The sequence below is a fragment of the Chitinilyticum aquatile DSM 21506 genome (genome assembly GCF_000430805.1).
Classification (GTDB): domain Bacteria; phylum Pseudomonadota; class Gammaproteobacteria; order Burkholderiales; family Chitinibacteraceae; genus Chitinilyticum; species Chitinilyticum aquatile.
Genome location: NZ_AUMS01000007.1, coordinates 56,840 through 281,418 on the forward strand (window position 1 = coordinate 56,840; position 224,579 = coordinate 281,418).

Below are 224,579 nucleotides of genomic sequence, written 5' to 3' on the forward strand. Positions count from 1 at the left end.
GTGCCTGCAGAGTACGTTGCTAAAGTGCAGGAGATTGTGGCCGCATACAAATCGGCGAGCAAAGCCGCTGCACAAGCTGCAGAACAAAGCGAAGCCTGGTATGCCGAGCACACTGCCGGCGTCAACAAGCTGCTAAATCAATGAGGTGATGGAATGAGCCACGAAAACCGCAACCGCATCACCGTCATCCAGCCGGGGAAGCCCCGGCTGTATCAGCCCACTGATCTGCCGGGATGGGAAATCATCGGCGAAGTAAATACTGGCGATGACGCTGGAGCGCTGTTGAGGCACAAGCAGACGGGAAACTATGCGCTGGCATGCGCAGGTGCGATCAAACGCCTTGATGGGCGCAAAGTTGCATCCGCAATCGGTGCGCTGGGCCGCCCCTCAGAACTGGACCAAGGAAAACGCGTGAACGTCTACCTGGACGCGCAATCCATTGCCAAAGCTCAGGCGCTTGGAAATGGCAACCTGAGCGAAGGAATCAGGATAGCTCTGGCCGGAATATCGATGGAAGAAGCCGCCGCTTCTGTGCTAAAAAATACGCGCGGTTAATCCCGCCCACACTCCGCCCGCACAAACCCCTGCAGCGCCGTCAGTTGCCTGATGGCGTCGTCGCCTTCACTTGTGATGCCGACAAGCCAATCAGCAGCCGCTGGGTCAAGTTCGGCTGTCGTTCGATCATCAGTGCGGCCGGCGGATTCGGTTTGCGCGGCGGGTCCACTGGCTGCGGCGGCAGATCGTACAGCGATGCGCAGGCGCACATCACCAGCGCGCACAGCAGCACGGAGCTTGTCGTTCTCAGCTTGGGCATGGGTGATTTCCTTCTGGTATTTGACATCGAGCGCAGCCACGCGGCTGGCGGCTTGTGCTTCCTTTTGACGGGTATCGGCTTGCAGCCTTGCAACGGTGCTGGCTGCGGCGGCATCCTTCGCCGCGTATGCGGCCTTTTGCGCCTCATATTTGCCCTGCCATCGCCAGCCATTCACCAGCCAGCCAGCAGCACTTCCGGTCGCCAGCAATACCAGTGCAGCAATCAGCACTACCAGCGCCCGGGCGGCAAGGGCTTGCGGGGGTTGCAGTGTCATCGCAGATTCCTCCAGTTGATGCGCTCGCAGTGCGGCATATCCGGCGACTTCCAGCGCCCGCCCCACGCGAGGCCGTAGCGCTCGCAGATCGGGCCGAGCTTCTGATACAGCGGGTCGTTGCCGAGATACTTGCCATCCTGAAACACGCCGAAATCAAAGGCCTCGGCATCGCCGCGCGGCGTATCGGGCAGATCGGTGTTGTGTGCGCCGGTTTTCAACCAGGTCACAATCGGGCCAGGCGTCGTGCGCCCCTGCGCGTACAGCCAATCCTGTTCAGCTTGTGGCCGATAGGTCGTGGTGAATTTCACCCGCTTGCCCTGCCGCTGCGCCACAGCGTCCATTTCCGCGACGGCAGTCACGGCACTCGCCCGGATGGATGTATGCAAGTCCTGCGGATCGCGGCTCAGCAGTAAAACAGCAGCCCCGGCGATGGCCGAGACTGCTACCGCGGTGGCGATTTTCGCTTTGCTCATGGCGCCCTCACTTGCGCAGGGCGTACCAGACGCCGATCAGGCTGCCGAGAATGCCTGCACCCCAGCCCACCACCCTGCCGAGTACACTGATCGTCTTCGCGGCGCCACGCAGGGCGCTGAAGGTTTCGATCAGGTCGCGCAGTTCTTTCAGCAGACCCTTCATTTCCTCGACGTGCGAGGCGTGCGCTGCGATCAAAATTTCAGCCTGCTGGGTACGCCCTTCCAGCCGCGCGAACCGCTCCACACCATCATCAAGCCGGCGGTCGACAAATGCGTCGTGCTTCTCACGCTGCTCCTGCCCAGCCTCAAGCCGCGCGCAACGCTCTTCCAGCGCCTCCAGCTTCGCGAGGATCTGCTCTGTGTCTGCCATACGCCCTCCCTCGGGCAATAAAAAACCCCGCCGAAGCGGGGTTGTGTGTGATGAATGACCGGTCAGTTGTCGAAGTTGATCGTTGCCGCGAGGCGGAACAACTCGTCAACCTGCGCATCGGTCAGCCTGATCTGTTGCGATGCCCAGTCGATCAGCGGCGATTGCCGGTAAAAATGACTGGCATCCTGCCAGGCGAAGCGGACTGCCTTGGGTGTTTCGGGCAAGGCGATCAGCGCCTCGACGTCATCGAGCAACTGCCATGCATCCAGCGCGCAGCGCGCCTGGAAGCGGGTGACGCGCTGGGCGCTGGTGCCGGTATCCATGGTGATAACTGACATCACGCCTCCTATTTGATGCGGTAGTAACGGACTGCGGGCGAACTGGCGTTCGGCTGATCCAGCACCAGCGTACCGACATAAGCGGCCGCATACGGCTTCGAGCAGCGGTTGACCTCAGTCGCCCCGGCAACAAGCAATCTGCTTGCACTCTCGCGCACGGCCGCTGCACCACCTGCTGGCGTGGCAATGCGGCCGATGAATTCCGCACCAGCAGCCACCCGCCCCAGAAGCTGGCTTGCGTTGCCGACGTCGAGAGCTGTGAGCAGCGCGCCGTCAATCCCATTCCAGAGCGCACCGCTCGTCTGCAGACGCGCGGGCAGTCCAGCCAGACTCACGGATGTCATTGCGGCCAACGTCGCCCCGCGAGACAGACGATAGGTATCTGCCTGACTAGTGCGCCTGCCTAGCAAGTAAATGTTTGCGCCATCGCCAGCAAGCTGCTGGGCACCATCCCCGCTCCAGGTCGAGCCATCAACAGTAGGGGTGGCTGCCGCCCAGCCACTACCGGCGTTCGTGCTGACATAAAAGTAGCCAACCGCGCTGCTGCCGCTGAACCATGTTGCAACATAATCGCCCACGGCGACAGCGCCTCCAAAATTCAAGCCACTGCTGTTTGCCACCCGAACAGTTGTCGGGGCTCCAGACCCAGCCGCGAAGCGAGCACAGTCAACCCCGTTCCATGCGCTTGCATAGACGGCGACAAATACAAGCAGCGCAGACGGCGTCGAGACGATTTCACAGCGCGAGCCCGATGTATATGCATTACTGACCTGCTGATTTGCCGCCCAGCTACCATCGACAGCCGTAGCGCTGCTTGTTGCATAGGCTGTAGTGCCACTGACTTGCACCACCCACCATTTCCCGAAGCCATAACCAACCGCAGTGACTGCATAGGCGTTCGGAAGGTTGCGCTCAGCCCATGTTTTGCCGTCATCAGTCGAGATCAGAATCTTTCCCGCATTATTACTGGGCCGCATCCAGTTGCCCGCGCCATCGGTTGCGAGCTGAGACTGCCCCGTACCGATTGCGGCACTTAGCGGAACATTCAGCGTTTCATTCAGAACTGTCAGGTGCTTGTGCTGCGCCGCCAGCGGGTATGCCGCCGCAGGCGCCAGCGCGCCGCTGCGCAGCCATTCGCTCGCGTCTGGCTTGATGAGCAAGGTTCCGGAATCCGGGTACAACTCGGAGTCGCAAATCGGCGTTGCGCCGCCGAACAGTTGTGATGCCCTAGTCATTTAACAGCCCATCCATAGTCGTCGTTGATGTACACCAACACGCAACTGAAGCGCGCCAGATCAATAATGAAGTCTTCCGCGCTACCGATGATCTTTTTCCCGGTGCGCTGAACGGTCAGCGCATTCACACCAAAAGTGCCTTTCAGATCGTTGATCCAGACCATATCGCCCGCTACAGGACTTGCCGGCAAATTGACGGGGAATGCCCCTGCGCTGGTGTCGACCTCATACGCGCGCCCGGACGACAGATCGACCGGGCCGCTGATGATCAGCGCCGCCCCTTCGGTTTTCAGTAGCCGCCCCGCGCCGGGCAGGGGCGGCAGGCCGGCTGCATTTTGCGCGGCCAGCGCGGCGGCCTGGGCGTTGTTGGCGCTGTTGCTGGCCGCCGTGGCACTACCGGCAGACTGTGAAGCCGATAGCGCTGCGGAAACCTTGTCCGCGTCAATCGTTGCTGCCGTGGCGTTGATCCATTCGCCGAGCTGATTGGCGCTAATCGTCCAGCCAGCCAGCGCGGCCACATGGGCATCGGCGCGGGCGGCGAATACGTCGCCGGCGTCGGTACGCTGCGGCGCAGGCGGCAGCGTGGGAATAGTGGGTGCAGTCATCAGGTCAGCCCCTCCAGCTCAATGGAGCACTCAGAAAATGTTGGGTAAGCGATCACCACGTCGAAATCCTTGAAAAAGCCATAGATCACCGTGGCGGAATACAGGTCGGAGCCGATGAACAGCGCCGGCTTGGCACGCAGCGCCGCCAGAAAATCGATCAGCGCATCCACCTGTGCGGCCGGCACCTTCATCTGCCACCGCGCTGTGCGGGCAAAGCTGCGCTCGACGAGCACAAAGTTGCCAAACGCATCGCGTTCCTTGCGGGAAAAGTCCTGAATCCCCGCGCTGGCGCCGGCTTCGATGCCCTCGCCGAACTCGCTGATGACGCCCAGAATGCAGGTGCCTACCGCTACCGCCGTGCCTACCAGCGTCAGCCGCAGTTTCGCCGTGCCATAGCTCGGCAGATCAGTAAGAACATGTGTTTTCTTGCGGCGGATGGGCTGGAAAAACCAGCTCCACCAGCTGCCGATCTGCGTGTTGTCATTCGCCACGATGGTGCGGTCGTACACCGTGCCGTCGTTCGGGTCGATCACTTCCACGCGTACGGCATCGGCCTGCACGTTCAGCAGCGCCAGGGCATTGAATACCCGCCCGGGCGTTACTTCCACGATCAGCGAGCCGCTGGCAGTGGTCAGCGTGCTGTTCACCTGGTCGAACATCGCCCAGCGATTCGTCGGGCCTACCCGCGCCCAGTTCACCGCATCGGTTTCCGGCGGAGCCGTGCCGCCGCCAGCGGTGGCCCGCTCGTAGACAGAATGCGTCTGTGTGCGGATCACCCGCTGGCCAACGGTGTAGGTCGTGCCGGAAGCCCACGCCGGGTAATCGGCCTCCGGCACACTGCTGGATGTGAGCTGGGCATCACCCACCGGCAGCGGGTCGACAATTTTCAAGCCACTTGTCACGTTCTCACCTCCGGTTGTCCATCACCATCCCAGCGTTGCAGCACCTTGGCGGTGGCCTGAGTGTTGGCTGCCACGGCGCGGGCCTGCGCGGCCTGCTCGGCACGCAGCTGCTGCAGCTCGGCGACCATTTCCTGCTGCGCTTTCAGCAGCGCCTCGAAGCGCGCATCGGCGGCCTCGGAACGCTTGCCCTGCTGTTGCACGAGCTCACGGATTGCATCCGCGTACTCACGCTGCGCCACACCCAGGTTTTTGGTTTCCTGCCAGGTGCCATTGGCGATTTCCAGCTGCTCTTTAGCGTTCGAAAGCAGGTCGTCCAGCGATTTCAGCTGCTCTTCTGCTTTCTTTCGCTCTTCGGCCATCTGCTTGTCGAGCTGCTCGGCATCCAGCTTGTACTGCCGGTCGAGCGCCTCGACGGCGCCACTCACTGCCGAGCTGATACTTTCCAGCGCGGCGAGCTGGGCATTGCCAGCCGTGAGCTTGCCGCCGGCCAGCCCCTGCAGCTCGGTCAGCTTTCCTGCGGTCTGCAGCTTGGCGCGCTGCAGATCGAAGGCGCTGCCAAAGGCGTTTTCGTCGATACGCGTAATGCTGCCGATATCGAGCTGCTGTGCCTTGCTGAAATCCCCTGCCCGCGCAGCGATCAGTGCGGCATCCAGCGCGCCAGCCATGCTGGCCGCCGATTTCTGCACCAGCGAATCAATGCCGGATTGAAGCGCATCGAACAGCCGCTGCAGGCCAGACAGCGACTCCCGCAGGCTGGCCGCCGCAGTACTGGCGGCCTGCTTGCGGGCAGCCTCCTGCGCCTGCAGGATGGCCTTGTCCGCTTCGTACTTCGCGGACAGCTCGGCTTTCTGCTGCTGCAGCACGTCCAGCTTGCCGGCCAGATCGGTGCTGATCTGCTGCCGCTGCGCATTGATCGAACGCTCCAGCCCGGCAAGGGCATTGGCAGCCAGATCGCTCAGGCTGCCGCCCAGGCCAGAGGCCGCCTGACTCAGCTCGGCAAATGCGCCGGAGAGCTTGATCAGCGTGGCGTAATTCTGCCGGCCAGCCTCGGTGCTGAGGTCCTGTGCTTCCACCAGCTTCCGGAACTCTTCACGATTGGCCGGCAGGCTGTATCCCAGCTTTCCAAGCGCATCGCTGAGCTGGCGTGTAGCAATGCCGGTGCGCTCGGATTCCGAGTAAAAATTCTGGTAGTAGCTGCCGATACCCTGCACCATGGCATCCAGCCCGCCAGCAACCTCAGCAAGCGCCATGCGCGCATCGCTGCTCAGCCCGGCCAGCTGCGGCATGGTGTCGCCGAGCTGGATAAAGGCATCCGTCACCGCCTTGATGCCTTGCAGCTTGGCTTGCAGCGCCTGCACGCCGGCCTCGTCGAGCGCGGAAATATCCACACCGTCAAAAGCCTTCGCCAGCTCGTCCGGCAGATCGCTGGCCTTGATGCCAGCCAGCACCAGCCGGCCAAACTGCACGCCCATCTCGGCACTGATGTCACCATCCTTGCCCAACTCGGCAAGCTGACCGTAGATTTCCTTGCCGTTCACGAACAGCCCGGACGACACCCGGCTGCCGGCGGTGCCTTTCGGGTCCGAATCGAAACCCAGATTGGCCGACAAGCCATCCAGCTGCTTCAGGCCCAGCGCCTTCAGCGACACGCTCAGCGCGTCGCCAAACTTGCCCATCACCTGTCCGACCTTGCCGTCTGCGCCGTCCGGCGTCCAGGCATCAAATACCTTGTTGCCGTACCACGCTTCGCCACCCTCCTTCGGGCCGCCTTTTTTGTTGAACAGCTTCGAAATCAGCGGAATGGCAAGGCCGAGCAGCGGCAAGGCCAGCGTACTAAGGCCGCTCAAGCCGCCCAGCGCACCCAGCCCGGTGGATTGCGTAGCCAGCCCCATGCCGGTGCTGCCCAGTACATCAAACGCCCCTGCGCCGAGGTTCGACCCCATGACTTTCGAGAAAAACCCCGAAATGCCGGAGAAATCAAACCCGCCGCCGACCCCACCCAGCAGGCTGCTGGGCAAGCCGCCAGCCGTGGCAGTACCCGGCAACAGCGAAGCCAGCCCGCCCGCGACGGGTGCCATAATCGCCTTGATGGTCGGCTGCAACACCAGCGTCTGGAACATGTTCTTCAAGGTATCCTTGAAGTTCTGCGCGAAATCCTTGCCGGATTCGAAACCACGCAGAATCGCGTCAGTCAGGCTCTGGCTGATGCTGTTCGCGGCGGATTTCCAGTCCTCCTCGGCTTTTTTGGCTGCGTCTGCGGCAGCCTTTGCCATGTCATCCGCCAGCTTTTTGCCGTCGACGCCGTCAAAGGCATCAGCCGCCTTGTCGTTCAGCTCAACCAGCCTGGCAATCGCGCCGCGCTTTTCACGCAGCAGCCCGATCTCAGCATCAAGCAGCAGATTGCCGCCCTGCTGCGCCTTATTGAACTCAAGCTGGGCAATGGCCTGATCCAGCGTTGCCACTTCCAGCCGCTTCTTTTCTGAGACTGCCCGGGCAATATCGCCCCGCGACTTGCCGTAGTTTTCCAGCTCGTCGCGCGCGGCCTCGAAAGCCTGCTGCGCGGATTCGACCAGCTTCATATTGGCCTTGTGGGCGTCATCGCTGGCCTTTGCCTGCTCGGCAAGGACTTTCTCGAAAGCTGCCGAAGTATCGACCGCTTCCGCGAGGCCAAGCGCGTAGGCCTTCATGGTTCCGCTCAAGCCTTTCAGCGCCTTGTCGGTCGCAAGCACGTGCTCGACACGAGCTACTTCGCTCTTGTCGTCGACCTTGACCAGCTTGCCCTGCAGGCCGTTGATCAGGGACGCATAGGCATCGGCAGCAGCCTTGGCGGCCTTGCCCGCTGCATCGGTGTCTGCAGCCAGCTTGCGATGGCGGCCGGCCGAATCATCAGCTGCAGCACCGGCTTTTTTGGTTGCCTCGGCCAGTTTCTCGGTCGGGTTCAGGACGCGCTGGACGGCGGTATCGCCACGCCCAAAGGCCGCAAAAATCCCATCGGCAAATTCGTGGAAGCCGGACGCATGATCCTTTACCGACTTGGCACTTTTCTGGATGGTGGCATTGAAGCTGTTGGCTGAATCAGCCGCACCGCGCCACTGCGCGGCAATGTCATCGGCACCGATAACGCCGGCCGCTTTGGCATAGAAATCGGCAATTTTGCTGCCGGCAGCCAGCACGCCACTCATGGCTTCCTGCACTTTCAGCAGCGGCCAGACCATTGCGTCATAAATCATCGCGCCCATCTTGGCGATGCCTGCCGACAGAATCTTTACACCATCCACCAGCCCGGCAAAGCCAATGCGAACGGCCAGTACTGCCGTGCCGATCAGCTCAAGGCCATCGTTGGCCTGCTCCATTTCGGACAGCCAGCTGGCAAATGCCTTGCCGGCATCCCAGATGTCCGCAACCAGCAGCTTGGTCTGATCCCAGATCAGGCCCAGCTCTTCGCGGTTTTCGGCAAACCACGCCGACATATCCTTGGCGGCGCCGCCGATCTCGGCCGCCAGCGTATCGCCCAGGCTGCCCAGCTCGGCAGTGATGCCACGGATGCCATCACCCAGCAGATCACCGAAGCCGGCACCATTGATCTTGCGGAATACGCCATCCCAGGTGTCACCCAGGTTGCTGATCGCGCCTTCCAGCGTTTTCATCTTCTCGGCGGACGCACCGGCAAAGTTCACATTGCCGATCTTCTGCAGATAGGCTTCGATTTCGCTGGCGTTGTTCTTGACCGTGGTCGTCACGCCCTGAAAGGTGAATTTGACTTCATTGCCCTGCTTGCTGGCCTTGATGCCGAACTCTTTCAGCCGCTCGAATTCGCCGGTCGACGCATCCGCCACAGCCTCAATCATGTCAGTCAGCGACTTGCCCATGGCCGAGGCAGTGTTGCTGTAGCTCTCAATCGCTTTTTCGCTCGGGTCCAGCCCGAGGTTTTGCAGCTTGATAAACGCGCCTACGGTATCAGCAAGCGACTCCGGCAGCTTGCCGGCCAGCGTTTCCATCTCGCCGAATTTGGCATTGGCCGCCGCCACCGAGCCGGTCGCGGTTTTCAGCTGGGCATTCAGGGTGCCAAATTCGCGCTCGACAGCCACCAGCTTGCCCACGGCCAGCCCGGCCAGTGCCGTAGCTGCCGTCGCCGCGATAGCAGCAATGCCACCAAGGCCGGATTTGAAGCCTTCCAGCCCGCGCGTATCGAACGCATCGGACGCACTGCGGCCAACACCCTTCAGGCTGCGCTCAGCCTGATCGGCGCCACGCTGCACACCGCTGGCGTCGGCGGAAATGCGGATATTGACTTCATTCGCCATGGGGCACCCTAAAAGAGAAAACCCCGCACAAGGCGGGGTCAGGTTTTTTGCTTCGCTTGCTCGCCCCACACGCGGAGCGTTTCGATTTCGAGCACACGCAGGCGCTCGAAGGTGTCGGGCCGGTCGCGCTTTTTAACGCCGGTCAGCTCGAACACTGCCGGCAAAGCCGTGTAATCCAGCCCGGTAGCGCCGGCCATGCCGACCCGCCACTGCGTCTGCATGGCGAGAAAGACCTGCAGCGCAGGCCAGTTTTCGGGGTAGACCTCGATTTCTTCCGCTGGCTCATCGCGCGGGGGCGCAGCCAGCATGGCTACCAGCTCGGGCGGCATGCCCAGGGCGGCGGCGTGGTCAATGCCGCCCTGCTTTTTCTGCACAGGCCCGGCGAACCGCCGCGCGATGGCCGTCAGTTTTTTGCGGGGGCATCCAGGAATTCGCGGCGGAAAGCGTCGAAGATTTCTGCACCAGCCTTGTGGTAGTTGATGCACAGCGCTTCGAGTGCTTCCTGGCTAAATTCTTCACTGAAGCCTTTCCAGCCGACCACGATTTCGGACAGCATCTCTTCGGCAGTCTTTCCTTCCAGCTCTTCGAAAAACTGCTTCAGCTCGGCACGCGGCAGGTGCTTGAAGATGATGGTGACTTGCTCTTTCTTGCCGCCAGGCACAGACAGGCCAAAGGTCGCGGAAAAGGTCGGATTCGGGTTGAGCTTGAACATGGTTTTGCCTCCATGGGAAATAAAAACCCCGCGCAAGGCGGGGCATGGGAATTGGTGCCTCCAAGGGGTGACGCGGCCAAAGCCGGTGGAGGCGGACCGGCACAGGCAAGGCCTGCCGGCCGCGTCAAACCGGATTAGTAGCTGACGTAACGCGGGCGGCTGTTCATCGAAATGGTGATCTTGGTGCTGATCGCCTGCCCGTCCGACACACTGGTCGGCAGCGAGTTGGCGGCGATTTCGCCGAAGAACAGCATGTCCATGCCACCCTTGAAACGGAATTTGAAGGCCAGGGTCTTGCCGGCATCAGCGGCCTGCTGAATCGCCAGCATCTGCGGGTTCAGCGGCTCCCACAGCAGCGGGATTTCGAAGCTGATGGCGCTGGTGCCGATCTGCTTTTTGCGCTTGATCTTGTCCCACAGCAGCTTCCATTCGGCATATTCCGGTTCACCGCCGGAGCTGGAGAAGCCGGTAGCGATGGTAATTTCGTTCGCCATCGTCACGACTTTCATCTGGCCGCTGGCGAAGGCATCGTAACCGGTGAAGTTCTGATCCTTGGCTTCGAAGGTGTTGGCCGCAGCGTTGACGTTGGACACCTGCACCAGCGCTTGGTCGATCTGCGTCATGCCGAAGACGTTGTACAGCGCAACCAGATCGCCGTTCGCCGGGTCGGTACCGGCATAAGTAATGACGGCCGGGCTGCCGGCAGTAACCGCAGTGATGTTCTGCGGGGTGGATTCGGCGGACTGGAAGAAAATCCGCGTCTCTTCGGGGAAGTACATGGGCTTGCTCCAAAAAAAAACCCCGCCGGGTTGGCGGGGTTGGTTCGGATGGGGAAACGATGGGTATGGATATGTAGCTAAATGCGCTGGCCTTTCGTGACGGCATACATGCAGCGGTATACGCTGCGCTTGGCGACGATCAGGCCGGCGGTTTCCTGCACAAACTCGAAGCGGTCGCCCAGCCAGTCAAAGCCGCACGTTTCGGGCGGCGCGGCTTGCAGCGCGGCCGTGATCGCCGCGCTTATGGCTTCCACTTCGGCAAAGGCCGTAGCACCGCGCGCGATGGCAGTAATGGCAAAGCTTTGCGTGACACCAGTCTGCTTGAGCGTGGCTCCGGCCTGCTTCGATGCCTCGGCATCCAGCGGCTGGGTGACGATGGCGCGCAGCTGTGTGCCGGCAAAGGCGGCCTCTTCGGAAAAACCGATGGGAACCCCAGGCAAAGCCGCGCTGATCTGGGCCTGCAGGTGGTTGATGATGTGTTGCAGTCTAGTCATGGCGCTTCTGCCAGGGTTGCCTTGAGAAACCCGCCATCGCTGACGGGCGCGCTCTGCAGCGTCCAGTTGCGTCCGGCCACCGTCACCGCACTGCCGACATCGAGGCCGGGGAAATCAGCCCGGTCGAAATGGATGGTGACAATACGGCCGGCGACATAGCCACCAAAGGCCTGATCCTGCGCATCGTCGAACAGCACGCGCTCGGTCTTTGCGCCAAAGGTCAGCGGCACGCCGAAATCAGCCAGGAAGGGCTGCAGATCGTCGGTCATCACTTGGCCTTTTTGTCGGGCGCGGGCTCGGGTTCAGCCGGCGCTTCGGGCGCGGCGACGCCACGGCGGCTGGCGATCAGCGCGTGGGCGGTGGCTTCGTCCAGCTCGACGGTTTCACCAGCTTCGACATGCTGGCCCTCGATCAGGCAGGACTCAACGATCAGGATTTTTTGTTTCGGCATCATGGGCTCCCGCTGCGCCGTGCGGAGCCGGCGCAGCATCAGGGGTTATGGATTAGACGGTCAGCGCGTCGGTCATGGCGGAGAAGCTTGCCGGCTGGCGCGCGTTGAAATCGGCCGACTGGAAGGCCGTCACGCGCACGGCACCGGTGGTGCTGTTGCTGTACGGATCAACCAGCAGATCGAGTCCACCCCACAGGCCCATCACCAAGTCGGCCCAGTTGCCATAGATGATTGCGGAACACACACCGGAGCTGGAGCCCTTGGTCAGGTTGCTCGGGATCTGGTTGCTGATCACGGTGTCGTCTTTCACCGCATCCCACAGGCTGAAACCGTTGGTGCCGGAGAACTGCTGGGTTTTCTTGGCCTTGCCCCGCACCTTGGTGTTGGTCAGGTATTTCATGGCACCGGCGTCGGCGTTCAGGTTGGCGACGGCCGATTCCAGATCCACGAAGTGATCCCAGGTAATCGCTGCGCCATTCGCGCCGCCTGCCACCGAGCCGATACCGGCGGTGTTCAGAATGCCGCGCGGCTGGTTGGATGCGCCGCTACCAGCAATGCCGGCCAAATCCAGCCCCAGACCCATGCTGCGCAGCAGGTCAAACTGCATGAAAGACTCGACGTCGATCGACGACTGCTGGAGCAGCAGGCGCGATACCTCGGTGAAGGCGGCGATGGTCTTGGGCGTCAACGCGATCTGGTCGAAGCTGGCTTGCGACTCAGTCGGGGCGCCGTTTTCCGCTACCCAGTAGGTGGCCACACCGCCGGTCTGGCGCGGGATCGCGATATTGCCGACGAGGCCTGTCATCTTGGTGATACCCAGCTGGGTGAGCGCCAAACGATTGATCAGCAGCTCGATGAAGCTGCCGACCTCCAGGTCGGTGGCCACCAGGTTGCCGCCAGCCGAGGCCGTACCGACCACGAGATCACGCGCCATCGGGCGCATGATCTTGCGCATCACCACTTCCTGCGGAATGCAGAAGGCGGTGCCCTTGCCGTTAGCAATCTGGCCACGCTTCTGCGCAGCAGCACGGCAGGCTTCCAGCTCGAAGCCGGCGGCGTGCGCAGTGGTCGGGTCAGCCACCGAGGCTACCAGACGGCGAAGGCTGAAACGGTCGGCTTCCTGATCAGTGAGGCCGACATCGACGTCGGATGCAGTGGCATGGCGCACACCGCTATCCTTCTGCTTGGACAGATCGTCCATCACCTGGATGCGGAAGGTATCGACCGCCATGCCGGATTCCACGGCGCGGGCGGCGGCATCGGTCATGCCGAACTGGCGGCCGATGGCGTTGATTTCGGAAACACGGCTGCGTTCGGCCGCGACTGCTGCTTGTGGATCCTGAACCTGTACGGTCATGATGGATTTTTCCTCGTTAAGATCGTGAATGTCGGGGGTTTCGGTTGATGCTTGCGGCTCGGCATCGTCTGCCGGCTCGGGGTCGGCTCGCGTCGCGGCCAGGCTGCGCGGGTCGAAGTCGTCGGCACTGCGGCCGACTCCCACCGTGTCGTCTGCCGGGACAGACACGATGGAGATTTCGTAGGGTTCCCAGTCGGTTACCCGGTAGGTTTCGAGTTCGCCGTTTTTGCTTTCAAGAACCAGGTCGTGAATGATGTACCCGACCGAAACCTTGGTGCGGATGGCATCCTTGACGTCCTGAAAGATTTCATCGGCGCGGGCAGCACGCGAAAAGCGGACAACAGATTCGCCGCGGCCATTGAGCGTGGCGGATTCCACCACCCCGATCTGGTCGCGGGTGTTGTGATCCATCAGCAGCGGGGCCTTGTTCAGCAGACGCCCCATACGCACTGATTCAGGCTTGTGATCGAGGATTTCCACCCCCCACCAGCGCTGGTAGGGTTCTTCGCTGGAAAACGAGAGCGTCAGCGTGCGTTCTTCAGCGTTGATGGCATCTGCGCGCACCTCGAAATGCCGATGCGCCGTGTTATGGGTTGGTTTCGGCATTGCCTCCTCCGGTAGATTGGTCAGTTGCTGGGGCAGCTTTGGCTTCCGCCAGCGTGATCGGGCGGCGCACACCACCCACGTCAGCCCATGCGTCCTGCACTTCTGGGCTGGCCTGCGGCAAGCCGGTTGCGGAGCGCATGAAGTCTTCGTCACTGGCCTGCGGCGTCACCGCCCCCGCACGCACCAGCACGCCATAGGTGTCAGCCATTGCTTTCAAGCTGTCGCCCCCCCCGCCATCGCCAGTCGCACCGCCAGAAATCGCCTGCATTTCCTTGATCAACGGGCCGAATTCGGCGATGTCGCGCTGCAAGCGCTGCTTGAGTTCTTCTGGATCGACGCCCTGCTGAATCAAAACGTCCGACCAGGTGGACAATCCGTTCTGAATCGCCAGTACGCTGGCATTTACGTCCTTTTCGGGGTCAACCCACTGCCAGCGGCGGCCCTGCCAGCGGGCGGCGTCGAACTTCGCCAGCTTCGCCATCGGCAAGGACAGCCGCCCGGACACGATCGCCAGCGGCAGCCACTCGGAATACAGCGGGGCGAGGAAGGATTCGATCAGCCAGCTTTGCAGCGTCATCCATTCGTCGCGCTCGTCGATCAGGCCGGCGCGGATGCTGCTGTAGTTCACGCCCTCCAGATCACTGGCCAGCGTGTTGTAGGAAACGCCCATACCGGCAGAAAGGCCGCGCAGGCAGGTCTTCACAAAGCTGCCGTAATTGGCGTGCGGGTAGTCAGGGTCGAAGGACTTGAAATCCCAGCCAGCGCCCAGCACCTCGAAGGCGCCCGGCTCGGCATCGGTGACCGTCGGGTCGGCGGTGTAGCTGCTGGTTTCCAGCGCACTGCCACCGTTGTCCTGCTCGGGCGGTACGAAAAAGCCCATTTTGGATGCACCCACGCGGGCAGCGATCACGGCGGCTTCTTCGTAACCGGCCAGCATGCCCAGCCGCAGCATGCCGGTGGTCGTCCACGGCACGCCGCGCACCTGGCCGATTTCATGCGGCACGAACAGGTGGAAGATTTCGTCAGCCGGAATGCGCTTACGCTCGACGCCATTGCGGCCGGGCTGTTTCAGGTGGTAGGCGACCGGCGCTTCCCACTCGTCCAGCTCCACCCCCATGACGATGCGTGGCACGTCCAGCGGACCGCTGTTGTACTGCTCATCCAGCAGGCTGGCATCCAGCAGCTGCAGCTGGTAGCCGAAACGGCCACGGCCCTGCACGCGACGGATCAGCACTTCGCCATCGGTGGCCAGTGTCTGCACCAGCAGCCGCGTCAGCGTCACAAACGACAATTTGCCGGTGACATCGCAGCTGCCGGGCTTCGCCCACTGCCAGAAGGCATCCTGAATCGTGCGGGCATCGACCGTATCAATGCTGCCGTCCGGTTTCTTGCACTGCACCTGCAGGCCGAAGCCATCGGGGCCGACCAGATTACGCACCGCCATGCGGACAAACTGCCGAGCGTAATCGTTGTTGCGCGCCAGATCACGCGCCCGCGCCCGCAATTGGCGCAGGCCACGCTTCAGGTCGTCGTTGATGTGGGTCGGGGTGGTCGGCAGGCTTTGCGTCAGCCGCGAGGATTGCGCGGCGTTGAAGGCGCGCACAGCTGGCCCCGGCATGCGCTTGGGCAGGCCGAGGCTGGTTCCCTCTGCCCGGCTGCCAGTGAACAATCGTTTCAGCCAGTTCATCAGAAGTTCACCCGAATGCGGCGCGGTGGCCGATTGCCAGCCAGGCGCTCCAGGCGCTCGACTTCGTTTTCCCAATGCTTGATCTGCGCCAGCAGATCAGCCGCGTCGCGGTATTCCATGCGCCGGTCCTGCACGCTGTAGGATTTGACGGCGCCATTGCCGCCAGATTGATAAGCCTTGTAGGCATTGCGCACCGCCAGCAGCGCCTCGCGGGCGAAGGCCAGCGACTCGGCGCGGTCGGTTTGGGCAGTCATCAAGGCTCCGGAATAAAAAAGCCCGCACAAGGCGGGCAAGGGTCGTGTCACCCAAGGAGTTGAAGCAAAAGGGGCGGCCCGCCGCCAGGCTGTTTAACGTCCGACAATCCACCAAAAATGATTGAACGGCAGCAGGCCAGAAAATGAAAACGCCCGCGTACCGGATGGCAGTGGCGGGCGCCGTCTTGAATAGGGCCCCGGTGGTATGCCGGGGCGTCCCGAGCATATTGCTGCCGTTCGAAACGGCGGCTCAGCATGGCGGGATGAATGATGCATCAGCATCGGTCTGCTGCCTCAGTCCGGATCAGCGCCGGGGAATGGGTAGGAGGGAGGCGAAAGATAGCCCGCGTTTGGGGGACGCATGTGGGCGACCAAGCGCAGCAGACCGATGATGACGCGGAAATGAAAAAGCCCCCGCTTTCGCGGAGGCTTTTGATTCAGACGCAATAATTTTCACGTTATCAGAAATGTACGTTACACCCGACACCCCTGTCAAGCGGCATTTGCGGCTTCCTGCACCACAAAATGCGAAAGCACACCCATGCCACGCGGCAGGCGGATTTGCCCCTGGCGGAATTGCTGCCAGTGAAATGCAAAGCGCTCGACTGCCTGATTGCGCTTGCGCGCCAGCGAATCAGGATGAATGCCGATGTGGCTGGCCTTTTCCTTCATCGATCCATAGGTCAGATACACCAGCTCGATGGTCTGCCGGTCTGCCGGATTTGGCAGCGCACGGATCAGGCCGGCGGTCTGCTCCAGCTTTTCACGCGGAAACGTGTATTTCCGACCATCAAAACCGCGCACCGACACCTGATAGACCAGCCCGGATGGCAGCATATCAACGTAACCGCCACCTCCCGATTCACCGTACTTGTTCTGGGCATAGCCGCCCGAATTCACGACCTCCATTTCAATCAGTCGCGCCAATGCACAAAGTTGTGCATCAAAATCAACCAATAACGCCATTCCGGCCTCCCCTATTCCCTCGGTTCAGCCTCCTTAGCCCTGTCACTACCCCATGCAGCGCAAGGCTTTGTTTGTAGGCACTATTTTACCACCTTTTCGCGAAGCCTCCACCCCTGCGCGGCGGTGCGACAGGCTGGCGACGCACGACTGGCGCAGGCTCTGGCGCGGGGCTGTCAGCTACCGGCAGCGCGACGGCTTCCGGCTCGACGGCGGCGGGCTGCAGCAGCAGTTCGCGGCGATCCCAGTCGGCCTTTTTCCACTTGTGGATGTATAGCGCCGGGTGATGGCTGGCGGCGCAGGCGTATACCCAGGTGTCCAGCGCCTCGTTGCGCTTGCCCTTCTTGATTTCCCAGCGGTTGCGCTTTGGGTTGAAGGTTTCGCTGACCAGCTGGTCGTAATAGCTGGCGTCGAGCTGGTGGCTGAAGTGCACCATGCGGCGCGGGGCTTCGGGGTCGGTTTCGGCGTTCAGCCGTGCATACAACAGGTGTTTGGCGGTGTCCCCCCCCACCGTATACAGCGCCACGCCCTTTTTGATGGTCTGGCCGCGCCAGTTCACGTCCTGCTGGCTGGGCTTGGACAGGATCGCCCGCCCGGGCGTGTTCGCGCCCTTGATGGCGATCACCCGCCCGCCCTGCTGGCGCACGAAGCCGTACACGTCATGCGTGAAGTGGCCGCCCGAGTCGATGGCGGTGGCTTCGATGCGCATCAGCTTGCCCCAGGCATTCATCAGCGGGGTGTTCAGGTATTCGGCCAATTGCATCCACAAGCGTTCATCAGCCGGGTTGCCGGGTAGCGTGTGATAGTCCAGCGTCCAGCTCTGGCTGTCGCGCCCCCAGCCGACCACCTGCACTTCCAGCCGGTTGTCCTGCACGTCCACGCCGGCCGTGATCGCCAGCACACCGGGCGGCACCGTGCGCAGGTCGTACAGATCGGCGCGGGCCATCAGCGCATTCGGCTTGATGTCGTGGCTGCGATCCGCCCAGGTTTCACCCAGGCGGGTATTCATGAACACCATCAGCTTTTCCGGCTTGTCCTGCGCCTCCAGCCATTCGTTGGCCAGCTCCGTCCAGGAAAGCCCGAGGCCAGCCGGCGAGTACAGCGCACTGATGTGGTAGCTGCGATACGGCGCACCGGGGTTGTCGGCCACCCACACACCACCGGCCAGCATGGCGGTCTTGTGGTGTTCCTCGATCACGCAGCCGGAATGCTCGCAGACATACCAGGCGCGATCGACACGCGGGCCGACGCGCTGCCACTGCAGCTGCGACCAGCGCAGATGCTGGCGCTCGCCGCAATGCGGGCAGGCCACATGGAAACGCCGCTGGTCGCCACCGTGGAATTTTTCCTCGATCTTGCTGCCGTCCTTGATGGTGGGCGAGCTCACGCCGAACAGCTTGCGGTCGTGATAGGTCGTCAGCCGCACCTTGATCAGCTCGACCGGATCGCCTTGCAGGGTGGACCAGTCGTACTCGTCCACCTCATCCAGCATCGCATAGCGCAAGCTGGTGGACTTCAGATCGGTGGTCGAACCGGCGGTTTTCGCGTACAGAATGCCGCCGATGAAGCGCTTGCGCTCGGCGCTGTTGTCGCCCGACTTCGCCCCGCGCACCGCCAACACTTCACGGATGGCCGGCGTCTGCTCACTCATCGGGTCGAACTTCTGGCTGAACCAGTCGCGCAGGCCTTTCTCGGTCGGCATGATCACCCCCACCGGCCCCTTGGCATGCGCCATGATGTAGCCCAGCCAGTTCGAGCCAGCCTCGGTACCGCCGACCTGTGAGGATTTCATGAACCACACTTCGCGCACCGGCGAATCCTCGGACAGTGCATCCATGATTTCGCGCAGGTACGGCGTGCGGCTGGTTTTCCAGTCGCCATGCTCGGCACTGCCTTCACTGGCCAGCTTGCGGTGGCGGTCGGCCCATTCGGACACGGACAGGAATTGCTTGGGGCGCACAGCACGCTGCGCGGCCTTGAAGGTGATGGCGTGGGCGTTGGCGGTCACACCACCTCCTCTGCCTCATTGGCAATCTGGTCAAGTTTTTCCATTGACGCGATCAGCAGCGCGTTCATCTCCTCCAGATTTCGGCAGGGCATAGGAACAAACAGCACCCCAGCCCGCGCTAATTGGTCCGCAGCCATCATTGCCTTCCTCAAATCCGCTGGATGTGCACGCTCAATCATTCCCTTCCCCCAATTCCGCCAGCCGGCGGTCAAAATTGCGCTCCATTTCGCCCAGACTGTCGAAGATCGCCTGCTTGAGCGCGGCGCGAATGTCGTCCAGCCCCTTGCCGACCAGCTCGCTAGCCAGCCGCCCCGGCAGGTTTTCCAGACTCTGCCGCAGGGTGATAACGGTATCGGCCACGGCGGCGGCCACGTCCTGCGCTTCGACCAGCTCGCCCATGCGCCGGCGGTAGTCGGCCTCCGCCTGCAGTGCCTGGTAGTGGGCTTTCTTGGACTCGCTGACAATCTTGTACGGGATGCCGTCGGGCAGCTCGCCCACGGCCTCGCCGTCGTCGGCAGGCTCGTCGCCACGGCCTGCGGCATGCCGCGCCGACACATCCGGCCGCGCCCCGCCATCGGTCTTGGCGATCAGGTCGAGGCTGGCGGCCACGTCGATACGCCCTTCGGTATCGAACACCAGCCGGCCGGCCTGCTTGAGTTTGGTGACATACGATTTGGCCCAGCCCTGCATGCGGGCGAATTCGGCCTGGTTGACGAAGTTGCTCATGTTGCAAATGCCTTCTGGAATTCGGTGGCAAAGTGCCGGTCTACGGCCTGCTGGCCGCGCTGGTCGAGGTCGAAACGCGGGCGATAGCCAGCATGCTGCACATAGGCCAGCACCATGCGGGTTTTCTGGCCCAGCCCACCGCCAATGCGCTGGTATATGCCTGGCGGCAGGCCTTCGCGGTTGCCGGGCAACTTGACAAAGAAGGAGCCGTTCCGGCGTTTGTTAACGGCCAGCTTTTTCGCATCGCGGCTGCGGTTGTAATACCCATCCAGCAGCTCAGAGCCAATTTGGCTGATGATCTTCATGATGAAGCCGCGCCCAACGTTGCCGTAACCATCTAGCCCCAGCCCGCGCGCCGGCACGGCATACCAGCCCCGCGGCATCACGCCGGCCGCCTGCAGGGCCAGCTCGAAGCGCTTGGGCGCCCGCTGCGCCGGATTGCCGGCCACCATGTGCTGCATGTATTTGGCCTGCCAGTCTTTCCACTGCACGCTGGCCACCATCCGGTTCGGCCGATCGTACTTGGCGGCCTTCACCACGGTGGCGCGCTGAGTGAAGGGCGTGGGGCGATCCAGCACTCGCCCCAGATCGCTGACAACCTCGCGCTGGGCGTGCTGCGCGGTTTTGGTCAGCGCGATGGCGGTGCAGCGCTGCGCCTTGCGGGCGATCTTGTCGCCAAGCTGGGCGACAGCCGAAGTGTCGACGCTGATGCGGATCATCGCGCCAGCCTCCCGCCCTGCACCACCGGCGTACCCACTTCAATGCCGTTCTCGCGGGCGTAGAACGTGGGCTGGCCATTCATGCCGCCCTTGATCTGCCGGTTGATCAGATCGGCGCCGAACACGGCGCGCAGGCTGTCAATAAACGCAGTGGTTTCTGGCATGGCCTCGCGCAGATTGCCGGGCTTAGCCACCGCGAACCGGCGATCAGTTTCAGCCGGAATGGCGTCCGCATCACCACTGGAAAAGACAAAATTCGGCTTGTTACTCATGTTACTCACTTCTGTTACTCATGAAATCCGGCTAAGTTGCTGATTTTGTTTACTTGTTACTCACGTTACTCATGTGAGTCATACATATACATGTGAGAGATAAAAAAAAGAGAGGCACACCGCTACGCGCACGCGCATACGTTTGGTGAGTAACATGAGTAACATGACTCACATTCCAATGCTGGCGCGGGTTTGCGGCTGGTTTCATGGCTCACTTGGTGAGTAACATGCGTAACACGATCAGGCGTATTCATAGGATTCCCCGCTGCGTGCGGTCTTGATGGCGTCCTGCACCTTGGCGATGCAGTCGGAATTCCAGGCGGATAGCGTGGTGCCAGCTGGCGGCTCGGTCTGGTTCAGCGGATAGAGCATCGTTACCTGTCGCCTGGCGTGGCCGATCATGACGTGCTGCCGCTCGCGCTTGCCGTAACCATTGAGCTTACCGACCTTGCTGCTGAATTCGTTCTTGCGCTCCTTGAAGCGCTGGCCGTTTTCCTCGCTCCAGCGGCAATACGCCTGATAGAGCGTGTCGCAATCCACCGGCAGTGGCAGTACGCCCTGATGCGCCAGCAGGCCTTCGGCCCAGCTCATGGCGAACTGCTCCCAGCCGTCCATGCTGATGTTGATCAGCTCGCGCTTGGCGTGCGTCATCGGCACCTTGGCATCAGGGGCAAAGTCGGACAGATCGACCCGCAGCAGAAAGTCGTGCAGCGCGGCAACACCGCCATTGCGGATCTCTTCGGCAATCGCCCGGTAGTTCACTTCGTCCAGCTTGGGCGGCGTCCACATCACGAAATAGCGCCGGTCGTCACGCTCGAGCACCAGCGGCTTGGCCTCGTTGGACAGGAACACCAGGTTGACGTGGTTGCGCTCTTCATGCGCGGCGACGTGCTTCGGGTTCACGCGAATGGTGTCACCCGTCACCATGCCCTTTAGCTTGTTCTTGATGTGGTGCATTTCCTGCTGCGCGATCACTTCGTCGGCAATCAGGAACAGCTTCTTGCTGGCCCAGTCGTTGTGCTTGTCTTCCAGCGCGGATTGATCGATGGTCTTGCCGTATTCGCCGTAGATGTCGCGAATGCAGTCAAAGAACAGGTTCTTGCCGGTGCCCTGCGGGCCGTGTACCACCAGCGCGGTTTTCATCTTGGCGCCCGGGTTCTGGATCGGATAAGCCAGCCACTTGAGCAGCCATTGATAGATGGTGTCGCGGTTGCCTTCCGGCTCGGCACTGCAGAGGTAGTACAGCAGATCCAGCAGCTCGGAGCAGCTGCCGGACTTCGGCACGGTCGGCCAGCCGGCCCACAGGTTGCACTTGATGCTGGTATCGCGCTCGGTCGGGTCGAAGCCGACCTCCTTCATGGTGACGACCTTGCGGCGGTCGATATCGGCCTGCCAGTCACGCACGAAATTCTTGTCGGCGCAGGCGTCGCGCACATCAGAGAGCTTCACCAGCATGTGGTGGTCGTGATCGAAGCAAACACCGCCCGCGCCATACACCAGCGCATAGCGGGCGAACAGTTCTTCCACATCACCGATGGCCAGCTTGCCGCCATCCCCGCCCCCCTGGGTAGCGCGAGCGCGCGGCTGCACCGCCGCCCCGACCCATTGCAATGCCGAGAGCTTGGCTTCGATCTGCGTGCGCACGACGTGCAGGCCTTCCAGCGCGTGCAGGTCGTTGAAGTCGGTCGGGCCTTTGCTGTCGCTGGGGCGCTCGGCGGCGAATACCGGGGCAACCCATGCGCCACCTACGGCGATGGCCGCGGCGTCGGCAGAGCTGATGCCGGGGTTGCTGCCAGACTTGGCAGCGGTGAAATAATCGTCATCAGCGGCGATCAGGATCTTCGCCTTCGGGTACTTGGCGCGAATGGCCCCAGCCACCGGCCGCAGGTTGCCCGCATCGAATGCGATCACCACAGGATAGCCAGTGGCCTGGTGCACGCTTGCGCCAGTGGCATAGCCCTCGGCGATGATCACCAGATGGCCGATGGCGCCGATCTGGAAGAAATGGCCTTTCTTGAGCAGTCCAGTCGGCCAGAAATCCTTGTCGCGGCCCTTCTTCTGCTTGCCTTCCGACCCGTAAATGATCTGCAGTCCGTGGATTTTGCCCTTGGTATCAAGCATCGGAATGGCGATGCTGCCGCCACCGGTGTAGCGCACGCCATGTCCAGCCACACCCTTGCGGTCGAGGTAGTCACAATGGCCGGCTTCGGTATACTGCGCCCAGGCACGGGCGGCTCTCTTTCCTGCCTCTTCGCCCGCCCGTTTACGGTCGGCCTCGGCCTGCTGCTGTGCACGCTTCTGCTGCGCCTTGATCGCATCCAGTTGTTCAGGCGTCAGGCGGTTTTCTTTCGCCAGCACCACTTTCTGGGTGTTGCTGTCGTTGCCATGCCAGACGCCGAAGCTGCCAACCAGCATCGTCTGGCCGTCATCGCGTGTTACTTCGTGTAGCAGATACCAGCCGCGCTTTTCCTTGTCCTTGCCGTCGACCCGACAGCGCCGCATGCGCCCGACAACCAGATCATTGACCTGCAGGCCGAACGCCAGCAGCTGTCCGAGAACGTCCTGATAGTTGATCATGCTGCTTTCTTCTCCTGACGCTCTTCGTGGCGTTCACTATGTTTTTGCCCCGCACAGTCGGGAGAATTCGGGGTCCGAATTACCCGCAGAGGGATGTAGGGGGAAGGACCCATCGACCGGCCATCAGCCTCGCCTGCCGCTGCTGCTTGTTCACCCGCGAGGTGAACGCCTGCCGCAACCGCGCGAACTTCATCAATGGGGAGGCGGGGTTCGCTACCGCCCACGGCGGCGCAGGATGCGGAAGACACGGCCATTGCGTTGCCGCTCAGCATCGACACGAGCGCGGCGCACAGCTGATGCACGGCCTGTTTGCGATCTGCCTTCGGCGTACGGCGGGTCGCAATCCACGCCTGCTTTTTCAACTGCACGCTCTGGAAACTCATGGCTCATTGCCCCACCGCATCGTTCGCCGGCAGCAAGGGCGCCGAATCATTCACCGCGCCAAGCCCGGCCATATTGAAGAGCTCGCCAACCGGCACCCGCGTCACCTCAGCCAGGCGCGCACCGAAACCCATATCCAGCAGCACCACGCGCAAGGCCGAACGCCCATCAACATCGCTACCGTAGTCGCCGGTGCTAATCTGGCCCGAGCGCACCCGGGCAAAGCTCACCGCGTCATACCAAGCCCGCATCAAATAGCCGGCCAGCAGATTCCGCTCACCCATCGCTGAATGCAGATCGCCCTGAAAATCCACCTGCTCGACACGCAGAAGCAGATCGCCGCTCATTCACTCATTCCTTCCAGCCGCAGCAACAGCTCATGCAAAGCCGCCTGCACGCGATACACCTCACCGCGCACGCGCTTCACCTCATGGGGCTCAATCTTCCCGTCGGACAGCGCATCATCGACGGCCGCGCCCACATCGCCATTGGCGCGCCACACCTTCGTCACCAGCTCCAACACCGCCAGATCGCTGGCCGGCGCATTCTCCACATTCGGCACCGCCACATAGCCATGACGGCTCGCCAGCGCATGCAGAATCCAGTGCTGGCCGGTGGCCGCCATCAGCTTGTCTGCCTCTTCCACCGTCAGGTGATGCGTATCCAGATTCGGATTGACCTTGTTCCGCAAGGTCGAAACACCACAACCCAACATGGGCGCCAGAGCCTCAGCCCCACCCTTGAAATCATGCACCGTTGCATACATCGCCAGTTTCAGAGACATCGCCGCACCTTCTGAGCCGATCAGGAAAAAACGCTCGTTGTTTTCAACCCCCGACGCGCCAGAATGCGAACCGGGGAACGTAATAAAAAAGCCGCTGGGGAGCGGCGAACCGCCGCTTAGCTGGGGAGCTTCGCGCCGGAGGAGGAGTACGCAGTGCCACGCAGATACGCCCAGTCCTCATCAGCAGGACGGAGCGACTCACAGCGCACAGCACCATTCGTGAATTTTTCAATCTCGATTGCCAGGCGCACCGAACACGGGCCACCAGATGCAATCTGCGAGAGATAAGAGGGCTTGATATGCAAGTGGTCAGCCAGAGCGCTTGCCCGTCCGCGCGCAGCTTTAATCCACAGTCTCAGTTCCATACCGGCGAGTTTAGTATTTTACTAAATCAATGGCAAGCCGAATTTAGCGTTTCGCACATTTATGCAAACACTAAAAAAGTGGATCATCCACGAATGGACATCAGTGAAATTCGGCTCGCCAACCTGCGCACCCTGCTTGAAAAAGCCGGCAGCCACGGCGCGTTTGCCGAAAAGGTGGATACCTCTGCCGCCTACATCAGCCAGATACTCAGCTCAAGCCATCCCGCGAACGTGGGCAAGAACTTGGCGCGCAAAATCGAAAGCAAGTTGGGGCTTGAGCACGGCTGGATGGATCGTGATCACAAATCACACTCCCACTACCGGCCATTGACTGCACATCCTCCGGTAAAAGAAGAAGCGCAAACCTACACCGCAGAAATGCCCCCCGAAGTCGCAGCCATCTATCGCGCCGCCCTCGAAGCATGGCAGTCCAATAGCCTCACCAAGCGCACGGCCGAAAGCGTCGTGAACCTGCTGCAGGCCGTCACCCCGCAGCAGGAACCAGCCCAGCCCGGCGACAACAGCCAAGCCAGCGCCTTTCTCGCCAGCCAGGTCAAAAACGTTGACAGTGGGGGTCAATGACGTTTAGCCCGCGTTGCGTGAAGCTGCGCCATGAACGTCTACGACCTCCGCCTCCACCTGCTCCGCCAGCTGATCCAGCAGCATGGCGGGCTGGCTGCTTTTTCAGAGCTTACAGGCATTGATAAGAGCACCCTTTCACGCTGCGCAGGGCGCAACCCCAGCGAACGCATCGGCACCCGCCTCGCCAACCGCATCGAAACCGCAATCGGGTTAAAACCTGACCACTTATCGGATTTTTCGACGCTGATTGACAGTGGCGGTAAACTGCCGGCCGATATGCTGGCCACCGCCCACCCCGCGCAGAAAAGGCTTATCAGCTACCTGCTGCACTATCCCATCGATGCCACTACCGCTCGCGCGCTGCTGCTGCTAGCCCGCCGGCGGCGATCGTGAGCCGGCGCCCGGTCGTTCACGTCCTCGCCAATGCCAATCTATCCGTCATCCGCACCCCGCTCAGCGGGTACCGCAGCCCGGTGGCCTTGGCAGAAATCGTGGACGAGGACGGCCAGCCCCGCCGCTGCTACCTCAAGCCCTGCCCGCTGGGCAATCGCGCCCTGCTGGGCGAAATCATCCGCTGGCTCTGGTGCCATACCATGGACGTGCGCGCCCCCGAAGGCGCATGGGTAGTGCTCGCCGATCCGCAGCGCCTGCAGCGCCACTGGCCCACGCACAGCTGGGGCAGCGAGCTGGTGCCGTGCTGGGTCACGCAGGAGCTGGACGCCCCTGCGCCCGAATCGCGCCGCCTGGCACTCACGCCCGACCGCGCCGCCGAGCTGCTGCGCTGGCCGGCCTGGTGGCGCATGCTGGCCATTGATCTGTTTCTGGAAAATGCCGACGCCCACATCCGCAACATGATCCTGCTCGATGACGACAGCTGGGCCACCATCGACGGCAGCGAATGCTTCGGCGGCAGCGACTGGACCAGCGCCACACTTGGTAAAAGGCCCATTATTCACAAGCTCGCCCACCAGCTGCGCCTATATGATCACCGCTTCCGCCCGCAGGAAACGGCTATAACAAACATACAAAGCGCACTGACCGGAATCAGTGTCACGCTCTACGCGCTGAAAGACCCCGTGCTGCACTGGGCCACCGGCCTCACCGATACCAAAGAGGCGGCGGCGCTCTATGCGCATCTGGCCGCCCGCACCCATCTGGAGAACACACCATGGCATCAGCCGATAAATCCCTCGATTGGCTTGCCGGGCAAATCAACCCACAGCACACCGCTGGCAGCGGATGCACCGGGATCGTCACCCCGCTGAACCTGCGCGGCTACCAGGGCATCACTGAACAGGGCGCGCTGGGCTGCATCGTCGAATTCCACACCCCCGTCAGCAGCATCCACCTGGAGGACTACGCCCCCGATGGGCTGGCGCCGGATTTCAACGCCGAAACCCTCAAGCAATGGCACAAAGCCATTGCCGACCTGCGCTGGCTGATCGAACACAACCAGCTTCCGCGCGACGAACACCAGCGCCTCATCAGCCCCGCACCCGACATGCTGGTGCTCGACCCACCCACCGATTTCATCTACGCCACGCCCACCATCGCGCTAGAGCGGCTGCGTGAACTCTTCTCCGGCTTGCATCGCGGCATCCTGCGGCAGCCCAGCCGGGGCGGCAGCGGCCTGAACGACGAACAAGCCAGCAATGTCGCCCTGCTCACCCTGCGCGCCCGCTACCTGCACCTGCACTTCATCGAAGACTGGCACGGCAGCCACATCTGGCGCAGCGACGAAGGCCTGGTCGCCCTGCACACCAGCACCGAAGAGCGCAGCCCCGGCGAAATTGCCGACCTCGCCCTGCGTCTGAACGAGCTGCGCAAGAAAACCGACGCCGCCACCATCTACAGCGTCGCCAGCATCCCCAGCGCTCAGGCACTCACCGAAGAGCTGATCGCCCGCCTGATGCGCATCAAGGTCACGCTGGTACCCGCCAGCACCACCGACGAACTGCGCCATGAGCTGGGCCAGAGCTGAGCGCACCGCCCCCACCACACACCCGCTGCGGCGGGTTTTCTTTTGCCTGACATGCGCGTAAATTTCTCCTGTCTTACTTGGGAGAGTAAACATGCAACAGGACAACAAAAAATCGCGGGCCGGCTGGATCATCGGCCTGGTCATCGGCGGAAGCATCTTCAGTTTCATCATCCTTCCCACTCTATTCATCCTTCTAATTGGCGCGATCTTGCCTGACGACAAAAATCAGCAAGCAAGCGCCCCAGCAAGCGAGCATCAATCGATAGCCAAAGCCGAGCCAACCGCTCAACCGACACCAGCACCAACGCCAGAACCGACCCTGACCCCGAAGCAGATCGCCGCGAAGAAAAAGCAAGAGGCCGAAGAACAGGCGGCTTTTGTAAAACTCATGGCCCAACAGCGCAAAAACATGGCCAAGGACATTGAGCAAGCACTACTTGATGATGGCGTCGATTCGCGCGTAACCACCACCGGCAAAGATGGAACAACCCTGAAAATCAGCGGCTTCGGCGTTGGCCGCGTCTTCGCAAACAAATTCATGAAAGCGGACGGCATCCATGACAGCCTGCTGAAACACGGCTTCAAACGTGTCGAGTTCCACCCCAAATACGGCGACGAATACACCTACTACGACTTATAAACCGACAAAGCCCGCCCAACCCGCCCGAGTGGCGGGTTTCTTTTTGCCTAGCGTTTTAGTTTTTTACACAATTTTTAGTGCTTTGCCATTGACATCAATTTAGCGTTTTACTAAAGTTCAAACCGTCACCACCGCGCAGCAAGGCCGGACGGTGACCCGGGCCGATTGCACTCTCCCAGCTAACGACACCTTGCTGCGCACCAGACAACAACCCCAGGAGAAAACCATGTCCGTACGTCCGTTCCTCGACACGATCCGCGATGTCCGTCGCGGCGAAATCCTCAACGACTGCGAAGACGAACTGCTGAAAGTCATCAAGGCCGTGGAAGAAACCGGCAAGGCCGGCACCTTCACTCTGCAGCTCACCATCAAGCCCGCCAACAAGGCCGGCGGCGTGATGACGGTGCAGGACAAGGTCACCAGCAAGTTGCCGCAGCTGCCAGCGGGAGAAACGCTGATGTTCGTCACCCCCGAATTCAACCTGCAGGCACAAGACCCGCGCCAGAAAGAGCTGAACCTCAAGGCCGTCGAGAACGGCACCACCGAGCTGAAGAAAGTCGCCTGATCGTCGGGCAAACCCGTTCCCCTCTCCCCAAGGAAACACCATGTCCCAGCAAGAAAATTACGCCCAGACCATCGCTACCGAAGCCCGCAAGCCGGTGGTGCTGTTCGATGAATTCGACAACGAACGCCAGATCGCCCTTCCGGTCGGCTACCAACTGCACGACTGCGAGCACCTGCTGCCACACCCGCGCCGCGCCACCGGCCGGACCACGCTGCACGACACTGACAGCTTCATCGCCTACGCCAAGCGCATCGGCTCGCTGACTTCGACGGCCATCTACATCAACGCCGATTACGCCAAGAACCAGGTCAGCGCCGTGGCCATCTTCAACGACCACGAAGACCAGCCGGGCTGGCGCGACCACACCGCCACCCTGCAGCCGCGCATTACCGAAGAATGGAAGACCTGGACGGCTGGCAGCGGGCAGTGGAAAAAGCAGATCGATTTCGCCCACTTCCTCGAACAGAACCTGCCCGACATCGTCGCCCCGAACGGCAGCGACGTGCTGACCTTCGTCACCCAGCTGGAAGAGCAGCGCAACGTCAAATACCGCAGCGGCGTGAACCTGCAGAACGGCATGGTGCAGATCGAATTCGTGGAAGACGGCAGCGACGCCACCAAGGGCAAGCTCGAACTCTTCAAGGAATTCACCATCGGCGTGCGCCCCTTCTTCGGCGGCGAGGCCTACAGCGTGAAAGCCGCACTGCGCTATCGCATCGACCGCAACAGCGGCGAAATCGCCTTCATGTACGAGCTGCAGCGCCCTGAAAAGATCATCGAAGACGCCGCCAAGGTGATCGTCGACAGCATCAAGGAACAGGCCGGCTTCCCGGTCTTCTTTGGTACCCCGAACTAAGCCGCCCCAACCAGCCAAAGGAAACACCATGACCCCATTCAAATTCGATCTTAACCAGCACGTAACGCTCGCCATGTCCGGCGAGCAAGGCGTGGTGATCGGCCGCGCGGAATTCAACAACCGCGAGCCGTGGTACTTCGTTCGCTACGTGAACACGAACGGCCAGCAAACCGAAAACTGGCAGGACGAATCGGCGCTGAAGAACACCGTACAGGAAGACCCGCCGTACTAAGCCCCCAGGCTGCAGCCGCTTGCCAGCAGGCGGCTGTGGCGTGGCGACTTGCCACCCTCAGGAGAAAACCATGCTCACCCTGATCCACTACCTCACCGACGACAGCGACGATCACAGCGTCATCAACGCCTGGAGCGCCGCCGGATGGCAAATCCGCGCCTGCTGGAACAGCAGCAGCCGCTTCCTCGCCCACAAAACACTGGAGCTGCAGCCATGACATTCCTGCGCCTGATGATCGCGCTGGCCATCGCCCTGCTGGGCCTGGCCGCGCTCGCCAAAGCCGGGGTCGACAGCATCGTGCTGTACGGCCACCCCACCCACACGTTGCTGGCCATCCTCGGCTGCATCGCACTGGTAGCCGGCTTCGGCTGGCTGATTGACTTCTTCGACGAGCAGAACCATGGACCAACTGAAAGCCCTGTTCCTACTTGCGCTGCTGGCCACCGCCGGCACAGCAGCCCTGACCATCATTTTCATCATTCGCATCTGGATTGAGGGGTAGGCCGTGAGCGAACAACACAACGACGATCCGAACAGCAAGGACGCTAGCTTTTCCTGCAAGCTGAAAGCGGATGACGGCTACACCTATGAGCTTACTGGTGCGCGTATCAGTGCAAACCAGTGGGGCGATATTGTCGCCATCGTACAGGGCGGGAAATCATTAAAGACTACCGAGAAGCAGCGCAGCGAACTGCTTGGCGAGCTCAAAGAGCTGTCTTCAGCGATGACTCTATTGAGCTGGAATTCTGACCCACTTGCCGTCCAGATCAAGCTTGGCCAGCTCGCCAACAGGATCGCTGCCGCAATCGCCAGCGTGGAGGGCGGAAGCGAAAAATTCAATTACGGGCATATCCCGATTGAGCCGGAGGCCGCAGCATGACCCGCCCCATCATCGGCCTCACCGGCCTCGCCGGCAGCGGCAAAGACACCGTAGCCGATCACCTCTGCGCCGTGCACGGCTTCGCGCGTCTCGCCTACGCCGACAAGCTGCGCGAAGAAGTCGCACACGCTTGGGGTATCGACCTGCAGCCTTTGCTGACGCGCGAAAACAAGGAAATACCTACGCCGGTACTCGCGTTGGCCAATTGCCAGTGCAGCCGCTTCAAACTCGCGATGTACCAGCTGCTGATCAGCGACGCGGATGACCCGAACGACCCCGCCACCGACGAAAAATGGCACCTTGAGCTCACCCAGCCGCGCAGCCCGCGCTGGATCATGCAGCGCTGGGGCACCGACTTCCGCCGCGCCTGGTTCGGCGACAGCTACTGGCGCGACGCGCTGGCCCACCAGCTGGCCGACATCAGCGGCCCCGTCGTCATCACCGACGTGCGCTTCGACGACGAAGCCATCCAGCTCAGCCAGCTTGGCGGCGAAATCTGGCACATCACCCGCCCCAACCTCGCCCCGGTCGAAGGCCACGCCAGCGAACGCGGCATCGCCACCTGCTACATCGACCGCTGGCTGGACAACGCAAGCAGCACCGCCCACCTGCACGGGCTCGCCAGCATTTTTCTAGACACCATGATCTACGCCCAGGAAGGAAAAGCAGCATGACTCCCGACCAGCAACTCCTCCACAAGCTCGACTTGCTGATCGACCACCTCAGCCAGCCGCGCGCCGTTATCCCGCCCGAAAAGCAACTCTGGTCCGGCGCCGCCTGCGCTGAATACCTGGGCGTCAGCACCGCGCACTTCCAGCAGCGCATCGCCCCGCTGTCGCACTTCCCCGCCGCCATCGAGCTGCCCACCGCCACCGGCAAGAACAATCAACGCCGCTGGAAGATGGTGGAAGTGATCCGCTGGGCGGAATCCCTCAAGCAGGAGAAGAAAGCAGCATGAGCCACGCGCAAGCCATGTGTATGCAGGCGTGCTACTCGGACGCCTGCACCCGGGCGCACATCAAGCGCAAATACCTGCCCGAGCTGATTGCCGAGCGCAAAGCGTTCCTGCGCATGCCCGGCGTTGCACGGCACATGAAGCCGATTTTGCATGAGATGCGCCAGGTGATTATCGCCACGGCGCGCAAGCTGAAGGAGTACGAAGCATGACCCCCGAACAGATCAACGAGCTGCGCGAGCTGGCGCAGAGGGCAACGCAAGGTGTTTGGCGCTGGGATGGCGATTTTGTTGCTCTCCCCAGACCGCTTGATGCCCCGGCAATTATCTGTGAGCCATACCATCGGGAGTTGGATGGTCAATACATCGCCGCCGCGAACCCGCAAGCCATCCTCGCCCTGCTGGACGAGCTGGATGGGCTAAGAGCAGCAGTGCGTGAGCTGAGCTCAACACGCGACGATCTGGCTGAGAAGCTGGAAGCGCTGGAGAAGCAGGAGCCGGTTGCCGTGCCGGAGGGGTATGTGCCGATCAAGCGCAGTACGCTGCAAGGGCTTGTTGATCTGTGGAATCTGAAAGGACGCGGGCGCAGCGGATCACCGCAGCATGGGCACACCATCCCCGACATTTGGGATCAGGGAAATCCAGAAGGAATTGCCGGCAAGCCGTGCGCCGAATGCACCATGTATGACGAGGCACGCGCCGCACTCGCCGCCGCACCGCAACCCGACAACAAGGAGTCCTGAGCATGAACACATTTGCAATGTGGCTTGGCTATGCAGTCATGGCGTGCGCCGGGGTTGTGGCGACCATTTGGCTTTTCTTTTGGTGCCTCGACTTCGCATTCAAAAGGCTGAAGCTGATGCCAGCGCTGCTTGAATTTGTTGAATGGAAACAGGAAGCCAAGCGCGACTGCCTACAGGCTGCCGCCGCCCCGCAGCCCAAGGAGAACGGACAATGCTGAGTGATGAACAGATTGAAGAATTAAACATCCAGACTATTTCCAAATGGAATGCTGGCGCTGACAGTCATAATCAGTGGGACAGTCTTGGAGATGATGAAAGGAGGGAACTGTTCGCCCGCGCCATCGAAGCCGCCGCCCGCCGTGAGGCGCTGGAAGAGTCGGCGAAGATGTGCGAGTCCCGCACTTGCACTGTCAGCATGTTTGCCACTTCCCGCGAGGCGACAACCCACAATCGTGCGGTAACTGGCGATGCCGCTGCAATCCGCGCCCTGATCGACCAGCCCGCCCCGAGCGAGTCGCACACCATCAGCGTTGACGATTTGGCAGCACATATCGGGTTCACCGACGCAGACATGGCTGATGCTCGCCAGTGGGCGAAGGGCTGCGATAACAAGGCGAACTATTTTGTCGAAGCCACCTATATGGTCAGCGACGCGCTGCCGGTGGCAACTGTCAAGGATTCCTTGACAACTGGGGCCGGCGACGCGCTACCAGATCATTGCGCAGACATCGAGTTTTCCGAACTGTTCGCGGCATGGTGGGAAGATCACGGGCAATTTGTCCGGTCTGGCGGCGGGAAGTATGAGCGGTTTTTTGCATTTGAGGCATGGCGCTATTTGTACCCGCAACTAATCAGCGCCCGCGCAGCACTGGCACAGAGCGCCGACGCGGCGCGGCTGAACGAAATCGCGGACGAATACTACACACTTGAGCCGTTCTCATCTCCGACAGGCGGTAGGGATGACGCTGATGTGTGTTGGCGCGTGTTGCAGTGGCATTGCGGCGAACGGACGCCGCGTATTGTGGCCGTGGTCTACAAAGACGATCCGCGTGCAGCAATTGACGCCGCGATGCAGGGCAAGCAGGAGGGGGAGTGATGGAAACACTAGCAAAAGGGGCAGCACTGACGCCCGAGACCTTCGCCGATTTTGTCACTCGACTACGCCATCACTGCCGTGGCGAAGGTGTCGACTGGCACTGCACAGCCGATGCCATGTTCACCGTTCAGGCAAAAAAGCGAACTTATGGTGTTGACCGAGATTACACCGATAAATGGGCTGTTTGCCTTGAAGATCAAAGCTGGTTAAGCCCACAAGCGTATTGGGATGACCTCGACGACGAAGAAAAAGCCAGTCTTGATGAAGCTGCGCAAAACGCGCATGAATGCGCTTTTCTTGACCTTAGCGAGTATCAGAAATGGGATTTGCTGGGCGAATTAGACGACCACACCGTAACCGGTTACGAAGATGAATGGGAGCACGTTTGCTCGCACTTCACCAAGGAGGCGGCAGACGCATTCATCCAGCGCAAGAAACACGATTACCGGCTCGGCCTGCGCGTGTACGTTGATGCGCAGACCCATTGCTGGGAATGGAACGCCATCAAGGAAGCGCTGATGGATGGCCGTCTAGTGTTGGCCGCCCAGCAGGGCAAGGAAGGTGCGTGATGGGCGAACCACTTTTCTACCTGCAGGACAGCCGGGGCTATGTTGGCAACGACATGATGTTTTGGGCGCAGGAAGGCGCCGGCTACACCACCGATCTGCGCAAGGCACAGAAATACACGCTGGCCGAAGCTCAAGCGCAGCACGACTGCCGGCACACCGACATTCCGTGGCCGTGCGAATACATCGAGGCGCGTACCCGCCCAGCCGTGGACATGCAGTACGTCAAACGTGACGAGGCGCTGGAAGGCTCGGGAATCATCCTGACCATAACGAAGCCAGAGAAGATCAAGAAGGAGCGGTTCCGCTGCTACGGCTGCGGCGTATTTCTAACCGCCGTCGATTACTACTGCGGGCCTTGCGGTCGCTGCGGGGCGGAGAACCGCCCATGATCTGCCAAGGCTGCGACAACGACCGGCCGCCCTCTGACTTCCGCCACAACAGCAACGTGTGCCGCCTGTGCGTCAACAGACGGCAGCGCGAGCGCATGGCGGCAAAGCGTACTGGCGTGCCGGCGGCAATGGCGCTGCGGCTGCTGGAGCTGGGCGACCCTTTTAACAGAGGAATGATGCAATGAAACGCTATTCAGACGATGAAATTATGGCGGCCATTCGGGCGGCGTGGCTGAAAGACACTCTCTCATGGTCACTACGGAAGTACGTCGGTGGTCGTTATCAAATTAACAGCGACCGCGCGCACATCCGCTGCTTAATTTCCGCATTCACAAGCTGCACGCCTGATATTCCAATGGATGTAATGCGCCGACGCGGTAAGAAACTCCAAGATCAAGGGCATCTTATTTTCGGTCACTATCGTCAAGGCGATGTGTGGCGCTTCCGCCCTCTGGAAGAGGAAGCAAACCACCTGATCGACCTGGCCGTGAAGTGGTGGCGGCACATGGGCTACAGCGAGGAAGAAATGCGGCCACAAGTAGAAGGCCATCGCCGTGCTGAGAATGAAGCGGAAATTCTCGCGGCATGTGGCGCTGCCGCTGAAATCGGGAGGGCGATGACGTGAGCAACCTACCCTATGGCGTGCTGATCTTCTTGGTTGGCATGCTGCTCGGAAACATGCCGGGTGACGATCAGACCATGGCCGACTGCCGCGCAATCGGCATCGCAAAGATGATCAGCGGAGGGTATATCCAGTGCAAACCAGCACCATGACCCATCGCCCCAGCGGAACAATGTGCCAAGGCTGCGTAACCGCCCTGCTCCAAAACTGCAGCGGACTCCCATTCCACACCATGCCGGTGATGAAAACCGACAAGGACGGAACGAAGGTAGTCCGATGTACGAAATTCATTGCTTACCCACCAAAGCCCCGCTGATGCGGGGATTTCTACGCCCGGAGCATCCATGAAAGCAATCGACCTATTCGCCGGTGCCGGCGGATTTTCAACCGGCGCACGCATGGCTGGCGTGCAAGTCGTGTGGGCGGCCAATCACTGGCAGTCTGCCGTCGAAGTCCACGCCGCAAACCATCCCGAGGCTGCGCACGTCTGCCAGGATTTGCATCAGGCCGACTGGCAGCGTGTACCGGTGCATGATCTGCTGCTCGCCTCGCCCTGCTGCCAGGGCCACAGCAAGGCACGCGGCAAGGCCAACGGAAACCCGCAGCACGACAACAGCCGCAGCACCGCATGGGCTGTTGTCAGCGCCGCCGAGTATCACCGGCCAGCCTTTGCCGTGATCGAAAACGTACCGGAATTTGTGCAATGGTCGCTCTACCCGGCATGGCGTATGGCGATGGAAGCGCTCGGCTACTGTCTGAGTCCGCATATCGTGGACGCCGCTGATCATGGCGTTCCGCAGCACCGGCAGCGGCTTTTCATCGTCGCCGCCCGGGCGAAACACCCCCTGCTGCTGAACCTGCCGCGCCGTGAGCATGTTCCGGCCAGCAGCTTTATCGACCTGAACGCTGGAAACTGGTCGCCCATTGATAAGCCAGGCCGGGCCAAGGCCACACTTGAACGCATCGCCAATGGCCGCCGCCAGCACGGCGACACCTTCCTTGCTCCGTATTTCGGATCAGGATCTGGACTGACAGGTCGCGGCATTCACCGCCCCATCGGCACGATCACCACCCGGGATCGCTGGGCAATCATCCACGGCGACCGCATGCGCATGCTGGCTGCCAACGAATGCCGCGCAGCAATGGGATTTCCGGACGATTACCAGCTACCAGCGCAGCACCGGCTGGCCGTGCACATGCTGGGCAATGCCGTATGCCCGCCCGTTGCGCGTGATGTGATCGAAGCGATGCGATGGGCAGCCTGAGTTATCCGGAAATACCGGACAACTGCCCGCGCAGCTCGCTCTGTTTTGAACACCAGCCCGCAGCAGCGGGCTTTCTTCAATCCAGCCTCGCCACCACGTGCGCCATGTCCGGCGCGTAATAGACATTCTGCAGAATGCGCAGATCGCGGTGGCCGCTTATCTTGGCCAGCGTCATCACATCCACTTTCTGCGCCAGCCTGGTCAGCGCCTCACGGCGGGTGTCGTGAAAATGCAGATCCTGCACCATCGCCCGATCACGCGCCTTGCGGAATTCGGCGTCCAGCACCCCCACCTTGAGCTGGAAAACCCGCTCATCGTCAGGGTTACGCACCACACCCAACACCTCCAGCAGCGCCCGGGCGCGCGAGGATAAGGGAACATCACGCGGATGCCCGTTTTTGGTTACCGGGATGTGCACCAGCCCGCGCGCAAGATCGACGTGCTGCCAGCACATCGCGCAAATCTCACCTGCCCGCATTGCGGTTTCAATGGCAAACAGCAGCGCCGCCCCCACCCGCGCCCTGCCCGTCTGTGGCGGTACGCCTTCCAGATAGCCGAGCGCCAGCAGCAAACGGTCAATTTCTTCCGGGTGTACGCGCCGCTGCCGGGGCGGCGCTTCCTTTGGCTTGCTGACTCGCAACAGCGGGTTTTCCGGCAACCAGCGCCATTCACGCGCGGCGACGGTACAGGCGTGGCTGAGTATTCGCCATTCGCGCATCACCGTGGATCCGGAAACACTCTTCAGCCGGCGATCACGCCATGCCGCGAAATGCTCTGGCCCGAGGCTGGCCAGCTGCACCTGGGCGATCTCATCCTCACAAAAGGATTCGATGCGGTATTGCTCAAAACGATCAGAGCGCTTGGTCGGGCTCACCTCATTGGCATAGCGCTGCAGCAGATCACCGAATGTTTTATTCGACAGGCCCGCCACTTTCCCGCTGGCAATCTGCGCCTCGACCTCCGCCGCCCACGCCTGTGCCTGCGCCTTGGTTTTGCATGTGCAAGAACGAGACACTCCCGCCTTGCGCACCTTTGCCTGCCATGAACCGCTTGCGAGTTTCGTGAATGTCGCCACGCCCAATACCCTTAATCTGCCATGGACAAATCATGGACAAAACATGGACACTCGACAACAGAAAATTGCTAAAACTTGCGAAAAATCGCACAGGAACGCAGGCAACAAAAAACCGCCGTAACCCTTGATTTGATTGGGTTTGCGGCGGTTTGTGCGCTACCGTAAAAACTATCGATGGCACCCCCAGCAGGAATCGAACCTGCAACTAGCCCTTAGGAGGGGCTTATTATATCCATTTAACTATAGGGGCCTTGCCTGCGCGGCATGTGCCGGGCGAGCGCATTCTATCAAAAGCCGGTCGCTTTGGGCAGCCAGCTTGCCAAGCAGCACCCGAATAATGCAGACATTACGGATTTCAGCCTGCTAACGACTTCTGCGGCTATTGAAATCATCCAGCATTTTTTGCTCGCGACGATTTTCCTTCAGTTGCTCGTTCTGGTGGTGCCGCTGCTCAAGCGCTTCAAATGCCTTGACCTTGCGCTCTTTCTCCAGCCAGACCAGACGCAAATCGTCGTAACGCTGCTGCAAGCGGGCGATTTCTTCCCGCTGCTGCTGGCAGGCCACGTCCAGCTTGGCAAGAAACAGCTGGTAATCACGCCACTGCGCAACCGTCATGCCGCCACCGGTCTGGCCAGTAAGGCGCGAACGGTATTCGGTCCGGTAGCCTTCTAGCTGGTCCAGCTTGCCCTGGGCAGTCAGCCAGCGGGCCTGTGCTTCCTGCATGGCGCGAGCAGCATCTTCGCGCTCGTCACGCGCGAGTTGCAGCAGAAAAGCAAAACGGAACTGGGCCATTGCCTCACATCATGAAGAGCTGGGAAAGCTTCATTCTAGCCCCGGCATAGTCTTCACGTTCGTTGATTGATTGCTGCAAAAACTGCTCGAAGGACGGATGCCGGCGGATGGCATCATCCAGCACCGGATCCGAGCCGGGCACATAGGCTCCAACGCTGATCAGGTCGCGGCTACGCTGATAGCGCGAGTAAAGGTATTTGAAGCGCCGCACCAGCTCGAATTCTTCCGGAGCAATGATGTCGTGCATCACGCGCGAAATGGATGCCTCGATGTCAATCGCCGGATAGTGCCCCGATTCGGCCAGCTGCCGGCTGAGTACGAAGTGGCCATCCAGAATCGCCCGGGCATTATCGGCAATCGGGTCCTGCTGGTCGTCACCTTCCGAAAGGACGGTATAGAACGCGGTAATCGAGCCGCTGCCCTCGCGACCATTGCCGGCCCGCTCGACGAGTTGAGGTAGTCGCGCAAACACGGAGGCCGGATAGCCTTTGGTCGCAGGCGGCTCGCCAACCGCCAGAGCGATCTCACGCTGCGCCATGGCGTAACGTGTAAGCGAGTCCATGATCAGCAGCACATGCTGACCCTGATTGCGGAAATATTCGGCAACTGCGGTCGCGTAGGCCGCGCCATACAGGCGCAACAGCGGCGGCGTATCAGCGGGAGCGGCAATCACCACCGAGCGCTGCAACCCCTCTTCGCCAAGAATGTTCTCGATGAAATCCTTCACTTCGCGGCCACGCTCGCCGATCAGGCCGACGACCACCACATCGGCCGTGGTAAACCGGGCCATCATCCCCAGCAACACCGACTTGCCGACCCCCGAGCCAGCAAAGAGGCCCAGCCGCTGCCCGCGCCCAACGGTCAGCATGGCGTTGATGGCACGAACCCCCACATCCATCACATAGCGTACTGGTTCACGATCCATCGGATTGTATGCGCGGGCAAACAATGGTTGCCAGGCATCCGACTCCAGTTTGCCCTTGCCGTCCAGCGGACGTCCCAGGCCATCAAGAATCCGGCCCAGCAGCCCCCAGCCTACCGGCATCTGCCGGCCATGGTCTTCGAGGCGCCGCTGCACTGCACGTGCGACACCATAATCCGGCTGGCGGGCTGCAATGTCTTCATGCGGCAGCACGCGCGCACCGGGCTCGACACCGTACAACTCGGCAATCGGCATCAGAAACAGGCGGTCTTCCTGAAAACCGACCACGACAGCCTCGACGGGATGGCCGCCCGGCGTGATCACATCGCAGGAAGTGCCGATCGGCAGGCGCAGGCCAACGGCCTCCAGTACCAGGCCTGAAACGCGGGTCAGACGCCCTTGTGGTGTCCAGGGGCGCATCCACGATGATGCTGCCGCGCAATCCCGGAGGTATTGCCGGCAGAACCCGAGAGCTTCACTCACTGTCGAACTCAGCGCTGACCGGAGGCATTGCAGTCGCGCTCACGGCACGTTTATCACTATCCGCCGGCACGGCCGCGGTGGATTCCCAGGCCAATGCCGGCACATCATCGCGACGCAAAACGGCCAGCTGGTTCTGCCAGCGTGTGGCCAGCGAAATATCGACTGACGATGCTGGTGTCTCGATCCTGCAGCCGCCAGCCGGCAAGGAAGGATCAGGAACCAGACGCCAGACGTCCTCCGGCAACTCGACCTGCAAATCGGATTGCAATAGCACCAGATCATCGGGATTGAGCAGCATGCGCGCAGGCGAGCGCACCGCAGGCAGCGCAGCCAGAACCTCGCGGATACCCGCCATCAGCACGGTACGATCTGCATGCAGCTCATCGCGTACAACCTGCCGGGCAATGGTCAGCGACAAATCGAGCACTTCTTCAGCCAGCTCTCTCTCGGCGCCGGTCAGCCAGTCGCTCATGCGGGCTACCAGCTCCTGCATGCGCTGCACCTCGGCCACAGCCTGTTCGCGACCAGCCTGCAGTCCGGCCTGATAACCTTCATCATGCGCCTGCTGCTGGATTGCTTCGATTTCTTCGGCCGTCGGATAGGGCAAAGCCGGCGCCTCAACCACACCGGAAGGAGTTTCTTCCTGGGTATAGCCCTGCACCCCTTCCTGATAAATGGATTCAACCTCAATACCTGCACCGGTATCAACAGCATCAGGTACAGACTCCGCGACCTCCGGAGCAGGCTGTGCGGGCGGGGAATCCAGCAGCGAACCAAATTGCCAGCGCTGGAAGCCGGACAGCTCTTCGCGCGGAATCACGCGACGGGGATTGGATGACATCGCTTATTCCACCAGCCCTTCGTCGCCCTTGCCACCCAGCACGATCTGGCCTTCGTCGGCCAGCCGCCGCACGATCTTGAGGATTTCCTTCTGTTCGGCCTCGACTTCGGACAGCTTGACCGGCCCCTTGGCCTCCAGATCTTCGCGCAGCATTTCTGCTGCCCGTGATGACATGTTCTTGAAGATCTTTTCGCGCAAGGCCTGGCTGGTGCCTTTCATGGCAATGATCAGCGCATCGGACTGCACCTCGCGCAACAGCAGCTGGATGCCGCGATCGTCGATATCCAGAATGTTGTCGAAGGTGAACATCTTGTCCTGGATTTTCTGTGCCAGCTCGGGGTCGTATTCGCGGATATTGGAAATCGCCGAGGCCTCGACCACGCCCCCCATGAAGTTAAGGATGTCGGCGGCCATGTGCACCCCACCCATGGCGCTCTTCTTGATCTTGTCCGAGCCGGACAGGAGCTGGGTCAGCACGTCATTGAGCTCGCGCAGCGCAGATGGCTGTACACCTTCCAGCGTGGCGATGCGCAGCAGCACATCGTTGCGCAGGCGCTCGACAAAATTCGACAGGATTTCGGACGACTGGTCGGGTTCGAGGTGAACCAGAATCGTGGCAATGATCTGCGGGTGCTCGTTTTTGATCAACTCAGCGACGGCAGCTGAATCCATCCACTTCAGTGACTCGATGCCGTTGTTGTCATTGCCCTGCAGGATGCGGTCCAGCAGGTTGGCGGCCTTGTCGCTACCCAGCGCCTTGGTCAGCACCGAGCGGATGTATTCATCGGCTGCGCCAAGGTTCGCGCGGTTCTGCGTCGAGGCGACAAAATCACCCAGTACGACATCCACTTCTTCGCGCTTGACGTTATTCATGTTGGCCATCGCGAAGCCCAGCTTCTGGACTTCCTTGGGGCCAAGAAATTTGAAGACTTCCACTGCGGCTTCTTCACCGAGCGTCATCAGCAGGATCGCGCCCTTGCGCACCCCTTCTTCATTCAGACTGGCTGCCATTGTATTACCCTGCCTTACCCAATCTTGTTGGGATTTTCATTCTTGCCATCTTCATCGCTCATCCATTCGCGCAGGATGGTTGCGACCATGCGGGGATCATTCTTGGCCAGTTCCTTGGCCTGCTGCATCAGATCGGCAAAGGCTGCCAGATGCGCCTGGTCCTCTTCGGAACTGCGCGCAGCCTCGCTGCTTTCACCTTCCCCGCCAAGCGCTCCAAGCCCGTCACCCAGATCGAGCTGGAGCGATTTGCCGTCGGCACTGCCGCGGGCGATATCCTTCATCAGCGGACGAACGATAAAGAACAGCAGATAGATAACGGCGATGGCCAACAATAGCACCTTCAGCACGGTAGGCCAGTTGGCCTGCAGATAGTCGGTCGCCTTTTCGACAGCCGGCCGGTCTTCCAGCGGAGCCGCATCCGCAAAGGCGGCATTGACCACATTCACCGAATCACCGCGCCCCTGGTTGTAGCCAATGGCTTCGCGCACCAGATTGTTGATCTGGGCCATTTCCTGGGCACTGAACGGCACATAGCTGGCCTTGCCATCCTTGTCCTTGCCCGGCTTGAAGTTGAGCACAACGGCAGCTGAGAGACGTTTCACCGTGCCAACAGGCTGCTTGACATGCTGGATGGTCTTGTCGACCTCGTAATTGATCGTTGCTTCACGCCGGGAATTGCCGGCACTTTCGCTGCCACTGGCACCGGTGGCTCCAGAAGCAACGGGCGCGGTAATCGGCGCGGTTGCAGCACCCGGCGGCTGATTGGACAGAGCGCCCGGCACCCCCATTGCCGCACCATCCGGCGAACGAGCCTGCTGGTCGAGTGTCTGCTGGCTGCGAATTGACGCGGCATTGGGCGGCGAATTGGGCTTGAAGGTCTCGGAGGTCTGCTCGACCTCGGCAAAATCGACCTGCGCGGTAATCTCTGCGCGGACATTATCCTTGCCGACCAGCGGCGCCAGAATGGCCTGCACACGCTCGACATAGCCACGCTCGATCTGCATCACGTACTGCAGCTGGCTCTGGTCAAGATTGCTCTGATTGAGGCGGTTATTGTTCGACAGGAGATTGCCGTCCTGGTCGACTACGGTGACATTCTTGACCAACAGATCAGGGACACTGCTGGAAACCAGATGAACGACACCGGCTACCTGGGCGCCATCCAGGGTACGACCGGGACGCAAGGTCAGAATGACGGATGCAGTGGGTTTCTGCTGATCTCGCAGGAAAACGGACTGCTTCGGAATTGCCAGATGAACGCGGGCTTTTTCGACAGCGGAAACGGTTTCGATGGAACGGGCCAGCTCGCCCTCAATGGCGCGCTGGTAATTGACCTGCTCGGTAAACTGGGAAACACCGAATTTCTGGTTGTCGAGCAGCTCGAAGCCGACATTGCCGGATTTCGGCAAGCCTTGGGCAGCCAGCTTGAGACGGACGTCATAAATCTTGTCGGCCGGTACGGAAATGGCTCCGCCCGCATCCAGCTTGTAGGGGATGTTCATTTGCTGCAGTGACTGCACCACTGCGCCACCTTCCTTATCGGGAATGTTGGTAAACAACACCCGGTAAGACGGCTCCTTTGACCAGATCAGCCCGCCAATCAATGCTGCGATCACGGCGGCGACCAGCCCCATGAGCAGAATCTTGCGAGCAGATGACAGTTCACCGAAGCGTTGCTGAAAGCCGCTGATGCTTTGCCCTGCGATAATCGTGCGCTGCGCTACCGTGCCTGCTTCTGCCATACCCTAGCCAAGTCAATGCCCGCAGGTTAAACCTGCATATTCATGATTTCCTGATAGGCAGTGACAAGTTTGTTACGCACCTGCACCATCGTCTGAAAACTCAGACTGGCTTTTTGCAGTGAAACCATCACATCCTGCAGATTGGTTTCTGCATCCCCGGACTGGAATGCCTGCTGCTGGGCCTGGGCGCTTTGCTGCATCTGGCTGACCTGGTCAATCGACTGCTTGAGCATTGAACCAAAATCGGGCTGATCCGCTGCATCGGCTGCCGGTGTCGCAGATTGCCCCGAGGCCAATGCGCTCATCGAACGCAATTCGCCCAGCAACTGATCGATACCTTGCACACTCATCTTGTTTGCCTATCCTTCTGCGCAAAATTGTAGGGGGGCTGGCAATACGCAGCAAGCAAATCCTGCGCCATGTCTCAAACTGGGGCTGTACCATCCTCTTCGCGGTACTGGGCCAGCTTGTGCCGGAGCGTACGTTCGCTCATGTTCAGGCGCTCGGCGGCCAGCTTTCTGACACCGCCAACTGCCTTCAGCGTCTCCAGAATATGGCGCTTTTCCATCTCTTTCAGGTCAGTCACGGGCTCAGCAAGCGATTCGGGGACAACAGACTGAGCGGCAACTCTTGCCGCCTGCGGCAAAAAAATCTCTTCGGCACGCACCTCATCACCGGGAGCAAGAATCAGCGCGCGCTGGATTACATTATCCAGCTCTCGGATATTACCCAGCCAATCATGATTTTCCAGCTTCTGCACGGCACTAACAGTCAGAACGGGTAGCCGCCGCTGCTGCCGTGCTGCATGCTTGGCAAGCAAGGCACGTGCCAGCGGCACGATATCCGCCTTGCGTTCACGCAGTGCTGGCAGATGCAGGGGAAACACATTAAGCCGATAGAACAGATCTTCACGGAACCGCCCAGCCGCAACTTCTTCCTGCAGATCCCGGTTCGATGTCGACAAAACCCTGATATCTAGCCGGATGCTTTTGTTTCCTCCCACCCGTTCAAGCTCGCGCTCCTGCAGAACACGCAGCAACTTGGCCTGCAGAGCAAGCGGCATCTCGGTAATTTCATCCAGCAGCAAGGTTCCACCTTGCGCCTGCTCGAACTTGCCCTGATGCTGCCCGGTGGCGCCGGTAAACGCGCCCTTCTCATGCCCGAACAGGGTCGACTCCAGCAACTGCTCCGGAATGGCCGCACAATTGATCGCCACAAACGGTTTGTCAGAACGAGGACTGTGGCCATGAATATAGCGCGCCAGAACCTCCTTCCCTGTACCCGATTCACCGGTAATCAGCACGGACGCATCCGTCGCGGCGACACGCTGAGCCATTTCCAGCAACAGGCACATCTGCGGATCAGTCGCGATCAATTCGGACTCTGCACTGGCATGCAGGATGTACTTTTCCACATCGGCCAGCAATCGGGCCGGCTCGAAGGGCTTGGGAAGGTAATGACAGGCACCGGCGTGCAAGGCTGCAACGGCCTTCTCCACAACACCGAATGCGGTCATCAGAATAAAGGGTAGCCATGGATAATGCTGCTTGACCTCTGCGAGCAGGGTCTCGCCATCCATCGGCTTCATCTGTACGTCGGAGAGAACCAAACCGACCCGTTCGCACGCCAGCAAGGCCAGCGCGCGCGTCCCATCCTCGGCAGCAAGCACCTGATAACCGCCCAGCTCAAGCGTATCGACCAGCGCTTCACGCAGGGCATCGTCATCCTCCACAACCAGGATGGGTAAATACATAAGTACACCGTTCAAATTGATTGATCATTCCGCTCCGGGAGAGCCCTGAATTGCCTTCCCCCGAGAAGCGGTTGTACCGCATTTCCAGCACTCCGCTAGATGCGCGTAGCCCGGCCACCCTTGGTATGCAGCCAGCTCAACAGGCGCGGGGCAATTTCGCGCAGCGGCAGTATTTCATCAACACCACCCGCTGCAATAGCCTCTTTGGGCATACCGAATACCACACAGCTCGACTCATCCTGGGCAAAGTTGTAGGCACCCGCCTGCTTCATTTCCAGCATGCCCTGCGCTCCATCCCTGCCCATACCGGTGAGAATCACTCCCACCGCATTGCGACCCGCCACATTCGCAGCGGAGCGGAATAATACATCAACCGAAGGGCGATGCCGGTTTACCGGTGGTGCCTGCGAAAGCTCGCACACATAATTGGCCCCTGACACCCCCAGCAACAGATGTGAATGCCCTGGAGCGATATAGGCGTGACCAGGCAACACCCGCTCGCCATGCTCGGCCTCCTTGACCGTAATCCGGCAGAGGGAATCCAGCCTTGCCGCAAAAGAGCGGGTAAACATTTCCGGCATGTGCTGGGCAATCAGAATGCCCGGGGCATCAGCCGGCATCGGCTGCAAAAATTCCTTCAATGCCTCCGTCCCACCTGTTGAAGCCCCCACAATGATCAGCTTTTCGGATTTAAGCAGCGGACGCGAATGCTTGGGCAGCACGGCATCCGCACTGTGACTGGGCGGCACCGAAATCATCGGCGTTTTCCCAACAGTTGACTGTGCAGCGGCCCGGATTTTCTCCCGGATTTCGTCAGCGTAACCATTCATTCCATTCACGATATCCATTTTTGGTTTGGCCACGATCTCGACGGCCCCGAGCTCCAGTGCCCGCAAGGCGATTTCCGTCCCCCGTTCGGTCAGCGAAGATACCATCACCACCGGCGTGGGCTTGAGCCTCATGAGACGGGACAGAAACTCTAGCCCGTCCATTTTCGGCATTTCCACATCCAGTGTAATCACATCGGGATTCAGCTCCCGAATGCGCTCACGGGCAACAAGGGGGTCCGGCGCCACCGCGACACAGGACATATCAGCAGCACCATCAATGATCTCGCGCAGCAGGCCGCGAATCAGCGCGGAATCATCGACTACCACAACACGGATGCCTGCCTTGCTCATGACGAACAACACCTCTCAACTGAACAGTTCGACATCGCCAGCCGGCTCCTGGTAACGCAAGCGGGCACTGTAATCCCTTTCGCGCTCGATAATCGTATTATTGTGCACCGAGCGCAGCTTTTTCACCAAAACCCGCCCGGTCTGGGCAAAGAAATACACTTTGCGCGGGTAAATATCGAGCAGATCCTCGGCCACGACCGGAATATTCTCGACTTCGAGAAAATGCCTGACAAATTCTGCATTCCTTGCCCCGACATCGGACACGGTAAAGCCATGCAGCACCTTGCCGCCGCCAAAAATCTTGGCTTCGATGCGGCTGCGCTGGGCACCCATTTTCAGCATCTGGTTGATCAGCATTTCCATGGCAAATGTGCCATAGCGCGTCGGCAGACCCGTGATGGCCTCCAGGCTTTCATCGGTTTCCGGCAGCATGAAATGATTCATGCCGCCAATGCGAGTCACCGGATCACGCAGACATGCCGCCACGCAAGATCCCAGAACAGTAACGATCAGCATTTCGCGGCTGGTAGTGTAATATTCGCCCGGCAAGATCTTGGCCGCTTCGATACCGAAATTGCGGTCAAAATACACCGCCGGACTGAGGACATTTTCGAACACCGAAGTCATCACGAGGCCGCCTTTTGCATAAAAGCTTCGGACGGCACGTATGCGGTACGGCCGCAGGGCCGGAAGACATCCCCCATGAAATGCAGGCTTTCGGAGTGACCGACACACAGCAAGCCATGCGGCTTGAGCAGCGCGGCAATGCGCAACAGAATGCGGCGCTGCGCGGCCTGATCGAAATAGATCATGACATTGCGACAAAAAATGGCGTCGAAGCGCCCCTCAAGAGGCCAGTGCTCATGCTGCAAATTGATCTGGCGAAAATCAACCATTTCGCGAACCTCGCTTTTCAATCTGGCAAAGCCGGCGCGCTCGCCCTTGCCGCGCAAAAAGAAAGCCCGCTTGCGCTCGGAGGACAGCTTGTCCAGACGCTCAAGCGGGTAAATTGCAGCGCTGGCAACAGCAAGAACATGGGTATCGAGATCAGAGGCAATAATTTCGACATCGAAGGTATTGCCCTGCAGCCCTTCCAGCACGGTCATTGCAAGGCTATACGGCTCTTCTCCCGTGGAAGATGCAGCGCACCAGATCCGGTAGCGGCCAGCTCCGGCATGCTGTTGCAGATGCACTCGCAGCAGGTCGAAATGATGTGCCTCACGGAAAAATTCGGTCAGATTGGTAGTTAGTGCGTTGATGAATAACTGCCATTCAGGACTGTCAGGCTGTGCCTCAAGCCTGTCCAGATAGGACTGGAAGCTGGCCTCACCCAGGCTGCGCACGCGTCGTACCAGCCGGCTGTAAACCATCTGTTCCTTGCTGGCATTCAGGCGGATGCCGGCACGCTCACGGATCAGCCTGACCACGCGAGAGAAATCCCTCGCGGTGTAGTGAAATTCGCGCCCCTCTTCCGCATTGCCGTCCTGCTCCTGCAAAGCATGCGCTGCATCCTGCCTGTTCATGGAGCCTCCGGCACGACTCGCGTCACAGATTGCGCCCGGTTTTGCCAACAGGCACGGGACAGATCAGGCCGCAACCTCTTCAACCAGCGCCATTTCCTCGCTGGTCATCAGTTTCTCGATATCCAGCAAAATGATCATGCGCTCCTCGATCGAGCCCAGGCCACGCATGAAACTCGTATCAAGTGCAGCACCAAATTCCGGCGCCGGGCGCACCTGCTCCTGCGTCAGGGTAACCACATCGGATACGCCGTCAACGACAATCCCCACCGTCCTGCCGACCAGACTGAGAATGATGACAACGGTAAACTGATCGTAAGTCACATTGCCGAGATTGAATTTGATGCGCATATCGACAATCGGGACGATATGCCCGCGCAGATTGATTACCCCCTTGATGAAGGCCGGGGCATTGGCAATCGATGTGACTGCATCATAACCACGGATTTCCTGCACCTTGAGAATATCGATTCCGTATTCCTCGGCCCCCAGCGTAAACACCAGCAATTCCTGATTAGCCCCATTCAGCATCTGTTCCATAGCAACCTCTTCCGAACTTGTGATTCAAGCAGGCTCCCGCTCCTGGACCTGCTGCGGCTTGCTCTGGGCAAGGCGTACCAGGGTAGAGACATCCAAAATGAACGCCACCCTGCCATCTCCCATGATCGTGGCCCCGGCAACCCCCGCGACCCGGCGATAATTGGTTTCCAGGTTTTTGACCACAACCTGGTGCTGCCCGAGCAGATCGTCGACAAAGAGTGCGATTTTCTGTCCGTCAGCCTCGACGATGATGATCAGTCCCTGATGGAATTCGGCAATGCGAGGCTCGACATGAAATACCTCATGCAGCGCGACAACCGGCAGGTACTCGCCACGCACATTGATCACTCTGCCCTGTCCGGTGACGGTTTTCACCATTTCGCGGACTGGCTGCAGTGACTCAACGATGAAGGACAGGGGAATGATGTAGATTTCGCTACCAACCTGGATCGACATGCCATCCAGAATCGCCAGGGTGAGCGGCAAACGGATGCTGATTGTCGAACCGACTCCCTGCATGGATTCGATTTCGATACGTCCGCCCATAGCCTGGATATTGCGCCGCACCACATCCATGCCGACACCGCGCCCGGATACATCCGTCACTTCGGCAGCGGTGGAAAAACCCGCTTCGAATATCAGCTGCCAGACTTCGCCATCCGTCATGGCATCGGATACCGGCATTCCCCGCTCGCGGGCTTTTGCCAGTATCCGTTCCCGGTGCAGGCCGGCACCATCATCGCGAACCTCGATCACAATGCTGCCGCCGCGGTGGAATGCCTTCAGGGTCAGCGTTCCGGTTTCCGCCTTGCCGGCGGCAAGACGAACCTCGGGCGCTTCGATGCCGTGATCCAGGCTGTTGCGTACCAGATGGGTCAGCGGGTCGGCCAGCTTTTCGATGAATCCCTTATCCAGTTCGGTCTGTTCACCCAGCATGCGCAGCTCGACTTTCTTGTCGAGCTTGGCCGCAAGATCATGCACCAGGCGCGGAAAACGGTTGAATACCGAAGAAATCGGCATCATGCGGATCGACATCACCGATTCCTGCAACTCGCGGGTATTGCGTTCAAGCTGCTGTACTCCGCTGATAAGGTGGCCATACAGAGCCGGATCAAGCACACCGACATTCTGCGCCAGCATGGATTGCGTGATGACGAGTTCGCCGACCAAATTCAGCAGCTGGTCAACTTTCTCGACACCGACCCGGATCGATGTTTCATGCACGGCAACACTTTTTCCCGGCACCGCCGGTCTTGTCGTGCCTCCCCCGGAAGACTCGGACACAGCAACCTCTCTGTCCGGGGCCGAAGAGCTGGCAAGCACCGGCTCATCTGCCGGTCTGCTGCTGGCATCAGGCACAACAGGCAGCGATTCGGGAGGAACAAAAAAGCCGTAACCCTGTGCCGCCGTGTCATCCGATTCCTTGTCCAGTGGCTCGAAAAAACCGTATGCAGCATTTTCTTCAGCGGAATCCTGCGCCAGCGGCTCGAAAAACCCGTACCCAGGGTCATCATCCTGCGCAGGAGACAGCCGGACTGGCTGCGCACCATCATCTTTTACTGCCATGCCCCCCACTGGCAGCGCTTCCCAGCGGATCGCTTCCGGCGCCAGGGCAAACTCGAGCTCACTCAGCAAATCCTCCAGTGGCCCGCGCAATGTCATGCGATAGCGCACACTGCCGGACCGGGCTGCTTCATCCACTTCATGAACATGACCATGCGCCTGCAGGCTATCGAGGAAATTGCGGGTATCACACTGCGGATCTGCGCCAATATGCAGCCAGCCGGTAAGCCGGCCATCTCCCGCCCTGTCCTTTGGCGGCTCTTCATGAACGGGAGGCGCAGCCGAATCGTGCACGGCAGCCAGCTGCTCAAGCCTGGCGGTCACGCCGGCAATGGCTGTATCGTCGACAACGCCAAAGCCGCGATGGGCATCAAGCATGCTGCGCAAAACATCACCAGCCTGAAGGAAGACATCGACCATCACGGCCTGCAGCGGCAATTCGTGCTTGCGCAAGCGGTCGAGCAAGTTTTCCAGAATGTGGGTGACATCGGCCAGGTCAGAAAATCCGAAGGTCGCCGCTCCGCCCTTGATCGAGTGCGCTGCACGGAATATTGCGTTCAGGGATTCATCGTCCGGGCTAGCCAGATCAAGCTGCAGCAGCAAGCTTTCCATATTGGCCAGATGCTCGGCGGCCTCATCAAAAAAAACGCCGATGAACTGGCTCATGTCTATCGTCATGGTCATCACCCCCTTCAGGGCAGACAGGTCAACCGATCACCTTGCGCGTTACTTCCAGCAGTTTCTGCGGGTCAAACGGCTTGACCAGCCAGCCGGTAGCGCCCACCGCTCGTCCCTGCTGCTTCATGCTGTCTCCTGCTTCAGTAGTCAGCATCAGAATGGGGGTCTTTTCATACTGCGGCAGCGCACGCAAATTGCGGATCAGCGTCAAACCATCCATTCCGGGCATGTTCTGATCGGTCAACACCAGATCAAAGGCCTGGCTGCGTGCCTGGGTCAGGCCAGCGTTCCCGTCAACAGCCTCGGTAACTTCATAGCCCGCGCTTTTCAGGGCAAACGCCACCATCTGGCGGATCGAGGCGGAATCATCCACGGTCAGTATTCGCTTGGCCATTGCATTCTCCTTGGTTCCGGGCGCCCGCGCCCTCCTGAAGCCGGACGAATCACGGCCCCGTCTGCGGCCTGCAGAACGCCGGATATGCCGTTTGCAGCGGCAAGGGAGTCCCGCCGCAGCTTTCCGGCAACTCTGGCTCACAGGCAGAGTGCTTTGCTCTACGGTATAGCCGATCAGATGACGCTTACCAAGCACTCTCTTTCCCAAAACCGGCAAACAACAACAAGTCAACATAAGCTTACAGAAAGCAAAACACCGCCAAATGGCGGTGTTTTGCTTTCCAACAAGCCCTGAAAGTACTGTTCAGGGTTACATCTCATCCAGCACGTCAATTCCCAGCAATGACAACCCCGCTTTCAGAGTCCGGGCAGTCAGCGCGGCAAGTTGCAGGCGACTGACCCGCACATCACCTTCGGCAGCAAGAATCGGGCAGGCTTCGTAGAAGCGCGAGAACTGCTGGGCAAGATTGAACAGATAGCCGCACAGCTGATGAGGCTGGCAGGTAGCGGCAACCGATTCGATCACTTCGTCAAACTGGGCCAGCAGCAAGGCCAACTGCTTCTCGGCCGGCTCGGCAATCATGATGGCTGCGCAGCGATCAAACTCTCCCGCCTTGCGGAAAACGCTCTGCACGCGGGTATAGGCGTATTGCAGGTACGGTGCGGTATTACCTTCGAAAGAAAGCATCGTATCCCAGTTGAAGATGTAATCGCTGGTGCGGTTTTTCGACAGGTCGGCATATTTGACCGCGCCAATCCCGACCGCTTTGGCAATACCGCGACGTGTATCTTCCGGCAACCCACTATTTTTCTCGCTTACCAGCGCATACGCCCGCTCGATTGCCTCGTCCAGCAACTCGACCAGCTTCACAGTATCACCGGAGCGGGTTTTGAAGGGCTTGCCGTCCTCGCCCATCATCGTGCCAAACGCGACATGCTCGAGCTGCATGTCGGCCGGCGCAAAACCGGCCTTGCGGCTCAGCGTGAACAATTGCTGGAAATGCAGGCTCTGCCGCGCATCGACCACATACACCACGCGCGTGAGTCCAAGCTGACGATGGCGATAGCGGATCGCGGCCAGATCAGTGGTGGCATACAGGTAGCCGCCATCCTTTTTCTGGATGATCATCGCCTGCGGCTCGCCTTCCGGATTCTTGAATTCCGGCAGGAAAACCACTTGCGCCCCCTGGTCTTCCACCAGAAGTCCTGCCGCGCGCAGGTCGCTGACGACCACCGGCAGATCGGCATTGTAGGCCGACTCGCCCCGCACGGCCGTGCGGTCAAGGCCAACCCCCAGCTTGTCGTACACGGCCTGGCAATGGTGCATCGATACATCGACAAACTGCGCCCACAGCGCCAGTACGTCCGGATCGCCGCCTTGCAGCTTGACGACATACTGGCGCGCGGTATCGGCAAAGAGCGGATCTTCGTCGAAGCGGATTTTCGACTTGCGATAGAAATTCTCCAGATCGGCCAGTTCCAGCTCAGCATCGCCGCTCTGGCGTGTTTCCACCAGATAAGCCACCAGCATGCCGAACTGGGTACCCCAGTCACCCACATGGTTGCAGCGCGTCACATCATGGCCGATGAAGGCCAGTACGCGGGCAATGGCATCACCGATGATGGTCGAACGCAGGTGGCCAACGTGCATCTCCTTGGCCAGATTCGGCGAGGAATACTCGACCATTACCTTCTGAGCCGCCGGCTTGCGGATGCCCAGTGCATCATCGGCGAGCGCGGCCTGCAAGCGCTGAGCCAGAAACTCCGGCGCAAGATGGATATTGATGAAACCGGGGCCGGCGATCTCGATTTTCTCGGCGATGCCGGCGAGATCCAGCTTATCGACAACGGTCTGCGCAAGGGCACGCGGATTGGTCTTGAGCGCCTTGGCTGCGCCCATCACGCCATTGGCCTGGAAATCGCCGAACTCCGGCTTGCCGGAGGGCTGAACGACTGCCGGCGCATCAGGCGCACCGGCTGCGGCGAGTGCGGCCTGCACGCGCGAGGAAATCAGTTGCTGAATGGTCATGCGTTCTTTGCGTCCCGGATCGGGAACGATTGGCAATAAAAACGGCATTGTACCCGCTGCCACCGCTTTCTGGAAAAGGCGCCTGGATAACAAGCGCCACCAGGTTGCCGCCCAGTCGGAGTCATTTGCCCGGAAACAGGCACAAACACCCGTATTAAATCCGATACCTGCCACCCCACCCTTCCAAGACCATTAAATCCATTATGTTTCATGGGGATACCCATCATATTGCACTGGTTTTTGTGGTTAATTCCGCACAGAACCTCGCGAAAGGCATACGAAATCGCTTGTGTACTGCCGCAGATTCGCGTAAAAAGGCTCTCGCTAGATGCTCAGGCGGTGATTTGCAGCATATCGTCGTAACCTCAGTAGTTCCTCGGATTGCCATTTCCCTTGATTGTCTGCACTCGGTAGCGCTATTGCGCACGAGACATTTTTTAATATTTATTCCAAGGGATTTACTCCATGGCTACCGGTACCGTTAAGTGGTTCAATGACTCCAAGGGCTTCGGCTTCATCACTCCGGACGAAGGCGGCGACGACCTGTTCGCTCACTTCTCCCAAATTCAGTCCAACGGTTTCAAGACCCTGGCTGAAGGCCAACGCGTCACCTTCGACGTGACTCAAGGTCAAAAGGGCAAGCAAGCCTCCAACATCAAGCCGGCCTAATCAGCGGTTTGACGTTGTGAAAAAAGCCCGGTTCGCCGGGCTTTTTTGCGTTCATTCACCCAGCAGATTCAATCCGATACTTTCCTGCCTTGACAGGCGCACCAGCATTTCCGAAGCTGATTCATCACTTCACGGAAACTCCGGCATGAGCACCCTGATCCTGCTTCTGGAAATCACCGGCGCCATCGCACTCTTCATCGCCGCAAGCCGCTGGGCTGAACACAGCAGTAACAAGGCTGCCGCAACCGAACAGGACAATCAGTCCTGCCACCCCGTCAGTACAACGCATTGCGAGGACTGTGGCTTTCGCCAGGCGGCCGATTAAGCCAGCCCCGGAAACAGTACCTCGGTAAAACCAAACTTCGTCATGTCGCGAATGCGCTGCGGGTACAGTACACCCCAAAGATGATCGCATTCATGCTGCACCACGCGAGCATGAAAGCCGCTGGCGCTACGGTCGATACGCTGGCCGAACTGATCAAAGCCACGATACCGGATCAGGGTATGGCGTGGCACGCTGCCCCGCAAGCCGGGTACAGATAGACACCCCTCCCAGCCCTCTTCCTGCTCCTGCCCGAGCAATTCGATTTCCGGATTGATCAGCACCGTCTGCGGTACCGACTCGGCATCCGGGTAACGCTCGCTTTTCTCGAAGCCGAAAATCACCACCTGCAGTGATACGCCAATCTGCGGTGCGGCAATGCCGACGCCGCCGGTGGCTGCCATGGTGTCGAACAGATCGGCCACCAGCGCATGCAGCTCTGGCGTATCGAACTCGGCGACCGGCTCGGCGCGGCGCAACAGCAGCGGCTCGCCCATTTTCAGCACCGGTCGCACTGCCATCTCAGGCTTCCGGCAGGATGCGCGCGATCAGCGCGTTGGCATATTTCGCATCGAGCGGAATCGCCGCTTCCACACCATTGCCTGCCGCCGCGTCGACCATTGCCCCACCCTTGCCACGAATGGCGTCGAGCTTGATGACGATGTTGCCACTCGGATGAATGATCTCCAGTTCGTCACCAACTTCGAAGCGGTTCTTCACATTCACCTGCGCCCAACCGTCGCGCACCTCGCCGATCTCGCCGACATACTGGCTGCGCTTGGACTTGGAATGCCCGTCGAGGTAGTTCTGGTATTCGTGCGTGTGATGGCGCTCGTAGAAGCCATCGGTATAGCCACGGTTGGCCAGGCCGTCCAGATCAGCCAGCAGCGCCGGGTTGAACGGGCGACCAGCGACGGCGTCGTCAATCGCCTGGCGGTAAGTCTGCGCGGTTCGCGCCACGTAATACAGGCTCTTGGTGCGGCCCTCGATCTTCAGCGAATCGACGCCGATCTTGACCAGACGCTCGATGTGCTCGATCGCGCGCAGATCCTTGGAATTCATGATGTAGGTGCCGTGCTCGTCTTCCATGATCGGCATCAGCTCGCCGGGGCGGTTGGCTTCTTCGATCAGATAGGTCTTGTCGGCCAGCGGATGACGCTCGGCACCGCCACAGGCGGCAAAGCTCTGGTTGGCCTCGCTCATCGCCTTGTTGAAGTCGAACTGGATCACCTGCGGCTTCACGTCGCCGGCATCGTCTTCCTGCGTGTCGATGGTCTTGTAGTCCCAGCGACAGGCGTTGGTACAGGTGCCCTGGTTCGGATCGCGGTGGTTGAAATAGCCCGACAGCAGGCAGCGGCCGGAATAGGCAATGCACAGCGCGCCATGCACGAACACTTCCAGCTCGGTATCCGGGCATTGCTGGCGGATTTCCTCGACTTCATCGAGGCTCAGCTCGCGCGACAGGATCACGCGCTCGACGCCCATCGACTTCCAGAACTTCACACCGGCGTAGTTCACGGTATTGGCCTGCACGGAAAGATGAATCACCTGCTCGGGCCACTTTTCGCGCACCATCATGATCAGCCCCGGGTCGGCCATGATCAGCGCGTCCGGCTTCATCGCGATCACCGGCTCCATGTCGGCCAGATAGGTCTTGATCTTGGCGTTGTGCGGCAGGATGTTGCTGGCGACAAACAGCTTCTTGCCACGTGCGTGGGCTTCCTCGATGCCGGTTTTCAGGTTTTCCAGCTTGAAATCGTTGTTGCGCGCACGCAGGGAATAGCGCGGCTGGCCGGCGTACACGGCATCGGCGCCGTAATCATAGGCGGCGCGCATGCGCTCAAGGTCACCAGCGGGCAACAGCAATTCGGGGGCTTTCAGGGTCATCGGGACGGCTCGCAGCAGAGGAATCGTTCAAGGGGCGCGATTGTAGCGCGATTGCCACGGCATGGAAACCGGGAAAAACGTCAAAACCCCATGAAAAACAGGGCTTTGCCCATCACAAGAACCGCCGCAACAGCCGATCTGCAAAAAGTGCCTTACAGATCATGCGCGCATTCATATACTGGTCTGCAGATTCCGCCCTTGTATCCACACCCCATGCGCCACTCCTTCCTCGCAGCAGCGATTGCCTGCCTGCTCGCCATTGGCCCACTGCCTGCGGGCCATGCGGCCTGCAGCAAGCCTTTCAACATGGCAATGGAAAACTGGCCACCCTATGTGTATACCGACGCTCGGGGCAAGCCGGCCGGGCTGGATATCGAACTGGTGCAGGCCATTTTTGCCGAAGCCGGCTGCACGCTGCGCATCGAAGCCGAAGTACCGCGCAAGCGCCGCATGCTCATGCACCAGGAGGGCGAGCTGGCACTGCTGCTGGCCGCATCCGACACGCCCGAGCGCAGGCAGCATAGCTGGTTCACCCTGCCATACCGCCACGAGAGCACCGGCCTCGCCGCGCTGCAACAGAACGCGGCGCAGCTTGCCGGGATCCATTCCTTTGCCGACCTGCAGGCGAGAAAAATCACCCTGCTCAGTCCAAGCAGCGGCTGGTACGGGCAGGACTACGCCGACCATCTGGCTACGATAAAGGCCGCCCATCTGCTGTCGCATTTCGAGGAATTACCGCAGGGTATGAAAATGCTGCAGGCCGGTCGCGGCCTGCTGATTCTCGGCGATGTGGGTTCGCTGGACTGGGAAGCACGCCGGCTCGGCATCAAACTGCAGTTTCTGCCCTACCTGCCGGTCAATGACAGCGTCCACCTGATGCTCAGCCGCAAGAATGCCACCGAGGGCGATATCAGACAGCTCAATGCCGCCATCGGCCGGCTTGAGAAAAACGGAAAGCTCGCCGCAATCCGGGCGCGCTACGGCATGCAAACAGCGTCGATACCATTAAAGGTATCGACCCCAAACCCTTCACCCTAAAGGGCCACATGCACATACATCAATAAGACGGCAAGCCGGGGGCCGAGCAAATCCGCTCAGCCCCCAATCACGCCTGACCGCCATTCCTAGCGCCGCAAGTCCAGCGGCAGCAGCGCCCCCGCCTCGTTGCGCAACTCGGCCCGCACCGCATACTCCGGCACCGGTATCCGCCAGGCGCACTGATCGGCTGTGACCTGCCCCTGCGCGTTCAGTACTGCAACGTTATCGCTGAAGGACAATGTCTCGCCGGCATAGCCCTGCCGGCGTGCGAGCAGGGGCAGCTCATCCTTGTCTGCCACCAGCCAGCGTACTTCCAGCCGGCTAGGGCATTGCGCACGCGGCATCAGCAGGTAGAGCGCGGGACGCATTCGCCAGCCCCGCGGCTCGTCGCGCAGCAGTGCAACGAACATCTCGCCGCTGGCCAGCACCTTTTCGCGCCCGACTTCCGGCAGCAGCAGCACATGGGGCTGCGGCAGGCGCGTGGCAAATTCAAAGCCGTGATCCTCGCCATAGGTGCCGTTACGCCAGCCATTGCCCGGCATGTCGCCATGAATGTCGCGCAGGAAGTAGCGGCCCTGCGTGTAATCGTCGACGATCTGCGGCAGGTAGGGAATCTGCATCGATGGCAGCAGGATGCGCCGCAGACCCAGCTGCTGGTACTGCGCCATCAGTGCTTCGCGCCGCGCGGTCTGCTGCCGGGTGGCCCAGCCCTGCTCGAGCGTGGTCAGCACATCGGCGCCGAGCACCGGCAGCAGGACGGCGAGCAGTGGAGCATGCCAATAGCCGCGCCAGCCCGCAGCCCAGAGCGGATGCGCGAGTGCCAGCGCGGCGGCAATCCACAGCACTTCGGCCGGAAAGGCCGTGCGCGCGGCAAAGTTGATGCCGGTGGAGCCGACCATTGCCAGCGCCAGCAGCGTGCCGAGCACCAGCAGCACCCAGCAGCGCTTCAGGGCATTGCCATCGCTGCCGTTTTCATTGTGCCCGCCCTCATTGCCCCCAAACTGGCCGCTGCGGATTGCTGTCAGCACCAGCAGCAGAGCCAGTACCAGGCCGATCGGCGCAATCTGCGTGACATGTTGCCAGATCAGCGCCAGCAGCTCGCCCAGCCGGTGCGCCATCGGCACATGATCGTCCTGCATGGCAAAGCGCACGGCGTTGCCGGGCGCCAGAAACAGCACCGCTGCCCCGGCCAGCAGTGCTGCGGCATTGACGGCATACCAGCGTGGCAAGCGGGCCGGCAACAGGCGCCGGGCAAGCACCAGCAGGATTGCCACCAGCAGCAGCAACACCACGCTGACATTTTCCAGCGCCATGCCCAGCCAGAATGCACCCAGCGGCCACAGCCACAGACGCGAGCGCGAATCGGCCTGCGCCCGCTTGTCAAGCAGCACGTCCAGATACGGCGACATGAACAGCAGTGCCGCAACCATCACCCACAGGTAGGCAATCGCCCCGGTTTTCCACAGCACGGCCTCGCCGAAAGACTGCGTAAAGAACCACACACCGATCCACGCCAGCAGCAGGGTCATCAGATCGGTACGCGCCGCCCCCGGCCAGCGCCCGACCGCGACGCGAAACAGCGCCGCCAGCAACAGGCAGAACACAAGCGCATTGACGACATTGAACAGCAGCAGGCTGCCGGGCCAGATAGCCAGAAAGGCAAAGGTGGTTGCCAGGATTGACGCGCGGCCGGTCCAGGTCAGGTATTCATCGCGGATGCGGCCGAACATCTGGCCCAGTTCAGCCAGCGGCACGGTGCGGTGCCAGTCGTCCCCCCAGGTGGGCGTCCAGCAGTTGAGCACCAGCAAAAGCACGAACACCAGCAGAAAAAAAGCCGCAAAGGGCCAGGCCGCGCGGCGGCCGCTCAGGCAATCAGTCATTTCCATCCTCCCGGAACCGGCCGGGCGCAGACTCTCGGTGGTCATTGGCTCCGGACGGCAAGGAGGCCATTTTCGCCGCAGCCCGGCCACCGGGACAAGCTGACCGGCTGGAAAGCAGGTCACAGCGCAGCCGCCACAGAAATACATTGCCATGTATGAAATCACAGCCCTTTTGAATAAAAGGCCACAGGATAATACCCATAAAAAAACCCGACCAAGGCCGGGTGTGCTTTACCTGCTTTTACAACACTGCAGTTCAACGCTGCACGGGCACCAGCAGCACATCGGCGGTCTCGCCGGCGCCGTGCGTCAACACCGTAGTACGGGTGGTATTGAGCATCAGCAGCTTGCCGTCCTGCGTCAGCCGCGCCTGAACAGAATAAGTCATGCGCGGGTCGATCTGCTTGCGGGCAAAGGGCAGCTCGACCGTCAGCGGAGCACCTTCGGCAAGCACCATGGTTTTTTCGCTGATCGTGACTGCCGGCGCGTCGGCGCGCGACACATCCAGCAGCTTCACCTCCAGCGTCGCACCGGGGAACAGGCGGCGCTGCAGCCAGCTGATTCTGGCCGCCACCTTGCCATCGGTCGCAACCTGCTCCTGCGGCACGCACTTGACGGGAGCAGCCTTGCCGACGGTCAGCGTGGCTTCGCCGCCATGCTCCCACCATTCGGTCTTGCCGGCAGTGTAGCGGACACCCGAGGCACTGACGGCCTGTTGCATGAACTGCTTGCTATGCCCTTCCGCGAGCCAGATGCTGCCCTCGCCGGCCATCGTCACCGTTCTCACCTGCTGGTCATCACACTGATAGCGGTACACGTCGGCTGCATGCGCGGCCACACTGCCGGCAGCAGCGAAGAGGGAGACACAGATCAGGGACAGGTTCTTCATCGGGGGGAACTCCTTGCGTAGTAATGGGCGGATTATGCCTGCACAGGGCTGAAGCGTCTGTGAACGGCCCGGCAAAGCCGGGGTAAAGAAATCACAAAACGACCTGCCCGGCACACGATTGCGGGCACCCGCACCAGCGCTTACACTCGATCACCTTCACGACAGGCTCCTGCCATGACAAGTGCATTTCATACCGCCCTTGCCGGCCTTTTCCTTGCCATCAGTGCCAGCGCAAGCCACGCCGCCAGTTGCCGCGATGTGGCGGCACAGCTCAGTCGGGATTACCGGCTGGACGCCACTGAACTCGCCGAAACACTGGCTTCACTGGCTGCCAGTGGCAAACTGCCGGATCGCTATGTCAGCAAGCGCGAAGCGCAGGCCGCTGGCTGGCGGCCGGGGCAATCGCTGTGGCAGGTCCTGCCGGGGAAAAGCATCGGCGGCGATGCGTTCGGCAATCGTGAAGGCCGCCTGCCGGCCGGGCGCTACCGCGAGGCCGATCTGGACTACCGCGGCGGCAAGCGCAACGCCAAACGCCTGGTGTTCACTCCGGCCCGCAACTACATCACCATTGACCACTACGAGACTTTCCATGAGGTGCCGCCATGCCGCTGACCCGCATCGTCTGGACCGACATCCGCCGCGTGGGCGATGCCTGCCGCCAGCTATCCGCCCAGATTGCCACACCGGATTACTTCGCCGCCAATCTGGACGCGCTCTTCGACGTACTCGGCACGGATCTGCCCGGCCCGCTGCAGATCGACTGGCAGACCTACACAAGCGATCAGCTCAGCGAGCCCGACTGCTGCGAGCAGCTCAGGTTGCTGCTGCACGATGTGCAGCTTGAGCGCGAGGATTTCCGCTACCGGCTGGGCTGAACCGCCCGTGAAAGCCCGCCCGCAATGAAGAAAAGCCCGGCTGAGCCGGGCTTTTGTCATGCATGTACCAGACGATCAAGTCGCTACTGGATAATCCGTATAACCGGCTGCACCCGGTGTGTAGAAGGTATTGGCATCCGGCTCGGCCAGCGGCAGATCGCCTTTCATACGCGCCACCAGATCGGGGTTGCTGATGAAGGGGCGCCCAAAAGCCACCAGATCGGCACGCCCCTCCTGCAGCGCGGCTTCGGCGCTGGCAGCGGCAAAGCCGCCCGAGGCGATGAATGCGCCAGAGAATGCCGAACGCAGCGCGGCCTTGAAGCTGGCCGGCACTTCCGGCGCGCCCATGGCAGAGTGGTCAACCAGATGCAGATACACGAGGCCGATTTCTGCGAGTTCACGCGCCAGCGCGATGTACTGTTCTTCCACACCTTCGAACGCGCCGGTGCTGTTGAAAACGCCGTAGGGCGACACGCGGATGCCGACACGATCAGCGCCGATGGCAGCAACGCAGGCACGGGCGACTTCGAGCACCAGCCGGTTGCGTGCCGCCGCCGAGCCACCGTAACCATCCGTGCGAGTGTTCACATTGGCATTCAGGAACTGCTCGAGCAGATAGCCGTTGGCCGCGTGCAGCTCGATGCCGTCAAAGCCGGCCTCGATGGCCAATTGCGCGGCCTTGACGTATTCGGCCACCAGCGCCGGAATTTCATCTTCGGTCAATGCGTGCGGGACAGCGTGCGGCTGCATGCCGGCGGTATCGGTATACATTTCGCCGGGGCACACTTCGGCCACCGGGCCGACCACACGGGCACCGGCCGGCAAATTGGCCGCCGCGCTGACGCGGCCGCAGTGCATGAGCTGGATGAAAATCTTCGCGCCACCGGCATGCGCGGCAGTGGTTACCTGCCGCCAGCCATCGCGCTGGGCCGCATTGAACAGACCCGGAATCCGCGCGTAGCCCAGGCCATCGGGGGAAGGCGATGTGCCCTCGGTGATCAACAGGCCGGCACCGGCGCGCTGGCCGTAATACTCGGCCATCAGCGCATTGGGCGTGTTGGCCTCGACGGCCCGGCAGCGGGTCAGCGGTGCCATCACCACACGGTTCTGCAGGTGCAGGCGGCCATTATCAAACGGTTCGAACAGCATGGGCATCATCCTCGGGGTTGGTCAGGCTGTATCTGGTGCCGCTGTCGCCCAATGCAAGTGCCGCTTGCCGCCGTGGCTGCAAATGAAGGGCCGCCAGACCAATACTCACAGACCCTTATGCCGCAAGCCCTTTCACATGAATGGCTAACCGGCCATACCCCAAATCACGACCTGATTATGTCTCTGCTTCAGAAGCGTCATTCCCGCGAAAGCGGGAATCCAGATAGCGGCGTGAAGCCAGGCTTTGCTCTGGATGCCCGCCTGCGCGGGCATGACGAAAAGGCTTCTGAAAGAGAGGCATAATCAGAATTCACGATACCGTTCTGATCTTTCCGGCCACGCGGATCGCCAGCAGCCCGGCCAGACAGCTGGCAAGGCCAATCCAGCCGTAATGGTGCCAGGCGCCATGGGCATCCTGCGTGAGCACCAGCCCGGCCAGCAGCGAGGCAATGCCGGAAGCAAAGTTCTGCACGGCGGAATTGAAGGCCATCAGGCGCCCGCGCATGGCCGGCAGCGTGGCGGCAGTAATCTGCGTTGTAGCCGGAATGAAGCGCCCGCTGACAAACACAAAGAACAGTACCGAGATCGCCAGCTGGCCGACCAGCCCCACCTGCAGCGTCTGCGTGACCAGCACGATGGGAACAAAGCTGCAAACGATCAGCCAGCCCACCACGCGGCGCGGGGTATAGCGGTCAGTGAGCCGGCCGATCAAGGGGCGGCTGAAGATGGTCGCCGCACCGCCGGCCAGATAGATGTACATCAGTTGCTCGGGGGCGAGGCCCACATTGGCCACCATCGTCGGCGCGATGAAGGGGATGACCGAGAAGCCGGAGACCATCAGCAGCGCCGTCAGCCCCACCGCCCACCAGTGATTGCGCTCCGTGAGCAATTCGCGGTAATTCTGCAGCCAGCCGGCCTGCGCGTGCGCCATGGCCAGGTGAGCGCGCACCGGTGGCACGGCTCGGGTCATCACCAGCCACAATACCGCACAGGCAGCAGCCAGCACATGAAACGGCAGACGCCAGCCATGGTGCGCGGCCAGCCACAGGCCAAGCGGCACGCCAGCCACCGCCGACAGCGAAAAACCCAGCATCACCCAGCTCATCGCCCGGCCGCGACGCTCCAGCGGAATCACATCACCGACAATCGCCAGCGAGATCGAACCGAGCACGCCGCCGAACACGCCGGCAACGACTCGCGCAGCCAGCAGGCTGGCAAAGCTGCCGGCCAGCGCGCACAGCAGCGTCGCAATGGTCAGACCCGCGTAACAGAACAGCAGCGCATGGCGGCGATCGAAGCGGTCGGCCTGTGAGGAAGCCAGCAAGGCCGACACGCCAGCCGCCAGCGAATAGGACGACACCAGCAGGCCGAACTGGCTGGCGCTGATGCGCAGATCGGCCATCAGGTAACTTGCTAGTGGCATCATGATCATGAAATCGACGATGGTGGTGAACATCACCAGCATCAGGGCAAGCAACAGCAGCATTTCGCGGCGTTCGGTCATGGGGATGTGCACCGGCAGGATCAAACCGCAAGTTTACGCGCTTGCCCCATAGGCGAGAACCGTTCTCAATGTCCTGATTTGTACAGACTCGACACATAAGAACATAGGTATAGCCGTATAGCCATTATGCTGAAAGGGCTACACAGCCATACCTGCAGATCAAACCAGCAAGCACGCGACAGGCTATAAAGGAGTCATCCACCCGCCGGCACCATTTCGGTCCGGTCGACCACACAGCGAGGTGCAGCATGCAGATCGGCGTCCCGAAGGAAATCAAGATTCACGAATACCGCGTCGGCATGGTGCCGGCGAGCGTGCGCGAGCTGACCTCGCGCGGCCACCGCGTGCTGGTGGAAACGGGTGCAGGTGCCGGCATCGGTTTTGGTGACGACGTCTATCGCGCGGCCGGCGCGGAGATTGCCGCGAGCGCCGCCGAGGTATTTGCCGCTGCCGAGCTGATCGTGAAAGTCAAGGAGCCGCAGGCCAGCGAGCGCGCCCAGTTGCGACCGGGGCAACTGCTGTTCACCTACCTCCACCTTGCCCCTGATCGCCCGCAGACGGAGGAGCTGCTCGCCAGCGGCGCAATTGCCATCGCCTATGAAACGGTGACGGATCGCGCCGGCACACTGCCGCTGCTCGCACCAATGTCCGAGGTCGCCGGGCGCATGGCCATCCAGGCTGGCGCGCGCGCACTGGAAAAATCGCAGGGCGGCGCCGGCATCCTGCTCGGCGGTGTGCCCGGCGTGGCACCGGCCAGGGTGGTGATTCTCGGCGGCGGCGTGGTGGGAGCCAGCGCCGCACGCATGGCGCTGGGGCTGCGCGCCGACGTGACGGTACTCGACCGCAATATCGACACGCTGCGCCGGCTTGACTGCGAATTCGGCGGTGCGGTGAAACTGATCTACGCCACCGTGGAAGCCACCGAACAGCAGCTATTCGACGCCGACCTCATCGTTGGCGCCGTGCTGCTGCCAGGCGCCGCCGCGCCGAAACTGATCCGCCGCGGCCATCTCGCCAGAATGCGGCCCGGATCGGTGATTGTCGATGTCGCCATCGACCAGGGCGGCTGCGCGGAAACCTCGCGGCCGACCACACATGAGAACCCGGTCTTCGTGGTCGACGGCATCGTGCATTACTGCGTCGCCAACATGCCCGGCGCCGTGGCGCGCACATCCACCTTCGCGCTCAACAACGCCACGCTACCCTATATCGTGAAACTTGCCGATCAGGGCTGGCGCGCCGCACTGCGGGCCGATGCGGGTTTTCTGGCCGGATTGAACGTGGCGGCAGGCAAGCTCACCTGCAAGGCCGTGGCCGAGGCGCATGGCCTGCCATACCACGAGGCAGCAGCAGCAGTTTGAGCCATTTGCTCCTGCAGGCCGGGCTTGCGCCTATGGCAAGGCCGCCCGGCTGGGCACTTGCAGGCGCTGCAGCTGCTCCAGACGGTCACGGCTGCGTTGCTGCAGCAGCGCATGCAATGCCTGGATGTGCGGCAGTATCTGCCGCCGTCCGGGACAGACCAGATTCAGCGGAGCTGGTTCGCCCTGATACTGCGGCAATAGCGCGACCAGACGGCCCGCCAGCAGGTCCTCGCTGATATCCAGCGCTGACTTGTAGGCAATCCCCTGCCCGGCCACTGCCCAGCGCCGCACCACATCGCCATCAGATGAGACGCGGATCGGCGGCACTTCGATCACCTGCTCGCGCCCTGCACCAAGCAACCGCCAGCGGTTGTAGACAAAACCGTCGAGCATGAAACACAGGCAGCGATGATGGGCGAACTCGTCCAGCGTTGCCGGCATGCCGTGTCGATGCAGATAGGACGGTGCGGCACACAGGATGCGGCGGTTTTCCGGCGCGACCGGCAAGGCCACCAGCGCGGAATCGTCGGGAATACCGTAGCGCAGCGCCAGATCGACACGCTGCCGGTACACATCCGCCAGCTGGTCGCTCAGATCCAGCCGCAGCTCCAGCTGGGGATAAGCCATCAGAAATTCATCCAGCCAGGGCAGTACCAGATTGCGCCCCAGATCGGAGGGCAGTGACAACTGCAGTACGCCACGCGGCGCCTGGCTGCCCTGCTGGATGGCATCCCAGCCGGCCGCCAGCTCCTGCAGCGCCTGCCGTGCATGCTGCAGATAGGCCTCGCCAGCCTGCGTGAGGCGCAGGCTGCGCGTGGAGCGCACAAACAGCATCACCCCGAGATCGGCTTCCAGCCGCTTGAGCATGGCACTGGCCACCGCCGGCGACAGATCCAATAGCCGCGCCGCCATCGACAGACTGCCTGCTTCGGCGGCACGCACAAAGAGTTCCAGTTCGCGAAAACCTTTCATGGCCAACTTTCAATAAGTTATTGAAAGTAATTATACATCCAGCCGATTGATTGAAAATCATGAACGACAGATCATGCCTCATCCCTGCTGACCCGAGGCTCACCATGACCAACCCGCTGTTCACCCCTGCCCACCTTGGGCATCTGACCCTGCCCAACCGCATCGTGATGGCACCCATGACGCGCTGCCGGACCGAGCAGCCTGGTGACATACCTGCTGAACTGATGACGCGATGCGACGCCCGGCACGACACAGGCCAGTCCTGACCCGACAACACTCTTCGGCGGCAATGCCGCCGGCTATACCGATTACCCCGCCCACACTGCCTGAATCCACGGGAGCCCCCGCATGAAAGCCGTTGCCTACCAGAAACCTGCCGCCATTACCGACGAACTCGCCCTGCAGGACATCACCCTGCCCGACCCGCACCCCCAGGGCCGCGATCTGCTGGTCGAAGTCCGCGCCGTTTCCGTCAATCCGGTTGATACCAAAGTCCGAGCCAGCCGCGCAGCGGCCGGCGATGACTGGGTCGTACTGGGCTGGGATGCCGCCGGCGTCGTGCGCGCAGTCGGCCCCGATGTCACGCTGTTCAAGCCCGGAGACCGCGTCTGGTATGCCGGTGACCTGCGCCGCGCCGGCAGCAATGCCGAGCTGCAACTGGTAGACGAACGCATCGTCGGACACATGCCGCAGACGCTGGATTTCGCGGCAGCCGCTTCGTTGCCGCTGACCGGCATCACCGCCTGGGAGCTGCTGTTCGACCGCCTGCATTTGCCAGCCGACCGGCGCAGCAGCAAGGATCGCCTGCTGATCATCGGCGCCGCCGGCGGTGTGGGATCGGTACTGGTGCAGCTGGCCCGCCAGCTCACCGGGCTGACGATCATCGGCACGGCATCACGGCCGGAAACCCGTGACTGGGTCAGCCAGAATGGCGCACATTACGTCATCGACCACACCCTGCCACTGCTGCCGCAACTGCAGGCGCTTGGCTACGCGGACGTCAGTCATGTCATCAGCCTCACCCACACCGAGCAGCATTTTGCGACCATCTGCGAACTGATTGCCCCGCAGGGAAAACTGGCGCTGATCGATGATCCGGCCGAGGTGATCGACATCCGAAAGCTGAAGGCCAAGAGCGTCTCGCTGCACTGGGAGCTGATGTTCACCCGTTCGCTTTTTTCCACTGAAGACATGCTCTGCCAGCATGAGCTGCTGGATGAACTGGCCAGGCTGGTCGACGCCGGCGCCGTGCGGGCCACTCAGGCCGAACACTTCGGACGCATTAATGCCACCAACCTGCGTCGTGCCCATGCGCTGCTCGAAAGCGGCAAGGCGCGCGGCAAGATCGTACTGGAAGGCTTTGAGTCCTAAGCACCGTGGCAACAATGCCGTGCTGACCAAGCCGGTTTTGTTGCCGGCCTCACCCGGCCGATTGCAGCGCCTGAATGACTTGCCCCACGACCAGTTCGTCCCGGCGGGCGGCGGTATAGCATAGTCCGATGCGGTGGCGCGGCACGGCGCCCTGCAAATCCAGGGTACGTATCCCGGGCAGTACCGCCAGGCTTTGCGGCAGCAGCGCCCGGCCCAGCCCGGCCGCCACCAGCCAGCCCAGCTGGCTGAGCGTCGCGGCCTGATGGCTGCTCTGCAGCAAGGCCGTGTCGGTGCCCAGCAGTGCCAGCAGGCGCTGGTGTGCGGGATGGGCTGGACAGGTCAGCCATTCGCCCATGTCGAGCGTGGCGACATCAATGCCATCGCCGCTGAGCGCATCGGATTCCGGCACCGCCAGCACATAGGGTTCATCCACCAGCGGCAGGAACAGCTCGTCCTCGCAGCGGCTGGCCTCGCTTGCCAGCCGCAGCATGCCCGAGCAGCCATCCAGCAGCAGCAACTGCAAGGCCGGCACGGCGCCGACCAGCCGGCGACACACAGCGGCAAGCTGCGCCCCGGCGATATCCCCCTGGTCGACCCCCAGCGCCAGCGGCAGACAATGGTGCTGCTGGCGGAATTGCCCGGCCAGCGCACTCATCTGCTGCAGCAGACGCTGCGCCTGCGGGTACAGCAGACGGGCAGCCTCGGTGACCGCCATGCCCCGCGCTTCGCGGACAAACAAGGTGGTGGCCAGCTCGTCTTCCAGCTGGCGGATGGTGACCGAGAGCGCCGGCTGGGTTATGAACAGACGCGCGGCGGCCCGCGTGATGCTGCGTTCTTCAAACACGGCAATAAAGGCCTTGAGCTGGCGCACATCCATAAATTTTATTTATTCCACCAACAAGAAAACGGCATTTCTCAGACAGATCGACGCCAACTAGACTAGCCAGCATCAAAACCAATTATGAATCATCTGCAAGGAGCATGCTCATGTCCAAGGGTCTGATTGTCATTACCGGTGCCAGCTCGGGAATCGGCGCCGCCACCGCCCGACTCCTGTCCAGCCATGGCCACCCGCTGCTGCTGCTGGCACGCCGCATCGAGCGTCTGCAGGCACTGGCGCTGCCCGCCACCCTGTGCCGTGCAGTCGACGTCACCGATGCCGGCGCACTTGCTGCCGCCATCAGCGAGGCCGAAGCCCAGTTCGGCCCGGTGGATGCCATCGTCAACAATGCCGGCGTAATGCTGCTGGGTGAAATGAGCAAGCAGGATCCTGCCGAGTGGCAGCGCATGCTGGATGTGAACATCACCGGCGTACTCAACGGCATCCACGCGGTGCTGGCCGGCATGGTCGCACGCCGCCACGGCACCATCATCAATATCAGCTCGATTGCCGGACGCAAAACCTTCCCGAATCACGTGGCCTACTGTGGCACCAAATTCGCCGTTCATGCGATCAGCGAGAATTTGCGCGAGGAAGTCTCGGCCAGCAATGTCCGCGTGATCACCATCGCACCGGGCGCAGTCGAAACCGAGCTGCTGGGACACACCTCGGATGCGGCGATCAAGTCCGGTTACGAGGACTGGAAACAGGAGATGGGCGGCGTGCTCGCGGCCGACGATGTGGCCAGAGCCATCCATTACGCCTATAGCGCCCCGCAGAATGTGTGCATCCGCGAGATCGTGCTGGCAGCGACACGCCAGCCAGCCTGATCGGCAGGTATATGGACAGAGCCATTACCTTAAAATGGCTATAGCCATATACCCAACGATGTAACCTGGGCATCTCCTTATCTTCCGGCCTTGCGCGGGCTGCCCATGCAGCAATGCACGCAGCCTCCGCAATACCCGACAACTGCGGCTCGAGACCCGCCAACACTTTCGCGGCAGGCATTGCCGGAGCAAGGCAACGATGAATCAGGGATCCCCCCAATCGGGATTGCACTGATGCCGCTATCTCTCATGGCGGAAAAGCAGTTGTAAGAATACGGTAACTGCTTTGGCGCTTCTTGCCGGGAACTGTACTGGTACGGTGACAGCAAGCAGCGCGTCTGACCGGATCAGTTTGCCCTGGGCGAAACTCATCCGGTCCGTTTCGAGGTTGCCATGAGTCTGTTCCGTACCAAAAACATCGATGCCATGATTGCCGCTGCCCACACCAGGCCAGGCGGCCTGAAAAAAGTGCTGGGCCCGCTCGACCTGGTCTTTCTGGGAATCGGCGCCATCATTGGCACCGGCATTTTCGTGCTGACCGGCACCGGCGCACTCACCGCCGGCCCCGGCCTGATGCTGTCTTTCGTGATTGCCGCCATGGCCTGCGGTTTCGCCGCGCTGGCCTATACCGAGTTTTCCTCGATGATTCCGGTCTCCGGCTCGGTCTATACCTATTCGTACGCCACCATGGGCGAGCTGGTTGCCTGGATCATTGGCTGGGATCTGGTGCTGGAATACGGCCTGGCCACCTCGGCGGTCGCCGTGGGCTGGTCGGGCTATTTCCAGTCGCTGCTGGCTGGCCTCGGCATCACGCTACCCACCCTGCTGACCGCCGCACCCGGCGCGGTTCCGGGTGCCGAGACGCTCTTCAATCTGCCCGCCTTCGTGATCGTCATCGCGATTACCACCCTGCTTTCGCTAGGCGTGAGCGGTTTTGCCAAACTCAACAACATCATGGTCACCATCAAGATCAGCGTCGTACTGCTGTTCATCGTGGTGGGTGCAGGCTATGTGAAGCCTGCCAACTGGGCCCCGTTCACCCCCTTCGGCATGAGCGGTGTATTCAGTGCCGCCGCACTGGTGTTCTTCGCCTTCATCGGTTTCGATGCGGTCACCTCGGCGGCTGAAGAAGTCCGCAACCCCAAGCGTGACCTGCCGATCGGCATCATCGGTTCGCTGGCGGTGTGTACCGTGCTGTACGTGATTGTGGCGGCCATCATGACCGGCATCGTGCCTTACGCCCGCTTTGCCGGGGTGGATCATCCGGTGTCGCTGGCACTGCAATACGCGGGACAGAACTGGGTGGCAGGCTTTATCGATCTGGGCGCCATCATCGGCATGACTACCGTCATCCTCGTCATGGCCTACGGCCAGAGCCGCGTCATTTTCGCCATGAGCCGCGATGGCCTGCTGCCGGCGCGCCTCTCTAGCATCCATCCGCGCTTTGCCACACCGTTCTTCACCACCTGGGCCGTCGGTATCGTTTTTGCGCTGATCGCCGCACTGGTGCCGCTGAACGTGCTGGCCGAGCTGATCAATATCGGTACGCTGGCCGCATTCAGCCTGATTTCGCTGGCGGTGCTGATCCTGCGCCGCACCCGTCCCGACCTGAACCGTGCCTTCCGCTGCCCTGGCATGCCGGTCGTGCCCTTGCTGGCGATTGCCTTCTGCGTGTTCCTGATGACCCAGCTCGCCGCGATCACCTGGCTGGCCTTCGGCATCTGGCTGCTGATCGGCCTGGTGGCCTACTTCGCCTACGCCCGGCGCAATTCGCTGCTCGGCAAGGCTGCGAGCTGATCATTTTCAGGGCAAGGATGGGATGGCCTTCAGGCCGCTTCATCCTTGCCCTGTTTTCATCAGCAAGGTCCATCAGAAATCTCCGGATTGCTGATGGCACATAAGAAAATACCCGGCTTATGCCGGGTATTTTCTTATGTGCCAAGAGCTGCAATAGTCATATACGACTACATACTCAGGTATTGAGACGCTGCCGCACTGCTGCAGCAATCCCCTCTCCATCCAGCCCGCAATCGGCGAGCAATGCCTTCTGCTCGCCGTGCTCGACGTAATGATCAGGCAGGCCGAGCTGTACCACAGGAATCGATACACCACAGTTGGCCAGGCATTCCAGCACGGCGGCGCCGGCTCCGCCCATGACGGCGTTTTCTTCAACCGTAACCAGCAGATCGTGGCTGGCGGCAAGCTGTTTGACCAGTTCGCAATCCAGCGGCTTCACAAAGCGCATGTTGGCCACCGTCGCATTGAGCGCTTCACCCGCTTCAAGCGCTGCGCCCAGCAGCGTACCAAACGACAGGATCGCGACCTTCTCGCCTTCACGACGGATGACGCCCTTGCCCCAGGCAACGCCGGTCATGGCTTTTTCAACCGTCACGCCCATGCCGCTGCCGCGTGGATAACGGACAGCTGCGGGACCTTCGTGCTGGTAAGCGGAAAACAGCATCTGCCGGCATTCGTTTTCATCGGCCGGCGCAAGCACGGCCATGTTCGGAATGCAGCGCAGGTAGGAAAGATCAAACGAGCCGGCGTGCGTCGGACCATCGGCGCCAACAAGGCCGGCTCGGTCGATGGCAAAGGTGACGTCGAGGTTTTGCAGCGCCACATCGTGGATCAGCTGGTCGTAGGCGCGCTGCAGGAAGGTCGAGTAGATCGCCACCACAGGCTTGAGCCCTTCACAGGCAAGGCCGGCAGCAAAAGTTACCGCGTGCTGCTCGGCGATACCGACATCGAAATAGCGCTTCGGGTATTCATTGTGAAACCTGACCATTCCGCTGCCTTCACGCATGGCTGGCGTAATGCCGACGAGCCTGCTGTCGCTGGCGGCCATGTCGCACAGCCAGTCGCCAAAAATCTGCGTGAAGGTCGGCTTGCCCCCCGACTTGCCACCGGCCATGCCATCGCAGGGCGTGAACGGCGTGACGGCGTGGTATTTGACCGGATCATCGACAGCCAGCTTGTAGCCCTGCCCCTTCTTGGTGACGACATGCAGGAACTGCGGGCCCTTGAGGCCACGGATGTTGGTGAGCGTGGTCACCAGCGTTTCCATGTCATGGCCATCAATCGGGCCGATGTAGTTGAAGCCCAGTTCCTCGAAGAAGGATGCCGGCGTGAAGAAGCCCTTGACGTGCTCCTCGCCCTTTTTCGCCAGCTCTTTCAGCGAGGGGATGCGGTCGAGCACACGGCCGGACGCATCGCGAAAGCCATTGTAGAACTTGCCCGACAGCAGCTTGGCCAGATAATTGTTGAACGCACCGACATTGGGCGAGATCGACATTTCGTTGTCATTCAGGATGACCAGCAGGTCAATGTCGTCGCGGTGACCGGCATTGAAGAGCGCCTCGATCGCCTGGCCGGCGGTCATTGACCCGTCGCCGATCACGGCAATCGCGCGGCGTTTTTCGCCTTTCAGCAGCGCGGCTTCGGCCATGCCGAGTGCGGCACCGATGGACGTGGACGAGTGACCGACGCCGAAGGTGTCGTATTCGCTTTCTTCGCGCTTCGGGAATCCGGCCAGCCCGCCCTGCTTGCGCATGGTGTGCATCATGGCCTTGCGGCCGGTGAGCACCTTGTGCGGGTAACTCTGGTGGCCCACATCCCAGACCAGCCGGTCTTCCGGCGTATTGAACACATAGTGCAGCGCGATGGTGAGATCGACAGCGCCAAGGTTGGAGGCAAAATGCCCGCCAGTCTGGCTGATCGAGCCCAGCAGAAACTCGCGCAGTTCACGTGCCAGTTGCGGCAGATCGCTGCGTTCAAGCTGGCGCAGATCAGCCGGCACACTGATTTTATCAAGCAGGGAATACGTCATCGGTACGGTCATTGCATGTCTCAGGAGCGGCGCTCGACGATGAATTCGGCCAGCGCCATCAGTGCAGCGGCTCTGTCGCCAAACGGAGCCAGTGCGGCCAGTGCTTCGGCCTTCAGATCAGCGGCCTTTTCCCTGGCACCGGAGAGCCCCAGCAGCGACACATAGGTCGGCTTGTTGTTGGCGGCATCCTTGCCGGCAGTCTTGCCCAGTGTGACGGAATCGGCTTCGCAGTCGAGAATGTCGTCGACGACCTGGAAAGCTAGCCCGATGCACTTCGCATAGGTATCGAGCCGCGCACGGTCGTCATCTACCAGCGGCTTGCCACAGTAGGAACCGAGCAGTACGGCGCAGCGGATCAGCGCACCGGTTTTCAGGATGTGCATCAGCTCCAGCTCGGGCAGGGTCAGTTCCTTGCCGACGCTGTAGAGATCAACACCCTGCCCGCCACACATGCCGAGGCTGCCGGAAGCACGCGCCAGCAGGCTGACCATTTTCAGCTGGTCAGCAGGCGCATCGGCCAGCATATGGCCGCTCAGTACATCGAAAGCCTGTGCCTGCAGTGCATCACCGGCCAGCAGTGCAGTTGCTTCGCCGAAGGCCACATGAACGGTCGGCTTGCCACGGCGCAGCACATCATTATCCATTGCCGGCATGTCATCATGCACCAGCGAGTAGGCATGGATCATCTCAACGGCTGCCGCCACATACTGCAAGCGTTCCGGGTCCGCATCAACCACCATGCCGGCAGCAAAGGCCAGCAAGGGACGCACGCGCTTGCCGCCGTCGAGCACGCTGTAGCGCATCGCGTCATGCAGACGTTCAGGCAGGTGTGTTTCAGCCGGCAGACTGGCCGACAGACAGGTTTCCATGCGCTGCTGGACATCATTCATCCAGCTCTTGAATTCGAATTCGGCCATTGTGAGTCTGTGTGGAGTTTATAGCTGCGAAGCGGGGTTATTCTTGCTCGCTGGCAGCGCCAGCACCTTGTTCCGCCGCAAAGGGCTTGAGTTCACCGGATTCAAGTACGCGAATCTGCTGTTCCGCGTCCGACAGCTTGCCCTGGCAGAAACGCATCAGCTCGATGCCGCGCTGATAAGCCAGCAGTGCCGCATCCAGCGGCAGCTTGCCGCTTTCCATCTCGGAAACCAGCTGCTCCAGTTCGGTCAGCCCGGCTTCAAAATTGCCGGGGAGTTTATTCGCCTTGGCCATGAACCATCCGCAGGTGAAAAATCCTCCAACAGTAACGATTGCGCCACAGTGCGTCAAGGCAGCACGGCCTTGCTGTGCAGCGCAGGCGGATTACCCGCTCGCGGCAAACCGGCATAATGCAGCAGCAAGGATGACATTGGCACCGTGAACGAATAGCATTACGCGCCTGCAGGCATGTGCTTGCAGTACGCTTTCCAGCATGAAATGCCAATTTGAAACTGCCCCGAAGAAAAGGATTGTCCCATGGCCGGCGCCAGCCTCCTGACACTGATAGACGACATTGCCAGCGTACTCGACGACGTGGCGCTGATGACCAAAGTTGCCGCCAAGAAAACGGCCGGTGTACTGGGGGACGATCTGGCACTCAATGCCGAGCAGGTGTCCGGCGTGCGCGCAGAGCGCGAATTGCCGGTCGTGTGGGCGGTCGCCGTCGGTTCGCTGAAGAACAAGCTGATTCTGGTGCCCTCCGCGCTCTTGATCAGCTGGGCACTGCCGCAAGCCATCCTGCCACTGCTGATGATCGGCGGTCTTTACCTGTGTTTCGAGGGGATGGAAAAACTCGCGCACAAATTTCTCCATAGCCATGCTGAAGAACAGCACGAGCACGCCGAGCTGATTGCCGCTGTTGCCGATGAAAACGTCGACCTCGTGGCAATGGAAAAGGACAAGATCAAGGGCGCGATCCGCACCGATTTCGTGCTGTCGGCCGAAATCATCGTGATCGCGCTGGACACGGTCAAGGACAGCCCGTTTGCGATGAAAGCAGTGGTGCTTGCCGGGATCGGCCTGATCATGACGGCAGGCGTGTATGGTCTTGTCGCCGGCATCGTGAAAATGGACGACATCGGCTTCTATCTGAAACGCAAGGGCGGTGCAGTGGCAACCTTCATCGGCAACATCCTGCTGGCAGCCGCGCCCAAGCTGATGAAGGCACTCACCGTCATCGGCACGGTAGCCATGTTCATGGTCGGCGGCAGCATCATCAGCCACGCGGTGCCCTTCCTGCATCATGGCATCGAGCACATTGCCGCAGGCGCCGGTTTCCTGAAGGCCGTCGTTCCTTCGCTGCTCGACATCGTCGTCGGCCTGATCGCCGGCACACTCAGCCTGCTGGCGTTCAAGGCAGTGAACAAGCTGCGTGGCGCATGAGGCCACGGTGTAAATACAGCCCTTGATATAACCGTAATGAATTCAACAGCCGGGCCAAACGCCCGGCTGTTGCGTTTGATGCTCTGCCCGACACGGATATTGCAATGCAATAATTATTTCATTGCTGCACTGGCATCAGCCCCATCCATTACCCATAGTGTAACGGGAATGACCGGGGAAACACGCCATGCAAGCCGTAGCCGCAAAAGCCACATCATCAGGTGCGCTGACACCAGACTCTGCCGGCAGGACGGAAAACCCGCTCGCAAGCAGGGCAAGTTCATTGCTGCCGGGGGATGCAAAGCCTGCTCCCTGTGCGGCCTGCCTGGAACGCATGTTCGATCCCGCCGATTGCTGCTGGCAGTATGCATTTACCAGCTGCAGGCACTGCAAGAATCCATCTGCCGACAGCAGGCAACAACTCATCCAGCCATGCAGTGCATGCCTGCGGACCGCAGCCCGGCAGGATGACAGCCGCGTCCCCTCTTCTGACGGCCCATGCCCCCGCTGCGGGCCGCACCTCGACCTGCAACTCGGCAACGGGGCGTCAATTGCCTGCGACAGGCATGGCGATGAACTGCATACCGGCTACGCCATTGCCGCAAGCCTCGCCTTGCTGCGCAACGGCGCGATCATCGCCATCGAGAGCGAGAGTGGCGTGCACCTTTGTTGTGATGCCCGCAATGCGGTCGCAATCACGCGCTTGCGCGCTGCCGGGCTGAACTCCAGACCGATGGCCGTCATGGCGGCAAACCTGGCCTCGCTCGCCGGAGAACTCATGCCCAATGCGAGCGAGAGCGAATACCTGCAGAGCCGAACGCGCCCCGTGCTTGCCCTGCAGCGCCACCCGCAGGCGACGCTGCCGGCCAGCCTGGCCCCCGGCGAAGAGGTTCTCGCCGTCACACTGCCTTTTTCTGCGCTGTATTACCTGCTTTTCCACGCCTCAGCAGATGCACCCTCTGGCATTGCATGGCTGGCACAGCCGCAAGCGTTGCTGCTGGCACTGAGCACAACCGACCAGGAAGCGCCCCCTGCTGCCAGCGGAAACAGCAAGGCACGCAGCACGCTCGCCCGTGCGGCAGATGCGTTCCTGATTTATGGCGACAGCTAGCCATCAAGCGGCCATACCCGTTTGCCTCAGGCACAGGCAATTCATGCAGCAAACCGATGGCCTTGACGACAGGGCCCACGCCAAGATGAATGCGCGCCTATCGACTTTTCCGGCAATTTCAGCAGCGCAGCACCAAGCGTGCAGCAACCGCGAATCTGCTGCACCGGCATTTCGCCACCCGAAAGCGGAGCCTGTAGCCTAGAACGAAAGCAGCCAAAGAGTGACCATTGCCTCACCAAACCGGCTCTCAACAGGAGACCCGTATGCAGGCCATCAATTACCGTCGCATCAACCAGATTCTCGATGAACACCGGCGCAATCCGCTGCAGCTGGTGCAAATCCTGATTGCCATCCAGAACGAATACGGCGGCTGCACAGATCCCTTGCGCAATTACGTGGCCAAGGCGCTCGACGTGCCGCTGGCCCAGGTGCACGGTGTGGTCGAGTTCTATCATTTCCTCTCCACCGAACGCCTGGGCGACTACCGCATCTATGTCTCCGACAACATCACTGACCGCATGCTCGGCAATGAAAAGATCATGGCGACGCTGCTGGAAAAACTCGGCGTTACGCGCGGCAAACCGCGTGCTGACGGGCGCGTGTTTGTCGATTACACCTCGTGCACCGGCCTGTGCGACCAGGGCCCGGCGCTGCTGGTCAACGGCCGGCCGATCACGCGGCTGACGACCGGGCTGGCAGCTGAAATCGCGAGCAAGATCGAGGTCGGCGAGCCCATAGCCACCTGGCCGGCCGGCTGGTTCCAGGTCGAGGAAGCGCTGCGCGTGGCCGGCCCCGTACTGGCGGAACGCAGCGAGCCAGGCCGGGCACTGCAGGCGGCGCTGGCACTGGGCCCGGAGCGTTTTCTCAAGGAGATCGACAGGTCGGGCCTGCGCGGGCGTGGTGGCGCCGGCTTTCGCACGGCACTGAAATGGCGCGTCTGCCGCGATGCGCCGGGCAAGGCGCACTATGTGGTGTGCAACGCCGACGAGGGCGAGCCCGGCACCTTCAAGGACCGCACGCTGCTGACCCGCTTCGCCGACGAAGTCTTCGAAGGCATGACGCTGGGCGCGTATGTGATCGGCGCGGAAAAAGGCTTTCTCTATCTGCGCGCGGAATACGCCTGGCTCTACCCGCATCTGGTTGCCGTGCTGGCGCGCCGGCGCGCCGAGCATCTGCTGGGCGAGCACATCCTCGGGCGAAATTTCTCCTTCGACATCGACATTCATCTCGGCGCTGGTGCCTACGTGGCCGGCGAGGAAAGCGCGCTGATCGAATCGCTGGAAGGCAAACGCGCCGTGCCGCGCACGCGCCCGCCCTATACCGCCACGCACGGCTACCTGAACCAGCCGACGATCTGCAACAACGTCGAAACCTATGTCAAAACCGCACTGATCGCCAGGCACGGTGCCGACTGGTTTCTGGAGTCCGGCACGCGCCACTCACCTGGAACCAAGCTGCTTTCCGTCAGCGGCGACGTCGCGCGGCCCGGCATTTATGAATACCCCTTCGGGGTTAGCGTGCAGACCATTCTGGATTCTTGCGGAGCGACGGATACCCAGGCCGTGCAAGTTGGCGGCCCGTCGGGCACCTGCATCACGCCCATCGAATTCGCCCGCGCGATCAGCTTCGAGGATCTCTCGACCGGCGGCTCCTTCATGGTGTTCAACCGCAGCCGCGACATGCTGGCCGTAGTACAGAACTTCACGCACTTCTTCGCTGGCGAATCCTGCGGCTTCTGCTCGCCCTGCCGCATCGGCACGCAGCTGCTGCGGCAGTCGATCGACAAGATCATGGCCGGCCACGCGACCGCGCGCGAGCTCGCGGACATTGCCGAGACCGCGCAGTGCATCAAGGACATGAGCCACTGCGGGCTGGGGCAAACGGCTGCCAACCCGCTGCTCGACACCATCAAGCGCATGCGCCCGCTCTACGAATCGCGGCTGACCTCGCTCGATTTCGTTCCGGGTTTTGATCTCGACGGCGCGCTGGCGATCTCGCGCGAGCTGAGCAAGCGCGACGACGCCGCAGCCCACCTGGGCCAGCGCTGCGACGAACACGGCTGCACCATCAATGCCGCCAAAGCGGGAGAAGGCACATGAACGGCAACGACTTCACCTTTGTGCTCGATGGCGAAAACATCCCTTTCGAGCCCGGCCAGACCATCATGGAAGCCGCGACGCAAGCCGGCGTCTATATCCCGCACCTGTGCTACCACGAGGAATACCGCCCGCGCGGCAGCTGCAAGCTCTGCACAGTAAAGATCAACGGCCACTTCGGCACCGCCTGCACCATGCCGGTGCAGCCCGGCATGCAGGTCGACAACGACACCGACGAGCTCACCGCGATGCGCCGGCGTGTCGTGCAGATGCTGTTTGTCGAAGGCAACCATTACTGCCCCTTCTGCGAAAAAAGTGGCAACTGCCAGCTGCAGGCGGTGGCCTACCACGTCGGCATGCAGGATTCGCATTACCCGCATTTCTACCCCTTACGCAATGTCGACGCCTCGCACCCCGACATGCTGCTCGACCGTGACCGCTGCATCCAATGCGAGCTGTGCGTGCGCGCCAGCCGCGAAACCGACGGCAAGGCGGTTTTTGGTCTCTCCGGGCGCGGCACGCGCACGCAGCTGGTCGTCAACAGCGAATCGGGATTGCTGGGTGATTCCGACTTCAGCATTACCGACTTTGCCGCGCGCATCTGCCCCACCGGCGCGCTGATCCCGAAACGCGAGGGTTACCCGCTACCCATTGGCGCGCGGCTCTACGATGCCAAGGACATAGCCCGCGTGGGCCACAGGCAGCCTTCCAGCAAGGCGGCCGGGGAGAAATGACATGGCAAAAATCCGCATCGCGACCTGTTCGCTGGCCGGCTGTTTCGGCTGCCACATGTCGTTTCTGGATATCGACGAGCGCATTGCCGAGCTGGCCGAGCTGGTCGACTTCGACCGCAGCCCGCTCACCGACATCAAGGAAGTCGATGCAGCAGGCATCGACATTGGCCTGGTCGAGGGCGGCGTGTGCAATGCGGAAAACGTGCACACGCTGCGCGAATTCCGCAGCCGCTGCCGCATTCTGGTCGCGGTCGGCGCCTGCGCGCTGTCGGGCGGCGTGCCGGCGCTGCGCAACCGCATCCCGCTCGAAGAATGCTTTGCCGAAGCCTATCTGCAGGGGCCGGGCATCGAAGCGCCGCAGGTTCCCGACGACCCCGAGCTGCCACTGCTGCTCGACCGCGTCTATCCGCTACACGAGGTCGTGCGCATCGACCACGTACTGCCCGGCTGCCCGCCGCCGGCGGATGCCTTCTGGGAGTTGCTGACCGCGCTCCTTGCCGGGCGCGAGCCGGAGCTGGCCTATCCGCTGCGGCGGTTTGACTAGGATTGCGACAGATGCCTGCCAAATGCATGTCACCAGCTGTTTACATCCTTGCCAGCAAGCGAAACGGCACACTGTATATCGGTGTGACATCCAATCTGCTCAAGCGTATCTGGGAGCACAAAAATGATGTCACGGAAGGATTCACCAGGCGCTACAACATACACCTACTGGCTTATTACGAGCAGCACGCCAGCATGGACGCCGCCATAACGCGGGAAAAGCAGCTCAAGAAGTGGAATCGTGACTGGAAACTGCAACTGATCGAGTCAGTCAACCCACAGTGGCGGGATTTATGGGACGACATTTGCGGAATTCCAACTGGATGCCCGCCTGCGCGGGCATGACGTCATTACGGAAATTACCAGCCTCGTCATTCCCGCGAACGCGGGAATCCAGTGACACAGCGTCCGCCAGCACAGGAAGCCCAAAGGAGCACGCCATGCACGAACATCTGGAAACCGCTTCCGACATCACCGGGCTCAGCCGGGTCGTCATCGAGCCGGTCTCGCGTGTCGAGGGGCACGGCAAGGTCACGCTGCTGCTCGACGATGAGCGCCGCGTGCGCCAGGCACGCCTGCACATTGTCGAATTTCGCGGCTTCGAGCGTTTCATCCAGGGCCGCCCGTTTCGCGAGGTGCCGACGCTGGTGCAGCGCCTGTGCGGCATCTGCCCGGTGAGCCACCTGCTGGCGGCGTCCAAGGCCTGCGATCCCTTTGTGCTTGGCAACGCGCGCATCACGCCGACCGCCGAAAAACTGCGCCGGCTGCTGCACCACGGCCAGGTGCTGCAATCGAATGCGCTGCATTTTTTCCACCTGGCCTCGCCCGACCTGCTCTTCGGCTTTGACGATGCCGTTGCACACCGCAACGTGATCGGCGTGCTGGCAGATCACAAGGAACTGGGCCTCAGGGGCATCCGCATCCGCAAATACGGCCAGGAAGTCATCCGCCACCTCACTGGCAAACGCGTGCACGGCACTGGCAGTGCGCCGGGCGGTTTTCTGAAGCCGTTGAGTGCGCCTGAGCGCGATGCAATGCTGAGAGACATCGACCAGATCGTTGACTGGTGCGTGGCGAGCAATGCGCTGGCGCGCGACAACTACCTCGCCAACGAGGCGGAATTCCGCGGCTTTGGCGAATCCGAGTCGGCGTTCATGTCGCTGGTCAGCCGCGATGGCGCGGCGGAACTCTATGATGGCGTGCTGCGCGTGAAAAACGCCGCCGGCGAAATCATCGTCGACAATCACGACCCCGCGCGCTACCTCGACCTGATCCGCGAGGAAGTCAAACCGTGGTCGTACATGAAGTTTCCCTACCTCGCCCCCTTCGGCCACGATGCCGGCTATTACCGCGTCGGGCCGCTCGCGCGCATCAACAATGCCGATTTCATGCCCACGCCGCTGGCGGAAGCCGCACGGCGCGAATTCGTCGACTATGGCGGCGGCAAGCCGGTGCAGGCCGCGCTGGCGCAGCACTGGGCGCGGATGATCGATACGCTGATGTGCGCGGAAACCATCCGCGAGCTGCTCGACGACCCGGAGCTGCTTGGCAGCGACTTGATGGCGCAGCCATCTGAGCCGGCACGCGAAGGCGTGGGCGTCATCGAGGCGCCGCGCGGCACGCTGATCCACCATTACAAAATTGCTGACGACGAAACCATCAGCTACGCCAATCTGATCGTCTCGACCACACACAACAATCGCGGCATGAATGATTCGGTTCGCGCGGTGGCAGACAAATATTTCGATGGCCGCGAAATCAGCGAAGGGCTGCTCAACCGCATCGAAGTCGCGATCCGCGCCTATGACCCCTGCCTGTCGTGCGCCACGCACGCGCTGGGCCAGATGCCGCTGATTATCGAAGCGCTCAATCCTGATGGTTCGCTGCAAAGCAGGCTGCTGCGCCACGACGATGGCCGCATCGCGCAGGAATGATGCAGAAATGACAAGACCTGCGCCCATCCTGTTTTTCGGCTACGGCAATCCCTCGCGCGGCGACGACGCGCTGGGGCCGCTGCTGGGCGAACGGCTGGCCGCATGGGTAGCCAAACACGAGCTGGGCGAGCGGATCGACATCCTCACCGATTTCCAGCTCAGCCCCGAGCATGCGTTTGATCTGGCCGGGCGCGAGCTGGTGATCTTCGCCGACGCCAGCCGCAAGGCGGACAGCCCTGCCAGCTGGCACAGCGTGGCCGCACGCCAGCCCACAGCCTGGGCCAGCCATGCCAGTTCACCGGCTGAAGTGCTGTGGCACTGCCAAACCCATGTAGGTACCCCCCCTCAAGCCGTTTATCTGCTTGAGCTGCAGGGCAATACCTTTGAGCTGGATCAGCCGCTCAGCGCTACCGGCCAGGACGCACTGGCTGCGGGCTGGGAACTCCTGCAAAACCGTCTGCACCAAGCGCTATCGCTCGCACATGCGCCATGACCTTTGATTCGCGCGTCCAACAGCCAGAAACGGAGCCTGCCATGCCCCTCGCCCGCCTTGCTCTCCTGCCCCTGCTTGGCCTCGCCTGCACCGCTGGCGCCCAGGCGGCCGACATGCTCATCCGCAGCGAAAAGCATGCCTTCCGCGTCAGCACGCTCACGCGCGGACTGGAAAACCCCTGGAGTCTGGCCTTCCTGCCCGACGGGCGCATGCTGGTCACCGAGCGCCCGGGGCGGTTGCGCGTGCTGGACGCCAGCGGCAAGCCCGATCCGCGGCCGGTCGCCGGCCTGTCGCCCATCGCAGCGCATGGCCAGGGCGGCTTGCTCGACGTGGCGCTGCATCCGGATTTTGCCCGCAATGGCTGGGTGTATTTCTCCTATGCCGGACGCGAGGGCCAGGGCTATGCCACGCAGGTCGCGCGCGGCAGGCTGGTTGCGGACACAAACGGCTACCGGCTGGACAATGTGCAGCAGATCTACCGCCAGCGCCCCGGCAGCAGCGCCGGCCAGCACTTCGGCTCGCGCCTGGTGTTCGATGGCCGAGGCATGCTCTACATCACGCAGGGCGACCGTGGCGAAATGGCCCGCGCGCAAAAGCCGGACGACCTCGCCGGTAAGACCGTGCGCCTCTTCGACGATGGCCGCTTCCCGCCCGACAACCCCTTTGCCGGCAAGGAAGGATCGCGGCCGGAAATCTACAGCCTGGGCAACCGCAATATGCAGGGCGCGGCACTCAACCCGAAAACGGGCGAACTGTGGGCAACAGAACACGGCCCGCAGGGTGGCGACGAGCTCAACATCATCCGCGCCGGGCGCAATTACGGCTGGCCGGTGATCACCTACGGCGCCAACTACGGCACCGGCACGAAAATCGGCGAAGGCACAAGCAAACCGGGCATGGAGCAGCCCATCCACCAGTGGACGCCGTCGATTGCGCCATCGGGCCTCGCCTTTTACGAAGGCCGCGCGTTTCCCGGCTGGCGCGGCAATCTCTTCGCTGGTGCACTGAAATACCAGATGCTGGTGCGGCTCGAACTCGACGGCGAGCGCGTGGTGCACGAAGAGCGCCTGCTCAAGGATGCTTTCGGGCGCATCCGCGACGTGCGCGTCGGCCCGGACGGACTGATCTACCTGCTGACGGACGATGGTGACGGCGCGCTACTGCGGCTGGCACCGGCAAACTAGGCGCAACGGACCATCATGCCGGCCACACCGCAGGCCGCTTTGGAACAAACCGGCTGGCGGTTATACTGCGCAGCTTCCCGCCCGGCCTGACCAGACAACGCTGATGAACGACACGCAAAAGAACAACCCGCAGCACGGCATCACGCTGGAGCGCATGCTGCTCGATCTGGTGGATTATTTCGGCTGGAAGGAGCTGGCGCGGCAGATTCCCATCCAGTGCTTCTACAACGAGCCCTCGATCAAATCCAGCCTGAAATTCCTGCGCCGCACACCCTGGGCACGCGCCAAGGTCGAAGAACTCGACGCCCGGCTGCGCCGCGAAGCGCAACAGCAGCGTGATCAGGACTGATCACGGCGGCATTCCGTTACACGCGCAGGCTTTTGTGGCAATTTGCACTGCGCTAGCATTGCCTTTCAATCCGTAGAAGCCCGAAGCCATGCGCGATGCACTGCTCCTCCACTGCGAACTGCCTGCCGCCATCCTGTGGCAAGCACAGGTGCGTGTGGCCGGATTGAAATCCAAAAAACGACTTCTCCGCTGACGGGGATGTCTGTCCCGTCTGGCGGAATGCCGGACGGGGTAAACAACAGCAATCCAGCCTTTGCCCCTCGTGCCGGCACCTGCCGGCGGAACGTTTCCATACATTCGTTCTGACGAGGTTGCACATGTTCACTGCATTTGAAGGTATCTGGGTTCCCATCATCACGCCATTCAGCGGCGACTCCATTGACCATCCGGCACTGCACCGACTGGCGGCGCATTTGGCCGGACAGGGCATTGCCGGGCTGATCGCTGCCGCCACCACCGGAGAAGGAGCGCTGCTCAGTCTGGACGAGCAGGCAGCGGTCTTTGCAACCCTGCGGCAAGCCGCGCCCGGCCTGCCGGTCGTTCTGGGGCTTTCGCATGCAGCCACCCAGACGGCGGCATGCCAGGCCAGAATACTGGCCGCCCTGCATCCGGAAGGGCTGCTGGTCACCCCGCCTCCCTATGTGCGGCCCGGACAACAGGGCCTGCGCCGCCATTTTGAAGCCATCGTCGAAGCCGCTGACCTGCCCGTCCTGGTCTATAACATTCCCTACCGCACCGGCGTGAATGTCGAGCTGGACACCCTGAAGCAGTTAGCCAGCGACCCGCGCATTGCCGGCATCAAGGAATGCGGCGGCAACAGCGAACGCCTGCTGCGGCTGGTGCACGAAACACCTTTGCGGGTGCTTTCTGGCGACGACAACCAGAATTTCGCCGCACTCTGCCTGGGCGCCCACGGCACCATTGCCGCATCCGCGCATTTGCTGCCGCACTGGCATGTGCGCATTGTCGACTTGCTGCGCCGAGGCGAACTGCCTCGAGCCCGCAGTCTGGCCGTTGCACTTCAGCCCCTCATTCGAGCGCTGTTCGCCGAAGCCAATCCCACGCCGCTGAAGGCAGTGCTGGCCGCCCAGGGCTGGTGCGAAAACACGCTGCGCCAGCCCTTCGAGCCGGCCAGCCCGGCATTGGCGGAAACGCTGGATGCCGAGCTAGCCCTCTTGCAAGCGGCCGATGCCGCCGGATTCGCCGGCTGAGGCCGCTGCCGTGGACGCAGGCCAGCCCCGCAGGGGGCTGGCGGCCTACCATATAGACTGCCACGTATATGGCCATAACATCTACCTCAAAAGGGTCATGGCCACATACCCTTAACTATCGTTGCGCGGATTTCGGCCGAAACGACGCCACCACCTCCGCGCGCGTTTCCAGATACGGCCCTTCCAGCAGCTGCACGCAATACGGCACGGCGGCAAACACGCCATGCACCAGCGTCTTGCCCTCAGAGTCCTTCACGCCTTCCAGCGTTTCCTTGATCGACTTGGGCTGGCCCGGCAGATTCAGAATCAGGCAGCGCCCGCGGATCACCCCCACCTGCCGGCTGAGAATCGCGGTCGGCACATAATGCAGGCTGACCTGGCGCATCTGCTCGCCAAAGCCCGGCATCACCCGATCGGCCACCGCCAGCGTCGCATCCGGCGTCACATCACGCAGCGCCGGCCCGGTGCCGCCAGTGGTCAGCACCAGATCGCAGCCGTGCTCGTCGACCAGTTCGATCAGCGTGGCCTCGATTTCGGCCTGCTCGTCCGCAATCAGCCGCTCGACAAACTCACAGGGGTTCAGCAAGGCACCGGACAGCCACTCGCGCAGCGCCGGAATGCCCTTGTCCTCATACACGCCGAGGCTGGCGCGGTCGGAAGTGGATACAAGGCCGATTTTGACGGGATCAGGCATGGAATAACTCGCAAAAAATGGACCGTAGGGTGTACAAAACCCGCAGGGATTTGCGCACCGCACCGCGATTCAAATAAACAGGAGGGGGGTGTATGACCGCGTTCGCAAACCTGACGGCTTGCAAAACCTGCATCAATTTGGAGAGACTGCGCTTGCTGAGCAGCAATGAGAGAAGTGCTCCACAAAGGCAACATAGAGGTTAAAAATTGCTCCAATCTGATCAATAGAGAAACAAATTTCCGGTCTGCACGTTAGATATTTTGACTTCATACACTGACTATGTATTTTTGTGTGGTCATTGGAATTGGAGAAGCCCTCGCCGTAATGAACCAGATGATTCCTCACTTTCTGCAGAAATTTTAAATCCTGCCAGACTTCTGTGCTGCGATCCACTTTTTTACCAAGAACTTTCTCGGCATACACTACAGACCTGATAATTCCTTTGTGACTTAAATCGGAAGGAAGTAGTGAAATATCAGCAGCGGCTCTTTTCACATCGATTATTTCATCGATATTCTGTTCAAGAACACCGTAGGCAGAAATAAAGACAGCTCTCAAAAGGCTTTGTCGAGCAGCATTAATATTGCCTATGGAATCATCACCCCCTTCAGTCATCGCCTTTTTTACCTGATCATCAAAAACTTTATCTGCAGTCTTTGCTGCCTCATAGAGATAAGCAAGGTTTACGACAGAAAGAAATCTGGGGACGCAGTATGTCAAATCTTCACTTCTACAGTCAGTCACAATAAAATCCTGTACACATCATAAAGACCAAGACCTTACCTAGCCAAGCAGGTCACCTCGGGCAAGATTGCGCATTTTTTCTACGCCTTCACACTTTTTTTAACTTTTCCTGATTTTACCGATTTTTTTAAAACTGTATCCGGCAAGGCTCACCGCGTGAATTGCGCAGTGCGAATGGCGCAGGGGCAGGCGCAACCATCGGGGCAAGGTGTCCGTGCAGAAGGCAAGGCACAAGGCGAAGCCACCGCAGGATGTTCCCGAAGCGCAGGCAGACGAGGTCATCATCCTTCGGCGCAATCCCGAAGGGGGACTTCCTCTGGGACGTTCGCTGCACTCATTGACGTCCTACACCTTACCCGCAGCGGCGTTCCCTTCAGCACTTCCGGTTTCCTCTTCCCACGTCGCCCAGTCCTCGCCCCAGATTTCCACGGGATGCTGCGTGCGGCCGGCGCCGTTGCCGCAGCGCAGGTCATCAGCGGCACAGTAGCGGTCGCAGCCCCAGCAGATGCGCTCGGGGTGGGCGGGGTTGAGCGGGACTTTCTTGGCCATTGCCGCCTTATCTCTATACCGCCACCAGTATCAGAACACAGCCCTTACTGTATGCCGTGTTCAACAGCATACACTGCTGCCTGCACACGGCTCGATAGCCCGAGCTTTTTCAGGATGTTCTGCACATGGATTTTCACGGTGCTCTCTGCCACGTCGAGCTGGCGGGCGATCACCTTGTTGCTGGAGCCGTGCGCGAGGCAGGCGAGAATTTCGCGCTCGCGCGGGGTGAGCTTGTCCTTTTCCACCGCAATCGGCGCGGCGCCGGCGGCGCGGAATTGCTGCACCAGCTTGGCGGTCATGCCTTCGGCGATCACCGCTTCACCATCAAAGGCACGGCGCACGGCATTGACCAGGTAATCGGCGTCGATGTTCTTCAGCAGGTAGCCGCGCGCACCGTTGCGCAGCGCGGTGGCAAGGTCTTCGGCATCTTCCGAAACGGTGAGCATCAGCACTGCCGTGTCGGGCGAATCCTGCAGGATCAGTTGCAGCACTTCCAGGCCCGAGAGGCCCGGCATATTGAGGTCGAGCAGCACCACATCGGGTTTCAGCTCGTTCACGCGCTTGAGTCCCTCGGCACCGTCGGCGGCTTCACCGACGATCTGCAAATCGGCCTGTTTGGAGAGCAGCAGCTTCACGCCGCTGCGAAACAGCGTGTGGTCGTCGATCAGCAGCACGCGAATGAAGGTGGCGGGTTCAGCTTGCTCAGGCATGCTCGTTCCTTGATGGTTTGTGACGCTGCGCTTCGGGCAGCAGCAGGCGCACGGTGACGCCATTGGCAGATTCGATAGTCAGTGTCGCACCAACCCGGGCGGCGCGCTCCTGCATGATGCGCAGGCCCACGTGGCGCTCGGCGCGGGACGCCATCAGCGCGGCGTCGAAACCGGGGCCGTTATCGTGGATCGCGAGCAGCAGATCCGGCCCTTCGACAAAAGTGACGGTGACCTGGTCGGCACTGACGGCATGCTTGCGCACGTTCGACAGTGCTTCCTGCAGGATGAAGAGGATCTGGATCTGCTCGTCGGGCGGCAGCGGCACGCCGTGGCCACTGCTGGTGAAGGAGACTTTCATGCCGGTTTGCCGCCGGAATTTGGCTGCAGTGGCCTCCAGCGCGGCATTGAGATCGCCCTCGCCCAGCCGGCTGCGGAAATTCAGCAGCAGGTCGCGCACGTCCTCGTAGCTTTCCTGCACGCCGGCGTGCAGCAGCGGCACAATCTCGCGTGCCTCGGCCAGATTATCCCTTTCGAGGCAGTCTTCCAGCATCTGCACCTGCAGGTTCAGGAAGGACAGGCCCTGCGCGATGCTGTCATGCAAGCCCTGCGCGAGCAGATTGCGCTCCTGCGTGACCGCGAGCTCGCGCTCGCTGGCAGCCAGGCGCTGGTTTTCCAGCGCATTGCCCAGGTGGTGGCCAAGCGTGTCGAGCAGCTGCAGCTCGCGGGCGGTGAACTCGTGCGGCTGCTGGAAATACAGATTGAAATAGCCGGTCTGCTCCTGGCGGGCACGGATCGGAAAGGCGGTAACCTGCGCGAAACCCTGCTGCTCGCACTCGCGCGCGGCGCTGCCGGGGATACCCTTGCGGAAATCGTGGATCACCGCGCTATTGCTCTGCACGACCGCACCGCACAGGCAGTCGTTGATCTGCCGGCATTGCGGCGCAGCAAGCAGCACGTCGGGCAGGTGATCGGCCACCATCAGGTGCGCATTCTGCTGCGCGGGGTCGAGCACGCGCACGCTGGCGGCATCCGCGCCGAACCATTCGCGCATGCGCTCGATGAAACCGCGGCACAGCTCTTGCGCAGCGTGCGTTTCGTTCAGGAAGGCGGCGGTGCCATAGAGCAGCGACAATTCGCGGTTCTGGCCGTTGAGCGTGGCGGTTTTTTCCTCGACGCGCGCTTCCAGCGTGGCGTAGGACTCGGAAAGCCGGTCAGCCATGCGGTTGAAGCCGGCGGCCAGCGCGCCGAATTCGTCGCTCGTTTCCACCGGCAACCGCACTGCAAGATCGCGCTGCGCCATGCGCTGCATGCCTTCCTGCAGCGTTTCCAGCGGGCGGAATACCAGCAGGAACATCAGGTAGATCTGCGCGACACAGCCGGCGACCGCCATCGCGATCAGCACCAGCTGCGAGAGGCGCAGGAACAGCGTGCGGCGTTCGTTGTAGCGCTCGACCAGCCCGACCAGGCGGTCGACGTCGGCAACAAAACGGTCGGAATCGCTGCGCAGGTCGGTCCATGCCGGCAGGCGCCGCCCCTGCAGCACATCGTCGGCCCAGCGGGCGATCTGGCTGTCGTATTGCTGGCGGATGCGCGCGAACACATCCCGCACTTCGTCATCATTGGGCAGATAGAGCGGCCGCGCCGGATCGCCATGCTGCAGCAGGTCCAGCGTGGCGGCAAAGGCATTGCGTTCGTCCAGAATGCGCTGCTTGAGTGCCGGGTTGCGGTCTGTCGCGTATTCCTGCATCGACAGACCGAGCTGGTAGGTCTGCTTTCTGAGGCTGCCTGCGGCATTGATGGCCGCAGCGCCGCCTTCCAGCTGCCACGACAGATACAGCGTGGCGCCGATGACGGTCAGGCCGATCAGCAGCGACAGCATCAGGAAGCTCACGACCCGCGTCGAAAGCCGCCGGCGCGGCAGCAGGCTGGTGCTGAACATCAGCGGGGTTCCGCCAGCCAGTGGCCGGATTTGCCGCCGGTTTTTTCCAGCAGGCGGATACCGGACATTTCCATGCCCTTGTCCACCGCCTTGCACATGTCGTAGATGGTGAGCAGCGCGACCTGCACAGCAGTCAGCGCTTCCATTTCCACGCCGGTGACGCCGAAGGTCGACGCGGTCACTTCGCAGTGCACACAGCTGGCGGCCTCATCCAGCCGGAATGCCACCTCGACACCGGACAGCGGCAGTGGATGGCACAGCGGCACCAGGTCCGAAGTGCGCTTGGCCCCCATGATGGCGGCAATGCGGGCAATCCCCAGCACGTCGCCCTTCTTGTGCGTGCCGGCGGCGATCCTGGCCAGCGTTTCCGGCAGCATGACGATGCGCCCGGCGGCACGCGCCACGCGCTGGGTTGGCGTCTTGCCGCCGACATTCACCATGTGCGCCTGGCCGTCGGCATCGAAATGCGTCAGCTCCGCGCTTGCGCCCTGCAGTTTGTCTGTCATGCGCTGCATATCCTCTGGGGTATTAAGGTTTTCAAACTGGCTTTCATTGAGCTCTACGGGCATACCCCCCATCTCATCCAGCCATTGCCGCAAGCGGCCGTGCCCGCTGGCAAGCCGCGCCCGCAAGGCAGGCAGCAGCTGGCGCGCCAGCAGGCAGATGGCCGGATGGGCTTCACCAGCACTGCTGGCATAGGCCGCCAGCGGCCCATCCTGACAGCACGCCAGCAGTTTTTCCAGCAGATCGGCCGGCAGACCAGGCACATCGCAGGGAACCACCAGCAGATAATCCGCCTGGCTGGCGGCCAGCGCCGCCTCGATACCGGCGAGCGGGCCGGGATAATCCGGCCAGTTGTCCGCCAGCACCGGCAAACCCAGCGCGGCGTAATCGGCCTGGTTGCGGTTGGCCGAAATCAGTATTTCCGCTGGTGGCAGCGTCTGCTCACGCAGCCGGGCCAGCACATGCAGCACCAGTGGCTGGCCGGCCAGGCGCTGCCAGCCCTTGTCCACCCCGCCCATGCGGCTGCCGCGCCCGCCGGCGAGAATCACGGCGGCGATGCGCGGTGGCGGCGCTGTTGATTTATCCGGGGCGCCCACCGGCAATCCGTTCATCACTCACGGCTCCAGCGCAGCAAGGCTGCGGCGTCGCTGTCTTTGGCCTCTACCCACGCCGCGCCCTCGCCCGTGGTTTCCTTTTTCCAGAATGGCGCTTCATTTTTCAGAAAATCCATGATGAACTGGCTGGCGGCAAAAGCGGCATCGCGATGCGCGCTGGCTACCAGCAGCAGCACGATCTGCTCTGAGAGTTTCAGCTCGCCCACACGGTGAACCACCGTCACGGCGGACAGCGGCCAGCGTTCGCCGGCCTGAGCCACGATCATGCCCAGCTGTTTCTCCGTCATGCCGGGATAGTGTTCCAGCGTCATGCCGGCGAGCCGCCCGGGCACGTCGCGCACGAGGCCGACAAAGGCGACCACCGCGCCGACTTCAGCACGGCCAGCCAGGAGCGCGTATTCATCGGCCAGCGAAAAATCGGCCTCCTGCACGCGGATCGTCACGTCCATGCTGCGCTCCTCAGCCACCGGTGACCGGCGGAAACAGCGCCACCTCGGCATCGGCCGGAATCACCTCGGCAAGGCTTGCCATGTCCTGATTGATGGCGGCACGGAAAACGCGTGCGCCACCGAATTCCGTCGCCCAGTCGCCGCCGCGAGCCACCAGCAGCGCCACCAGATCGGCCAGTGTCGCACCTTCGGGCAGCGCCAGCGTTTCTTCGCTGGTGCGCAGCACATCGCGCAGGCGGGCGAAATACAGCACCCGGATCGTCATGCTTGCCATGTTCATCCTCTTACAGCAGGCCCGCCAGGGGCAGATAGCGCACGATGTCGCCGGCGGCAACGGTCTGCCCGGCCGGCAGGTCGACCAGCCCATCGGCCCAGGCCAGCGACGTCATCACTGCCGAGCCCTGATGCGGATACAGCAGCACGCGGCCGTCATCCCCCAGCTTCACGCGCAGAAATTCACGCCGGTCGCCGGCTTTGGGCCAGGCAAAACCGGCCGGCAACGGCAATGCGACAGACGCGGTCTGTGCTGCGCCGCTGCGCGCCAGCAGGAATGGACGCACCAGCATCAGGAAGGTCACGAAGGCCGACACCGGATTGCCGGGCAGGCCGATGAAATCGGCGTCGGCAATGCGTCCGAATGCAAAGGGCTTGCCGGGCTTGATGGCGATTTTCCACACATTCAGCTCGCCCAGCGCCTGCACTGCCGCCTTCACATGGTCTTCCTCGCCCACCGACACGCCACCGGTACTGATGACCACATCGTGGCTGGCCGCCAGCCGGGCCAGTTCGCTGCGGGTGCTCTCGAAATCGTCGGCAACGAGGCCGGCAATGGTCAGCTCGCAGCCAAGGCGCTGCAGCAAAGCGGCCAGCGCGTAGCGGTTGCTGTTGTAGATCTGGCCGGGAGCCAGCGGCTGGCCCGGCTCGACCAGCTCGTCGCCGGTATTGAGCAATGCGACCTTGAGCGGCACAAACACGCTGACTTCTGCAATGCCCAGCGAGGCGAGCAGCGCCAGCGCGGCCGGCTCAAGACGGTGGCCGGCATGCAGCACGACAGCGCCGCTGGCGATGTCTTCTCCAGTGCAGCGAATATGCTGGCCGGCGCGCGGGGCACGTTCCAGATGCAGGGTATCGCCCTGCAGCCTTGCATTTTCCTGCATTTCTACCGCATTACACCCGGCAGGTATTGGTGCACCGGTGAAAATGCGCGCGGCAGTGCCCGGCAGCAGCGGCGCCGGCACATCGCCAGCGGCAATGCGCGCGACCACCGGATAGGCCTGCGGTGCAGCGGCAAAATCGGGCACATTGAGCGCGTAGCCATCCATCGCGCTGTTGTCGAAACTCGGAACAGCGAGCGGCGCAATCACGTCGGCAACCAGCACGCGGTCGTCAGCACCGGCCAGCGGCACGGTTTCAGTCTGTGTCTGGCGGCGGGCGGCGGCCAGCAGCTGGCCAAGGGCGGTATCAAAATCAAGCATGGCGGGCGGTATCGAGTTTGAGGTGGCGGACAATGAATGCCGCCACCGCGTTGATGTCATTGAGAGCCAGCAGTGGCACCTGACTGGCGCGAGAATCGATGGCTGCCGGCGTACTGTCGCAGGCGATGGCCACAATGCCGCAATCATCCGGCGCCAGCAAGGGTTTGCCAGTGGCCGCGCGCCAGACTTCCAGGCGCGGGATCGCTTCCTGCTTGAAGCCCTCGACCAGCGTCAGGTCGGCCGGAGCAAGCCGCGCCAGCAATTCAGGCAAGGACGGCTCGGCGGCCTCGCGCAAGGGGTGGCTGAGCACATAGCCCCAGGGCGTGGCGAGCATGACTTCCTGCGCGCCGGCATCACGGAAGCGCGCGCTATCTTTCGTCGGCGGTTCCATCGCGGGTATATGGTGTGAATGCTTGATGACATTGACCCGCAGCCCCATACCCATCAAGACCGGCAGCAATTGCTCGATCAGTGTCGTCTTGCCCGAGCCCGACCAGCCGCAGATGCCGAAGACCGCCTTCGTCACCGGCATGCTCAGCCCCCCGTCTGCGACATGAAGCGGATGATCTTGGCCGGCTGCTCGATGAATTCGTGGCGCTCGGGCTTCAATTCGATGGCAGCACGAATCGCTGCATCCAGCTCGGCATCGGAACATCCCGCGCGCAGCAAGGGGCGCAGTTCGAATTTCTCTTCCTGCCCCAGACACAGGTAGAGCGTGCCATCCACTGATAAGCGCACGCGGTTGCAGGTGGCACAGAAATGCTGCGAAATCGGCGTGATGAAGCCGATCTGCCCGCGTCCGTCCGCAGTCTGCCAGTAGCGCGCCGGGCCTCCGCCCAATTCCTGCACGCAGGGCACAAGGCCGAAACGTTCGATGAGCTGCGGGCGCACGTCGTCGAGCGGCAGATATTGCGCATTACGACCGGTATCGCCGACCGGCATGGTTTCGATCAGGCGCAGAATGAAGCCCTCATCAAGACAGAACTGCGCCATGCGTTCGATTTCGTGATCGTTCACGCCGCGCATGGCCACCATATTGAGCTTGATCGGACTGAAACCCGCTTCCTTGCCGGCCATGATGCCAGCCATGATGGCGTCGAAACTGTCGCGCCCGGTCACCGAATTCAGACAGGCCTTGTCGAGCGAATCGAGGCTGACATTGATGCGCGCCAGGCCGGCACGTTTGAGCGCATGCGCATGCTTGCCCAGCTGCGTGGCATTGGTGGACAGCGAGAGGTCGCGCACGCCGTCAATTGCCGCCAGATTGCCGACCAGATCGACAAGATTGCGCCGCAGCAGCGGCTCGCCGCCGGTGAGGCGCACGCGCGATACGCCCATGCGGGCAAACGCGGCGACCACCCGTTCGACCTCGGCAAAACTCAGCCACTCGGCAGGCTCGGCATAGCCGTCGAAGCCTTTGGGCAGGCAATAATTGCAGCGCAGGTCGCAGCGATCCGTGACGGACAGGCGCAGGTAACGCACGCTGCGGCCAAAGCGGTCGCTCAGGCTCGCGCGGTCGGACAGATTGGCGGATGCGGCGGGGTCGATGGCAGTCGTCATGGCGGTTTCCTCACTGCATCAGTCTAAGCGTTTGGCGTGTGCCTTACAGTTAGTCGGACGAAGGACCAGGGCATTACTACTTAGTGACTAGACCCCGTTGATGCTTGCGTCACAATCCACCGGCTTTGCGGGGGAATTGTCAGTCTGCCGCATCAGCGGCGATGCCCAGTTCGCCGCACACGCGCGCCAGCAGGGTTTTCAGCCGCGCGACTTCCTCGCCCAGTGCCGCCACCTCCGCGCGCAATTCGGCCACTTCACCGCTGCCGCCACGTGCCGCTGCCACGGGCTGGGGCGCAGACACATCCACGTCGCCCGACAGCAGGTGCGCCCAGCGCGCCTCGCGGGAACCGGGCTGGCGCGGCAGCTTGATGGCCAGCGCGCCGGCCGGGCGCCCGGCCAGCTCTTCCAGAAACCCTTCCACGGCGGAAATGTCGGAGAAGCGGTGCAGACGCTCGCAATTCAGGCGCAATTCGCCGGCGGTCTGTGGGCCACGCAGCATCAGTACCGCCAGCAGAGCGACCGACTGGCTGGGAATCTGCAGTGCCTTGCCGAAAAAATGCTCGTAGCGCGTCACGCGGTTGCCGAATACCTCGTCAACCAGGCCCAGCTCGCGCAGACGACCCAGCGCGGCCAGCACGTCGCCATCGGCCAGTTCGAGTACCGGATCGCGGCTGCTTTTCTGGTTGCAGCCAGCCAGCAGGCTGTTGAGCGACAAAGGATAAGTATCGGGAACAGTCTGCTGCTTTTCGATCAGCACACCCAGCACGCGGGTTTCGGCAAGGGAAAGCAGGGGAACGGTAGTCTCGGTCATGTGCGATCCGCAGCATCAGGGAAAGCACGCATTATGCAATGAATACGCGCGCGCCGGGCACACCGGCACCGTCATCGCCCGCCCATGCTGCACTGCAACAGTGCATAGGAACAGTTGCAGTCAGGCTGCGTGCGCGCATGCAACACGCCAGGCGGCATCGTACACACTGCAACATTCGCACACGCAGGACAATCCGAGGGCGGAGGCCTAAATACAAGCAGATGTATATGCCTGAAGCCCTTCATTCAAAATGGCCATAGCCATATACCCAACGATTTTACGAGACAAATCGCGGTATGGCGCGCCGCGCCAGCGCCCACCTGCCGGCACAAAACCGTAACAGGCACAGCCCATGCTTGGCTGCATCTGGGCGCAGACCGGGATGCCCTGCCCGTTGCAGTCTGCGCAGCCTATCCCACAAGGAGAACGCCATGGATGCCACCGCCACCCGCCCGGCCTTTACCCTCAGGCTGCATGACCACCCGCAGCGCCACGCCATTGCCGCCGAGGCGCTTGCCCATCCCTACCCCACCGTGCCGACACCGGGGCGCATCAGCCACCTTGCCTGGCTGAACCGCAACCTGAGCGCCGTGCAGGAAATCTGGCTGATTGCCGAACTGGCGCTGCATTTCGGCCAGACACCGCCGCGCCTGCCGGCGACGCACGCCAGGCTGGAGCTGCCCGGCTGCCAGGTACTCTGGACGCGGCACAGCGAATACTCGACACTGAGCGTGAGCATGGCAGCGTCAGCGGACGCCGGCTTTGCCGACCCTGCGATTCTGGAGCTGCCGGCCGACTGGCTGGCGCAACTGCCGGGCAATGTGCTGATGGCGGCGCACGCGCTGGTGCTGCCCTACAACAAGGTGCCGATCAGCATTCCGCATCTGGCCGCCAGCTATTTCGAGCACCACGAGCTGATCGGAGCGGAAATCGGCGACGGTGCCGGCATTGCCTACAGCGACGGCGCAATCCATGCCGACGGCTTCAGCCGCTACGTGCTCGCCGACCGCGTGATGGGGCGCCGGCAGGCCGGCCGCATGCTGCAGCGTCTGTTCGATATCGATTGCCACCGTCAGCTGGCGATGCTGGCAGCGCCACTGGCCAAAAGCATCGATCCGGAACTTGCGGCAGCCGAGCGCGAACTCGCCGAGCTGACCGGTGCCATGCCGCAGGCGCGCCAGGACGACGAAGCCGCGCTGCTCGACCGCCTCACGCAGCTGGCTGCGCGCATCGAAAGCGCCGTCGCACGCACCGACTACCGCTTTTCCGCCGCGCACAGCTCGGCGGAAAGCGTCACGCGGCGGCTGACTGAACTGCGCGAAGTCCGCATCCAGGGCCTGCAGCCCTTCAGCCAGTTCGTTGGCCGGCAGCTCACCCCGGCGATGGAGCACTGCACGGTGGTCGCACAGCGCCAGCGCGAACTGGCCGAGCGCGTCAGCCGCGCGACCGCCCTGCTGCGCACGCGCGTCGACATCAGCCTTGAGCAGCAGAACCAGGAGTTGCTGGGCTCGATGGAGCGCCGCGCCACGCTGCAGTTGCGCCTGCAGGAGACGGTGGAGGGTCTCTCGGTTGCCGCCATCAGCTATTACCTGCTGGGGCTGCTGGGCTATGCACTGAAAGGACTGAAAGCCGGCGGCCTGCATCTGGATGTCGAGCTGAGCACCGCGCTGCTGATTCCCTTTGTCGCCGGCACAGTCGCGTGGGGGTTGCACCGTACGCGCCAGCATCTGCAGCGCGAGCATGGTTGAGCGCCGGCCGGCGGAAGATCCGGCCGGAAAAGCGGCATTTGCTGCTGCACATGCACACGCAGGCACTACAGTGAGGTCATCGTTGCCCTGCCGGAGAAACGCCATGCGCATCCTGTTCGCCCTCGTTCCCGTTCTGCTGGCCAGCAGTGCCAGTGCCGCCGACCTGCCCCCGATGATGCCCGTGCTGGGGCAATGGCAGATCACCACCAGCATGCCGCCCGACCAGAAGGCGGCCATGCAGGGCATGGATGCCAAGTCCATGAAAGCCATGGAGCAGCACGGCATGAGCTACGACCTGAAAGCGGGCACGATGACGATGAAGCTCTGCCTGAACAAGCAGACCATCGGCGAATGGAACCGCGCCGGCGACCGGGCTTCGAAAGACACCCGCTGCGACAAGCCGGCGTATAGCGTCAGCGGCAATACGATGACGATGGATCTGAAATGCTCCGCACCGCGGCCCATGACCATGCACAGCGTCTACCAGTTCAGTCCCGCGCGGGATGGCTACACCTTCCAGCACCACATGGAAACCGAAGGCCGCGTCATGGACATGAACGGCAAGGCCCAGCGCATCGGCGACTGCTGAACGCAACACCCGCAGGGAAACAGTGCCGCACCGGCAGCTGACACGGCCTGCGCGCTCGGCTACAGTACGCACGCCCGTCAACACTGATCCGATCTGGAACTGCCATGCGTCTCTGCGTTTCCCTGCTGCTTACTGCCAGCCTCTCCCCGTTTGTCCTGGCTTCTGAAACGGCACCAATTACTCCGCTGCCCGGCGAATGGGCGATCACGACTGCTCTCAGCACCGAGCAGCTGGACATCCTGCGCGGCATCGACAGCGCCACGCTGAAGGCGCTGGAGCAGAACCAGCTGCACTATGACCTGAAAGCCGGTACGCGTACCGTCACCGTCTGCCTGAGCAAGCAGGCACTCGCAAGCTGGTATCCGGGCATGTCGGAATTGCAGGGGGCATCCGACTGCGCAGCCCCGATGTTCAATGCAAAAGGCAATACGCTCAGCGTCGAATACCGCTGCAGCCAGCCCGACCCGCTGACCCTGACCGGGCAATATCAGTTCAGTGCAGCGCGCGACAGCTACACCTTCGAGCACCGTGTCGAACGGGGCAGCGCAGCACCGCTTGTCCAGCAGGGCAAGGCCAGGCGCGCCGGCGACTGCTGACCCACGCCTGCGGCCGCGCATCCATCGGCTGGCGCTTCACGGCCAGCCTGACAATTGCCAGCGGGCATTTATAGTAAGCGTGTAGTCCTTTGTGTTGACGACCAGTTAGCGGGAATGCACGCCATGAACACCGACCGCCGCCCCTGGCTTGTGCTGCTGCACGGCTTTGGCCTGAATGCCAGCTACTTCAAACCGCAGATCGCCGCGCTCGAAGACGATTACCGGCTGCTGCCGCTGGAGTTGCGCGGCCACGGCCACCACGCCCGGCAACCCGGACCCTTCGGGCTGGAAGAATATGCCGACGACATTGAAAAGACGCTGGCCGATAAAAAGATCATCCAGGCCCGCTTCTGGGGCAGCCACACCGGCGCGGCAGTCGGCCTGCTGCTCGCCAACCGCCAGCCACAGCTGTTCTCCGGGCTGGTGCTCGAAAGCGGCTTTCTGCCCGGCTTCGACATGCCGCACGCCCGTACACTGCACCTTCAGTCGCGCACCCTGGCGTTGACTCACGGCGTGCAGGCCGCAAGGGATGACTGGCTGGGCAAGGCCGACTGGTTCAGATACCTGCACGCGCACCCGAAACGCTGCCGTGCGGACGCCTTTGACAGCATGGCGCGCGAATTTGACGGTGCGCCCTGGCTGTCGCCCTTCCAGCCGCGCAAGCTCACCCAGCTCGCCGGCCGCCTGCTGCTCATCCGCCAGCCCGTGCTGCTCTATCACGGCGCGGAAGAAATCGATGACCTCAAGCGCGCCAGCCAGTTCCTGGCCGCCAACCTGCCCAATGCCCGGCTTGCCGAGATTCCCGATGCCGGCAGTTTCCCGGCATGGGAAAACCCGGCCGGTACCGGACGTTTCGTGCTCGACTTCCTGGCAAGGCTGGAATAAGCCGGCAGGCAGCACAAATACCCATCAATGTATCAGTACAAAGCCCTTTATTTGAAATGGCCACATAGAAATACCCATTCAAATCATGAATGCGCGCCTGATGTACCGCATCGCCAGCCAGCGGCATGACGATACGAGCTGCAGCTTGGCCCGCAGCAGGCCGGCCAAGCACCAGCCTGCCACATCTGAGAGCAAGAAGAATCAGTCCGGTAGCATGAACGGCTGACGCAAGGCTGAACTAGAATGAGCGGGTACCATCTCCCGGTCTGCCCGCCATGCCTGATGCATTCCTGCGCCTGCTACTGCTGTTCGTCTGCCTGCTCGCCCAGCCGCTGCAAGCCGCGGAGTATCGGGTGGCGAGCGATGAAAACCTCGCGCCCTACAGTTTCCGCGACGCCAGTGGTCAGCCGGCCGGCATCGACATTGACGTGCTCAACGAAGTGGGCCGCCGCCTGGATATCCGCTTCAGGATCGAGCTGCTGCCCTGGAAGCGCGTGCTGCAGCAGGTGGAGCAAGGCCAGGTGGCACTGGCCAGCCCGCTGTTCCGAACCCCGGAGCGCGAGCAGTTTGCCCAATACACCGGCCCGGTGCATTACAGCGCGCTGGGGCTCTTTGCGCCCGCAAACAGCACCCTGCGGTTTACCGGCCTGGCCGACCTTGACGGCAAGCGGCTCGGGATCAATCGCGGTTTTGTGCTGCAGGATGAGTTCGACCGTGCCGTGCGTGAAGGGCGTCTGCAGATCGAAGAAGTCAACGCGGTCGAGCAGAATATCCGCAAGCTCCAGGCCGGGCGCATCGACCTCTTCGCAGCCAATGTGATTTCTACGCAGTACGCGCTGCGCAATAGCGGGGCGACCGCCAGCCTGCGGCTGCTGCCGCGCCTGCTGCAGGAGCACAGGCCCGCGTTTCTGGTCATTTCGCGTCGTGCGGCAGTGCCGGAACGCGAGCAACTGGCCCGTCAGCTTGAAGCTACACTCAATGCGATTCATCAGGATGGCAGCTACGCCCGCATCGTGAGCAAATACACCGGCCAGAAGGCACAGTAAACCGCCACACGGCTGACACCAGCCTGCCACCGCGCTACGATGCAGCACTGCTTTCCTGATTGCATCCCATGACTTCCCCCGCCCCCGGCCTGATTGTCCTGCACGGCAACCGCCTTGAAGACCTGCGTGACCTGACTCTCGAATGGCTGACCGCGCACCCGCTCGCCCCACTGGCCAGCGAAACGCTCTTGATCCAGAGCACGGGCATTGCGCAGTGGCTCAAGATCGCGATTGCCAGCCACCCGGCAACGCGCGTGGCCGCCGGGCTGGATACCGAACTGCCGTCGCGCTTTCTCTGGCGCATGTACCGCACCGTGCTGGGGCGCGAGCGCGTGCCGCGCGAAAGCCCGTTCGACAAGGAACAGCTGCAGTGGCGCCTGCTGCGGCTCCTGCCCGGCCTGCTGGCTGATCCGGTCTATGCGCCGCTGGCGCGTTTTCTGGCCGATGACAGCGACGGGCGCAAGCCCTTTCAGCTGGCGCAAAAGCTCGCCGACCTCTTCGACCAGTATCAGGTTTACCGCGCCGACTGGTTAAGCCACTGGGCCAGCGGGCAGGATGTGCTGGACGATTTCACCGATCCGGTTCCCGACGAGCAGCGCTGGCAGCCGGCACTGTGGCGGGCGATCCGCACCGACCTGGGTAAAGACGCCTTTCTCAGCCGCGCCGACATTCACGAGCAGTATCTGGCCGCGCTGCGGCAGGACACGCTGCCCGCTGCAATCCGGAACGCCCTGCCGCCGCGCGTCGTCGTATTCGGCATTTCCGCGCTGCCGCAGCAGTGGCTCGACGCGCTGGCCGCGCTCGGCCGCCACACGCAGGTCATCATTGCGGTACTCAACCCCAGCCAGTATTACTGGGGTGATGTGGTCGACGAGAAATGGCTGCTGCGCCGCGAACACCAGCGCGTCAAAGGCAAAAAAACCGGTATCGGCAGGGAAATCAGGCTCGACCGCGAAGCGCTGCATCTGGCCAGCCATCCGCTGCTGGCACAGTGGGGCAGGCAGGGGCGCGATTACATCCGTCTGCTCGACGCGCGCGACGAAACCGGTTACTGGCAGGAACGCCATACCGACACCTTGCGCGTGGAATGCTTCACGCCGCCGGCCGAGGACACGCTGCTCGCCCACGTGCAGCGCACGATGCTGGAGCTGGAACCGCCGCCAGCGGATAGCAGCCGGCGCTGGAAAGTGGCCCAGACCGATCGCTCGATTGCCTTTCACGTCGCGCACAGCCCGCAGCGCGAAATGGAAATCCTGCACGATCAGCTGCTGGCACTGTTCGAGGCAGACCAGACCCTTACCCCGCGCGACATCATCGTGATGGTGCCGGACATCGCGGAATATACCCCCCATATCTCCGCCGTCTTCGGCATGAATGACAAGGGCTCTACGCACATACCCTATGCCATTGCCGATCAGGGCGTGCGCCGCCGCCATCCGCTGCTGGTCGCGCTCGACACACTGCTGGCGCTCGATCACGAACGTCTCACCGCCAGCACCGTGTTCGATCTGCTCGACGTGCCGGCGCTGCGGGCGCGCTTCGGCATCAATGACGACGAACTGCCGCAGCTGCAGGCCTGGGTACACGGCGCCGGCGTGCGCTGGGGTATCTCCGCACAGCACCGCAATGCCGCCTTTGGCGTGCCGGCGGTGGCGCAGAACACCTGGCTGGCAGGGCTGAAACGCATGCTGCTGGGCTACGCGATTGGCGATGCCGGCGCGTGGCAAGGCATCGAGCCCTATGACGAAGTAGCCGGCCTGGCTGCCGCCAGTGCCGGCAAGCTGGCCAATCTGGTGCACGCGCTTGATGCCGCCTGGCAAACCCTGCAAACACCCGCCACGCCAGCAGTCTGGCAAGCGCGGCTATCGGCCTTGCTGGATGATTTTTTCAGCGCCATCGATGAAGACGATCTGGCGCTGCTGGCCGACCTGCGGCGCACGCTCGCCGACTGGCAGGCGGCCTGCGAAGAATCAGCCTTTTCCGGCACGCTGACGCTGGCCATTGTGCGCGAGGCCTGGCTGGCCGAGGTCGATGCGAAGAGTCGCGGCCAGCGCTATCCGGCGGCGAGCGTGACCTTCGCCACGCTGATGCCGATGCGCGCGATTCCGTATCAGGTGGTGTGCCTGCTGGGTTTGCACGACGGCGCCTACCCGCGCCGACAGGAAACCAACGATTTCGACCTGATGGCGAGCCACAGGCAGCAAGACGGCGGCCGCAAAACCCGCCCGGGTGATCGCGCGCGGCGCGACGACGACCGCTATCTGCTGCTGGAAGCGCTGCTGTCCGCACGCCGGCAGTTCTACATTTCCTGGGTGGGCGCCAGCGTGCGCGACAACAGCGAACGCCCCGCCTCGATTCTCGTCGAGCAGTTGCGCGATTACCTCGACCGCAGTGCAATGCTGGCGGACGAAAACACCCCGGCGCTCACCGCCCACCTCACCACGCATCACCCGCTGCAGCCCTTCAGTCGCGCCTACCTGGCCGGCCAGCCGCAACTGTTCACCTACGCCGCGCACTGGCACGCTGCCAGCAACAGCCAGGCCATCGACATCACCCTGCCGCCGCTCACACGCGACACGCCGCTCACGCTCACTGAGCTCGCGCGTTTCTACCGCGACCCGGTCGCCGGCTACTACCGCGACCGACTGCGCGTTGACTGGCGCAACGACGACGCCAGCACGGAAGACGACGAACCGTTCACCATCGACCGCCTGCAGGAAACGCAATTCGAAACCGGCCTGGTCGCCACGGCACTTGCTGCGGAACCGGAATACCAGGACCAGGCCATCGCTGCACGCGTCGAAGCACTGCAGCGTGCCGGCAGCCTGCCCGTTGCCGGCTTTTCGGACGCCGCCATGCAGCGTCTCAGCGCCCAGGCGCGGCAGGCAGCCAGGCACTATCGCAGCGCGCGTGCGGCATGGCCAGAGGCACTCAAACCCTGCCCGTATTTCCGTCCCGCCACCGCGGCGCATCCGGCACTGGAAGGCGGTATCGACCAGTTGTTTGCCAGTGCCACTGGTGAGCGCGCGCGGCTGGTGCTGCTCAATGGCGGGCTGAAAAGCAGCAAGGGCCAGATCAAGCTGCACCGTTTCGCCGAATCCTGGGTCTGCCACCTGGCGCTCAACAGCCTGGCCCCCTGCCAGACGCAGCTGATCGGCTTCGATACCACGCTGGCGCTACCCGTGCTGGCCGCCAGCGAAGCCGGAGCCCTGCTTGCCACACTGCTCGACGCCTGGGTGGCCGGCATGCAGTCGCCACTGCCCGCCCGGCTGGAACTCGCCAGCAGCTGGTTCTTCGAGCTGGGCAAAGCGCAGGACCGCAGCAAAGCCCACGAGGCCGCACGCAGGACACTGGAAGGCGACGGCTATATGACTGGCGGGCTGCTCGGCTACGACCCCTATTTCGGCCTGAGGTGGGCGGACTATGACAGCCTGCTGGCCGAGCCGGGGTACGAGGCGTGGCTGGAAACGCTGTATGCGCCGCTGGCCGGGGCCGTCTACGGAACGACTGATGCAGATTGAAATTTCACGCCTCACCCTGCAGGACAAGGCGGCTGTTTTTGATCTGCTGCAAGACCCGGAAGTGATGCGCTTTCTTGGCCCGCGCCGGGCAATGACAGCCCCGGAAGCAGAGAACTGGTTTGCCGCCGAGCTGCAAGCCCCCAGCCGTTTCGCCTTCCGCGAGTGCGAAAATGGCGAGCTGATCGGTTTCTGCGGGGTGAAGTCGCTCGATGGCAAGCCGGATTTCGGCTATTTCCTGCGCAAGGCTTACTGGGGAAAGGGTCTGGCCAAAGTCATGTGCCACATGGCCATTGCCCGACTCGAGCAGGAAATGACGCTGGCTGACCTGCATGTATTCATCGCCACGGAAAACACGGCCAGCCACAAGATCGCTGCGGCATTGGGCTGGCAAAAAATAGCGCCGACAAGCAATGAGCATGAGGAAGGCTGGCTGTATCGGCTCGCCGCCTAGCCTCCTAACCCGGACAAGCAAATTCAGCATGAAAACCCCGATTCTTATCGCCAACCAAACAACGGGCTGGATAACCAGGCTCAACCTTGCCATCGCCATACTCAGCCTGACGTGGATGATGCTCGAATGGTCAAACGAAGCCCTGGCCGGCGGCTTGCACGAGCAGATCGCATTCATCGTGGCGCTGCAAGTCATTTTGCTGCTGTGCCTCTTGCGCAAGAACATCACCTTTGACCCGCATGACCAGACCCTTTGCGTGACAAACCGGCTATGGAAAACGCCTTTCAGAACCCGAACCCTCCCGCTCGCCGATTTTTCCTACCTGTATGCCGGCACGAACCGGCACGGCGCTTTTCAGATCAGGCTGTTCAGCATCCGCCGCGATGAACTCGTACTGCTGACTGCTGGTGGCAAGGAGGAAGCCAAAGAGGAATGCCAGCGCTTGAGCGTTCTACTTGGCATCCGCAATCAGGGGGTTTTATCCCCACAAGGATTTTCCAGATCCTAATGGTGCTGTAGGTGCGAAAACTACACAGATTTACAATCACGCCACAACGATTTCATGCAAAAACCATGATCCAGTTTCTCGTTTCAGATACGGAATTGTCAGGTAGTGGCTGGATGTCAATGCGGTTGAGCCTGCCCGATAACGAGCCAGTCCTGTTCCATTCATTTTCCTATGTCGTTGACAGCCCTGCTGCGCTGGTTTCTGCGGTGACCGCCCTGCTAAAGGGTGCGGACAGGCAGTTCATCCTGTTTCAATACGAGCCTTCGGCCGATTTACTGGAAATCAGCCGCATTGATGACATCCTGACCTTCCAGCTGCACAGTTTCAGCGGCGATACGGCGCCATGGTCGCTTGCAGAAGCAGTCGACGCAATCGGGTCCGTTACCATGCAGCCTCTTGGTTCAGCAGCGGCACGACCTTTTGCACGTGCGCTGCTCCGTGCGTTACGGAGTACTCCGGCCAGACTGTATCGCGCGCAATGGATGAAAGCCTACCCTCATTCAGCCCCGCATCAACTGGAACGAACCCTTGCCAGCTGACAGGGCGGGCAGATACCACAGCGGCAACGCAGCAGAGCACTCGATTGACGGCACGCCTTTCGCGGCCAGACCGCTTGCGTGGCCGAAGGCGTAGCCAGTCCGGCAGACTGGAAAACACATTCATAATGGGTATTGCCGTACAGCCTTTTAAATTCGGAGGCCGCATGGAAATACACATATCACCATCAGCAGAAGCCGCCGGATTACTGCAACGCCGGCACCACCGGTGCCGGCACCACATGGGTCCGAACATCCCTGCTCTGCGCCTGCAGGAAGGCCAGCACCGAATCCACCGTCACGGTATCGATCTTGCCGCTCATGCGCCGGTCGGTCGGATGGTCGTCAAAGGCAATATTGGCGCGGAACATGCGCCCGCCCAGCCGCTTGGCCGTGTTGATGCGCAACTCGGTCGGCTGGTAGCCCATCAGCTTCAGCCATTGCTGTGCCTGCGCGCGGTTTTTGATCGCCAGATCCTGGCTCATCGCGGCGGCCAGCCCTTCCAGCACCCATTGGTTGGAATTCTGGTATTGCGTCGAGAAGGGATACGCCACCATGTTGTAGCGCTCACCCCGCAATGCCTGCATGGCGGCCGGTGTGCGCAACCAGGCCTGCAGTTTCTGCTGCACCGCCGGCGCCGGCACGATAATCAGCGCATCGTAGGCAAATGGGTCATCCATGAAAAAGTTGCCCAGCCCTTCGCGCCACAGGTCGGATTGCGTCGTGCCACACTGGTTGAGCAGATGCATCACCCGCCACTGGCCACCCGCAGCCGGGTCGCGCCACACAAAGCCGACATGCGAGAAGCGCAGCTTGTAGTCGGACAAATCCTGCCCCACGCGCGCGATCAGCGCCACCTGCGGCTGCAATTCATCGAGCTTTTGCTGGCTGGCATGGCCTGCCGCCATGGCCTTGCGGAACACCTCGGCCTTGGGTGGTTCATCCTTGCAGGTGCGTCCGGCCCAGGCGCTGGCGGCAATCAGATTCAGCAGCAATACGATAAACAGTTTTCTGAGCATGGCCCCTCCTTACTCGGCGGCAATGCGCGACTGGTGCAGCAGCGCCATGCCCACTTCGTTCGGAATAAAGGCGAGCAGCTTGCCGGAAGCCACCAGCGCGTAACCGGTTGCCTCGGGCATCGCCCGCACCGAAGCGCCCACCGTCACACCGACCTCGGTCATCACGCCTTCGCTTACCCTGACGACATAGCGGCTGCCGTCACCGGCTTTTTCCAGCGTGAGTTTGCTGCCCTCACCCGCGACAGTGACGATGCCGACCACAGTGAGCCCCGTACCCAGCCCCAGCGCAGCCGACGCCTCGACGGGCTCGCCCTGCAGCGACAGCAAGGGCGACATCACAATCGAGGCCAGCCCGCTTTGCAGTATCTCGCTGCCCTCGTTGCGTGCCTGCGCCGGGCCTGCCAGCAGCATGGCCAGCAGAATGAGTGCGGAAAATGGATGTGTTCGCATGAATGCAATGCCTCCTGAAAAGAAAAACCCGAGCGCCAGGAGCGGTTCGCTATCGTGAAAACAAAAAAGCCGGGGCATGAACCCCGGCCATCTGTCAGCCCGGCATCAGGTCTGGCACAGTCTAGCAAGTACCGCCCTCGTGGGCGGTCATGTCTCCGCATTGCCGCAAAAGGGGCAGAATCTGCGCCATTGCGCGTCAGCAGCCGCACATTTACACACCAGTCTGTGGGGCAAAACACTGACGAGGCAGGCCAGAGTGACTACTGCTCCGTGACCGCAGGCACGCCGCCCAGCACCTTGTAGACCTGCACATTGGCAAGCGCCAGCTGGTAGCGGTCCTGCAGCCAGTCCAGCTCCGCCGCCTTGCGCCGGGTCTGGGCATTGAGCACCGCCTCGAAGGAAACCGCACCAGCCTGATAGCGCAGCAGCGTCTGCGCTTCGCTCTTGCGATTGTCGGCGTAAAGCTGTTCGCTGCGCGGCAGCGCATCAATCAGCTGGCTGCGCGTGGCCAGCGCGTTTTCCACCTCCTGCAGCGCCCCCAGCAGCTTCTGGCGGTAGGCAATCACCGCCAGCTCGTAATCGGCCTCGCTGATCTTGAGCGCAGTCTGCATCTCGTTCCACTGGATGAAGGGCAGCGCCAGCCCGGCACCCAACGATGCGGCGGGATTGGCAAGCAGATCGACCAGATCAAGGCTGTTGCTGCCCAGCGAGCCGGTGAGCGACAGCGTCGGATACCAGCTCTTGCGGCTGGCCTCCTGATCGGCAAAGGCCGCGCGCAGGCTGGCTGTTGCCGCCGCCAGATCGGGGCGGCGATCGAGCACTTCGGCTGGCAAACCGGCCGGCACCGCCGGGAATGTCTCGGGTAGTACAGCGCTGATGCCAGACGTGCTTTCCGGTGTCTGGTTCAGAAGAACACCCAGCGCCCAGCGGCTTTTCGCCAGGGCAAGCCGGGCGCTGGCCACGCGGTTCTGCTGCTGGATCACGTTAGCACGCGCCTGCGTCACATCGAGCCCCGATACCACACCGGCGGCATAGCGTTTGTCGACCTGCTGCTGCAGTTGCTGTGCGCGGACCAGTTCTTCACTGGCCTGCGTCAGCGCCTCCTGGTCGCGGGCAATCGTCCAGTAGGCGGTGGCCACATCGGTGCGGATGCTGAGCTGCAGCGCATCCAGCTCGGCCTGGCTGGCGGTCTGGCGCCAGCGGGCAGCGGCCTGCTGATCGGCAAGCCGGCCCCAGAGATCGATTTCCCACGATACGCCGAAGCTGGCGCTGAAGTTGTCGTTGACATGGCGAGTGGGGTCGACTTCCCAGCTGGCACCCGACGATGCGCCCAGCGTCACGTTCGGCAGCCTGTCCTGCCCGCGCTGGTCAACCGCGAGGCCTGCCTTGCGCAGCCGGATGGCGGCCGCAGCCAGATCGTTGTTCTGCACGGAAGCCGTTTGCAGCAGCTGCACAAGCTGCGCATCGCCGTAGCCCTGCCAGAAGGCCGCATCGTTGGCGGCAAGCGGGGTTGGAGCTGCAGCCGGCACGGTGCCTGCCGCCACTGGCGCCAATGCATCCCACTGCGCTGGCAAGGCAAGCTGCGGCTGCTGCCAGTCCGGGCTGGCGCAGGCACTCAGCAACAGGGCCAGTGCAATTGCCGGCGCCCTCGTCGTCATACCCAAAAACCCATAAGGCTGCAGCCCTTTTATTGAAATGGCTTTGTTCATATACCCACCTATTCCCGCGCTAGCGCTTCGATCGGCGCCAACTGCGCGGCCCGGCGTGCGGGCAGGAAACCGAAAACAATGCCGATACCGCTGGCGCAGGCCACCGCGGTCATGATCGAGGTGCCGGTCAGCAGCATCTGGAAATCCTTGAAGAGTGCATTCACCGTCATGCCGAGCAGCGCCGACAGGCCGATGCCAATCGCCGCGCCCAGCAGGCACACCAGTACGGCCTCGATCAGGAACTGGCTGCGGATGTCCGATTGCCGTGCGCCCACCGCCATGCGGATACCGATTTCGTGGGTGCGCTCGGTCACCGACACCAGCATGATGTTCATCACACCGATACCGCCGACCACCAGCGAAATCACGCCGATCATCAGCAGAAAGAGCTTGATGCTGCTGGCCGTGCTCTCGAAGGACTTCATCATGTCCTCCATCGTGCGCGTGTAGAAATCCTTTTTCCCGTGCAGCAGCGCCAGTTTTTGCTGCAAGGCCGCTTCGGCGGCTTTCACCGGCAGGCCGGCCGCCACCTGCACGGTGAGGCTGCTGAAATGCTGCTGACCGAACAGCCGGCTGCCTGCCGTGCTGTAGGGCAGCCAGACCTCCAGGCGGTCGCTGTCGCCAAAGCCGCCGGACTTGGTTTCCGCCACGCCGATCACCTGCACGGGCATATTGCCCAGCAGGATGATCTCGCCCACGCCACGGCCCGCACCGAACAGGCGCTCGCGCAACGTTTCGCCGATCACGGCCACCTGCGCCTGCCGGCGCACATCATCGTCACTGAATGCCACACCGTCTTTCATGGCCTGGTTGCGCACCGCAAAATACGCCGGTGCCACGCCCATAACAGTCGCGTTCGCATCATTGCTGGCGTAGCGCACGCGCAGGCCCGTCATCGACACCGGCGTCACGGCGGCCAGATAACTTTCCTGCGCCAGCTGCACCAGATCGCTTTCGCGCAGCGTCTTGATGCTGCCCGCCTTGTCGTCACCCGGATAGGCGCCGGGGTAAACGCTGATGTTGTTGGTGCCAAGCCCGGCGAAATTGTCGAGCACCTTGCGCTCCATCCCCTCGCCCAGTGCCATGATCGACACCACCGAAGCGATGCCGATGATGATGCCCAGCATGGTCAGCAGGCTGCGCATGCGATTCGCCAGCAGCGCGCGCAAGGCCATCGCGAATGCCTCCTGCCAGCGGCCGAACATCGCCTGCGGCGTGCTGTCCGGCAGACGCGGTGGCGGCGCATCCTCAGCCAGACGGACAGGATCGGCGGCCGGATTGGGCGCATCAGCAATGATGCGGCCGTCGCGGATTTCGATGATGCGGTCGGCCTGTGCTGCGACCTTGCTGTCGTGCGTCACCAGAATGACGGTGTGGCCGTGCTCGTGCAGCTCGCGCAGGATCTGCAGCACATCGGCACCGCTTTTCGAATCGAGCGCGCCGGTCGGCTCGTCGGCCAGAATGACCTCGCCGCCATTCATCAGCGCGCGCGCAATCGATACACGCTGCTGCTGCCCGCCCGAGAGCTGGCGCGGCTTGTGTTCGAGCCGGTCGCCAAGGCCCAGCCGGCGCAGCAATTCGGCTGCGCGCTGCTGGCGGCTGGCCACCGGCATGCCCGCGTAGATCGCCGGCATGGCGACGTTTTCCGTGGCCGAGAGCGCGCCCAGCAGGTGATAGCGCTGGAAAATGAAGCCGAAATGATCGCGCCGCAAGCGGGCCAGCTCGTCGGCTTCCAGCTCGCCCACTTCGCGACCGTTGAAACGGTAGGAACCCGAGCTGGCGCTGTCGAGCCCGCCCAGAATGTTCATCAGCGTCGACTTGCCCGAGCCGGACTGCCCGATGATCGCCACCATCTCGCCACGATTAATGGTCAGATTGATGTCGTCGAGGATGCGGATATCCTGATCGCCAGCCGGAAAGCTGCGGCAGACATGGCTCAGCGCGATCACCGGCTGGGCAGCAGTGGCTTCATTCATCAGCGTGGCCCCGGTGGCGGCCCGCCCCTGACATTGCCGGTGTTGTCGGCCGCCGCCGCATTGCCAACCACGACGCGCTCGCCTTCTTTCAGGCCGGATTTCACTTCGGCATTCACATTGCCGCGCACGCCGACCTCAACTTGCCGCTGCGCGAGCTTGCCGGCGGCATCCAGCACCGTGACCGTGGTTTTGCCTTCCTTGCCGGCCAGTGCGCCGACCGGAACCGTGAGCACCTTGCGGGCGGCATCCAGCACGAAAGTCACCTGCGCCGTCATCTGCGGACGCAACAGGCCCTGTTCGTTGGGCACCTGGAAGAGCGCATTGTAGAAGATGGCATTATTGATCGTCTGCGGCAGCGGCTCGATGCCGGCGACCTTGGCCTCGAAGCGCTTGTCCGGTGCACCGAGCACGCTGAAATAGAGCGGCGTGCCGTTCTTCAGGCGGATGACGTCGGCTTCGGCCACCTGGGCCTTGATGTTCATCTTGTCCAGCACGGCCAGCGTCAGGATGGTGGGCGCGGTCTGGATCGCATTCACCGTCTGCCCTTCCTTCGCGGCAATCGACACCACCACGCCATCCATCGGCGCCACGATGCGCGTATAGCCGAGATTGGCCTGCGCGGTCGCGCGCTTGAGTTCGGCCTGGTGCAATTGCGTGGCCAGCTGTTTCAGCTCGGCCTCGCGCATTTTCAGCGCGGTCTGTGCGCTGTCGAGCTCTTTCTTCGGTGTCGCATCGCCCGCCATCATGGTCTGCTGGCGCGCCAGCTCCTGCCGGGCTTCGTCAACGGCCAGCTGCTTGATGGTCTGCTGGATTTTCAGGCTTTCGATATTGGCTACCGCATCATCCAGCGCATTCTGCGAAACTTCGGGGTCGATTTCCGCCAGCAGGTCGCCCTTTTTCACGCGATCACCCAGCTGCACGACCAGGCGCTTGATCTGACCGGACGCCTGCGCACCCACTTCCACCGTTTTCGCGGCTTCCACCACGCCGGTGGCCAGCACGGTGACTTCTACATCGCCGCGCCCAACTGCCGCCGTGATCACCTGGCTGGCTGGATCCGGCGGCTGGCGCCCCCAGAACAGGTAGCACGCAACCAGCACGCCCGCCAGCAGCAGCCAGCGCCAGCGGCCCAGCCATCGCCAGCCGCTGGCCAGTTTCCTGAGTAAAACCATGAGTAGCCTCGCACAGCGGGCCAGCGCCGGGGCCCGCATGAATAAGTAAGTGGGCAAATATAACGCAAGAAAATGGGAGCCTGCGCTCCCTTTTGCCCTGTCTGGCCAGACTTTACCCGCATTTACACGCACATCGCCGTGTCATAGTTACAAACAGCGTGTGAGCTTGCTCGCAAGACACTCAGAAAAACTGCGGCCCCCAGCGCCACAGACTGTAAACCGCAAAGCTCAGCAGCATGGCCAGCAGGGTACGCCGGGTGGCGCAGGCAATCAGCAAGGCCGCCAGCATGCCGGCCAGCCAGGGATTGCGCCAGCTGAAATCCAGCGTGCCGGAAGGAGCCAGCGCCATCGGCACGATCAGCGCCGTCAGCACCGCGACGGGCACAAAGCGCAGGGCGCGACGAAACAGCGGCGGCAGCCGCAGGCGCTCGCCGGGCAGCACAAAGGAAGCACGCAGCAGAAAGGTGATCGCACCCATGGCAAGGATGGTCAGCCACAGGCTCATGGCTTTGCCTCCACCACACGCGCCGTAGTCGAGTTTTCAGCCAGCAGGCCGGCAACAATGCCGGCCAGCGCGGCCAGAATCAGGTCGAGCTTGTAGGGCATGCCACGCAGCAGCAGCGCCGCCGCGCCCGCCGCCAGCGCGGCAGCCAGCATCGCGCGGTCGTGCAGCTGAGTACCGACGATGGCGGCAAAGGTCGCCACCATGGCGAATTCCAGCCCCCACTGCGAGAGATCGGGAATCTGCTGGCCGAGCACGATGCCGGCCAGAGTAGCCAAGAGCCACGTGCCGTACATCGCCAGGCCATTGCCCAGCAGATACCAGCGCATGGCCTCGCTGCCGCCCTCGTGCTGCAGGCGCACGCTGAATACGGCGAACAGCTCGTCAGTCAGCATGAAACTCAGCAGCCAGCGCCAGCGGCGCGGCCAGTGCGCGACACCGGGCTGCACCGTCGCGGAATACAGCACATGGCGCAGATTGATGACGAGAGTGGTCGCCAGCAGCACCGGAATGCTCGTTCCCGCCGCCAGCAGGCTGAGCGCGATGAACTGCGCCGAGCCGGCAAACACCAGCGCCGACATGCCCATGCCCTGCCAGGGCGTCAACCCGCTGCTGATCGCCAGCGTGCCGAAAATCAGGCCGAAAGGCAGCACGCCAAGCATCAGCGGCAGCATGGCCAGCACGCCCGCCCGCAGGGAAGCCGCTTCAGTCACAGTGTTTTCTCCGGTAACCATGAAGTGCCACTGTAACCGGACAGGATGCCGCTGTCTTGAACGCGATTGCGCTCCTTCAAATCGCTTCAGCCGGCAAAACCGCGCTGATAGCGCGCCGGCGTGACGCCAAAAGCCCCCTTGAAGGCACGGGTGAAATGCGGCTGATCAGCAAAGCCCAGCTGCACGGCCACCTCACCAGGTGCCAGCCCCCGGCGCAGCAGCTGGCGGCTGCGCATGACGCGCAGCTGTTTGCGCCACTGCAATGGTGCCAGGCCATACTGCTCGCGAAACAGACGGCAGAATTGCCAGCGGGACAGGCCGCAGTCGTCCGCCAGCAACTGCAGCGTGATTTCGTCATCCAGCGCATCCGCCAGGCGATCGCGGGCACGCGCCAGGCTGGTGTGCAGCAGCGGAGCAGCTGCCCTGCCCTGCATGTGGCGCTGCGCCAGTTCGGCAAAGGTCTCCAGTAGCCCGGTTTCGCGCTGCAAGGGGCAATCACTGCCAGCCAGCACAAGGAAAAGACCAAGGAGCCGGCGAGCCATGCCGGCATCCTCCACCGTGCTGCCGGCAAAGCGAGGCAGCGAGGCAGCACCAATTTCATCGGCCAGCGTCCGCACAAAGACGGGGCTGAGATGATAGGACACGTAATGCCACTGCTGCGCGCCGCCATAGCAGGCATGCACGTCTTCAGGGTTGATGGTGGTAAGCCAGCCCGGCCCGCTGACATGGCGGCTGCCGCGATGGTCGAAATGCTGCTCGCCGGTGGTGTTTACCCCGATCACCCATTCTTCGTGGAAGTGGGCGGCCAGCGGCTCGCGACCGGTACCGGCCTGCAGGCATTCAAGCCCGCCCAGTTCAGGCACGGCCAGAATGGCAGGCTGGTCGGCAAGCGTGTACAGCGGCAGAAATTCGGGCATGACGGCTCCTTGCGCAAGGCGCGCCCCACCAGTGTGCCGCAGGCGCGCCCCTCTGTATTGAACGCGCTTGCAGCCAGGCGACGCTTACTGCAGCGCGCTGCCGCCGGCCTGGACACCCTGCCCGGCAAAAAGCTGCGCCACATCCACCTTGTCGAAGTGATAATGCTTGCCGCAGAAATCGCACACGATCTCCACCTGCCCGCGCTCGGCCAGCACGCTGTCGATTTCCTCGCGGCCAACCATTTCCATCATGCTGCCCACACGCTCGCGCGAACAGGTGCACTTGAATACCGGCGTGGCCGGGTCGAACATGCGCACCGGCTCCTGATGGAACAGGCGATGCAGCAAATCGCGCGGCGGCAGGGTCAGCAATTCTTCACTGGTGGTGGTTTCCGCCAGTTTCTGCACGCGCGGCCAGGCATCCTCGTCTTCCGCACCGCTGCCGCCTTCGAGCGGCATGCGCTGCAGCATCAGCCCGCTGGCAATCTTGCCATCACAGGCCAGCCACAGGCGGGTATCGATCTGCGCCGAGCGCTGCATGTAATGCTCGATGATCGTCGCCACCGATTCGCCCTTCTCGAAACCGACGATGCCCTGATACGGCTCGCCCTGATCGGGGTCGATGGTGATCACGAAACGCCCGCCCTGACCCAGCAGCTCGGCCAGCGACACATCGGGAATCTCGCCTTCCCAGCGTGCGGTGGCGCGCAGCGTCTTCTGGCTGGTGATTTCAACCACCGCCATTTTCAGCTGGCCCTTGCCGTGCAGCTGCAGAATCATCGTGCCGTCGAACTTCAGCGTCGCCTCCAGCAGCTGGCCGGCGGCCAGCAGTTCGCCGAGCAGCCGCGCCAGCACTGGCGGGTACGGGTGACGAGCCAGTACTTCGGCATAGCTGTCACGCAGCACCACGGACTCGCCACGCACGGCGGCATGGTCAAACAGGAAACGCTCCAGAATATCGTGCATTGCTACTCCATACTGCATGGCCTATTGCCACACATTCATTGATTTCAAAAGGCCGCAGCTCAATACCCGGCAATCAGATCGCACTGATGACGTGGCAGCTCATCGGCAGGCTCGAATTGATGTCGAATTCACAGCCAGCGTTCACACCAATCCGCGCAATCGCCTCGGCATCCAGCTCCGGATTGCTGTAGACCGCGCTCATCGCACCGATGGCAAAGTCGGAACCGGAGCCGATCGCCCAGAAGCGCTGGTATTCATACACCTCGCGCATGCTGAACACGGCAAAGATGCCGTGCGGGCTGGCCAGCAGCACCGTCATCTGGCTGGATTCGTAGGGGTCATCCTCATCCTCGTCGGGCTTGAGGAAAAACTGGTCTTTAAGCTTGGGGTGCAGCTTGCGGAATGTTTCGAAGATGGCGGGCCGGCTCGAAAAATCAAGCTTCTTGGCTTTTGACAACAGCGATTTCAGCACCAGATCGTGCGCGGCGCTGCCGGAAATCGCAAAAAACGCACCATGCGCGGCAAAGATCTTGTCCCAGCGGGCATCATCCACGGCGGAAAGCCGCGTATCGCCGAAGGTGGACTGGCTGTCGCCGGCAATCGCAATCTGCCCGGCTTTTTTCACGATAACAATGGTGGTCAAGGCAACTCCCCGCGTCCTGGCCACGCCCCCGGCGCCGGCCTGACTGCATTTTATCCGCTTCCGGCACGGCAAGTCGCACAAACACCAATCCGCCGCGCCGAGCATGGCTTGACGAGCCAGCTCGGCAAGGGCGATTCAAAAGTGTGCAATCAGTCGAGCGAGACTGGAATGCAAGACCCCTATGCCTGTAGCCCGCCGAACGACCAGAAGGGATCGGGGACGCGGATGGCCGGATTTGCCTGCTGCAGGGCGGCAAAGAGCTTGCGATGGCTGAAGGCGAAATTCGGGCTGAGCGCCACCTGCTGCCCGTCCTTCAGCACGATGCGGATGGCCGACTGCCCCTTGCGGCGGTTGCCATAGCTGATCTCGGCGATGTCCTGCGGATGCACCGCAAAGCACCATGCGCTGAACTGCGGATGATGCGAGGAAAACGCCGTGTGGGAAAGGCTGATCGTGAACGCGGCCGGGCACGCCAGCAGCCACAGCAGCACGCCCAGCATGGCCAGCTCGCAGGCAATCAGCATTGGCTGCAGCACCGCCGCGAACTTCCGGTACACCGCCGCATCATCGATCAGCAGCAGCAATAGCCACAGCACCAGTGGCAGGAAGAGCATGTTGAACGCCAGCACAGCCGCCTGCTGGCGGCGGGTGCGTTCATAGTAAAACAGCAGCTCGTCCGTCATGGCCACCCCGCTCGATCATCACAGCTGCGTTTATGCACTGGCGGGCGCTGGCTGGCAAGGGCGGCGCGCGGCCGCCTGCCGCATCAGGCGCCGGTTTTCACCAGCTGCATCACCGTGCCGTAATCCAGCGTGCGCGCCTGCTGCTGGATTTGCGGCAGGTACTGGCTCTGCAATTGCTTGGCCGGCCCCAGCAGCTGATTGAAGGTGTCGCTGAGCACCGCGGTTTCCATCTTGCGCCCGCCCGCGTAATAACGCTTGGCCAGCTGGCCCAGCGCATAGGTGGTGGCAAAGGAGAACGCGATGCCGGTCGCCGCACCGCCGATCATCCCGGCCGTCTTGCCGGCGTATTTGCCGAGGAAGCCGCCCAGCAGCTTGCGGCCGAACTGCTCGACGTACTGCGAGGTCAGCCCGACACCGGCAGCGGCCAGAAATTCGCGGATGTGGCCCTGATCCAGCTCGACGCCGTAGGCTTTGCCAACGCTGTGCACCAGCTTCAGCTGCAGCGGCACGATCGCCATCGTCGCCCACGATTGCGGCAACAGCTCCAGCGCTCCGCACACAATCGCAAAGCGCAGTACCGCGGCATCGAGCGCGCGCTCGGCCTCCAGCGGCAGGGTCAGCAGCGCGGTCTGCTGCGCAGCCGGTGCAGGGGGCACGGCGACCGGCGGTGCGGCTGTTACCGCCGGGGCATCATAGCCAAACCAGGCATTGGCTTCGCTTTCGATGGACGCAGCCGCCACATCCAGCCCGAGCGCCGTTTTCAGCCCGGCCAGAAAGGCTGTCTCGGCCGCCGTCTGCCGGCCATCGGCATCAACCACGCACACGGCCATTTCATAGGCCAGCTGGCGTGCGCCCTCGTCCTGCAGCGCAGCCACCGCATCGGCCTGCGTATAGCGCTTGAGCAGCACGTCCTGATACAGCCGCGGCAGATCGACGCCCTGCCCGCCCAGCGACGCCGCAATGCCCTTGATCGCATCGCGCTCGCGGCTGTCCTTGTCGCCATCGCAGAAGGCGGCAAGCAGGGTAATCGCCAGAATGGCCTGCTGTTCGGAATGGGTCATCGCATGGTCTCCGGTCAAAATGGAATCCGACCCGCCGCAGGCGGCAGTGGTTCCAGCGCAAAGGCCGATGTGGCCGCGCAATTTGTTCACAGCCACATACATATCAACCCATACCTTCAAAATCCATTTCCTTGTTGGGCTGCATACCTATACCCACAGACATGGCAATGTCTGCTTATCCTGCACGTGGCGCCACGGATGACGCGCCGCGCCTCACGGTCCCACCAGGACGAACACATTGCCATCCGGCGCCTCCATGACCGCCACATGCCCGGATTCCGTGGCAAAGGGCGTTCTGATCCATTTCACCGCCGGATTGCCGCTGAGTGTAGCGCAGGCCTCTTGCACGTCATCGACCAGGATTTCGATTTCGGTAAAGCGGTTGTCCGGATGATTGCTGAGCACCAGCTCCGAGCCTGCCCCCTGCGGAAACTGCAATCCCAGCAAACGCCAGGTCAATCCGTTGTCGAGCGGACGCTGGATTTCCCAGTGCTTGCGCAAGCCCATCGAGGCATAAAACGTCAGGGACTGGTCGATATCATTGGTGTGAATGCACACGCATTCGAGCTTTTTAAACAAGGGGCAAGGCTCCGTGACACTGATTTGCAAACCTGGCCAGTGCAGCGCAATGACAGCAATACCCACCATGTGATACGCCCATAGGCCAATACTTCTAAAGCATACCGGCATATACCCCGCATTGCTTAACCAGAATTGCGTTCTCCCCACACGCGGCACCATAGACTGCCGCACCTGCTTGTATTCGCAGGCCGCCCGCAGGCCAGATACACCATCCAGCCAGCGCCTCGCCACACCACATGCAAGCAGATCGAAAGCAGAAGCACCAATGCATTGTCAGAAAACGCTCAGCGCGGCATCATCTACGCCCTGTTCAATTACCACTACCCTGCCAACGCCATGAACCGTCTCCTCGCCGCCCTGCTGCTCAGTGCCGCCGCCACTGCCCACGCCGCTCCCAAAGTCGACCTCGACCGCTATGTGCGCCTGCTGGAATGCCGCCCGACCACCGCCGACATGAAAATCGATGCCGACAGCGGCTTGCCCGCGCTGGGCGACAATCACCCGCTGGTGAAAAGCCATCAGGCCATGCGCTCTGCCATCAGGCTGCCCAAACCCATCACCGCCAACGGCATGACCAGTGACCTGATCTACGCCGGCGGTGGCGCGGTGCAGATGCTGATCCCCAGCAAGGCCCCCGCCGCCGACATCATGGCCAAGGCCCGCGAGTTCAAAATGTCGACCGAGAATTTCAGCAAGGAATACCCGGTGTACAGCTTCACCCTGCCTCGCCCGAGCAAGGAGCGGGACGTGAACGGCCGCCCCTTGAGCGAGATGCGGCTGAGTGTCAGCCAGGGCTGGGATGGCGTAGAGCAGGACAAGTACTACCTGCTCGGTTGCGAATTCTGATCGCGCCAGCCTGCGGTCGCCGCCTGCGCAAACACCGCGCGGGCAATAGTGTCTGAATTTTAAGCGCCTGCGGCGCGGTGTTTGCATGCCGGGGGGGCCCGGCTGCACGTCAGGGGGCTTGTCTTGCCAAGCCCCCCCCGCCCCCCCCAAGGCGCGCCCTTTGCTCTGCATCGCGCGGCGCTAGGCGGCAAAGCCGCCAAGCTCTGCGGTGACGCCGCCCTTCGGGTGCCCTGCGATGTGCCCCGCAGGAAATCCCCTTGGGGGACTCGCAACGCTCAGCGGCTGCGATGGCATCGCGTCCTAAGCGGCATCGCCGCATACCCATGCAGCGATAAGCCCACAACCTAATAATCTGAAGGGCTGTAGCAGCATACCCATCACCGTAGGTTGGGTTGAGCGCAGCGAAACCCAACAATCCAGCGAGTAGGTACGAATAGCGCAGCGTATTCGTACGCATGGGTTTATGCGCCTGCGGCGCAGTGTTTGCATGCCGGGGGTGCCCGGCTGCACGTCAGGGGGCTTGTCTTGGCAACCCCCCTGACAACCCCAAACCGCGCCCGCTTCACCGCCCTTCGGGTGCCCTGCGATGCTCGCAAACCACAGCGCGGGTTCGAAACTCGCCCTGCGGGCTCAAACATCTCACCCGCGAAACCCTGTGGCTTGCTGCGCTTCTCGGCGGCTGCGAGGGCATCACGTTCTAAACGCAATGCGGCATACCCATGCATCGATAATTCCACAGACTATGAATTTAAAGGGATGCAGCGATATACCCATCACTGTAGGTTAGGTTGAGCGCAGCGAAGCCCAACAATTCAGCGGCAATCACGTTGGGCTTCATTGCATTCAGCCCAACCTACGAATCACCACCGCCGCCGATTAGCACGCCCCGCCCTGAAGCCGCCGAGAAGCGCAGTGGTGATCAGGGTTTCGGCTGGCGACTGTTTGAGGCCGCAGGCCGAGTTTGAGCCAGCCGCTGAGCGCCACGAGCATCGCAGGGCAGCCGCCGCAGGCGGCCGGCGGACCGGGCTCGCCTTTTCTTTGGTTCGTTTCTTTTGGCGAAGCAAAAGAAATGAACCCGTCCGCCGGGCGGAACCGGCATGAAAACACCGTGCCGCAGGCACAGAAAAAACAAAACCGCCGTAGATAATCCGGCGGTTCAATTCAAGCGGCGCAATACCTGCGGCGATTGCGCCCTACCGTGCTTAGGTTGCCACATCAAAATGGAATCTCATCATCTTCAGAAGCCTCAAGCTCAGAAGACGATAAAATCCAGTCATCGCTCCACTTGGTGGCGCTCCCAGGGATTAAAGCTCCATTTTCATCAAAAATCTTATCACTCACTTTAATAAGATGAACCATCCTCTCTTCTTTTATTCCATCTCTAGTTCTGCGACGACGCAAGCTGATTTTCCTGAAGTGAGAATAATCATCACCAAACGATTCCAAATCAAGATATTCAAAACGAAAATCATTAAACAAATCAATCAACTCTTTTCTACTAGAGAAGAAACACTTAAAAGACAAACCCAAGGCCATACCAACAGCACGGAAAACCGGGTGGCTAGACGTTAAAATTTCATTGACAACATCTTTATTTTCATTCGATTTATTTTCAACCATAAATTCTATCATTTTGTTTACAGTTGAAATCCCATCCTTCAATTCAGCTGATAACTTAACCTGCTCCAAAGAATGGTATTGCCTTAACAGCCTCTGAAACAACCCGCTCATTTGCTCGCGAAGTAAATTACCTATATCTTGGGATGTCTCAAATGAAAATATCGGATTTCCACGCGGAAGAGAATGAATCTCCTCCAAAAATTCGAATATTTTTCTATTATTAACGGACGTATACCTAACAGAATCATTATCTTTATTCGCTTTAAAAAACTGAAACTCTTGATTTACTGGCTTATCTATAAAAATATAGATCTGTTTTCCTTCCTCTTGAGCAGTTTTTAGCTCACGCTGGGTAATGGAATAACCACCATCTGCAGATGAGCTCCCAAATACCCCTCCGATAATACAAACAAGAACATCACAGTTACTAATTTCACGATAACAGTCAACTTCAGGAGAGGCATCTGATCCAAAGGGAATATGCCCAACTTCAAACCTCACAGGTTCGTGCCCCAATTCACGAACCTGTCGATCTAAATCAGCACGTATTGACTTGAGATCATAGTATGTCGAACTAATAAAAATTTTTAGTCTAGCCATATTTACCCCGGCAAGAAAAAGCCGCCATAAGGCGGCTTAAATATTAATCCCAGCTCAACGCCCCGCCAGTCTGATACTCGGTGACGCGAGTCTCGAAGAAGTTCTTTTCCTTCTTCAGATCAATCATCTCGCTCATCCACGGGAAGGGGTTGGTCGCACCCGGGAACAACTCGTTCAGACCAATCTGCTGCAGACGGCGGTTGGCGATGAAGCGCAGGTATTCCTTGAACTGGCTGGCGTTCAGGCCCAGCACGCCGCGCGGCATGGTGTCTTCCGCGTAGGCGTATTCCAGCTCGACGGCGCGGTTGAAGAGGCCGTACAGCTCGTTCTTGAAGTCTTCCGTCCACAGCTGCGGGTTTTCCATCTTGATCGTGTTGATCAGGTCGATGCCGAAATTGCAGTGCATGGATTCGTCGCGCAGGATGTACTGGTACTGCTCGGCGGCGCCGGTCATCTTGTTTTGCCGCCCCAGCGCCAGGATCTGCACGAAGCCCACATAGAAGAACAGGCCTTCCATGATGCAGGCGAACACGATGATCGAGCGCAGCAGCTGTTGATCCGTTTCCAGCGTGCCGGTCTTGAATTCCGGGTTGCACAGGATGTCGATGAAGGGAATGAGGAATTCATCCTTGTCGCGGATGGACTTGATTTCGTTGTAGGCGTTGAACACTTCGCCTTCGTCGAGGCCCAGCGATTCGACGATGTACTGGTAGGCGTGCGTGTGAATCGCTTCGTCAAACGCCTGGCGCAGCAGGAACTGGCGGCATTCCGGGCTGGTGATCTGGCGGTAGGTGCCGAGCACGATGTTATTGGCGGCGAGGCTGTCGGCGGTGGTGAAGAAGCCGAGGTTGCGCTTCACGATGCGCATTTCGTCTTCGGTGAGCGCGCCCATCTTCCACTGCTCGATGTCGCGCTGCATGTTCACTTCCTGCGGCATCCAGTGGTTGGCGCACTGCGCGAGGTATTTTTCCCACGCCCACTTGTGCTTGAACGGCACGAGCTGGTTCACGTCGGTGGTGCCGTTGATCACTTTCTTGTCGACCGCGTTGACACGCTTGGCTTCGGCGGCGGCCGGGGCTGGGGCTGCGACGGCAGCGGCAGAGAACGGCGCAGTGGCGGGGGCTTGCGGGGCGGCCGGGCGGGCCGGGGTGATCACGTCATCATCAAAGCTCAGCGACATGGTTTTATCCTTATGGTGTTTCGTTGTGTTCAGTGGTGTTTATTGCGCTGCGGGCGCGGTGGCCTGCAGCGGGGCAATGCGGATATTGCTGGTGTCGGTGACGCCCCAGCGTACTTTCATGTGGTTGAAATCGCGCCGCTGCTGGCCGGAGAACTGCACCGCGGGCCGGAAATCGAGCCGCAGGTGCGCATCGCCCAGGTAGACGACTTCACCTTCCTTCAGGCTGAAGCGCGCGGTGACCGGCACATTGGCGTATTCGCGCCAGCGCATGCCGGCGCTTTCCATCATCCAGCTGCCGAACATGCGGGTGGTGACATAGTCGCCCGCCGGCAGCGCGACAACATTCAGGATGCCGTCACCATTCGGCTCGTCACCGGGAGCGACAATGCCGGCGGTGGAGGTATTGCCCCACAGCGTGTGGCGGCCGGCCGGGCCGGTGAATTCCAGTGCGGCATCCGGCAGCGAGGTGATGTTGTCGAAGCTCTTGAGCGTGACAGCAACCACGGCATAGGCCGTGCCGGGCGGCGGCACCAGCCTGCCCTCGCTCACCTGCGGCTTGAAGGCGGCGCAGCCGGCCAGAAAGGTGGCAGCCAGGGCGGCCAGCAGCAGGCGGATGGCGGCGATGCGTGTCATGGCTATTCTCCTTGTGCGTGCCGGGCGGCGATCCGGGTGATTTCGGCCTGCCAGAAGGCCTTCGTGTCATCCGGCAGCCAGCTGGCTTCGATGCTGTTGCGCACCAGCTGGATGATTTCAGCGGCGGTGAGCGCCAGCTTCTCGCGGCAGGCCAGCAGATTCTGGTTGAGGTAACCCCCAAAATACGCCGGGTCGTCGGAATTGACCATGGCGACAAGACCTGCGGCCAGCAGCTCGCGCAGGTTGTGTTTCGCCAGATCGTCCACCACGCAGAGCTTGAGGTTGGAGAGCGGGCACACAGTCAGCGGAATCCGCTCGGCCGCCAGGCGCGCTACCAGCGCCGGGTCTTCCGTGCAGCGCACGCCGTGGTCGATGCGGCGCGAGTTCAGCAGATCGAGCGCCTGCCAGATGTACTCCGCCGGGCCTTCTTCGCCCGCGTGGGCGACGGCCGGCAGGCCAAGCTCGGCACAGCGCGCGAAGAGCCGCGCGAATTTTTCCGGCGGGTTGCCGCGCTCGCCCGAATCCAGCCCCACGCCGTCGATGCGGTCGAGGTAGGGCATGGCCAGCTCCAGCGTGGCAAAGCCGTCTTCCTCGCTGAGGTGGCGCAGAAAGCACATGATCAGTTTCGAGGTGATGCCGAACTGATCCTCGGCCTGCCGCAGCGCACGCAGAATGCCGGAGAGCACGGTGGTGAATTCAACGCCGCGCGCGGTGTGCGTCTGCGGGTCGAAGAAAATTTCGGTGTGGACGATGTGATCGGCCTGCGCGCGCTTCAGATACGCCCAGGTGAGATCGTAGAAATCCTGCTCGGTGATCAGCACGCCGGCACCGGCGTAGTAGAGATCGAGGAAAGACTGCAGATCGGTAAAGTTGTACGCCGCGCGCACTTCCTCGACGCTGGCGTAAGGCAGCTCGATTTCATTGCGCTCGGCCAGCGCGAACATCATCTCCGGTTCCAGCGAACCCTCGATGTGCAGATGCAGCTCGGCTTTCGGCAGAGCGCGGATCAGCTGGTCCAGCGGATGTTCATTCATCATGGCAAAACCTTTTTAAGCACAGAGACACAGCGGCCCGAAGAAAGACGAGGCAAAGCAATACATCAACACCCATCAAGCCACAAGCAATCAAAAACAATGGCTGCAGCCACATACACAACAACACACCGTAGGGCGTGAAAATCCCGCAGGGATTTGCGCACCCTACTCGGCTACCAAATCCGTTGGGTTTCGCAGCGCTCAACCCAACCTACAGCCACCACTACCGCCCATGAGCACGCCCCGCCCTGAAGCCGCCGAGAAGCGCAGGTTTTTCGGGATCAGAAGGAGGACGTGTCTGAGGGGCGCAGCCCCGAGTTGTCCTCCTTCCCCGAAAAACCGAGCATCGCAGGGTAGCCGCCGCAGGCGGCCGGCTGACCGGGCTCGGCTTTGGGGTGAAGGGGGATTTGCCGAAACAAATCCCCCTTCCCGTCCGCCGGGCGGAACCGGCGTGTAAAACAATGCGCCGAAGGCGCTTAAATCCCATAAATGAAAACACGTCCGTACGAATACGCTTCGCTATTCGTAACTACGCGGGCTACAACACTAAATATCTGACAAATTACGTATGAGCAAATAACCAAGCTGCCGGGTATTATGGAAATTTCCGCTAACATTTACAATTGACATACCAATTTCTCTTGCAAGCAATCGACACGCCTGTTTTGTATTACTCTCAACCACACCATTTTTCTTAATTTCCACACTACCGTTTTCCAACTCACTTACTACAAATTCATTCCCAGCAACAATTTTTGCCACCGACCTAACCACTTTCAGTGGCCTCACCAAATTATTTTCAACCCTAGGCCGATGAACATTAACTATATACTTGCCGTCTTTCTCTTTGCCAAGAGCCTCTCTTAGCTCACCCCCTTCCAGATCTCTTAAAACCTCGATTTCCATTTCATCTGTATTAACCCGCAGAATCAAAAGGCGATCGAATTCATTGGCGGTATTGGCATTAACAGATACTTGTCCAGGTTGAGCTTTGGCGGTAGTTTTAACTGATATGCGCTGACCGTTTTTCCCTACAACATCGTGACCGCGTTGGTTAACTTCACTAGCCAACCGGCCATTCGTAAGCAGCGCAGCGTACAACTCACCAATTCGTCCAATCAGATGCCGTAACTCTGTCGCGGGAACATCAAATTCAAGCTCCTGCTCCAGCATCCCTAAATGGCTACCCAGAGACTGTATCAGCTGAATTTGAGTCATCCCCATACAACGCTTCTCGCATCTGTTATAAAGTCGAAACGGTAAAGGCGGATTAGAGCCTTCCGGCCTAACCCGCCCTACTTGTTTACTGGCAAGCCTCGCAATCCGGATTGTCGATCGAGCAGAACTTCGCATCGGTCGCCGGAGTGTTATCGATCACGGCGGCGGCGGCAATTGCGGCCTGCGCTGCAGTAGCTGCACTGTAGCCGCCATCCACCGGCACGGCGTTCAGCTCGCCGCCACGGCCGGTCGATTTCTCGGCGCTGGTGGCTGCCAGCGTGCGCAGGTAGTAGGTGGTTTTCAGGCCACGAATCCAGGCGTGCTTGTAGAGCTCGTCCAGACGCTTGCCCGAGGCACCGGCCATGTAGATGTTCAGCGATTGCGCCTGATCGAGCCACTTCTGGCGACGCGAGGCGGCTTCAACCAGCCATTTCGGGTCCATCTCGAAGGCGGTGGCGTACAGGTCGCGCAGATCCTGCGGGATGCGGTCGATCTTTTGCACCGAACCATCGAAATATTTCAGGTCGGACACCATCACTTCGTCCCACAGGCCGCGTTCCTTCAGGTCGCGCACCAGTTGTTCGTTGATGACGGTGAATTCGCCGGACAGGTTCGATTTCACGAACAGATTCTGGTAGGTCGGCTCGATCGAGGCATCCACACCGACGATGTTGGAAATCGTCGCGGTCGGGGCAATCGCCAGGCAGTTGGAATTGCGCATGCCGTATTCCTTGATGCGTTCGCGCAGTGCGTTCCAGTCCAGGCGCTCGGTGCGGTCGACTTCCAGATAGCCGCCGCGTTCCTGTGCCAGCAGGTCGAGCGAATCGTGCGGCAGGATGCCCTTGTCCCACAGCGAACCGCGGAAGGAGGCGTAGGTGCCGCGCTCCTGTGCCAGCTCGGTCGAGGCCCAGTAGGCGTGGTAGGCGATGGTTTCCATCGATACGTCGGCGAACTCGACGGCGGCTTCCGAGGCATACGGAATGCGCAGCGCGTGCAGGCAGTCCTGGAAGCCCATCAGGCCCAGGCCTACGGGGCGGTGACGCAGGTTGGAATTGCGCGCCTTGCGCACCGGGTAGAAGTTGATGTCGATGACGTTGTCGAGCATGCGCATCGCCACCTTCACGGTGCGGGCGATCTTCTCGCCATCGAGTTCAAGCACGCCATCCGCGTTTTTCTTCAGGTGGTTGGCCATGTTCACCGAGCCGAGGTTGCACACGGCAATCTCGTTCTCGTTGGTGTTCAGCGTGATCTCGGTACACAGGTTGGAGCTGTGCACCACGCCCATGTGCTGCTGCGGGCTGCGGATGTTGCACGGGTCCTTGAAGGTGATCCACGGGTGGCCGGTTTCGAACAGCATGGTGAGGATCTTGCGCCAGAGCGACAGCGCCGGGATTTTCTTCGAGACTTTCATCTCGCCGCGTTCGGCCTTGGCTTCGTAGCGCACATAGGCTTCTTCAAATGCCTTGCCGTACAGGTCGTGCAGATCGGGCGTCTCGGAGGGCGAGAACAGTGTCCAGTCGGCACCTTCCATCACGCGGCGCATGAACAGATCCGGAATCCAGTTCGCGGTGTTCATGTCGTGCGTGCGGCGGCGGTCGTCACCGGTGTTCTTGCGCAGCTCGAGGAATTCCTCGATGTCGGCGTGCCAGGTTTCCAGGTACGCACACACGGCGCCCTTGCGCTTGCCGCCCTGGTTGACCGCAACAGCGGTGTCGTTCACCACTTTCAGGAAGGGAACGATGCCTTGAGACTTGCCGTTGGTACCCTTGATGTGGCTGCCCAGCGCGCGCACCGGCGTCCAGTCATTGCCCAGACCACCGGCAAATTTCGACAGCAGCGCGTTTTCCTTCAGTGCTTCGTAGATGCCGTCCAGATCGTCGGCAACGGTGGTCAGATAGCAGCTGGAGAGCTGGCTGCGACGGGTGCCGGAATTGAAGAGCGTCGGTGTGGACGACATGAAGTCGAACGTGGACAGCACGTTGTAGAACTCGATGGCGCGGGTTTCGCGGTCGATTTCGTTCAGCGCCAGGCCCATGGCCACGCGCATGAAGAACACCTGCGGCAGCTCGATGCGGGTGCCGTCGATGTGCAGGAAATAGCGATCGAACAGGGTCTGCAGGCCCAGATAGCCGAACTGGTAATCGCGGGTGTAGTCGAGCGCGGCACCCAGCTTGGCCAGATCGTACTGCGCGAGCTTTTCGTCGAGCAGCTCGGCCTCGATGCCCTTCTTGATCAGCTTGGGGAAGGCTTCAGCGTAGCGGGTAGCCATGTCTTCATGGCTGGTTTCCTCGCCAAGCACTTCGGCGCGCAGCACGTCGAGCAGCAGGCGCGCAGTCACCTGGCTGTAGGCCGGGTCTTTTTCGATCTGCTGGCGGGCGGCCAGAATCACGGACTTGCTGACTTCGTCGGCGGAAACGCCGTTGTAGATGTTCTTCAGTGTTTCATTGAGGATGAGCTGCTGGTCGGTAATGCCGTCAAAGCCCTGGCAGGCTGAGGCGATCAGCGCCTTGAGACGGCCCAGATCGAGCGGACGCAGGTCGCCGTTTTCCAGCTTCACATTGATGGCGTGATGGACATCAGCGGCCTGGTCTTCGCCCTTGGCGTGACGATCCTGCGCACGTTGCTCGCGATAGAGCACGTAGGCACGCGCGACGTCATGTTCGCCGGAGCGCATCAGCGCCAGCTCGACCTGATCCTGCACGTCCTCGATGTGGATGGCGCCACCATCGGGCTTGCGGCGCATCAGTGCGCTCACTACGGCGTCGGTCAGGCGGCCGACCTGCTCGCGCACGGCAGCCGACGCGGCAGCATGGCTACCCTGTACGGCGATAAAGGCCTTGGTGACGGCGACGGCAATCTTGGAGGGCTCGAACGGCACCACCGCGCCATTGCGGCGGATGATCTTGTAGTCAGCGTAAGTGGTGGGCGTGGCCAGATCGGCGGCCGAGCGGCTCATGGATGCGCTCTCAAGCGTTGCGTACATGCAAGTTTCTCCAGCTGTGCATAAAGTGTGAATATTATGTGAAGAAACACAATATCTTGTGCTTCTCTCTTTAGGTTGACACAAATACTAGGGGGTTTCTGGCGCTGGTGCAAGCGAGGCCAAGTGTGATAAACGGCTTTTGACAGCGACAGAAAAAGCCGCATGTTGCGGCACAATTCATCAGCGCATGACGCTATCTGCCGCAAGCCAAGCAGTGATGCGGGTTATACCGGCATACCCGCCACCCCTCCCTGCTGCGCCCCAAGGCGGACACCTGCAGCCTTCTGTCGCCAAAGCTGCAACGTCACCGCCGGCGTTGGATTAAAACAACGGCAGAAAGCAGGGTGACAGAAGCTTACAGCGCAGCGAGTGCCGCAGCGCCAATGAAAAAGGCCACCCTGCAACAGGGTGGCCTGACTGGCGACTGTGCGGACGTTTTATTTCAGATGGCCCCGGATCAGCTGCAGCATCTGGCCAAAGACTTTCGGCGTGCCGCAGAGGATGTCACCGGATTCCATGAATTTTTCCTCGCCGTTCAGATCGGTAACGAGGCCGCCAGCCTCCTGCACGATCAGCGAACCGGCCGCGATATCGTGCGGCTTGAGGTCGAACTCGAAGAAACCGTCAAAGCGGCCGCAGGCCACCCAAGCCAGATCCAGCGAGGCCGCACCCGGACGGCGAACGCCACCGGCTTTCTGCGCCATGTCGCGGAAGATGTTCAGATAGGTTTCGAGGTTGTCGAAACGGGTGTAGGGGAAGCCGGTGCCGACGAGGGCATCGGAGAGCTCGCGCACCTTGGAAACGCGGATGCGGCGGTCGTTCAGGAAGGCGCCGACGCCACGGGTGGCGGTGAACAGGTCATTGTGGTTCGGGTCGTAGATCACGGCCTGCGTGATGACGCCCTTGTGTTCCAGCGCGATGGAAACGGCATATTGCGGAACGCCATGCAGGAAGTTGGTGGTGCCATCAAGCGGGTCGATGATCCACACGTAATCCGATTTGCCGCGGCTACCCGACTCCTCTGCTAGAATCGCGTGGCTCGGATACGCCTCGAGGATGGTTTCGATGATCGCGTTTTCCGCTGCGCGGTCAACTTCGGACACAAAATCATTGTGGCCTTTCTTCTCGGGTGTGATGTGGTCCAGATTGTTGGACGCACGCTGGATAATGGCAGCAGCGCGGCGAGCGGCGCGCACTGCGGTGTTCAGCATCGGATGCATGGCTATTTTCAACTTGAAAGAACTGATTTGGCCGCCATTCTACCTGCCCTTGCCTTTTGAATAAACTGGAACTTTTTAAAACGTGGATTCACCCGACCTGCCGGAAACCGGCCCCAGCACCGATTGCCTCAAACGCTTCCGCGTTGTTCTTTCCCACACCTCGCATCCCGGCAACATCGGCTCGGCCGCGCGCGCGATGAAAACCATGGGCCTGACCCGGCTTTATCTTGTCAACCCGGAAGACTTTCCTTCGGACGTCGCCGTGGCGCTCGCCTCCAGCGCCGACGACGTGCTCGATAACGCCATTGTCTGCTCCAGCGTCGAGGAAGCCCTCCGCGGTACGACCATGCAGGTGGCAATGACCGCGCGCCGCCGCGAGCTGACCCAGCCGCTGCAGACACCGCGGCAACTCGTCCCCGAGCTGCTGCAGGAAGCACACAGCGGTGGCGAGGTGGCGCTGCTCTTCGGTGCGGAAACCAGCGGGCTGACCATTGACGAAGTCCGCCTGTGCAACCGCCTGATCACCATTCCGACCAATCCCGATTATTCGAGCCTGAATCTGTCGCAGGCCGTGCAGGTGCTCACTTACGAAATCCGCTCGCAGCTGCTCGATGACGTGTCGCACCTCGAGAAAAAGGCGCCGCTCGCCAGCCATGAATATCTGGAGCTGTATTTCGAAAAGCTGGAAGAGGCACTGCTGAAGATCGGTTTCCTGAAACCCTACGCGCCCAAGCGCCTGATGCCGCGCCTGCGCCGTCTCTACCAGCGCGCCAGCCCCGAACAGGAAGAAGTGGATATCCTGCGCGGCATCCTGCGTGCCACGCTGGAATACGAGCGTGTTCCCGACGCATCGCAAACGCTGGCAGAAGCCGAACGCCGCCTGAAAGGCCAGTCCGGCAGCTAAGCGAAAACGAAGGGTATAGCCCTGCAGCGATTTCATCCAAATGGCTGCAGGGCTATACCCTCATTATTCATTACAGCTTGGAGAGCTGGTCGAGCAGCTTGCGCCAGACCAGCACCAGCAGCAGCAGCACCGCCGCCAGTGCGACCGAGGTCCAGATCAGGTGCGGCATCTTGCTGTCGCGCCGGGCTTCGGCTGCGGCCAGCACACTCTGGCGATACCCCTCGTAATCACTGATGCGGCAGCCCGTTTCGCCCAGCTGCAGCGCAGCCGCGCCCAGCTGGCTGCGTTCCGCCGGCAGCAGGCCGTAATCACAGAACTGCTTTTCGAAGAAGGCCGGATTGCTGGTGTGCGGCAGCAGCAGGCGAGCCCCCGCTGCCGACGGAATGCTGCAATCGCTTTCCGGACAGCTCGCCCAGACGGCATCCCAGGTCGCCTGGGCCTTGTAGCCGCTGAAGGTCAGGCGACGGGCAAAATGGCGCTGGAAACGCTTGCGGGCTGCCTCGGTTTCGTCCGGCGCGGTTCCCGGCATGGCCTTGTGATACGGCAGCTCCTGCGGCAGCAGCGCCGGTGGCGGCTCGCGCAGCGCGGCAACGGCGCGGGTCACGCCAAGGATCAGCAAGACGGCCAGCACCACCAGCACGATACTGGCACCAAGCAGGCCATAGCCCTGGACACCCAGTTGGCGGATGCGCTGGAAAAAGCCGACGTCAGAAGCAGAAGAACGTGATGGCATTGCAGGTGGTATCCGTGTCAGGGGGACAGCGAGTATCCCATAAGCGTTGTGGACTGATCATGACGCGACTTCGCGTGCAGCCCCGCTGCGGCAGGGCCGCGACAGCCCGTCCGGTTCAGGCGGCTTTCTCGCCGCCGAATTCTTCAAAGGCCAGCAGTGCTTCGGCCGCCGTCATCAGGCTGGGGCCGCCGCCCATGTAGACCGCCACTTGCAGCATTTCCAGAAACTCGGCACGGCTGACCCCCAGCTTCACGCAGGCCTTGGCATGAAAACCGAGGCAGCCGTTGCAACGGGCCGAGATGGCAATCGCCATCGCCATGAGCTCCTTGTTCTTTTTCGACAGCGCGCCGTCCGCATGCGTCGCCAGCGCGGTAGCCTGGAAGCCGTTGTAGGTGTCCGGAATCTCTTTGGCAAACTCGCGCAGCTTGGATGAAATGTCCGCCACCAGCGGCTTGAATTCGGTTGTCATGCTCTTGCTCCATTCTGGGCGGGGTGCTGGAACACACCCTGCGATCGCCTTTTCCACGGCAAAGCCGGAAAAATGCACAAAAAAAACACTGCCACGGATTGCGCCGGGCCGGCCAATGAAAAAGGCCGGTTACCCGGCCCGGCCATTTCCCGCCTGCGGCAGAAACGGCATGGGTGGCAGGCTGTTTTGCCTGCCGCTTAACGTTGTCAGGTTTTCGGCAGCGTCACACCAACCTGGCCCTGGTACTTGCCGCCACGATCGCGGTAGCTGGTTTCGCAGACGTCATCTTCATCAGCCTCGAAGAACAGCACCTGCGCCACGCCTTCGTTGGCGTAGATCTTGGCCGGCAGCGGCGTGGTGTTGGAAAATTCCAGCGTCACATAGCCTTCCCACTCCGGCTCGAAGGGGGTCACGTTCACGATGATGCCGCAGCGCGCGTAGGTGGATTTGCCCAGGCACACGGTGAGCGCATTGCGCGGAATGCGGAAATATTCGACGGTGCGCGCTAAGGCGAAGGAATTCGGCGGGATGATGCAGTAGCCCTTGCCGGAGACATTCACAAAGCTGTTCTCGTCGAAATTCTTCGGGTCGACAATGGTGGAGTTCAGGTTGGTGAACACCTTGAACTCGTCCGCGCAGCGGATGTCGTAACCGTAGCTGGACGTACCGTAGGAAACGATGCGCTCGCCGTTGACTTCCTTGACCTGGCCGGGAATGAAGGGCTCGATCATGCCGTGATCGATGGCCATGCGGCGGATCCATTTATCGGACTTGATGCTCATGCTGTCACATCCCTGAAAAACTGTTGATCGAAATTTCCCGTATTGTAACCACCTGACGCCCTCCCCGCACTTGCCGCAAAGAAGACAATTGCCGACAATCAAATGAGGGTGCGAGCGACACCCGCCAACAAAGGAGAATCCATGACGCAGGAAACCTGTCCGGCCATCACGCTGCCCACCACCAGCGCGGGCACCTTCGACCCGTCACAGCTGCGGGGCCGGCATTTTGTGTTGTATTTTTACCCCAAGGACAGCACGCCGGGCTGCACGACCGAGGGCGGCGACTTCCGCGACCGCCATGCCGCGTTCCTGGCAGCAGACTGCGAGGTCTTCGGCGTATCGCGCGATTCGATCAAGTCGCACGAGAACTTCAAGTGCAAGCAGGAATACCCGTTCGAACTGATCAGTGACCCGGAAGAAGCGCTGTGTGAAGCCTTCGGCGTGATGAAGCTGAAAAACATGTACGGCAAGCAGGTGCGCGGCATCGAGCGCAGCACCTTTGTCATCGACCGCGAGGGGCGGATCGTCAGGGAGTGGCGTGGCGTGAAGGTCCCCGGCCACGCGGAGGAAGTACTGGCGTTTGTTCAGACGCTGAAATAAATGAAGGCGACCCCCGGTCGCCTTTTTGTTTGTCCGCACACATCAAAACAGCAAGGAGATTGTCATGGCAGCCCGCAAACGCAAATCCCCGGTAGAAACCAAGTTTTTCGTGCTGGACACCAACGTGCTGATGCACGACCCCACCTCGATTTACCGCTTCCAGGAACACGACATCTTCCTGCCGATGATGACGCTGGAAGAACTCGACAACAACAAGAAAGGCATGAGCGAAGTCTCGCGCAATGCCCGCCAGGCCAGCCGCTTCATGGAAGAGCTGATTGCCGGCAAGGAGCATTCGCTGCATGACGGCGTGCCGCTGGAAGAAGCCAGCCGCGGCCAGGCTACCGGCTCGCTCTTCCTGCAGACCGAAGCAATTACCAGTGTGCTGCCCGCGCAATTGCCGATGGGCAAGGCCGACAACCAGATTCTCGGCGTGGTGCATCACCTGCAGCAGATGTGGCCCAAGCGCCAGGTGATCCTGGTGTCGAAAGACATCAACATGCGCATCAAGGCGCGTGCGATGGGGCTGGCGGCGGAAGACTACTTCAACGACAAGGTACTGGAAGACACCGACCTGCTCTACACCGGCATGCGCGAAATCGACCAGGCCTTCTGGGAGAAAAACGGCAAGGACCTGCAGAGCTGGCAGGAAGGCGGCCGCAGCTACTGGCGCATCAAGGGTGGCGACGTCCCCGACCTGCACCCGAACCAGCTGCTGTATCAGGGTGGCGACACCCCGCTGCAGGCCCGCGTGATCAGCGTCGAGGGCAAGACCGCCACCATCGAAAGCCTGAAAGACTACAGCCACAGCAAGAACGCGATCTGGGGCATCACCGCGCGCAACCGTGAACAGAATTTCGCGCTCAACCTGCTGATGAACCCGGATATCGACTTCGTCTCGCTGCTGGGCCAGGCCGGCACTGGCAAGACGCTGCTCACACTGGCGGCAGGCCTGTGCCAGACCCTGGAATCGAAAATCTACAGCGAAATCATCATGACCCGCGTCACCGTGCCGGTGGGCGAGGACATCGGCTTCCTGCCCGGCACCGAGGAAGAAAAGATGCTGCCGTGGATGGGCGCGCTGGAGGACAACCTGGATGTGCTCAACAAGACCGACAATGAAGCCGGCGACTGGGGCCGCGCCGCCACGCGCGACCTGATCCGCAGTCGCATCAAGGTCAAGTCGCTCAATTTCATGCGCGGGCGTACCTTCCTCAACAAGTTTCTCATCATCGACGAAGCACAGAACCTGACGCCCAAGCAGATGAAAACGCTGATCACCCGCGCCGGCCCCGGTACCAAGGTAGTGTGCCTGGGCAACATCAGCCAGATCGATACGCCCTACCTGACGGAAGGATCTTCCGGCCTGACCTTTGTGGTGGACCGCTTCAAGTTCTGGGATCACTCCGGGCACATCACGCTGACGCGCGGCGAACGCTCGCGGCTGGCCGACTACGCGGCCGAGGTGCTGTAGGACTCAGGTATACAGCCACAGCCATTTACGAGAAACACCTACACAGCAATACCCGGATATGTACCAGATCCGGGTATTGTTTTTGCACAGATCATGTTCGCTTCACCAGCGCGATCAGCCCCGGACAATATAGTTCTCCTGGATGATTGAGCTTTGCACCGGCACTTTCTATAACACACTGTGTTACACAAACAGAAAGGAAGTGCCATGTTTTTGCGTACACGAAGCAAACTGATTTTGATGGGAAGCATCCCGGCACTGGCCCTGCTGTTTTTTGCCGTAACGGCGGTGCAGGAAAAACGCGAACAGCTGACTGAGGTCAGCAGGCTGGAAAACCTGGTACAGCTGTCGGTCAAAATCGGTGAACTTGGCCACGAGTTGCAAAAAGAACGTGGCCTGAGTGCCGGCTACATCAGCAGCAAGGGCAGCAGCAATGCCACTGAGCTGCCCCTGCAACGCCAGCAGACGGATCTGAAAGTAGCCAGCCTGCAAGCAGCTCTGGACGGGTTCGATGCCGGAGTGTTTGGCAGCAAACTGCAGGACGCGCTGGCAACTGCAAAAAAAGACCTGCAGGACATGGCGCGCACCCGTGCCGCGATCACGGCCCAGCAAGTGGCGGCCCCGGAGTCGGCCGCCTATTACACCCGAACGATCGGTCATCTGTTCGATGTGCCGGCCATGGTATCCACACTGAGCAGTAATGGCGAGATTGCAAGGCTGAGCGCGGCCTACTCCGGCTTGCTGCAAGCCAAGGAGCGCGCCGGCCGGGAGCGCGCCATGCTGACTTCGGTCTTCACCCTCAAACAGTTCAGCCCAGCCACGCTGGATGCCTTCTTGCAAAACCTTTCAGCCCAGCAGGTTTATTTCGATGAGTTCAGACACTACGCCACTGCGGAACAGGAAGCGTTGCTCGCACAGATGGACCGGGGCAGTGCCACGGATGAAACGCAGCGTTTGCGTCAGCTGGCCATAGCCGGCATCAATCAGCCTGTCATTGATGCTGATCCCGCGGCCTGGTTTCAGGCAGCCACAGGCCGTATCGAACAACTGAAAAAAGTGGAAAGCCAGCTCGCAACGGACCTGCTCGGTCGCCAGGAGCAACTGCGCAGCACGGCCGCAACAAGCATGCAGAACTACCTTGCCATTACTGTCGCCACTCTGCTGCTCACTGTATTACTACTCGTCCTGATTACCCGCAACATCCTGCGCCAGCTTGGTGGCGAGCCTGATGACGCCGCGCGCATCACGCACAATATTGCCGCCGGGCGCCTTGACAACCCGATCCAGTTGCGCCGGGGCGACAACAGCAGCCTGCTGGCCTCGATCAAGACCATGCAGGAACAATTGCTGGAGCGTCTCAACCGCGACAAAGCATGTGCGGACGAAAACCTGCGCATCCGCATTGCACTCGACAATGTCAGTACCGGTGTCATGATCGCGGATGTAAACCGCACGATCATTTATGCCAATACGGCAGTCCGGCACATCCTGAAAGACGCGGAGGCCGACATCCGTCGCGTATTGCCCACCTTCAATGCCGATCAGCTGGTTGGTCAGAACATCGACCAGTTCCATCAGCGCCCGCAAAAGCAGGCAGACCTGCTGGCCAACCTGAAGCAGTCGTACACGGCCGATCTTGCAGTTGGCGTGCGGCGCATGCAGGTGATTGCCAATCCGGTCATCAACTCCGCCGGCGAGCGGCTGGGCTCGGTGGCCGAATGGCGCGACCGCACTGCCGAACTGGCGGCAGCCGAGCGCGAAGCCGCTCTGGCGGCAGACAACCTGCGCGTGCGTATTGCGCTCGACAATGTGAGTACCGGAGCGATGATCGTCGATAACGAGCGCAACATCGTTTATGCCAACAAGGCCGTCTGTCGCATGCTGCAGTACGCGGAAAATGCCATCCGTACACAGATTCCGAGCTTCAACGCCCATGAGCTGCTCGGAACAAATATCGACAGCTTCCACAAGAACCCGGCGCACCAGGCAAAACTGCTGGCCGAGTTTACCCAGTCCTACACCTCGTCACTGGTCATCGGCGGCAGAAGCATGACGGTTACCGCCAATCCGGTCATCAACGAACATGGCGAGCGCATGGGGGCCGTGGCCGAATGGGTGGATCGTACGGCCGAAGTACAGATCGAACGCGAAGTGGAGAACCTGATTCTGGCGGCCGGGGCCGGCAATTTTGACGCGCGCCTCGATCTGGCCGGCAAGGAAGGCTTCTACCGCACCATTTCGACTGCGCTGAACCAGTTGTCACACACCGTGGCAACCGGCCTGAATGCGGTAGGCGCTGTACTCAAGGCCGTCACCGAGGGTGACCTCACCCGCACGGTTGATGGCGAGTATCAAGGCTTGATCGGGGAGTTGCAGGATCATACTAACGGAACCATCAGGCACCTGCGTGAAGTGGTTGCCGAAATCCAGCAGGCTGCCAGCCAGATCAATGTGGCAGCCAAAGAGATCGCCGCCGGCAATTCGGATCTCTCCAACCGCACCGAAGAGCAAGCCAGCAGTCTTGAAGAAACGTCCAGTTCAATGGAAGAACTCAACGGTACGGTCAGGCAGAATGCCAGCAATGCCGAACAGGCAAACCGTCTTGCGCGCAATAGCAACGATATTGCCAGCAGCAGCGGTCAGATCGTGCAGGGTATCGTCCAGACAATGCAGGGTATTGCCGAAAGCAGTGGCAAGATTGCCGATATCATCAGCGTGATTGACGGCATCGCGTTTCAGACCAACATCCTGGCGCTCAATGCAGCCGTTGAGGCTGCGCGAGCAGGCGAACAGGGACGCGGCTTTGCCGTTGTCGCCAGTGAAGTCCGCAATCTGGCACTGCGCAGTGCCACTGCGGCCAAGGAAATCAAGGATTTGATCAACGAATCGGGCAGCAAGGTTGATGCGGGTGCGAAACAGGTCAACCAGGCCGGGGAGTCGATGCACAGCCTGGTAAGCAGCTTCGATCAGCTGGCGCGCCTCGTCACGGAAATTGCCAGCGCCTGTCGCGAGCAGAGCATCGGTATCGAGCAGGTTACCCAGGCAGTAGGTCAAATCGACGAAATCACCCAGCATAATGCAGCACTGGTCGAAGAAGCCGCAGCCGCAGCGGAGAGCCTGCAGGAGCAGGCCGAACGGCTCGTGGCCTCCGTCGCGATTTTCCGGCTCGATGCACGAGCGGGAACAACACGCCTCTTGAATTGAACGAGCGGGAAATGGGCTGATACATAAGCCTGTATCAGCCCAGAACCGTCAATTTAAAATGGCTACAGTCTTATACCCCAAATAAAACTGCCACTCACGCGACCAATTCTTCTTGCCTGCGCCAACACGGCACACATGGCAATACGATCAGGCGAGGCCATAATGTTTCAGCCAGAGGACGTTCAGGCTGTCTTCCACCCGGCCACATAAGCCGGAGGCTCCTGGCGGCAATCATCGGCGGGAACGGGAGCGCCCTGCACGGTGGCCAGTGGCAGCACGCCGGTCCACACCGCAATCTCCAGATCCTTCTCATCGTCCTGCGGCCCGCCCGTGCGCACCTTGGCGGCCGCCTCGGCCAGCGAAATCCGCAGGACAATGGTTGCACCCAGCTCCTGCGGGCTACCGCGTCGCGCTTCATTTTCGCGCCCCGGGGCCAGATGGTGCATGAAGGCATCCAGCGCCGCCGACTTGGCCTCCTCGCCCTCTACCTTTTCAAAGACGCCGTAAATCACTGCGGAGCGGTAATTCATCGAGTGATTGAACGCCGAGCGCGCCAGCACCAGCCCGTCGAGGTGGCTGACCGCGATGCTGACTTCCGCACCACCAGCCAGCCGTTTCATCAGGCGGCTGCCATTGGAGCCATGAATATACAGATGCTCGCCTTCGCGCCAGTAGGCCATCGGCAGGCAATGCACCCCGCCCGCCTCGTCGGTAAAGGCGATGTGGCACAGATAGCCATCATCCAGAATCGCATGCAGCGTGGCACGCTGGTAATCGGCATTGTCTGGGATGCGGCGGATACGGGTACGCGGAGTCGGTGCGCTGCTCATGATGATATTCCGGCAAATGGGTGAGGACGTCAGCATAGCCAGCCAGGTGGTTCCAGCATAAGATCCACTAGCCGCAAATATTCAGGAACCACTACATGGATTACGCGCTACTGCTCGACCCGCACGGCAATCACTCCAGGCAGCAGCAGCTCTACCTTGGCCTGCGTGCAGCCATTCTGGATGGCCGGCTGGCAGGGGGCACACGCCTGCCAGCCAGCCGCGAGCTGGCGGGCGAGTTGCGCATCGCGCGCAATGCCGTGGTTTATGCCTACGAACAGCTCGCCAGCGAAGGACTGGTGCACGCATCCGCACGTGGTACTGTCGTCGCCCCGCTGAACCGCCCGGGGCAGTTGCAGCCCGCCGCTCACACCGCAGCACAGCAGCTGTCGCAACGCGGTGGTGCCTTCCGCACGCCCTTTGCCGAACCAGAGCCGGCCAGCGCCTTCACCCCCGGCGTACCGGCACTCGGTGACTTCCCGCTGGCCCGCTGGCAAAAACGGCTGGCCAGGGCATGGCGCTGCGCCGATGCCGCCACGATTGGCTATGGCCCGGCGGCGGGCGAACCGGCGCTGCGCGAAGCAATCGCCAGCCATCTGCGCAGCACGCGCGGCGTGCGCTGCGACACCGCGCAACTCTTCATTACCGACGGCACACAGCACGGACTGGATCTGTGTGCACGACTGTTTGCCGATGCCGGCAACACGGCCTGGATCGAAAATCCCGGCTACCACGGTGCACTGAATGCCTGGCGCACCGCGCAACTGGAGGTACGAGGCATTGCGGTCGACGAGCACGGCCTCCGCCCGCTGGCCGCCGACTGGCAACAGCACCCGCCCCGGCTGATCTACGTGACGCCCTCGCACCAGTACCCGCTGGGCAGCGTGCTGTCGCTGGAGCGCCGCCTGCAGCTGATTGCCGACGCCCGCGCGCATGGCACGCTGATCATCGAGGATGACTACGACAGCGAATTCCGCCGCGACGGCCCGCCGCTGCCAGCCATGCAGGGGCTGGAAGCCGATGCCCCGGTGGTGTATCTGGGCACCTTCAGCAAGACGCTGTTTCCGGCACTGCGCATCGGCTTCATGATTGTGCCCGCGGCATTGGTGGTTCAGGTCGAGGCCGCGCTGGCGCAATGCCAGCCGCGCGGCCGGCAGATCGAACAGCGCGCGCTGGCCGGATTTATCCGCGACGGCGAATTTCTCACCCACCTGCGCCGCATGCGCAAACTCTACAGCGAACGCCGCGATGCCATGCTCGCCGCCATCCACCGCCATTTCGGCGAGCTGGCCGAAGTCTGTGGCGGCTCGTCCGGCATCCACCTCGCCATTCGCATTCCCGCCAGCATTCCCGATTCGCTCATCAGCCAGCAGGCCCGCGCCGCCGGACTGATCGCCCGCCCCTTGAGCGCCTACCGCATTGGCAACGAACCGGACAGCGCCAGCAACGGCTTCATTCTCGGCTACGCACAGGTACCGGCTGACGAGATGGACGGACAGATCGCCATGCTGGCGCAGCTGGTGCGCCAGCACGCCAGCAGGCTTGGTGATATGCCTCATATACCCAGCGGGGATCGGGCGCCCAACCATTTCAAATAAAGGGCCACAGATCAATACCCCAAAACTCCCGACAATGAAGCACCTGTCAGGCCGCACACCATCCGGATAAAATAGACCGAAGCAGCATGCACACGTCTTCGCAAGCACTTCCATCAGCCCCGTGCGCACGATTGACAGCCGGCGCCAGCCTGCTTAGGCTGGCTTGCACGAAACGTGCAGCTATACACCACTCCAACCGACAGGCCACCGAGGATTCCATGCCCGCCCGATCAGTCCAGTCCCTGCTTGAAGATCTGCGCCTGATATCCGAAGACAGCTACGCCCTGGTCGAAGCCGTGCGCGACCTGGTGCGCGCGACGCTGCCGGACATCAGCGAGGAAGTGAAATACGGCGGCATCCTGTTTTCCTCCGGCAGCGTGCAATTCGGCGGCGTGTTCGCCTACACGCAGCACGTCTCGGTGGAATTCGGTGCGGGCGCCGCGATCAGCGACCCGCACGGCCTGCTCGAAGGCAGCGGCAAGGGGCGCAGGCATATCAAACTGCGGACACAGGATGATATCAGGGCGAAAAGGCTGGCCGAATATCTGCCGCTGGCGCTGGCTGCGGCCGGATAAGCGACCCGCTCGCGGCTTGCCCCCGGATTCGAGCAAAATCACACGTGACTGAGAGCAGCCACGCGGGCTCAGTGTTACAGGCGAATCATGCCTGCGCGCTCCGGCTGCCAGGTGACACCGAGCACCACCACCTTCACCTGCCCGCCGCCGGGCGCCGGCCAGTCGATTTCCTGCCCGGCCGAGAGGCCAAGTATCGCGGCGCCTACCGGCGCCAGCACCGATACCTTGTGCGGGTTGTTGTCCATTTCGTCCGGATAGCAGAGCGTGAGCTCGAACTCCCGCCCGCCGGGAATGATCTGGAAGCGCACAATGGAGCGCATCGTTACCACATCGGGCGGCATGTCTTCGGGATCGACCACCTGCGCGCGTGCCAGCTCGTTTTCCAGCGCCACGGCGGTAGCGTAGACACTTTCGGGGGCATCATCGAGTACCCGATAAAGACGCTCAAGATCGACAGTGGAAACAGTAATGGGTGGAAGATTCGTCATGACAGGACTCCAATCGTAAAACAGCAGAGCAGCATGGGGCGCCGCGTGCCTGGTGTCGAAAAACAGGAGCACCAACTGCATCGTGCGGCGGGCAGAACACGGCACATCTCGCCAGCTGAAAAAGCGATGTGCCTAAAACCTTGCTGCGGCGATTTGAACGTCATTCCGGCAAAAGCAGGAATCCAGTGGTTTCGGTTAATAGATGCTGTCTGGATACCGGCTTTCGCCGGTATGAGGAAGCGGCCCGTTCACACTGCTGCGAAACAATCAACGCAGGCAACACGCTTTCGGGGTGTAGCCAAAAAGTCACTTACTTCTGCTTTGCATGCTTTTTGACCGGTGTGCCGAAAAACCCGTTATGGGCGTCATTCCAGCAACCTCGCAGCATATATCCGCTGCAGATTACCCGTTCTGCCTACCGGTGACAAAGTCCGCGGTAACGGCTTTGCGCACCGGGGCAGACCAAGCCATCAGTGCACGGAACCACGCAATTGCAGCAACACGGCCAGCACGCTCATTGCCTGCAGGCGGGCGTTGTCGGCCAGCAACCACAGCTGCAGCGTGCGGCCATCAGCGCTGACGTCGACATTGCCAACCCACACCTTGTCGGCGCCGATAACGTCCTGTGTGCTGACCACCTGGCCTTCGGGCAGCAGCAGCAGGCCCTCGTTGGCGGCAAGCGCGGCACGCACCGCTGCCGCATCGCTTGCACTTTCCAGGCGCACGGTGAGCGCGGCACTCATGCCGTAAAACACCGGCATGTGGATGATCTGCAGCGTAGCGAGCTGCAGGCCGTTCGCCAGCCGAGCCAACTGGGTATCCATGCCGGCACGCAGGCTGGCGCTGGTTTCGGGCAGCAGGTTGAAGGCGATGCGCTTGCTGAAGACCTTCTGCGAGAGTTCGCCATGCGCAAAGAGGCCGCGCACCTGCTCGGAAAGCTCATCCACGCCAGCTTGGCCGGCAGCCGATACCGGCAGGAACACGCTGGCAGAGGCGGCTTCGATCACGCTGCCCAGTTGCTGCAGCGCCTGCAGCGGGCGGGCCAGCAACAGCGCGGCCATGTGCGGCAGCGCCAGCAGACGCCCCTTGCTCCCGCTCGCGGCCTCAGCGCCGGAATGGCTGGCATCGACCACTGTCAGGCCGGCGGCCAGCGCCTGCGGAATGGCTTTGGCGGACAAAGGTGCATCGGCAAGGAACAGCAGCAGGTCGACTTCTTCGAAATCGAAATCGGCCAGACCCATCACCGGCCACGCTTCGTCGCCATGTTCCAGCAGACTGCCATCGTCTTCTGCCGCCAGCGGGTACAGGGCGGTCACCGCCAGGCCACTATCGGCCAGCAATTCGAGAAAAGTGGGTGTCGCGCCAATCAGCGCCAGTTTCAGGCCAGCCATGGGCACTCTCCATTGCATTCGGTAAAACGTCATTGTACCAGCCGCGTCAAGCCTGCCTGCAGTAGCCGATCAGCTTTGTCTTGCACAAGTGCCAGCGGATCACTAAGGTATGCGGCTGACATGCCAACCTGCACAATAGTGCAATACCCTTCGACCCATTGCCACGCAGCCATTTGATCGCAAAAGCCTTAGCAGGATACCCATTCATTCATGCCCCGCTATACCTTTGACCTTGCCGACGAGCAGGCCTCGACGCTGATCGGAACCCTGCAACTGGATCGCTGGTGGGCGCTTTTCTTTGGCTTGATTCTGGCCCCGATACTCTATGTAGCCACACCGACGATGGTGGCGATGGAAGGCAGTGCCCACAGCAGCGGGCGGCTCCTTGCCATCGTGATCGGAGCGTATTCACTGAGCCGGGCGCTGGTCTGCCACATGGCCAGTATTGATGCCGGTGGCTGGATCTGGGCGGCGATGGCGTGCAGCGTACCGGTCTGGCTGCTGGCGCTGCTGCTGCTTCTGCTCAGTGCCCATTCATTGCTGTCGTTCGCCAGCGCGTTATGTGTGCTGATGATGCTTTTCGGCCCCTGCCTTCTCATTATTCCCCAGGGACTGCGCATCCTGCACCGGGCCGACTGACGCAACAGCGCGATGCCCTTTGCGCGGCAAGGCTTGACAACACCATCCGCAAAATAGAACATTTGTTCTACAAAATACGAAAGCCTGATCCATGCGCCCTCGCCTTAATCTGATCCTGCTCGGTGTGCAGGATGTTGCCCGCAGTGCCGCCTTTTTCCAAGCACTGGGCTGGCCGCAGGCTGCCAGCAGCCATCCCGGCTTCGTAAAAATCGATCTGGGCGGCGTCGTACTTGCCCTTCAGGAACGCACGGCATTTGCGCAGGATGCAAATCAGGCCAATCCGGAGGGCAGCGGGTTTGCGGGATTTGCACTGGCGTACATCGCCCGGCATCCAGCCGAGGTGGCCGAAGTACTGCAGCAAGCGGCGGAACATGGCGGAACCATCGTCAAGCCGGCAAGCACCAGCGCGTGGGGCGTGGCCGGCTACTTCCGTGACCCCGACGGGCATCTTTTCGAAGTGTGCTACGAGGACGGCTGGATTTTCGACGAAGCCGACAATCTGGTGGTTTAAGCCATTTCTGGAACAGGGCCGGCAGCGCCGCGACATCCCGATCAGCACCACGGTCGCATCAATGGTCTGCCAACTCCTTGCCGGGCACTAGTATTTCCAGCCTTCCGCCGGCCAGTTTCCAGGCAGAGCCTTGTCCTGCAAGGCTGCCGGCAGCGCCCAGCGCACCAGCCACCGGTCGCTGAGCGCATACAGAAACCTCCCGTCCGGCGAGAAAGCCAGTCCCCGCAGATAGCCATTCCCGATTCCCGCCGGCAATTGCAGATTGAGCGGGCTGGTCCCCTTGGCGACATCCCACAGTCCGAAGCGGTTATTGAACTTGCCATCCCACTCCTGCCCCAGCGCCAGCAGGCGGCCGTTGGCCGAGCGGGCCATGACCGGCATCACATTGCCAGGCTGATCCAGTGCGGCTGAAAAACGGATTTTACCCTGCCGGGTATCCACGATATACGCCCCCCAGCCACGCCCGCTTTTGCCGTCTGCATAGGTCATGTCTCGCAGCCACGGCCGGGCAATCCAGCCGGCATCCGGGGCGGCCAGCGCCGACGGGGTCCAGTAGCTGCTGTGTGCATCCTGCGGCAGGGGAATGCTGCGCAGCGTCTTGCCACTGGCGAGATCCAGCTCGGCCAGCCCCCAGTCATCGGCAGCCCACTCGCTGGCAGTAAGGTGCCCATACACGGGCTGAAGCTTGCCCACGCCTTCCCGGCCGGAAAAATTCGCGCGCAGGGTCTTGGCTAGCAGCTGCTGCGGCTCGCCCTCGGGGCGCCACTGGCTGATTTGGTAATCCGGTACCGCGTCATAGAATCGCGGCAGTTGCGCGCTATCGAGCTGCCACATAAACCAGTTTCCATCATCCCCTGGCATGGCCTGGCTGAACACCTCGCCACTTTGCAGATCGTAGCGCTGCATATATAGCGTTTCGCGGGTGCGGGCACTGAACCAGAGGGTTCTGCCATCGCGCGCCAGCGCCAGCCTGAAACTGCTCTCCTTCGGGATCTGCCACAGCTGCTGGCTCTGCACGCCGCTGCTACTAAAACGATGGCGGTACACAGTACTGACATGCGACGAATCTGAATCTGCAGCGGTCGCGCGGCGGGTCTCGGCCAGCAGCAGATCACTGTCTGGAAGTACCAGCAAGGCTGAAGGGCTGGCATTCTTGTTACCCCAGTCAAAGCCCTCGCCGACCAGCGCTACCGCCGCAGCGGACGCGGCAGGCACTTCGCGATAATCGGGCAAAGGCGCAGCGGCCGCGGGCTTAGCCCAGTAGAGCGGCGAATCAGCAACCAGGGTATCGGCTGGCAACGCAGCCAGCAGGCGCGACAGACTGGCATAGGGCACTACCCTATAAGACAAACGTGCTGACTTGCCACAGCCTCCCATCATGCAGAGCTCAATCTTGAACGGGTTGTAGTCCGGGTTGCGGTTGCTGTCCTCGCGGCTGAGCGTCACTGCGGTATAGCTTGCCCCCAGCAAGCGGCTGACATCGTAGATCCGGATGGTTTCGCTGCGTATCTGGTCTCCGGAGCGCGAGCGCTGCTCCAGACTGGCCTGCCACACGGTTTGCGGGCTGCGCAGTTCGGCTGCGGCCCTGGCGGCCGGAACCCGAAGCACACTGCCTTGCAATTGCTGCACCCGGCGCTGATTGAGCGCCTCAAGATCAGCCGGCAGGATGGCGCCGCTGGCAAGCCCTTTCTGCCAGTACGGATCAAGCCGCGCGTCGCTGACTTCGGGCAGGATTTCGGCATGATGCGAAAGATACAAGCCCCACCAGCGATCACCCTCAGCCAGATCCCTTCCGCCAAACCCGGCTTGACTATCCAGCAGGACGGCGGTGGTTTCCTGCAACCTGAATCCTTCGCGCTTGAGTACCCCGGCAAGGCGGGCCTGCACATCACTTGCCGGCAAGGGCACCAGCAACACCGCCTGTGTGGCTCGCTCCGGCCTGCCACGACGGCCTGCCGGCACGGACCAGTGCAGCAAGGGTTCAGCGTTTTGGGCTGCGACGGGTTCCCAGTTTGCACTGGCGGGCCCGCTTTCGCTGGGGCGGCTGGCAAGCGGCATGGCCTGTGCCGGGATGCACAGGACCAAAAGACTAGCAAGGGCGAACTGAATGACGCGCATTTCTTTTCCGGGGCTGACATATTTGGCTCATCATGCCACGGAAAAACATCACAACTCTGCCAATTTCCGTCAGCTCGCCCACTGAACTCCGGGCGCGCAGAAAATGCGCTGCGTGTGCTCTGCAGCGGCCAGAGCGTTACCTCGAGCCGCGTTCAGGCACACGTACGCCACTCAGCCACAGCCGGGGCGATGGCATCGAGGCGATCAAAAATCTGCAGGCCGGGTACCGGCAACTGCACGCCGCTCAGCCCAGCTCCGCCCGCCCAGATGGTCACCGACGCGGCCAGCGCCTGCCGCAGGCCCAGCAAGGCGATGGAGGCGTCGGTGGGGGTGCAGTTGGCGCTGAAGGACAGCACCAGAATGTCGACGCCATAGCGTTCGCTGGCACGCAGGATTTCCTCGAACGGCATTTCCACGCCAAAGGACACGCATTCGCAGCCATTTAGGCGCAGCAGGCCTTCAACCATCAGCAGCCCAAGGCTGTGCGCCTCGCCCGGGATGGTGGTGAGCATCACGCGCGGGGCCTGCCGCGTCGCCGGCAGCCGCCCGATCTCCTCGCGCAGCACGACCTTGATGGCCTCGGTATAGAGGTGCTCCTGATGCACGGCCAGTTCGCCGCGCGCCCAGGCCTCGCCCACCGCAATACTGATGGGAGCCATGGCCTGCAGCAGAAAACCTGCCAGCCCTTGTCGCTGCAACTGCAGACGCAGGTAAGCGCGCACGGCCTCGGCATCGCTGCCGCGCAGGTGCGCCAGCAAGGGCTCGGCACCGCTAGCCGCTGCGTTCTTTTGGGGGGGCACAGCCAGCTTAACCCACTCGGCTTCCAGCTCGGGCAGCGGCAGGCCGACCAGCTTGCGCGGCCGGCCGCCGTGATCGATCAGCTGGCGCAGCAGCTTCAGCGTGGCAACATCGTCCGGGGTATAGCTGCGGTCGCCATGCTCATCGCGGCCTGGCTGCGGATACCCATAGCGACGCTCCCACTGGCGCAGCAATTCCTTGCTCACGCCGGTATCGCGTTCAACGTCGGCAATCGTATAGCGGAGTAATCGGGCTTCGTTCATCATTGCGCCCCATTATCGCATGCGCGCCGCCAGCCAGCCCATCAGCCCGCCCACCAGGGGCAGATGGGCATACAGGCCGCTGGCGGCATCCCAGTAATCCAGATGCGAGTGCACCAGCCCGTCCGTGCCCAGCACCAGCCGGCTGCAGCCGTCAAACGACAGCGCCTTGCCGCGCAGGACAAAATCGAACTGCCACTCGACCATCGCGTCCTGCCCGGTGCGCCAGTGCCGCAGGATGCGGAATTGCGGCTGCGCCACTGCGGCAAACATGTGGCGGAAGATGGCGGCAATCGCCTCGCGACCACGCACGTCGTTGAACGGATCACGAAAGCGCGCCTCCGGCGCATAGCAGGCCGCAAGCGCTGGAATGCTCGCCAGATCCAGCGCCGCATAGCAGGCCAGCACGCGCGCCAGCCCCTCGGCCAGCAGCGTGTCGGCCTCTAGCGGGCAATCCGGCGCAGCAGTGGTCGGCGCAGGGCAAAGGGCAGCAGTCGCAGCAGTTTCAGCCATAGGGTAAAGCGCCTCGGAAAATGGGTTTCGAATTCGCCACGTGCCAGCCCGGCAACGATGGCATCGGCTGCCTGCTGTGGGGTCTGCAGCGCGGGCATGGCAAAGTCGTTGCGCGCGGTCAGCCGCGTGGCAACAAAGCCGGGGTTAACCAGATGGACAGAAATACCTTTCTCGGCCAGATCAACGTGCAGGATTTCGGCCAGATTGATCAGCGCTGCCTTGTGCGGGCCATAGTTGATCGCCTCAGGCATGCCGAAATACCCCGAGGGGCTTGCCAGCAGAACCAAACGCCCGCTTTGGCTGGCGAGCAATACCGGCATAATCGTTGCAAGACCGAGATACACGCTGTGCAGATTCACGTCCAGCGCACGGCTGGCCACACCAGCATCGAGCTGCCAGGCACGCGTGGGCTGGTAATCAGCGGCGCAGTGCACCCACACGTCTACCCCACCCCAGCGCTGCTGTAGAAAACCCAGCGCGGCAGCCCAGCCCGCCTTGCTGCAGGCATCAAAGGGCAGGCGCAGCGCATCGTCCGGCAACGCCAGCTCATCCAGCACGGCAGCGCGGCGCGCACTGATCGCCACACGCGCCCCCAGCCGCCCCAGCGTTTCCGCCAGCGCGCGGCCAATGCCGCTGGAGGCACCGACGATCCAGACGCGCTGGCCCTGCCAGTCAGTGAGCGGCGGATTGAGTGCCATTTCAGTCTCCCTCAGCGTTTCTTGAACGCCAGCGTGACTTCGCCCAAGTGGAAGCCGAACTTGCTCATGGCGGAGCGGTTGAGCAGCACGCCGTCCTGCTGCAGCCACATCCAGTCATCGAAACTGACCTCATACACCTTGTCGTCCACCGGCAGCTTCAGCGTGTACTCCCACTGCAATGCATTGCCTGCGGCGCGGCCGCTGGCCTTGCCGACCACATCGTCGGCAGTGCCGCTGTAGCTACCATCAGCCTCTTTGGTGATCGTCCACACGCGCCGGCTGGTACTGCCGTCGCTGTAGCTGAAATGCTCGTCGAGCACGCCGGTATTGCCCTGCCACCTGGCGTCGATCACCACCTTGAAGCGTTTCACGACCGTGCCGTCGCGCTTCTGGAACTGGCCCCAGCCGTCGATGGTGCCATTGAAATACTCTTCCAGCTTCAGCACCGGCTGCTGGTCGCGATAGGCATCGACCGAGACGCCGGCACAGCCGGCAAGGCCGAAAGTCAGAATGGCTAGCAGTTTTTTCATGATCGGCATTCCTGCAATGAAACGGGTTTGGTGACGGGGCAAGTCGCTGACTCATTCGCGGCATCGGCCACGGCAAATTCAGCGCGGTAGCGCTGCAGCAACCCAAAGGCCAGCAGTTTGAACACGCAGGGCAAGGCGGCATAACACACGGCCAGCGCCAGCAGCCCCTGGCCGCTGCCCGAGGAAAAGCCCAGCAGCTGCAAGAGTGGCAGCGATACGCCCACCGCCAGCGCCAGCGCCAGCTTGCCGCACAGGCTCCACCAGCCGTAACGCTGTGTAAGTGCCTCTTCACCGCCCAGCGCACCCAGCATCGCCGGCGGAATCACCAGATCGGCCCCCAGCAGCAGCCCGGTCAGCACGCAGATCGCGGCGAAAGGGATGACATCGCCCGCGCCCAGCCAGGGCACCGGCAGAAAGGCCAGCACACTGGCCAGCATTGCCGCACGCCAGCAAATCAGCCGGCCAAAGCGTCCCGCCAGCCACACCCAGACTGGCAGCCCAAGGACGGCGGCGAAGAAATACAGCGCCAGCAAAGGCCCAAGCCAGCGCTCGGCCTGCAGCACGTCGGCAATGAAAAATGGCGCCAGCGTCGCCGGCAGCGCGGCCGACATGGCATTAACCAGGTATACCGCCAGAAACTTGCGAATGTTGAATTCCGCCGGCCATACCCCATGCTGTTTATCGGCAAGCATGGCCGGTACAGCAAGCGCATGCCGTGGCAGCAGCACGATCGAGATCAAAAGCAGCAGCGTCAGCACCGCCAGAGCCAGCAGCAGCCACGCGGTCGCCCCCGCAAGCAATGCGGGCAGCAGTGCGCTGGCAAGCAGCACGCCGACCAAGCCGAAGCCTTCGCGGCTGCCATTGAGCCGGTTGCTTCCTTCCTGCGGGCCACCCAGCCGGAGCCCGAGCGCCAGATAGGGCAGCGTGATCAGGCTGTGCGCCAGTGCAATCACAGCCAGCGACAGCATCAGCCAGCCGGCCAGCGCCCAGGTTGACAGCAGAGGTGGTTGCAACAGCGCCAGCAAGCCCAGTGGCAACAACAGCCCCCCCATCCAGCGTGCTGGTGTTTCCAGCGGCGGATGTCGATCCAGCCAGCGCCCGAGCAAGGGATCCTGCAGGGTATCGAAGAGCCGAGCTGCCAGCACCGCGGCACCGGTCAGCCCGAGCCCCAGCCCCAGCTGATCATGATAGTGCCGTGGCGCAGTGACGTAGAGCGGTAAGGCGGCCATCGCCAGCGGCAGCCCGAGCAGACCGTAGCGCAGCCAGGCACGGCCTGCGGGCGCGCTCATGCTGGCTGCCCCAGCAAGGCACGGCGCAGGCCCGGCTCGCGTGTGCGCGGATCAAGCCAGATCGCGAAGAAGGCACGGCCGAACTCCGGATCGGAAATCTCGCCCAGCAACCGCCCCTGCTGATAGAAGCGTGCTGGACCGCCGGGCTGGTAGACACCGGTGAGCTCGTCGCCGTCCTTCACATCGACAAACACCCGGCGCATGGCATCTTCCCACTGTGCCAGTGCCGGCACCGGCCCGAACAGGCGGCGGATTTCATCGACACTGGTGCTGACAATGTCATCGCGCTCGATCTCGCGCCGGTAAATCAGCTGCAGCGCGTAGGGCTGATTCGGGCTGAGCCTGCCCTGCGGGGCGTACAGGCGTGCGTCGTAAATGCGCAAGGCCAGCCAGCGCATCTCGCCCTTGCCCACCAGCTGTGCCTGCGGCAGCTTGTCCTGCAGCCAGCGTGGCGCCTCGGCCAATACACCGGCATGTATTGCCATACAGCCAAATAAAATCAGAACAAAGCGAGTCATACCCACCCCCTAACAGACTGTTGTAAAACAGCCTGTGAACCGTTTTTTCGGCGAAGCCGGAAAAATGTATGAAAAGAAACAACAAGTCCTTGATTTTTAATGAGCTGGTTTACGCCGGGCTCAGCCCGGCGCTTGATCCCGGTGCAGAAGCCGACTTTTTCAACACCCTGCTACCCGGCGTGTTCCAGCCACCAGTGCGAGACGCCGATGCTGCCGGCGCGGAACCCCGCTTCGCAGTAGCACAGGTAGAAACGCCACAGCCGGATAAAGCCCTCGTCGTAGCCCTGCTCGCGGATGGCATCAAGATGTGCCTCGAAATCCTGCCGCCAGCGCAGCAAGGTTTCGGCGTAATCGATGCCGAAATCGCGCCGCTCCACCACGCGCAGCCCGGCGTCGCGCGCCTGTGCTTCAAAGGCCGTGCGGCTGGGGAGCATGCCGCCGGGAAAAATGTACTGCTGGATGAAATCGGTGCCGCGCCGGTAGTCGTCGAACAGGCTCTCGTCGATGGTGATGACCTGCAGTGCGGCCCGCCCCTCGCGCGACAGGTGACGCTTGAGCGTGGTGAAATACGTCGGCCAGTAGCGCTCGCCCACCGCTTCAAACATCTCGATCGAAACAATGTGATCGAAACGGGCGCTGGCCGGCAGATCGCGGTAATCGGTGAGGCTGCACTGCGCGAGCTTGTCGAGCCCCGCCGCGCGCAAGCGCTCCTGGGCATACGCCAATTGCTCGGTCGACAACGTCAGCCCCTGCACGCGCAAACCGGCACGCGCAGCGGTTTCCGCCAGCCCGCCCCAGCCGCAGCCGATTTCCAGCACGCTCTGCCCCGGACGTGCCTGCAGCCCGTCCAGCAGACGCAGGTATTTGCGCCGCTGCGCCTGCGCGAGATCCAGCGACAGATCACCGTCGAAACAGGCGCTGGAATAGGTCATCGTTTCGTCCAGCCACAGCCGGTAGAAGGCATTGCCCAGATCGTAGTGCGCCGAGATGTTGCGCCGGCTACCGCTGCGGGTGTTGGCGTTGAACAGATGGCGCAGCCGGTAGGCGAGCTTGCCCAGCCAGTTGCCATTGATCGCGGCTTCCAGCTGCGCGCGGTTGGCGATGGCAAGGCGGATCAGCGCGGTCCAGTCGTCGCAGTCGATCTGGCCGTCCCGGTAGGCTTCCGCCAGGCCGATGTCGCCACTGGCGAGGATGCGGCCAAACGCGGCCCAGTCCCGCACCTGCAGCGTTACCTGCGGCTGGCCATGCCCGCAGGCGCGCTGGCTGCCGTCGGGCAGCTCCAGCAGCAGCAGGCCGCCAGTCAGCTTGTCCAGCTGCTGCAGCAACAGCCGGGCACGCCAGGGGGCCTGGCGAGGTGCAATGCGGGGTTGGGCAATCACTCGGGTATTCATCGTGTCACCTCTTCAAGCGGTGGAGCCGGTTTGCGGAAAAACGGAACTTTTTTCAGCCACAGGCGCAGTGCCTGCCAGTGGATGCGCGCCATCACGCCAAAGGTCATCAGCGGATAGCCCAGCAGCAGCCGGCGTACGCTCGAAGCAGCCAGCGGCTGCGGCGCGCCCCACACGGCGGTATGCAGCAGGGGACCTTCCGGGTCGTCATAGCGGATGGCGACGCGCAGCCGGCCTGCCTGGTGGTCGAAACGGAAACGGTAGACGCCAGTCACCTCATTGAACGGCGACACATGCAGCACCTTGCGGCAAGCCAGCTCGCTGCCGGCGGCAATCGCCCCGCCGTCGCGGCTGGTCAGCAGATAGCAATGCTGCTCGCCAAAGGTGTTGTGCACCTCGGCCACCACGGCCTGCAAGGCGCCGGCCTGATCGAGGCAATACCAGAAGCTGACCGGGTTGAAGACATAGCCGAACATGCGCGGGAAACACTGCAGCCACACCTCGCCATCGGCTCGCGTGAGCTGATGCTGTGCCAGCAATTCGCGGATCCACGCTTCGGGCGCTCGGCCGCTGCGATCACCATGATCGGCGTAATGAAAGGACAGCGCGGAAAACCGGTTGATTGCAAAACCGGCGATGCGCGGCAGACTCTCCAGCGTGGCCACGCGCAGCAGCAGAAAGCCCACGCCGTAATCGAAGCGGTGCTCGGCCGGCCGCAGCCGGCGGTGCATCACCCGCCCGAAGCACAGGCTGGCGTCAGGCAGCCCGGCGAACATCGCGCGGCTCCCCGGTAGTCGGCATGAAAACCTCATCCAGTTCGGCCTGCCAGGGCACCGTTGCCCCCAGCGCCCGGGCCACTGCCATGCCGGCCTGCAGGCCGTCCTCGTGGAAGCCGTAACGGCACCAGGCACCGCAGAACCAGACCCCGTTCACCCCCTGGATGGTCGGCAATTCTGCCTGTGCGGCAATCGCTGCGGCGTCGAACAGCGGATGTTCGTAGTGGATTTCGCGCAGCAGATGCTCAGGCGCCGGCTCGTGCCAGGGATTGAGGGTGACTACCACCGGCTTGCTGAACGGCAGCGGCTGCAATTGATTGATCAGGTAGCTGACACAGACTGCGCGCTGCAGCTCGTCGCCCTGCGGGCCGCCCTGATAATTCCACGCCGACCACAATTTCTTGCGTCGCGGCAGGAAGGACGGATCGGTATGCACCAAGGCACGGTTTGGCTGGTAGCGCACGCTGGCCAGGATGCGGGTTTCGTCTGCGCTGGCGTCCGTCAGCATGGCCAGCGTCTGCGGGGCATGCGTGGCAAAAATCACCTCGTCAAAGCGCTTGCGCCCCAGCGCCGACTCGACCTGCACGCCTTCGTGGTTGCGCCACACGGCGCTGACCGGGGTAGCGACATGCACGGTCTGGATGCGCGGCAGCATGCGGCGCACGTATTCACGCGAGCCACCGAGCACGGTTTTCCATTGCGGGCGGTCATTCACCTGCAGCAGCCCGTGATTCAGGCAGAACTGCAGAAAGGTCGCAGCCGGAAACTGCAGGATTTCGCCATTCGGGCTGGACCAGATGGCCGCCGCCATCGGCAGCAGATACCAGTCACGCATCGTGTCGCCGTAGCCTTCGCGCTGCAGCAACTCGCCCAGCGTGGCACCGGATTCGCGCGCATCTGCCAGATGGCGCGCGGCTTGCGCATTGAAGCGCAGAATGTCGCGCAGCATGCGCCAGAAGGTCGGACGCAGCAGATTCTTGCGCTGGCCGAACACAGTATCGAGATTGCTGCCCGCCCATTCCAGGTCGAGGCTGGGCATGGCGACGGCAAAACTCATGTCGCTTGCCACCGTTTCGACGCCAAGATGGGCAAACAACTGAATCAGATTAGGATAGGTGCGGTCGTTGTGCACCAGAAACCCGGTATCGACCGGATAGGTGACGCCATCGAGGGTGACATCGATGGTATTGCTGTGGCCGCCGACGTAATCGGCTGCTTCGAACAGCGTTACGTCATGCTGTGCCGCCAGCAGCCAGGCGGCGGACAAACCGCTGATGCCACCGCCAATCACGGCGATGCGTTTGCGCTGATCACTGTGAGCCATGATGCCTGCCTTGTAGTTTGTACAACTCACTGTACGCTTTTGTACAATACAAAACAATCAAATATGGCTATCAGCCTGATTTGTACAGGCTATCAACAGGGCAAAATCATGCTCAATCGTGCGAAGCGGATGCGAAACGCCAGCTGCATCGCCATATAGATCAATAGGTATAGTCATGCAGCCATTTATCATGAGGGGCTGCATTGACATACCTGGCATTATGATTTGCCAGCTCCTGCAGCAGCAGGCTTGCACTCACTGCAGTAGCAATCTGTACAAGCTTGCGGCCTGCACTGATGGACGGTAAGGCACGGGCTCGGCTGACTGCCTGCTTGCTTTTGTACAGTCCGGAACACTTGGCCAGCGGGCCGCTCAGCTGCGCAGCAGGCTGGCGTAGAGCGGCGCGTGATCCGACATCGCATGCCAGGGCGCACCGGCCAGCACTTCGGCCGTTTCGATGCTGAAGCCGCGCGTGTAGATGCGGTCCAGGCACAGCAGCGGCATGCGCACCGGAAAGCTCTTCGCCGGCCTGCCGTGCAGGGATTCGAAAGCCTCGTAGAGGCCCAGCTCGCGCGCCAGAATGCGCGAGGCTTCTTTCTGCCAGTCGTTGAAGTCGCCAGCCAGCACCAGCGGCGAGTGCCCGGGTACTTCGTGGTGGATGCAGTCGATCAGCATCGCCAGCTGGCGGCGGCGGTCGCGGGCGCGCAGATTCAGGTGCACGCAGAAAGCATGCAGCGGACGCGACCAGTGCGGGATGTTCACCACGCAGTGCAGCAGGCCACGCTGCTCGAAACGGTGCAGCGTCAGATCATGGTTGTGCCAGCGGCTGACCGGATAGCGCGACAGCACCGCATTGCCGTGATGGCCCTGCTCGTAGACGGCATTGCGCCCGTAGGTCGCCAGCCAGCCCTCGCCGGCCAGAAATTCATGCTGCGGCAAGGCCGGCCAGTGCTCGAAGCGCCGGGCATGGTGCTGATGCTCGCCCTGCACTTCCTGCAGGAACACCACGTCGGGATGAATATCGGTCAGCGCCTCGCGCACGTCATGCAGCACCAGCTTGCGATTGAGCGGCGAAAGTCCCTTGTGGATATTGTACGAAGCAACGACCAGCTTGCGATCGGTAGAACTGTGCATCAGGCTGATCCTGTCCGGACAGGCGGACTGTGTTGCGGATGTCATGATTATATGAACGCAGACACCCGGCTATCGCGGCACAATTACCGTTGCCAGCCGACGAAGCGCACTTTTCAAGCCATCAGCCGGCCTGCTGGCCCACAAACCGGGCAATGGCCTGCGCCAGACGGCGGGCCGGCTCCGTCTGGCGGCTCCAGTGATGCCAGAACAACGGTACGGCAATCGGGGCAATGCCGGGCAGCTGCACCAGTCGGCCCTGCGCAACCACTGCAGCGGCTTGCGCCGCCGGTACCAGCCCGTAGGCCAGCCCGGCGCAGACAGCACCGAACAGCGCGGTCGAATCGGGGATCACATGGCAGGGATAATCGCCGTGCTGCAAGCCATGCTGCTCACGCAGCCAGCGGCGGTGGATGCTGTCCTGCTGGCCGAATACGGCAGCCGGCGCATCGGCCAGGCTCTGGGCATCCAGCCCTCCGGCAAAGAAGCGCGCGGCAAACTCGGGGGTGGCCACCAGCACATACTGCATTACCCCGAGTGGAATTACGCCACAGCCCCCGATCTGCTGGGGCTGCGTGCCGATACATCCGATCACCTCACCCAGACGCAGTTGCGCCAGCGTCTGTGCTTCGTCCGCCACCACACAATCGAGCAGCAGGCGATCCGCCAGCAGCTCAGGTGCAAGCGCAGGCAGCAGGCCGAGGGCGAGGCTGTCGGCATTCACGCCGATACGCAGCGTCAGCCAATCCGAAGCGGCCGCATCGAAACTGCCGTTGAGCTCAGCCTCAAGCAGGCGAACCTGCCGCACATGCGCCAGCAGTTTCTGGCCTGCCGCTGTGGCGCGCACCGGCGTATCACGCACCAGCAGTACCGTGCCGCTGCGCTCTTCCAGCTGGCGGATACGCTGCGAGATGGCGGATTGCGTCAGATGCAGCCGCCGCGCCGCGCCATCGAAGCTGCCGGCCGCCACGACTGCATCCAGCGCCTCCAGCAATTTGTAATCGAGCATTAGCCTGCCTGCACGCCGATAAGAAAAGATCGTTTTACCACGGCAGCGGGGTTTGATTGAATAGCGCCAGACACAAACCCTGAAGGAAATACGCATGAAGCCCGTCAATGGCCCGCAACTGGTCAGCATCGCCCGCGCACACGGCACACCGTGCTGGATTTACGACGCTGCCATCATCCGCGAGCGCATCAGCCAGTTGCGTCAATTCGACGTGATCCGCTTCGCGCAGAAAGCCTGCTCCAATACGCACATCCTGCGCCTGATGCGCGAACAGGGTGTGAAGGTGGATTCGGTTTCGCTGGGCGAAATCGAGCGCGCGCTGGCGGCGGGCTTTTCTGTGGGTGGCGTGCATAGTGATATTGTTTTCACCGCCGACCTGCTGGATCGTGCCACTCTCGCTCGCGTGGTCGAACTGAAAGTGCCGGTGAACGCCGGCAGCCCGCAGATGCTGGAACAGCTCGGCCAGGCAAGCCCCGGCCACCCGGTATGGCTGCGCATCAACCCGGGTTTCGGCCACGGCCACAGCCAGAAAACCAATACCGGCGGTGAAACCAGCAAGCACGGCATTTGGCACGAGCAGCTGGCTGAAGCCTACGCGTTGATCGACCAGTACGGCCTCGATCTGGTGGGGCTGCACATGCACATCGGCTCGGGCGTCGATTACAGCCACTTGTCCGAAGTCTGCGATGCGATGGTCGCCCAGGTAAAAGCCAGCGGCCGCGACCTGCAGGCGATTTCTGCCGGTGGTGGCCTGTCGATTCCGTACAAGGTCGACGGTGAGCGCATCGATACCGCGCATTACTTCAGCCTGTGGGACAAAGCGCGCAAGGAAATCGAAGCGCATCTGGGCCACCCGGTGACACTGGAAATCGAACCCGGCCGCTTCCTGGTGGCCGAATCCGCCAAGCTGATCGCCGAGGTTCGCGCCAAGAAAGATGCCGGCAGCAATCACTTCGTGCTGTGCGACGCCGGTTTCAACGACCTGATGCGCCCGGCCATGTACGGCAGTCATCATGAAATCAGCGTGCTGACGCCGGCAGGCGAAGTACGCAGCGCCGACGTCCGCCCTACTGTTGTCGCCGGCCCGCTGTGCGAATCGGGCGACGTCTTCACCCAGGAAGAAGGCGGCACGGTGATCCCGCGTGATTTGCCAGCGGCGGAAATCGGCGACTGGATGGTGTTCCACGATGCCGGTGCCTACGGTGCGTCGATGTCGTCGAACTACAATACCCGCCCGCTGATCCCGGAAGTGCTGATTGATGGCAGCGAGATCAAGCTGATCCGCCGCCGCCAGACGGTAGCCGAGCTGCTGGCGCTGGAAAACTGCTGACGGGACACAACATCTCGATCCGATCCGAAAGGATACAAGCAAGGGTATGACCCTGCAGCCTAGTAAATTTAAAGCCTGCAAGGTCATACACCATCAAGAATCGAGCATGCAATGCCGCCAGACAAATGCTGCCTTGCTTTCAATACTTAACCAAAGCTTTACTTACATGTAACACTTCAAAAATAGAATGCATCAGGTCTTTTCTTAACCAACGAGACCTGTCTCCATGAAACATGCATTCATGCGCCATGTACTGGCGCTAAGCTTGACTATTGCTTTGGGCGCCTGCGGGGGCGGTTCGGGCAACAATCAGGTCACCCCTCCTACGGTCGTAGGCCCGGCAGAGGGCGACACCATCAATCTGGCCGTGCTCGAAACCACCGATCTGCACACCAATCTGAAATCTTACGATTATTACAAGACCGCTGATGATCCGAAGGTTGGCCTGGAACGTACCGCTAGCCTGATCAATGCTGCTCGCAAGGAATTTGGCAATACCCTGCTGGTCGACAACGGCGACACCATCCAGGGCACCCCGCTTGCCGACTATGAAGCACTGGTCGCCCAGCTGGCCTGCAACGACACGCTGACCCAGTACAAGGCGATGAATGCCATTGGTTATGATATCGCTACGCTGGGCAACCACGAATTCAACTATGGCCTGGATTTCCTTTACCAGGTTACCGGCAAGGCTCACAGCTATCAGGGCAAAACCCGGACCTGCAAGGGGCCTAATTTCCCGCTGGTGCTGGCCAATGTGTATGACATCACCACCAAGCAGCCCATTTATCAGCCGTGGCAAATTCTTGAGCGCCAGTTTGTTGACAGCAAAGGCATCAAGCGCACCATCAAGGTGGGTGTGATCGGCTTTACACCACCCGGCATCATGCAGTGGGACAAGCGCTGGCTGGAAGGCAAGCTCATCGTGGAAGGTGCCAAGGATTCTGCTGCCAAATATGTGCCGGAAATGCGCAAGGCTGGTGCCGATGTGGTGGTGGCACTGGTTCACGGCGGTATCAACGTCAAATCCAATGGCAACGATGAAGATCCGGTCTATGGCGTGGCTGGCGTACCCGGCATTGACGCCATCGTCGCTGGCCACTCTCACACATCATTCCCGGGCGGCACCACTTACACCGCTCAGGACATCGACAATACCAAGGGTCTGATCAAGGGCGTTCCCGTTGTTCAAGCCGGTTTCTGGGGTAGCCACCTGGGCGTAATCAAACTGAATCTTGCGTACAAGAACGGCAAGTGGGTCACCGACAGCAGCAAATCGCAATCCGAAGTTCGCGCAATCTATGACAGCAAGACAGCCAAGCCGCTGGTTGAGGCGGATGCCAACGTCACTGCTGTCATCAAGCCTGCACATGACGCCACCGTGAAGTATGTGAACACCCCGGTGGGCACTACCGAACTGCGTCTGTCTTCCTATCTGTCGCAAATCGGTGATACCGCTGCCATCGAATTGCTGAACGCGGCCCAGGCCGACTATGTCAGCAAGTACGTGAACGCCAATCTGCCGCAGTACAAGAATCTTCCGGTTCTCTCTGCCCAGGCTCCGTTCAAGGGCGGTTTTGCCGGTGCCAGCGATTACACCGACGTCGCCGCCGGCCCCTTGTCGATTCGCAGCGCGGCCGATCTGTATCTGTACAGCAACACCATCTACGCAGTAAAAATCAAGGGGCGCAGCCTGAAGGGCTGGCTGGAAAACTCGGCCGAGCAATTCAATACCATCGACCCGACCAAGACAGCCGATCAGGAACTGCTCAACCCGGCGTTCAAGGTCTACAACTTTGACATCTTTGATGGCGTGACTTACGAAATTGACCTGACCCAGGCTCCCGGCAACCGGATCGTCAATCTCAAGCACAACGGCGTAGCGGTCAGCGATACCCAGGAATTCATCGTGGCCACCAACAACTACCGCGCCAGTGGCATCATCAACCCGAATATCTACAAGGGAATTATCCCGACTGACGTCGAAGTGCTGCTGGCGGCACCCGATGCCAACCGTGATGTGGTGATCAGCTATGTGCAAGGCATCAAGACGGTAACATCTGCCAAGTTCACCCCGAACAAGAACTGGCGCTTCAAGCCGCTGCCAAACCAGGCAGGCAAGGTGGTCTTCCGTTCAGCTCCCGCCGCAGTCGATGCGCTGGCTACGGAAAAAATCAGTAATGTCGTCCTCAACGACAGCACGGCTGACAGCAAGGGTCTGGTCGGTTTCCGCATCGACCTGACCAAGTAAGCCGGATACCCGGTTGCTACGGCAGCCGGGCTAGCCGACCGGGTGCGACTACCCGGTGCGATCTGCGCCAGCCATCCGGTTCGCACCACGGCACGCCAGCCTCCATCAAAAAGTATTGCCCTGCAGGCCTTGAATCACAAGGGCTACAGGGCAATACCCATTTATACCACCGAGAACACGGGCCCAACCTGCCTGCAGGACAAGTCACTACCTTCTTGATGCCCATTACATGATGCCAAGCCGCTCCTTGATTTCGGGCAGCAGGCGGCGGCTGATCGGAATGGCGCGCCCGCGTCGGGTGACGAACTCGGCCAGTCCGCTTTCGAGATAGCGCAGCTTGTGCACCAGATCGATGTTCACCAGATACTGCCGGTGGCAGCGCAGCAAGGCGGTGCGCTGCTGCAGGATGTTCAGCCGCAGCGTGGTCATGCGCTCGTGCCCTTCCAGATCCGACACGTAGATTCCGGTCGTTCGCGATTCGACATATTCAACTTCGTCGAGCTTGATGAATACAACAGCCTGCTGGCTGAAACAGGGTATCTGGCGCAGACGGCTGGCCTCGGGCAGCACGCTGAAGTCCTGCCGGCACAGGCTGTTGCGCAGGCGCCGGAGCGTCTGCTCCAGCCGGTCGGCGGTGACGGGTTTGAGCAGGTAATCGAAGGCGTTTTTCTCGAAGGCCTGCACCGCATATTCGTCATACGCGGTCAGGAAAACGATGTGCGGCATGGTGTCGGGGTCGAGCATGCCCAGCATCTCGATGCCGGTGATCTGCGGCATCTGGATATCCAGAAACACCACATCGGGCTTGTCGGCATGAATGCGGCCCAGCGCCTCGATGGCGTTGCCACACTCCCCCAGAATCCGGATGTCGGCCGCAGGCTCCAGCGTGCGCCGCAGCGCCTGCCGGGCAAAGGGTTCATCATCGACAATCAGGGCGGTGATCATGTCAGCTCGCAGCCTCCAGCGGAATCCGGACCGTGGCCCGGGTTGATACATTTGCTTCGCACGTCATGGTGACACCGAAGGATTCGCCATGGCGGTTCTTGATGCGCCGGTCCACGATGTTCATGCCCAGCCCGCCGCCGCCGGGTTTCGGATCATAGCGGCCGGCATTGTCTTCGACTTCCAGCAGGATGACGCTGCCCTCCTGGCGGGCGCTGATCCGGATATGGCCGGGGCTGATGATCTGCGAAGTACCGTGCTTGATGGCATTCTCGATCAGCGGCTGCAGCGTGAAGGCCGGAACGCGCACACTCAGCAGCGGCTCGGGGATGTCGATCTCGACAGACAGTCGGTCGGCAAATCGCACCAGCTGGATGCCGAGATATGCCGTGATGTGTTCGATTTCTTCAGAAAGCATCACATCCTCGGTCGGGCGTTTCAGGTTCTTGCGCAGGAAGACAGCCAGATCGGTCAGCAGCTCGCGCGCCTTGCCCACGTCATCATGGGTGACCGCAATGATGGTATTGAGCGTGTTGAAGAGAAAGTGGGGATTCACCTGGGCATGCAGCAGCTTCAGCTCTGACTGGATCAGCAGGTTTTTCTGCCGCTCGTAGCGGCCATCCAGGATCTGGCTGGAAAGCAGCTTGGCGATGCCCTCGCCCAGCGTGCGATTGATGGTCGAGAAAATCCGTGTTTTGGGTTCATAGAGCTTGATCGTGCCAATGACCTGCTTCCCTTCCCCCACGAGCGGTATCACCAGCGAGGACCCCAGCTTGCAGTGCGGGCTGATCGAACACTGGTAGGGAACCTCGTTGCCATCGGCAAAGATGACCTCGTTGCAGTTGATCGCATGCAGCGTCTGCGGCGAGGTGATGGGGGTGCCCGGCAAATGGTGGTCGGCGCCCATGCCGATGAAAGCGAGGATTTTCTCGCGGTCAGTGATCGCCACCGCGCCGACGCCGGTCTGCTCGTAGATGATGCGCGCCACGCGCGTGCTGTTTTCCTGGTCGAAGCCTTCGCGCAACACGCCATCGACATGCGCGGCAATATCGAGCGCCTTGGCGGAGAAGGCGCGCGACTGCTGCTCGATGCTGTCGCGCCGGTCCAGCAGGATTTTCACGAACACCGCCGCACCGGCAGTATTGGCCAGCAATTCGGGCAGCGCGATCAGCTTGACGATACCGAGGGCTTCATCAAAGGGGCGCGACAGCGCCAGATCAATGCCGAGCTCGATCAGGATGGTCAGGAAAGTCAGCCCGCCCGCCAGCAAGGGGCTGAACAGGAGACGGGTTTTGCCGCGCCTGATCAGGTAGCGGTGCACCAGTCCGCCGATCAGGCCCTGCATGACGATGTCGATCGCCGCCGCCAGCCCGAAGGAGCCGCCCAGCGAATAGCGATGGATGCCTCCCGTGATGCCCACGGCCACCCCGACGACCGGGCCGCCGAGCAAGCCGCCCAGCACGGCGCCGATGGCCGGCGTATTGGCAATGGCATTGCCGCTGACGACCGGCAGCCCCAGCATCGTTCCCATGATGCAGAACGCCGAAAAGATCACGTAGCACGCAATCCTGTGCGGCCAGCGGATGCTGGCGCGGGTCAGCGGGATGAAAAGCCGGGTGCGGCTCAGCGCATAGGCCACCACCAGATACACGCACATCTGCTGGAGCAGCAACACCGTCAGGGTGGCAATCGAATGCAGATCCACGTCAGCTATCCCTTCCCCGCCTGTTCTGCCCTGCGCAGGGCATGCTTGCCCGGCACACCCTCAGGGCGCCCAGCGTATGCATTCCACCACCGGCTCGGCGGCAACGGCTGGTGCGGCCACCAGCTTAAGTGCCAGCCCCCCGCACGAGGTTTCGCGGTATTTGGGGTCCATGTCCTTGCCGACTTCGAACATCACTTCGATTACCTTGTCGAGCGGAACGATCGGCGCACTGGTGCGGCACAGCGCCATTCGTGCCGCGTTGATCGCCTTGACCGCGCCCATCGCATTGCGCTCGATGCAGGGAATCTGCACCTGGCCGCCAACGGGGTCGCAGGTGAGGCCGAGATTATGTTCCATGGCAATTTCGGCAGCAATGCAGACCTGTTCGGGCGAGCCACCCAGCAGTTCGGCCAGGCCGGCAGCAGCCATCGAGCAGGCCACGCCCACTTCGCCCTGGCAGCCAACCTCGGCACCGGAAATCGATGCATTGGTCTTGAACAGCGCGCCAATCGCGGCAGATGCCAGAAAGAAGCGCACGCAGGCAGACTCGTCGAGCGGCGTAATAAAGTGGTTGTAGTAGGCCAGCACGGCAGGCACAACCCCGCACGCGCCATTGGTCGGTGCAGTGACCACGCGCCCGCCGGCCGCGTTTTCCTCGGAAACGGCCAGTGCGAACATATTGACCCAGTCAATGATGTTCATCGGGTCACGCGACAGCGCCTCGGACGATGCCAGCCGGCGGCGCAGGGCAACGGCGCGGCGCGGCACGCGGAATGGCCCGGGCAGCACACCTTCGGTTTTCATGCCACGGTCAAGACACTGCCGCATCGTGGTCCAGATGTGGCTGAAGTAGTGGTTGATTTCATCCTGGGTATGCAGGCGCAGCTCGTTTTCCAGCACCAGCCCGGACAGGGAAAGTCCCGTGCTGCGGCAATGCGCCAGCAGGCCTTCCGCATTGGCGTAGGGATAGGGAACAGCAGTCGCGCCCTCGTCCGCCGCGCCATTGTCGCCATCTTCGATGACAAAACCGCCGCCGATCGAATAGTAGTTCTTGTCCAGCAGGAGCTGCTCACCGGAAAAGGCCTTCAGCGTCAGCCCGTTCTCGTGCCGGGGCAGGTTGGATCGGTGAAAGGTCATGGCGGCCGCGGGAAAATCGACTTCGGGGCCATGCTCGCCCAGCCGGATCCGCCGCTCGCTGCGCACCTTCTGGATAAGCCCGGGAATCACGTCGACATCGACACTGTCGGGCAGCTCGCCCATCAACCCGAGCAGAAGTGCTACATCGGTCTTGTGGCCGATGCCGGTCAGTGCCAGCGAACCGAACACATCCACCTGCAGCGCCGTCGTCCTGGCCAGCAGGCCGCGCTCGCGCAGGTCATCGACAAATTTTCTGGCTGCATTCATCGGGCCGAGCGTATGGGAGCTGGACGGGCCGATACCGACCTTGTAGAGCTGGAACATGCTGATCATGATGGGAATCCTCTTGATATGTGCTTCAGAAGAAGGCGGCGTCCGCCCTGCTGCCCCGGCAATCAGGGCGGCAGGGCGTGTACGCGATGGTCAGCTCAGTGTCCGAGCAGGGAGTAGAAGATCGCCGACATGGCAACCGCACCGATGAAGATCACCAGAACATTGCTCGGGCGATTGGCATACTTGCGCATCGCCGGCACCTTGCGGATGGCGTACATCGGCATCACAAAGAGCAGTGCAGCGATGATCGGGCCGCACAGCGATTCGATCATGCCCAGGATGCTCGGGTTCAGCGTGGCCACGATCCAGATGATTGCGAACATGAACAGCAGGCTGAAACGGTTGATGGCCTTGTCGCTGGCCTGCTTGCCGCGGCCTTCGAGCTGCTGGGCGATAAAGCCGTTCAGACCTTCACGAGCGCCCAGATAGTGGCCGAGAAAGGATTTCGACATGGCGACAAAGGCCACTGCTGGTGCCAGCCAGGCCACCAGCGGGGTCTGGAACTTGTTGCCCAGATAGGAAAGGATGGAAATGTTCTGTTCCTTGGCAGCAGACAGATCAGCCGGCGACAGCGCAAACACACAGCTGAACACGAAGAACATCACGACCAGTACCATCAGCAGCGCGGCGTACTTCTCGATGCGCTCGCCCTTCTTCACGGCATCCTTGCCGTATTGCTGCTGCTGCGCGACAGCAAAGCGCGAAATCACCGGCGAATGGTTGAAGGAAAACACCAGCACCGGAATGCTCAGCCACAGTGTCACGCCGAATTTGCCGGCGGACGGCATGCCGTGCAGTACGGCCGAATTCCATTCCGGTGCCAGAAACAGGCCAAGGCCGATGAGCACCGCGATGAAGGGATAAACCAGCCAGCCCATGACACGCACGACCAGCTGCTCGCTGGATGCGACGATGCCGATCAGCCCGGCGGTCAGCACGAAGGACAGCAGCGCACGCGGCAAGGGTGACATGCCCAGCTGGTGCACCATGAAGGACTCGACGGTATTGGTCAGCCCCACGCCATAGAGCAGCAGGATGGGAAGGATGGTGAAGAAGTACAGCAGCGTGATCAGCTTGCCGGCCAGCGGACCGAAATGCTCGCCGACGACTTCGGTGATGTCGCTACCCGGCTTCGAGGACGAAAGGATGAAACGGATCAGCCCCCGGTGCGCCAGATAGGTCATCGGGAACGCCAGCAGCGCCATGACCAGCAGCGGCCAGATGCCGCCCAGACCGGCGTTGATCGGCAGGAACAGGGTGCCCGCGCCGATGGCGGTGGCAAAAAGACCCAGCACCCAGGTGGTGTCATGGGCGGTCCAGGATGATGGGGCGACGGGGCGGATCACGCCGGCGTCGATGGCGTCACTGGCAGACATAGCTACTTCCTCCTTTGGATGGGCTGTGACTGACGATGGCAATCACGGCATGGAGAAAGTGTAAGAGCGGCCTGACTAGCCCTCTGGCATATGTTCGGAACGGCAGAATGAGCAATTAAATGGTCGATTCGTCACGCGAACGGAGAAGCCCGCGCATGACAATGAACTGGACATTTCGGGGCTGAGCACAGCGGAAGAGCGCGGGCATACACCGCCCCGGCCAATCAGCCCGAGTGCTCAGGCGGCGGCCCGGACGCAGAATGGGGGTAAGCAGCACGCCGCCTTTTACCCTACCCTGTGCGGCAGCGGGCGCGGTGTGACGTTCGCCCGGGATCGTTTGGCAAGGCCACGCCAAGCACCAGGTATACTTTCGCAGCCCTTTTTTTGAAAGGACTGCAAATCAGTACCAGCGGATGTATATGTGGACGCAGTTTATGGTTGCGGCAATTCGGGCAGCCAGCGGCGGAATATCTCGGCGTAGCTGCCATCCTTCTTCATCGCATCCAGTGCCGCCTGCCAGGCCTGCACGACTACATCGGGAGTGCCCCGGTTGAACGCGATATAGCTGCTGTTTTGCGAGAAAACCTGCACCAGCACCAGATCCCCGGGCTGACCGCCGGCCTGGCGCCACTGCAGCGCCGCCGTGGCAGTGTCGGTGGCCATCAGCGGCGCACGGCCGTTGCGCATCATCTTGGCCATCTGCGGCGGATCGTTGACCGGATAGAGGTTGGTGAAGCCCAGGGTTTCCAGCTGCTGCTGGGTAAACCAGCCGCGCACGACCAGGATGCTTTTCGCCTTGCGGGCCTCGTCCAGATTGTTTGGCCCAGTCCAGCGAGCGCGTACGGCATAGATGCCGCCATTGATCGGCGCAATCGGCCCCACCCACTTGAACTGCTTTTCCCGCTCGGCCGTGCGCGCCACGGTAAACAATACGGTATCGGGCTGCTCCTGCAGGCTGCGGTAAGCCCTTAGCCATGGCTGCAGTTGGATATCGTCCTGATTGCCGACACGACGCTGGATTTCGCGCACCACATCGACCGCCATTCCGGTCAGCATGCCGTCACGGGCAAAGCTGATCGGCGGGTATTCCTCGGTGAGAATGGTCAGCGACCGGTTGGCCGCCTGCGCCGGCAGGCAGGCCAGCAGCAGTACGCAGATGAAAGACCAGAGATACGGCATGGCTTCTCCTGCTGTTGCGGGTGGGCGGCACTACGTTCCGGTGCGGCAAGCGTGTCGCTGCACGCCAGAAAAGCACGAACGATAAGGAAGGTTTAGCACCGCACGGGGGATACAGGCAAGCTGGCGGGCTTGCACTTGCAGCACTCGGAAGCTAAGCCGTTTCCTGCGCGTCGGGCAGCACCAGCGTACCCAGCTCGGCCAGCGGCGGCAGATCCTTGAGGCTGGCCAGCCCCAGGTCGGCCAGAAAATCTTTCGTCGTCGCCAGCAGCTCGGGGCGGCCCGGCACTTCGCGGTGGCCGACAACGTCGATCCAGCCGCGCTCCTTCAGCGTCTGGATGATGGCACTCGAGACCGTCACGCCGCGGATTTCCTCGATGTCGCCGCGCGTCACCGGCTGCTTGTAGGCGATGATCGCCAGCGTTTCCATCACCGCGCGCGAGTAGCGCGGCGGCTTTTCGGGCTTGAGGCGTTCCAGGTAGGGCTGCATGTCGAGCCGCGCGCGAAAGCGCCAGCCATTGGCAAGCCGCACCAGCTCGACGCCGCGCCCGTCCCAGTCGCGCTGCAGCTCTTCCAGCACGGAAATCAGCTCGCCGCCTTCCGGCGGCACGCCGAACAATTGCTTCAGCTGCGCAACGGACAGGGGCTCCTGGCTCGTCAGCAGTGCGGCCTCCAGCACGGTTTTCAGATGGCGGCGGTCGATGTCGCTCATGCGCTCATTTCCTCGGAAGCCAGCAGCGCGTCATGGCGCGCCCTGCCCGCGCGGCTGGCGTAAATCGGCGCGTAGCCGCTGTAGGGCGGGTTTTCGATGCTCAGCTCGTGCCGCCCGGCCTCGGGGTCGAAGCCGGCCTGCGACACGCGGATCATTTTCTCTTTCACCAGTTCGAGCACGGCCGAAAACGTGACCACCAACATCGGCACGCCGCGCGTGTGGTCGAACAGGTCGATGAAATCATGGTGGCGGCCGTCGTCGAGCACGCGCAGGATATGGCTCATCTGCTCGCGCACCGATAATTCGTCAGCCTGGATGGTATGGTGCTTGCGGTTTTTCGCGCGAGTCAGGATGGTCAGCCACGCGGCCTTCAGATCAGCCGGACGGACTTCCGGCAGGCAGTCGGCCAGCTCGCGCTCGAAGACGGCAAACGCCCAGAGGAAATCGCGCCCGGCCTGCGGCAACTGGTCCAGCTCGAAGGCGGCAAGCTTCATCTGCTCGTAATCCAGCAGCCGGCGTACCAGCTCGGCACGCGGGTCGTCCGCCTCGCCCTCCTCGCTCGCGGGGGTCTTGGGTAAAAGCATTCGCGACTTGATTTCGATCAGCAGCGCGGCCATCAGCAGGTATTCGGCGGCAAGCTCCAGCCGTTCGGACTGCATCGCGTCGACATACTGCATGTACTGCGCGGTAACCGCCGCCATCGGAATGTCGAGGATGTCGACGTTCTGCTTGCGAATCAGGTAGAGCAAGAGATCAAGCGGGCCTTCGAAACTTTCCAGCAGCACGCGCAGCGCATCGGGCGGGATGTAGAGATCATGCGGCAGCGCCAGCACCGGCTCGCCGAACACGTGCGCCAGCGGCTGCGCGGCAGCAGGCTGGCCGGCATCAGCGGGCGCCACCTCCGCGCCGCGGAGCGCGTCAGCGGCCACTTCAGGCGTCAATGCCCGGTTCCTGCCGCTTGTGCTTGCGGAAATGATGCGGCGACGGCGAAATCCAGCGGCTGCGGCGCAGCAGCAAGAGCAGCCCCAGCAGAATCATCAGCGCCGGCAGCTGCAGCGACAGGCCGAAGCCGTAATACTGCCCCAGAAACGTGGCCAGCGACGCCCCCATCAGCAAGGGCCCCAGCACGATGGAGGATTTGTTGACGCCATCGATCAGCAGCACCGCAATACCGGCGACAGCCAGGCCAATGATCACCACCCAGCTGATCTCCGGCATGATGTTGAGCTCGTTCAGCAGCCAGCCGGCGCCGATGACGATCAGCAGAACAGGAAAGAAAGCACCACGCATCTGTTTGCTCCTTATCCGGGAATATGCCCGGTATCACGACAGAAATACCGGCCTGCCGATGCCGGCATGCCGCCAGGCAATGCGGACACCCGCTTAGAGAATCATATTGACCAGACCGTACATCACCGCCATGAGCGGCGACATGATCACGCCAAGCAGGCCGGTCGCCAGCAGCGCAATGAGAATATAAAAGCCATAAGGCTCGACGCGTGCCACCATTTCAGCCTGCTTCCACGGCAGCAGCGAGACCAGAATGCGGCCGCCATCCAGCGGCGGCAATGGCAGCAGATTGAGCACCATCAGGCTGATGTTGATCATGATGCCGGCGCGGGCGACCTGGTACATCCAGTCGTTGCCCATACCTGATTCGAAAGCCACCCTCATGAAGATCGCCCAGAAAATGGCCTGGACAAAATTGGACAAGGGGCCGGCAGCAGCCACCCAGCGCATGTCGCGCTTGGGGTTGCGCAGGTTGCCGAAGCGTACCGGCACCGGCTTGGCCCAGCCAAACAGAAAGCCGCCCAGCGCCAGCAGGATGAGAGGCAAGGCGATGGTGCCAAACGGGTCGATGTGCTTGAGCGGATTGAGCGTCAGCCGCCCTTCCGCATACGCCGTATTGTCGCCGAAATAGCGGGCCGCATAGGCGTGCGCAGCCTCGTGGATGGTGATCGCAAAAATCACCGGCAAGGCCCAGACACACACGGTCTGGATAAACGAGGTCAGATCAAAACCACCCATGGTTCACTATTCCGCAATTCGAGAGATTCAAAAGATGGGGCCGCTGGCAGCGATCAAAATACCCAGCACCCCATACCGCCACTGCCATTACGAAAAAATGGCCAAAGCAACATACCCTGCATTACAAACCGAACGGCGCCAGCGAGCCCTTGCCTTCGCGCAAGAGCACGGCCTCCTCGCCCGACAGATCAACAACGGTGGTCGGGTCGGTACCGCAATACCCGCCTTCGATCACCAGATCGACATCATGTTCCAGCCGGTCGCGGATTTCCCAGGCATCCGTCAGCGGATATTCCTCGTCCGGCAGCAAGAGGCTCGACGACAAGAGCGGCTCGCCGAGTTCTTCGAGCAGCGCCAGCGCCACCGGATGATCGGGCACGCGCAGGCCGATGGTCAGCTTTTTCGGGTGCGATACGCGACGCGGCACTTCCTTCGTCGCCAGCAGGATAAAGGTGTAATTGCCCGGTGTGGTGGCTTTCAGCAAGCGGTAGGTGGCGTTATCCACCCGCGCGTAATTGCCCAGCTGCGACAGATCGCGGCAGGCCAGCGTGAAATGGTGCTTGTCGTCGAGCTGGCGGATGCGGCGGATGCGGTCTAGCGCCTCCTTGTTGTCCAGGCTGCAGCCGAAGGCATAGCAGGAATCGGTCGGGTAAATGATGATGCCGCCACGGCGGACAATATCCGCTGCCTGCTTGATCAGGCGCGCCTGCGGGTTTTCGGGGTGAATGGAGAAGAACTGGGACATAAAATTACCAATCAGGCTCTATACGGTATCGGATTGAGATTGTACTGACGAACACCCTGACATTATTTTTTTCTCATAAATCCAAAAATCCAGAGAAATTACACCAAAATAAACAGCAAACAACCAGGGCAATAGCAGACATTTGCATGAGCTCAACGCAAAGCCATACCCGAAAAAAAACACCCCCCCAATCACAACGAGATGGGATAAAACAACCAAAACAACCCGAGGCGTCGAGATATTCTGATTAAGGAGCGTGTAGCGATGAAGCGCAAACAGAATTGCACATAGCAAGACCATCAGCACCCCCCATTTTTCAGTCCCTTTGGGCGGAAGAATAACAAAACCAGGCGCATCCCATTTTAAATAAACCGCGAGCAACAGGATTATAATGGCAACTGAAAAATTAAATTTGCTTGCCCGAAACCCATGTCGCTGTTCAGGCAGATCCAATCTGCACTTCGGTGCCCGATACGGATTGTACTTATCCATGTGGCATCCACCGCGTCCACACCGGTTCGCAATCCATCGGCAGGTCACCATTAAGCCCCGGTTCGCGGGCGCCTTCGCCGGTGGCGTGGTAATCCGTTCCCGCCGACGCCAGATAGCCATATTCCTTGGCAATGCGGCCAAAGCGGGCGGTTTCGCCGATATTGTGGCAACCGCTGAGCACTTCGATGGCTTCGCCGCCCATGCGCTTGAATTCGATCAGCAGCACACGCAGTGTTTCATTGCCCAGTTCATAGCGCGCCGGATGCGCCAGCACCGCCACGCCGCCCGCGCCGCGTATCCAGCCAATCGCGTCGTGCAGTCGGGCCCATTCGTGGTCAACGTAACCCGGCTTGCCGCGCACGAGGTACTGGTTGAACACCGCTTTCATGTTTTTGCAGCGGCCGATTTCGACCAGATAGCGCGCGAAATGCGCGCGACTGATCATTTCGGGGTTTTCGGCGTATTTGCGCGCGCCTTCCAGTACACCGCTGATCTTTGCCTTCTTTTCCAGCTCCGCCGCCATGCGCTCGGCGCGCTGCCAGCGCCCGGCGCGCACCGATTCGAGACCGGCCAGTAATTCAGGATTGTTGCGGTCAAAACCCAGACCGACGATGTGCAGCGTGTGTTTGCCCCAGCTCACCGAGATTTCCACGCCATTGATGAACGGCATGCCGAGTTGGCGCGCTTCGTCCTCGGCATCCGCCAGCCCGCGCGTGTCGTCGTGATCGGTCAGCGCAAACAGCTGGCAGCCGCGTGCATGCGCCATGCGCACGACTTCGCGCGGCGCTTTCATGCCATCAGAGATGGTTGAATGGCAGTGCAGGTCAATCGGCGTCATGGAGAGCCTTGCGGTCGAACACCAGCTTCATCACCAGCACCGCGCCAGCGAGGATAAGTGTCAGGGTATTGGCCACAACAACAGGCATTGCATTGGCCAGCAGCCCATACCCCAGCCACATGGCGACACCAGACACAAACAGCAGGTACATGCCCAGCGAAATATCGCGGGCGGAACGCGTCTTCCATACCTGCCAGACCTGCGGCAGAAAGGCGATGGTGGTGCAGGCACCGGCAATCAGCCCCAGCGTTTCGATGGCGGCAGGGCTCATGCGGGGAAGACTCCGGTCGAAAGATAACGGTCGCCACGGTCGCAGACGATGCTGACGATCACGGCATCACGCACCTCATTGGCGAGCTCGACCGCTGCGCACAACGCGCCGCCGGACGAGATGCCGGCCAGGATGCCCTCTTCGCGCGCCAGCCGCCGCGTCATTTCTTCGGCGGACGGCTGGTTGACTTCCATGATGCGGTCGATCAGCGAAAAATCGCAGATCGCCGGCACATACTCGGCCGGCCACTTGCGGATACCGGGAATCGATGCGCCGTCGCAGGGCTGCACGCCGACCACCTGCACACCGGGATTCTGTTCCTTCAAATAGCGCCGCGTGCCCATGATGGTGCCGGTGGTGCCCATGCTGGACACGAAATGGGTGATTGTCCCGCCGGTATCGCGCCAGATTTCCGGGCCGGTGGTTTCATAATGCGCCAGCGGGTTGTCCGGATTGGCAAACTGGTCGAGCACCAAACCCTTTCCTTCACGAACCATCTGCGCGGCCAGATCGCGCGCGACTTCCATGCCGTCGACCAGAATCACTTCGGCGCCGTAGGCCTTCATTGTCATCACGCGTTCGACGCTGGAGTTCTTCGGCATGATCAGCACCATGCGATAGCCCATCATCGCGGCAGCCATGGCAAGCGCGATGCCGGTATTGCCGGACGTGGCCTCGATCAGCGTATCACCGGGTTTGATGGTGCCGCGCGCCTCGGCGTGACGGATCATCGACAGGGCGGGACGATCTTTGACCGAGCCGGCCGGATTGTTGCCTTCCAGCTTGACCAGAATGATGTTGCTCGGGTGACCCCCGATGCGCTTCAGCCGCACCAGCGGGGTGTTGCCGACAAACTCTTCGAGATAATGGAACATGTGAAATGGGCGCTCCTTGCGGGGCGCCCATTATATCGCGTCGCGCCCTTCCGGGCTGCTACGGTCTTATTCGGCCCAGATGGCCACGGTATAGCGCAGGATCAGCTCCGCCTGATCACCCACTGCAGCCGATTTCAGCAGCTCCTTGTCATTCACCTTGTGCGTCTGCAGCTGGCCATCCGGATTCTTCACGGTAATGAAGCCGGCGGCCTGATCGACACGAACCACATCGGAGCGGATGCGGGTAGTCAGGATACGACCACCACCATCTTCGGTCGCCTGATAGCCTTCGCCTTCGACGATGGAACGCACACCGGCACCGCCCTTGATCAGCAGAATGGCGATGGCTTCGGTCGTTTTCACGTCAACAGCATCACCGACATTGAGCGTATCGAAACGGGTAACCTTGGCGGGAATATTGAACAGCTCCAGCACCTTGCCGTCTTCGAATTTCAGCCCGACGGAACGCTGCTCCTTGTCAATCGAGGCAACCGAGGTTTTTACCTTGTCACGGCTGGCAGCGGCCAGTACGACTTCACCCTGCGTATCGGCTGCCTGTGCCAGCGGGGCGGCAGCGAACAGGAAAGCCGAGGCCAGCAGGCCGGCAATCAGTTTTTTCTGCATTTCTCATTCTCCTTGTCAATTTTCGCAACAGCGTTCAAAAGAACACAGTCAGCGTATCGTAACGCTCAAACCGATCAGCAATCAGTATCTTTTACTTGTCTGCAGCATTTACACCGCAGCCGATGCGGCGTGACGGCAGCGCTGCAGCTAGAATGAGCGGCATTAACAGCCCTGGAACACCGCATGCTGCAACTCGATTTCTACGGCACACTGGTTGCCGCCTCGCTGGTTCTGCTGCTTGGCAAGAAACTGGTCGCCCATACACCACCGCTGCGCGCCTATACCATTCCCGAACCCGTGGCTGGCGGCCTTCTGCTTGCACTGCTGCTACTGGTACTGCACAGCCAGCTCGGTGTTGAAATCCGCTTCGATACCGGCATGCAAACGCCACTGATGCTCGCTTTTTTCGCCAGCATCGGGCTGAACGCCGATCTGGCCAGCCTGCGCAAGGGCGGGCGCACGGTCGGTATTTTTCTTGGCGTGGTCGTCGGTCTGCTCTTGCTGCAGAATGCGCTCGGCATGGCGCTGGCCAGCCTGCTGGGACTCAATCCGCTGTTCGGCCTGCTGGCCGGCTCGATCACGCTTTCCGGTGGTCACGGCACGGGGGCGGCCTGGAGCGCAGTCTTTACCGAACAGTACGGGCTGGCGTCCGCCAAGGAAATGGCCATTGCCTGCGCCACCTTCGGGCTGGTACTGGGCGGCCTCATCGGCGGCCCGGTCGCGCGCATTCTGGTCAAGAAAGTGAAAATCCCAGGGGCCGAGCACAATGCGGACGATGTGCCGACCGCCTTCGAGCAGCCGCAGGCAGTCCGCCTGATCACCACCAGCTCTTTCATCGAAACGCTGGCGCTGATCTCGGTCTGCCTGCTGGCGGGCCATCACCTTGCCGCCAGCCTGAAGGGAACGGCACTCGAGCTGCCGACCTTTGTCTGCGTGCTGTTTGTCGGCGTGGTGCTGCGCAACGGTCTGGGTGCACTGGGCTGGTACACCGTGTTCGACCGCGCCGTGTCGGTGCTCGGCAATGTAAGCCTGTCGCTCTTTCTGGCAATTGCGCTGATGAGCCTGCGTCTGTGGGAGCTCTCCAGCCTTGCACTGCCGATGGTGGTGATCCTGGCCTCGCAGGCACTGGCAATGGCGCTCTATGCCTCCTTCGTCACCTTCCGGGTGATGGGAAGCAACTACGATGCGGCGGTACTGGCAGCCGGGCATTGCGGCTTCGGCCTAGGCGCCACGCCCACCGCGATTGCCAACATGCAGGCGGTAACGGATCGCTTCGGCCCCTCCCACCTCGCCTTCCTGATCGTGCCCATGGTCGGCGCCTTCTTCATCGACATCGTCAACGCCATCGTCATCAAGCTGTTCATGGCCCTGCCCTTCGTGGGCTAGGCTCGGCTCTCACTCGGCCAGCGCGGAAAGTACCCACAGGGTGGCATCCATCTGATGCCTTCCGAATTCGGCCTGCGTGAGCCCACAGGCTGCCAGCAGGTCATCGGGCACGTCGCCATCGCTTTCACCCGCTTCTGCCAGCTGCAGGAAGGGTGAGAGCGAGGTGGCCTTGCCTGCCAGCGTGTCGATCACTTCGGCCGGCGCGCACAGCTCCTGCAGCAGAAGACGCCTTGGCACGCGCAGCAGGTAGTCCAGCAGCGAAAACAGCCCGGTCAGGTAGAGCTGCTCGCCGCGCGCGGAAGGCTGCGGGCCACTGCCGCACAACTCCATCAGGCGCGCACGCGTCAGCGCGGCTTCCAGCAGGGTATCGTCAAGCGGCTGCGGGTTGCCGCGCGAGAACAGCAGCAGCGACAGCCAGCGGTATACCTTTTCCTGCCCGAGTACGGCCAATGCCTGCTCCAGTCCATGCACCGGATTGGGCAGACCCAGCGCGGCGGAATTTACATAGCGCAGCAGACGCACGCTGAGTACCGGGTCGCTTTTCAGCCCTTCGGCAATTTCGCCGAAATCGGCGCCGTTTCTGACCAGCGACAGCACATGATTGAGCCGGATGAATTCGGACGGCAACTGGGCCTGTGTCTCCGCCGGGTTCGTGAAAATCCGGCCACTGATGTAGTTGGCGCCGAGTTGCAGGCCGGCCTCGGCCGCCTCATGGCTGTCAACGCCGTTGAGCCACAGTTCGGCCCCCGGCGCCAGATTGCGGCATTGCCGGATTTGCTGGCTGAGGCTGGCCAGATCAGGAGAGCTCATTCCCAGCGTGATCAGCTGCATGCCACGCAGTACTTCGGGCTTCAGCGCCTGCCAGCCATCGGCACTGGCGCCCAGCGCCACGCCATGCTGCTTCAGCCGGGCAAGACTGGCGGATACATTGACACCGTCGGCCGGGAAAGCGCCATGCATCACTGCGGTCAGGCGCGTGTGCGGCGTATCGATCAGCTCGGCCAGAAGCGGCAGACTGGTCCATTCCAGATCCAGCCAGATGCGGCTGGTGAACTGCCTGAGCGCAACCAGCCTCTCGATTTCATACAGCAGGATTTCCATGTCAAGCTGGCTGTGGCTGAGCGTTTCACCGGCATGCGGCAGCCGGCGCAGGCTGACGGCATAAGCCACCACACGCCAGTGCCGGTCATAGATCGGGCGGCGGCGCAGCAGGCCGTGTTCAAGTGCGGGCGGTGCATCTGCTGATGGTGCAGCGGATGCGGGCGTGGGCGCGGGCTTCGCGCGAAACAGGGAAGTAAACCAGTTCATGACAGAGATCTGCACAGGATCGATGCTTCAGCTTAGCCGCTGCCTGCCACACACCAAAAGAAAGCGCAGAAAAAGGCCGTCGCCTCCATCACCGGCAAACCCCAGTCAAACTAAAATAAGCAGGTATATGCACACAGCCTTTTAATAAAAAGGGCCTTACTGACATACACATCAATGTATACAAAACAATACATGCCGCAGCGTAGACCGCCACGCGGATAGGCATGAAAAACCCCGGCGGACATCACGTGCCGGCCGGGGCTGTCTTGCCATCGCTTGCAAGCAGGGAAATCAGCCCGCCTGCTTTGCACCAGCCAGGAAGAGCCAGGTCTCAATCACCGTATCCGGATTGAGCGAAATGGTCTCGATACCCTCTTCGACCAGCCACTGCGCGAAATCCGGATGATCCGAAGGGCCTTGTCCGCAGATGCCGACATACTTGTTCAGCTTGCGGCAGGCCTTGATCGACATCGACAGCATCGCCTTAACCGCGTCGTTGCGCTCGTCAAAGCTGGTCGACACCGGGCCGCCGGAATCGCGGTCAATCCCGAGCGTGAGCTGCGTCATATCGTTCGAACCGATCGAGAAACCGTCGAAGAACTCGAGGAAGCGCTCGGCCAGCACGGCATTGGCCGGAATTTCGCACATCATGATGACGCGCAGGCCGTTGTCGCCACGCTTGAGGCCATTGCGCTCCAGCAGCTCGATCACGCACTCGGCCTCGGTCAGCGTGCGCACGAAGGGGATCATGACCTCGACATTGGTCAGCCCCATCAGGTCGCGCACCTTCTTCACCGCGCGGCATTCCAGCTCGAAGCAGTCGCGGAAGCTCTTGTCGACATAACGCGCCGCACCACGGAAGCCGATCATCGGGTTTTCTTCGTGCGGCTCGTATTGCGGGCCACCGATCAGATTGGCGTATTCGTTCGACTTGAAGTCGGACAGGCGCACGATGACCTTCTTCGGCCAGAATGCAGCCGCCAGCGTGGAAATACCCTCGGCCAGCTTGTCGACATAGAAATCGATGGCCGAGCGGTAACCAGCGATGCGGCTTTCAATCTGGCCCTTGAGCTCGGGCGCCACATTCGGGTAATCGAGCAGCGCTTTCGGGTGCACGCCGATCATGCGGTTGATGATGAACTCCAGCCGCGCCAGACCCACGCCTTCATTGGGCAGCTGGCAGAATTCGAACGCCAGCTCCGGATTGCCGACGTTCATCATCAGCTTCACCGGCGGCGTCGGCATGGTCGCTAGCGCCACGTCCATCTTCTCGAATTTCAGCAGGCCCGCGTAGATATTGCCGGTGTCACCCTCGGAACACGACACGGTGACCTCGTCGCCATCGCGCAGCACGCGGGTGGCGTCGCCGCAGCCGACCACGGCCGGCACGCCCAGTTCACGCGCGATGATCGCGGCATGGCAGGTACGGCCACCACGGTTGGTGACAATCGCTGCGGCACGCTTCATCACCGGCTCCCAATCCGGATCGGTCATGTCGGAGACCAGCACGTCACCGGGCTGCACGCGATCCATCTCGGACACGTCACGGATGATGCGTACCTTGCCCTGGCCGATTTTCTGGCCGATGGCGCGACCTTCGCACAGCACTTCGCCCTTTTCCAGCAGGCGGAACTTGCTGAGTTTTTCGCTGGCGGCCTCCTGCGATTTCACGGTTTCGGGCCGCGCCTGCAAGATATACAGCTTGCCATCGATGCCGTCGCGGCCCCATTCGATATCCATCGGGCGGTCATAATGCTCTTCGATGGTCAGCGCGTAGCGGGCAAGCTCTTCGACCTCCGAGTCGGAAATCGAGAACTGCATGCGATCCGCTTGCGGCACCTCGATGGTCTTCACCGACTTGCCGGCAACGGCTTCGCGGTCGAATTCCATTTTCAGTGCCTTGCCGCCGAGGTGGCGGCGCACGATGGCCGGACGACCGGCACGCAGTGTCGGTTTGTGCACATAGAATTCGTCCGGATTGACGGCGCCCTGCACCACGGTTTCACCCAGACCGTACGAGGCGGTGACGAACACCACCTGGTCGAAGCCGGTTTCGGTATCGATCGAGAACATCACGCCGGCCGCGCCACAGTCCGAGCGCACCATGCGCTGGATGCCGGCCGACAGGGCGACAAGCTTGTGATCAAAGCCCTTGTGCACGCGGTAGGCAATCGCCCGGTCGTTGTAGAGCGAAGCAAACACGTGCTTGATGGCGTCCAGCACGTTCTGGTAGCCGACGATATTGAGGAAGGTTTCCTGCTGGCCGGCAAAGGATGCATCCGGCAGGTCTTCGGCGGTGGCCGACGAACGCACGGCAACGGTGACTTCGCCGTTCCCGAAGGCTGCGTAGTGTTCGGCAATTTCCTGCTCCAGCTGCGCCGGGAATGGCGTGGCAACAATCCAGTCGCGGATCTGCTTGCCAACGCGCGCCAGCTCCTTCACGTCATCGACATCAAGGCCGGCCAGCGCAGCATCGATGCGATCGGCCAGCCCTTCGTGGGCCAGAAACACGCGATACGCCTGCGCCGTGGTGGCAAAGCCCCCCGGCACGCGCACGCCCTTCGCGGTCAGTTGCGAAATCATTTCGCCAAGGGAGGCATTCTTGCCGCCTACGGTTTCCACATCGTGCATGCGCAATTGCGCGAAATCGACTACATAGCGTTCGGACATCTCAGGGCCTCATCGTACGGTTTTATTTTGTATGGTTTGCTGCAGCGCAATAACGCAGTGTCAATTCTAGGCAATCAGACCATAACGCCAAGTCAGGACAAGACCTTACATCCGATCAGCCACCGCGCATGCCAGCACAGAAGCAGGCCCGGTGCAGTCTTTGCCGCACCATCACCCCTTCATGTTTCCGATTGTGCGCGAGCAGTGATTATCAATGTCGTGCGCAATGTAATTTATCGTCATAAATCGCAACGCAATCACCGGGACACCGGACAAGGCGGCAAACATCAACCACAATGTAATTCGCTCCCCTTTTCCTGCCGCCAGGAGGCGCCCATGCGCAGAAGCGTATTCTTCATTTCCGACCGCACCGGGATCACCTCGGAAATTCTCGGCCACTCGCTACTTTCGCAGTTCGAGGATGTCGAGTTTCACCGCATCACGATGCCCTTTGTCGACACGCCGGAAAAGGCCGACCAGGTGGCGCTGGAAATCCGCAAGCATGCCGTGATCGATGGCTGCCGGCCCATTGTGTTCAGCACGATCTGCGACCCGGAACTGCGCGCCCGCATCCATGTGGCCGACGCCCAGATCATCGACTTTCTGGAGCGCTTCATCGGCCCTCTGGAAGACGAACTGGGAGTGAAATCATCCCACACGGTCGGCAAGACCCACGCGATTACCAATTACGACGAATACAAGAACCGGATTGACGCGGTCAATTTCGCCATCAACCATGATGACGGCCTGCTGCCACGCGATCTGGCCGAAGCCGACCTTATCCTTGTGGGCGTTTCGCGTTGCGGCAAGACCCCCACCTGCCTTTACATGGCGCTGCAATTCGGCCTGAAAGCGGCCAATTACCCGCTCACTCCGGAAGATTTCGGCAACCATACGCTGCCGAGGCTGTTGCTCCCCTACCGCAGCAAGCTCTTCGGACTGACCATCGATCCCGAGCGCCTCGCGCAGATCCGCGCCGAACGCAAACCCGACAGCAAGTACTGTTCACTGGAGAGCTGCCAGTTCGAAGTCGCCGAAGCGGAAGCACTGCTGCGCCACGTCAGCGTGCCCTATCTCAACACGACCCGCATGTCGATCGAGGAACTTGCCACCACCATCATGCACCGCGCAGGTCTTAGCCGCCGGACTTACTGAGAACCTGCTCATGCCCCTTCTTGCCAGCGAGAAGCCATAAATCGGTTTCTGGCAGACACTGTTGCCGGACAGCGGCTTGCTGCGGCGTTCAGCTTTCGTATCAGGTGGCGACGCGTTAGAATCGCAGCTTTGTCGCTCCCTGCAACCCGGAAAGCCCACGCATGAACCAGCGCAGTGCAGAAATCACCTTGTTCGAATTCAAGAGTGTCGGGCTGAACGTCCTTTCCTTCGTACCGGTAACACTGAACAGCAGCGAACTGGAAAAAGCCCTGCTCGACAAGCTGGGCCGCGGGCCGCACTTCCTGTCCGGCTCACAGCTGGCGATTGATTTCGACGCGTTGCCGGAAATTCCGTCAGCCATCGACGTTGCTGCGACCATTGCACTGCTGAAGCAGTTCGACCTGCAGGCCGTGCTGTGCAAGGGCGGCAACAGCGAACAGCAAAAGGCGGCACACGAAGCCGGCCTGATTGTCCTGAACAATGACAGCATCACGACAAGCCACGCCGTGTCCCAGCCTGCCAGCGCGCCTGCCGAGCCAGCCACTGCTGCGCCTGGCAACAGCCCGGCGCCGGCACTGATCATCAGCCGCCCGGTACGCACGGGCCAGCAGGTTTATGCGCGTGGCGGAGATCTGATCGTCACCGCGCTGGTTTCCGCCGGTGCCGAACTGATTGCCGACGGCAACATCCATGTCTATGCGCCCCTGCGCGGACGCGCCTTGGCCGGCGCACGCGGCGATACACAGGCGCGCGTTTTCACGACCTGCATGGAGGCTGAACTGGTTTCGATTGCCGGTGTATACCGCACGCTGGACGAATCGCTGCCGGACAGCATCCGCAGCCAGCCGGGCCAGGTTTATCTGGAGCAGGACAAGCTCGTCATTACATCACTGAGCGGCACGAACTGACCGCCAGCACACAACAACCGAATTCAATTTACCCAGAGGAAATGCAAGTGGCAAAAATCGTTGTCGTGACTTCCGGCAAGGGCGGCGTGGGCAAGACGACCACCAGCGCCAGCTTTGCCTCCGGCCTTGCCCTGCGCGGTTTCAAGACCGCCGTAATCGACTTTGACGTGGGCCTGCGCAATCTCGACCTGATCATGGGCTGCGAGCGCCGCGTGGTGTACGACTTCGTCAACGTCATCCAGGGTGAAGCCTCGCTGAAGCAGGCGCTGATCAAGGACAAGCACTGCGACAACCTCTACATCTTGCCGGCCTCGCAAACCCGCGACAAGGAAGCGCTTTCCAAGGAAGGCGTCGAAAAGGTGCTCAAGGAACTGGAGCATGACGGCTTTGACTACATCATCTGCGACAGCCCGGCCGGCATCGAAACCGGCGCTTTCCTCGCGCTGTATTTTGCCGAAGAAGCCGTCGTCGTCACCAACCCGGAAGTCAGCTCGGTACGCGATTCCGACCGCATCATCGGCATCCTTGACGCCAAGTCGAAAAAGGCCGAAGAAGGCGGCACGGTGAAAACCCACCTGCTGATCACCCGCTACAGCCCCAAGCGCGTCGATAGCGGCGAAATGCTGTCGCTCGACGACGTGCAGCATCTGCTGCGCATTCCGCTGATCGGCATCATTCCGGAATCGGAAAGCGTGCTGCAGGCATCGAACGCCGGCAACCCGGCCATCCACCTCACAGGCTCTGACGTCTCCGAATCCTACAAGGACGTCGTTGCCCGCTTCCTTGGCGAAGACAAGCCGCTGCGCTTCATCGAAGTACCCAAACAGCCGTTCTGGAAACGGCTGTTCGGAGGTTGAACATGTCGATTCTGAGTTATTTTTTCGGTGAAAAGAAAAAGACCGCCTCGGTCGCACGCGAGCGCCTGCAGATCATTCTGGCGCACGAACGCGCCGGCCGCAGCGCCCCCGATTACCTGCCGCAACTGCAGAAAGAGCTGATCGAGGTCATTTCGAAGTATGTCTCGATCAACCCGGAAGACATCAAGGTCCAGCTCGACAAGAAGGACGATTTTGAAGTCCTCGAAGTCAATATCGTGCTGCCGGAAAACAAGCCCCGCTAACGCGACGGCCCGGCCGCAACACCACCGCCACAGCCCCGGCCAGCCCGGCGCTGTGGCTTGGCTTTTTATAAGGTTAGCGCCATGAGCATCATCATCAAGACGGCAGAAGACATTGCAAAAATGCGCATTGCCGGCAAGCTTGCATCCGAAGTCCTCGATTACATCACGCCTTTCGTACAGCCCGGCGTCACGACGGGCGAGCTTGACCGCCTGTGCCATGACTATATGGTCAATGTGCAGGGCAGCATTCCGGCACCGCTGAACTACTGCCCGCCCGGCTACATTCCCTACCCGAAATCGATCTGCACCTCGGTGAACCAGGTGATCTGCCACGGCATTCCGGGTGACAAACCGCTGAAAAATGGTGACATCGTCAACCTAGACATCACCGTCATCAAGGATGGCTATCACGGCGATACCAGCCGCACCTTCATGGTCGGTGATGCGGTGTCTTCCCATGCGAAGCGTCTGGTACAGGTCACTTTTGACTGCATGTGGATCGGCATCGACCAGGTTCGCCCCGGCGCACGCCTTGGCGACATTGGCGCGGCCATCCAGAAATACGCGGAAAAAGCCGGCTATTCGGTCGTGCGCGAATTCTGCGGCCATGGCATCGGCCAGGGCTTCCATGAGGAACCGCAAGTACTGCATTACGGCCGCCCCGGCACCGGCGTCGAGCTGGTGCCGGGCATGATTTTCACCATCGAACCAATGATCAACGCGGGAAAACGCGAAATCAAGCAGATGAACGATGGCTGGACCATCGTGACCAAGGATCGCTCGCTGTCGGCGCAATGGGAGCATACCCTGGTTGTCACCGACACCGGCTACGAGGTATTGACCGTTTCCGCAGGCACACCAATGCGTCCGGAAAAATACCTGCTAGGGTAATATGGAAACACGCTCCGTATCCGCACTGCGCGACGACTACACCCAGAGCAAGGCGGCCTTGCGCGGCCGCTTTTCGCATGCAGAGGATGCGGCGCTGCATCTGCGCGAACTCACCGCACTCACCGACCGCATACTGCAGGAACTCTGGGGCCGCTATCCCTTCCCGGACGAACTGCTGCTGGTCGCCGTCGGCGGCTACGGGCGCAGCGAACTGTTTCCCCATTCCGACATCGACCTGCTCATCCTGCTGCCCGAGCAAACCGATCCGGCACTGCTGGAAAAACTGGAAATCCTGGTCGGCGAGCTCTGGGATACCGGCCTTGAAATCGGCCATTCGGTGCGCACGATTGCCGATTGCCTGTCCGAGAGCGAAAAGGACATCACGGTGCAGACCGCGCTGCTGGAAGCTCGTCTGCTCTGCGGCGATGCCACGCGCTTTGCAGCCTTCCAGGAAACGGTATACCGGCACATCGACCCCAAGGAATTTCTGGATGCCAAACTGCTGGAGCAGCAGGCGCGCTACGGCAAATTCCAGAATGCCACCTACAAACTGGAACCGAACATCAAGGAAGCGCCCGGCGGCCTGCGGGACCTGCACCTGGTCGGCTGGATTGCCGCGGCACTGCGGCTCGGGCGCGACTGGCATGCCCTGGCCAGGCTCGGCCTGCTGACGCCGGAAGAACACCAGAAACTCGCCCGTGCCGAGCAGGTTCTGCGCAGCTACCGCATCGCGCTGCACTGGCTGGCGCGGCGCCGCGAAGACCGCATCCTGTTTGACTATCAGCATCAGCTGGCCAGCCAGTTCGGCTTTGCCGATACCGTCACGCACGGCAAGATCACTCTGCGAGCCAGCGAAGCCCTGATGGCCGATTACTACCTCGCAGCCCGGGTCGTCAGCCAGCTCACGCCACTCTTGCTGCACGCACTGCGAGCCCGCATCTTCAGCCAGATCGGGCAGGCACCAGTACCGATCAACGAACGCTTCCGGCTGCGCGGCAACACGCTGGAAATCAGCCACGCCGATGTATTCCGAGAAACGCCATCGGCCATTCTCGAACTGTTTCTGCTGTATGAGCGCGAACGCGATGTCGCCGACATTGCACCGGAAACGCTGCGCGCGCTCTGGCATGCCCGCCTGTCGATCAACGACGCCTTCCGTACTGACCCGGCCAACAAACAGCTCTTCATCGACATTTTCCGTGAGCCCCGCGGGCTGACCCGCGTACTGCGGCGCATGAACCAGTACGGCGTGCTCGGCCGCTACATCCCCGAATTCGGCCATATCGTCGGGCGGATGCAGCATGACCTGTTCCATGTGTACACCGTCGACGAGCACACGCTGATGGTGCTGCGCAACCTGCGCCGCTTTGCCGTACCGGCGTTCACGCACGAATACCCGCTGTGCTCGCGGCTCATCGAGGAATGCGAACACCCCGAAGTGCTGTATCTGTCGGCACTGTTTCACGACATCGGAAAAGGTCGCGGCGGCGACCACTCGCAGCTGGGCCGCGACATTGCCCGGCGCTGGGTCGACGCGCAGCCGCTGCGCGAGGAAGACCGCGACCTGATCGTCTGGCTGGTCGAGCATCACCTGACCATGTCGTCGGTAGCGCAGAAACAGGACGTGTACGACCCGGAAACCGTCCAGCAGTTTGCCGAGCTCGTCGGCGATCAGCGCCACCTGAACGCGCTTTACCTGCTCACCGTGGCCGACATCCGCGGCACCAGCCCGAAAGTCTGGAACGCCTGGAAAGCCAAGCTGCTGGAAGACCTGTTCAAGGCCACGCAGAAACGGCTGACCAGCCAGAACATCACCGCGCACTCGTGGGTGGAAGAGCGCCAGCAGGAGGCCTTGCGCCTGCTGCAGCTCTACGGCCTGCGCAGCGACGCGCACGAAGCCTTCTGGCGCGAGCTCGATACCGTCTATTTCCTGCGCCACGAAGCACGCGAAATTGCCTGGCATACGCGCCTGCTGTTCAGCCGCATCAACGCACCCGAACCCATCGTGCGTGCGCGCCTGTCCGAATCGGGCGAAGGACTGCAGGTGCTGGTCTATACGCCCGACCAGCCCGACCTGTTCGCCCGTATCTGCAGCTTCTTCGAGCGCGCGGGCTACAGCATTTTCGATGCGCACATCCATACCACGCGCAACGGCCACGCGCTCGACAGTTTTTACGTGTTCATTGCCGACAGCCGCAACACGAACTACCGCGACCTGATCAACTACATCGAGTTCGAGCTGACTGACAGCATCGCCAAGGCGCCACCGTTGCCGCCTCCACAAAAGGCGCGCATTTCACGCCAGCAGAAGCATTTCCCGGTGCAGCCGCACGTGCTGATCCGGCCGGACGAGCGCGGCAAGTATCATGTTCTGGCGATCACCGCCGGTGATCGCCCCGGCCTGCTGTCGACGATCACGCGCATTCTTGCGGCCAACCGCATCGACATCCAGAGCGCCAAGATCATGACGCTGGGTGAACGTGCCGAGGACAACTTCCTGATTTCCGGCCGCATTCTGAGTGATGAACGCGCGACCCAGCAGCTGGAAACCGAGCTGCTGCAGGCACTGCAGCCACAATGAGTCCGCAATGAAGCCCGAACTGCTGCACTGCTATCACCTGCTGGGGCTGGACCCGCGACTGCCGGCACAGCGCGGCTGGCCGGTGTTCCGCGAAGCAGGCAAACTCTGTGAACTCCCGCCCGACCGTTACGGCCGCATACCACTGCTGCGCCCCGACGCGGCGGCGGCCTGGCTGGCCATGCAGGCTGCGGCAGAACGCGACGGCATCCTGCTGGAGCTGATTTCAGCCTTCCGCAGCTACCGCTACCAGACCAGTCTTCTGCAACGCAAGCTCGCCAGCGGTCTGGCGCTTGACGACATCCTTGCCGTTTCGGCGCTGCCAGGCTGCAGCGAGCACCATACCGGCTGCGCGATTGACCTGGCTAGCGGGGAAGCCGATGTTCTGGAAACGGCTTTTGCCGAGACGCCCGCGTTTCACTGGCTGATGCGGCGCGGCGCGGAATTCGGCTTTGTCTTGTCCTTTCCCGAAGGCAACCGCTGGGGCTTCCTCTACGAGCCCTGGCACTGGTGCTACCACGGCAATCCGGGCACATAACAACGGAATACGTAATAGCGTATCGATCTGAAGCCCTTATTCTTAAAGGGGTGCAGCGATATACTCAGTCTATTTCTCCGCGGATGCCGCACTGGCAGCCGATGCCCCGCGACGAGCCTTGCTCGCTTCCGCCGCCTTGTACGCCAGATAGATGCGGTTGACGCTGGCCACATAGTCGACCATGCGCCCGCCCACCGAATTCTGTGCCACCTTCTCGACGTGCCCCACCCAGCGGTTCGGGTCCAGTCCTTGGGCGGCGGCCTGGCGGCGCAATTGCTGCATGCGCCCTTCGCCGGCGTTATAGGCACCAATCATGAAATAGAGCGAATCTGCTTCAGAGACGCCCTGCGAGCGCAACTGCTTGCGCAGGTAAGCGAGATAGCGCCCGGCCGCCATGATGTTCTGCTCATTATCGTGCGGATCCTTGATGCCCATCGCCCGCGCAGTCGCCGGGTTTACCTGCATCAGACCGGTCGGGCCGCCATTGGTGCGGATATAGGGCGTGAACTTGCTTTCCTTCTGCGCAATCGCAGCCAGCAACAACCAGTCCATATTGGTCGCTTCCGCCACCAGCTGGAAAGCCGGCGCAAAGAGGCCAAGCTTGTCGCTGCTGGTCAGCTCGGTCGCGGTACGCGCCCGACCGTCCGGCTTGAGGTAAACGCGGGTCTGGGTAATGGCGCGTGCCAGCAGCCCGGTGCCTTGCGCGGCAAGGAAGCGGTTGACGGACTCTTTCAGCCCGGAATTGTCTTTTGCCATTGCCCAGCCCAGCGCGACATTGGCCTCGCCGCAGAACAGGCTTTTTGCAGCCGGCGCCGCCTTCGACCAGAGCTCGAGCTGCGTCTGCAGGGCCACCGTCAGCGGCGCCTCCTCCTGCCCCATGCCGACCAGCAGCGGCTCGATGGCGGCACCGGCGGGCAGCGCTTCAATCTGCAGCGGCGGCTGGCCTTCTGCTTCGCGGATCTGCCCCTGTTCATTCAGCCAGCGCTGCTGATAGCTGGCAGACGGCACGCTGATCCTGCGCTCGCCCAGCTCGGCAAACGTCGCGGCCGAGACGCTGCGCGGCCCGACTACGCAATAGCGGTCATACCGGTAGGGCATCGAATACTGCACCAGGGACGTCATGCCACTGCTGACCGGCAGCAGGCCCGCAGCCAGCTCGCCGCGCCCGGCCATCAGGGCTGGCAGCAGCTCGCTGGCATCGACCGGTATGTACTGCAGGCGAATCAGCGGCTGGCCTTTCTTGCGTCCGGTATTGAGGAAGCGTTCGTAGGCGCTGAGCATGGCCAGCTCGATGCCGTGCGGGGCACCGTCCTTCAGGAAATACGTACTGGGGCCAAGCGCCACCAGCACGCGCAGGCGATCAGGCGGGTTGTCCGGATCGAACGCCGGCACGTGTTCTCCAGCAACCGTCATCACCGGATGAGGTGCACTGGCCGTGGCAACCTGCGCAGCCCGTGCCGGAATTCCGAAGAAAAACAGCAGGCTAGCGCAGGCAAAAAATCGCATCAGCATTTTTTTCATGCCGCGATTCTACGGTCTGGCCCGCCCCGCCCCAAGTGCAAGTTCACGCCTGTGTGGCGTACGCCACGGTTATAATGCCGGTTTTGCCTGCCGACACCTCCCATGCCACTCCTGCTCGTTGAACATGCCCACCTCGCTTTCGGCCACTGGGCCCTGCTGGACGATGCCAGCTTTGTTGTCGAACCGGGCGAGCGCGTCGGGCTGATCGGGCGCAATGGCGCCGGCAAGTCATCGCTCCTGAAAGCGGTGGCCGGCTTGCAGAAGCTCGATGACGGCGAAATCCGCGTCCTGGATGATGTGCGCGTGGCTTTCGTGCCGCAGGAACCGCAGTTCAATTCGCAGGATACGGTTTTCGAAGCCGTCGCTGACGGCCTTGGCGGCCTGCGCCAGGTGCTGGTCGATTACCACCACGCCGCGGCACACCTTGATGGCAGCGATGCGGCGCTCGCACGCCTCACCGAGCTGCAGCACGAACTCGAAGCCCGCGATGGCTGGCGCATCGACTCCCTTATCTCTGCAACCCTCAGCCAGCTTGGGCTTCCAGCCGATACCCTGATCGGTACTCTTTCCGGCGGCTGGAAAAAACGTGTCGCACTGGCGCGCGCGCTGGTGCAGGAACCGCAGCTGCTGCTGCTGGACGAGCCGACCAACCACCTCGACGTCTCGGCCATCGAATGGCTGGAAGGCCTGCTGAACAATTTTGCCGGCAGCGTGCTCTTCATCACGCACGACCGCCGCTTCCTCGACAATGTGGCCAACCGCATCATCGAGCTCGACCGTGGCCGGCTGCTGAGCTTCCCCGGCAATTTCTCCACCTACCAGGAGCGCAAGGCCGATCTGCTCGCACAGGAAGAAACAGTCAACCGCAAGTTCGACAAGGTACTGGCACAGGAAGAAGTCTGGATTCGCAAGGGTATCGAAGCACGCCGCACGCGCAACGAAGGCCGCGTCCGCCGGCTCGAGCAGCTGCGTCGCGACCGCAGTGCCCGCCGCGAGCGCGTCGGCAATGTGTCATTCCAGCTCGATGCCGGCGAACGCTCGGGCAAGCTGATTGCCGAACTCGAACACGTCAGCAAGGGTTTTGGCGGCCGTACACTGATCCGGGATTTCACCACGCGGCTGCTGCGCGGTGACCGCATTGGCCTCGTCGGCCCCAATGGCGCGGGCAAAACGACATTGCTGAAAATGATCCTCGGCGAGCAGGAAGCCGACTCCGGTGTCATCAAGCGCGGCACCAACCAGCTGGTTGCCTACTTCGACCAGTTCCGCGAACAACTCGACGAGGAAGCCGCTCTCGTCGACGTCATCGGCGACGGCAAGGATTATGTCGAGATCGGCGGTCAGAAGAAGCACGTGATGGGCTATCTGGAAGAGTTCCTCTTCCCGGCGGAGCGCGCGCGCAGCCCGGTCAAGGCGCTGTCGGGTGGCGAGCGCAACCGCCTGCTGCTGGCAAAGCTCTTCACCAAGCCTGCCAACATCCTGGTGCTCGACGAGCCGACCAACGATCTGGACATCGACACACTGGAATTGCTGGAAGGACTGCTGGCCGATTACCCCGGCACCGTATTCCTGGTCAGCCACGACCGCGAATTCCTCGATAACGTCGTGACCCAGATCATCGCCTTTGAAGGCGATGGCAAGCTGTTCGAAAATGCCGGCGGCTACGCCGACTGGCTCGTCGCTCGCGAGCGCATGCTGGCCGCACGCGGAGAATCTGCCAGCGCCGGCAAGGCAGACACGGCAGCCGCCAAGCCGGTGCAGGAACGCAAGCGCAGCAATGTGAAGCTCAGTTTCAACGAAACGCGCGAGCTGGAACGCCTGCCCGACGAGATTGCCGGGCTGGAGGCTGAACAGGCTGAATTGCAACAGTCGCTGCTTGATCCGGAGCTCTATCGCAGTGCACCGCTGAAAGCGCGTGAAATGCAGGCTAGAATCGAGGCCATCGACCTTGAACTTCTGGAAAAGCTTGAGCGCTGGGAAACACTGGAAGCCAAGCAGCTCAACTCCGCTACATGAAATCGCTGCGGCCTAGCGGCCTGAACACCGTCCCGACAGGAATAAACTCGCTCGCTCGCCTGCGTATCGGCCTGCTGCTGGTTTTTTTCCTGCTGAGCACGGTGGTCATCCTGTCTGCGGTATGGGTATCAAGCCGCGAATACCGCTACGCCATCCACGAGGCCGAACGGCAGAATACCGCCCTCGCCCGCTCGCTCGACGAACACGCGGCCCGCAGCTTCATTTCTGTCGAACAGGCGCTGCAAAATGTCGGCGAAGACCTGGTGCGCCAGGGCGGTGTCGACGATACCGACGAACTGGCCTCGCACCGGATGCTGACCAGCAAGAAAGTGTATACGCCGCAGATCCGCGGCATCATCACCATCGCCACCGATGGCCGTATCCACAGCCACGGCCTTGAATACCCGACGCGCAAAATCGATCTCTCTGATCGCTCCTATTTCAAATACCACGCCAGCAATACCAATCTGCGCAGCATCATCAGCGCTCCGATCCTGTCTCGCACCGACGGAAAGTGGCTGATTCCGGTCACCCAGCGCGTTGGCATGAATGATGGACGTTTTGGCGGCGTACTGCTGGCCGCCGTCGATCCCGCGTATTTCCAGAATTTCTACCAGTCACTCAAACTGGGCCGTGCGCAGCAGGTCAAGCTGATGCTCAGTGACGGCACCATCCTGTTCAACTACCCCTTCAACGACAAGGAACTGGGCAAAAACCAGCGCAGCATCTCGCCCGAGCTGTTCAAGAGCATCAAGGAAAAGGGCAGCAGCACCAGCCTGACCTGGACGAACCCGCAGACGGGTGAAGTGGAGCTGGTCTCATTTCATGTACATGACGGTGTTCACCCGCTCATCGTCATGGTCAGCAGCAGCAAGGAAGTGCTGCTTGCCAAGTATTATCAGGACAGCCTGATCCGCATTCTTGCCACCATTGCACTGATGCTGGTGATTACCGGCCTGCTCTACCTGCTGTTCCGCCAGATCCGCCACGCCGAAAAGGTCGAATCGCGTCTTTACCTGACCCAGTTCACCGTGGACAACGGTCCCGACCCCATCCTCTGGTGCGATAGCGAAGGCTACCTGAGCTACGCCAACCAGAACCTGATCAAGCTGGCCGGCCTGGAACAGGATGAATGGCATCACCTGCGCTTTACCGATTTTCTGCCGCGCATCACCCCGGAAAAATGGCAAAGCCTCTGGGGCGAACTCCAGGACAGGCAGCACCTGACACTGGAAACCCAGCTGCGCATTGCGGGCAATCACCTGCTGCCGGTGGAAATCACGCTGGCACTGATCGAATACCAGTCCTCGCGCTATCTGTGCGTCACCGCCCGGGACATCACGCAGCGCATCCAGACGCAGAACGAACTGCGCCGCCATCGCGACCAGCTGCAGGAACTCGTACTGGAGCGCACCGCCGAAGTCAGCACCGTGCTCGACGCCAGCCCGCTGGCCATCATGCTTGCGGTGCAGGGCAAGATCCGCCTGGTCAATCCGGCCTTTGAAATTCTGCTGGGCTTTCCGGCGAGCGACATCATCGGCCGGCCGACCCACACCATCTTCGCATCGGCCAGCCATTACACCGAAAAACGCGCGCAGATCAGCCAGAAACTGCAGGGTGGCGGCGCGTATCGCGACGAGATCGAGCTCTACCGGCACGATCATTCGCCGTTCTGGGCCATGGTCAACATCAAGGCCCTGGTGCCAGGCGATTCCAGCAAGGGTGAAATCGCCGTCATCGAGGACATCACGTCGCAGCGCATCGCCGCACATGCTCTCAAGCAGTCCGAGCGCCTCAAGCGTACAGTCATCGACCAGAGTGCGGACGGTTTCCTGCTGCTGAACGACCGCCAGCGCATCGTCGAAATCAACCCGGCAATCTGTCTGATGCTGGGCTTCAGCCGCGAAGAACTCCTAGATCGTGATCCGGCCTTCCTGTGGGGCGAAGAATGCTTCCGCCAGGTTTTCCCGAAGGAGCTCCAGCAACACCCGGGCTTCAACCACGTGCAGGAAGTGTCGCTGCCGACCCGCGATGGCGAAACCCGCCCGTTTCTGGTCAACAGTGGCGGCGTTCATAGTGATGACGGCGTACTGGAACACGTGTTTGCCTTCTTCACCAACATCAGCCAGCTCAAGGAAATCGAGCGCCGCCTGGTCGATGCCAAGGAAGCCGCTGAGAGCGCCAACCAGGCGAAAACAACCTTCCTGGCCAATATGTCGCACGAACTGCGCACCCCCATGCACGCGATCCTGTCCTTCTCCGAAATCGGCATGGCCAAGGTCGACAAGACGCCCAGCGCCAATCTGGTACGCTACTTCGACCGCATCCACGCCTCCGGCAAGCGCCTGCTGGTACTGCTGAACGATCTGCTCGACATGTCGCGCCTTGAAGCCAACAAGATGCAGTACGACAAGGAATTCTGCCCGCTGCTGGATATCGTTCACAGCGCCAGCAACGAGCTGGGCAGCCTGCTGAGTGCCCGCCATCTGCATGTCACCATCAGCCAGAATGGCGGACACAATGTCGCCGCATACTTCGACCGCGCCCGCATCACGCAGGTGCTCGTCAACATCCTGTCAAACGCCATCAAGTTCAGCCCGGCCGAGCACGCCATCGAAATCAGCATCCAGGGTGAATTGCGGCTGCCTTCCGGGCAGGAAGCCGTCGGCATTCTGGTGCGCGATCACGGCCCCGGTATTCCGCCCGACGAGCTGGAAACGATCTTCGACAAGTTCATCCAGAGCAGCAAGATCCGCGTCGATGGCGGCACCGGCCTGGGGCTTGCCATCAGCAAGCAGATCATGGAAGACCACGGCGGCGTCATCACCGCCAGCAACCACCCCCTTGGCGGCGCGGTATTCAGCATCCTGCTGCCCAGGGATGCCGTGCCTCCCCCACCGACGTTCTAGCCCGGCCAGGCGCTCAGCGTGGCGTTTGGCCGCCAGCGCCATTTCGCGTACAATTGCGCGTTTTTTCAGCACCGCCCCGACATCACCGGGGGCGGTTTAGCGCCCGCCGCGCATGACACCGACACCCCTGAGCCCATGACCGACATCGCCCGCGAAGTGGCTTCCCGCCGCACCTTTGCCATCATTTCCCACCCGGACGCGGGTAAGACGACGCTGACCGAAAAACTGCTGTATTTCTCGGGCACGATTCAGTCCGCCGGTACCGTCAAGGGCAAGAAAGGCGGCAAGTTCGCCACCTCCGACTGGATGGAAATCGAAAAGCAGCGCGGCATTTCGGTGGCCTCCTCAGTCATGCAGTTCGACTATCGCGACCATTCGATCAACCTGCTCGACACCCCGGGCCACCAGGATTTTTCGGAAGATACCTACCGCGTACTCACCGCCGTCGACTCGGCGCTGATGGTGATCGACGCGGCCAAGGGCGTGGAAGCTCAAACGATCAAGCTGCTCAATGTCTGCCGCCTGCGCAATACGCCCATCGTCACCTTCATGAACAAGTACGACCGGGAAGTACGCGATTCGCTCGAGCTGCTCGACGAAGTCGAGAACGTGCTGCAAATCCGCTGCGCGCCGGTCACCTGGCCGGTGGGCATGGGCAAGACCTTCCGCGGCGTGTATCACATCCTGCGCGACGAGGTGATCATCTTCACGCCGGGCCAGGGGCCGCTGGATGAAGTGGAAATCATCAAGGGCCTCGACAATCCGCGTCTGGACGAACTGTTTCCGCTGGAAATCGGCAACACGCGCATGGAGCTGGAACTGGTGCGTGGTGCCTCGCACCCCTTCGTGCTGGAAGAATTTCTGGATGGCACGCTCACTCCTGTCTTCTTCGGCTCCGCGATCAACAACTTCGGCGTGCGCGAGATTCTGAATGCGCTGGTCGACTGGGCGCCGCCGCCGGGCAAGCGCGACGCAACCGTGCGCTCGGTTGACCCGACGGAAGAAAAATTCTCGGCCTTCGTGTTCAAGATCCAGGCGAACATGGACCCGAAGCACCGCGACCGCATTGCGTTTTTGCGCATCTGCTCGGGCAAGTTCGAGCGCGGCATGAAATTCAAGCATCTGCGCCTGGGGCGCGACATCGCCGCGAACTCCGTCGTTACGTTCATGGCGCAGGGCCGCGAACAGGTTGACGAAGCCTTTGCCGGCGACATCATCGGCCTGCCCAATCACGGCAACATCCAGATCGGTGATTCGTTCTCCGAGGGCGAAGTCCTGTCGTTCACCGGCATCCCCTACTTCGCGCCCGAACTGTTCCGCGTCGTGCGCATCAAGAACCCGCTGAAACTGAAACAGCTGCAGAAGGGCCTGCAGCAGCTCGGCGAAGAAGGCGCGGTACAGGTCTTCAAGCCGCTCAACGGTGGCGATCTGATTCTGGGCGCCGTCGGCGTGCTGCAGTTCGAAGTGGTCGCCTCGCGCCTCTTGAACGAGTATGGCGTGGAAGCGATCTTCGAATCGACGACGATCTATACCGCACGCTGGGTTTCTTGCGAAGACTCGCGCATGCTGGCCGATTTCGAGAAGAATCTCGTCAACAACCTCGCGCGCGATGCCGCCGACAGCCTCGCCTATCTGGCAACCAGCCGCGTGAATCTGGAGCTGACGCAGGAGCGCTGGCCCAAGCTGCAATTCCATTCCACTCGCGAGCACGCAGTCACCTTGTAAACAGGGTATATCAACACAGCCATTACAGATAAATGGCTGTAGCCATATACCCACAAACCCGGCAGTGCTTCAGGCATGCCGGGTTTTTTCTGGCAAATCGGACAAGCATGCACACGCTCGAGCAATTGCAACGCGGCGCCCTGCGCGGCATCACCCGGCTGGATCTGGCCGCCGATCTGGCCGAGTTTCCCGCCGAGATTTTTACGCTGGCTGATTCGCTGGAGGTGCTGAACCTCTCCGGCAACCGGCTCGACTCGCTGCCGGACGAGCTGCCAAGGCTTACGCGCCTGAAGGTGATTTTCTGCTCCGACAACCGCTTCACCACCCTGCCAGCCGTGCTCGGCCGCTGCCCGCAGCTGGAGATGATCGGCTTCAAAGCGAACGCGATCAGCCACATCCCCGACGATGCCCTGCCGCCACGGCTGCGCTGGCTCACGCTGACCGACAATGCCATCACGGCACTGCCGGAAACGATCGGCGACTGCCCGCGCCTGGCAAAACTGCTGCTGGCTGGCAACCGGCTTGAATCGCTACCCGGCGCATTGCAACATTGCCGCAAGCTCGCACTGTTGCGCATCGCCGCCAATCAGTTTTCCACACTGCCGGACTGGCTCGCCGCCATGCCGGAACTCGCCTGGCTGGCGTTTGCCGGCAATCCGCTCACCGCAGACGCCGAAGCCCGCGCCGAGGCGCTGAGCCACGCGGCCACGGTCAATCCTGCCGAGGTCACTGCAGGCGACGTGCTGGGCCGTGGTGCATCCGGGCTGATCCGCGCCGGCCTGTGGCTGCGCGACGGCGTCAGTCAGGCGGTGGCGATCAAGCAGTTCCACTCTGGTGTGACCAGTGATGGCCTGCCGCATTGCGAGCTGCTGGCCAACTGGGCAGCCGGGCGGCACCCCAATCTGATCGGCGTGCATGCTCGACTGGGTAGCGGGCTCGCCAGCACGCCGGCGCTGCTGCTGGAGCGAATCGCCCCGCACTACCGGATGCTGGCCGCGCCACCCAGCCTCGAATCGTGCACGCGCGATGAGTACGATGAAACGGTCGCCTTTTCGCCTGCCGTGCTGCTGGCCATCGCGCACGGCATTGCGGCGGCACTGGCGCAAATTCACGCCAACGGATTGCTGCACGGCGATCTCTATGCCCACAACATCCTGCTCGATGACCGCGGCCACGCCCTGCTGGGCGACTTTGGCGCGGCAACGCTGCTGCCCGGCGACCCCGCGCAACAGCAGCGTCTGCAGGCGCTGGATGTCAGGGCATTCGGCTTGCTGCTGGGCGAGCTGTGCGAGCGCTGCGCTACCCTGCCGGAGCTTCCCGTGCTGGCCGGAATGCTGGCACAGCTGCAGCAGGACTGCAGCTCAACCACGCCGGCGCGGCGCCCCGCCATGGCCGCAGTGGTAAGGATACTGACGACCGGCCTCCAGCAAATACAGTAATAGGTATACGCCTGTAGCCATTTATTTAAAATGGCCACATGCACATACCCATCAATCAGGCCGGGATTACGGTTGCAGGCCAGCCAGTGCGGCGGCCAGCCGTGCTTCACCCAGCCCGCTGACCGGCGTATAGGCCACACCGGCCGCATCGAGCGCGGCCCGGTAGCGCAGCAGCAAGGCATCGCGGTCAAGCGGATTTTCGCGCAGGGGATCGGGTTGCCAGGGCAGATCGGGCAGCAGCAGCAGGTGATGCGCGTACTGCTGCGGCTGCCACAGTGCCCGCAGCGCGTCAGGGCAGCAGCCGAAACGCACCTCGGCCCAGATGATGCAGACGAGTGCAGTCGTGTCACACACCAGCCAGTCAGCCCCGGCAGCCAGTTCGTCTTCCAGCGCCAGCTGACCGCGCGCAATTGCCACCACATCGTCCGGCGTGTAATCCGTCGCCGCGCTGGCGGCAAACCAGGGGCGGGCAAATTCGGGCACCCAGGGCGCCTGCAATTCGCGGGCCAGCTGCCTGGCCAGCGTGGTCTTGCCACTGGACTCCGGGCCGACGAGCGCGATGCGGCGGCTCATGCGGCGCGCTGTCCGCGCAGCCAGCTGCGCCAGCCCCAGGCAGCGAGCACCGCCAGCAGCACATACAGCGCGCTGGTCAAATACAGCGCCTTGTGCACGTAAACGCCTGCAGCCAGCAGGTCCAGCACGATCCAGTACGCCCAGTTTTCCAGCCGTTTCTGCGCCTGCAGCCATTGCGCCAGCAGGCCGAAGCAGAAAATCGCCGAATCCAGCACGGGCACGTCGGTCGGCAGAAACCGGATCTGCAGCTGTGCAATCAGGGTGGTGGCAATCAGCGCCAGTGCATTGAGCAGCCAGATTTCGCGCCGCCCCATGCGCGACACCGGCAGCGGCACATGCGCGGCGGTGCCGCGCCACCAGTGCCACCAGCCATACACGGCCAGCACGGCGTAGACGCCCTGCAGCGTGGCTTCACCATACAGCTGGCTGGCAAAAAACAGCTCCACATACAGCAGCGAGGCCAGCAGCTGCAGCGGCCAGGTCAGCACATGGCCGCGCGCTGCCAGCGCAATGCCGGCGAGCGAGGCGATGACACCGATGATTTCGATAAAGGACATGAGCGACTCCGCAAGAGCGCGCATTCTAGCAGGGCTAAGCCTGTGCCGGCTCCGGCAGCAGATCAAGCGGAAATGAAAACAGGGGAAGGCCGCGGGCAGGAGAGTTCAGTGAGCCAGATAGCGGCGCTGCATCTCGCTGAAGAAACCGGCGCCCAGCAGATGCAGGATGCGGGCATGCAGTTCGACACTGCGCGGGCCTGCCGAGGGCGTCACACAGGAAACACTGGCATTGGCCAGCACCAGACCGGCCTGCAGACGCTTGCCTTCCGGCTGCTGGCGGTTGTACCAGCTCAGCGAGAGCTGGTTGATGACGCCATAGGCACCACGGCCTTCGCTGAGCTTGCGCAGCAGGGTTTCTTCAGTGGGCGCATCTTCACGCAGGAGCAGACCACTGGCAAACAGCTGTTCCAGCGTCGGATAGTGATAGCCGCGCACGGTAGCCAGTTTTTCACCGTACAGCTCGCTGAGATACTCTGGCCGGGGTTGCCCCGGGCCGATGACGAGGACATTGCGCATCGCAATCAGTGGCGGGCTCCAGCGCAGATGCAGGCCCGGCTTGAACCAGGCGGGATTGAGCATGCAGGCCAGGTCAAAATGCCCCTCTTCCAGTTCGAGCTCCAGCCGCTTGCGCGGCAGCAGTACATACTCGATCCGGTCAGCGCCCTGCGCAGCAATCTGCTGGCTCATTTCCCAGACCATGCCGGCCTGAATCACGCCATTTGCCGTGATCAGCTGGGGTTGCGGCAGTGCGTCGGACACCAGTACCCGCAGCGTTGCCGCCTCCGCCCTTCCCCCGCAGAGGATGAGCAGCAGAAGCAGCAAGGCGGCAAGCGGGTGTCCGGGCATGAAACAGCAGCCTTATTTGGCCGGGCCACCATCCTTCACGCACTTGGTCACAAAGCTGTTCTTGGCAGCTCCGGACAGCTTCTTCTCCTTGGCAGCGCCTTCGCAGCTTTGTGTCGCGGCCGCCGCCGCATCTTTTTCGCATTTTTTCACGAAGCTGTTTTTGGCCGCACCGGCCAGCTTCTTTTCTGCTGCCTGGCTGGCACACATTTCACCGGCAGACTGCGCGGCAAAGGCCAGATTGCTGAGGGCAAACAGGGTGGCGATACACAGAACACGCTTCATTTCACTTCCTTCGGCAAGGTGATGGGACGTTTCACTATAGCAGGCGGGGGCTTTTGTCCGATGGCACGCAGAAAGCCTGCTGGCAGAAATGCAACGCACGGACAATACACAGCAATGTATGCGTACAGAGCCTTTTATCTTAATAGGCTACAAGCTCATACCCATTGTTTTAATGGGAGCATTTGTGATTTTAGCCATGCCCGCTTAAGCTGAAGCCAGCCCGGTTTTCACAGGTGTACCATGCCCAGCCAGCAACGCCGCCAGATTATCGCCGCCCTCCTCGCCGGCGGTTTCGCCCTTGCCGTCCGCCCGGTCACGGCCGCTACAATCACCACCCCCGCCACGGGGCTGCTGACCGGCAGCACCGAAATCGACACCAGCGACGGCGCGCTGCTGCCGATCTATTTTGCCAGGCCGGGCCGCGGCGATCGCCAACCGGTCATCCTGGTCGTGCAGGAGATTTTCGGGGTACACGAGCACATCCAGGATCTGTGCCGGCGGCTGGCCCACGCCGGCTACCTCGCCATTGCGCCGGAGCTTTTCGTGCGCCAGGGTGATCCGCGCCAGATTGCCGATATTCCGGAGCTGATCAGAAGTATCGTGAGCAAGGTCTCCGATGCCCAGGTCATGGCCGATCTCGATGCCGCGCTGCGCTGGGCGGGCGAACATGGCGGCGACACGGCGCGCGCGGGCGTCACCGGTTTCTGCTGGGGTGGCCGCATCAGCTGGCTGTATGCCGCACACAATCCCGCAATCAGGGCGGCCGTGGCCTGGTATGGCCGGCTGGGCGGCGAGCAGACCGCACTGACGCCGAGCTACCCGCTGGATGTGGCGCCAGCCCTGAGCGTTCCGGTGCTCGGACTCTATGCCGGCCGGGACAAGGGAATCAGCCTGGAAAGTGTCGAAAAGATGCGCGCGGCCCTGGGGCCGCAGAGCAGGAGTGAAATCGTCGTCTATCCGGATGCGGAGCATGGCTTCAATGCCGATTACCGCCCCAGCTACAATGCCGCCGCCGCACAGGCTGGCTGGCAGCGCATGCTGGCGTGGTTCAGCCGGCACGGCGCCCGGTAAGCGCGGCCGAATCGGCGGCCCCTCCCCCTTTTTCACCCCTCATCACCTGTTCAGGAAAGCCCGAAAAAGTGCCGCACCCGTGCCAGCAGCTCAAGGTGGCCGTTGCCATTGCTGCTGCCATTGTCCTGGCTGGCGCGTTGCCGGTTGGCTTGCTGGCGTTGCGCCAGCACTTTTGACATGCTCTCGGCCAATTCGGGGCGGGTGGCAATGATCTCCTCGAAGCCACGGTGATCCAGCCGGTAGCACTCGGCATAGCTTGCGGCAATCACGGTGGCAGTGCGCGGGGCACCGGTCATCATTCCCATCTCGCCGAATATTTCGCCGGCATTCAGCACTCCCAGTTGCACAGCATCGACCTGGCCGTAATTCAGCCACACACTGGCACGGCCTTCGGTAAGGATATAGAGCCAGTGCGCCACCGCGCCCTGCCGGGTAATCACGTCGCCGGCCTCAAAAGCGGCAAAAACCAGCTCGCGCGCCACCTGCTCGCGTTCTTCGGCACTCAGGCAGTCGAAAAGGCTCACATTGGCAAGCGCCTCCAGCCTCCTGGCCAGCTCTTCGCTGCCGATGCCGCTCCGTTGCAAGCGCTCCAGCTGCGTGCGATGTTCGCGCGCGGCCAGCACAATGCCGTTGCGCCCGAGCGCAGCCAGCAGGTGTGCTCGCACTTGCGAGTCGGTCAGGTCATCGGCGTGGAAGCGGGTCAGCCAGTACCTTGTCACATACTGGGCAACGCCATCCTGCAATTGCATGAGCACCGTGGAAGGCGCAGGTTCTGTTGCGACCCCTTCGATCTGCGTATCGGCCAGAGCCTGCTCGGTCAGCGCGATGACCCGGGCAGCAGGAATCCGCCAGTCGAGTTCAAAAACGACATTGCGGCGCCACACGGATTGCTCGCCCACCTGCCGCCCGAGCACCACAAAGGTGTTCTTCATCAGCCAGCCATTGGGAATCACCACCGTTTCACCGCTGCGGGTTTCCAGCTGGGTCGAGCGCCAGCCGATCTGCACGACCTTGCCACTGTAATCACCGGCCTTGACCCATTGCCCAATGTGCAGCGACTGGTCCGCCTGCAGGGCGATACCGGACAGGATATTGCCCAGCGTATCCTGCATCGAAAAGGCGATGACGGCGGTGATGACCGCCGAGGTGGTCACCAGCTGGGAGAGGTCAAGCCCGCCCTCGCGCAGCCGCAGCATGCCCCAGCCGGCATAGGCCAGCATCAGCGTCATGTCCTCCAGAATGCGCAAGGGGCGAAAATGCAGCAAGGGCAGCAGCACGCGAAAGAGCAGCATGCCGCACAGACGCAGGTAAAGCATGCCCAGCAGTACGCGCAGGATTTCGGCAACCAGCAGACCCGCATGGCCGTAGGCCCTGGCGACCGGTGTTTCACCCAGGCTGAATGCCAGCAGCCCGATGACGGCCAGCAGCGCGGTCAGGCGCAGCTGGCCCCGCTCGGCCGGCAAGCGCCACCACAGCACGAAGAGGAGGAGGCAGCCGGTGCCCAGCAGCATTGGCCAGGGTCGATCCGCAAACTGCGTGAGCCACATGACGGGTATCCGGTTATTGCCTGTATCTTGATTGTCGGCAGGCCAGGTGCTTAAAACAAGTTCGCCCGCAACGCCGGCATCCGGTACACTACGCGTCCGAATTACCGCCTTAAGTCATTGTGAACAAAGCTTCTTTTTCCTCGCTCGCCCTTGCACCCGCCTTCCTGAACAACCTGGACAGCCTTGGCTACCAGCAAATGACGCCGATTCAGGCCGCCGCACTGCCCGATGCGCTCGACGGGCGTGACCTGATTGCGCAGGCAAAAACCGGCAGCGGGAAAACCGCCGCGTTCGGCATCGGCATCCTGCACAAGCTCAACCCGCGGTTTTTCGGCATCCAGGCGCTGGTGCTCTGCCCCACGCGCGAGCTGGCTGATCAGGTTGCCAAGGAGCTGCGCAAGCTGGCGCGCCACATCGACAATGTGAAGATTGTGACCCTTTGCGGCGGCACGCCGATGGGCCCGCAGATCGGCTCGCTGGAACACGGCGCACACATTGTCGTCGGCACGCCGGGCCGCATTCAGGATCACCTGTTCCGCGAAACGCTCGACCTGTCCCGCGTGAGCACACTGGTGCTCGACGAAGCCGACCGCATGGTCGACATGGGCTTTGTCGACGACATCACCCGCATCGTGCGCGCCTGCCCGAAATTCCGCCAGACGCTGCTGTTCTCGGCGACGTATCCGGACAGCATCCGCAAGATCGCCGCGCCCTTCCTGCGCGAGCCGCTGGAAGTCAAAGTGGAAAGCCAGCATTCCGGCAGCCGTATCGAGCAGCGCTTCTACGCCTGCGAACACGAAGAACGCAACCAGATGGTCGGCGAACTGCTGCGCCACTATCGCCCGACTTCCGCACTGGCCTTCTGCAACACCAAAATCCACTGCCGCGAACTGGTCGAACAATTGCAGGAAGCCGGCTTTGCCGCGCTGGCACTCTACGGCGAGCTGGAACAGCGAGATCGTGACGAAACGCTGGTGCAGTTCGCCAACCGCAGCATCACCGTACTGGTCGCCACCGACGTCGCCGCCCGCGGGCTGGATATTCAGGGCATTGATCTCGTCATCAATGTCGATGTTTCGAAAGACACCGAAGTGCACATCCACCGCATCGGCCGCACCGGCCGCGCCGGCGACAAGGGGCTTGCCATCAGCATTGCCGCCCCGCAGGAAAAGAAATGGGTGCGCTTCATCGAGGAATATCAGGGCGGGCCGGTGCGCTGGTTCGAGCGCGACACGCTCACCGACACCAATCCCGAACCGCTACTACCGCCGATGCGTACGCTGCAGATTGCCGGCGGCAAGAAAGACAAGCTGCGCCCCGGTGACATTCTTGGTGCACTGACCGGCGACGGCGGCCTTACCGGCAGCCAGGTCGGCAAGATCAGCGTCTTCGATCAGCACAGCTTTGTCGCCATCGAACGCAGCGTCGCCGATGCCGCCTTCAAGCGCCTGTCCCGCAGCAAAATGAAGGGGCGCGAATTCAAGATGCGCTGGATCGGGCTCGACTAAACCAGAACGTTCGGTGTGCAAAACCCTGAGGGATTTTCACACCCCACCACGCCCCGCGCGAAACTCGATCTTGCTCACCCGGGCGCGCAGCTGCCCGCAGCCGCCGTCGACGTCCTGGCCGGCGGAGTTGCGCAGCTTGGTCAGCACGCCACGCGAATGCAGCTCGCGGGCAATCGCCGCGGCTTTGTCCCAGCTCGGGCGCTGGTAGGGCAAGGCGTCGACCGTGTTGTAGGGGATCATGTTCATGATCGCGTACTTGCCTTTGAGCAGCCGAACGATGCCGTCGAGCTCTTCCGGCGTGTCGTTGATGCCTTCGATGAGCGTCCACTGGTACTGGATGGGGTAGCCGGTCTTGCGCGCGTAGTCTTCGCCCAGCTCGACCAGCTCGTCGGGCGTCAGGCGCGGCGCGCGCGGCAAGAGCTCAGGGCGCAAATCGGCGCGCGTGGTGTGCAGTGACAGCGCGAGTGCGGGCTTGACGATGCCGCCCGGCAGCGCGTCGAACACGCGCGTGTCGCCCACCGTCGAGAACACCAGATTCTTGTGGCCGATGCCGCCCAGCGTGCCGAGCAGCTCAATCGCTTCCAGCACGTTGGCCATATTGTGCGCGGGCTCGCCCATACCCATGAACACGACCTTTTTCACCGGGCGTTTCTGCCGGGCCAGCACCACCTGCGCGACGATTTCGGCGCTACCGAGCTGGCGCAGCAGGCCTTCCTTGCCGGTCATGCAGAACACACAGCCAACCGCGCAGCCCAGTTGCGAGGACACGCACACGCCATCACGTGGCAGCAGCACGCTTTCGACTGTCTGGCCGTCAGCCAGACTCACCAGCAGGCGCGCCGAGCCATCTTCGCTCGGATGTTCGCTCTTCACGCTGGCGAGTTTCGCCAGCGCGGCGCCCAACTGCGGCATGGCTTCACGCAGGGCTTTCGGCAGCGCGTGCTCGGCCTGCTGGCGCTTCGGGCCCTGATCCAGCGGTGCGCCTGATAACCAGGCACGCAGCATGCGCAGCTCGTGCACTTCGCGCGCGCCGAGATCACGCAGGGTCTGGCGCAACTCGCCGAGCTGATAGAAGGATGAGGCGCCAAAAGCGCCGGATGCAGTGGCAGTATTCATACGGGCGCGACTATACCAGTTGCGGCAAGGCGCAGCACAGCCGGTCGTCTTGCCCGTACCGCTTTACTCGGCCGGCTTGTCGGTCTTGCACTCGCCACCGTCGCAGCAGGCATCCTTGCCGCAGGTGTTGATTTTCAGCAGCGGGTACAGCGGACAGAAACGGAACAGCCCGGTCGCCAGCGGCACGACGCCGAGCCAGCCCCAGGGGCCGATCACCCCGGCCAGCGTCAGGCCGATCAGCACCAGCCCCAGAATGATGCGCAGAATACGGTCGGCTCCGCCGACATTGGTTTTGCAGCAGCTCATGGTATTCACTCCTTGATGTCAAACGATCAGCGGATGGTCTGGCCCAGCCAGGCGGCAAACTGCGCGGGAGGCAGGGCTCCCGACATCTGGGCGGCGACTTCACCGTTCTGCCAGATCATCAGCGTAGGAATGCTGCGGATCTGGAATTGCTGCGCGAGCATGGGCTCGGCCTCGGTATTCACTTTCACGAACAGCGCCCTGCCCGCCCAGTCGGCGGCAGTCGCAGCAAAAGTCGGGGCAAACGCGCGGCAAGGCCCGCACCACGGCGCCCAGAAATCCAGCACGATGGGCTGCGGCGCGTGCTGCAGCAGTTCAATCAGATTGGCGGCAGTCGCCTCGATCGGCGCACCGGACAGGAGTGGCTGCTTGCATGCGCCGCAGTTGGGCTGCTCGGCCAACCGCGCAGGATCGAGACGGTTGCCGGTGTGGCAATGCGGACAGGTAAGAAGCATTGCTATTCCTCCACTCTAAATACATTACTACGTATATTAATAAAACCATTTATATAAAATGGCTATACACCCATACCCACCTTTAAAGCACATCCAGCGGAATCTGCAGATAGCGTTTGCCATTGCTGGCAGCTGGCGGCATTGCGCCTGCACGCACATTGATCTGGATGCTGGGCAGGATCAGTACCGGCATCTCCAGCGTGGCATCGCGCGCCTGGCGCAGAGCCACGAATTCGGCTTCCGTGGTGCTGGCAGCCAGATGGATGTTGGTGGCTTTCTGCTCGGCAATCGAACTTTCCCAGCGAACTTCGCTGCGTGATGCGGGCAGATAATCGTGGCAGACGAATACCCGTGTGGCATCCGGCAATTGATAAAGTTTCTGCACCGAGCGATACAGCGTGGCCGCATCGCCGCCGGGAAAATCGCAGCGGGCGGTACCGACATCGGGCATGAAGATGGTATCGCCGACAAAGAGCGCGTCGCCGATCAGGTAAGCCATGTCGGCCGGCGTGTGGCCGGGCACAAACAGTGCCCTGCCCGTGAGCCCGCCGATGCGGAACTCCTCGTCGTCGGCAAACAGATGGTCGAACTGGCTGCCATCGGTGGCAAAATCGGGCTCGAGATTGAAGACCGGCTTGAATACCCGCTGCACCTGGTCGATGCGCGCGCCGATGGCAATCCGGCCACCCAACTGTTCCTTCAGCCAGGCTGCCGCCGACAGATGATCGGCGTGCGCGTGCGTTTCCAGAATCCAGTCGACCACCAGATCGTTCTCGCGCACGAAATCGACCAGACGCTGCGCACTGCGCGTCGCGGTGCGGCCCGATTTGGCATCGTAATCCAGCACCGGATCAATCAGCGCCGCACGGCCGCCAGCCCCGTCATGGACAACATAACTGACCGTGAAGGTGGCTGCATCGAAAAAAGGGGCAACGTGTGCTTGAGTCATGGTTTTCTCCGTGTTGCGCGGTCATGCCGTATGGCTGGTTTACATTCATTATACTTATGTATATAATATCGTCAACTTAAACATTTGGAGCGCACATGACTCCGGAACAAGTCACCCTGATGCGTCAGGCCGCAGGCCGTGCCTGCGCACTCTTGAAAATACTGGGCAATGAAGACCGCCTCCTGCTGCTATGCCAGATGGTGGACGGCGAGAAATGCGTTTCGGATTTCGAAAAGCTGCTCGACATCCGCCAGCCCACGCTGTCGCAGCAGCTTGGGGTGCTGCGCAACGAGGGCCTCGTCAATACGCGGCGCGACGGCAAGCGGATTTTCTACAGCATAGCCAGCGCGGAAGTACTGCAGATGCTCAATGTGCTCTATGCCATGTATTGCCCCGTCGATCTCCCCCAACACGACACACAGAAGGACGACAGCCATGCAGATTGACCTGTTTCATTTCACCCCCTGGTCCGCGCTGGCGGGCGGAGCACTGATCGGCTTGGCAGGCGGCCTGCTCGTCTTGCTGGCTGGCCGCATCGCCGGCATCAGCGGCATTGTCGGCGGCCTGCTTGACGGCCGCGTACTGAATGCCACTGATCGTAACTGGCGCCTGAGTTTTGTCGCCGGCATGGTGCTCGCCCCGCTGGCCTGGCTCGCGTTCAGTGCACTCCCCGCCATCCAGCAGGTTGCCAGCTGGCCGGTCATGATCGTGGCCGGGCTGCTGGTCGGCCTTGGCACGCGCTATGCCAACGGCTGCACCAGCGGCCACGGCGTGTGCGGCCTGTCGCGCCTCTCGCTGCGCTCGCTGGCCGCCGTGCTGAGCTTCATGGGTGCCGGCTTCGTCACCGTTTTCGTAGTGCGCCACCTCATCTGAACGGAGACCCCTTCATGCTGAACATCATTGCGCTCATCACCGGTTTGCTCTTTGGCCTTGGCCTGATGCTCTCCGGCATGGTGAACCCGGCCAAGGTGCAGGGTTTTCTCGATATCACCGGCAACTGGGACCCAAGCCTCGCCTTCGTCATGGGCGGCGCCATCGCCGTCGGCCTGGTCTTTTTCCAGCTGGCACGCCGCCGCACGGAAAGCCTCGCCACACACGAAGCCATGCAATTGCCGGCAAACAACACCATCGACCGCCGCCTGATCCTTGGTAGCATCGCCTTCGGCGCGGGCTGGGGGCTGGCGGGCATCTGCCCGGGGCCGGCCATCGTGGCGCTGGCGATGGGCAATCTTGATGTACTGGTTTTCGTGATCGCCATGATCGCGGGCATGGGCATATTCAGCCTGCTGCAACGCAAGGGCTGACCGCAATGCGCGCGGCACGCTGGCTTCCCATCCTGCACTGGCTGCCGGGCTATGACCGGCAGATGGCGCAAGGTGACCTGCTGGCCAGCGTGATCGTTGCGCTTCTGCTACTGCCGCAAGGCATTGCCTATGCACTGCTTGCCGGGCTGCCCGCCGAAGCAGGCCTCTATGCCGGCATTCTGCCGCTCGTGATCTACGCCCTGCTGGGAAGCAGCATGACGCAGTCGGTGGGGCCGATGGCCGTGACTTCCGCCATGACCTTCGCGGCCCTGTCACCACTGGCTGCTTCCGGCAGCGCGGAGTGGATCAATCACGCCATTCTGCTGACGCTGCTGACCGGTGCCTGGCTATGGCTGCTGGCGGCAGCCCGGCTCGACCAGCTGCTGCGGCTGGTTTCCGCGCCCGTGCTGCAGGGTTTTGCCGATGGTGTCGCCCTGCTGATCGTCCTTGGCCAACTCAGCCCACTGCTCGGCATTGCCTTCAAAGGCGACACGCTGCAGCAATTGCTGCCCGGGCTACTGCAGGGCCTCGGGCATCTGGATATGTTGCTGGCTGGCTTCGGCGTGGCCGGGCTTGTGCTGCTGGCGCTTGCCGCCCAGCCATTCGCCCGCCTGCTGCAGCGTGCCGGCCTCCCACCCGCGCGCGCGCAGCTCGCCGGCAGGATTACTCCCCTGCTGGTTCTGCTGCTGGCAACGGCTGTGCTCGCCGCGCACCCCGTAGACGGCATCCGGCTGCTGGGCCTGCTCCCTGCCGGCCTGCCCGCATTGCAGCTGCCCGCCCTGCCGGCCCAGCCCGAAAAAATCATTCTGGTGCTACTCTGGCCGGCACTGGGCATTGCGCTGGCCGGCTATCTGCAAAGCATCAGCGTGGCCCGCCAGATGGCCGCGCGGCAAGGACGGCAGATCAACAGCCGCCAGGAGCTGCTGGCGCTCGGCAGCTGCAATCTGGGCGCGGCACTGTGCGGCGGCATGCCGGTCAGCGGCGGGTTTTCCCGCACCGCCGTCAATGCCGCAGCGGGCGCCCGAACACCACTGGCCGGGCTGTTCACCGCCGGCTGGTTACTGCTGATCCTGCTGTTTCTCACGCCAGCCCTGGCTACGCTACCACTGGCATGGCTGGCGGCAACCATCATCCTGGCCGCCAGCCGACTGATGGCGCCAGGCTACCTGCTGCGTCTGCTGCGCGCAGGCCGTGCCGGCTGGCACGAGGCACTGCCCTATCTGGCCACGCTGGTGGCGGTATTGTTCAGTGGTGCCGTAAGCGGCATTCTGACCGGTGTCGTGCTGTCGCTGCTGCTGGTGCTGCAGCGGGCCAGCCGCCCGCACATCGCCATCCTGGGGCGCGTTCCCGGCAGCGAGCATTTCCGCAATATCGAACGCTTTACCGTGGAAACCTGGCCGGAACTTCTGATCATCCGCATCGATGAAAGCCTGTTTTTTGCCAATATCGAAGCGGTACTGCTAGGCATCGAAAATGCACTGCGGGCAAAACCGCAAGCGCAGCACCTGCTGCTCTCGCTGGCAGCAGTCAATCACATCGACCTCAGTGCGGCGGACGAACTGCTGCGCTGGCACGGCGACCTGGCACGCCGCGGCATTACGCTGAGCATTGCCGAACTGAAAGGCCCCGTGCGCGGCGAACTGGCCGGGCACGGCTGGCTGGCAGCGCTGGCCGGGCAGGATTATCTATCCGCGCATGAGGCGGTCAACAGGCTGCAGGGCAACGGTGCCTAGCAGGCCGATACCGGTGTTACTGCAGCAGCCGCCCACCCTCGCTGCCACTCACCCCCTCCAGCTCACCGTACTCTTCTTCGAAGTGGATCAGTACACCACCGAACAGCGTGTTGAAGGTTGACTCCGGCAGCACGACACCGGCCGGGTAAAAGCCCACATATTCAAGCCAGAAATTGCCATCCTCATCGAGACTGCGGGCAAAGGGGTGAGAGCGGTTGCGCTCGTTCAGGTAATCCAGCACCTCATGCCAGCGGTCGAGATAGCTGACGCGGCTGACGCAGGCGATTTCCAGCCGCAGATCACCGGCATCACCGGTGGAAAGACAGACGAACACGCCCGCTTCGCCGGAAGGAAACTGCCAGCCCATCTGCAGAAAGGCATCACCCTGCTCGCTCTGCACGACATGCAGCTGGATGTCGCGCGCCTGCAGATAATGCTTCAGCGTATCCAGACAGAGAACCGAAACAGACATACATCGCTCCAGACCATGAAATTGACTCCATTATAGGCAGCACTTCACCAATTGCCGTGGAGAACTAACCACATACCAAGACAGGTATTAACACACAGCCATTCAATTCAAACGGCTTCATGTCAATACCCATAAAACCTCCATCATCGGCGTGCCACAGGAAATCATCAGGACACTGATTGCCGCCGTGCAATGGCGTAGAATTGCAACTTTCTGCCAGACCCGGACCGCATGCCCTTCACTCTCGCCAGCCCGGCAACCAGCGAACTGCTGATCCGGAAAAGCCGATTTCTCGGTTGCGTCGAACCGATGAATGACCGCGCCAGTGCACAGCAGCGTGTTGCCGAACTCTGGCAGCAGCACCCCGACGCCGCCCACATCTGCTGGGCACTGCTGGCTGGCGGGCAATCTGCGGCCGTCGATGACGGCGAACCATCAGGCACGGCAGGGCGCCCCATGCTTGAAGTGCTGCGGCACCAGGATCTGGAACAGGTTCTCGCGACCGTCGTGCGTTATTACGGCGGCATTCGCCTCGGCGCCGGCGGCCTGGTGCGCGCCTATACCGACAGCGTCGCACAGGCCTTGCTGACTGCAGAGAAAATCCGCCTGCAACCCATGAGCACGCTGGTGTTCCAGGTGCCCTATGCACTCGAAGGCACCGTTCGGCGCCAGATCGCCCTTGCAACTGCGCAATTGCAAGCCGTCGAACACGGCAGCCAGGTCAGGTTCACCCTGATTTTGCCAGCCGACCAGTGCGACGCATTCCGGCTGGCACTGACCAGCCTCTGTCACGGCCAGATCGGCTGGAGCAACACCGGCTGATCCGCCCCTCCGGCACGGCACTATTACCGCCGCCGGGAAAAATGGTGATAGTGCGCAGCGCCAGCCCCTGACGGGCTTGTAGCATGACCGCATCACAATCCACCAAGGAGGCGCGGCCATGACGATTACCCCCGTCCGCAACTACGCCTTTCTCGGCGCAAGCAGCAGCATGACGATGCGCAACCCCCAGCATCGCCCGCCTGCGCAAACTGCCACGAGTTATCCGGCCCCGTACAGCGACACCGGCGACACCCAGCCCGACAATCCGGGCAATCAGCCAGCACCGGCAGCGGCACCACTGCACACGCTGATCGGAGCAAACCATCTTGCCGGTCTGATCCGGCAAGCCATGCCGCGCATGGCAAGCAGCCCGAACCAGGAAACAAGCCGCCCACAGTCCCCTTCCGCCCGCAAGCTCGAGGCCGCCTACAGCCAGGCCAGCAGTCTGGAAGGACTACTGCTGCAGGCAATTGCCTAGGAGCGGCAAACCACAGCGGCAGATGTAAAAAAAAAAGCGCTTGCGGGCCGCAATAAAACCCCGTATAGTCCGGCCTCTCGACTGATTGCAGCAATGCAGGCAGCCGAAAAAAAGCAAGGTCAGCGCGCCCGTAGCTCAGTTGGATAGAGTATTTGGCTACGAACCAAAGGGTCGGGCGTTCGAATCGCTCCGGGCGCGCCATACACCTTGCAGATCCAGGTCCCCATCGTCTAGAGGCCTAGGACACCGCCCTTTCACGGCGATAACCGGGGTTCGAATCCCCGTGGGGACGCCAGCCAAGCTGGCATGAAATAACCGGCACATGCCGGTTTTTTTACGCCATTACCCCCCGAGTACCCAGAATCGGCCCGCACGAACGAGCCAGCTCCCGCACTTTATCCTTCCCCAGCGCACTTCATCCTTGCCCGTTACGTTCCGTCGCAAGCGCCGGCTGACTTTACCCGCGTGGCATACAGTGGCCTCATTCCCTGCACGCGAGGCCCCACATGTCTTCAGTCACTCTCAAGAAGGTCAGCAAGCACTACCGGCTCGGCAGCGTCGATGTTCCGGCGCTGTCCGGCATTGATCTCGACATTCGTCCCCAGCGTTTCACCGTGCTCTCCGGCCCGTCCGGCAGCGGCAAGACGACCCTTCTGAACCTCATCGGCTGCATCGACCGGCCGGATTCCGGCGAGCTGCTGGTCGCCGGCGAGAATGTGCTGGCGCTCGGTGACAACGCGCTGTCGGATTTCCGTGCCCGCCACATCGGTTTCATTTTCCAGAATTTCAACCTGATCCCGGTGCTGAACGCCTTTGAAAACATCGAATACCCCTTGCGGCTGACCGGCGTTGCGCCGGCCGAGCGCAAGCGCCGCGTGGATGAATTGCTGGCAGCGGTTGGCCTGGCGGACCGCGCCAGGAATCTGCCGGGCCAGCTCTCGGGCGGGCAGCGCCAGCGCGTGGCGATTGCGCGGGCGCTGGCGACCAATCCGGCGCTGGTGATGGCCGATGAGCCTACGGCGAATCTGGACAGCCACACCGGCGCAGCGATTCTGGAACTGATGCGCAATCTGCAGCGCGAGCGCCGGATGAGCTTCGTGTTTTCCTCGCACGACCCGAATGTGCTGGCGATGGCCGATGACGCGGTTTTCATCCGCGATGGCCACATCACCGGCATCGAACAACGCACTCCGGAGCTTGCCGCATGAATGCCTTCTCCCTCGCGCTGCGCAATCTGCTGCGCAACCGCCGCCGCTCGCTGACCACGCTGCTGGCAATGATCATCGGCGCCTCGGCCATCCTGCTGTTCGGTGGCTACAGCCGCAATATCGATCTGGGGCTGGAAACCGGCTTCGTGCGCGGCAGCGGGCATCTGCAGCTGCAGCACCGCGATTACTTCCTGTACGGCACGGGCAATCCGGCGGCCTACGGCATCGCAGGCTATTCGCGCATCGTCACCGAGTTGCAGCGCGATCCGGTGCTGGCCCCCATGCTCAATGTCGTGACACCCAGCCTGAGCATCGGCGGCATTGCCGGCAATTTCAACGCCGGCGTTTCGCGCACCGTGTTCGGTTCCGGCGTCGATGTGGCCGGGCAGAACACGCTCTATCAGTGGAACGATTACGGCTTTCCGGGCGTGGGCAAGACCTCGCCGCTGACCGGCAGCAGCGCCGATGCCGCGGTAATCGGCACCGGGGTCGCCCGTGTGCTGCAGCTGTGCGCGCCACTGCAGGTGAAGAATTGCCCGGCTGCACAAACAAGCACCCAAGATGCCGCACAGGGCACCGCTGCACCGGATGACATCGCGGCACTCTCGGCGCAGGAAGCCGGCCAGGGCGAACCGCAATCCGCCACGCGCATCGAGCTGCTGGCGGCCAACGCCCACGGCGCACCGAATGTGGCCGGGCTGAATGTCATCAAGGCCGAGGCCATGGGCGTGAAGGAATACGACGACATGGCCGTGCTGCTGCACCTCGAAAAAGCCCAGCAGCTGATTTACGGCAAGGAAGACCCGAAGGTCACCGCCATCGTGCTGCAGCTGAAACACACCAGCCAGATGCCCGCCGCCCGGGCGCGACTGGCGGAGCTGCTCACCGGCCCGCTGCAGGGCTTCGACCTGGAAGTGCATGACTTCGCCACGCTCAACCCGCAGTACGGGCAGATCACCGGCATGTTTGCCGCGATTCTGGGCTTCATTGCCATCCTGATCGGAGGCATCGTCCTCTTCACAGTCAGCAACACCATGAGCATGGCGGTGGTCGAGCGCACGGTGGAAATCGGCACGCTGCGCGCCATGGGCCTGCGCCGTGTCGGCATCCGGCGGCTGTTTGTCTGCGAAGGCCTGCTGCTGGGGGCACTGGGGGCGGTGCTGGGTGCGCTGGTGGCGCTGGCTCTGGCCTGGCTCATCAATCACGCCGGCCTGACCTGGCTGCCGCCGGGCAATGTGGAACCGGTGCCGCTGACAGTGCGCGTGTGGGGTGAGCCCGCCATGATCATCAAAACCGCCCTCGGCCTGATGCTGGTTGCCACGCTGTCGGCCTGGTGGCCGGCACGGCGCGCGGCTCGGCTCGACATCGTCGATGCACTGCGCCATGTGTGACGCCCGGCATCAACAGCAAGACACGGACAACGGGTATATGCCTGAATCGCTTTCAATAAAAAGGCTACAGGCCCATACCCAACATAATCAAACCGGTAACGGAGCAAACATCATGAAACGCTTTCCCCTGCCCAGCCTGATCCTGATTCTGATAGGCGTATATTTTCTTGGCCACGAATTCGGCTGGTGGAGCGCCGCCCTGCTGTCGCACGGCTGGCCGCTGATCCTGATTGCCGTGGGCGTCGCCGGCCTGCTGCGCCCGCAGCACGGCTGCAAGCCGCACCGGGAGGACTGAGCCATGCGCCGCACCTTCGCCCCTCTGCTCGCAAGCCTCGCGCTGCTGGCCGGCCCGCTGCACGCCGCACCGGACGCCCAGCAACTGCTGGCCGCCAGCGACACGATCCGTAATCCGGACAAGCCCTTCGGCCTGACCACCACGCTGACCGAGTACCGCAATGGCAAGCAGGTGGACAGCAGCGCGCTGGCGATCTATTCGCGCGCCGATGATAAAAGCGGCCAGTTCCGCAGCCTGCTGCGCTTTGTGGCGCCGGCGCGCGATGCGGGCAAGCTGATGCTGAAAAACGGCAACGAGCTGTGGTTTCACGACCCGGCCAGCAAGGGCACCATCCGCATCTCGCCTCAGCAGCGGCTGCTCGGCCAGGCTGCCAATGGCGATGTGGTGACGGTGAACCTGTCGCTCGATTACCGCGCGGCCTATGGCGGCGAGGAAAGCATCCAGGATGGCGAGAAGCAGACGCGCACCAGCCAGAAGCTGAACCTGACGGCGAAAAATCCGGAAGTCACCTACCACCGCATCGAGCTGTGGCTGGACGCCGGCAACCAGCGCCCGCTCAAGGCGAAGTTCTACTCGGAAAGCGACCGGCTGCTGAAAACCGCCTACTACCGCAAATACCAGAACGAGCTGGGCCGCGAGCGCCCGACCGAGACGGTGATCATCGACGGGCTGGACCCGAACTGGGTGACGGTGATGCGCTTCTCGGACTACGCCTGGAAGGACGTGCCGGAAAGCTGGCTGCAGCGCGACTACCTGCCGCGCTTCAAACCCGAAAACTGACCCGGAATCCGGCCATGCGCACCCTGCTCCGCCCCGCCCTGCTGCTGTCGCTGCCCACCGGCGTGATGAGCTTTGCCCTGCCGCTGTACGCGCACAGTCTGGGCGCAAGCCCGCTGCAGATCGGCGTGTACTTCACGCTCCTCGGCGGGGTGATGCTGCTGTGCCGGCCGCTCTTCGGCATCTGGATGGATCGCGGCCACAAGCCGGCGTTCTTTGTCGCCGGCGCGGCTTGCCAGACGCTGGCCTTGCTGGTGTATGCCGGCTCGCAGCAGATGAGCATGCTGTATCTGGCGGCAGTGCTGGCCGGCCTTGCCACTTCGCTGTGCTGGACAGCAGCGTACGCGCTGGCAGCCGGGAATGGGGCGCACAGCGGCGAAGCGATGGGACAGATCGACAGCGCCGTGGCGCGGGGGGCGCTGATCGGCGCGATTCCGGCCTTCAACGTGGTCGGCTTCTTCACGCTGGAGCGCAGCTGGCAGCCGCTGATGCTGGTGTTTGCCGCGGCGGCGCTGCTGGCCACCTGGCTTGCCAGCCGCGCGGCGTACGAGCTGAAGCGGGATCCTGGCCAGCCACGTGAAGCAGCGTCCGGCATTGCCCAGACCGCACACCTCCCCACTGCGCCGGCCGGGCTGTGGCCACTGCTGCTGCTCGTGCTGCTCACCTGCACCTCGACAGCCATGCTGCTGCCGGTGCTGACCATCTTTCTGGCCGAGAAGTTTGCCGCCAGCTCATCGACCATTGCCGCGGCCTATATCCCGGCAGCGCTGGTGTTCAGCCTGCTGCCGGCTTACACCGGCAGGCTGGCCGACCGCGTGGGCAGCCGCTGGCCGATGAGTGGCGGCCTGCTGCTGATGGCGCTGTGTTCGCTGGCGATTCCGCTGGCGGGCAGCCTGTGGCTGCTGATCGGCCTGTGGGTAATGGAAGCGGTGGGTGCGGCGCTGGCCGGCCCGGCAGAGCGCAAGCTCGTCGGCATCGCCGGGGGCGAGGCCAGAGGTCGTGTGTTCGGGCTCTACACCATGCTGACCGGGCTGGCAGCGGCAATCGGCCCCCTGCTGGGTGGCCTGGCCTACCAGCAGTTCGGGCCGGGCATTCCCTTCATCGCCAACGGCATCGTCCTGCTGCTGGCAAGTACCCTGCTGTGGCGGCTGCGGCTGCCGGATGGTCAGCCAGCGCCCGAGGCGGCGCAACTGCAGGCACCTGTAGCCGGCATGGCGGCAAAATGAAAAGGTGGCAGCAGTGCAACAAGGCAAAACACTGGGTATGCGTATGCGACCATTTGAAATAAAAGGCATCACGGCAATACATGGCACCGTATCAATCAGCGCCCTGCCCTGCAGCCTGCTGCTGGCCCTGCTGGCCAGTGCGCCAGCCACCGCCAGCGAATTGCCGGGCGAGCTGGATGCACTGGAGCTGGCCGATGCCGCCCTGCAGCCTGTCGCCAGCGCGCGCGACTGGCAATTCTTCGCCGAGCTGGCCGCTGGCGGGCAGGATCAGCGCACCAGCGGCTGGGAGGCCGAGCAGCGCCTTTCCCTCGACCTGAATGCGGACATCCGCTTCGCCCCCGGCTGGCGCGCCGTGCTGTCCGACCGGCTCGATCTGGGCTGGACCGGCACGCTGGATGACGACAGCCAGGTCAATACGCTGCGCGAAGCGTATGTGAGCTGGCAGCCGGGTGCGGCCCAGATTTACGACCTGGGCCGCGTCAACCTGCGCAGCGGCGTTGCGATGGGCTTCAACCCCAGTGATTTCTTCAAGGCCGGCGCCCTGCGCTCGGTGACCTCCGTCGCCCCGGCCAGCCTGCGCGAAAACCGGCTTGGCACCGGCATGCTGCGCGGGCAGTGGCTGTGGGATGGCGGCGGCATCAGCGCGGTGTATTCACCCAAACTGGGTGACCAGCGCAGCAGCGCTCCTTTCAGCACGGATTTCGGCGCCAGCAACCCGCGCGAGCGTGGGCTGCTGGTGTTCAGCCAGGCCATGACCGACTGGCTGAACCCGCAATGGCTGATCTTCAGCGAAGCAGGCCAGAGCCCGCAATTCGGCCTGAACCTGAGCATTCTGGCTTCTGACGCCTCCGTGCTGTATCTGGAATATGCCGGCGGACGAGCAGCCAGCCAGATCGACCGCGCCCTGGGCCTGGCCGGCGCGAAATCCTTCCAGTCGCAACTGGCCACGGGCCTGACACACACCTTCCCCAACAAGCTGAGCCTGAGCGTCGAATACCAGTACAGCAGCGCCGCCCCCGCTGCGGCGCAGTGGCATGCCCTGCAGCAGAACGGGCAGGATTACGGCCGCTACCGCGCCTGGGCCGGCACCATGCAGGCGCTGACCACGCAGCAGGCGCTGTTCACGTATGCCAGCTGGCAGGATTTTCCGCTGGCGCGCAGCGAACTGGCGGCGATGCTGCGCCATGACCTGACGGACAGCAGCAGCATGCTGTGGCTGCAGGGCATACAGCATTTCGAGCAAGCCGACCTGATCGCACAATGGCAGTACAATCAGGGCTCGGCGCGCAGCGTGTACGGCGCGGGCCCCGCGCGGCAGAGTTTCCAGCTCATGCTGCGCTATTATTTCTGAGCCACCCATGCCTGTTAGCAAATCAGCCTGAATCACGACCATGCCCGCAAACCTTCTGCCCTGCGACGAACGTCTGTACTGGCTGCGCAATCTCGGCATCCTGCTGCTGGTGAATACGCTGATCGGCGCACTGGAAGTGCTGCTTGATCCGGGTATGTCCTTGCTGGATGCCATGCTGCTTGCGCACAGCATCGGCCTGTCGCTCTGGACGCTGAACATCCTTTTCAGCAGGCTGGCCGGCCATCGTCTGCTGCTGGCCTGGCGCCTGCTGCTGATTGTGCCGCTGGGTGTGATGTGCGGTTTTTTTCTGTCCAGCGCACTCGGTGGTCCTGACGTGTTTGCCCACCTGCAGGCGCAGCCCGAACGACTGTGGCGCATTCTGGCTTCCTCACTGCTGATCGGCCTGGCCGCAACCGCCTTTTTCGTGCTGCTCTACCGCCTGCACGCCTCGACGCTGGCGCTGGCGACCGAGCAGAAAAAAGCCGCCGAACTGAAGCAGGCCGAGACCGCCGCGCAATTGGCCATGCTGCAGGCGCAGATCGAGCCACATTTCCTCTTCAATACGCTCGCCAATGTGCAAAGCCTGATCGAACGCGATCCGCCGCTGGCGCGCACGATGCTCGAACACCTGAACGACTACCTCCGCGCCACGCTGGGCCGCACACGCAGCAAGCACACCACGCTGGGCGACGAGCTGGCCTTGCTGGAAGCCCTGCTCGCCATCATCCGCATCCGCCTGGGCGAACGCCTGAACTACCGCATCGACGTGCCTGACGAACTGCGCGACGCCAGCCTGCCGCCGCTGCTGCTGCAGCCGCTGGTGGAAAACGCCATCGAACACGGCATCGAGCCTTCGCTGGCCGGCGGCACCATCACCATTGCCGCGCGCAGTGACAATGGCCGGCTGCAGCTGAGCGTGTCCGACACCGGCATCGGTTTGACTGCTGCGCCGGGCAACGGCGTGGGGCTCGCCAATGTGCGCCAGCGCCTCGCCAGCCTCTACGGCGACGCGGGCCAGCTGCAGCTGCACGCCAACAGCCCCAGCGGCGTGCGCGCCGAACTGCATCTGCCACTCATTCTGGAAACCCGCTGACATGCCGACCGCACTGCTTGCCGACGACGAAGAACACCTGAGTGCCCACCTGCAGGCGCGGCTGAACCAGCTCTGGCCGGATTTGCAGATCGTCGCGCTGGCGCGCAACGGCGTCGAAGCACTGGCCGAGCTGAACCGCCACCAGCCGGACTACGCCTTTCTCGACATCCGCATGCCGGGGCTGACCGGCCTGCAGGTCGCGCAGGCAGCGAAACTCACCCGCGTGATTTTTGTCACCGCCTTTGACGAATACGCACTGGCCGCGTTTGACGCCTCGGCCGTCGATTACCTGCTCAAGCCGGTCAGCGATTCACGGCTGCTGCAGTGCATCAGCCGCCTGCAGGCCAGCAATCAGCCACAACAGTCCGCCCCCGACCTGGGCACGGTATTCGAGCAGCTCGCGCAGCCCAATGCCACCCTCACCTGGCTCACCGTGGGGCTGGCCGACACCACGCGGCTGGTGCACATCGACGAGGTGCTCTACTTCCAGGCCACCGACAAGTACACCGAAGTCGTCACCGCGCACGAACGCCACCTGATCCGCACGCCGCTGAAGCAACTGCTGCCGCAGCTCGACGCCAGCCGCTTTGCGCAAATCCATCGCAGCACGCTGGTCTGCCTCGCTGCGATCAGCCGCATCGAGCGCGACCTGCTCGGCCGCCACCTCGTCCACCTGAAAGACCGCCCGGAAACGCTGAGCCTGAGCCGCAGCTACGCGGGGCAGTTCAGGCAGATGTGAGCAGGCAGAACGGCTCGGCAAACGGTAATAATCGTCGTTCCCGCGCAAGCGGGAACCCAGCAAAACCGTGTGGGTACTGGATGCCCGCCTTGACCGAAGGGAATCCCCGTGGGACGCGGGCATGACGTGCGGAGAAGTCTTGCTAATCAGAAAACCGCAAGCCCAAGGCAGAGACGCAGAGCAGCAGCGTTGTGCCTTTCCTCTGCGTTGAAGGCTTTTGACTGCATGCCCTGTGTGCGGGCCGGTTGATCACACCCGATCACACCAGCACCTGCCGGTTTTCATGGAAGAAGAGGTAAATCCCCGCTTCAATCTCCGGATCGACCATGGTTTCCGGGCGGCAGCCGTTCGGGCAGGCCAGTCGCGGCGTGGTACCGAAGAGGCGGCAGATGAGCGGCCGTTCGGCATAGACTTCGCAGCCGTGCTCGCCCAGATGCGGGCAGCTCAGCGCCTCCAGCGCCGCCTGGTGTTCCGCAGCGCTTTTGACCGGCAGGCGCGACATTTCCTCGCTGCTGGTCGTCACCGGCCCGCAGCAGTCATGGCAGCCGGGCTGGCAGGCAAACGCGGGAATGCGCGAGCGGAAAAAGCGGATTTGCTGGCTGGTGCTCGTCATGGCGGATTCCTTGCTATGGGGTATTGCGGGGCTGGCCTGTGCTTACTGGCGCACGGGGCGACCGGCGCAGGATGCGCGGCACCTGAAGCGCAACTCGGCAACATCAAATACACCACAGTGTATTGCCATGCAGCCATTCATAAAAAAGGGCTGCAGACATATACCCGAAGCCAGATCACATGCATCAAGGCTACCGCCTGCCAGCCCAGACCGGCTGCGCACGGGTGTCAGCGCACGCTGCCCAGCAGCTCGTCGAGTTTCGCCAGTGCATGCGCGACGGTCTGCGCACGGATGGCGCTGCGCTCGCCAGCAAAATGCCGGCATTCGGTAACGATGCCGCCGGGCGTCGCCCAGGCCAGCCAGACGGTGCCAACCGGTTTTTCCGGCGTGCCACCACTGGGGCCGGCGATGCCGGACACGGCGATACCCCATTGCGCACCGGCGCGTTCGCAGGCGCCCTGCGCCATCGCGGCGACCACCGGTTCGCTGACCGCCCCCAGCCCTTCGATAAAGGCGGCGGGTACATCGAGCATTTCACTTTTGGCCTGATTGGAATACGTGACAAAGCCGCGTTCGAACCAGGCGGACGAGCCGCCGACCTCGGTCAGCGCGGCGGCAATCAGGCCGCCCGTGCATGATTCGGCCGTGGTCACCGTCTGGCTGCGGGCGACGAGGCGGCTGCCGATGCGGGCAACCAGCGCCATCAGATCATCCGGTACGCTGTTGGTCTGCATCGCCGCCTCACATGCCAATTTCATCGCTGCCCGGCTGGGGTACGCGCAGGAAGTTGGCACGGTAGAATTTCAGCTCGTCGATGGATTCGTAAATGTCGGCCAGCGCGGTGTGCTTGCCCTGCTTCTTGAACTGGCGGTGGATTTCCGGCGTCCAGCGCTTGCACAATTCCTTGAGCGTGGACACATCAAGATTGCGGTAGTGGAACCAGTCTTCCAGCTTCGGCATCCAGCGCGCCATGAAGCGGCGATCCTGGCAGATGCTGTTGCCGCACATCGGGCTGGTCAGGCGCGGCACATGTTCGCTGATGAAGGCCAGCGCGGCGGCTTCCACGTCGGCGGCGCTGAGCGTGGAGGCCTTCACGCGGTCGATCAGGCCGGAGCGACCATGCGTGCCCTTGTTCCATTCATCCATCGCATCAAGCACCGCATCCGGCTGGTGCACGACCCAGGACGGGCTCTCGGCCACGGTGTTGAGATTGCCGTCGGTGATCACGATGGCAAGCTCGATGATCTTGTCGTTCTGCGGGTCGAGGCCGGTCATTTCCATGTCCAGCCAGATCAGGTTGTTCTGGTCTTGCGCCATTTCGCGCCTCCGGTAAGCCATATTTGGATTCAAGGCGCGATGATACCTGAACCACCCGCCGAGCCAAGCCGGCACATCCCGACGGCGCAGTCTTGTCCGCCTATCAATACTGTCCATTGCCTTACACAAAAACTGCGCTATACCGGAAGCAACCATGTCCAGACAGCAGGCCGCATCATGCCCACCTCCACGGTTGCCAATACAGTCGACATTCCCGCAGGTGGCTCGGCCGCGCGGAACCCGGACCTGAACTGGAGCCAGGTCAGGGAAACCATCCTGATGCTGGGGCTCTCAGTAGCCCAGATCCGCCAAGCCATGCTGGAGAGCAAGGTGTCGCTCGATACGCTGACACATACCTTTGCCGCGACGCACGACAAGATCAACGACATCCGCACGACGCTGCAGCAGGACCTGGCCGCATCGCCCGCCGCGCAGCAACTGGCGGGGCACATAGCCGACATCGATGCCATCAACCACCGTGCCGTTGTTGCCTTCCAGTTCTACGACCGCCTCACCCAGCAGCTCGATCACGCCTGCGGCAGCATTGCCTGCCTTGCCGATCTGGTCGCCGATCCACAGCGCCTGTTCGTGCCGAACGAGTGGCTGCTGCTGCAGCAGCGCATCCGCTCGCAATTCACGATGGAGCAGGAGCATCAGCTGTTTGACAACATCCTGCACGGCATGAGCCTGGAGGACGCCCTCAAGCAGGTGACAGCACCTCAGCATGACGGCCAGCCGGCCGCCGGTGATATCGAGCTGTTCTGAAACAGTTCCAGGCGGGATGGGACTGAAAGCGGGAAGCACGCATACATTACCCCCCATATGATCAAAGCCATTGATATTAAATAGCTACAGCCACATACCCAAAGCAAAACTTCGCACACCATCGCAGCAAATCAAGCCACTGCGCCTGCCTGCACGGCCAGCGCCTCCGCCCTGCACTGCGCAATGACAATCGTGCTCCAACAGGCAGTTGAATAAGCTGAGCTTCTGCCGGCCTCAGGCTGCGGGCAACGCCGGGCGAATCGTCAAGCGGATCGACCAGATATCCGGTTTTGCGCTCATGCCGCTTTCCCGGCTGCACAGCAATGCCGATAGCGATTTTCCGCCTTACAAATCATCGGAAAACCCGCGCCGGCGCGGCAGCGGCTATGGCATACTTCCGGCTTTGCCGCCCGCTGCCGTTCTGCCGATGACCGCCCACCAGTTTTCCGGACTTTTCCTGTTTGCCCTGCTCTCCAGCGTGCTTGTCCAGCTCTGGTTGGCGCTGCGCCACGCCAATCATGTCCGCCGTCATCGCAACACCGTTCCGGCCGAATTTTCCACCAGCATTTCGCTCGAATCGCACCAGCGTGCGGCCGATTACACCGTCGCCAAAACCCGCTTCGGCATGCTGGTTGCCATCTATGACGCCATGCTGCTGCTGGCCTTTACGCTGGGCGGAGGCATCAATGCACTGCAGACGCTGTGCAGCAGCTGGTTTGCCAGCCCTGTGCTTGCCGGCGTTGCACTGATTGCCCTGCTTGGTTTTGCCAACGGCCTGCTGACGCTGCCATTTTCACTGGTATCCACCTTCGGCATCGAAGCGCGCTTCGGCTTCAATACGATGACGCTGCGGCTCTTTTTCACCGACCTGCTGAAAACCACGCTGCTCGCCCTCGTGCTCGGCCTGCCGCTGGTCGCCGGCGTGCTGTGGCTGATGCAGGCCATGGGCGAAAACTGGTGGTTCTGGGTGTGGCTGTCCTGGCTCGGTTTTTCCCTGCTGCTGATGTGGATCTTTCCGGCGTTCATCGCGCCAATCTTCAACAAGTTCGAGCCGCTGGCGGACGCCAGCCTGCAGCAGCGCATCGAGCAGCTGCTTGCCCGCTGCGGCTTTCGCGCCAGCGGCATTTTCGTGATGGATGGCTCGAAGCGTTCCAGCCACGGCAATGCCTACTTCACCGGCTTCGGTTCGGCCAAGCGCATCGTGTTTTTCGATACGCTGCTCAAGCACCTCGATGCCGACGAAATGGAAGCGGTACTCGCGCACGAGCTGGGGCATTTCAAGCATCGCCATATTGCGCAGCGCCTGATCTGGACCTTTGCCACCATGCTCGGCCTCTTGTGGGTGCTGGGCCAGCTCGCCCATGAAGACTGGTTCTATCAGGGACTGGGCGTAGCCACGCCGAGCACGGCAGCGGCCCTTCTGCTGTTCTTTCTGGTGCTGCCGGTATTCACTTTCCTGTTCGGCCCATTGGGCTCGTGGCTGTCACGCCGGCATGAATACCAGGCCGATGCCTATGCCGCACAGCAGACCTCGGCGGAAAAACTGGTATCCGCGCTCGTCAAGCTCTACCGCGACAATGCCGCGACACTCACGCCGGATCGCTGGCACAGCATTTTCTATGACAGCCACCCGCCCGCCAGCCTGCGCATTGCGGCCTTGCAGCGCCTTGTCTAGGCTCTGTTGAGGTTTGATTAGTTTTTACGCAGCCCCACCAGCTTGTCGGGGCGCGAAGCCAAGCGCAAGGAAATGCGAGCATTTTCGAGCATTGGCGACAAAGTATCCGGCAAGAATGGCGGGGCTGCCCTGCGGGCGCTGGGCTCTTTTGCCCCATTACGGCGTTATTTGCCACTTGACAGTACCCGTACTGCTGCGTGGCAAATGCCTGGTACTGGGGCAAAATAGCCCATCGCGTAGAAATCAATCAAACCTCAACAGAGCCTAAAACAGGGGTAACGCTTTTGGAGCCATCATGCTGATTCTCGAACACTGCAAGGACCAGCCCGTCAAACTGAGTGCCAGCGAGGCCAGGAAACTCGGGGGCGAAATAGCCGGCTGGACCGTCTTTGATGACCGTATCGGAAAAACCTTCAGCTTCGCCAGCAACCAGGAAACCATGAATTTTGCCAATGCGGTTGCCTGGATCGCCAGCCGGCAGAATCACCACCCGGAAATGAACATCAGCATGAATACCTGCACCCTGACCTGGTTCACCCACAGCCTGGCCGGGCTGAGCCGCAACGATTTCATCTGCGCAGCCAAAGTCGAAGCGCTGTTCCTTGTATGAGTGACATCGCACGAATCGTCACCAGCCACGGCCGCATCTACATTGTCGAACTGGCTGACGGCAGCCGCCGCCAGGCCAGCACGCGCGGCAAGAAAACCGACTATGCCTGCGGTGATCGCGTACGGATCCAGATCCTGAACGCGGAGCAGGCGGTGATCGAAGGCGCGGAAGAACGCCGCAGCCTGCTCTATCGTTCGGACCAGTGGCGCAGCAAGCTGATTGCCGCCAATGTCAGCCAGATCGTGATAGTCGTAGCCCCCGTACCCAGCTTTTTCGACGAGCTGATCGGCCGCTGCCTGATCGCAGCCGAAGCCGCCGACATCGAACCACTGATCTGCCTGAACAAGTCCGACCTGCCCCAGGCCGCAGAGGCAAATGAGCGGCTGCAGTATTACACCGGCCTTGGCTACCCGCTGCTGTGCCTGTCGGCACTGGCCGATGTGCAGCAGCTGCGCGAACGCCTGCATGGCCACATCTCGGTACTGGTCGGGCAATCCGGCATGGGCAAGTCGACGCTGACCAATGCGCTGATTCCGGATGCGAATGCGCGGATCAACGATATTTCCGTAGCACTGGATTCAGGCAAGCACACGACAACGCACGCCACGCTGTATCACCTGGACGCCGAATCCGACCTGATCGACTCGCCCGGCCTGCAGTCATTCGGCCTTGCACACGTCACAGCGGAAGAGCTGCCGCGCCTGATGCCGGATTTCCGCCCTTTCATCGGTGAATGCCGCTTTCACAACTGCCGCCACCGTCACGAGCCGGGCTGCGCCATTCTGGGCGCGGTAGCAGAAGGCAAGGTGCGCAGCGACCGCCTCGCCCTGCTGCACCGACTGCAGGACGAACTCAGCGCAGCGCAAAGCTATTAAAAGCCATTAAGCGACAGCAGGGTTAAAGATCAGCCTTGCTGCGCTTGCGCCGGCGCAGCGCCAGTTCGATCAATACCCAGCCGCGCCACCCCCAGAACACCAGCACATAACCGGCCAGCGCCAGCAATACTGCCATGGCTGGCAGACCGATCAGCAAGGGGGGGCCAAGATCCACGGCCCAGTGCAGGCTGGCGGCAAGCCAGCTACCGAAGGACTGGCCGGAGAATTCGGGAAAGGCTGCGGCAGAGGCATTACCGCCGCTACTGCCGGTGAGAAAACTGCCCAGCAGATAGGCAAACCAGTAGAGCGGGCCAATCGTGAAGGGGTTGGTATAAAACGTTACCACGATGGCGACCGGCAGATTGGTGCGAAAGCCGATCGACAGCGCGCCGGAGGTCAGTACCTGCAAGGGGCCGGGAATCAAACCGGCGAACAGCCCGACCGCCACCCCGCCAGCAACCGAGCGGCGGTTGAGATGCCAGACCGGCGAATGGGTAAAGCGGTGGCCGAAACGGCGCAGAAAGCGGTTTTCACACACTCGCTGCCGGTCGGGCAGAATACGTCGCAGCAGTTTTCGCGGCATCGGGGAACCAGAAAAGGTAAAATCAATCCATCATATAAGGCACGGCTGTAGCCGTGCCACTCCAACGACTATGACTTGGCCTTCCCGGCAAGATTCCCTCCCGAAGCGAAGAATATGGTAGCCGTCAGCCGTCCGCTCGCCCATTCCATTGCCGAAGCCGCCGATCCCGAGCAGTGGCTGAAGGCGCTTTCTGACCGCTTTAATCCGGCAGAACTGGCCCAGCTGCGCCAGGCACTGGACTGGACCGCCAGGCATTGCGCCAGTGCTGTGCACCCGCAAACCGGCACCCCTCTTTTCCAGCACGCGGTCGCCAGCGCATCCATCGTGGCGGACCTGCGCCTGGGGGCGGATGCCGTTGCAGCGGCGCTGCTGTTTGCCGGCACCGAAGTCATGCCCGATGCCAACGCTGAAATTTCCCGCGTGGCGGGCGCTGACGTCGCACGACTGGTCGACGGCATTTCCCGGCTCATGAAGCTGAAATGGCTCAGCGCCAGCAGCCAGCTGCGGGCGGACGAACGCGCACAGCAGATCGAGGGCCTGCGCAAGATGCTGCTGGCGATGGTGGAGGACATCCGTGCCGTCCTCATCTTGCTGGCCTGGCGCACACAGACCATGCATGTACTGGGACAGGCGCCCGAGCAGGTGCGCAAGGAAGTGGCGCAGGAAACGCTGGATCTTTTTGCACCACTCGCCAACCGGCTGGGCGTCTGGCAGATCAAGTGGGAGCTGGAAGACCTTGGCTTCCGCTACCTGCACCCCGATACCTACAAGAAAATTGCCAAACTGCTCGACGAGCGGCGAGTTGATCGCGAGCAGTTCATCAGCAACGTACTGGACACCCTGAGAGCAGAGCTGAAAACCGTCGGCATCAAGGCCGATCTGATGGGACGCCCCAAGCACATCTACAGCATCTGGAAGAAGATGCAGAAGAAGAAGCTCGACTTCTCCGAGCTGTATGACATTCGTGCCGTGCGCGTCCTGGTTGACGACCTGAAGGATTGCTATACCGTTCTTGGCATCGTGCACAACCTGTGGCAGCCGATACCCGGTGAATTCGATGACTACATCGCCCAGCCCAAGGGCAATAACTACCGCTCGCTGCACACGGCGGTCATCGGCCCGGAAGACAAGGCAGTCGAAGTGCAGATCCGCACCTTCGACATGCACGAGCATGCCGAATATGGCGTTGCCGCACACTGGCGCTACAAGGAGGGCGGGCGCGGCGACTCCAGTTACGAAGAAAAAATCGCCTGGCTGCGACAACTGCTCGACTGGAGGGAAGACAGCAGCAGCGACAGCAGTATCGCCGAAGCCTTCAAGGCCGAGCTGTTTGACGACACCATTTACGTGCAGACCCCAGCCGGCCGGGTGATCGCCCTGCCGCGCGGCAGTACGCCGGTTGATTTTGCCTATCACGTTCACACTGATCTGGGGCATCGCTGCCGCGGTGCGAAGGTCAATGGCGCCATTGTTCCGCTCAACACCCCGCTCGAAAACGGCCAGCGAATAGAAATCCTGGCGGCGAAGGAAGGCGGTCCCAGTCTGGACTGGCTGCATCAGGGTTATGTCAAAAGCCATCGCGCAGCCAGCAAACTGCGCCACTGGATACGCCAGCAGAACCTGGATGTCGCGCGCGAAGCCGGCAAGGCCATTTACGACAAGGAGGCGGCACGCGCGGCAGCCACCAATGTCAACCAGGACGCCGTCGCACAGCGTCTGATGTTCAAGACAATCGATGAAGTTCACATCGCGCTGGGCCAGGGTGAAATCACCCTGCGCGAGCTGGCTGATGCCTTTTCCGATACGCTGGCGCCACCTCCTGTTGCAGATGAAACACCGGGCAGTTTCATCAAGACAGCCCGCGCCGACCAGCATGGTGAGGGCATCCTGATCGAGGGCGTCGACAAGCTGATGACCCTGCTTGCGAAATGCTGCAAACCGGTCCCCCCCGACCCGGTAATGGGTTTTGTGACCCGTGGCCGCGGCATTTCGATCCACCGGGCGGATTGTCCCGCACTCAAGCGACTCGCGGCAGAAGCGCCGGAACGCCTGATCAAGGCAGACTGGGGCAAGCAGCAGGGACACGCCTTTGCAACCGATGTTCTGGTCGAGGCACATGAACGCAACAATCTGCTGCGCGATCTGACTGACACCATGTCCCGCGACAAGATCAATGTCACGGCAGTGAACATGCAGTCAAAAGACATGCGGGTGCATTTGCGCTTTACGGTAGAAATCCGCGACGCGGAACAACTGCAGCGCATCTTTACCAAGCTGCGTGATGTGGCCGGAGTCATCCGGGTCGAGCGCACCTGACGACTGCATCTCCCATGCATCATCCCAGTCCAGTTGCCGGCTTGCCTTCCTGACAAGCCGGCATACACTGAATGAGGATTACCAAGGAGATGGTCATGCTTCATTCACTGCGCGGCAAACTGATTCTGTTCATCGCGGTTCTCACGCTGATACTTGCGACCATTCTGACGTTCGGTGCTTATACGAAAATGCGCACCGAAATTGTCGAAACCGGCCTGACACATGAAATTGCCGGTACGGCTGCGGGCTACAATGTGGTCTTGCGCAACTGGATTACCGAAAAGAAACAAATCATCACGGCGCTGTCCGAAGCCTTGGCGGCAGCACCCGACCCGATGCCCGCGCTGACCCAGGCAGCCAAGAGCTCGACGTTCGACTCGACTTATCTGGGCAAGCCGGATAAACAGATGATCACCTCGCGTGATCTGAAACTTCCCGAAGGTTATGATCCCACCGGCCGTCCTTGGTATGTGCAAACGGTCAAGGATGACAAAACGGTACTCACCCCGCCCTATGTGGATGCCGGAACCAAGCAGCTGATCATCACCTTTGCCGCTCCGGTAAAGAAAGATGGCGCACTGCTGGGCGTAGTCGGTGCAGACATCACGCTTGATGCCATCGTGAAAGATGTGCTGAACATCCGTCTGACCGGCGATGGCTATGCCATGCTGATCGGCAAGGATGGCAAGGTACTTGTCCACTCCGATCAGGCCC

General features: G+C 61.7%; 237 protein-coding genes and 3 tRNA genes (2 of these 240 running past the window's edge). 104 read left to right on the top strand and 136 right to left on the bottom strand.

Translation table 11 applies throughout. The features are described from left to right. On the top strand, positions 1-144 hold the final stretch of the coding sequence (locus H559_RS0105360; protein WP_028451850.1) for a hypothetical protein. Its footprint begins 210 nt before the window's first position; only the last 144 of its 354 coding nucleotides appear in the window; its start codon lies beyond the left edge, outside the window; it ends in the stop codon at positions 142-144. A gap of 9 nt (positions 145-153) precedes the next feature. Next, complete coding sequence (locus H559_RS0105365) at positions 154-555, top strand: hypothetical protein (protein WP_028451851.1); 402 nt, start codon at positions 154-156, stop codon at positions 553-555. Here the strand turns inward: H559_RS0105365 and H559_RS21475 are convergent. From H559_RS21475 to H559_RS0105505, 27 genes are all read right to left on the bottom strand, one after another. Then, positions 552-1,088 carry a lysis system i-spanin subunit Rz gene (locus tag H559_RS21475; RefSeq protein WP_051278965.1) on the bottom strand — a complete coding sequence of 179 codons (537 nt, stop codon included), beginning with the start codon at positions 1,086-1,088 and terminating at the stop codon, positions 552-554. The two genes, H559_RS0105365 and H559_RS21475, sit on opposite strands and share 4 nt — an antisense overlap. Beyond that, positions 1,085-1,561, bottom strand: coding sequence for a M15 family metallopeptidase (locus H559_RS21480; protein ID WP_051278966.1), 477 nt, complete (start codon positions 1,559-1,561; stop codon positions 1,085-1,087). Before H559_RS21480 ends, H559_RS21475 begins: the two co-directional genes overlap by 4 nt. Positions 1,562-1,568: 7 nt before the next feature. Further along, positions 1,569-1,931, bottom strand: coding sequence for a hypothetical protein (locus tag H559_RS0105380; protein ID WP_028451852.1), 363 nt, complete (start codon positions 1,929-1,931; stop codon positions 1,569-1,571). Between the two features lie 62 nt (positions 1,932-1,993). Then, entirely contained in the window at positions 1,994-2,269 is a 276-nt protein-coding gene (locus H559_RS0105385) for a hypothetical protein (protein WP_028451853.1), read from the bottom strand. Between the two features lie 8 nt (positions 2,270-2,277). Next, a complete protein-coding gene (locus H559_RS0105390; RefSeq protein WP_155845305.1) occupies positions 2,278-3,504 on the bottom strand; it encodes a hypothetical protein in 1,227 nt (408 codons plus the stop codon). Continuing rightward, positions 3,501-4,109: a hypothetical protein gene (locus tag H559_RS0105395; protein WP_028451855.1), complete on the bottom strand. Its 609-nt coding sequence runs from the start codon at positions 4,107-4,109 to the stop codon at positions 3,501-3,503. Before H559_RS0105395 ends, H559_RS0105390 begins: the two co-directional genes overlap by 4 nt. Continuing rightward, complete coding sequence (locus H559_RS0105400; protein WP_028451856.1) at positions 4,109-5,011, bottom strand: hypothetical protein; 903 nt, start codon at positions 5,009-5,011, stop codon at positions 4,109-4,111. Before H559_RS0105400 ends, H559_RS0105395 begins: the two co-directional genes overlap by 1 nt. Then, entirely contained in the window at positions 5,008-9,315 is a 4,308-nt protein-coding gene (locus H559_RS21485; protein ID WP_028451857.1) for a tape measure protein, read from the bottom strand. Before H559_RS21485 ends, H559_RS0105400 begins: the two co-directional genes overlap by 4 nt. 38 nt (positions 9,316-9,353) lie before the next feature. Continuing rightward, positions 9,354-9,689 carry a DUF1799 domain-containing protein gene (locus H559_RS0105410; RefSeq protein WP_211230895.1) on the bottom strand — a complete coding sequence of 112 codons (336 nt, stop codon included), beginning with the start codon at positions 9,687-9,689 and terminating at the stop codon, positions 9,354-9,356. A gap of 29 nt (positions 9,690-9,718) precedes the next feature. Continuing rightward, complete coding sequence (locus H559_RS19090) at positions 9,719-10,027, bottom strand: phage tail assembly chaperone (protein ID WP_051278967.1); 309 nt, start codon at positions 10,025-10,027, stop codon at positions 9,719-9,721. Between the two features lie 134 nt (positions 10,028-10,161). After that, complete coding sequence (locus H559_RS0105420) at positions 10,162-10,806, bottom strand: phage tail tube protein (RefSeq protein WP_028451859.1); 645 nt, start codon at positions 10,804-10,806, stop codon at positions 10,162-10,164. 77 nt (positions 10,807-10,883) lie between these two features. Further along, positions 10,884-11,300 (bottom strand): hypothetical protein, encoded by a 417-nt coding sequence (locus H559_RS0105425; protein ID WP_028451860.1) that lies wholly within the window; start codon positions 11,298-11,300, stop codon positions 10,884-10,886. Continuing rightward, positions 11,297-11,569, bottom strand: coding sequence for a head-tail joining protein (locus tag H559_RS0105430; RefSeq protein WP_028451861.1), 273 nt, complete (start codon positions 11,567-11,569; stop codon positions 11,297-11,299). Before H559_RS0105430 ends, H559_RS0105425 begins: the two co-directional genes overlap by 4 nt. Then, positions 11,569-11,751: a hypothetical protein gene (locus H559_RS0105435; protein WP_155845306.1), complete on the bottom strand. Its 183-nt coding sequence runs from the start codon at positions 11,749-11,751 to the stop codon at positions 11,569-11,571. The genes H559_RS0105430 and H559_RS0105435 overlap by 1 nt, the downstream gene beginning before the upstream one ends. A gap of 52 nt (positions 11,752-11,803) precedes the next feature. Next, a complete protein-coding gene (locus H559_RS0105440; RefSeq protein WP_028451863.1) occupies positions 11,804-13,714 on the bottom strand; it encodes a phage major capsid protein in 1,911 nt (636 codons plus the stop codon). Beyond that, positions 13,695-15,401 (bottom strand): phage portal protein, encoded by a 1,707-nt coding sequence (locus tag H559_RS21490; RefSeq protein ID WP_051278968.1) that lies wholly within the window; start codon positions 15,399-15,401, stop codon positions 13,695-13,697. Before H559_RS21490 ends, H559_RS0105440 begins: the two co-directional genes overlap by 20 nt. Beyond that, positions 15,401-15,655 carry a DUF6148 family protein gene (locus H559_RS0105450; RefSeq protein WP_051278969.1) on the bottom strand — a complete coding sequence of 85 codons (255 nt, stop codon included), beginning with the start codon at positions 15,653-15,655 and terminating at the stop codon, positions 15,401-15,403. Before H559_RS0105450 ends, H559_RS21490 begins: the two co-directional genes overlap by 1 nt. A 492-nt stretch (positions 15,656-16,147) precedes the next feature. Then, on the bottom strand, positions 16,148-16,621 hold the full coding sequence (locus H559_RS0105460; RefSeq protein WP_034639941.1) for a hypothetical protein: 474 nt from the start codon (positions 16,619-16,621) through the stop codon (positions 16,148-16,150). An 85-nt stretch (positions 16,622-16,706) separates the two neighbouring features. Beyond that, entirely contained in the window at positions 16,707-18,626 is a 1,920-nt protein-coding gene (locus H559_RS0105465) for a phage terminase large subunit family protein (protein WP_051278970.1), read from the bottom strand. Next, positions 18,623-18,805 carry a DUF1382 family protein gene (locus H559_RS22570; protein ID WP_155845307.1) on the bottom strand — a complete coding sequence of 61 codons (183 nt, stop codon included), beginning with the start codon at positions 18,803-18,805 and terminating at the stop codon, positions 18,623-18,625. The genes H559_RS0105465 and H559_RS22570 overlap by 4 nt, the downstream gene beginning before the upstream one ends. Next, a complete protein-coding gene (locus tag H559_RS0105475; RefSeq protein ID WP_028451869.1) occupies positions 18,798-19,352 on the bottom strand; it encodes a DUF1441 family protein in 555 nt (184 codons plus the stop codon). The genes H559_RS22570 and H559_RS0105475 overlap by 8 nt, the downstream gene beginning before the upstream one ends. After that, entirely contained in the window at positions 19,349-20,071 is a 723-nt protein-coding gene (locus tag H559_RS0105480) for a hypothetical protein (protein WP_028451870.1), read from the bottom strand. Before H559_RS0105480 ends, H559_RS0105475 begins: the two co-directional genes overlap by 4 nt. After that, the gene (locus H559_RS19100) at positions 20,068-20,343 is read right to left on the bottom strand and encodes a hypothetical protein (RefSeq protein ID WP_034639943.1); all 276 of its coding nucleotides are present in this window, start codon (positions 20,341-20,343) and stop codon (positions 20,068-20,070) included. Before H559_RS19100 ends, H559_RS0105480 begins: the two co-directional genes overlap by 4 nt. 240 nt (positions 20,344-20,583) lie before the next feature. After that, positions 20,584-22,920 (bottom strand): DUF5906 domain-containing protein, encoded by a 2,337-nt coding sequence (locus H559_RS0105490; RefSeq protein WP_028451871.1) that lies wholly within the window; start codon positions 22,918-22,920, stop codon positions 20,584-20,586. Further along, positions 22,917-23,303, bottom strand: coding sequence for a hypothetical protein (locus H559_RS0105495; protein WP_028451872.1), 387 nt, complete (start codon positions 23,301-23,303; stop codon positions 22,917-22,919). The genes H559_RS0105490 and H559_RS0105495 overlap by 4 nt, the downstream gene beginning before the upstream one ends. A gap of 3 nt (positions 23,304-23,306) precedes the next feature. After that, positions 23,307-23,648: a hypothetical protein gene (locus H559_RS0105500; RefSeq protein WP_028451873.1), complete on the bottom strand. Its 342-nt coding sequence runs from the start codon at positions 23,646-23,648 to the stop codon at positions 23,307-23,309. Next, the gene (locus H559_RS0105505; RefSeq protein ID WP_028451874.1) at positions 23,645-24,085 is read right to left on the bottom strand and encodes a phage regulatory CII family protein; all 441 of its coding nucleotides are present in this window, start codon (positions 24,083-24,085) and stop codon (positions 23,645-23,647) included. Before H559_RS0105505 ends, H559_RS0105500 begins: the two co-directional genes overlap by 4 nt. 299 nt (positions 24,086-24,384) lie before the next feature. Between H559_RS0105505 and H559_RS21495 the strand changes: the two genes are divergently transcribed. The 23 genes from H559_RS21495 (at position 24,385) to H559_RS0105620 (ending at position 35,824) form a co-directional block, all read left to right on the top strand. Continuing rightward, on the top strand, positions 24,385-25,032 hold the full coding sequence (locus tag H559_RS21495) for a hypothetical protein (protein ID WP_162143297.1): 648 nt from the start codon (positions 24,385-24,387) through the stop codon (positions 25,030-25,032). A gap of 30 nt (positions 25,033-25,062) precedes the next feature. After that, positions 25,063-25,425: a hypothetical protein gene (locus tag H559_RS0105515; RefSeq protein ID WP_028451876.1), complete on the top strand. Its 363-nt coding sequence runs from the start codon at positions 25,063-25,065 to the stop codon at positions 25,423-25,425. Continuing rightward, a complete protein-coding gene (locus H559_RS0105520) occupies positions 25,422-26,297 on the top strand; it encodes a hypothetical protein (RefSeq protein WP_028451877.1) in 876 nt (291 codons plus the stop codon). The genes H559_RS0105515 and H559_RS0105520 overlap by 4 nt, the downstream gene beginning before the upstream one ends. Beyond that, positions 26,201-27,013, top strand: a complete 813-nt coding sequence (locus tag H559_RS0105525) for a hypothetical protein (RefSeq protein ID WP_028451878.1) — start codon at positions 26,201-26,203, stop codon at positions 27,011-27,013. Before H559_RS0105520 ends, H559_RS0105525 begins: the two co-directional genes overlap by 97 nt. Positions 27,014-27,104: 91 nt before the next feature. Beyond that, complete coding sequence (locus H559_RS0105530) at positions 27,105-27,653, top strand: hypothetical protein (RefSeq protein ID WP_028451879.1); 549 nt, start codon at positions 27,105-27,107, stop codon at positions 27,651-27,653. Between the two features lie 226 nt (positions 27,654-27,879). Next, positions 27,880-28,218: a YfdP family phage-associated protein gene (locus H559_RS0105535; RefSeq protein ID WP_028451880.1), complete on the top strand. Its 339-nt coding sequence runs from the start codon at positions 27,880-27,882 to the stop codon at positions 28,216-28,218. A gap of 40 nt (positions 28,219-28,258) precedes the next feature. After that, on the top strand, positions 28,259-29,074 hold the full coding sequence (locus H559_RS0105540; protein WP_028451881.1) for a DUF2303 family protein: 816 nt from the start codon (positions 28,259-28,261) through the stop codon (positions 29,072-29,074). Between the two features lie 28 nt (positions 29,075-29,102). Next, positions 29,103-29,306, top strand: a complete 204-nt coding sequence (locus H559_RS0105545; protein ID WP_028451882.1) for a hypothetical protein — start codon at positions 29,103-29,105, stop codon at positions 29,304-29,306. A 70-nt stretch (positions 29,307-29,376) separates the two neighbouring features. Beyond that, positions 29,377-29,523, top strand: a complete 147-nt coding sequence (locus tag H559_RS22575) for a hypothetical protein (protein WP_155845308.1) — start codon at positions 29,377-29,379, stop codon at positions 29,521-29,523. Further along, positions 29,520-29,801 carry a hypothetical protein gene (locus H559_RS0105555; RefSeq protein ID WP_028451883.1) on the top strand — a complete coding sequence of 94 codons (282 nt, stop codon included), beginning with the start codon at positions 29,520-29,522 and terminating at the stop codon, positions 29,799-29,801. Before H559_RS22575 ends, H559_RS0105555 begins: the two co-directional genes overlap by 4 nt. Before the next feature lie 10 nt (positions 29,802-29,811). Next, positions 29,812-30,186, top strand: coding sequence for a hypothetical protein (locus H559_RS0105560; protein ID WP_028451884.1), 375 nt, complete (start codon positions 29,812-29,814; stop codon positions 30,184-30,186). Next, the gene (locus H559_RS0105565) at positions 30,183-30,860 is read left to right on the top strand and encodes a deoxynucleotide monophosphate kinase family protein (protein WP_028451885.1); all 678 of its coding nucleotides are present in this window, start codon (positions 30,183-30,185) and stop codon (positions 30,858-30,860) included. The genes H559_RS0105560 and H559_RS0105565 overlap by 4 nt, the downstream gene beginning before the upstream one ends. Beyond that, entirely contained in the window at positions 30,857-31,144 is a 288-nt protein-coding gene (locus H559_RS0105570) for a hypothetical protein (RefSeq protein ID WP_028451886.1), read from the top strand. The genes H559_RS0105565 and H559_RS0105570 overlap by 4 nt, the downstream gene beginning before the upstream one ends. Then, the gene (locus H559_RS0105575; protein ID WP_028451887.1) at positions 31,141-31,353 is read left to right on the top strand and encodes a hypothetical protein; all 213 of its coding nucleotides are present in this window, start codon (positions 31,141-31,143) and stop codon (positions 31,351-31,353) included. Before H559_RS0105570 ends, H559_RS0105575 begins: the two co-directional genes overlap by 4 nt. Then, on the top strand, positions 31,350-31,883 hold the full coding sequence (locus H559_RS19110) for an ead/Ea22-like family protein (RefSeq protein WP_034639947.1): 534 nt from the start codon (positions 31,350-31,352) through the stop codon (positions 31,881-31,883). Before H559_RS0105575 ends, H559_RS19110 begins: the two co-directional genes overlap by 4 nt. A gap of 2 nt (positions 31,884-31,885) precedes the next feature. Further along, positions 31,886-32,101, top strand: a complete 216-nt coding sequence (locus tag H559_RS0105585) for a hypothetical protein (protein WP_028451888.1) — start codon at positions 31,886-31,888, stop codon at positions 32,099-32,101. Continuing rightward, complete coding sequence (locus H559_RS0105590) at positions 32,095-32,979, top strand: hypothetical protein (protein ID WP_028451889.1); 885 nt, start codon at positions 32,095-32,097, stop codon at positions 32,977-32,979. Before H559_RS0105585 ends, H559_RS0105590 begins: the two co-directional genes overlap by 7 nt. Beyond that, positions 32,979-33,548: a hypothetical protein gene (locus tag H559_RS0105595; RefSeq protein ID WP_034639948.1), complete on the top strand. Its 570-nt coding sequence runs from the start codon at positions 32,979-32,981 to the stop codon at positions 33,546-33,548. Before H559_RS0105590 ends, H559_RS0105595 begins: the two co-directional genes overlap by 1 nt. Continuing rightward, on the top strand, positions 33,548-33,937 hold the full coding sequence (locus H559_RS0105600; protein WP_034639952.1) for a hypothetical protein: 390 nt from the start codon (positions 33,548-33,550) through the stop codon (positions 33,935-33,937). The genes H559_RS0105595 and H559_RS0105600 overlap by 1 nt, the downstream gene beginning before the upstream one ends. Further along, a complete protein-coding gene (locus tag H559_RS0105605) occupies positions 33,934-34,122 on the top strand; it encodes a hypothetical protein (RefSeq protein ID WP_028451892.1) in 189 nt (62 codons plus the stop codon). Before H559_RS0105600 ends, H559_RS0105605 begins: the two co-directional genes overlap by 4 nt. Beyond that, positions 34,119-34,562 carry a hypothetical protein gene (locus H559_RS0105610; RefSeq protein ID WP_028451893.1) on the top strand — a complete coding sequence of 148 codons (444 nt, stop codon included), beginning with the start codon at positions 34,119-34,121 and terminating at the stop codon, positions 34,560-34,562. Before H559_RS0105605 ends, H559_RS0105610 begins: the two co-directional genes overlap by 4 nt. Beyond that, positions 34,559-34,711 carry a hypothetical protein gene (locus tag H559_RS22580; protein ID WP_155845309.1) on the top strand — a complete coding sequence of 51 codons (153 nt, stop codon included), beginning with the start codon at positions 34,559-34,561 and terminating at the stop codon, positions 34,709-34,711. The genes H559_RS0105610 and H559_RS22580 overlap by 4 nt, the downstream gene beginning before the upstream one ends. A gap of 192 nt (positions 34,712-34,903) precedes the next feature. Next, the gene (locus H559_RS0105620; RefSeq protein ID WP_028451894.1) at positions 34,904-35,824 is read left to right on the top strand and encodes a DNA cytosine methyltransferase; all 921 of its coding nucleotides are present in this window, start codon (positions 34,904-34,906) and stop codon (positions 35,822-35,824) included. 76 nt (positions 35,825-35,900) lie between these two features. On the opposite strand, the gene H559_RS0105625 is transcribed toward H559_RS0105620, so the two are convergent. The 16 genes from H559_RS0105625 to argS all read right to left on the bottom strand — a co-directional run bounded on the left by H559_RS0105625 (position 35,901) and on the right by argS (position 52,347). Then, entirely contained in the window at positions 35,901-36,839 is a 939-nt protein-coding gene (locus H559_RS0105625; RefSeq protein ID WP_245579335.1) for a tyrosine-type recombinase/integrase, read from the bottom strand. 235 nt (positions 36,840-37,074) lie between these two features. After that, positions 37,075-37,149: transfer RNA gene (locus H559_RS0105630), tRNA-Arg, on the bottom strand. Positions 37,150-37,262: 113 nt separating this feature from the next. Further along, positions 37,263-37,691 (bottom strand): flagellar export protein FliJ, encoded by a 429-nt coding sequence (gene fliJ, locus H559_RS0105635; protein ID WP_028451896.1) that lies wholly within the window; start codon positions 37,689-37,691, stop codon positions 37,263-37,265. A gap of 4 nt (positions 37,692-37,695) precedes the next feature. Further along, positions 37,696-39,033: a flagellar protein export ATPase FliI gene (fliI, locus tag H559_RS0105640; RefSeq protein ID WP_155845310.1), complete on the bottom strand. Its 1,338-nt coding sequence runs from the start codon at positions 39,031-39,033 to the stop codon at positions 37,696-37,698. 55 nt (positions 39,034-39,088) lie between these two features. Next, on the bottom strand, positions 39,089-39,937 hold the full coding sequence (locus H559_RS21500) for a flagellar assembly protein FliH (RefSeq protein ID WP_051278971.1): 849 nt from the start codon (positions 39,935-39,937) through the stop codon (positions 39,089-39,091). Between the two features lie 3 nt (positions 39,938-39,940). Beyond that, positions 39,941-40,948, bottom strand: coding sequence for a flagellar motor switch protein FliG (fliG, locus tag H559_RS0105650; RefSeq protein ID WP_245579336.1), 1,008 nt, complete (start codon positions 40,946-40,948; stop codon positions 39,941-39,943). A 14-nt stretch (positions 40,949-40,962) separates the two neighbouring features. Then, positions 40,963-42,690 (bottom strand): flagellar basal-body MS-ring/collar protein FliF, encoded by a 1,728-nt coding sequence (fliF, locus tag H559_RS0105655; protein ID WP_051278972.1) that lies wholly within the window; start codon positions 42,688-42,690, stop codon positions 40,963-40,965. 26 nt (positions 42,691-42,716) lie between these two features. Continuing rightward, positions 42,717-43,040: a flagellar hook-basal body complex protein FliE gene (fliE, locus tag H559_RS0105660; RefSeq protein WP_028451900.1), complete on the bottom strand. Its 324-nt coding sequence runs from the start codon at positions 43,038-43,040 to the stop codon at positions 42,717-42,719. A 74-nt stretch (positions 43,041-43,114) separates the two neighbouring features. Beyond that, positions 43,115-44,443, bottom strand: a complete 1,329-nt coding sequence (locus H559_RS0105665; protein WP_028451901.1) for a sigma-54-dependent transcriptional regulator — start codon at positions 44,441-44,443, stop codon at positions 43,115-43,117. A 95-nt stretch (positions 44,444-44,538) separates the two neighbouring features. Beyond that, the gene (locus H559_RS0105670) at positions 44,539-45,624 is read right to left on the bottom strand and encodes a protein-glutamate methylesterase/protein-glutamine glutaminase (RefSeq protein WP_028451902.1); all 1,086 of its coding nucleotides are present in this window, start codon (positions 45,622-45,624) and stop codon (positions 44,539-44,541) included. A 15-nt stretch (positions 45,625-45,639) separates the two neighbouring features. Next, positions 45,640-46,251 (bottom strand): chemoreceptor glutamine deamidase CheD, encoded by a 612-nt coding sequence (gene cheD / locus H559_RS0105675; protein ID WP_028451903.1) that lies wholly within the window; start codon positions 46,249-46,251, stop codon positions 45,640-45,642. Continuing rightward, positions 46,251-47,147 carry a CheR family methyltransferase gene (locus H559_RS0105680; protein WP_051278973.1) on the bottom strand — a complete coding sequence of 299 codons (897 nt, stop codon included), beginning with the start codon at positions 47,145-47,147 and terminating at the stop codon, positions 46,251-46,253. The genes cheD and H559_RS0105680 overlap by 1 nt, the downstream gene beginning before the upstream one ends. A gap of 63 nt (positions 47,148-47,210) precedes the next feature. Continuing rightward, positions 47,211-47,684: a chemotaxis protein CheW gene (locus H559_RS0105685; protein WP_028451905.1), complete on the bottom strand. Its 474-nt coding sequence runs from the start codon at positions 47,682-47,684 to the stop codon at positions 47,211-47,213. A 24-nt stretch (positions 47,685-47,708) separates the two neighbouring features. Beyond that, entirely contained in the window at positions 47,709-49,931 is a 2,223-nt protein-coding gene (locus tag H559_RS0105690) for a chemotaxis protein CheW (RefSeq protein WP_245579337.1), read from the bottom strand. A 22-nt stretch (positions 49,932-49,953) separates the two neighbouring features. Next, positions 49,954-50,319 (bottom strand): response regulator, encoded by a 366-nt coding sequence (locus tag H559_RS0105695; RefSeq protein WP_028451907.1) that lies wholly within the window; start codon positions 50,317-50,319, stop codon positions 49,954-49,956. Positions 50,320-50,628: 309 nt separating this feature from the next. After that, positions 50,629-52,347 (bottom strand): arginine--tRNA ligase, encoded by a 1,719-nt coding sequence (gene argS, locus H559_RS0105700; protein ID WP_028451908.1) that lies wholly within the window; start codon positions 52,345-52,347, stop codon positions 50,629-50,631. A 465-nt stretch (positions 52,348-52,812) separates the two neighbouring features. Between argS and cspE the strand changes: the two genes are divergently transcribed. Together cspE and H559_RS0105710 are read left to right on the top strand one after the other, a co-directional pair. After that, positions 52,813-53,016: a transcription antiterminator/RNA stability regulator CspE gene (gene cspE / locus H559_RS0105705; protein ID WP_028451909.1), complete on the top strand. Its 204-nt coding sequence runs from the start codon at positions 52,813-52,815 to the stop codon at positions 53,014-53,016. Positions 53,017-53,161: 145 nt separating this feature from the next. Continuing rightward, entirely contained in the window at positions 53,162-53,341 is a 180-nt protein-coding gene (locus H559_RS0105710) for a hypothetical protein (protein WP_028451910.1), read from the top strand. Here the strand turns inward: H559_RS0105710 and def are convergent. Next, positions 53,338-53,859, bottom strand: a complete 522-nt coding sequence (gene def / locus H559_RS0105715; RefSeq protein WP_028451911.1) for a peptide deformylase — start codon at positions 53,857-53,859, stop codon at positions 53,338-53,340. The genes H559_RS0105710 and def overlap by 4 nt on opposite strands. 1 nt (position 53,860) lies before the next feature. After that, positions 53,861-55,219, bottom strand: a complete 1,359-nt coding sequence (trhP, locus tag H559_RS0105720) for a prephenate-dependent tRNA uridine(34) hydroxylase TrhP (RefSeq protein WP_028451912.1) — start codon at positions 55,217-55,219, stop codon at positions 53,861-53,863. 219 nt (positions 55,220-55,438) lie between these two features. Here trhP and H559_RS19120 point away from each other — a divergent pair, with 219 nt between their 5' ends. Beyond that, positions 55,439-56,263: a substrate-binding periplasmic protein gene (locus H559_RS19120; RefSeq protein WP_051278974.1), complete on the top strand. Its 825-nt coding sequence runs from the start codon at positions 55,439-55,441 to the stop codon at positions 56,261-56,263. 86 nt (positions 56,264-56,349) lie between these two features. On the opposite strand, the gene H559_RS0105730 is transcribed toward H559_RS19120, so the two are convergent. After that, positions 56,350-58,143, bottom strand: coding sequence for a DUF6056 family protein (locus H559_RS0105730; RefSeq protein ID WP_028451913.1), 1,794 nt, complete (start codon positions 58,141-58,143; stop codon positions 56,350-56,352). Positions 58,144-58,399: 256 nt separating this feature from the next. Then, on the bottom strand, positions 58,400-59,032 hold the full coding sequence (locus H559_RS21505) for a YbaY family lipoprotein (protein WP_051278975.1): 633 nt from the start codon (positions 59,030-59,032) through the stop codon (positions 58,400-58,402). Between the two features lie 174 nt (positions 59,033-59,206). Between H559_RS21505 and H559_RS0105740 the strand changes: the two genes are divergently transcribed. Both H559_RS0105740 and H559_RS0105745 read left to right on the top strand, forming a co-directional pair. After that, positions 59,207-59,644: a ribonuclease domain-containing protein gene (locus H559_RS0105740; protein ID WP_028451914.1), complete on the top strand. Its 438-nt coding sequence runs from the start codon at positions 59,207-59,209 to the stop codon at positions 59,642-59,644. Then, positions 59,635-59,907 (top strand): barstar family protein, encoded by a 273-nt coding sequence (locus H559_RS0105745; RefSeq protein WP_028451915.1) that lies wholly within the window; start codon positions 59,635-59,637, stop codon positions 59,905-59,907. Before H559_RS0105740 ends, H559_RS0105745 begins: the two co-directional genes overlap by 10 nt. A 75-nt stretch (positions 59,908-59,982) precedes the next feature. On the opposite strand, the gene H559_RS0105750 is transcribed toward H559_RS0105745, so the two are convergent. Further along, the gene (locus H559_RS0105750; protein WP_028451916.1) at positions 59,983-61,056 is read right to left on the bottom strand and encodes an alkene reductase; all 1,074 of its coding nucleotides are present in this window, start codon (positions 61,054-61,056) and stop codon (positions 59,983-59,985) included. Positions 61,057-61,107: 51 nt separating this feature from the next. Here H559_RS0105750 and H559_RS22585 point away from each other — a divergent pair, with 51 nt between their 5' ends. Beyond that, on the top strand, positions 61,108-61,359 hold the full coding sequence (locus H559_RS22585; RefSeq protein WP_155845311.1) for a hypothetical protein: 252 nt from the start codon (positions 61,108-61,110) through the stop codon (positions 61,357-61,359). A gap of 7 nt (positions 61,360-61,366) precedes the next feature. Here the strand turns inward: H559_RS22585 and H559_RS0105760 are convergent, their stop codons facing one another. Further along, positions 61,367-62,560 (bottom strand): MFS transporter, encoded by a 1,194-nt coding sequence (locus H559_RS0105760; RefSeq protein WP_034639955.1) that lies wholly within the window; start codon positions 62,558-62,560, stop codon positions 61,367-61,369. Positions 62,561-62,808: 248 nt separating this feature from the next. Here H559_RS0105760 and ald point away from each other — a divergent pair, with 248 nt between their 5' ends. Further along, complete coding sequence (gene ald, locus H559_RS0105765; protein WP_028451918.1) at positions 62,809-63,921, top strand: alanine dehydrogenase; 1,113 nt, start codon at positions 62,809-62,811, stop codon at positions 63,919-63,921. 30 nt (positions 63,922-63,951) lie between these two features. On the opposite strand, the gene H559_RS19130 is transcribed toward ald, so the two are convergent. After that, positions 63,952-64,893: a LysR family transcriptional regulator gene (locus H559_RS19130; RefSeq protein ID WP_051278976.1), complete on the bottom strand. Its 942-nt coding sequence runs from the start codon at positions 64,891-64,893 to the stop codon at positions 63,952-63,954. 59 nt (positions 64,894-64,952) lie between these two features. Between H559_RS19130 and H559_RS0105775 the strand changes: the two genes are divergently transcribed. Continuing rightward, a complete protein-coding gene (locus H559_RS0105775; RefSeq protein WP_028451919.1) occupies positions 64,953-65,159 on the top strand; it encodes an oxidoreductase in 207 nt (68 codons plus the stop codon). A gap of 82 nt (positions 65,160-65,241) precedes the next feature. Next, a complete protein-coding gene (locus H559_RS0105780; RefSeq protein ID WP_028451920.1) occupies positions 65,242-66,264 on the top strand; it encodes a zinc-binding alcohol dehydrogenase family protein in 1,023 nt (340 codons plus the stop codon). A gap of 49 nt (positions 66,265-66,313) precedes the next feature. Here the strand turns inward: H559_RS0105780 and H559_RS0105785 are convergent, their stop codons facing one another. Then, positions 66,314-67,141 (bottom strand): LysR family transcriptional regulator, encoded by an 828-nt coding sequence (locus H559_RS0105785; protein WP_028451921.1) that lies wholly within the window; start codon positions 67,139-67,141, stop codon positions 66,314-66,316. Between the two features lie 110 nt (positions 67,142-67,251). Here H559_RS0105785 and H559_RS0105790 point away from each other — a divergent pair, with 110 nt between their 5' ends. Together H559_RS0105790 and bcaP are read left to right on the top strand one after the other, a co-directional pair. After that, positions 67,252-67,974: an SDR family oxidoreductase gene (locus H559_RS0105790; RefSeq protein ID WP_028451922.1), complete on the top strand. Its 723-nt coding sequence runs from the start codon at positions 67,252-67,254 to the stop codon at positions 67,972-67,974. 393 nt (positions 67,975-68,367) lie between these two features. Then, complete coding sequence (gene bcaP, locus H559_RS0105795; protein ID WP_028451923.1) at positions 68,368-69,771, top strand: branched-chain amino acid transporter BcaP; 1,404 nt, start codon at positions 68,368-68,370, stop codon at positions 69,769-69,771. 175 nt (positions 69,772-69,946) lie between these two features. Here bcaP and dxs read toward each other — a convergent pair whose 3' ends face one another. Genes dxs through H559_RS19135 form a run of 3 tightly spaced genes read right to left on the bottom strand, consistent with a single transcriptional unit; the run spans position 69,947 to position 73,009 of the window. After that, positions 69,947-71,800: a 1-deoxy-D-xylulose-5-phosphate synthase gene (gene dxs / locus H559_RS0105800; protein ID WP_028451924.1), complete on the bottom strand. Its 1,854-nt coding sequence runs from the start codon at positions 71,798-71,800 to the stop codon at positions 69,947-69,949. A 20-nt stretch (positions 71,801-71,820) separates the two neighbouring features. Beyond that, a complete protein-coding gene (locus H559_RS0105805) occupies positions 71,821-72,717 on the bottom strand; it encodes a polyprenyl synthetase family protein (RefSeq protein WP_028451925.1) in 897 nt (298 codons plus the stop codon). Between the two features lie 37 nt (positions 72,718-72,754). Further along, on the bottom strand, positions 72,755-73,009 hold the full coding sequence (locus H559_RS19135; protein WP_034639958.1) for an exodeoxyribonuclease VII small subunit: 255 nt from the start codon (positions 73,007-73,009) through the stop codon (positions 72,755-72,757). Between the two features lie 243 nt (positions 73,010-73,252). Here H559_RS19135 and H559_RS0105815 point away from each other — a divergent pair, with 243 nt between their 5' ends. From H559_RS0105815 to dapA, 11 genes are all read left to right on the top strand, one after another. After that, positions 73,253-74,158, top strand: a complete 906-nt coding sequence (locus H559_RS0105815) for a DUF808 domain-containing protein (RefSeq protein WP_028451926.1) — start codon at positions 73,253-73,255, stop codon at positions 74,156-74,158. Positions 74,159-74,492: 334 nt separating this feature from the next. Further along, positions 74,493-75,269 carry a Sua5/YciO/YrdC/YwlC family protein gene (locus H559_RS0105820; protein ID WP_028451927.1) on the top strand — a complete coding sequence of 259 codons (777 nt, stop codon included), beginning with the start codon at positions 74,493-74,495 and terminating at the stop codon, positions 75,267-75,269. Positions 75,270-75,532: 263 nt separating this feature from the next. Further along, on the top strand, positions 75,533-77,368 hold the full coding sequence (locus H559_RS19140) for an NAD(P)H-dependent oxidoreductase subunit E (RefSeq protein WP_051278977.1): 1,836 nt from the start codon (positions 75,533-75,535) through the stop codon (positions 77,366-77,368). Next, positions 77,365-78,099: a 2Fe-2S iron-sulfur cluster-binding protein gene (locus H559_RS19145; protein ID WP_051278978.1), complete on the top strand. Its 735-nt coding sequence runs from the start codon at positions 77,365-77,367 to the stop codon at positions 78,097-78,099. The genes H559_RS19140 and H559_RS19145 overlap by 4 nt, the downstream gene beginning before the upstream one ends. A gap of 1 nt (position 78,100) precedes the next feature. Then, positions 78,101-78,643, top strand: coding sequence for an NADH-quinone oxidoreductase subunit B family protein (locus tag H559_RS0105840; RefSeq protein ID WP_028451928.1), 543 nt, complete (start codon positions 78,101-78,103; stop codon positions 78,641-78,643). A gap of 26 nt (positions 78,644-78,669) precedes the next feature. Beyond that, the gene (locus tag H559_RS19150) at positions 78,670-78,987 is read left to right on the top strand and encodes a GIY-YIG nuclease family protein (RefSeq protein ID WP_034640039.1); all 318 of its coding nucleotides are present in this window, start codon (positions 78,670-78,672) and stop codon (positions 78,985-78,987) included. 95 nt (positions 78,988-79,082) lie between these two features. Next, complete coding sequence (locus tag H559_RS0105850) at positions 79,083-80,576, top strand: Ni/Fe hydrogenase subunit alpha (RefSeq protein ID WP_028451929.1); 1,494 nt, start codon at positions 79,083-79,085, stop codon at positions 80,574-80,576. 7 nt (positions 80,577-80,583) lie between these two features. Further along, on the top strand, positions 80,584-81,069 hold the full coding sequence (locus H559_RS0105855) for a hydrogenase maturation protease (protein ID WP_034639960.1): 486 nt from the start codon (positions 80,584-80,586) through the stop codon (positions 81,067-81,069). A gap of 41 nt (positions 81,070-81,110) precedes the next feature. Beyond that, the gene (locus H559_RS0105860) at positions 81,111-82,253 is read left to right on the top strand and encodes a PQQ-dependent sugar dehydrogenase (RefSeq protein WP_028451931.1); all 1,143 of its coding nucleotides are present in this window, start codon (positions 81,111-81,113) and stop codon (positions 82,251-82,253) included. A 103-nt stretch (positions 82,254-82,356) separates the two neighbouring features. Then, the gene (locus tag H559_RS0105865) at positions 82,357-82,602 is read left to right on the top strand and encodes a VF530 family protein (RefSeq protein ID WP_028451932.1); all 246 of its coding nucleotides are present in this window, start codon (positions 82,357-82,359) and stop codon (positions 82,600-82,602) included. Positions 82,603-82,919: 317 nt separating this feature from the next. Beyond that, a complete protein-coding gene (dapA, locus tag H559_RS0105875) occupies positions 82,920-83,813 on the top strand; it encodes a 4-hydroxy-tetrahydrodipicolinate synthase (RefSeq protein ID WP_028451933.1) in 894 nt (297 codons plus the stop codon). Positions 83,814-83,928: 115 nt separating this feature from the next. Here dapA and mog read toward each other — a convergent pair whose 3' ends face one another. The 12 genes from mog to H559_RS0105935 all read right to left on the bottom strand — a co-directional run bounded on the left by mog (position 83,929) and on the right by H559_RS0105935 (position 93,862). Next, entirely contained in the window at positions 83,929-84,507 is a 579-nt protein-coding gene (gene mog / locus H559_RS0105885) for a molybdopterin adenylyltransferase (RefSeq protein ID WP_028451934.1), read from the bottom strand. Between the two features lie 132 nt (positions 84,508-84,639). Continuing rightward, the gene (locus H559_RS22590; RefSeq protein WP_155845312.1) at positions 84,640-85,251 is read right to left on the bottom strand and encodes a hypothetical protein; all 612 of its coding nucleotides are present in this window, start codon (positions 85,249-85,251) and stop codon (positions 84,640-84,642) included. 345 nt (positions 85,252-85,596) lie between these two features. Next, positions 85,597-85,800, bottom strand: coding sequence for a DUF3079 domain-containing protein (locus H559_RS0105890; protein ID WP_028451935.1), 204 nt, complete (start codon positions 85,798-85,800; stop codon positions 85,597-85,599). A gap of 44 nt (positions 85,801-85,844) precedes the next feature. Continuing rightward, a complete protein-coding gene (locus tag H559_RS0105895) occupies positions 85,845-86,510 on the bottom strand; it encodes a response regulator (RefSeq protein ID WP_028451936.1) in 666 nt (221 codons plus the stop codon). Then, entirely contained in the window at positions 86,503-88,449 is a 1,947-nt protein-coding gene (locus H559_RS19155) for a type IV pili methyl-accepting chemotaxis transducer N-terminal domain-containing protein (protein ID WP_034639961.1), read from the bottom strand. Before H559_RS19155 ends, H559_RS0105895 begins: the two co-directional genes overlap by 8 nt. Further along, positions 88,449-89,564, bottom strand: coding sequence for a cyclic pyranopterin monophosphate synthase MoaC (gene moaC / locus H559_RS23470; protein ID WP_081412894.1), 1,116 nt, complete (start codon positions 89,562-89,564; stop codon positions 88,449-88,451). The genes H559_RS19155 and moaC overlap by 1 nt, the downstream gene beginning before the upstream one ends. Next, on the bottom strand, positions 89,564-90,016 hold the full coding sequence (moaE, locus tag H559_RS0105910) for a molybdopterin synthase catalytic subunit MoaE (RefSeq protein WP_028451938.1): 453 nt from the start codon (positions 90,014-90,016) through the stop codon (positions 89,564-89,566). Before moaE ends, moaC begins: the two co-directional genes overlap by 1 nt. 10 nt (positions 90,017-90,026) lie before the next feature. Beyond that, on the bottom strand, positions 90,027-90,290 hold the full coding sequence (locus H559_RS0105915) for a MoaD/ThiS family protein (RefSeq protein WP_245579338.1): 264 nt from the start codon (positions 90,288-90,290) through the stop codon (positions 90,027-90,029). Positions 90,291-90,300: 10 nt separating this feature from the next. Beyond that, positions 90,301-91,491: a molybdopterin molybdotransferase MoeA gene (locus tag H559_RS0105920; protein WP_028451940.1), complete on the bottom strand. Its 1,191-nt coding sequence runs from the start codon at positions 91,489-91,491 to the stop codon at positions 90,301-90,303. Continuing rightward, positions 91,484-92,023, bottom strand: a complete 540-nt coding sequence (gene mobB, locus H559_RS0105925) for a molybdopterin-guanine dinucleotide biosynthesis protein B (RefSeq protein WP_028451941.1) — start codon at positions 92,021-92,023, stop codon at positions 91,484-91,486. The genes H559_RS0105920 and mobB overlap by 8 nt, the downstream gene beginning before the upstream one ends. A gap of 2 nt (positions 92,024-92,025) precedes the next feature. Beyond that, complete coding sequence (moaA, locus tag H559_RS0105930; protein WP_051278980.1) at positions 92,026-93,051, bottom strand: GTP 3',8-cyclase MoaA; 1,026 nt, start codon at positions 93,049-93,051, stop codon at positions 92,026-92,028. Positions 93,052-93,190: 139 nt separating this feature from the next. Continuing rightward, complete coding sequence (locus H559_RS0105935) at positions 93,191-93,862, bottom strand: YceH family protein (RefSeq protein ID WP_028451943.1); 672 nt, start codon at positions 93,860-93,862, stop codon at positions 93,191-93,193. 431 nt (positions 93,863-94,293) lie between these two features. Here H559_RS0105935 and H559_RS0105940 point away from each other — a divergent pair, with 431 nt between their 5' ends. The 9 genes from H559_RS0105940 to H559_RS0105985 all read left to right on the top strand — a co-directional run bounded on the left by H559_RS0105940 (position 94,294) and on the right by H559_RS0105985 (position 103,745). Then, the gene (locus H559_RS0105940; RefSeq protein WP_034639963.1) at positions 94,294-95,610 is read left to right on the top strand and encodes a DUF3422 family protein; all 1,317 of its coding nucleotides are present in this window, start codon (positions 94,294-94,296) and stop codon (positions 95,608-95,610) included. A 103-nt stretch (positions 95,611-95,713) separates the two neighbouring features. Continuing rightward, positions 95,714-96,199, top strand: coding sequence for a DUF3617 domain-containing protein (locus H559_RS0105945; RefSeq protein ID WP_028451945.1), 486 nt, complete (start codon positions 95,714-95,716; stop codon positions 96,197-96,199). A 104-nt stretch (positions 96,200-96,303) separates the two neighbouring features. Beyond that, on the top strand, positions 96,304-96,795 hold the full coding sequence (locus H559_RS0105950) for a DUF3617 domain-containing protein (RefSeq protein ID WP_028451946.1): 492 nt from the start codon (positions 96,304-96,306) through the stop codon (positions 96,793-96,795). Between the two features lie 123 nt (positions 96,796-96,918). After that, positions 96,919-97,680, top strand: coding sequence for an alpha/beta fold hydrolase (locus tag H559_RS0105955; RefSeq protein ID WP_028451947.1), 762 nt, complete (start codon positions 96,919-96,921; stop codon positions 97,678-97,680). A 275-nt stretch (positions 97,681-97,955) separates the two neighbouring features. Further along, a complete protein-coding gene (locus H559_RS0105965) occupies positions 97,956-98,726 on the top strand; it encodes a substrate-binding periplasmic protein (protein ID WP_028451948.1) in 771 nt (256 codons plus the stop codon). Positions 98,727-98,794: 68 nt separating this feature from the next. After that, on the top strand, positions 98,795-102,247 hold the full coding sequence (recC, locus tag H559_RS0105970; RefSeq protein WP_028451949.1) for an exodeoxyribonuclease V subunit gamma: 3,453 nt from the start codon (positions 98,795-98,797) through the stop codon (positions 102,245-102,247). Next, positions 102,237-102,698 carry a GNAT family N-acetyltransferase gene (locus tag H559_RS0105975; protein WP_034639965.1) on the top strand — a complete coding sequence of 154 codons (462 nt, stop codon included), beginning with the start codon at positions 102,237-102,239 and terminating at the stop codon, positions 102,696-102,698. The genes recC and H559_RS0105975 overlap by 11 nt, the downstream gene beginning before the upstream one ends. 28 nt (positions 102,699-102,726) lie before the next feature. Further along, positions 102,727-103,206 (top strand): hypothetical protein, encoded by a 480-nt coding sequence (locus tag H559_RS0105980; protein WP_028451951.1) that lies wholly within the window; start codon positions 102,727-102,729, stop codon positions 103,204-103,206. Between the two features lie 65 nt (positions 103,207-103,271). Next, the gene (locus H559_RS0105985) at positions 103,272-103,745 is read left to right on the top strand and encodes a hypothetical protein (protein WP_028451952.1); all 474 of its coding nucleotides are present in this window, start codon (positions 103,272-103,274) and stop codon (positions 103,743-103,745) included. A 203-nt stretch (positions 103,746-103,948) separates the two neighbouring features. On the opposite strand, the gene H559_RS19160 is transcribed toward H559_RS0105985, so the two are convergent. The 13 genes from H559_RS19160 to H559_RS0106050 form a co-directional block, all read right to left on the bottom strand. Further along, positions 103,949-104,761, bottom strand: coding sequence for a DUF2145 domain-containing protein (locus tag H559_RS19160; RefSeq protein ID WP_051278981.1), 813 nt, complete (start codon positions 104,759-104,761; stop codon positions 103,949-103,951). A gap of 9 nt (positions 104,762-104,770) precedes the next feature. Next, on the bottom strand, positions 104,771-105,211 hold the full coding sequence (locus tag H559_RS21510) for a hypothetical protein (protein ID WP_051278982.1): 441 nt from the start codon (positions 105,209-105,211) through the stop codon (positions 104,771-104,773). Between the two features lie 260 nt (positions 105,212-105,471). Next, complete coding sequence (locus tag H559_RS19170; protein ID WP_051278983.1) at positions 105,472-106,869, bottom strand: TolC family protein; 1,398 nt, start codon at positions 106,867-106,869, stop codon at positions 105,472-105,474. Positions 106,870-106,928: 59 nt separating this feature from the next. Further along, positions 106,929-108,896, bottom strand: coding sequence for a MacB family efflux pump subunit (locus tag H559_RS0106005; protein ID WP_028451953.1), 1,968 nt, complete (start codon positions 108,894-108,896; stop codon positions 106,929-106,931). Then, complete coding sequence (locus H559_RS19175) at positions 108,896-110,068, bottom strand: efflux RND transporter periplasmic adaptor subunit (RefSeq protein ID WP_051278984.1); 1,173 nt, start codon at positions 110,066-110,068, stop codon at positions 108,896-108,898. Before H559_RS19175 ends, H559_RS0106005 begins: the two co-directional genes overlap by 1 nt. Before the next feature lie 181 nt (positions 110,069-110,249). Then, positions 110,250-110,573 (bottom strand): AzlD domain-containing protein, encoded by a 324-nt coding sequence (locus tag H559_RS0106015; protein WP_028451954.1) that lies wholly within the window; start codon positions 110,571-110,573, stop codon positions 110,250-110,252. Beyond that, a complete protein-coding gene (locus tag H559_RS0106020) occupies positions 110,570-111,283 on the bottom strand; it encodes an AzlC family ABC transporter permease (protein WP_245579339.1) in 714 nt (237 codons plus the stop codon). The genes H559_RS0106015 and H559_RS0106020 overlap by 4 nt, the downstream gene beginning before the upstream one ends. 86 nt (positions 111,284-111,369) lie before the next feature. After that, positions 111,370-112,200 (bottom strand): AraC family transcriptional regulator, encoded by an 831-nt coding sequence (locus H559_RS0106025; protein WP_051278986.1) that lies wholly within the window; start codon positions 112,198-112,200, stop codon positions 111,370-111,372. 84 nt (positions 112,201-112,284) lie between these two features. Continuing rightward, positions 112,285-113,166, bottom strand: a complete 882-nt coding sequence (hslO, locus tag H559_RS0106030) for an Hsp33 family molecular chaperone HslO (RefSeq protein WP_028451957.1) — start codon at positions 113,164-113,166, stop codon at positions 112,285-112,287. 73 nt (positions 113,167-113,239) lie between these two features. Then, positions 113,240-113,809, bottom strand: coding sequence for an MFS transporter (locus tag H559_RS0106035; RefSeq protein WP_028451958.1), 570 nt, complete (start codon positions 113,807-113,809; stop codon positions 113,240-113,242). Between the two features lie 179 nt (positions 113,810-113,988). Continuing rightward, positions 113,989-114,492: a hypothetical protein gene (locus tag H559_RS0106040; RefSeq protein ID WP_034639967.1), complete on the bottom strand. Its 504-nt coding sequence runs from the start codon at positions 114,490-114,492 to the stop codon at positions 113,989-113,991. 83 nt (positions 114,493-114,575) lie between these two features. Beyond that, positions 114,576-115,553, bottom strand: a complete 978-nt coding sequence (locus H559_RS0106045; protein ID WP_028451960.1) for a YcjF family protein — start codon at positions 115,551-115,553, stop codon at positions 114,576-114,578. A 213-nt stretch (positions 115,554-115,766) separates the two neighbouring features. Further along, positions 115,767-116,132 (bottom strand): VOC family protein, encoded by a 366-nt coding sequence (locus tag H559_RS0106050; RefSeq protein ID WP_028451961.1) that lies wholly within the window; start codon positions 116,130-116,132, stop codon positions 115,767-115,769. Positions 116,133-116,405: 273 nt separating this feature from the next. Here H559_RS0106050 and H559_RS0106055 point away from each other — a divergent pair, with 273 nt between their 5' ends. Continuing rightward, complete coding sequence (locus H559_RS0106055) at positions 116,406-116,981, top strand: hypothetical protein (protein ID WP_028451962.1); 576 nt, start codon at positions 116,406-116,408, stop codon at positions 116,979-116,981. A gap of 961 nt (positions 116,982-117,942) precedes the next feature. Next, positions 117,943-118,128, top strand: coding sequence for a hypothetical protein (locus H559_RS19180; RefSeq protein ID WP_034639969.1), 186 nt, complete (start codon positions 117,943-117,945; stop codon positions 118,126-118,128). Between the two features lie 68 nt (positions 118,129-118,196). On the opposite strand, the gene H559_RS22150 is transcribed toward H559_RS19180, so the two are convergent. The 7 genes from H559_RS22150 to H559_RS0106090 all read right to left on the bottom strand — a co-directional run bounded on the left by H559_RS22150 (position 118,197) and on the right by H559_RS0106090 (position 127,469). Beyond that, complete coding sequence (locus H559_RS22150) at positions 118,197-119,201, bottom strand: DUF4062 domain-containing protein (protein ID WP_081412900.1); 1,005 nt, start codon at positions 119,199-119,201, stop codon at positions 118,197-118,199. A 43-nt stretch (positions 119,202-119,244) separates the two neighbouring features. Next, positions 119,245-120,381: a ribonucleotide-diphosphate reductase subunit beta gene (locus H559_RS0106065; protein WP_028451963.1), complete on the bottom strand. Its 1,137-nt coding sequence runs from the start codon at positions 120,379-120,381 to the stop codon at positions 119,245-119,247. A 39-nt stretch (positions 120,382-120,420) separates the two neighbouring features. Further along, positions 120,421-121,014 carry a hypothetical protein gene (locus tag H559_RS0106070; protein ID WP_028451964.1) on the bottom strand — a complete coding sequence of 198 codons (594 nt, stop codon included), beginning with the start codon at positions 121,012-121,014 and terminating at the stop codon, positions 120,421-120,423. A 2-nt stretch (positions 121,015-121,016) separates the two neighbouring features. Next, positions 121,017-122,051: an adenosine deaminase gene (locus H559_RS0106075; protein ID WP_373277341.1), complete on the bottom strand. Its 1,035-nt coding sequence runs from the start codon at positions 122,049-122,051 to the stop codon at positions 121,017-121,019. 543 nt (positions 122,052-122,594) lie between these two features. After that, positions 122,595-123,272, bottom strand: a complete 678-nt coding sequence (locus H559_RS0106080; protein ID WP_028451966.1) for a DUF6998 domain-containing protein — start codon at positions 123,270-123,272, stop codon at positions 122,595-122,597. A gap of 79 nt (positions 123,273-123,351) precedes the next feature. Continuing rightward, the gene (locus H559_RS0106085; RefSeq protein ID WP_028451967.1) at positions 123,352-126,249 is read right to left on the bottom strand and encodes a ribonucleoside-diphosphate reductase subunit alpha; all 2,898 of its coding nucleotides are present in this window, start codon (positions 126,247-126,249) and stop codon (positions 123,352-123,354) included. Positions 126,250-126,686: 437 nt separating this feature from the next. Next, on the bottom strand, positions 126,687-127,469 hold the full coding sequence (locus tag H559_RS0106090) for an inositol monophosphatase family protein (RefSeq protein WP_028451968.1): 783 nt from the start codon (positions 127,467-127,469) through the stop codon (positions 126,687-126,689). Positions 127,470-127,551: 82 nt separating this feature from the next. On the opposite strand from H559_RS0106090, the gene H559_RS19190 reads away from it, so the two are divergent. Continuing rightward, positions 127,552-128,373 carry an RNA methyltransferase gene (locus tag H559_RS19190; protein WP_051278988.1) on the top strand — a complete coding sequence of 274 codons (822 nt, stop codon included), beginning with the start codon at positions 127,552-127,554 and terminating at the stop codon, positions 128,371-128,373. A 70-nt stretch (positions 128,374-128,443) separates the two neighbouring features. Here H559_RS19190 and H559_RS0106110 read toward each other — a convergent pair whose 3' ends face one another. The 3 genes from H559_RS0106110 to dcd all read right to left on the bottom strand — a co-directional run bounded on the left by H559_RS0106110 (position 128,444) and on the right by dcd (position 130,357). Further along, positions 128,444-129,106, bottom strand: coding sequence for a hypothetical protein (locus tag H559_RS0106110; RefSeq protein ID WP_028451970.1), 663 nt, complete (start codon positions 129,104-129,106; stop codon positions 128,444-128,446). A gap of 115 nt (positions 129,107-129,221) precedes the next feature. Then, positions 129,222-129,575: a carboxymuconolactone decarboxylase family protein gene (locus H559_RS0106115; protein ID WP_028451971.1), complete on the bottom strand. Its 354-nt coding sequence runs from the start codon at positions 129,573-129,575 to the stop codon at positions 129,222-129,224. 206 nt (positions 129,576-129,781) lie between these two features. Then, complete coding sequence (gene dcd, locus H559_RS0106120) at positions 129,782-130,357, bottom strand: dCTP deaminase (protein WP_028451972.1); 576 nt, start codon at positions 130,355-130,357, stop codon at positions 129,782-129,784. A gap of 141 nt (positions 130,358-130,498) precedes the next feature. Here dcd and H559_RS0106125 point away from each other — a divergent pair, with 141 nt between their 5' ends. From H559_RS0106125 to H559_RS21520, 3 genes are all read left to right on the top strand, one after another. Beyond that, positions 130,499-130,957, top strand: coding sequence for a peroxiredoxin (locus H559_RS0106125; RefSeq protein WP_028451973.1), 459 nt, complete (start codon positions 130,499-130,501; stop codon positions 130,955-130,957). Between the two features lie 64 nt (positions 130,958-131,021). Then, complete coding sequence (locus H559_RS0106130; RefSeq protein WP_028451974.1) at positions 131,022-132,431, top strand: PhoH family protein; 1,410 nt, start codon at positions 131,022-131,024, stop codon at positions 132,429-132,431. 240 nt (positions 132,432-132,671) lie between these two features. Then, complete coding sequence (locus H559_RS21520; RefSeq protein WP_162143299.1) at positions 132,672-135,635, top strand: nitrate- and nitrite sensing domain-containing protein; 2,964 nt, start codon at positions 132,672-132,674, stop codon at positions 135,633-135,635. A 182-nt stretch (positions 135,636-135,817) separates the two neighbouring features. Here H559_RS21520 and H559_RS0106140 read toward each other — a convergent pair whose 3' ends face one another. Further along, positions 135,818-136,465, bottom strand: coding sequence for a pyridoxamine 5'-phosphate oxidase family protein (locus H559_RS0106140; RefSeq protein ID WP_028451975.1), 648 nt, complete (start codon positions 136,463-136,465; stop codon positions 135,818-135,820). Between the two features lie 95 nt (positions 136,466-136,560). Between H559_RS0106140 and pdxR the strand changes: the two genes are divergently transcribed. Beyond that, positions 136,561-138,060, top strand: coding sequence for a MocR-like pyridoxine biosynthesis transcription factor PdxR (gene pdxR, locus H559_RS19200; protein ID WP_051278990.1), 1,500 nt, complete (start codon positions 136,561-136,563; stop codon positions 138,058-138,060). Between the two features lie 218 nt (positions 138,061-138,278). Further along, positions 138,279-138,635 (top strand): DUF1801 domain-containing protein, encoded by a 357-nt coding sequence (locus H559_RS0106150; protein ID WP_028451976.1) that lies wholly within the window; start codon positions 138,279-138,281, stop codon positions 138,633-138,635. Positions 138,636-138,709: 74 nt separating this feature from the next. Here the strand turns inward: H559_RS0106150 and rnk are convergent, their stop codons facing one another. Beyond that, positions 138,710-139,123 carry a nucleoside diphosphate kinase regulator gene (gene rnk / locus H559_RS0106155; protein ID WP_028451977.1) on the bottom strand — a complete coding sequence of 138 codons (414 nt, stop codon included), beginning with the start codon at positions 139,121-139,123 and terminating at the stop codon, positions 138,710-138,712. A 470-nt stretch (positions 139,124-139,593) separates the two neighbouring features. Beyond that, positions 139,594-140,514, bottom strand: a complete 921-nt coding sequence (locus H559_RS0106160; RefSeq protein WP_028451978.1) for an Asd/ArgC dimerization domain-containing protein — start codon at positions 140,512-140,514, stop codon at positions 139,594-139,596. Between the two features lie 210 nt (positions 140,515-140,724). On the opposite strand from H559_RS0106160, the gene H559_RS0106165 reads away from it, so the two are divergent. Both H559_RS0106165 and H559_RS0106170 read left to right on the top strand, forming a co-directional pair. After that, positions 140,725-141,153 (top strand): hypothetical protein, encoded by a 429-nt coding sequence (locus tag H559_RS0106165; protein WP_028451979.1) that lies wholly within the window; start codon positions 140,725-140,727, stop codon positions 141,151-141,153. 91 nt (positions 141,154-141,244) lie between these two features. Then, on the top strand, positions 141,245-141,664 hold the full coding sequence (locus H559_RS0106170; protein WP_028451980.1) for a VOC family protein: 420 nt from the start codon (positions 141,245-141,247) through the stop codon (positions 141,662-141,664). 87 nt (positions 141,665-141,751) lie between these two features. On the opposite strand, the gene H559_RS0106175 is transcribed toward H559_RS0106170, so the two are convergent. The 12 genes from H559_RS0106175 to H559_RS0106230 form a co-directional block, all read right to left on the bottom strand. After that, entirely contained in the window at positions 141,752-143,782 is a 2,031-nt protein-coding gene (locus tag H559_RS0106175) for a hypothetical protein (protein WP_028451981.1), read from the bottom strand. Between the two features lie 152 nt (positions 143,783-143,934). Next, positions 143,935-144,846 (bottom strand): MerR family transcriptional regulator, encoded by a 912-nt coding sequence (locus H559_RS0106180; RefSeq protein ID WP_051278991.1) that lies wholly within the window; start codon positions 144,844-144,846, stop codon positions 143,935-143,937. Positions 144,847-144,855: 9 nt separating this feature from the next. Next, entirely contained in the window at positions 144,856-145,353 is a 498-nt protein-coding gene (locus tag H559_RS0106185) for a nuclear transport factor 2 family protein (protein ID WP_081412902.1), read from the bottom strand. Continuing rightward, positions 145,284-146,051 (bottom strand): SDR family NAD(P)-dependent oxidoreductase, encoded by a 768-nt coding sequence (locus tag H559_RS0106190; protein WP_028451984.1) that lies wholly within the window; start codon positions 146,049-146,051, stop codon positions 145,284-145,286. The genes H559_RS0106185 and H559_RS0106190 overlap by 70 nt, the downstream gene beginning before the upstream one ends. Positions 146,052-146,062: 11 nt before the next feature. After that, the gene (locus tag H559_RS0106195) at positions 146,063-146,581 is read right to left on the bottom strand and encodes a DUF3833 domain-containing protein (protein ID WP_028451985.1); all 519 of its coding nucleotides are present in this window, start codon (positions 146,579-146,581) and stop codon (positions 146,063-146,065) included. Further along, positions 146,578-147,870, bottom strand: a complete 1,293-nt coding sequence (locus H559_RS19205; protein ID WP_051278992.1) for an MFS transporter — start codon at positions 147,868-147,870, stop codon at positions 146,578-146,580. Before H559_RS19205 ends, H559_RS0106195 begins: the two co-directional genes overlap by 4 nt. Further along, entirely contained in the window at positions 147,867-148,388 is a 522-nt protein-coding gene (locus tag H559_RS0106205; protein WP_034639972.1) for a chalcone isomerase family protein, read from the bottom strand. The genes H559_RS19205 and H559_RS0106205 overlap by 4 nt, the downstream gene beginning before the upstream one ends. 170 nt (positions 148,389-148,558) lie before the next feature. Then, positions 148,559-149,779, bottom strand: coding sequence for an SAM-dependent methyltransferase (locus H559_RS19210; RefSeq protein ID WP_034639975.1), 1,221 nt, complete (start codon positions 149,777-149,779; stop codon positions 148,559-148,561). After that, positions 149,776-150,552, bottom strand: a complete 777-nt coding sequence (locus H559_RS0106215) for a DUF1365 domain-containing protein (RefSeq protein ID WP_028451987.1) — start codon at positions 150,550-150,552, stop codon at positions 149,776-149,778. The genes H559_RS19210 and H559_RS0106215 overlap by 4 nt, the downstream gene beginning before the upstream one ends. After that, on the bottom strand, positions 150,533-151,876 hold the full coding sequence (locus H559_RS19215; RefSeq protein WP_081412903.1) for an NAD(P)/FAD-dependent oxidoreductase: 1,344 nt from the start codon (positions 151,874-151,876) through the stop codon (positions 150,533-150,535). The genes H559_RS0106215 and H559_RS19215 overlap by 20 nt, the downstream gene beginning before the upstream one ends. Positions 151,877-152,248: 372 nt before the next feature. Continuing rightward, on the bottom strand, positions 152,249-153,010 hold the full coding sequence (locus H559_RS0106225) for an endonuclease/exonuclease/phosphatase family protein (protein WP_034639977.1): 762 nt from the start codon (positions 153,008-153,010) through the stop codon (positions 152,249-152,251). Positions 153,011-153,131: 121 nt separating this feature from the next. After that, positions 153,132-154,016: an ArgP/LysG family DNA-binding transcriptional regulator gene (locus H559_RS0106230; RefSeq protein WP_028451989.1), complete on the bottom strand. Its 885-nt coding sequence runs from the start codon at positions 154,014-154,016 to the stop codon at positions 153,132-153,134. Between the two features lie 94 nt (positions 154,017-154,110). Between H559_RS0106230 and lysA the strand changes: the two genes are divergently transcribed. Together lysA and H559_RS0106240 are read left to right on the top strand one after the other, a co-directional pair. Continuing rightward, the gene (gene lysA / locus H559_RS0106235) at positions 154,111-155,346 is read left to right on the top strand and encodes a diaminopimelate decarboxylase (RefSeq protein WP_028451990.1); all 1,236 of its coding nucleotides are present in this window, start codon (positions 154,111-154,113) and stop codon (positions 155,344-155,346) included. A 226-nt stretch (positions 155,347-155,572) separates the two neighbouring features. After that, complete coding sequence (locus tag H559_RS0106240) at positions 155,573-157,597, top strand: bifunctional 2',3'-cyclic-nucleotide 2'-phosphodiesterase/3'-nucleotidase (protein ID WP_034639979.1); 2,025 nt, start codon at positions 155,573-155,575, stop codon at positions 157,595-157,597. Positions 157,598-157,822: 225 nt separating this feature from the next. On the opposite strand, the gene btsR is transcribed toward H559_RS0106240, so the two are convergent. The 15 genes from btsR to H559_RS0106310 form a co-directional block, all read right to left on the bottom strand. Beyond that, positions 157,823-158,542 carry a two-component system response regulator BtsR gene (gene btsR, locus H559_RS0106245; protein ID WP_028451992.1) on the bottom strand — a complete coding sequence of 240 codons (720 nt, stop codon included), beginning with the start codon at positions 158,540-158,542 and terminating at the stop codon, positions 157,823-157,825. 1 nt (position 158,543) lies between these two features. Then, the gene (locus H559_RS0106250; protein WP_028451993.1) at positions 158,544-160,244 is read right to left on the bottom strand and encodes a sensor histidine kinase; all 1,701 of its coding nucleotides are present in this window, start codon (positions 160,242-160,244) and stop codon (positions 158,544-158,546) included. A gap of 60 nt (positions 160,245-160,304) precedes the next feature. Continuing rightward, a complete protein-coding gene (locus H559_RS0106255) occupies positions 160,305-161,714 on the bottom strand; it encodes an L-serine ammonia-lyase (RefSeq protein ID WP_028451994.1) in 1,410 nt (469 codons plus the stop codon). Between the two features lie 95 nt (positions 161,715-161,809). Beyond that, on the bottom strand, positions 161,810-163,090 hold the full coding sequence (locus H559_RS0106260) for an SLC5/6 family protein (protein WP_051278993.1): 1,281 nt from the start codon (positions 163,088-163,090) through the stop codon (positions 161,810-161,812). 432 nt (positions 163,091-163,522) lie between these two features. Continuing rightward, positions 163,523-164,269 (bottom strand): substrate-binding periplasmic protein, encoded by a 747-nt coding sequence (locus H559_RS0106265; RefSeq protein ID WP_028451996.1) that lies wholly within the window; start codon positions 164,267-164,269, stop codon positions 163,523-163,525. A 151-nt stretch (positions 164,270-164,420) separates the two neighbouring features. Beyond that, on the bottom strand, positions 164,421-164,978 hold the full coding sequence (gene scpB / locus H559_RS19220) for an SMC-Scp complex subunit ScpB (RefSeq protein ID WP_034639980.1): 558 nt from the start codon (positions 164,976-164,978) through the stop codon (positions 164,421-164,423). Beyond that, positions 164,975-165,877 carry a segregation and condensation protein A gene (locus H559_RS0106275; protein WP_028451997.1) on the bottom strand — a complete coding sequence of 301 codons (903 nt, stop codon included), beginning with the start codon at positions 165,875-165,877 and terminating at the stop codon, positions 164,975-164,977. The genes scpB and H559_RS0106275 overlap by 4 nt, the downstream gene beginning before the upstream one ends. 31 nt (positions 165,878-165,908) lie before the next feature. After that, positions 165,909-166,268 carry a hypothetical protein gene (locus H559_RS0106280; protein ID WP_034639981.1) on the bottom strand — a complete coding sequence of 120 codons (360 nt, stop codon included), beginning with the start codon at positions 166,266-166,268 and terminating at the stop codon, positions 165,909-165,911. Between the two features lie 93 nt (positions 166,269-166,361). Then, positions 166,362-167,006 (bottom strand): site-2 protease family protein, encoded by a 645-nt coding sequence (locus H559_RS0106285; protein ID WP_034639983.1) that lies wholly within the window; start codon positions 167,004-167,006, stop codon positions 166,362-166,364. Positions 167,007-167,127: 121 nt separating this feature from the next. Next, complete coding sequence (locus H559_RS0106290; RefSeq protein ID WP_028452000.1) at positions 167,128-167,751, bottom strand: L-threonylcarbamoyladenylate synthase; 624 nt, start codon at positions 167,749-167,751, stop codon at positions 167,128-167,130. Positions 167,752-167,769: 18 nt separating this feature from the next. Then, positions 167,770-168,243, bottom strand: a complete 474-nt coding sequence (locus tag H559_RS22595; RefSeq protein ID WP_155845316.1) for a hypothetical protein — start codon at positions 168,241-168,243, stop codon at positions 167,770-167,772. Beyond that, a complete protein-coding gene (locus H559_RS0106295; protein WP_028452001.1) occupies positions 168,236-169,081 on the bottom strand; it encodes a 3',5'-nucleoside bisphosphate phosphatase in 846 nt (281 codons plus the stop codon). The genes H559_RS22595 and H559_RS0106295 overlap by 8 nt, the downstream gene beginning before the upstream one ends. Beyond that, positions 169,068-169,352 (bottom strand): SemiSWEET transporter, encoded by a 285-nt coding sequence (locus tag H559_RS0106300; RefSeq protein WP_028452002.1) that lies wholly within the window; start codon positions 169,350-169,352, stop codon positions 169,068-169,070. The genes H559_RS0106295 and H559_RS0106300 overlap by 14 nt, the downstream gene beginning before the upstream one ends. After that, positions 169,349-170,227, bottom strand: a complete 879-nt coding sequence (cysM, locus tag H559_RS0106305) for a cysteine synthase CysM (RefSeq protein WP_028452003.1) — start codon at positions 170,225-170,227, stop codon at positions 169,349-169,351. Before cysM ends, H559_RS0106300 begins: the two co-directional genes overlap by 4 nt. 66 nt (positions 170,228-170,293) lie before the next feature. Next, positions 170,294-170,851 carry a hypothetical protein gene (locus H559_RS0106310; protein ID WP_028452004.1) on the bottom strand — a complete coding sequence of 186 codons (558 nt, stop codon included), beginning with the start codon at positions 170,849-170,851 and terminating at the stop codon, positions 170,294-170,296. A gap of 183 nt (positions 170,852-171,034) precedes the next feature. On the opposite strand from H559_RS0106310, the gene gltS reads away from it, so the two are divergent. Continuing rightward, positions 171,035-172,237, top strand: coding sequence for a sodium/glutamate symporter (gene gltS, locus H559_RS0106315; protein ID WP_028452005.1), 1,203 nt, complete (start codon positions 171,035-171,037; stop codon positions 172,235-172,237). Between the two features lie 9 nt (positions 172,238-172,246). Here the strand turns inward: gltS and H559_RS21525 are convergent, their stop codons facing one another. Together H559_RS21525 and ppsA are read right to left on the bottom strand one after the other, a co-directional pair. Next, positions 172,247-173,545 carry an EAL and HDOD domain-containing protein gene (locus H559_RS21525; protein ID WP_051278994.1) on the bottom strand — a complete coding sequence of 433 codons (1,299 nt, stop codon included), beginning with the start codon at positions 173,543-173,545 and terminating at the stop codon, positions 172,247-172,249. A gap of 291 nt (positions 173,546-173,836) precedes the next feature. Then, on the bottom strand, positions 173,837-176,215 hold the full coding sequence (gene ppsA, locus H559_RS0106325; protein ID WP_028452006.1) for a phosphoenolpyruvate synthase: 2,379 nt from the start codon (positions 176,213-176,215) through the stop codon (positions 173,837-173,839). A 336-nt stretch (positions 176,216-176,551) separates the two neighbouring features. On the opposite strand from ppsA, the gene ppsR reads away from it, so the two are divergent. From ppsR to H559_RS0106365, 7 genes are all read left to right on the top strand, one after another. Continuing rightward, positions 176,552-177,370 (top strand): posphoenolpyruvate synthetase regulatory kinase/phosphorylase PpsR, encoded by an 819-nt coding sequence (gene ppsR / locus H559_RS0106335; protein WP_028452007.1) that lies wholly within the window; start codon positions 176,552-176,554, stop codon positions 177,368-177,370. A gap of 161 nt (positions 177,371-177,531) precedes the next feature. Beyond that, positions 177,532-178,278, top strand: coding sequence for a septum site-determining protein MinC (gene minC / locus H559_RS0106340; protein WP_028452008.1), 747 nt, complete (start codon positions 177,532-177,534; stop codon positions 178,276-178,278). A gap of 47 nt (positions 178,279-178,325) precedes the next feature. After that, the gene (minD, locus tag H559_RS0106345; protein WP_028452009.1) at positions 178,326-179,135 is read left to right on the top strand and encodes a septum site-determining protein MinD; all 810 of its coding nucleotides are present in this window, start codon (positions 178,326-178,328) and stop codon (positions 179,133-179,135) included. Positions 179,136-179,137: 2 nt separating this feature from the next. Beyond that, positions 179,138-179,398: a cell division topological specificity factor MinE gene (gene minE, locus H559_RS0106350; RefSeq protein WP_028452010.1), complete on the top strand. Its 261-nt coding sequence runs from the start codon at positions 179,138-179,140 to the stop codon at positions 179,396-179,398. Between the two features lie 81 nt (positions 179,399-179,479). Further along, positions 179,480-180,289, top strand: a complete 810-nt coding sequence (map, locus tag H559_RS0106355; protein ID WP_028452011.1) for a type I methionyl aminopeptidase — start codon at positions 179,480-179,482, stop codon at positions 180,287-180,289. A 1-nt stretch (position 180,290) separates the two neighbouring features. Continuing rightward, entirely contained in the window at positions 180,291-182,870 is a 2,580-nt protein-coding gene (locus H559_RS0106360) for a [protein-PII] uridylyltransferase (RefSeq protein WP_028452012.1), read from the top strand. Between the two features lie 7 nt (positions 182,871-182,877). Further along, the gene (locus tag H559_RS0106365) at positions 182,878-183,405 is read left to right on the top strand and encodes a M15 family metallopeptidase (RefSeq protein WP_081412905.1); all 528 of its coding nucleotides are present in this window, start codon (positions 182,878-182,880) and stop codon (positions 183,403-183,405) included. A 69-nt stretch (positions 183,406-183,474) separates the two neighbouring features. Here H559_RS0106365 and H559_RS0106370 read toward each other — a convergent pair whose 3' ends face one another. After that, positions 183,475-184,917 (bottom strand): MltF family protein, encoded by a 1,443-nt coding sequence (locus tag H559_RS0106370; RefSeq protein WP_028452014.1) that lies wholly within the window; start codon positions 184,915-184,917, stop codon positions 183,475-183,477. A 111-nt stretch (positions 184,918-185,028) separates the two neighbouring features. On the opposite strand from H559_RS0106370, the gene H559_RS0106375 reads away from it, so the two are divergent. From H559_RS0106375 to H559_RS0106400, 4 genes are all read left to right on the top strand, one after another. Further along, positions 185,029-186,942 (top strand): ATP-binding cassette domain-containing protein, encoded by a 1,914-nt coding sequence (locus H559_RS0106375; RefSeq protein ID WP_028452015.1) that lies wholly within the window; start codon positions 185,029-185,031, stop codon positions 186,940-186,942. Next, positions 186,939-189,851, top strand: coding sequence for a PAS domain S-box protein (locus H559_RS21530; RefSeq protein WP_051278995.1), 2,913 nt, complete (start codon positions 186,939-186,941; stop codon positions 189,849-189,851). The genes H559_RS0106375 and H559_RS21530 overlap by 4 nt, the downstream gene beginning before the upstream one ends. Positions 189,852-189,986: 135 nt before the next feature. Then, on the top strand, positions 189,987-191,576 hold the full coding sequence (locus H559_RS0106395) for a peptide chain release factor 3 (protein ID WP_028452017.1): 1,590 nt from the start codon (positions 189,987-189,989) through the stop codon (positions 191,574-191,576). Between the two features lie 107 nt (positions 191,577-191,683). Further along, positions 191,684-193,015: a leucine-rich repeat-containing protein kinase family protein gene (locus tag H559_RS0106400; RefSeq protein ID WP_028452018.1), complete on the top strand. Its 1,332-nt coding sequence runs from the start codon at positions 191,684-191,686 to the stop codon at positions 193,013-193,015. Between the two features lie 66 nt (positions 193,016-193,081). On the opposite strand, the gene H559_RS0106405 is transcribed toward H559_RS0106400, so the two are convergent. The 4 genes from H559_RS0106405 to H559_RS0106420 all read right to left on the bottom strand — a co-directional run bounded on the left by H559_RS0106405 (position 193,082) and on the right by H559_RS0106420 (position 195,273). Next, entirely contained in the window at positions 193,082-193,588 is a 507-nt protein-coding gene (locus tag H559_RS0106405) for an AAA family ATPase (protein WP_028452019.1), read from the bottom strand. Further along, on the bottom strand, positions 193,585-194,145 hold the full coding sequence (gene pnuC, locus H559_RS0106410; protein ID WP_028452020.1) for a nicotinamide riboside transporter PnuC: 561 nt from the start codon (positions 194,143-194,145) through the stop codon (positions 193,585-193,587). The genes H559_RS0106405 and pnuC overlap by 4 nt, the downstream gene beginning before the upstream one ends. Positions 194,146-194,250: 105 nt before the next feature. Continuing rightward, positions 194,251-194,991 (bottom strand): substrate-binding periplasmic protein, encoded by a 741-nt coding sequence (locus H559_RS0106415; RefSeq protein ID WP_028452021.1) that lies wholly within the window; start codon positions 194,989-194,991, stop codon positions 194,251-194,253. Between the two features lie 12 nt (positions 194,992-195,003). Then, positions 195,004-195,273 (bottom strand): hypothetical protein, encoded by a 270-nt coding sequence (locus H559_RS0106420; RefSeq protein WP_028452022.1) that lies wholly within the window; start codon positions 195,271-195,273, stop codon positions 195,004-195,006. Between the two features lie 240 nt (positions 195,274-195,513). On the opposite strand from H559_RS0106420, the gene H559_RS0106425 reads away from it, so the two are divergent. Beyond that, positions 195,514-196,344, top strand: a complete 831-nt coding sequence (locus H559_RS0106425; RefSeq protein WP_028452023.1) for a dienelactone hydrolase family protein — start codon at positions 195,514-195,516, stop codon at positions 196,342-196,344. 50 nt (positions 196,345-196,394) lie between these two features. Here the strand turns inward: H559_RS0106425 and H559_RS0106430 are convergent, their stop codons facing one another. After that, complete coding sequence (locus H559_RS0106430; protein ID WP_034639988.1) at positions 196,395-197,891, bottom strand: mechanosensitive ion channel family protein; 1,497 nt, start codon at positions 197,889-197,891, stop codon at positions 196,395-196,397. Between the two features lie 119 nt (positions 197,892-198,010). Between H559_RS0106430 and dbpA the strand changes: the two genes are divergently transcribed. Beyond that, a complete protein-coding gene (gene dbpA / locus H559_RS0106435; protein ID WP_028452025.1) occupies positions 198,011-199,399 on the top strand; it encodes an ATP-dependent RNA helicase DbpA in 1,389 nt (462 codons plus the stop codon). Positions 199,400-199,435: 36 nt separating this feature from the next. Here dbpA and H559_RS0106440 read toward each other — a convergent pair whose 3' ends face one another. From H559_RS0106440 to H559_RS0106455, 4 genes are all read right to left on the bottom strand, one after another. Then, positions 199,436-200,515 (bottom strand): RNA methyltransferase, encoded by a 1,080-nt coding sequence (locus H559_RS0106440; RefSeq protein ID WP_051278997.1) that lies wholly within the window; start codon positions 200,513-200,515, stop codon positions 199,436-199,438. Between the two features lie 63 nt (positions 200,516-200,578). After that, positions 200,579-200,821, bottom strand: a complete 243-nt coding sequence (locus H559_RS0106445; RefSeq protein ID WP_034639990.1) for a YgaP family membrane protein — start codon at positions 200,819-200,821, stop codon at positions 200,579-200,581. 26 nt (positions 200,822-200,847) lie between these two features. Further along, complete coding sequence (gene trxC, locus H559_RS0106450) at positions 200,848-201,273, bottom strand: thioredoxin TrxC (protein WP_028452028.1); 426 nt, start codon at positions 201,271-201,273, stop codon at positions 200,848-200,850. A gap of 82 nt (positions 201,274-201,355) precedes the next feature. Next, positions 201,356-202,222 (bottom strand): MBL fold metallo-hydrolase, encoded by an 867-nt coding sequence (locus tag H559_RS0106455; protein WP_028452029.1) that lies wholly within the window; start codon positions 202,220-202,222, stop codon positions 201,356-201,358. A 95-nt stretch (positions 202,223-202,317) separates the two neighbouring features. On the opposite strand from H559_RS0106455, the gene H559_RS19235 reads away from it, so the two are divergent. Genes H559_RS19235 through H559_RS19240 form a run of 4 tightly spaced genes read left to right on the top strand, consistent with a single transcriptional unit; the run spans position 202,318 to position 205,259 of the window. Beyond that, positions 202,318-202,668 (top strand): ArsR/SmtB family transcription factor, encoded by a 351-nt coding sequence (locus H559_RS19235; protein WP_051278999.1) that lies wholly within the window; start codon positions 202,318-202,320, stop codon positions 202,666-202,668. Continuing rightward, the gene (locus H559_RS0106465; RefSeq protein ID WP_028452030.1) at positions 202,658-203,095 is read left to right on the top strand and encodes a YeeE/YedE family protein; all 438 of its coding nucleotides are present in this window, start codon (positions 202,658-202,660) and stop codon (positions 203,093-203,095) included. Before H559_RS19235 ends, H559_RS0106465 begins: the two co-directional genes overlap by 11 nt. Before the next feature lie 14 nt (positions 203,096-203,109). Next, on the top strand, positions 203,110-203,526 hold the full coding sequence (locus H559_RS0106470) for a DUF6691 family protein (RefSeq protein ID WP_028452031.1): 417 nt from the start codon (positions 203,110-203,112) through the stop codon (positions 203,524-203,526). Between the two features lie 5 nt (positions 203,527-203,531). Continuing rightward, positions 203,532-205,259 (top strand): SulP family inorganic anion transporter, encoded by a 1,728-nt coding sequence (locus H559_RS19240; RefSeq protein ID WP_034639993.1) that lies wholly within the window; start codon positions 203,532-203,534, stop codon positions 205,257-205,259. A gap of 16 nt (positions 205,260-205,275) precedes the next feature. Here the strand turns inward: H559_RS19240 and H559_RS0106480 are convergent, their stop codons facing one another. Further along, a complete protein-coding gene (locus tag H559_RS0106480; RefSeq protein ID WP_028452032.1) occupies positions 205,276-205,731 on the bottom strand; it encodes a YbjN domain-containing protein in 456 nt (151 codons plus the stop codon). 231 nt (positions 205,732-205,962) lie between these two features. Here H559_RS0106480 and H559_RS0106485 point away from each other — a divergent pair, with 231 nt between their 5' ends. From H559_RS0106485 to H559_RS0106540, 12 genes are all read left to right on the top strand, one after another. Then, the gene (locus H559_RS0106485) at positions 205,963-206,553 is read left to right on the top strand and encodes an IMPACT family protein (protein WP_028452033.1); all 591 of its coding nucleotides are present in this window, start codon (positions 205,963-205,965) and stop codon (positions 206,551-206,553) included. Between the two features lie 118 nt (positions 206,554-206,671). Further along, the gene (locus H559_RS0106490; protein ID WP_028452034.1) at positions 206,672-207,031 is read left to right on the top strand and encodes a hypothetical protein; all 360 of its coding nucleotides are present in this window, start codon (positions 206,672-206,674) and stop codon (positions 207,029-207,031) included. A 124-nt stretch (positions 207,032-207,155) separates the two neighbouring features. After that, a tRNA-Arg gene (locus tag H559_RS0106495) sits at positions 207,156-207,232 on the top strand. A gap of 18 nt (positions 207,233-207,250) precedes the next feature. Then, a tRNA-Glu gene (locus H559_RS0106500) sits at positions 207,251-207,326 on the top strand. A gap of 211 nt (positions 207,327-207,537) precedes the next feature. Further along, positions 207,538-208,239: an ABC transporter ATP-binding protein gene (locus H559_RS0106505; RefSeq protein ID WP_028452035.1), complete on the top strand. Its 702-nt coding sequence runs from the start codon at positions 207,538-207,540 to the stop codon at positions 208,237-208,239. Beyond that, positions 208,236-209,630 (top strand): ABC transporter permease, encoded by a 1,395-nt coding sequence (locus H559_RS0106510; RefSeq protein ID WP_028452036.1) that lies wholly within the window; start codon positions 208,236-208,238, stop codon positions 209,628-209,630. The genes H559_RS0106505 and H559_RS0106510 overlap by 4 nt, the downstream gene beginning before the upstream one ends. A 112-nt stretch (positions 209,631-209,742) precedes the next feature. Further along, positions 209,743-209,925: a LiaI-LiaF-like domain-containing protein gene (locus H559_RS19245; protein WP_034639995.1), complete on the top strand. Its 183-nt coding sequence runs from the start codon at positions 209,743-209,745 to the stop codon at positions 209,923-209,925. Between the two features lie 3 nt (positions 209,926-209,928). Continuing rightward, positions 209,929-210,705, top strand: a complete 777-nt coding sequence (locus H559_RS0106520; protein ID WP_028452037.1) for an outer membrane lipoprotein-sorting protein — start codon at positions 209,929-209,931, stop codon at positions 210,703-210,705. Between the two features lie 14 nt (positions 210,706-210,719). Further along, positions 210,720-211,928 (top strand): MFS transporter, encoded by a 1,209-nt coding sequence (locus H559_RS0106525; RefSeq protein ID WP_028452038.1) that lies wholly within the window; start codon positions 210,720-210,722, stop codon positions 211,926-211,928. A gap of 43 nt (positions 211,929-211,971) precedes the next feature. After that, positions 211,972-213,279, top strand: a complete 1,308-nt coding sequence (locus H559_RS0106530; protein ID WP_051279001.1) for a hypothetical protein — start codon at positions 211,972-211,974, stop codon at positions 213,277-213,279. Between the two features lie 40 nt (positions 213,280-213,319). Then, on the top strand, positions 213,320-214,372 hold the full coding sequence (locus H559_RS0106535) for a sensor histidine kinase (RefSeq protein ID WP_034639997.1): 1,053 nt from the start codon (positions 213,320-213,322) through the stop codon (positions 214,370-214,372). Between the two features lies 1 nt (position 214,373). Further along, on the top strand, positions 214,374-215,111 hold the full coding sequence (locus H559_RS0106540) for a LytR/AlgR family response regulator transcription factor (RefSeq protein WP_028452041.1): 738 nt from the start codon (positions 214,374-214,376) through the stop codon (positions 215,109-215,111). 259 nt (positions 215,112-215,370) lie between these two features. On the opposite strand, the gene H559_RS0106545 is transcribed toward H559_RS0106540, so the two are convergent. From H559_RS0106545 to orn, 3 genes are all read right to left on the bottom strand, one after another. Further along, positions 215,371-215,724: a YkgJ family cysteine cluster protein gene (locus H559_RS0106545; RefSeq protein WP_028452042.1), complete on the bottom strand. Its 354-nt coding sequence runs from the start codon at positions 215,722-215,724 to the stop codon at positions 215,371-215,373. 227 nt (positions 215,725-215,951) lie between these two features. Beyond that, the gene (locus tag H559_RS0106550; RefSeq protein ID WP_051279003.1) at positions 215,952-216,482 is read right to left on the bottom strand and encodes a CinA family protein; all 531 of its coding nucleotides are present in this window, start codon (positions 216,480-216,482) and stop codon (positions 215,952-215,954) included. Next, the gene (orn, locus tag H559_RS0106555; protein WP_028452044.1) at positions 216,466-217,041 is read right to left on the bottom strand and encodes an oligoribonuclease; all 576 of its coding nucleotides are present in this window, start codon (positions 217,039-217,041) and stop codon (positions 216,466-216,468) included. The genes H559_RS0106550 and orn overlap by 17 nt, the downstream gene beginning before the upstream one ends. 177 nt (positions 217,042-217,218) lie before the next feature. Here orn and H559_RS21535 point away from each other — a divergent pair, with 177 nt between their 5' ends. The 4 genes from H559_RS21535 (at position 217,219) to rsgA (ending at position 220,966) form a co-directional block, all read left to right on the top strand. Further along, positions 217,219-217,806, top strand: coding sequence for a hypothetical protein (locus H559_RS21535; RefSeq protein WP_051279005.1), 588 nt, complete (start codon positions 217,219-217,221; stop codon positions 217,804-217,806). 427 nt (positions 217,807-218,233) lie between these two features. Continuing rightward, a complete protein-coding gene (locus H559_RS0106565; protein ID WP_028452045.1) occupies positions 218,234-219,481 on the top strand; it encodes a M48 family metallopeptidase in 1,248 nt (415 codons plus the stop codon). 295 nt (positions 219,482-219,776) lie between these two features. Continuing rightward, a complete protein-coding gene (locus tag H559_RS0106570; protein ID WP_051279007.1) occupies positions 219,777-220,091 on the top strand; it encodes a 4a-hydroxytetrahydrobiopterin dehydratase in 315 nt (104 codons plus the stop codon). Continuing rightward, the gene (gene rsgA / locus H559_RS0106575; RefSeq protein WP_034640000.1) at positions 220,088-220,966 is read left to right on the top strand and encodes a ribosome small subunit-dependent GTPase A; all 879 of its coding nucleotides are present in this window, start codon (positions 220,088-220,090) and stop codon (positions 220,964-220,966) included. The genes H559_RS0106570 and rsgA overlap by 4 nt, the downstream gene beginning before the upstream one ends. A gap of 22 nt (positions 220,967-220,988) precedes the next feature. Here rsgA and H559_RS0106580 read toward each other — a convergent pair whose 3' ends face one another. Next, a complete protein-coding gene (locus H559_RS0106580; protein ID WP_028452048.1) occupies positions 220,989-221,549 on the bottom strand; it encodes a DUF2062 domain-containing protein in 561 nt (186 codons plus the stop codon). A 114-nt stretch (positions 221,550-221,663) separates the two neighbouring features. Between H559_RS0106580 and H559_RS0106585 the strand changes: the two genes are divergently transcribed. Together H559_RS0106585 and H559_RS0106590 are read left to right on the top strand one after the other, a co-directional pair. After that, complete coding sequence (locus H559_RS0106585) at positions 221,664-223,865, top strand: RelA/SpoT family protein (RefSeq protein WP_028452049.1); 2,202 nt, start codon at positions 221,664-221,666, stop codon at positions 223,863-223,865. Between the two features lie 95 nt (positions 223,866-223,960). Continuing rightward, positions 223,961-224,579: the 5' portion of a methyl-accepting chemotaxis protein gene (locus tag H559_RS0106590; protein WP_034640002.1), read on the top strand. Its footprint extends 1,268 nt past the window's final position; only the first 619 of its 1,887 coding nucleotides appear in the window; its start codon is at positions 223,961-223,963; the stop codon falls past the right edge of the window.

Excerpts from the sequence above, each read along its gene's own strand:
- H559_RS0105365 (WP_028451851.1), top strand. The coding sequence starts at position 154 with ATGAGCCACGAAAACCGCAACCGCATCACCGTCATCCAGCCGGGGAAG.
- H559_RS21475 (WP_051278965.1), bottom strand. The coding sequence starts at position 1,088 with ATGACACTGCAACCCCCGCAAGCCCTTGCCGCCCGGGCGCTGGTAGTG.
- H559_RS21480 (WP_051278966.1), bottom strand. The coding sequence starts at position 1,561 with ATGAGCAAAGCGAAAATCGCCACCGCGGTAGCAGTCTCGGCCATCGCC.
- H559_RS0105380 (WP_028451852.1), bottom strand. The coding sequence starts at position 1,931 with ATGGCAGACACAGAGCAGATCCTCGCGAAGCTGGAGGCGCTGGAAGAG.
- H559_RS0105385 (WP_028451853.1), bottom strand. The coding sequence starts at position 2,269 with ATGTCAGTTATCACCATGGATACCGGCACCAGCGCCCAGCGCGTCACC.
- H559_RS0105390 (WP_155845305.1), bottom strand. The coding sequence starts at position 3,504 with ATGACTAGGGCATCACAACTGTTCGGCGGCGCAACGCCGATTTGCGAC.
- H559_RS0105395 (WP_028451855.1), bottom strand. The coding sequence starts at position 4,109 with ATGACTGCACCCACTATTCCCACGCTGCCGCCTGCGCCGCAGCGTACC.
- H559_RS21485 (WP_028451857.1), bottom strand. The coding sequence starts at position 9,315 with ATGGCGAATGAAGTCAATATCCGCATTTCCGCCGACGCCAGCGGTGTG.
- H559_RS19090 (WP_051278967.1), bottom strand. The coding sequence starts at position 10,027 with ATGTTCAAGCTCAACCCGAATCCGACCTTTTCCGCGACCTTTGGCCTG.
- H559_RS0105420 (WP_028451859.1), bottom strand. The coding sequence starts at position 10,806 with ATGTACTTCCCCGAAGAGACGCGGATTTTCTTCCAGTCCGCCGAATCC.
- H559_RS0105425 (WP_028451860.1), bottom strand. The coding sequence starts at position 11,300 with ATGACTAGACTGCAACACATCATCAACCACCTGCAGGCCCAGATCAGC.
- H559_RS0105430 (WP_028451861.1), bottom strand. The coding sequence starts at position 11,569 with ATGACCGACGATCTGCAGCCCTTCCTGGCTGATTTCGGCGTGCCGCTG.
- H559_RS0105435 (WP_155845306.1), bottom strand. The coding sequence starts at position 11,751 with ATGCCGAAACAAAAAATCCTGATCGTTGAGTCCTGCCTGATCGAGGGC.
- H559_RS0105440 (WP_028451863.1), bottom strand. The coding sequence starts at position 13,714 with ATGCCGAAACCAACCCATAACACGGCGCATCGGCATTTCGAGGTGCGC.
- H559_RS21490 (WP_051278968.1), bottom strand. The coding sequence starts at position 15,401 with ATGAACTGGCTGAAACGATTGTTCACTGGCAGCCGGGCAGAGGGAACC.
- H559_RS0105450 (WP_051278969.1), bottom strand. The coding sequence starts at position 15,655 with ATGACTGCCCAAACCGACCGCGCCGAGTCGCTGGCCTTCGCCCGCGAG.
- H559_RS0105460 (WP_034639941.1), bottom strand. The coding sequence starts at position 16,621 with ATGGCGTTATTGGTTGATTTTGATGCACAACTTTGTGCATTGGCGCGA.
- H559_RS22570 (WP_155845307.1), bottom strand. The coding sequence starts at position 18,805 with ATGATTGAGCGTGCACATCCAGCGGATTTGAGGAAGGCAATGATGGCT.
- H559_RS0105475 (WP_028451869.1), bottom strand. The coding sequence starts at position 19,352 with ATGAGCAACTTCGTCAACCAGGCCGAATTCGCCCGCATGCAGGGCTGG.
- H559_RS0105480 (WP_028451870.1), bottom strand. The coding sequence starts at position 20,071 with ATGATCCGCATCAGCGTCGACACTTCGGCTGTCGCCCAGCTTGGCGAC.
- H559_RS19100 (WP_034639943.1), bottom strand. The coding sequence starts at position 20,343 with ATGAGTAACAAGCCGAATTTTGTCTTTTCCAGTGGTGATGCGGACGCC.
- H559_RS0105490 (WP_028451871.1), bottom strand. The coding sequence starts at position 22,920 with ATGATCAACTATCAGGACGTTCTCGGACAGCTGCTGGCGTTCGGCCTG.
- H559_RS0105495 (WP_028451872.1), bottom strand. The coding sequence starts at position 23,303 with ATGAGTTTCCAGAGCGTGCAGTTGAAAAAGCAGGCGTGGATTGCGACC.
- H559_RS0105500 (WP_028451873.1), bottom strand. The coding sequence starts at position 23,648 with ATGAGCGGCGATCTGCTTCTGCGTGTCGAGCAGGTGGATTTTCAGGGC.
- H559_RS0105505 (WP_028451874.1), bottom strand. The coding sequence starts at position 24,085 with ATGTCTCTGAAACTGGCGATGTATGCAACGGTGCATGATTTCAAGGGT.
- H559_RS21495 (WP_162143297.1), top strand. The coding sequence starts at position 24,385 with ATGCAAGTGGTCAGCCAGAGCGCTTGCCCGTCCGCGCGCAGCTTTAAT.
- H559_RS0105515 (WP_028451876.1), top strand. The coding sequence starts at position 25,063 with ATGAACGTCTACGACCTCCGCCTCCACCTGCTCCGCCAGCTGATCCAG.
- H559_RS0105525 (WP_028451878.1), top strand. The coding sequence starts at position 26,201 with ATGGCATCAGCCGATAAATCCCTCGATTGGCTTGCCGGGCAAATCAAC.
- H559_RS0105530 (WP_028451879.1), top strand. The coding sequence starts at position 27,105 with ATGCAACAGGACAACAAAAAATCGCGGGCCGGCTGGATCATCGGCCTG.
- H559_RS0105535 (WP_028451880.1), top strand. The coding sequence starts at position 27,880 with ATGTCCGTACGTCCGTTCCTCGACACGATCCGCGATGTCCGTCGCGGC.
- H559_RS0105540 (WP_028451881.1), top strand. The coding sequence starts at position 28,259 with ATGTCCCAGCAAGAAAATTACGCCCAGACCATCGCTACCGAAGCCCGC.
- H559_RS0105545 (WP_028451882.1), top strand. The coding sequence starts at position 29,103 with ATGACCCCATTCAAATTCGATCTTAACCAGCACGTAACGCTCGCCATG.
- H559_RS22575 (WP_155845308.1), top strand. The coding sequence starts at position 29,377 with ATGCTCACCCTGATCCACTACCTCACCGACGACAGCGACGATCACAGC.
- H559_RS0105555 (WP_028451883.1), top strand. The coding sequence starts at position 29,520 with ATGACATTCCTGCGCCTGATGATCGCGCTGGCCATCGCCCTGCTGGGC.
- H559_RS0105565 (WP_028451885.1), top strand. The coding sequence starts at position 30,183 with ATGACCCGCCCCATCATCGGCCTCACCGGCCTCGCCGGCAGCGGCAAA.
- H559_RS0105570 (WP_028451886.1), top strand. The coding sequence starts at position 30,857 with ATGACTCCCGACCAGCAACTCCTCCACAAGCTCGACTTGCTGATCGAC.
- H559_RS0105575 (WP_028451887.1), top strand. The coding sequence starts at position 31,141 with ATGAGCCACGCGCAAGCCATGTGTATGCAGGCGTGCTACTCGGACGCC.
- H559_RS19110 (WP_034639947.1), top strand. The coding sequence starts at position 31,350 with ATGACCCCCGAACAGATCAACGAGCTGCGCGAGCTGGCGCAGAGGGCA.
- H559_RS0105585 (WP_028451888.1), top strand. The coding sequence starts at position 31,886 with ATGAACACATTTGCAATGTGGCTTGGCTATGCAGTCATGGCGTGCGCC.
- H559_RS0105590 (WP_028451889.1), top strand. The coding sequence starts at position 32,095 with ATGCTGAGTGATGAACAGATTGAAGAATTAAACATCCAGACTATTTCC.
- H559_RS0105595 (WP_034639948.1), top strand. The coding sequence starts at position 32,979 with ATGGAAACACTAGCAAAAGGGGCAGCACTGACGCCCGAGACCTTCGCC.
- H559_RS0105600 (WP_034639952.1), top strand. The coding sequence starts at position 33,548 with ATGGGCGAACCACTTTTCTACCTGCAGGACAGCCGGGGCTATGTTGGC.
- H559_RS0105605 (WP_028451892.1), top strand. The coding sequence starts at position 33,934 with ATGATCTGCCAAGGCTGCGACAACGACCGGCCGCCCTCTGACTTCCGC.
- H559_RS0105610 (WP_028451893.1), top strand. The coding sequence starts at position 34,119 with ATGAAACGCTATTCAGACGATGAAATTATGGCGGCCATTCGGGCGGCG.
- H559_RS0105620 (WP_028451894.1), top strand. The coding sequence starts at position 34,904 with ATGAAAGCAATCGACCTATTCGCCGGTGCCGGCGGATTTTCAACCGGC.
- fliJ (WP_028451896.1), bottom strand. The coding sequence starts at position 37,691 with ATGGCCCAGTTCCGTTTTGCTTTTCTGCTGCAACTCGCGCGTGACGAG.
- fliI (WP_155845310.1), bottom strand. The coding sequence starts at position 39,033 with ATGCGCCCCTGGACACCACAAGGGCGTCTGACCCGCGTTTCAGGCCTG.
- H559_RS21500 (WP_051278971.1), bottom strand. The coding sequence starts at position 39,937 with ATGTCATCCAATCCCCGTCGCGTGATTCCGCGCGAAGAGCTGTCCGGC.
- fliG (WP_245579336.1), bottom strand. The coding sequence starts at position 40,948 with ATGGCAGCCAGTCTGAATGAAGAAGGGGTGCGCAAGGGCGCGATCCTG.
- fliF (WP_051278972.1), bottom strand. The coding sequence starts at position 42,690 with ATGGCAGAAGCAGGCACGGTAGCGCAGCGCACGATTATCGCAGGGCAA.
- fliE (WP_028451900.1), bottom strand. The coding sequence starts at position 43,040 with ATGAGTGTGCAAGGTATCGATCAGTTGCTGGGCGAATTGCGTTCGATG.
- H559_RS0105665 (WP_028451901.1), bottom strand. The coding sequence starts at position 44,443 with ATGTATTTACCCATCCTGGTTGTGGAGGATGACGATGCCCTGCGTGAA.
- H559_RS0105670 (WP_028451902.1), bottom strand. The coding sequence starts at position 45,624 with ATGAGCAAGGCAGGCATCCGTGTTGTGGTAGTCGATGATTCCGCGCTG.
- cheD (WP_028451903.1), bottom strand. The coding sequence starts at position 46,251 with ATGACTTCGGTGTTCGAAAATGTCCTCAGTCCGGCGGTGTATTTTGAC.
- H559_RS0105680 (WP_051278973.1), bottom strand. The coding sequence starts at position 47,147 with ATGAACAGGCAGGATGCAGCGCATGCTTTGCAGGAGCAGGACGGCAAT.
- H559_RS0105685 (WP_028451905.1), bottom strand. The coding sequence starts at position 47,684 with ATGGAACAGATGCTGAATGGGGCTAATCAGGAATTGCTGGTGTTTACG.
- H559_RS0105690 (WP_245579337.1), bottom strand. The coding sequence starts at position 49,931 with ATGACCATGACGATAGACATGAGCCAGTTCATCGGCGTTTTTTTTGAT.
- H559_RS0105695 (WP_028451907.1), bottom strand. The coding sequence starts at position 50,319 with ATGGCCAAGCGAATACTGACCGTGGATGATTCCGCCTCGATCCGCCAG.
- argS (WP_028451908.1), bottom strand. The coding sequence starts at position 52,347 with ATGACCATTCAGCAACTGATTTCCTCGCGCGTGCAGGCCGCACTCGCC.
- cspE (WP_028451909.1), top strand. The coding sequence starts at position 52,813 with ATGGCTACCGGTACCGTTAAGTGGTTCAATGACTCCAAGGGCTTCGGC.
- H559_RS0105710 (WP_028451910.1), top strand. The coding sequence starts at position 53,162 with ATGAGCACCCTGATCCTGCTTCTGGAAATCACCGGCGCCATCGCACTC.
- def (WP_028451911.1), bottom strand. The coding sequence starts at position 53,859 with ATGGCAGTGCGACCGGTGCTGAAAATGGGCGAGCCGCTGCTGTTGCGC.
- H559_RS19120 (WP_051278974.1), top strand. The coding sequence starts at position 55,439 with ATGCGCCACTCCTTCCTCGCAGCAGCGATTGCCTGCCTGCTCGCCATT.
- H559_RS0105730 (WP_028451913.1), bottom strand. The coding sequence starts at position 58,143 with ATGACTGATTGCCTGAGCGGCCGCCGCGCGGCCTGGCCCTTTGCGGCT.
- H559_RS21505 (WP_051278975.1), bottom strand. The coding sequence starts at position 59,032 with ATGAAGAACCTGTCCCTGATCTGTGTCTCCCTCTTCGCTGCTGCCGGC.
- H559_RS0105740 (WP_028451914.1), top strand. The coding sequence starts at position 59,207 with ATGACAAGTGCATTTCATACCGCCCTTGCCGGCCTTTTCCTTGCCATC.
- H559_RS0105745 (WP_028451915.1), top strand. The coding sequence starts at position 59,635 with ATGCCGCTGACCCGCATCGTCTGGACCGACATCCGCCGCGTGGGCGAT.
- H559_RS0105750 (WP_028451916.1), bottom strand. The coding sequence starts at position 61,056 with ATGCTGTTCGAACCGTTTGATAATGGCCGCCTGCACCTGCAGAACCGT.
- H559_RS22585 (WP_155845311.1), top strand. The coding sequence starts at position 61,108 with ATGCAAGTGCCGCTTGCCGCCGTGGCTGCAAATGAAGGGCCGCCAGAC.
- H559_RS0105760 (WP_034639955.1), bottom strand. The coding sequence starts at position 62,560 with ATGACCGAACGCCGCGAAATGCTGCTGTTGCTTGCCCTGATGCTGGTG.
- ald (WP_028451918.1), top strand. The coding sequence starts at position 62,809 with ATGCAGATCGGCGTCCCGAAGGAAATCAAGATTCACGAATACCGCGTC.
- H559_RS19130 (WP_051278976.1), bottom strand. The coding sequence starts at position 64,893 with ATGAAAGGTTTTCGCGAACTGGAACTCTTTGTGCGTGCCGCCGAAGCA.
- H559_RS0105775 (WP_028451919.1), top strand. The coding sequence starts at position 64,953 with ATGAACGACAGATCATGCCTCATCCCTGCTGACCCGAGGCTCACCATG.
- H559_RS0105780 (WP_028451920.1), top strand. The coding sequence starts at position 65,242 with ATGAAAGCCGTTGCCTACCAGAAACCTGCCGCCATTACCGACGAACTC.
- H559_RS0105785 (WP_028451921.1), bottom strand. The coding sequence starts at position 67,141 with ATGGATGTGCGCCAGCTCAAGGCCTTTATTGCCGTGTTTGAAGAACGC.
- H559_RS0105790 (WP_028451922.1), top strand. The coding sequence starts at position 67,252 with ATGTCCAAGGGTCTGATTGTCATTACCGGTGCCAGCTCGGGAATCGGC.
- bcaP (WP_028451923.1), top strand. The coding sequence starts at position 68,368 with ATGAGTCTGTTCCGTACCAAAAACATCGATGCCATGATTGCCGCTGCC.
- dxs (WP_028451924.1), bottom strand. The coding sequence starts at position 71,800 with ATGACGTATTCCCTGCTTGATAAAATCAGTGTGCCGGCTGATCTGCGC.
- H559_RS0105805 (WP_028451925.1), bottom strand. The coding sequence starts at position 72,717 with ATGGCCGAATTCGAATTCAAGAGCTGGATGAATGATGTCCAGCAGCGC.
- H559_RS19135 (WP_034639958.1), bottom strand. The coding sequence starts at position 73,009 with ATGGCCAAGGCGAATAAACTCCCCGGCAATTTTGAAGCCGGGCTGACC.
- H559_RS0105815 (WP_028451926.1), top strand. The coding sequence starts at position 73,253 with ATGGCCGGCGCCAGCCTCCTGACACTGATAGACGACATTGCCAGCGTA.
- H559_RS0105820 (WP_028451927.1), top strand. The coding sequence starts at position 74,493 with ATGTTCGATCCCGCCGATTGCTGCTGGCAGTATGCATTTACCAGCTGC.
- H559_RS19140 (WP_051278977.1), top strand. The coding sequence starts at position 75,533 with ATGCAGGCCATCAATTACCGTCGCATCAACCAGATTCTCGATGAACAC.
- H559_RS19145 (WP_051278978.1), top strand. The coding sequence starts at position 77,365 with ATGAACGGCAACGACTTCACCTTTGTGCTCGATGGCGAAAACATCCCT.
- H559_RS0105840 (WP_028451928.1), top strand. The coding sequence starts at position 78,101 with ATGGCAAAAATCCGCATCGCGACCTGTTCGCTGGCCGGCTGTTTCGGC.
- H559_RS19150 (WP_034640039.1), top strand. The coding sequence starts at position 78,670 with ATGTCACCAGCTGTTTACATCCTTGCCAGCAAGCGAAACGGCACACTG.
- H559_RS0105850 (WP_028451929.1), top strand. The coding sequence starts at position 79,083 with ATGCACGAACATCTGGAAACCGCTTCCGACATCACCGGGCTCAGCCGG.
- H559_RS0105855 (WP_034639960.1), top strand. The coding sequence starts at position 80,584 with ATGACAAGACCTGCGCCCATCCTGTTTTTCGGCTACGGCAATCCCTCG.
- H559_RS0105860 (WP_028451931.1), top strand. The coding sequence starts at position 81,111 with ATGCCCCTCGCCCGCCTTGCTCTCCTGCCCCTGCTTGGCCTCGCCTGC.
- H559_RS0105865 (WP_028451932.1), top strand. The coding sequence starts at position 82,357 with ATGAACGACACGCAAAAGAACAACCCGCAGCACGGCATCACGCTGGAG.
- dapA (WP_028451933.1), top strand. The coding sequence starts at position 82,920 with ATGTTCACTGCATTTGAAGGTATCTGGGTTCCCATCATCACGCCATTC.
- mog (WP_028451934.1), bottom strand. The coding sequence starts at position 84,507 with ATGCCTGATCCCGTCAAAATCGGCCTTGTATCCACTTCCGACCGCGCC.
- H559_RS0105890 (WP_028451935.1), bottom strand. The coding sequence starts at position 85,800 with ATGGCCAAGAAAGTCCCGCTCAACCCCGCCCACCCCGAGCGCATCTGC.
- H559_RS0105895 (WP_028451936.1), bottom strand. The coding sequence starts at position 86,510 with ATGCCTGAGCAAGCTGAACCCGCCACCTTCATTCGCGTGCTGCTGATC.
- H559_RS19155 (WP_034639961.1), bottom strand. The coding sequence starts at position 88,449 with ATGTTCAGCACCAGCCTGCTGCCGCGCCGGCGGCTTTCGACGCGGGTC.
- moaC (WP_081412894.1), bottom strand. The coding sequence starts at position 89,564 with ATGAACGGATTGCCGGTGGGCGCCCCGGATAAATCAACAGCGCCGCCA.
- moaE (WP_028451938.1), bottom strand. The coding sequence starts at position 90,016 with ATGGACGTGACGATCCGCGTGCAGGAGGCCGATTTTTCGCTGGCCGAT.
- H559_RS0105915 (WP_245579338.1), bottom strand. The coding sequence starts at position 90,290 with ATGGCAAGCATGACGATCCGGGTGCTGTATTTCGCCCGCCTGCGCGAT.
- H559_RS0105920 (WP_028451940.1), bottom strand. The coding sequence starts at position 91,491 with ATGCTTGATTTTGATACCGCCCTTGGCCAGCTGCTGGCCGCCGCCCGC.
- mobB (WP_028451941.1), bottom strand. The coding sequence starts at position 92,023 with ATGCCGGTGACGAAGGCGGTCTTCGGCATCTGCGGCTGGTCGGGCTCG.
- moaA (WP_051278980.1), bottom strand. The coding sequence starts at position 93,051 with ATGACGACTGCCATCGACCCCGCCGCATCCGCCAATCTGTCCGACCGC.
- H559_RS0105935 (WP_028451943.1), bottom strand. The coding sequence starts at position 93,862 with ATGACCGAGACTACCGTTCCCCTGCTTTCCCTTGCCGAAACCCGCGTG.
- H559_RS0105940 (WP_034639963.1), top strand. The coding sequence starts at position 94,294 with ATGGATGCCACCGCCACCCGCCCGGCCTTTACCCTCAGGCTGCATGAC.
- H559_RS0105945 (WP_028451945.1), top strand. The coding sequence starts at position 95,714 with ATGCGCATCCTGTTCGCCCTCGTTCCCGTTCTGCTGGCCAGCAGTGCC.
- H559_RS0105950 (WP_028451946.1), top strand. The coding sequence starts at position 96,304 with ATGCGTCTCTGCGTTTCCCTGCTGCTTACTGCCAGCCTCTCCCCGTTT.
- H559_RS0105955 (WP_028451947.1), top strand. The coding sequence starts at position 96,919 with ATGAACACCGACCGCCGCCCCTGGCTTGTGCTGCTGCACGGCTTTGGC.
- H559_RS0105965 (WP_028451948.1), top strand. The coding sequence starts at position 97,956 with ATGCCTGATGCATTCCTGCGCCTGCTACTGCTGTTCGTCTGCCTGCTC.
- recC (WP_028451949.1), top strand. The coding sequence starts at position 98,795 with ATGACTTCCCCCGCCCCCGGCCTGATTGTCCTGCACGGCAACCGCCTT.
- H559_RS0105975 (WP_034639965.1), top strand. The coding sequence starts at position 102,237 with ATGCAGATTGAAATTTCACGCCTCACCCTGCAGGACAAGGCGGCTGTT.
- H559_RS0105980 (WP_028451951.1), top strand. The coding sequence starts at position 102,727 with ATGAAAACCCCGATTCTTATCGCCAACCAAACAACGGGCTGGATAACC.
- H559_RS0105985 (WP_028451952.1), top strand. The coding sequence starts at position 103,272 with ATGATCCAGTTTCTCGTTTCAGATACGGAATTGTCAGGTAGTGGCTGG.
- H559_RS19160 (WP_051278981.1), bottom strand. The coding sequence starts at position 104,761 with ATGCTCAGAAAACTGTTTATCGTATTGCTGCTGAATCTGATTGCCGCC.
- H559_RS21510 (WP_051278982.1), bottom strand. The coding sequence starts at position 105,211 with ATGCGAACACATCCATTTTCCGCACTCATTCTGCTGGCCATGCTGCTG.
- H559_RS19170 (WP_051278983.1), bottom strand. The coding sequence starts at position 106,869 with ATGACGACGAGGGCGCCGGCAATTGCACTGGCCCTGTTGCTGAGTGCC.
- H559_RS0106005 (WP_028451953.1), bottom strand. The coding sequence starts at position 108,896 with ATGAATGAAGCCACTGCTGCCCAGCCGGTGATCGCGCTGAGCCATGTC.
- H559_RS19175 (WP_051278984.1), bottom strand. The coding sequence starts at position 110,068 with ATGGTTTTACTCAGGAAACTGGCCAGCGGCTGGCGATGGCTGGGCCGC.
- H559_RS0106015 (WP_028451954.1), bottom strand. The coding sequence starts at position 110,573 with ATGAGCCTGTGGCTGACCATCCTTGCCATGGGTGCGATCACCTTTCTG.
- H559_RS0106025 (WP_051278986.1), bottom strand. The coding sequence starts at position 112,200 with ATGCCCGAATTTCTGCCGCTGTACACGCTTGCCGACCAGCCTGCCATT.
- hslO (WP_028451957.1), bottom strand. The coding sequence starts at position 113,166 with ATGCACGATATTCTGGAGCGTTTCCTGTTTGACCATGCCGCCGTGCGT.
- H559_RS0106040 (WP_034639967.1), bottom strand. The coding sequence starts at position 114,492 with ATGACGGACGAGCTGCTGTTTTACTATGAACGCACCCGCCGCCAGCAG.
- H559_RS0106045 (WP_028451960.1), bottom strand. The coding sequence starts at position 115,553 with ATGACCCATTCCGAACAGCAGGCCATTCTGGCGATTACCCTGCTTGCC.
- H559_RS22150 (WP_081412900.1), bottom strand. The coding sequence starts at position 119,201 with ATGGCTAGACTAAAAATTTTTATTAGTTCGACATACTATGATCTCAAG.
- H559_RS0106065 (WP_028451963.1), bottom strand. The coding sequence starts at position 120,381 with ATGTCGCTGAGCTTTGATGATGACGTGATCACCCCGGCCCGCCCGGCC.
- H559_RS0106070 (WP_028451964.1), bottom strand. The coding sequence starts at position 121,014 with ATGACACGCATCGCCGCCATCCGCCTGCTGCTGGCCGCCCTGGCTGCC.
- H559_RS0106075 (WP_373277341.1), bottom strand. The coding sequence starts at position 122,051 with ATGATGAATGAACATCCGCTGGACCAGCTGATCCGCGCTCTGCCGAAA.
- H559_RS0106080 (WP_028451966.1), bottom strand. The coding sequence starts at position 123,272 with ATGGGGATGACTCAAATTCAGCTGATACAGTCTCTGGGTAGCCATTTA.
- H559_RS0106085 (WP_028451967.1), bottom strand. The coding sequence starts at position 126,249 with ATGTACGCAACGCTTGAGAGCGCATCCATGAGCCGCTCGGCCGCCGAT.
- H559_RS0106090 (WP_028451968.1), bottom strand. The coding sequence starts at position 127,469 with ATGCATCCGATGCTGAACACCGCAGTGCGCGCCGCTCGCCGCGCTGCT.
- H559_RS0106110 (WP_028451970.1), bottom strand. The coding sequence starts at position 129,106 with ATGCCATCACGTTCTTCTGCTTCTGACGTCGGCTTTTTCCAGCGCATC.
- H559_RS0106115 (WP_028451971.1), bottom strand. The coding sequence starts at position 129,575 with ATGACAACCGAATTCAAGCCGCTGGTGGCGGACATTTCATCCAAGCTG.
- dcd (WP_028451972.1), bottom strand. The coding sequence starts at position 130,357 with ATGAGCATCAAGTCCGATAAATGGATCCGCCGCATGGCCATCGATCAC.
- H559_RS0106125 (WP_028451973.1), top strand. The coding sequence starts at position 130,499 with ATGACGCAGGAAACCTGTCCGGCCATCACGCTGCCCACCACCAGCGCG.
- H559_RS0106130 (WP_028451974.1), top strand. The coding sequence starts at position 131,022 with ATGGCAGCCCGCAAACGCAAATCCCCGGTAGAAACCAAGTTTTTCGTG.
- H559_RS21520 (WP_162143299.1), top strand. The coding sequence starts at position 132,672 with ATGGGAAGCATCCCGGCACTGGCCCTGCTGTTTTTTGCCGTAACGGCG.
- H559_RS0106140 (WP_028451975.1), bottom strand. The coding sequence starts at position 136,465 with ATGAGCAGCGCACCGACTCCGCGTACCCGTATCCGCCGCATCCCAGAC.
- pdxR (WP_051278990.1), top strand. The coding sequence starts at position 136,561 with ATGGATTACGCGCTACTGCTCGACCCGCACGGCAATCACTCCAGGCAG.
- H559_RS0106150 (WP_028451976.1), top strand. The coding sequence starts at position 138,279 with ATGCCCGCCCGATCAGTCCAGTCCCTGCTTGAAGATCTGCGCCTGATA.
- rnk (WP_028451977.1), bottom strand. The coding sequence starts at position 139,123 with ATGACGAATCTTCCACCCATTACTGTTTCCACTGTCGATCTTGAGCGT.
- H559_RS0106160 (WP_028451978.1), bottom strand. The coding sequence starts at position 140,514 with ATGGCTGGCCTGAAACTGGCGCTGATTGGCGCGACACCCACTTTTCTC.
- H559_RS0106165 (WP_028451979.1), top strand. The coding sequence starts at position 140,725 with ATGCCCCGCTATACCTTTGACCTTGCCGACGAGCAGGCCTCGACGCTG.
- H559_RS0106170 (WP_028451980.1), top strand. The coding sequence starts at position 141,245 with ATGCGCCCTCGCCTTAATCTGATCCTGCTCGGTGTGCAGGATGTTGCC.
- H559_RS0106175 (WP_028451981.1), bottom strand. The coding sequence starts at position 143,782 with ATGCGCGTCATTCAGTTCGCCCTTGCTAGTCTTTTGGTCCTGTGCATC.
- H559_RS0106180 (WP_051278991.1), bottom strand. The coding sequence starts at position 144,846 with ATGATGAACGAAGCCCGATTACTCCGCTATACGATTGCCGACGTTGAA.
- H559_RS0106185 (WP_081412902.1), bottom strand. The coding sequence starts at position 145,353 with ATGGCTGAAACTGCTGCGACTGCTGCCCTTTGCCCTGCGCCGACCACT.
- H559_RS0106190 (WP_028451984.1), bottom strand. The coding sequence starts at position 146,051 with ATGGCACTCAATCCGCCGCTCACTGACTGGCAGGGCCAGCGCGTCTGG.
- H559_RS0106195 (WP_028451985.1), bottom strand. The coding sequence starts at position 146,581 with ATGAAAAAACTGCTAGCCATTCTGACTTTCGGCCTTGCCGGCTGTGCC.
- H559_RS19205 (WP_051278992.1), bottom strand. The coding sequence starts at position 147,870 with ATGAGCGCGCCCGCAGGCCGTGCCTGGCTGCGCTACGGTCTGCTCGGG.
- H559_RS0106205 (WP_034639972.1), bottom strand. The coding sequence starts at position 148,388 with ATGACTCGCTTTGTTCTGATTTTATTTGGCTGTATGGCAATACATGCC.
- H559_RS19210 (WP_034639975.1), bottom strand. The coding sequence starts at position 149,779 with ATGAATACCCGAGTGATTGCCCAACCCCGCATTGCACCTCGCCAGGCC.
- H559_RS0106215 (WP_028451987.1), bottom strand. The coding sequence starts at position 150,552 with ATGTTCGCCGGGCTGCCTGACGCCAGCCTGTGCTTCGGGCGGGTGATG.
- H559_RS19215 (WP_081412903.1), bottom strand. The coding sequence starts at position 151,876 with ATGGCTCACAGTGATCAGCGCAAACGCATCGCCGTGATTGGCGGTGGC.
- H559_RS0106225 (WP_034639977.1), bottom strand. The coding sequence starts at position 153,010 with ATGCACAGTTCTACCGATCGCAAGCTGGTCGTTGCTTCGTACAATATC.
- H559_RS0106230 (WP_028451989.1), bottom strand. The coding sequence starts at position 154,016 with ATGCTCGATTACAAATTGCTGGAGGCGCTGGATGCAGTCGTGGCGGCC.
- lysA (WP_028451990.1), top strand. The coding sequence starts at position 154,111 with ATGAAGCCCGTCAATGGCCCGCAACTGGTCAGCATCGCCCGCGCACAC.
- H559_RS0106240 (WP_034639979.1), top strand. The coding sequence starts at position 155,573 with ATGAAACATGCATTCATGCGCCATGTACTGGCGCTAAGCTTGACTATT.
- btsR (WP_028451992.1), bottom strand. The coding sequence starts at position 158,542 with ATGATCACCGCCCTGATTGTCGATGATGAACCCTTTGCCCGGCAGGCG.
- H559_RS0106255 (WP_028451994.1), bottom strand. The coding sequence starts at position 161,714 with ATGATCAGCATGTTCCAGCTCTACAAGGTCGGTATCGGCCCGTCCAGC.
- H559_RS0106260 (WP_051278993.1), bottom strand. The coding sequence starts at position 163,090 with ATGTCTGCCAGTGACGCCATCGACGCCGGCGTGATCCGCCCCGTCGCC.
- H559_RS0106265 (WP_028451996.1), bottom strand. The coding sequence starts at position 164,269 with ATGCCGTATCTCTGGTCTTTCATCTGCGTACTGCTGCTGGCCTGCCTG.
- scpB (WP_034639980.1), bottom strand. The coding sequence starts at position 164,978 with ATGAGCGACATCGACCGCCGCCATCTGAAAACCGTGCTGGAGGCCGCA.
- H559_RS0106280 (WP_034639981.1), bottom strand. The coding sequence starts at position 166,268 with ATGCGTGGTGCTTTCTTTCCTGTTCTGCTGATCGTCATCGGCGCCGGC.
- H559_RS0106285 (WP_034639983.1), bottom strand. The coding sequence starts at position 167,006 with ATGGGTGGTTTTGATCTGACCTCGTTTATCCAGACCGTGTGTGTCTGG.
- H559_RS0106290 (WP_028452000.1), bottom strand. The coding sequence starts at position 167,751 with ATGTCCCAGTTCTTCTCCATTCACCCCGAAAACCCGCAGGCGCGCCTG.
- H559_RS22595 (WP_155845316.1), bottom strand. The coding sequence starts at position 168,243 with ATGGATAAGTACAATCCGTATCGGGCACCGAAGTGCAGATTGGATCTG.
- H559_RS0106295 (WP_028452001.1), bottom strand. The coding sequence starts at position 169,081 with ATGACGCCGATTGACCTGCACTGCCATTCAACCATCTCTGATGGCATG.
- H559_RS0106300 (WP_028452002.1), bottom strand. The coding sequence starts at position 169,352 with ATGAGCCCTGCCGCCATCGAAACGCTGGGGCTGATTGCCGGTGCCTGC.
- cysM (WP_028452003.1), bottom strand. The coding sequence starts at position 170,227 with ATGTTCCATTATCTCGAAGAGTTTGTCGGCAACACCCCGCTGGTGCGG.
- H559_RS0106310 (WP_028452004.1), bottom strand. The coding sequence starts at position 170,851 with ATGCAGAAAAAACTGATTGCCGGCCTGCTGGCCTCGGCTTTCCTGTTC.
- gltS (WP_028452005.1), top strand. The coding sequence starts at position 171,035 with ATGCTGCAACTCGATTTCTACGGCACACTGGTTGCCGCCTCGCTGGTT.
- H559_RS21525 (WP_051278994.1), bottom strand. The coding sequence starts at position 173,545 with ATGAACTGGTTTACTTCCCTGTTTCGCGCGAAGCCCGCGCCCACGCCC.
- ppsA (WP_028452006.1), bottom strand. The coding sequence starts at position 176,215 with ATGTCCGAACGCTATGTAGTCGATTTCGCGCAATTGCGCATGCACGAT.
- ppsR (WP_028452007.1), top strand. The coding sequence starts at position 176,552 with ATGCGCAGAAGCGTATTCTTCATTTCCGACCGCACCGGGATCACCTCG.
- minC (WP_028452008.1), top strand. The coding sequence starts at position 177,532 with ATGAACCAGCGCAGTGCAGAAATCACCTTGTTCGAATTCAAGAGTGTC.
- minE (WP_028452010.1), top strand. The coding sequence starts at position 179,138 with ATGTCGATTCTGAGTTATTTTTTCGGTGAAAAGAAAAAGACCGCCTCG.
- map (WP_028452011.1), top strand. The coding sequence starts at position 179,480 with ATGAGCATCATCATCAAGACGGCAGAAGACATTGCAAAAATGCGCATT.
- H559_RS0106360 (WP_028452012.1), top strand. The coding sequence starts at position 180,291 with ATGGAAACACGCTCCGTATCCGCACTGCGCGACGACTACACCCAGAGC.
- H559_RS0106365 (WP_081412905.1), top strand. The coding sequence starts at position 182,878 with ATGAAGCCCGAACTGCTGCACTGCTATCACCTGCTGGGGCTGGACCCG.
- H559_RS0106370 (WP_028452014.1), bottom strand. The coding sequence starts at position 184,917 with ATGCTGATGCGATTTTTTGCCTGCGCTAGCCTGCTGTTTTTCTTCGGA.
- H559_RS0106375 (WP_028452015.1), top strand. The coding sequence starts at position 185,029 with ATGCCACTCCTGCTCGTTGAACATGCCCACCTCGCTTTCGGCCACTGG.
- H559_RS21530 (WP_051278995.1), top strand. The coding sequence starts at position 186,939 with ATGAAATCGCTGCGGCCTAGCGGCCTGAACACCGTCCCGACAGGAATA.
- H559_RS0106395 (WP_028452017.1), top strand. The coding sequence starts at position 189,987 with ATGACCGACATCGCCCGCGAAGTGGCTTCCCGCCGCACCTTTGCCATC.
- H559_RS0106400 (WP_028452018.1), top strand. The coding sequence starts at position 191,684 with ATGCACACGCTCGAGCAATTGCAACGCGGCGCCCTGCGCGGCATCACC.
- H559_RS0106405 (WP_028452019.1), bottom strand. The coding sequence starts at position 193,588 with ATGAGCCGCCGCATCGCGCTCGTCGGCCCGGAGTCCAGTGGCAAGACC.
- pnuC (WP_028452020.1), bottom strand. The coding sequence starts at position 194,145 with ATGTCCTTTATCGAAATCATCGGTGTCATCGCCTCGCTCGCCGGCATT.
- H559_RS0106415 (WP_028452021.1), bottom strand. The coding sequence starts at position 194,991 with ATGCCCGGACACCCGCTTGCCGCCTTGCTGCTTCTGCTGCTCATCCTC.
- H559_RS0106420 (WP_028452022.1), bottom strand. The coding sequence starts at position 195,273 with ATGAAGCGTGTTCTGTGTATCGCCACCCTGTTTGCCCTCAGCAATCTG.
- H559_RS0106425 (WP_028452023.1), top strand. The coding sequence starts at position 195,514 with ATGCCCAGCCAGCAACGCCGCCAGATTATCGCCGCCCTCCTCGCCGGC.
- H559_RS0106430 (WP_034639988.1), bottom strand. The coding sequence starts at position 197,891 with ATGTGGCTCACGCAGTTTGCGGATCGACCCTGGCCAATGCTGCTGGGC.
- H559_RS0106440 (WP_051278997.1), bottom strand. The coding sequence starts at position 200,515 with ATGAATACTGCCACTGCATCCGGCGCTTTTGGCGCCTCATCCTTCTAT.
- H559_RS0106445 (WP_034639990.1), bottom strand. The coding sequence starts at position 200,821 with ATGAGCTGCTGCAAAACCAATGTCGGCGGAGCCGACCGTATTCTGCGC.
- trxC (WP_028452028.1), bottom strand. The coding sequence starts at position 201,273 with ATGCTTCTTACCTGTCCGCATTGCCACACCGGCAACCGTCTCGATCCT.
- H559_RS0106455 (WP_028452029.1), bottom strand. The coding sequence starts at position 202,222 with ATGACTCAAGCACACGTTGCCCCTTTTTTCGATGCAGCCACCTTCACG.
- H559_RS19235 (WP_051278999.1), top strand. The coding sequence starts at position 202,318 with ATGACTCCGGAACAAGTCACCCTGATGCGTCAGGCCGCAGGCCGTGCC.
- H559_RS0106465 (WP_028452030.1), top strand. The coding sequence starts at position 202,658 with ATGCAGATTGACCTGTTTCATTTCACCCCCTGGTCCGCGCTGGCGGGC.
- H559_RS0106470 (WP_028452031.1), top strand. The coding sequence starts at position 203,110 with ATGCTGAACATCATTGCGCTCATCACCGGTTTGCTCTTTGGCCTTGGC.
- H559_RS19240 (WP_034639993.1), top strand. The coding sequence starts at position 203,532 with ATGCGCGCGGCACGCTGGCTTCCCATCCTGCACTGGCTGCCGGGCTAT.
- H559_RS0106480 (WP_028452032.1), bottom strand. The coding sequence starts at position 205,731 with ATGTCTGTTTCGGTTCTCTGTCTGGATACGCTGAAGCATTATCTGCAG.
- H559_RS0106485 (WP_028452033.1), top strand. The coding sequence starts at position 205,963 with ATGCCCTTCACTCTCGCCAGCCCGGCAACCAGCGAACTGCTGATCCGG.
- H559_RS0106490 (WP_028452034.1), top strand. The coding sequence starts at position 206,672 with ATGACGATTACCCCCGTCCGCAACTACGCCTTTCTCGGCGCAAGCAGC.
- H559_RS0106505 (WP_028452035.1), top strand. The coding sequence starts at position 207,538 with ATGTCTTCAGTCACTCTCAAGAAGGTCAGCAAGCACTACCGGCTCGGC.
- H559_RS0106510 (WP_028452036.1), top strand. The coding sequence starts at position 208,236 with ATGAATGCCTTCTCCCTCGCGCTGCGCAATCTGCTGCGCAACCGCCGC.
- H559_RS19245 (WP_034639995.1), top strand. The coding sequence starts at position 209,743 with ATGAAACGCTTTCCCCTGCCCAGCCTGATCCTGATTCTGATAGGCGTA.
- H559_RS0106520 (WP_028452037.1), top strand. The coding sequence starts at position 209,929 with ATGCGCCGCACCTTCGCCCCTCTGCTCGCAAGCCTCGCGCTGCTGGCC.
- H559_RS0106525 (WP_028452038.1), top strand. The coding sequence starts at position 210,720 with ATGCGCACCCTGCTCCGCCCCGCCCTGCTGCTGTCGCTGCCCACCGGC.
- H559_RS0106530 (WP_051279001.1), top strand. The coding sequence starts at position 211,972 with ATGCGACCATTTGAAATAAAAGGCATCACGGCAATACATGGCACCGTA.
- H559_RS0106535 (WP_034639997.1), top strand. The coding sequence starts at position 213,320 with ATGCCCGCAAACCTTCTGCCCTGCGACGAACGTCTGTACTGGCTGCGC.
- H559_RS0106540 (WP_028452041.1), top strand. The coding sequence starts at position 214,374 with ATGCCGACCGCACTGCTTGCCGACGACGAAGAACACCTGAGTGCCCAC.
- H559_RS0106545 (WP_028452042.1), bottom strand. The coding sequence starts at position 215,724 with ATGACGAGCACCAGCCAGCAAATCCGCTTTTTCCGCTCGCGCATTCCC.
- H559_RS0106550 (WP_051279003.1), bottom strand. The coding sequence starts at position 216,482 with ATGAAATTGGCATGTGAGGCGGCGATGCAGACCAACAGCGTACCGGAT.
- orn (WP_028452044.1), bottom strand. The coding sequence starts at position 217,041 with ATGGCGCAAGACCAGAACAACCTGATCTGGCTGGACATGGAAATGACC.
- H559_RS21535 (WP_051279005.1), top strand. The coding sequence starts at position 217,219 with ATGCCCACCTCCACGGTTGCCAATACAGTCGACATTCCCGCAGGTGGC.
- H559_RS0106565 (WP_028452045.1), top strand. The coding sequence starts at position 218,234 with ATGACCGCCCACCAGTTTTCCGGACTTTTCCTGTTTGCCCTGCTCTCC.
- H559_RS0106570 (WP_051279007.1), top strand. The coding sequence starts at position 219,777 with ATGCTGATTCTCGAACACTGCAAGGACCAGCCCGTCAAACTGAGTGCC.
- rsgA (WP_034640000.1), top strand. The coding sequence starts at position 220,088 with ATGAGTGACATCGCACGAATCGTCACCAGCCACGGCCGCATCTACATT.
- H559_RS0106580 (WP_028452048.1), bottom strand. The coding sequence starts at position 221,549 with ATGCCGCGAAAACTGCTGCGACGTATTCTGCCCGACCGGCAGCGAGTG.
- H559_RS0106585 (WP_028452049.1), top strand. The coding sequence starts at position 221,664 with ATGGTAGCCGTCAGCCGTCCGCTCGCCCATTCCATTGCCGAAGCCGCC.